Origin of the sequence: Kosakonia arachidis, from assembly GCF_900116535.1 — a bacterium.
GTDB lineage: Bacteria > Pseudomonadota > Gammaproteobacteria > Enterobacterales > Enterobacteriaceae > Kosakonia > Kosakonia arachidis.
In genome coordinates this window covers 1-171,911 of sequence record NZ_FPAU01000006.1, presented here as the reverse complement: position 1 = coordinate 171,911, position 171,911 = coordinate 1, and the positions used below count along the sequence as shown (strand labels likewise).

Below are 171,911 nucleotides of genomic sequence, written 5' to 3'. Positions count from 1 at the left end.
GGGTCGTTAGCTCAGTTGGTAGAGCAGTTGACTTTTAATCAATTGGTCGCAGGTTCGAATCCTGCACGACCCACCAATGTAAAAAAGCGCCCTAAAGGCGCTTTTTTGCTTTCTGCCGATCCTGAAGATTCGACAAAATTGTCGGGAACAATTTTGAACAACGCGACAGCGTTGGCCCGAAGGGCGAGCGAAGCGAGTCATCCTGCACGACCCACCAATGTAAAAATGGCGCTGGCGGCGCTTTTTTGCTTTCTGCTACACCAAAAGATACAAACGTTTTAGCCGATGGCACTGACGCCTTTTCCAGCCGGCAAAACTGATAACCGGGTATTTCCTTTAAAGCTGCATTAAAAACGCACCTGACAGCAATCAAAAAACATCAACACTGTTTTGTTTTCAACACGTAAACCTGATGATTTTTATTGATAATTTATCCTTAATGTCTGGATACGATGCTCACTTTACGAACAACCGTGAATACAATTCAAGTCGTCGCTGATTATGCCGATAACGTTATTTTAAGGCGAAAAGGAAAGTCCAATGACCACCATTACAACATCAACTCCATCAATACAGAGTAATAGTAGTCCAAGCAGTTCGTCGGCCAGTAACGATATATCAGCGCAAATCAGCCGCATTAGTCAGCAGATCACCAAGCTAACGCAGCAGTTGAAAGAAGTCGCTAACGGCACCGGTACGGCTGAAAACAAAAAGAAACAGCAGGAGGCGATCCAGGCTCAAATCGAGCAACTGCAAGCGCAACTGGCACAACTGCAGCACAAACAAGCGCAGGAAGCTGAACAGAAGCAAGCTCAGCAGCAAGGCAAAGCGGAAGGCGTGAATTCACCTTCTGATGGCCATTCGGTTGATATTTACATCTGAGTAAACAACGGGTCGTCTCCACGGGTCCGGTTTAAACACCGGGCCTGTTCTTTTACCACTTCCCACAGTGCTTGCGCAGCCCCCGACAACGAACGGTTCTTCCGTCGCACCAGCATGATTTTTCGTTGCATCTCCGGCACCAGCCGTTTCACCGCAAGCTGGCTTCCCTGTGGCAATGGCAATGCCAGCGCGGGTAAAATGCTGATACCAATCCCCGCTTCCACCATCGGAAACAGCGTCGCAGGATGACCAATCTCCTGGACAATCGCGGTTTGCAGGGAAAAATGCTGTAGTGCCGCATCAATTAACGGCCGGCTACCTGAAGCATAATCCTGTACCACCAGACGTGCGCCATCAAGCGCGGACCAGTGAACAGCCGCAAGCTGCGCCCACGGATGATCGTTGCGGCAAAGCAGAAAAAAAGGCTCTGCCAGGATCTCTTCACGCTGAAGATCGCTTACCGGACCAGGATCGATCACAATGCCAAAATCCACTTCCCCTTGACGAATGCTCTCCAACACCCATTGTTGCGGCCTGTCATGCAGCACAAAATCGATCTCGGGGTAGCGCTGATTACTGCTGGCGATACACTGCGGGATCAGGTGCGCAGAAATGGTCTGGCTGGCGGCCACACGCACGGTACCGGTTAATTGCTGGCCGACGCGCCCGGCTTCGCGCAGCGTGCTACTAAGCTCATCTAATAAGCGCTCAAGCCGCAAAGCCAGTTGCTGGCCCGCTTCGGTCAACACCACTTCACGGGTGGTGCGATCGAGAAGACGCACGCCGGTTTGCAGCTCCAGCTCTTTCACGCTGTGGCTGACGGCAGACTGGCTGAGGCCAATAATATCTCCTGCCCGGCTAAAACTTTTGGCCTGAGCAACGGTGACAAAAACGCGTAACTGACGTAATGAGTAATTCATCTGATTAATTCATGAATGGATGCAATAAATCAATTTTATTTCTCAAAGAAGAAAAAGCACAATAGCGACATCGACTTTCAGGAGCGCACATGAAACTTTTTCGAATTCTTGACCCTTTTACCCTTACTCTGGTGTGTACCGTTCTACTGGCCTCTTTCTTTCCCGCGCGCGGCGGTTTTGTCCCTTTCTTTGAGGGGCTAACGACTGCCGCCATTGCGTTGCTGTTTTTTATGCATGGCGCGAAACTCTCACGCGAAGCGATCATTGCGGGCGGCGGCCACTGGCGTTTGCATCTGTGGGTAATGTGTAGCACCTTTGTGCTTTTCCCGGTGCTCGGCGTGCTGTTTGTCTGGTGGTCGCCGGTAAATGTCAGCCAGGAGCTGTATACCGGTTTCCTCTATCTGTGTATTCTGCCCGCCACAGTACAGTCCGCGATTGCCTTTACCTCACTGGCGGGCGGTAACGTTGCAGCAGCCGTGTGTTCTGCATCGGCCTCCAGTCTGCTGGGGATCTTCCTCTCGCCATTGCTGGTCGGCTTGCTGATGAATCTGCACGGCGCCGGCGGAAGCCTGGAACAAGTGGGCAAGATCATGCTGCAATTGCTGCTGCCGTTTGTGCTGGGTCACCTGTCGCGCCCGTGGACCGGTGCGTTTGTGGCAAAACATAAAAAATGGATTTCAAAAACCGACCAGACCTCGATTCTGCTGGTGGTTTACTCCGCGTTCAGCGAAGCAGTGGTAAACGGTATCTGGCATAAAGTGGGCGTCGGTTCACTGCTGTTTATTGTGGCTGCAAGCATCGTACTGCTGGCAATTGTCATCATGGTGAACATTGTGGTGGCGCGGAAGTGCGGCTTTAACAAAGCGGATGAAATTACCATTGTGTTCTGCGGTTCGAAGAAGAGTCTCGCCAACGGTATCCCGATGGCGAACATTCTCTTTCCGACTTCAGTGATTGGCATGATGGTGCTGCCGCTGATGATTTTCCACCAGATCCAACTGATGGTTTGCGCCATGCTGGCCCGCCGCTACAAACGTCAGGCGGAGCAGCAGCAGTCGCAGGAAGCAGCAAAAGCCTAGCTGCGCTTCAGGGGCTGCACCAGATGGCTCAGCCCCTCGGTTTTGATAAGCAGGGTTATCTGCATCAACTCCCCAAGCCGCCCGGCAGGAAACTCATCTTTCCGGGCGAACCACAGCAAATACTCTTCCGGCAAATCGATCAACCGTCGCCCCTGGTATTTCCCAAAGGGCATCACGGTGTTGGCGATGTCGACGAGCTGTTCTTTTTCCATTTATTCCCCCAGCAGCCGGATCATCTCCGCTTCATCAATCACCGCGATCCCCAGTTCCTGCGCTTTTGCCAGTTTTGAACCGGCCGCTTCCCCGGCGATCACCAGATCGGTTTTTTTCGACACACTACCGGCCACCTTGGCCCCCAGCGCCGTCAGACGCGCTTTAGCTTCATCGCGTGAGAGCTGGCTAAGGCTACCGGTCAGTACTACCGTTTTACCGGCAAACGCGCTGTTGATCTCGCCGGCATTGACCACTAACGGCGCGGGCCAGTGAATACCCACTTCGCCCACCAATTGCGCGATAACCTCGCGGTTACTCTCTTCATTGAAGAAGTTGTCCACATGTTTCGCGACCACAACGCCCACATCTGGTACTTTTTGTAACTCATCCACCGATGCCGCCATCAGCGCCTCCAGCGTACCAAAATACGCTGCCAGCCCTGCCGCCGTAGCCTCGCCCACTTCGCGGATCCCCAGCGCATAAAGAAACCGGGCAAATGTCGTCTCTTTAGCATTTTCCAGCGCGGTAATAATATTTTGCGCCGATTTTGGCCCCATACGATCCAGGCCGGTCAGCTTGCCCGCCGTCAAACGGAACAGATCCGCTGGCGTCTGGACATACTCTTTCTCTACCAGTTGGTCGATGATTTTATCACCCATGCCGTCTACATCCATCGCGCGGCGGGAGACAAAATGTTTAAGTGCTTCTTTGCGCTGCGCACCGCAAATTAAGCCGCCAGTACAGCGGGCGACAGCTTCTCCTTCAACACGCTCCACATCGGAGCCGCATACCGGGCAATGTTGCGGGAAAATAACTTCGCGCGTCTCTTCCGGGCGTTCGGCGAGCACCACGTTGACCACCTGCGGGATCACATCACCGGCGCGGCGAATCACCACTTTATCGCCAATACGCAACCCCAGCCGATCAATTTCATCGGCATTGTGCAGCGTGGCGTTACTCACCAGCACACCAGCAACATGTACCGGTTCCAGCCGTGCAACCGGCGTGATAGCCCCAGTGCGGCCAACCTGAAATTCAACATCGCGAACGAAGGTCATCTGCTCCTGCGCCGGGAATTTGAATGCCACCGCCCAGCGCGGTGCGCGAGCGACAAAACCCAGTTGCTCCTGCAACTCCAGCGAATCAACCTTGATCACCACACCGTCAATGTCGAAGCCCAGCGTCGGACGATCATTTTCCACCTGATGGTAGAACGCCAGCACCGCTTCCGGCGAATCACAAAGACGTATGCGCTCACTCACCGGCAACCCCCAAGCCTTGAACTGTTGCAAACGCTCCATATGGCTGCGCGGTAGCTCGCCGCCTTCGAGGATGCCGACGCCATAACAGAAGAAAGTGAGCGGGCGTTTCGCCGTAATACGCGGGTCGAGCTGGCGTAGCGACCCCGCTGCCGCGTTACGTGGGTTGGCGAACACTTTAGCGCCAGTACGACGCGCCTCTTCGTTGATCTTTTCAAAACCCGACTGCGGCAAAAAGACTTCGCCACGCACTTCAAGGCGGGCGGGAATATTGTCGCCATGCAGTTTCAGTGGGATAGCGCGGATAGTGCGCACGTTGCTGGTAATGTCTTCGCCAGTTGTCCCGTCGCCACGCGTCGCCGCGCGGATCAGCACGCCATTCTCATAAAGAATACTCACTGCCAGACCATCGAGTTTTAACTCGCAGCAGTAGGTCAGTGCATCGCTGCTTTTCAGCCGATCCTGTACGCGCTTGTTAAAAGCGAGAAAGCTCTCCTCGTCGAATACGTTATCCAGGGACAGCATTGGCACTTCGTGGCGCACCTGGCTGAAGGCGGTCAGCGGCGCTGCGCCTACGCGCTGAGTAGGTGAATCGGGCGTAATCAGCTCAGGATGTTGCGTTTCAAGCTCGCGCAGTTGACGCATCAGGCGATCGTACTCGGCGTCCGGAACTTCCGGCGCGTCCATAACGTGGTAGAGATATTCATGATGGCGAAGCGTCGTTCGCAGCTCTGTTAATTGTTGTTCAATCGATTCCATGTCGCACCATCAATGATAAAAAACCCCCGACAGGCGGGGGTTCTGGAGTGAAATATTCGTGGTCAATCCATTACGCGTTGGCGTCTTTAACCTCGCGAATACGATCCTGGTATTCACGCAATTTCTGCGGCGTCATCATCCGGCGCTGATCATCAAGCACCACACCGCCCACTTCGTCGGCAATATATTGCGCGGATTGTAACATCAATTTGAAGTTTTGCAGTTCGTCGCCGTAAGACGGCACCTGCATAAAAATCGTGACGCCAGGTGTGGCCAGCTCGCCCATCGTTTCGACATCAAACGTTCCCGGGTTAACCATATTGGCCAGGCTAAAGAGCGCCGGGCCGCTGCCGTCCGGGCTGAGATGACGATGGAAAATATTCATATCGCCAAATTTAAACCCTGCCTGCAAAATACTGTTCAGCAGCACTTCACCGTTGAGCATGCTGCCATGATGTGCAGCGACGTTCATGATAATGACGGTTTCTTTACGTTGCGGTTTTTCCTGCGGCGTTTCGATAACCGGTTCCGACTCTGGCTGCGGCACAGGTTCATGAGCCTGCGGCTGATAATGAGGTTGCTGCGGTGCGTGTTGCTGAGGTGCTACTGGCTGCGCGGTTGGGCGAACAGGCGATTGCTCAAACGCCGGTGCCTGCACTTGCGGACGCTCTGGCTGATGCTGCTGCGGCTGATTTCTGGACTGCGTCACCGGGTGCTGTGGCTCTTCAGGTTGAACCGGTGCAGATGGGCGCGGCTGCGCCGACGCGTAAGGCGGCTGATATTGGTGTTGGGGAGACTGACGCGGCGCATCCTGCTCGTTACCCGATCTCGGCGCGTGGTTCGCTTTGTGAACGCGAACTTCACCTACGCCGTCATCGTCATCAACATCCTCGTCATCCAACTCGTCGTCGTCACGTCGCGACTTCATGCGTTTTAATGGGCGATCGCGGAACATTGAGGAACGTTCTTTACGGCTGGTCCAAAAACCGTGAACCAGTAAAGCAATTATGGCGATCGCGCCAACAATGATTAATATCAGACGCAAATCCTGCATCATTATATTCTCTGTTGTTCTAACACCTTGCCACCACGGCAAACATTTACTCACTAAGAGTATTTGCCGATTACGTCAAGTGCAAGTGTGCTCGTGGGTTTCACCGCATAAAGATGAACTAAATTGTGCTTTTTGCTGTTTTTTCGAACATTTCTGAACAGGTTTCGCCGCCCGGATGAATATTATAAGCTGCCGTTCGAGGATCATCACTAAAGGAGTATAGCCAGATTATGGTTTCATCGTCCCCGGGCACTGCACACAGCGGCCTCTTTTATTTTACCCAAGGCTGGAAACTGGTCACGCTGCCAGGCGTTCGTCGCTTTGTCATTTTGCCATTGCTGGTCAATATTGTGTTGATGGGCGGGGCTTTCTGGTGGCTGTTTTCCCGTCTTGACACCTGGATCCCTTCATTAATGAGTCATGTGCCCAATTGGCTACAGTGGTTGAGCTATCTGTTATGGCCGATCATGGTGATCTCCATTTTGTTGGTGTTTGGTTACTTTTTCTCTACGCTGGCCAACTGGATTGCAGCGCCGTTTAACGGCCTGCTCGCCGAACAGCTGGAAGCGCGTTTAACGGGCGCTACACCGCCGGATATCGGCATTTTTGGTGTACTGAAAGATATACCGCGGATTATGAAGCGCGAATGGCAAAAGCTGGCCTGGTATTTGCCCCGCGCACTTCTCTTGCTGATCCTCTACTTTATCCCCGGCATCGGGCAAACCGTTGCGCCAGTATTATGGTTCCTCTTCAGCGCGTGGATGCTGTCGATTCAGTACTGCGATTACCCGTTCGATAACCATAAAGTCCCGTTCAAGGCGATGCGCATTGCCCTGCGTGAACGCAAAATCATCAATATGCAATTTGGCGCATTGACTAGCCTATTCACCATGATTCCCGTGCTTAACCTGGTGGTAATGCCCGTAGCAGTGTGTGGCGCGACAGCGATGTGGGTCGATTGCTATCGCGAAAAACACGCTGCCTGGCGCTGAGGAATTATTCCGTTTCTTATTCCATACTGGTAACCATTATTTCACCTCAGCATATAGATATGCGATTTCTTTACTTCCCCATCACGGGTAAGTGCGTATGCTGATGTGGTTCCCAAATTTCATACAGTTAAGGACAGGACAGGCTATGAGTAAGATTTTTGAAGACAACTCGTTGACGATTGGTCATACGCCGCTGGTTCGACTGAACCGCATCGGTAACGGACGTATCCTGGCTAAGGTCGAATCCCGCAACCCGAGCTTCAGCGTAAAATGCCGTATCGGTGCCAATATGATTTGGGATGCCGAAAAACGCGGCGTACTGAAACCGGGCGTCGAGCTGGTTGAACCAACCAGCGGTAACACGGGTATCGCGCTGGCGTACGTTGCCGCCGCTCGCGGCTACAAACTCACGCTGACTATGCCAGAAACCATGAGTATGGAGCGCCGTAAGCTGCTGAAAGCGCTGGGTGCGAATCTGGTTCTGACTGAAGGCGCAAAAGGCATGAAAGGCGCGATTCAGAAAGCAGAAGAAATTGTCGCCAGCGATCCGGCGAAATATCTGCTTCTTCAACAGTTCAGCAACCCGGCAAACCCGGAAATTCACGAAAAAACTACCGGCCCGGAAATCTGGGAAGATACAGATGGTCAGGTGGATGTTTTCATCTCCGGCGTGGGTACCGGCGGTACGCTAACAGGCGTGACGCGCTTTATTAAAAATACCAAAGGGAAGACCGATCTTATTGCGGTTGCCGTTGAACCAACCGACTCTCCGGTGATCTCTCAGGCACTGGCAGGCGAAGAGCTGAAGCCTGGTCCACATAAAATTCAGGGTATCGGTGCCGGTTTTATCCCTGGCAACCTGGATCTGAAACTGATCGATAAAGTGGTTAAAATCACCAACGAAGAGGCGATCAGCACTGCGCGTCGTCTGATGGAAGAAGAAGGTATTCTGGCAGGCATCTCTTCCGGCGCAGCCGTTGCCGCAGCGCTGAAGTTGCAGGAAGATGAATCCTTTACCAATAAAAATATTGTGGTTATCCTTCCGTCTTCAGGTGAGCGTTATTTGAGCACAGCTTTGTTTGCCGATCTTTTCACTGAAAAAGAGTTGCAACAGTGATGCCAGATTGTAAATAAAGCGCAAAAAAGCACCCATCGAGGTGCTTTTTTGTGGCGCACATCAAATTTTCACCCCTCCTGGCATTGCTTGAAAACGCTTGGTCTGGTATTTAACCAGCACATTTATTTTGAAGCGCGAAATTAATCGAAGTGAGATTTCAGCCAGCTGAATCGATTTTATGATTTGGTTCAATTCTGGCTTTCGCGGCATAATGTTTAATGACAAGCGAAACGTTAACGGCCAGAAGCGTCCACGCCGGATGAGTACAGGTGAACTTCTGCACCTTTTCCCGTTGCGTCAGCGCTAACAATACAGGCTAAAGTCAAGCCTCCAGGCTAGACTTTAGTTCCACAACACTAAACCTATAAGTTGGGGAAATACAATGTTCCAGCAAGAAGTAACTATTACCGCTCCGAACGGTCTGCATACCCGCCCTGCTGCTCAGTTTGTTAAAGAAGCGAAAGGCTTCTCTTCTGAAATCACTGTGACTTCCAACGGCAAAAGCGCCAGCGCGAAAAGCCTGTTCAAACTGCAAACTCTGGGCCTGACTCAAGGTACTGTTGTGACGTTGACCGCCGAAGGCGAAGACGAGCAAAAAGCAGTAGAACATCTGGTTAAGCTGATGGCAGAACTCGAGTAAGTCTTACTTACCAGTTCTTTTCAAGATCAGTCACAAGTAAAGGTAGGGTTATGATTTCAGGCATTTTAGCATCCCCGGGTATCGCTTTCGGTAAAGCACTGCTGCTGAAAGAAGACGAAATAGTCATCGACCGGAAGAAAGTTTCTGCCGACAAGGTTGACCAGGAAATTGAGCGTTTTCTGAGTGGTCGTGCCAAGGCATCGGCGCAGCTAGAAGCGATCAAAACGAAAGCGGGTGAAACTTTCGGCGAAGAAAAAGAAGCCATCTTCGAAGGGCACATCATGCTGCTGGAAGATGAGGAGCTGGAGCAGGAAATCATAGCCCTGATTAAAGATAAGAGCATGACTGCCGACGCTGCGGCGCATGAAGTTATCGAAGGTCAGGCTACCGCCCTCGAAGAGCTGGATGATGAATACCTGAAAGAGCGCGCGGCTGACGTGCGCGATATCGGTAAGCGTCTGCTGCGCAACATTCTGGGCATGCCGATCATTGACCTGAGCGCGATTCAGGAAGAGGTTATTCTGGTTGCTACGGATTTGACCCCGTCAGAAACGGCCCAGTTGAATCTGAAAAAAGTGCTCGGTTTTATCACCGATATCGGTGGCCGCACTTCTCACACCTCTATCATGGCGCGCTCTCTTGAGTTGCCTGCAATTGTGGGTACCGGAAGCGTCACCACGCAGGTGAAAAATGGCGACTATCTGATCCTCGATGCGGTTAACAACAAAGTGTACGTTAACCCGAGCGACGACGAGATCGAAACCCTGCGTGCTGCGCAAGCTCAGGTTGCTGCAGAAAAAGCCGAGCTGGCGAAACTGAAAGATCTGCCGGCAATCACCCTTGATGGCCATCAAGTTGAAGTCTGTGCCAACATCGGTACTGTTCGCGATGTCGCGGGCGCAGAGCGCAATGGCGCTGAAGGTGTTGGTCTGTACCGTACCGAATTCCTGTTCATGGACCGCGACGCGCTGCCGACCGAAGAAGAGCAGTTCGAAGCCTACAAAGCGGTAGCTGAAGCCTGTGGCTCTCAGGCCGTAATTGTACGTACCATGGACATTGGCGGCGATAAAGAGCTGCCGTACATGAATTTCCCGAAAGAAGAGAACCCGTTCCTCGGCTGGCGCGCGGTGCGTATCGCGATGGATCGCAAAGAGATCCTGCGCGATCAGGTTCGCGCTATTCTGCGCGCTTCTGCTTTCGGCAAACTGCGCATTATGTTCCCGATGATCATCTCTGTTGAAGAAGTGCGTGCACTGAAAAAAGAGATTGAAATCTACAAGCAGGAACTCCGTCAGGAAGGTAAAGCATTTGACGAAAGCATTGAGGTTGGCGTAATGGTGGAAACGCCAGCCGCTGCAACTATTGCTCGTCATCTGGCCAAAGAAGTTGATTTCTTTAGTATCGGTACCAATGATTTAACGCAGTACACCCTGGCAGTTGACCGTGGTAATGATATGATCTCGCATCTTTACCAGCCGATGTCACCGTCAGTACTCACCCTGATCAAGCAAGTTATTGATGCTTCTCATGCAGAAGGCAAATGGACTGGTATGTGCGGTGAGCTTGCTGGCGATGAACGTGCTACACTTCTGTTGCTGGGGATGGGTCTGGATGAATTCAGTATGAGTGCCATTTCTATCCCGCGCATTAAGAAGATTATCCGTAACACAAACTTCGAAGATGCGAAGGTGTTAGCAGAGCAGGCTCTTGCTCAACCGACAACGGACGAGTTAATGATGCTGGTTAACAAGTTCATTGAAGAAAAAACAATCTGCTAATCCACGAGATGCGGCCCAAATTACTGCTTAGGAGAAGATCATGGGTTTGTTCGATAAACTGAAATCTCTGGTTTCTGATGATAAAAAAGATACCGGAACCATTGAGATTGTCGCCCCGCTTTCCGGCGAAATCGTCAATATTGAAGATGTACCGGATGTAGTGTTCGCTGAAAAAATCGTTGGTGATGGCATCGCTATCAAACCGACCGGTAATAAAATGGTTGCTCCGGTTGATGGTACTATCGGCAAAATCTTTGAAACCAACCATGCCTTCTCTATCGAATCCGATAGCGGCATCGAACTGTTCGTTCACTTCGGTATCGACACCGTTGAACTGAAAGGCGAAGGCTTCAAACGTATCGCGGAAGAAGGCCAGCGTGTGAAAGTTGGCGACCCGGTCATCGAATTTGATCTGCCGCTGCTGGAAGAGAAAGCCAAGTCTACTTTGACTCCGGTTGTTATCTCCAACATGGACGAAATCAAAGAGCTGATTAAACTTTCTGGTAGCGTCACCGTGGGCGAGACCCCGGTAATCCGCATCAAAAAATAAGCTCAATGCATAAAAAAATGGCGCCTGCGGGCGCCATTTTTATTGATTAGCACGGCGGTAAAATGAGTTCGTCGTAACCTTTGTCCAGCGTATATCCCATTACCTGTACCACTCTGTTCCCTGCTGTGCGCACGGCAACATCCAGCTTATTTCCCTGAATAACGCTGCTGACCAGCTCGGAGCAAAACAGATCACCAGTACCTTTTAAATCCGTTTCGACACGCGGATAACCACTGACGGTAACCTCATCCGCTGTCACCAGCACCACATGTATCTGACCGTCATCCTCATCGACAGGCGCGCTGGTGATCGCCACCCATTGCAGCGTCGCAGACAACAGCCCTTTTGCCGCAACGATAGCGCTTTGCAGATCCTGGCACGGTTTGCCGCTGAGAATCTCCAACTCAAACACGTTCGGCGTGATCCCCTGAGCCAGCGGCAGCAAATATTCGCGGTAAGCCTGAGGAATTTCCGCTTTTACATAGATACCGCTGTCAGTATCGCCAATAACCGGATCGACCAAAATCAGTAGTTGCGGGTGTTTCTCCCGTAGCGCTTTAAGCCACGTTGCCAGCAGCATAATTTGGCTGGCACTTCCCATATAGCCTGTGGTTACCGCTTTCAGCGTACGCAAAACATCGCGCTCTTCCAGCGCCTGCAGGTAACCGCTAAACCACTCATCCGGGATCACGCCGCCATAAAAAGTATCGTAATGTGGCGTATTGCTGAACAGCACTGTCGGCACGGCCAGCACATTGAGATTGTGCTGGCGAATATTGGGCACTGCAATACTGTTGCCAACGCTGCCGTACACAACCTGAGACTGCACCGCCACGATATCAGCCTGCTGCGCCCGGTTTTTATCCCGAAACAGGATCATCTCCATCCTCTTTTCCTTAACGGGTTAAATCCCCGCGCCCTGCGAATAACTCTCTTCACCAAACACGCCGGTGGAGAGGTAACGATCGCCGCGATCGCAAATAATGGCGACGATCACTGCGCCTGGCGTGCTTTTCGCCACGCGAAGCGCACCCGCGACAGCTCCGCCAGAACTAACGCCACAGAAAATACCTTCCTGAACCGCCAGCGCACGCATGGTATTTTCTGCCTCACGTTGATGGATATCCAGAACCTCATCCACCAGCGCGGCGTTAAAAATGCCAGGCATATATTCAGCAGGCCATCGGCGAATGCCAGGAATACTGCTCCCCTCTTCCGGTTGCAGCCCGACAATAGTGACGGGTTTATCCTGTTCACGCAGAAAACGCGACACACCGGTTATGGTACCGGTTGTGCCCATGCTGGAGACAAAATGGGTGATCCGTCCGGCGGTCTGCTGCCAGATTTCCGGACCGGTAGTCGTGTAGTGGGCGTAGGGATTATCCGGGTTGTTGAATTGATCGAGCAACCTGCCCTCGCCACTTGCAGCCATTTCCAGCGCCAGATCGCGCGCGCCTTCCATTCCCTGCTCTTTGGTAACCAGAATCAGCTCCGCACCATAGGCGCGCATCGCCGCACGACGTTCCTGACTCATGTTGTCCGGCATCAGCAATTTCATGCGATAGCCTTTAAACGCCGCAATCATCGCCAGCGCGATCCCGGTATTGCCGCTGGTGGCTTCAATCAGCACATCCCCGGGCTTAATCTCTCCACGCTTTTCCGCCTGCACAATCATCGACAGTGCGGCGCGATCTTTGACCGATCCTGCGGGGTTATTACCTTCCAGTTTGACCCAAATTTCGCTGCCGTTATCCGGCGTCAGACGTTGTAATTTAACCAGAGGCGTATTGCCGATGGTATCTTCTAATGTATTCACGGTTCCTGCTCAATAAAAAAGCCGGGTCGCGCTACGCTTACCCGGCCTACAAAGCAGTGAAGATGCAGATATTGTAGGCCCGGTAAGCAAAGCGCCACCGGGCGATAGACATGGTGCTTAACCTATCAGGCAGTTTCCGCCAGAGCAAGCTCTGTACCGGCGTCAATACGTTCATTGCCGTTATACAACCGCGCATGCTGCAAACCGACAAACAAGCGCTCGCCACGCTGCGGCGGCTGCTCATCGCGCATCACAACGGTGAGTGGTTCTGGGTTCCAGCCGAGCGGCTGCACCACCAACTGGGTATAGTGTCCTTTCGGGCTGGCTTCCAGTACCTGCACCGGCAATGGCGAATCCAGGCTGGTGCGACGGCTGATATCCACTTCCCAGGGGCGCAAAAACAGATCCACTTCCCCCTGCCAGGCAGGTGTATAACCCAGCGGCCAACGATGTGCGCCCACATGAAACTGCCCGCCCGTTACCGTGCCTTTCAGGCGATTGACCTCGCCCATAAACTCCAGCACAAAGCGGGTTGCCGGTTCGCGCCATACCTGATCCGGCGCATCAGCCTGCTCGATATTTCCCTGGCTCATCACGACCACACGATCGGCCACTTCCGTCGCCTCCTCCTGGTCGTGAGTGACGAACACACTGGTAAATTTTAGCTCTTCATGCAACTGACGCAGCCAGCGACGCAACTCTTTACGCACCTGTGCGTCCAGCGCGCCAAACGGTTCATCCAGCAGCAGGATCTGCGGTTCCACCGCCAGTGCACGCGCCAGCGCCACACGCTGTTTCTGTCCGCCGGAAAGCTGTGCAGGGTAGCGTTCTGCCAGATGAGCAAGCTGCACCATCTCCAGCAATTGCGTCACTTTGGCTTTGATTGCTGCGGCATTCGGCCGCTCGCGACGCGGCAACACCGTCAGACCAAAGGCGATGTTATCGAACACCGTCATATGGCGGAACAATGCATAGTGCTGAAACACAAAACCGACGCGGCGATCGCGGGCATGCAATCGGCTTACGTCCGTACCGTGAAAACGAATGTGACCGCTGGTCTGGTGTTCCAGCCCGGCGATGATGCGCAGCAGCGTGGTTTTCCCGGAACCGGATGGTCCCAGCAGCGCCACCATTTGCCCGGAAGGGATATCCAGCGAGATATCATTCAGCACCTGGGTGCGACCAAAAGACTTCTTAATATTGGCAATCTCAATGCTCATGATTTCCCTCCTGTTGCTGGCGTTTTTCATGGTTATTCAAACGCCACTGCAACGCACTCTTCAAAAACAGTGTCAAAATAGCCATCAGAGTTAGCAGAGCGGCGGCGGTGAATGCGCCTACCGTGTTGTAGTCCTGCTGCAGCAACTCAATTTGTAGCGGCAGAGACAGCGTCTCACCGCGTATCGAACCGGAGACCACCGAGACCGCGCCAAACTCGCCAATCGCGCGCGCGTTGGTCAGAACCACACCATACAGCAGCGCCCAGCGGATATTCGGCAGCGTTACGCGGCGAAACATCTGCCAGCCGCTGGCACCCAGCAGGATCGCCGCTTCATCTTCCTGGCTCCCCTGGCTCAACATCACCGGAACCAGTTCGCGCACAACAAACGGACAGGTGACGAAAATGGTGACCATCACCATACCCGGCCAGGCAAACATAATTTGCAGGTTATGCTCATCCAGCCAGCCGCCAAGGGGGCCATTCGAACCGTAAAACAACAGATAAACCAGACCCGCAACCACCGGTGAAACCGCAAACGGAATATCCAGTAATGTCAGAAGAAGCTGGCGACCAGGGAAGTTAAAGCGGGTCACCAGCCATGCCAGCAGCGTGCCAAACACAAGGTTAACCGGTACGGTGATCAGCGCAATCATCACCGTCAGCAAGATGGCATGCAGCATGTCGGCATTCGCCAGGTTTTCCAGCACCGGTGCCAGCCCTTTACTGAAGGCCTGAACGAAAATATATATCATTGGCACGACAAGGATAAACGCAGAGAGCAAAACCCCCGCGGTAATCAAAAATACTTTCCCCCAGTTCACCTGAGGTTTGTCATCGCGTTTCACTTCGGTTATTTCCGCCATTAGTGACCTACCACACGCTGGCCAAAGCGGCTTTGCAGGGTGTTGATGGAAAACAACAGCAGCAGAGACGCCGCGAGGATCACCGAAGCAATCGCGCTCGCCGCCGGGTAATCAAACTCCTGCAAGCGAACAAAAATCATCAGCGAGGTGACTTCGGTCTTCCAGGCAATGTTACCGGCGATAAAAATCACCGCGCCAAATTCGCCGAGGCTGCGGGTGAACGACAGCGCCACGCCCGCCATCAGCGCCGGGGAAAGTTCCGGCAATACTACGCGACGAAAGCTCTGCCAGCGCGTTGCGCCGAGGGTTTCCGCCGCTTCTTCGTATTCCGGCCCTAACTCCTCCAGCACCGGCTGGATGGTGCGCACCACAAACGGGATGCTGGTAAAGGCCATAGCCACGGCGATGCCAAGCCAGGTGTAAGTCACTTTGATATCGAACTTTGCCAACCACTCGCCATAAAATCCGTTCACGGAAAACAGCGACGCCAGCGTCAAACCAGCCACGGCAGTCGGCAGTGCGAATGGCAGGTCAATCAGCGCATCCAACAACGTGCGCCCCGGAAAACGGTAACGGGTGAGGATCCAGGCCATCAGCAGACCAAAAACGCCGTTAAAAACTGACGCCACAAACGCCGACAGCAAAGTGACTTTATAGGCTGCCACCACCTGTGCGTCGGTGACCACTTCCCAGTATTGCGACCAGCTCATTTGCGCCAGCTGCATTACCAGCGCACTCAGCGGCAACAGTAATACCAGACAAACAAAAAACAGGCTGCTGCCGAGGCTTAAACCAAACCCCGGCAACACACGTTTCGCGGTTCCTGCAAACATCACTTACGCCCCGCCGCCAGTAACTTGTCCAGCTCACCGCCGCTGGCGAAGTGGGTTTTCATCACCTCAGGCCAGGAGCCAAATTTGTCTTCCACGCGAAACAGCGCTGTTTGCGGGAATTTATCCGTCAGCCTCGCCATCACATCCGGGTTATTCACTCGGTAGTAGTAGTCGGTGATGATGGTTTGCGCCTGCGGACTATAGAGCCAGTTAAGGTATGCTTTCGCGGCCTTTTCCGTCCCATTGGCTTTCACATTTTTATCGACCCACGCCACCGGGAATTCCGCCAGAATATTGACCTTTGGCACCACCACTTCAAAACCCTGGGCTTCGTACTGCTTACGGATGTTATTGACTTCGGATTCAAAGGAAATCAGTACATCGCCGAGACCGCGCTCAACGAACGTAGTGGTTGCGCCGCGACCACCGGTATCGAACACTTCGACGTTTTTCAAAAACTGCGTCATAAACTGTTCAGTTTTCGCTTTATCGCCACCATCCGCCTGATCCGCTGCGCCCCACGCCGCCAGATAAGTGTAACGGGCGTTGCCGGAGGTTTTCGGGTTCGGGAAAATCAATTTTACGTCGGGACGTACCAGGTCGCTCCACTCGTGGATATTCTTCGGATTGCCCTTACGAACAAGAAACGCCATCGTCGAATAGAATGGCGAGCTGTTGTTCGGTAAACGGCTTTGCCAGTCCGCCGGGATCAGGTTGCCTTTGTCGTGCAGGATCTGCACATCCGTTACCTGGTTATAGGTAACGACATCTGCTTTCAGCCCCTGCAAAATCGCCAGCGCCTGTTTTGACGAACCGGCATGAGATTGTTTGATCGTCAGCTTATCGCCAGCGTTATCTTTTGCCCATTGCTGTTCAAACGGTGTATTCAGCGCCGCAAAGAGCTCGCGTGACACATCATAAGAGCTGTTTAGCAGTTCCGTCGCTTGTGCCTGCGCCGCCCACAGCGTCATTGCTGCCAGCGTCAGATATCCTTTTTTCAGTATGTTAACGGCCATTACGCACCCTTATAAGCTGATGACTCCACGACACTCAGTTTATTTATAACGGGTGTGAAAGCAGTAACGCTTTTATATACCATTTGGTGATTTGGAATCATAAAAGAGTATAAGCAGAAAGGAGTATGGCCGGGTCTTCCCGGCCAGGAAGGAAGCGGGATTATTACAACGACAGCAGCTTATCAAGCGACGGCGCAAAATAGTAACCGCCTGTTACCGGATGGGTGAAACGCAGCATGGCATCGCGTTTGCCATCGGTGTCGCCAAACATACTCAGCAATTGCTGTTCAATGTTGTAGAGACGGGCACAGTAAGTACAGAAGTAAAGGCCGTGCGTGCCGCTGGCGGTGCCGTACGGTAAGCTCTGGCGCACAATTTTCAGCCCTTTGCCGTCCTCTTTCAGATCGACACGGGTCAGGTGCGAGGTAACCGGGCGAGCATCGCCGTCAATCTCTTCATTCGCCTCTTTGGTGCGGCCAATCATCATCTCCTGATCGGCAACGCTCATACGGTTGAGTTGCTTCAGATTGTGTTCCCAGCGCTGCACCATCACATACGTGCCGCCTGCATCAACACCATCCTGAATGATCGCGACTTCGCGGCGCTTCTCATCACCCGCCGGGTTTTCCGTACCGTCGACAAAGCCGCTCAGATCGCGCTCTTCCACCCAGCGGAAACCGTGTGTCTCTTCTTTCACGTCGATAGCGTCGCCAAACGCCTCCAGCGCGGCCTGAGCAACGGAGAAATTCACATCGTGGCGCAGGGAAAGAATATGGATCAGCACATCATGTTGCGTGGCAGGAGCCAGACCTTTGCCGTAAGCGGGGAAATCTTTCAGTTCCGCTGCACCTTCCGGCCCGTTCAGTGCGCGCCATGCGTTGTTACCGAAAGCCACCGTCGCCCCCAGTGCCGCATCGGGGAATTTTTGCTGAAAAGTGGCCAGCTTATCGACAAAAACTTTACTGCCCGCACGCAGGGCATCTGTGTCCCCTTTCACGCTGGCCTCAATCCAAATCGCTGCACGACAGTGTTCCGGTAAAATGCCGCTTTGCACTTGAAACATCACGCCTCCTGGAAAAAAACAAGCCACATATGCGTGGCGATAAACGCGCTATTGTACCGTTTTTTCGCTTCGTCGCGGCCCGTTGCGATCAAATTATCGGCGCCATACCAGCTTACTTAATTTCCAGTTTTTCAGCGTGTCATCAGAAGGCATCAACCCTTCTGGGCCGCTCCATTCGCCGGTAAACACATAGCTAATGTGCTGGCTGCCCGACGCTTTACACTCAACGCCAGTATTGTCATCGCCAGTCCCTTTAACACAGTTGCCAAACGCCTTATCAAACACGGCGCTGAAAGGCGTGCCGATTTTCACGCCTTTGTCGGTGGCGATATTACTGTCCAGTACATCAATGCGGCTCACCGCACCATTTTCGCCGTTAACAACCAGCGCCAGTTTGGTATCTTTCATCGCCTCGAAATAGCGGACAATGCGGCCATTTTCCGTTTTCATACCGCTACGCAGATGGTAGTCACCGCTTAACGCATCATTAATGGCCTGCTCATTGAGCGGCGTACTGGCCGTGATTTTGCCGACGCCGTTTTCGCTCATTTCGATCGACGAGCCAAACCAGTTCCATGGATACGCCGCCGACCAGTTTACAGAAGCAAGCGTCGAGCAGCCGGTTAATGCCAGCGGCAGCACACAGATAAAAGTACGTAGGGATTTCATGCACCGTTCCTTTTTTTTCATTTAACGCCAGTTGGAGTCGCTGGCGGGCAAAAAGTGCCGTTCACTCATCTGAGGAATAAAAACAGGCGCGCAGACGGCGGGATGTCGCCAGCCACCAGAGAACAAAGAGGTCAATAATCAGTAGAGAAAGCCCGATACCGGAGAGCGCCTCACCGCTGAACCAGCGTGAGGGCAGCCACAGCACCAGCGCCAATTGTACCAGCAGCAGTAGTGGGTAGATTGCGCGCCAGAAGCGAGGGTGAAGCTCTCGGCGCGCGCTAAGAAAAAAAGCCAGCGCCGCAGGCAGTCCGGGCAATAAGCCCACCCAGAACTGATTATGATCGGGATAAAACAGCGTCAGCAGCGCATCGCCCTGACCACGCGACGCACCTGCCATCACAAATAAAATCCAGGTACGCGCCTGCAACACCAGCACACACCAGAACAAAAAGGGCAGCCGAAGGCGTCCATGCCTGTCGTAGTCGGAAGGTGAAATATCAATACTCTTCATCTTCTATCAAACGTTTTCCTAAGTTAACCGAGTCGCTATGCTCGTAGCCCAACCGCTCATACATGCCGATCACCATATCGTTATCTTCACGTACCATCAGGTTGATTTTCGGGCAGCCACGGGCAATCAGTTTTTTCTCCAGCCGATTGAGCAAGGCATTGGCGATGCCACGGCCGCGAAATTCCGGGTGTACACCGAGATAGTATGCCGAGCCACGATGGCCGTCATACCCCCCCATTACCGTGCCTACCACTTCGCCACTCACTTCCGCCACCAGAAACAGACTGACATCGTGATTCACTTTTCGTTCGATATCCATTTCTGGATCATTCCATGGTCGCAGCAGTTCACAGCGCTCCCACAAGGTGATCACTTCTTCGAAATCGTCCTGGCGAAAAACGCGTATCTCCATGGTATTCCCCGTTTTTTCAACTGTGTAAGTGGTGATTATGGCCCGAAGCAGCGTCTTAGCCAATATCCCGACGCTTTACCGTAGAAATTTGGCATAATGGCACTCTGTCACGTATTGAAATGAAAAGTAAAACAATCGCTCTTGTGGATTGTCGTCATGGCCAGGACGATACGATATAACACCAGGGACCACGGACAAAACATTCAGACGTATGAGCACCTTTAAACCATTAAAAACACTCACCTCGCGTCGCCAGATGCTGAAAGCGGGTTTGGCCGCCCTGACGTTGTCGGGCATGTCTCGTGCTATCGCTAAGGACGAGACGCCACTGAAAACCACCACCGGCCACACTAAGCCGAAGGCAAAAAAAGCCGGGGCACGTCGCATCGTTATGCTCGATCCCGGTCACGGCGGCATTGATACCGGCGCTATTGGCCATAGCGGCTCGGAAGAGAAACATGTGGTACTGGCGATCGCCAAAAATGTCCGCACACAGCTGCGCGCGCAGGGTATTGATGCGCGTCTGACACGTACCGGCGATACCTTTATTCCGCTCTACGATCGGGTCGAGATCGCTCACCAGCACGGCGCGGATCTGTTTATGTCGATTCATGCCGATGGTTTTACCAACCCGAGTGCTGCCGGTGCGTCGGTGTTTGCGCTCTCCAACCGGGGCGCCAGTAGCGCGATGGCGAAATACCTGTCGGATAAAGAAAACGCCGCCGATGAAGTCGCCGGGAAAAAAACCACTGATAAAGACCATTTGCTGCAGCAGGTGCTGTTCGATCTGGTGCAAACTGACACCATCAAAAACAGCCTGACGCTCGGCTCGCATATTCTCAAGCAGATCAAACCAGTCCACCGTCTGCACAGCCGTAATACCGAGCAGGCCGCGTTTGTGGTGCTAAAATCCCCGTCGATCCCATCGGTACTGGTTGAAACTTCCTTTATCACCAATCCAGCAGAGGAGAAGCTGCTCGGCACCACGGCGTTCCGCCAGAAGATTGCCACCGCCATTGCCGACGGTATTCTGAGCTACTTTAGCTGGTTCGATAACCACAAAGCCCATGTGAAGAGACGCTGATAATGACCCCAGAGATAGCGCCAGTAAAAAACGCACTGCTTGCCCTACAGGATAAGATCTGCCGCCAGCTTAGCGACATCGACGGCGCGACGTTTGTTGAAGATGCCTGGCAGCGCGCGGAAGGCGGCGGCGGACGTAGCCGCGTGCTGCGCGACGGCGGCGTATTTGAACAGGCTGGCGTCAATTTTTCCCACGTCCACGGCGATGCGATGCCCGCATCCGCCACGGCACACCGTCCTGAACTGGCGGGTCGCAGCTTCGAAGCGATGGGCGTTTCGCTGGTCGTGCACCCGCATAACCCCTATGTTCCGACCAGCCATGCAAACGTGCGTTTTTTTATTGCGCAGAAACCCGGCGCCGATCCGGTGTGGTGGTTCGGCGGCGGTTTCGATTTAACGCCCTACTATGGTTTTGAAGACGATGCGATCCACTGGCACCGCACCGCCCGCGATATCTGTCTGCCGTTTGGTGAAGCGGTCTATCCGCGCTACAAAAAGTGGTGCGACGACTATTTCTACCTCAAGCACCGCGATGAGCAACGCGGCATCGGCGGGCTTTTTTTTGATGATCTGAACACACCGGATTTTGACCACTGTTTTGCGTTTATGCAGGCCGTCGGCAACGGTTATCTCGACGCCTATTTGCCCATCGTCGAGCGCCGCAAAGCACTGTCTTACGGCGAGCGCGAGCGCGATTTCCAGCTCTATCGTCGTGGCCGCTACGTAGAGTTCAACCTGGTGTGGGATCGCGGAACGCTGTTCGGTTTGCAAACCGGTGGGCGTACAGAGTCGATTTTAATGTCGATGCCGCCGTTAGTACGCTGGGAATACAACTATCAACCCGCCGAAGGCAGCCAGGAAGCGGCCCTCAGCGAGTTTATTAAGGTTAAAGACTGGGTGTGATTTCGGGTTTTGCAGATCGGATAAAGGCTTATGAGCCATCCGGCAAATACTGCCTGATGGCTCCGCCTTATCAAAACCACAACACACTTACAGCGGCTGCGTCTGCGCTTCCACCACCGCCAGCGCGACCATATTGACGATACGCCGTACTGAGGCAATGGGCGTCAGCACATGCACCGGTTTGGCAACCCCCATCAGCACCGGCCCGACAGTCACACCTTCTGAACTGGAGACGCGCAGCAGGTTATAGCTGATTCGCGCGGCTTCAACGTTAGGCATAATCAGGATATTCGCCGCCCCTTTCAGTGGGCTGTCCGGCATCCGCTCATGGCGGATATTCTCATCAAGCGCCGCATCACCATGCATTTCGCCGTCGATCATCAGATCCGGCGAACGCTGACGCACCCGTGTCAGCGTCTCGCGCATTTTTACCGCAGCAGGCGAATTGGAGGAGCCAAACTGCGAATGCGACAACAGCGCTACACGCGGTTCGATACCAAAGCGCCGCACGGTTTCTGCTGCCAGCAAGGTGATCTCTGCCAGTTGTTCGGCGCTCGGATCTTCATTGACATAGGTATCAGCAATAAACGTGTTACCGCTGGGCAGCAACAGCGCATTCATCGCCCCGGCCGCATGCACATTATCGCGGTAACCGAAGATCGCCTGCACTACGCTGAAGTGCTCATGATAATCGCCGATGGTGCCGCAAATCATCGCGTCGGCTTCGCCACGATGCACCATGATCGCGCCGATCACCGTGGTGTTGGCAATCACGGCACGCTGAGCCTGTTCTTGCGTAATTCCCCTGCGCTTCATAATGCTGAAGTATTCCGTCCAGTACTCTTTAAAGCGCGGATCCGACTCGTTATTAACAATCTCAAAATCGACGCCCGGACGAATTTGCAGGCCAAGCTTCTGAATGCGCATCTCAATCACACCCGGTCGCCCGACGAGGATCGGTTTCGCCAACCCCAGCGTGACCAGCTCCTGCGTTGCATGCAGCACGCGCGGCTCTTCGCCTTCGGTTAGCACCACGCGTTTCGGCGCATTGCGGGCCAGGGAGAAAACCGGCTTCATAAACAGGTTCGTTTTGTAGACAAACTCGGTGAGTTTATCGACGTAGGCATCAAAATCGGCGATCGGCCGTGTTGCCACACCGGAAGTCATCGCCGCTTTCGCTACTGCAGGCGCGATTTTGACAATCAGCCGCGGGTCGAAAGGTTTCGGAATCAGATAATCCGGACCAAAACTCAAATCCTGATCGCCATATGCCGAAGCCACGACTTCGCTCTGCTCCGCATGCGCCAGTTCAGCAATAGCATTAACCGCCGCTAGCTTCATCTCTTCGTTGATCGCCGTAGCACCCACATCCAGTGCGCCACGGAAGATAAACGGGAAACAGAGCACGTTGTTTACCTGATTCGGATAATCGGAGCGGCCGGTACAGATAATCGCGTCCGGACGCACCGCTTTCGCCAGATCAGGCAGGATCTCAGGCTCCGGGTTTGCCAGCGCAAGGATCAGCGGTTGCCGCGCCATGCCTTTTACCATCTCCGGCGTCAACACTTTTGGCCCGGAGCAGCCGAGGAAGATATCCGCACCCGCGACCACATCCGCCAGCGTCCGTTTACCGTCATCGTCAACAGCATAGGCTGCTTTGGTCTCGGCCATATTTGGCTCGCGGCCTTTATAAATCACACCTTTTGAATCGCAGACCACAATGTTGTGTTTCTGCATTCCCAGCGCCACCAGCAGGTTCATACAGGCGATAGCCGCCGCCCCCGCCCCTGACACCACCATGCGCACGTCGGAAAGACTCTTCTCCACAACTCGCAAGCCGTTAAGAATGGCAGCAGTGCTGATAATCGCTGTGCCGTGCTGATCGTCATGAAAAACCGGAATATTCATGCGCTCGCGCAGTTTGGCTTCAATATAGAAGCACTCTGGCGCTTTGATATCTTCGAGGTTGATGCCGCCGAACGTCGGTTCCAGCGCGGCAACCACATCGATCAGTTTATCCGGATCTTGCTCATCTACTTCAATATCGAATACGTCGATGCCGGCGAATTTCTTGAACAGAACACCTTTGCCTTCCATCACCGGCTTACCGGCCAGTGCGCCAATATTGCCAAGCCCCAGCACCGCAGTGCCGTTAGAGACCACCGCAACAAGGTTTCCGCGCGCAGTGTATTTGTAGGCCGCCAGCGGATCTTTTTCTATTTCAAGGCAGGGGGCAGCAACGCCAGGCGAGTACGCCAGCGCCAGATCGCGCTGTGTGGCCAGCGGTTTTGTCGGGGAGACCTGTATCTTTCCCGGTCGCGGAAATTCATGGAAGTCGAGGGCACTTTGTTTTAGTTGGTCGTCCATTGGAGGTTCCTTTCACGTTTTGCTTTCAGAGTGATACCGCGTGATGTCTATCCCAATACGCCGCTTAGTATGGCCGCTGTTGCGATGGCAAACTTTGAACATTGCCAAACTCTCACTATACATAAGCAAAATTGTTATCAATTTATCGCATCTTTGTTACATCCCATAAAAAGCAGTCCGGGACGCTTCTGCTATGCTTTTTTGTTATGCATCTCTCATTTTTATCAAAGTGCGAACGGAAGCACTCCAATAACACATTGCTTTTAAAGGAGTTATTTTAATGAATCACTTAGACGGCCTGAAACAATTTACCACCGTAGTGGCAGACAGCGGCGATATCGAATCGATCCGCCACTATCAGCCAGAAGATGCTACGACCAACCCTTCTCTGCTGCTGAAAGCTGCCGGACTGGAGCATTTCTCCCATCTGATTGATGACGCGATTGCCTATGGCAAAGCGCGCGGCAAAACGCAGGAACAGCAAGTCGCAGAAGCCAGCGACAAACTGGCAGTCAATTTCGGTGCGGAAATTCTGAAAAGCATTCCAGGGCGCGTTTCAACCGAGGTAGATGCACGTCTCTCTTACGATAAAGCGAAAAGCATTGCCAAAGCGCACCGCCTGGTTGAACTTTATGAGGAGCAGGGCATTCCGAAATCCCGCATTTTGATCAAACTGGCCTCAACCTGGGAAGGTATTCGCGCGGCAGAGGAACTGGAAAAAGAGGGCATCAACTGTAACCTGACGCTGCTGTTCTCCTTCGCTCAGGCACGCGCCTGCGCCGAAGCCGGGGTGTTTCTGATCTCGCCGTTCGTTGGCCGTATTTACGACTGGTATAACGATCGCAAACCACTCGATCCCTACGTGGTGGATGAGGATCCGGGCGTGAAATCAGTGCGCAATATTTACGATTACTTCAAACAACATCGCTACGAAACCATCGTCATGGGTGCAAGCTTCCGCCGCACGGAACAGATCCTGGCGCTGGCCGGTTGCGATCGCCTGACTATCTCCCCGGCGCTGTTGAAAGAGTTGCAGGGACAAGAAGGGATTGTGGAACGCAAACTGGTTCCTTCACGCCAAACCTTCCACCGCCCGGCCCCCATGACGGAAGCGGAATTCCGCTGGGAACATAACCTGGATCCGATGGCTGTCGACAAACTGGCCGACGGTATCCGTCAGTTCGCCGTCGATCAGCGCAAATTAGAAGATCTGCTGGCCGCCAAACTTTAACTTTGCCAAGGAGTGAACGATGTCCCGTAGAGAGCTTGCTAACGCCATTCGCGCCCTGAGTATGGACGCAGTGCAAAAAGCCAATTCCGGCCACCCTGGCGCACCAATGGGGATGGCGGATATCGCCGAAGTGCTGTGGAATGATTTTCTTAAACATAACCCGACCGATCCCACGTGGTATGACCGCGACCGTTTTATCCTTTCCAACGGTCACGCTTCGATGCTGCTGTATAGCCTGCTGCACTTAAGCGGTTATGATTTGCCGCTCGAAGAACTGAAAAATTTCCGCCAGTTACACTCGAAAACGCCGGGTCACCCGGAAATTGGTTACACACCGGGCGTGGAAACCACTACCGGTCCGCTGGGTCAGGGGCTGGCGAACGCGGTCGGGCTGGCGATTGCCGAACGTACGCTGGCAGCGCAGTTTAACCGCCCCGGCCACGATATCGTCGATCATTACACCTATGTCTTTATGGGCGACGGTTGCCTGATGGAAGGCATCTCCCATGAAGTCTGTTCGCTGGCGGGAACGCTGGGGCTAGGCAAGTTAATTGGTTTCTACGACCACAACGGTATCTCCATTGATGGTGAAACCGAAGGCTGGTTTACCGACGACACTGCCAAACGCTTCGAGGCTTATCACTGGCATGTGATTGGCGATATTGACGGTCACTCTCCGGATGCGGTGAAAAAGGCCATCGAGGAAGCGCAAAGCGTGAAGGATAAGCCGTCGCTGATTATCTGCCGCACGGTGATTGGTTTTGGCTCGCCGAATAAAGCCGGTAAAGAGGAGTCACACGGTGCCGCGCTGGGTGAAGAGGAAGTGGCGCTGACCCGAAAAAAACTGGGCTGGAAATACCCGGCTTTTGAAATCCCTAAAGAGATTTATCAGGCGTGGGATGCCCGCGAACGCGGGGCGAAGCAGCAACAATCATGGAATGAGAAACTGGCGGCCTGGGAGAAAGAGTACCCGGAACTGGCAGCTGAGTTTAAACGCCGCATGAGCGGTGGTTTGCCAGAATCGTGGGAGAAAACCACCCGTGACTGGATCAATAGCTTGCAGGCGAACCCGGCGAAAATCGCCACCCGTAAAGCCTCGCAGAATACGCTGAATACCTATGGTCCGGTACTGCCGGAACTGCTTGGCGGTTCCGCCGATCTGGCACCCAGCAACCTCACTATCTGGTCGGGATCTAAATCGCTGAAAGAAGATCTTGCTGGTAACTACATTCACTATGGTGTGCGTGAATTCGGCATGACTGCCATCGCTAACGGCATTGCTCATCACGGCGGCTTTGTGCCTTATACCGCCACCTTCCTGATGTTTGTCGAATATGCGCGTAACGCGGCGCGCATGGCTGCGCTGATGAAGGCCCGGCAGATTATGGTCTACACCCATGACTCTATCGGTCTGGGGGAAGATGGCCCGACGCATCAGGCCGTTGAACAGCTTGCGAGCCTGCGTTTAACGCCGAACTTCAGCACCTGGCGGCCGTGCGATCAGGTAGAAGCTGCAGTCGGCTGGAAGCTAGCCATCGAGCGCCATAATGGCCCGACAGCGCTGATTTTATCGCGCCAAAACCTGACGCAAATGGAGAGAACGCCGGAACAGGTGCAGGCCATCAGCCGAGGTGGCTACATTCTCAAAGAAAGCAGCGGGAAACCGGATCTGATCCTGATTGCCACCGGTTCAGAAATGGAAATCACCGTCAAAGCCGCAGAGCAACTGAGCGCCGAGGGCGTAAATGTGCGCGTGGTTTCGCTGCCTTCAACGGATATCTTTGATGCCCAGGATGAAGCATGGCGCGAAGCGGTACTGCCGTCGGACGTCAGCGCGCGCGTAGCAGTGGAAGCCGGGATCGCCGACTACTGGTACAAATATGTCGGCCTGAAAGGGGCGATTGTCGGCATGACCCGCTACGGTGAATCCGCGCCAGCGGAAAAACTGTTCCCGTACTTTGGCTTTACCGTCGAAAACGTGGTGGCGAAAGCTAAAGCAGTGCTGAAAAAATAAGTGTGCGGCGCGCCAGCTTGTCTCGGCTGGCGCGCCCTTTATTTCACCACCCGTCGCGGTGTCAGCTTCACTTCCTTGCCAATAAAGTACCCCAGGGGATTTCCTGGCGCGTCACCCACAGCGTGGGCCACGCCTCAGGGCCATGCCAGCCATCGCAGGCCGGTTCCTGAGCGTAACGTACCAGGCGAAAACGTTGGCCATCAAAACGCCAGCGGCTCGACACGCCGCAATCCAGCAAACCACGGCCTTTCGACAATGTATTCAGCTCGCTGCTTTTCTCATCAAACACCGCGTTCATCAGCTCCATCTCATCATTGCCATTATCCGGCGTAAACGGCAGATGCAGGCGCACAGGCCGTGAGACGAACGGTTTCTGCCGCGACACTAACCACGCCAGATCAACAATGTTATATGCACCCGCTTCACAGTCGATCATCAGCAACGCTTTGTCGTCGGTGAGCGCCGAGACGCGAACCTGGCGGCGCATCGGATCCAACGAACATGGGCTGTTGTTCATGCGCCAGTTGCCGTAATCCAGCAAATCATTCAGTTCTGCAAGGGTCAGTGGCGTCGGTCTCTCATTAGTCTGAGCCACCGCTTTCAATGCAGGCACTGGCGGCACGCTAAGCGACGGAGCATCACCTTTTTTAATCCACGCCGTTTCGCTGCCGACACGTTTTTGCTGCGAATCAATGAACAGCAGTGCGGCTTTCAGCCCCACCAGCGAAATCGTCCTTTTACTGCCCTGTAAGGTAATGGTCTGCCCTTCCTGGATGGTTTGCAGAAAACGGGCGATGGTTTCGCTGTCACTGGTCATCAGATGCCAGGGCATGATTTGCCAGCGCGCTCCGGCCAGCATTAACGGTTGTTCGTCAAGCTGCAGGCGGCCAGCGATGGGTGGCTCTTTGGACACAGACACATTAAGGCCGCCAAGCTCGATACGCAGCGTCGCAGCGGTTCGCGCACCGGCGCTACGCTCTAATGTCATCACCAGGCCATTGTGTTCGCCGGTATTACGCGCAACACAGAAATTCTGGTTATTGCAGGTCACCTGCCAGTCGGAGAAAGCGTGTTGTGCAGGCGCAGCCCATAGCAACGGCGCAGAGAAAAGCCCGAACAGCAGAGTGAAAATGCCGCGATAACGCATGAATGGTACAACCCCGGAACAAGAAATGCAGAACCTGCGTATCTTCAATCTCCGGCTTCGCTTGCTCAATCGGATTTATCGGATAGCTTCATCTGAAATCGCCCACCATTAACCCTTTAAAATTCAGTCCATTAACCCGGATAATTTTAGGTACTGCAATAAAATCACCGCCTTGCCATCGCGAATCTCGCCGCTGGTGACCATTTCCAGCGCCAGGCTGAATGGGAATTCCAGCACTTCAATATCTTCGTCTTCCACGCCGCCGCCGTTATTAACCCGCTGCGCATCGCCATATTCAGCAATAAAAAAATGCACCAACTCAGTCACGCCGCCCGGCGACATATAGAGTTCGAAGACTTTACGCACCTCACCGACCTGATAACCAGTCTCTTCAATCGCCTCTTTGCGGATACAGACTTCCGGTTCATCGTCATCCAGCAAACCGGCGCAGCTCTCAATCAGACGGCCATCCTCATTGCCGTTTACCCAGGTCGCAACCCGGAACTGGCGGATCAGCAGGACGCTCTTTTTATCGCGGTTATACAGCAGGATCGTTGCGCCATTGCCTCGGTCATAAACTTCGCGTTTATGGCGGATGACGTCGCCGTTGCTACGGGTCAGTTCATAGGTGATATTGCGCAGAACAAAGTAGTTTTCAGAAAGGATTTTATCTTTGATGACGTTAATTTTCAGTGACATACAGGCTCCATGGCGCTAACACTTATCGTTATAGTATGCCGAAGAGCCTGTTTTGTCGCGCCAGGTGTTAATGCTTATCCGGCGTTTTTACCCCTAACCAGTCCAGCATGCCTTGCGCGGCATGTCGCCCTTCTGCCATCGCTGTCACCACCAAATCGGCGCCGCGCACAGCATCGCCACCCGCGAAAATTTTCGGGTTACTGGTCTGGTAACGGTACGGGCTGTTAACACTGGCGGCAATGCGGCCCCACTCATCCATGCGCACCCCCTGACGCTCCAGCCACGGCATGGAATGGGGGTTAAAACCAAACGCCATAATTACCGCATCGGCAGGCATGACAAACTCGCTGCCCGCAATCGGCACCGGGCGACGACGCCCTTTCGCATCCGGTTCGCCCAGTTGCGTTCGCAACAGAAGAATGCCGCAAACCTTGCCGCTTTCATCCAATTCCACGTTCACGGGTTGCACATTAAATTCGAATTCTGCCCCCTCATCACGGGCGTTTTTCACCTCTTTCTTCGAACCGGGCATATTGGCTTCATCGCGTCGATACGCGCAGGTCACTTTACGTGCACCATGACGCAGCGCCGTGCGCACGCAGTCCATCGCTGTATCGCCGCCGCCCAGCACCACCACATTCAGGCCTTCCGTATTGATAAACGGTTCTTGCGGAATTTCCGGCAGCCCCATCAGTTTTTTCGTATTGGCAATCAAAAACGGCAGCGCATCATACACGCCAGGCGCATCGTCGTTCGGCAGATTGGCCTGCATTGAACGGTACGTACCCACGCCGATAAACACCGCATCGTAATCACGCAGCAGCGTATCCAGTGCGATATCTTTGCCGATTTCGCAGTTCAGTTCGAAACGGATGCCCATTGCGCTGAAGATTTCCCGGCGGCGCGCCAGCAGCGATTTATCCAGCTTGAAGGAGGGAATACCAAACGTCAGCAGACCGCCGATTTCGGGGTGCCGATCAAATACAGTCGCGCTAACGCCATGACGCGCCAGCACATCCGCACAGGCCAGCCCGGCAGGACCGGCGCCAATAATAGCGATGCGTTTATCCACTGACTGCACCTGGCCTAAATCCGGCCGCCAACCCTGCGCCAGCGCCCGATCGGAAATGTAACGCTCGATATTACCGATGGTCACCGCGCCATACTCATCGCGCACCGTGCAGGCACCTTCACATAGACGATCCTGCGGACAGACGCGGCCAGTGATCTCCGGCAGGCAGTTGGTTTGATGGGAAAGTTCAACGGCGGAGACAATGTCGCCCTCTTTCACCCGCGCAACCCACTGCGGAATATGGTTGTGCAGCGGGCAGGTCCATTCGCAGATGCTGTGTTCACCGCAGCTCAGACAACGTTGCGCTTCCCGCTGCGCCTGGTCAGTACGAAACGGCAGGTAGATTTCATCAAAGCCGCACTTGCGTGCCGCCAGTGGCAGTTTATCCGGCTCTCCGCGCGCGGGCGTTTTACGCATCTGCAGCACCTTGCGATCGTCAAAAGCGGGTGTCAGCACCTCGACGCTGTGCCACGGCTGAGCTTCATGGCTTGCCGTTCGCAGACGGCGTGTTTTTGCCAGATGCGCCAGCACGTCGCTATTAACCAGTTGCAGCGCATCTGCCGGACAATTTTGCGCGCAGGCCGGACCTTCAGCGCGACCTACGCAGAGATCGCATTTGTGCGCTGTCGCTTTTACGTGGTCTTCGCCAACGGGCGTGACCAGCACTTGCATGGTGCCGAACGGACAGGCGACGACGCACGATTTGCAGCCAATACATTTCTGCTGGTTAACCTGTACCGAATCATCGACGCGGCTAATAGCGCCATTCGGGCAACTTCGGGCACAGGGCGCAGCTTCACAGTGATGGCAGGTCACCGCGCTGCACTGCTGCTGATGTTTAATAACCGTAATTCGCGGATGAAATTGTTCGGGACTTAATACATGTTGCTCATCGTTATGCGCCATTACGCAGGCAACTTCACAGGCACGACATCCTATACATTCCTGGCTCTTCGCCATAATAAAACGATTCATGGCAACCTTCTTTTTATTTAATATGTTTAACCCTGGTTTTAATCAGGCATTTTATTTACCGGGAGTCTCAGAGACAGGCAATGTTCAATTGTCCAGGAAGGTTATCTATTTGTCACGAACTTGTAGCAGATCAATTTCCTGACGCATTTGGGAACAAACGTCTCCCTTAGACAGGGCTAAAAGGGCTTCATGCGGTGTGTGCTTTAAGCAGATGTTTTTTTGCCGCCAATAGCGCAAATAATCAATAACTGTAAAAAAACGTCTTTAAACTGACGAATCGGCAGGGGAAAGTTTGGGTTAAAAAAGGTTGTGCATAAATACCCCTTAAACGGGCGTGATAATTTACATTATCTCCTTTTTTTCTCCACGATTGATTTCTGCATTGCCGCTACATTGATGCAAGCAATGTGACTATAACGATACGCAGCGATATGAGGTTCTCTTTCTGATGGCGAATTTTTTTATTGATCGCCCCATTTTTGCGTGGGTACTGGCGATCCTGCTTTGTCTTACGGGGACACTTGCCATTATCTCTTTACCCGTCGAGCAATATCCTGATTTAGCACCACCGACCGTGCGTATTACTGCCAACTACCCAGGTGCTTCGGCGCAAACGCTGGAAAATACCGTCACCCAGGTTATCGAGCAAAATATGACTGGCCTCGATAATCTGATGTATATGTCATCGCAAAGTAGCGCAGTTGGCCAGGCGACGGTAACGCTGAACTTTAGTGCCGGAACCAACCCGGATGAAGCCGTGCAGCAGGTGCAAAACCAGTTACAGTCCGCACTGCGTAAGCTACCGCAAGATGTACAGAATCAGGGCGTAACGGTGCGTAAAACCGGTGATACTAACATCCTGACCCTCGCCTTCGTGTCCACCGACGGATCGATGGATAAGCAGGATATCGCCGATTATGTCGCCAGTAATATTCAGGACCCTATCAGCCGAGTCAACGGCGTCGGCGATATTGATGCGTACGGTTCGCAATATTCGATGCGCATCTGGCTCGACCCGGCAAAACTTAACAGTTATCAGCTCACCGCATCCGACGTTACCAAAGCCATTTCGTCGCAGAACGCGCAGATCGCGGTCGGCCAGCTTGGCGGGACACCTTCCGTTGACCGACAGGCACTTAACGCCACCATCAATTCGCAGTCACTGTTACAAACGCCAGAGCAGTTTCGCAATATCACGCTGCGTGTTAACCAGGATGGCTCCGAAGTACGGCTTGCTGATGTGGCAACGGTGGAACTGGGCGCAGAAAAATATGATTACCTGAGCCGCTTTAATGGTAAAGCCGCCTCCGGTCTGGGGGTGAAACTGGCGTCCGGCGCCAACGAAATGCAGACTGCCGAGCAGGTGATCAACCGGCTTAACGAGCTGGCACCCTTTTTCCCGCATGGTCTGGAATATAAAGTCGCTTATGAAACCACTTCGTTTGTAAAAGCATCCATTACCGATGTGGTGAAAACCCTGCTGGAAGCGATCTTACTGGTATTCCTTGTGATGTATCTGTTCCTGCAAAACTTCCGGGCCACCCTGATCCCCACCATTGCCGTACCGGTCGTATTGCTCGGTACGTTCGCGGTGCTTTACTCCTTCGGCTACAGTATCAACACCCTGACCATGTTCGCCATGGTACTGGCCATCGGTCTGTTGGTGGACGATGCGATTGTGGTGGTCGAGAACGTCGAACGCATCATGACCGAAGAAGGTCTTTCGCCCAGGGAAGCGACGCGCAAATCGATGAGCCAGATTCAGGGGGCGCTGGTCGGGATTGCGATGGTGCTATCGGCGGTGTTTGTGCCGATGGCTTTCTTTGGCGGCACCACGGGCGCTATCTACCGTCAGTTCTCCATCACCATTGTGTCGGCGATGGTGCTGTCAGTGCTGGTGGCGATGATCCTCACCCCGGCGCTGTGTTCGACGCTGCTGAAGCCACTGCACAAAGGCGAGTTGCACGGGCAGAAAGGGTTCTTCGGCGCATTTAACCGTATTTTCGACCGTAATGCGCATCGCTATGAGACGGTAGTTGGGAAAATCCTCCACCGCAGCCTGCGCTGTATTGTGCTCTATGTGCTGCTGATTGGCGGTATGGTGTTCCTCTTCCTGCGCCTGCCCACTTCGTTTCTGCCGCTGGAAGATAGCGGGATGTTCACCACTTCCGTGCAATTGCCGAGCGGTTCAACGCAGCAACAGACACTGAAAGTGGTGCAAAAAGTCGAAGATTACTTTTTCACCCATGAAAAAGAGAATGTCGAATCGGTCTTCTCTACCGTTGGTGCCGGTCCTGGGGGGAACGGGCAAAACGTTGCGCGTCTCTTTATCCGCCTGAAAGACTGGGATGTGCGTAACCCGACAACCGGTAGCGCCGCCGCCATTATTGAACGTGCCACCAAAGCTTTTAACCGCATTAATGACGCCCGCATCTTTGCCAGCAGCCCGCCAGCCATCAGCGGGATGGGCAGTTCCGCCGGTTTTGATATGGAGTTGCAGGATCACGCCGGAGCGGGTCACGATGCGCTGATGGCGGCGCGTGACAGGTTGTTGGAGATGGCGGCGAAAGATCCGGCGCTAACCCGCGTTCGCCATAACGGCCTCGACGACAGCGCACAGTTGCAAATTGATATCGATCAGCACAAAGCGCAGGCGCTGGGCGTGTCGATTGATGATATCAACGACACGCTGCAAACAGCCTGGGGTTCCAGCTATGTCAATGACTTTATGGATCGCGGCCGCGTGAAGAAAGTCTACGTACAGGCCGCCGCGAAATACCGCATGTTACCGGACGATATCAATCTCTGGTATGTACGTAACAACGCCGGAACGATGGTGCCCTTCTCAGCCTTTGCCACTTCCCGCTGGGAAACCGGTTCGCCACGCCTCGAACGTTACAACGGCTATGCCGCGCTGGAGATTATTGGGGAGGCTGCTCCCGGCGTCAGTACCGGTACGGCAATGGATGTGATGGAGAAACTGGTCAAACAGTTGCCGAACGGTTTTGGGCTGGAGTGGACGGCGATGTCCTATCAGGAACGGCTCTCCGGCGCACAGGCACCTGCGCTATATGCTGTGTCGCTGCTGGTGGTGTTCCTGTGTCTGGCGGCACTGTATGAGAGCTGGTCGGTGCCGTTCTCGGTAATGCTGGTCGTGCCGCTCGGTGTGATCGGCGCGCTGCTGGCGACCTGGTTGCGCGGTCTGGAAAACGATGTTTATTTCCAGGTCGGTCTGCTAACGGTTATCGGTCTGTCGGCAAAGAACGCCATTCTGATTGTTGAATTTGCCAACGACATGAATGCGAAAGGTGAAGATCTGCTGGTTTCAACACTACATGCCTGCCGCCAGCGTCTACGTCCTATTTTGATGACGTCACTGGCCTTTGTCTTCGGCGTACTGCCGATGGCGACCAGTACCGGGGCTGGCTCCGGCAGCCAGCATGCGGTCGGTACAGGCGTTATCGGCGGGATGCTTTCCGCCACCATCCTGGCCATCTTCTTCGTACCGCTGTTCTTTGTGCTGGTGCGTCGCCGCTTCCCGCTGAAAGAGCGCGCGCAATAAGGCCAACAAAAAGGCGGCTCGGGAGAGTCGCCTTTTTTATGTGATAGGTCACATTTTATTTTTGAGCCATCACCGCTTAACGATTTGTCAGGAAATTATTTACGAAGCATGCCTTCGATAAAATCTTTCCAGTTCCCCAGTTCATGTTCAATCATAACAACCTCTCTTATTATTGCCGCCATTCTACTAAACGCCCCGATGACTGTGAAGGTATTTTCAACGATTGCTTCACTCATCATTAGCAGGGTATTTTTAATGGAGCTGTAATAACTATGCGCCAGACATTCGCTCTTTACTGTGAGTGATAGCAATATTCCACAAGCGTTATAAGGATAAATAAAATGGCGATCACATTGTACGATAAATCCGCAATTGAAAATGTTGACTGGCAGGTCGTAACAGCACTGCTCGCCGCAGGTGGGCTCAACCAGCGCGACCCGATATTAGTCGAACAGGCATGGCGTAACAGCACCTTCTGTTGGTTCGGTTACCATGAGGACAAACTTGTCGCCACGGCGCGGGCCATCAGCGATCTGACATGGGCCAGCTATGCGGCGGATATTGTTGTTGCGCCTGAAATGCAGGGTCGCGGTTATGGTAAGCAGTTGATGATCACTGTTGTTAAAACTTTATTGCCCTTCGGCAAAACATTTATATATTCAGTTCCGGAAAAGACAGGATTTTATCAACAATATGGCTTCCGTTTTTTAACCACTGGAATGGTATGTGCAACATCTGAAAGTTTATTAAAATTGGAACAAAGCGGTTACATTCGTTAAAAACATATTAGCAGAAGAATGCTGTTTTAATTATACCCGTCATACTTCAAGCTGCATGTGCGTTGGCTTTTTTATTCGGCTCATCCCTGAGCCTTACCCCTTCGGGGCCGCTGCTTACAGCGTTCAAATCTGCTCCCGGCAGATTTGTCGTTCACCCCGGTCACTTACTGAAGTAAGCTCTTGGGGATTCACTGCGTCGCCGCCTTCCTGCAACTCGAATTATTTAGGGTATAAATCTCGTTATTCTAATTTCTTGTACAAACTTACAAAAATGAGACAAAAGGATTCACCATGATCACAATGTACGGCATTAAAAATTGCGACACCATCAAAAAAGCACACCGCTGGCTGGAAGCGAACCAAGTGGAGTATCGCTTTCATGATTACCGTGCTGATGGTCTTGATGCCCAATTATTACGTACATTTATTGATGAACTTGGCTGGGAAGCTCTGCTGAATACCCGCGGTACTACCTGGCGTAAGCTGGATGAAAGCCTGCGCGCCACCATTACCAACGCGGATACTGCCGCCGCGCTGATGCTCGAAATGCCGTCAATCATCAAACGCCCATTGCTCTGCGCGCCGGGTAAGCCTATGCTGCTGGGTTTCAATGAATCCAGTTATGAGAAGTTTATCAACGAGGTGTAGTTTATGTCGTGCCCGGTTATTGAGCTGACACAGCAGCTTATTCGTCGCCCTTCTCTGAGTCCAAATGATGAAGGTTGCCAGGCGTTAATGATTGAACGTCTGCGTGCCATCGGTTTTACCATTGAGCCGATGAATTTTGGCGACACGCTTAACTTCTGGGCATGGCGCGGCCAGGGAGAGACGCTGGCGTTCGCCGGGCATACCGATGTGGTGCCTGCCGGTGATGCCGGGCGCTGGATCAATCCGCCGTTTGAACCGACTATTCGCGACGGCATGCTATTTGGCCGTGGCGCGGCAGACATGAAAGGTTCACTGGCCGCGATGGTGGTAGCCGCAGAACGTTTTGTCGCACAACATCCGCAGCATAAAGGGCGCCTTGCCTTTCTGATCACTTCTGATGAGGAAGCCAGCGCCACCAACGGTACGGTAAAAGTGGTTGAGGCACTGATGGCGCGTGACGAACGTCTTGATTATTGCCTGGTCGGAGAACCCTCAAGTTCGGAAGTGGTTGGCGACGTGGTGAAAAACGGTCGTCGCGGCTCACTGACCTGCAACCTGACAATTCACGGTGTGCAGGGCCATGTGGCTTACCCGCATCTGGCCGATAACCCGGTACATCGCGCTGTGCCAATGCTCAACGAACTGGTGGCGATTGAGTGGGATCGTGGCAACGAATACTTCCCGCCGACCAGTATGCAGATAGCCAATATCAAAGCAGGCACCGGCAGCAATAACGTCATTCCTGGCGATCTGTTTGTACAGTTTAACTTCCGCTTCAGCACCGAACTGACCGACGAGATGATTAAAGCACAGGTACAGGCACTGCTGGAAAAACATCAACTGCGCTACACAGTGGAGTGGTGGCTTTCCGGGCAACCCTTCCTGACCGGACGCGGCAAGCTGGTCGATGCGGTGGTTAACGCTATCGAGCACTATAATGAGATAAGACCGCAACTGCTAACCACAGGCGGCACGTCCGATGGGCGTTTTATCGCACGTATGGGCGCTCAGGTCGTTGAACTGGGGCCGGTGAACGCAACCATTCATAAAATTAACGAGTGTGTCAATGCGGCGGATTTACAACTGCTTGCCCGCATGTATCAACGCATTATGGAACAACTTATTGCCTGACGGGTCTGGAGGATTGCATGGACTGGCTTGCTAAATATTGGTGGATTCTGGTGCTGGTGTTTTTACTCGGCGTACTGCTGAACGTGATCAAAGATCTTAACCGCGTCGATCACAAAAAATTCCTTGCCAATAAACCCGATCTGCCGCCGCATCGTGATTTCAACGACAAGTGGGATGACGATGATGACTGGCCGAACAAAGACCAGCCGAAAAAGTAACCCCCCAACAACGCATTCACCCCCTGACGGGGGTGAATTTCGCTTTTACAGCAATTCAATAATATCGTCATCATTCGGCTTGCCACCGCTCAGCGCTTCGTCAAAGTAGTGTTTCGGCACGGTGTAACGCAGATGGTTTAACGCCAGTTCGATACTGCGATCGTCAATCGCATGGCCTAAATCATCGACAATATCCAGCGTCACATCACCGCCAAGATTCAGCAGTGCTTCTTGTGCGTTTACCGCCCACGCAAGGTCGATCACCCGATCTTCGCCACCGTGAATAAGATGGATCGTCTGGGCGCTGACCGCATTGTCCGGCAGGCTGGCGTAACGACCGTTAAAAGCAATCACCCGTGATGCCAGATCCGACTGCGCCTTCATCCCTTCCAGCGCCATAATTGCGCCCTGCGAGAAACCAATAAGCGCCGTCGCCAGCGGACTCACGCCGCTCTGCTGCTGCCAGAAACGTACAATGTCGATAAACTGTGGCATCACCGCATCCACGCGCTGCTGGCGATTCTCTTCCGTCACGCCATCAACAGAGAACCATTGGCGCCCTGCGCCTGCGGCTTCAATCCCGCCAATGCTGACAATCAGCGCATCGGGGAAGTGCGGAACAAACCAGCTGCCAATTTCGCCCATGGAGACCGGATTATCGCCAACACCATGGAACAACAGCAGGAGCTGTTTAGCCGGGGCAAGTGGGCTTTGCACAACAAAATGGTCATGTTTCATAATGGTCTCCTTAATCGTTGAGTGCAGTTTACGCCCGGCAATAATAATGACCATGCCATTTAACTGAATGAGATAGTTAAAAAAACTGCATTTTCTGCACCCGTTCTTTCAGGGTAAGCGAACGTCGTGCATCAAGTTGTTGTAGCGCCTGTGCAGCTTCACTGCGCTGCTGTGCCAGCAACGCCTTGCGCCCGTGCAGCGAAAGACGCAGGCACATGGTCTGCTCGTCCTCACCGTCTGAAAGCTGCCCTCGCAGAGCCATCAACGGTAATGCGCTGTGTTGCAGCAACCGGGATAACGCGCCGATGGCCGCAGAGAGCGGACGATGAGCAAAAGCAAACCCGGCCAGCTCCTGCCAGTCCTCTTCATTAAGGGTAGACGCCTGCACGACGGGAAAGGACAACTTTTCCTCGCGCCAGGGCGCAAGCCAGGGAAGATCGCGCGCCAGGCGCCGCTGTTCACGTTCCGCCAGTACCTGACCTGACGTCGTCAGGGGCAATAGGGCCATCGCCGTATAACAGCCACTACTGGCTTCCCGGTGGCTACCCAGGCGTACCAGCACAAACCCACAACGCTCCCAGAAACGCCACAGAGCGGGCGTAAAACCAAAACTAACCGACAGATAATCACAGCCATTAGCTTGTGCCTGTGCACGGGCAATCAGCGCCCGACCAATGCCTTCACGCTGGCAACCGGGATGCACGGCGATACGGCTGACGCGCAGCCCACACAGCGTGGCGGCAAGCGGGTTTCCGCCATGTGCTGCCAGCGATTGCGCCACCAGGTTGCCACGTGGGCGGCGAAAACCGGCCCACACCGCCTGGCTCAGCGCCGGGCTTAATCCGCCCTCTTTCACCAGCCAGAGTGCAGCAGCCACGCTTTGCGCCTTTTGCGCCAGCCAGAAATGTTGCCCTGGCGCATCCATCATGCGTCGCAGATCGAGCGGCGAAGTGCGGTAGTGTGCGCTCGCCAGCAGACGGTACAACGCTGCAGGTCGTGAGGGCGTTCTCTGCCACGCATCTTGCGCCAGCGGCAGTATTGTCACCTCGCCTGCGGGTACCTCGCCAATCTGTACATCATCAAACAGCAGCAGGTTTTCAATTACCTGCTCAAGCGGGCAACCTGGTGCCCAGCGCAACGGCGTGTTCAGAGCATCGAATTGCAGATGGGGGAACCCGGCGCAGAATTTCAGCAGAAACCCCTGCCCGGTGCCTTCATATCCCTGAACCGTAGTGGTGAGCAGAACGTACTGAAAGGCCGAGACAAGCCTATGCAGCAAAGGGCCGGGGATCGCCGCTGCTTCATCCACTACCAGCCAGCCTGGCTGCCTGCCGCTGTGCGCAATCCGCTGTGCCAGCGCATCCGGCGCCATAAAGTCAAAATGTTCTCCGGCGTAAGCCGCCAGCACATCCGTGGCGGCGCGCGCAGGTGCGGTTACCGTGGCGGGAGACGACAGCCGCGCAATGTGCATACCCGCCAGCGCCGATTTCCCTCTTCCACGCGGCGCAGTGACCACCATTACGCCAGGCGGCATTACCTGTAATCGTGAGAGGATCCGCGCCTGTTCCTGCGCGGGTGCCCCGGTTGCGGGATGCCAGTCGGCACGCGGTATTTCAGGGGGGAAAGTGAAGGGTTGATCTTCGCGCCAGATCAGCACCTGGCTGTCAGCCTGTACAGTTCGACAAAAATGCCCGACAAAAACCGGTACCGGAATAGGATCAATGGTATCGCTCCAGCGCGCGCTGTCAGCATCCGACTGTTGCGGCCATACGCTGAAGGGCGGCGTCAACAACACCAGCCAGCTACCGGCAGTTAATGTCCCGGCGAGCGCGGCAAAAGCGGCGACATCAAACCCCGTGCGGGCGTCAAACACCGCATGGTGAAACTCGCGCCCCAGCAGCGTCGTCAGTGCGCGGGGTGCGCAGCGCTGCGGCCAGGATGCAACTTCGCCCACCCACAGCCAGTCTCCGGGAAGCTTCTCGCGCAACGTACTGGCCTGTGCTTCACACCAGCCCGGCGAGCCACTGACCACCAGCAAGCGGCGAATGCCCTGCCGCGCCATCTGTACGCTCAATTCAGAAAACAGTGACATAGCAGAAGGTCAAAGGCGTCCGCTGAAGGTGTCGCACTGCGTAGGATCGCCGCTGTCCATACCGCGTTTAAACCAGGTGTAACGCTGTGCGGAAGTCCCGTGGGTGAAGGTCTCCGGGAACACCGCGCCCTGACTGCGCTGCTGCAACCGATCGTCGCCTATCGCCTGCGCGGCATTCAACGCATCTTCCAGATCGCCCGCTTCCAGCACGCCTTGCTGCTGCATACTGTGCCCCCAGACGCCCGCATAGCAATCAGCCTGAAGCTCCATGCGTACTGAGAGTGCATTGGCCTCTTTTTGCGTCGCATTCTGTTGCAGGCGGCGAACTTTGGCCTCTGTTCCCAGAACCTTCTGTACGTGATGCCCCACTTCATGCGCAATAACGTAGCCCTGGGCAAAATCGCCGCCCGCGCCGAGTTTATTTTTCATCTCGTCATAAAAGGAGAGATCAATGTAGACTTTGCTGTCTGCCGGGCAGTAGAACGGCCCCATGATCGATTGCCCTGTGCCGCAGCCAGTGTTGGTATGGTTACGGTACATAACCAGCTTAGGTTGCGGATAGTTGCGCCCCATCTTTTGGAAAATTTCGCCCCAGGTCTCTTCCGTCGAAGCAAAAATCACGCTGGTGAAGCGTGCGGATTCATCTTCCTGCGGGCTGATACTCCGTTGCTGCTGCGAAGCGGTAGTGATCGGCTGCCCGGTGAGCAAGCCTGTCAGATCAACGCCATAATAGCTGGCCACCATCACCAAAAACAGCAGGATCAGCCCCCCTTTGCCACCTGGCAGGCGAAACCCCGGACCGCGCATTGACGGCCCGCCCGACTCATTGCGCCGGTCCTCTACATTGCTACTTTCTCGACGCCCTTGCCAGCGCATAACTTACTCCCTATGCCAATGATGGACACTGTATATATGATCGTAGGCGCTCAGGGAAGGATTAGCACGGGAAAAAAGCGGCGGAAATCCAGAGGATGCAGGCATCCTCTGGCGGTAATGCGGAGTGGATGATTAGTCTAATTTCACGCCCAGACGATGGGCAACGGCTTCATAAGCCTCGATCAGGCCACCGAGGCTCTGACGGAAACGGTCTTTGTCCATTTTGTCCAGCGTCTCTTTGTCCCACAGACGGCTACCGTCTGGTGAAAACTCATCGCCGAGTACCACTTCACCTTTGAATAAACCGAACTCCAGTTTGAAGTCGACAAGGATCAAGCCTGCATCATCGAACAGTTTTTTCAGCACGTCGTTAGCTTTGTAGGTCAGCTCTTTCATACGCGCGAGGTTTTCTTTGTTCACCCAACCGAAGGTTTCACAGTAGGATTCATTGATCATCGGATCGTGCATTGCGTCGTTTTTCAGGAACATATCGAACAGCGGCGGGTTCAGCTCGATACCTTCTTCAATGCCCAGACGCTTAACCAGCGAGCCAGCCGCGCGGTTACGGATCACGCATTCAACCGGCACCATATCCAGCTTTTTCACCAGGCATTCAGTATCGGAGAGCAATGCTTCCATCTGGGTCGGGATGCCCGCTTCCTGCAATTTGCTCATAATGAAATGGTTGAACTTGTTGTTCACCATGCCTTTACGATCGAACTGCTCAATGCGCGCGCCATCCCCTGCTGACGTATCGTTACGGAATTCGAGCACCAACAGATCCGGGTTTTCGGTACTGTATACGGTCTTCGCTTTGCCGCGATACAACTCAGCTTGCTTTTGCATCTTTCTTACTCCAGGTGTGATGATTTAGAGACGATTTCGCTATTTTACGCCGACGCACACGTTTGCGTCACCAAAATTAAAAAAGGCCGGAGTTTTCCGGCCTTAGGGATTAATGGTTGAACGCTGACTGGAATGCCGCGACCAACGCATCGTTTTGTGACTGCGTCAGAGTATGACCTTTCGGATCGGTAAACTGGAGGCTACTGCGGTTATCCAGATCGCCGACCTGCAACTTATAGTCACCCGCTGAGAGGCCCGGATCGCGCGCGCCCAGATCCCGCCAACTGCTGTCAGACAGCGGCTTGTAGGTCACGGAAATGCTACCGGTAGAACGGGCGCTGTCGGTCACTTTCATGCCCACTTTTTCCAGCACGCCCGGCAGGCGCTGCCATACGATGTTGAACGGACCACGCACCACCAGCATTGGCAGACCAGTATCATCCGCACTGCTCTGAACGTCCAGCGAGGTTACACTGCGTTTTTCAGCGGCGTTCTGCGCGTCGGTTACAGATTTATCCAGACCGCTGGAGATGACATTCAGCATTTCGGTGCTGTAGCGCTGCAACGATGCCGCGTCAGCCACCGGCTTGCCCGCCTGCTCCAGGTTCAGCAGCTTAACCACCACCGCTTGCTGATAGCCCTGCGGTTTTACCGAGATTTGATAACGGCCACGATACTGCTGATCTTCATCCAGACGGTTCCAGTCAACCCAGCCAGTGGTCAGGCTTTGCGACGCATCGTCACGTTTGTCGATGCTGTAATTTTTCGCCTGAATGATGCTGACGACCTGTGGCCACAGCGTGCTATTGTTGCCTTTTTCTACCATCAGCGTTGCAGTATCACCCGTAAACTGGGTACGCGCACCGCTCACCAGCGCCAGCGGTTGTGCCGGTGGGCGGATATCCAGTGCTTTACCGACTGCGCCGCTGCCGTTCGTGACAGGGATGTTGTAATCACCGTTTTGCAGCGGAAGGATCATCCCTGCCGGCGCATGAAGTTCAGCAAGCGGTGTCGCATCCAGATAGGATTCGTCACCGCTAACCTGACGCTTGTAACGTGAATCGGAACTACAGGCGGCGAGCAACATCACAAGTGAAACACCCGCTACCTTCGCCAGGCGCGACTTCTGTACTGAGTAAGCCATCAAATCTCCCTAAACTTTACAGCAGGCCGGCATGCTTAAGCGCTGCACGGACAACGTCACGACCATTATCGGTGATCGGCGTCATCGGCAAACGTAGCGTATCGGTTGCTACAAGCCCCAACTCCTTACATGCCCATTTGACCGGGATCGGATTGGGTTCGACAAATAGTTTGTTGTGTAACGGCATCAGACGCTGGTTAATCACGCGTGCTTCGGAGAAATGCCCCTGGATCGCCAGTTTGCACATTTCGGCCATGTCTCGCGCCGCGACGTTAGCGGTCACGGAAATAACGCCGTCGCCGCCGAGCTGCATAAAGTCCAGCGCGCTGGCATCGTCGCCACTCACCAGAATAAAGTCGTCTGAAACCAGCTCTTTGATCTGATGAACACGCGTTAAGTTCCCGGTTGCTTCTTTAATACCGACAATATTTTTAATTTCCGCCAGGCGGCCCACGGTTTCCGGCAGCATATCGCAGCCAGTACGCGACGGCACATTATACAGAATTTGCGGCAGGTCAGTATGTTCCGCGATGGCTTTAAAATGCTGGAACAGGCCTTCCTGAGTAGGACGGTTGTAATACGGTGTGACAGTCAGACAGCCGACAATGCCGATGTTATTAAAGCGCTTCGTCAGACTGATGGCTTCTGCGGTGGCGTTTGCGCCCGTCCCGGCAATAACAGGGATGCGCCCTTCAGCCAGTTCCACGGTCATCATCACCACATCGGCATGTTCTTCGTGGCTTAGCGTGGCGGACTCACCGGTAGTCCCTACCGATACGATCGCCGAGGTTCCGTTGGCGACATGATAATCAATCAGTTTCTTCAGGCTTGAGCGGCAGACTTTACCTTGCGAATCCATCGGCGTGACAAGCGCGACAATACTTCCCGTGAACATGGGCCATCCTCTGTGCTAACAAGATTCTCAATGGTACGTGCGGTGCTGTAAGAAAAGCAAGAGACCTGAGGCTCAGTGGCGGTTGTATGCCGGTTTTTTTTATGCTTTCCTTATGATTACCTCACGTTTGACAGGAAGCTCAGGTTTGACAACCTCATCACAACATTTTTTGGTTATCACTGCGCTGGGGGCCGACCGGCCTGGCATTGTGAACACGATCACACGCCACGTCAGTAGCTGCGGTTGTAATATTGAAGACAGTCGTCTGGCGATGCTGGGGGAAGAGTTCACTTTTATTATGCTGCTTTCCGGGTCGTGGAATGCCATTACGTTAATTGAATCCACCCTGCCGCTGAAAGGCGCAGAGCTGGATTTATTGATCGTCATGAAGCGTACCGACGCCCGCCCACGCCCTGATATGCCCGCCACCGTTTGGGTGCAGGTTGACGTGCCAGATTCACCGCATTTGATTGAGCGTTTTACGGCGCTGTTTGACACACACAAGATGAATATTGCCGAGCTGGTTTCGCGCACGCAGCCTGGAAATAAAGATGATGTCCCGCAGTTATTTATTCAGATCACCGCTCACAGCCCGGCCTCACAAGACGCATCAAATATTGAGCAGGCGTTCAAAGCCCTATGTACAGAACTGCATGCGCAAGGCAGTATAAACATCGTTAACTATTCTCAGCATGATGAACAGGATGGAGTTAAGTAATGAATCCACTGAAAGCCGGTGATATTGCACCGAAATTTAGCTTGCCCGATCAAGACGGAGAACAAGTAAATTTGACCGACTTCCAGGGACAGCGTGTTCTGGTCTACTTCTACCCGAAGGCAATGACACCAGGCTGTACTGTCCAGGCCTGCGGCCTGCGCGATAATATGGACGAGTTGAAGAAAGCGGGCGTAGAAGTGCTGGGTATAAGCACGGATAAGCCCGAAAAACTGTCCCGTTTTGCCGAAAAAGAGCTGCTCAATTTTACGCTGCTGTCTGATGAAGACCATCAGGTATGCGAGCAGTTTGGCGTCTGGGGTGAAAAAACCTTTATGGGTAAAACCTACGACGGCATCCACCGTATCAGCTTTCTCCTGGATGCGGACGGCAAAATCGAACATGTGTTTGATGATTTCAAAACCAGCAATCACCACGACATCGTGCTGAACTGGCTGAAAGAAAACGCCTGATTGCGCCTCTTTTTTTCCGAGGGCGAATCCTCCTGATTCGCCCTCCTCGTTTCTCTCTTCGCGTCTTATTTGAAGTCGATCACATTTCCTTCCCGCGCCTCGACACTAGTGCCGACAGATTATTTTTCGTTCAGCACTGACCATCATTTTTGTCCGTCCCAAACTGCTAAAAAAAACACAACTAACTGAAATATAACAACTTAACATTCTGGCACACCTTGTGCTAAGGCAGGTTTAACGAACTTTGCCTTCATTAACAAGGAGCTGTCATGAACCGCTTTGTGATTGCCGATCCCGAGTGGTGTATAGGATGCAACACCTGCCTTGCTGCGTGTTCGGATGCCCATAAACATCAGGGATTACAACAGCATCCGAGGCTCACACTGGTGCGAACGCAGACGAAAACCGCACCCGTGCTCTGCCGCCACTGCGACGACGCGCCCTGTAAACAGGTGTGTCCGGTCAACGCCATCTCCTTTCAGGATGAGGCGGTTTATCTCAATGAAACCCTGTGTATCGGCTGCAAGCTGTGCGGTCTGGTCTGCCCATTCGGCGCGATCACGCCATCCGGCAGCCGCCCACTAAATATTCCCGCGCGTTACGAACATCATCTGCCGGAAGAGCAACTGCGCGATGTACCCGCCAGCCCGAACACTGACCACCCTTTTTTGCGTTGGAATGCGGGCGTGCAGACCATCGCAGTGAAGTGCGATCTCTGCTACTTCCTGCCGGAAGGGCCATCCTGCGTGCGGGCCTGCCCGACCAACGCCCTGCATCTGGTGACAGATTCCGCCATGCATAAGCAGTTAAAAAATCGCCGAGAGCTGGCCGCCCTGAGTTCGACAGAGATCACTTTCGCGGTCGTTTCCCCTTCGTCGGAGCAACGCTAATGGATGCCCTGCAATTATTGATGTGGTCAATCGTGCTGTATGTTGCCGGCGGCATAGCCTCGCTGTTGCTTTCCCGTCAGCAAATTCTGGCCATCAACGTCGCTGGAATCTCGGCAATGATCGGCGGGTTATTAGGCATTGCAAGTGCACTTGTCGCACTTGGCGGCGGCGAAACACTCACCTGGCAGGCTGCCGGACCGTTTTATTTCGCCCATTTTATGGTGCGGCTGGATAGTCTGAGCGCCTTTATGCTGCTGGTGATTTCCCTGCTGGTAACACTGTGCGGACTCTATTCGCTGGCCTATGTCCGCGAATACCTCGGCAAAGGGCCAGGTGCGATGGGATTCTTTATGAATCTGTTTATCGCCTCAATGGTCGGGCTGGTGGTGATGGACAATGCCTTCTGGTTCATTGTGCTGTTCGAGATGATGTCGCTGGCCTCGTGGTTTTTGGTTATCACCGACCAGGATGACGAATCGATCCGCGCCGGGATGCTCTACTTTTTTATTGCTCACGCCGGTTCTGTGCTGATCATGATCGCCTTCTTCCTGATGTGGCGGCAAAGCGGTAGTCTGGATTTCGCCAGCTTCCGCACCCTGTCACTGTCGCCGGGCACCGCCTCGGCGGTATTCCTGCTCGCCTTCTTCGGGTTTGGCGCCAAAGCCGGGATGCTGCCGCTGCACAGTTGGCTGCCACGCGCTCACCCGGCAGCACCGTCCCACGCCTCGGCATTGATGTCGGGCGTGATGGTGAAAATCGGTATCTTCGGCATTATCAAAGTCGGCATCGACCTGCTCGGTCATAGCGGTATTCCGCTGTGGTGGGGCGTGGTGGTGCTGGCTTTTGGTGCGGTCTCTTCGGTACTCGGCGTGCTATATGCTTTGGCCGAGCACGACATCAAACGCCTGCTGGCGTGGCACACGGTGGAAAACATCGGCATCATTTTGATGGGCGTCGGCGTCGGCATGGCGGGGATAGCGTTACACCAGCCGGTGATCGCTGCCATTGGTCTGCTGGGTGCGCTATTCCACCTGCTCAATCATGCGTTGTTTAAAGGGCTGCTGTTTCTCGGTGCCGGGGCGATTATCTACCGTCTGCACAGCCGCGATATGGAAAAAATGGGCGCGCTGGCGAAACGGATGCCGTGGACAGCGGGCGCATTCCTTGTTGGCTGCCTCGCCATTTCCGCCATGCCGCCGCTCAACGGTTTCATCAGCGAGTGGTATACCTACCAGTCGCTCTTCTCCCTTACGCGTATCGACGCCATCATTCCACGCCTCGCAGGCCCCGTCGCGATGGTAATGCTGGCGATCACCGGGGCGCTGGCCGCGATGTGCTTCGTCAAAGTCTACGGCATTAGCTTCTGCGGTAATCCGCGCAGTGAAAAAGCCGATCAGGCGCAGGAAGTGCCATGGCCAATGATCGCCGCCATGCTGGCGCTGGCGCTACTCTGCATTTTGTGTGGCGTCGGCGCCAGTGTTATCGCGCCGCACCTGTTGCAGGTTGCGCTTTCACTTACCGCCACCACATCTGTTGCCGTCACTCAGGGTGCAACGCTGGTTCCCGGCGACGCGCAACAGGCTATGTTGACGCCCTCCACCCTGTTCCTGCTGCTGATCGCACTGCCACTGTTGCCTGGTGTGTTGTGGTACATCAACCGCCAGACGCGAGGCACATACCGCCGCAGCGGCGATGCCTGGGCCTGCGGTTATGTATGGGAGAAAGGCATGGCACCTTCAGCAGGCAGCTTTACTCAGCCACTGCGCGTGATGTTCGGCCCGCTGTATCGGCTGCGTAAACAGCTCGATCCCACCACGCCTCTGCAACAAAGCCTTGGGGGTATTACGCAGATAGCCAGCCGTACCGAACCCTTCTGGGACGATAAAATTATCCGCCCGCTGGTCAGCATGACTCAGCGTATTGCCCGTCTGGTGCAGTACCTGCAAAGCGGGGATTTCCGTCTCTATTGCCTGTATGTGATTGCCGCGCTGGTGATCCTGCTGCTGACGATTGCGCTGTGAGGAGGGAATGACGATGTTAGAACAGACTTCTGCGTGGTCACTGGGGCTGTTTGCGCTTTGCCAGGCTGCCCTGCTACTGGCGCTGACGCCACTGTTTACGGGTATTTCACGCCAGATCCGCGCCCGCATGCACTCAAGACGCGGGCCGGGGATCTGGCAGGATTACCGCGACCTGCAAAAACTTTTAAAACGCCAGGCGGTCGCGCCCGCCTCTTCCGGGCTGATGTTCCGCGTGATGCCGTGGGTACTGCTCAGCAGCATGTTGCTGGTGGCGATGACATTACCGCTGTTTATTCGCACCTCACCCTTCGCTGGCGCAGGCGATCTGATCACCCTGATTTATCTCTTTGCACTGTTCCGCTTTTTCTTTGCCCTTTCCGGCCTTGATACCGGCAGCCCCTTCTCCGGCCTGGGCGCCAGCCGCGAACTGACGTTGGGGATTCTGGTGGAGCCAATGCTGATCCTCTCATTGCTGGTGCTGGCGCTGCTGGCCGGTTCCACCAATATCAGCGCCATCAGCAACACACTGGCATCAGGCTGGATCTCCCCGGTCGCCACTCTGTTGGCATTACTCGCCTGCGGGTTCGCCTGTTTTATTGAAATGGGAAAAATCCCCTTCGATGTTGCAGAAGCCGAACAGGAGTTGCAGGAAGGGCCACTGACTGAATACTCCGGCGCGGGTCTGGCGCTGGTGAAATGGGGCGTCGGGCTGAAACAGGTGGTGATGGCCGCACTGTTTCTGGCGCTGTTTTTCCCCTTTGGCAATGCCGCCAGCCTGAGCATCGGCGCGATGGCGCTGTCGCTGGTTATCACGCTTATTAAATTGCTGGTGGTGTTCGTTCTGGCGTCGCTGGTGGAGAACTCGCTGGCACGCGGACGATTTTTGCTGACGCATCACCTTACCTGGCTCGGCTTCAGTCTGGCTGCGCTGTCGTATGTTCTCTGGTTAACCGGTCTGTAAGGAGCACAGGAAAACAATGGAAACTCTTGCTTTGACGACGCTGCTGCTGCCCTTTATTGGCGCACTGATCGTCTCACTGGCTCCCCGGCGAACCGCCCCGCAGCTCGCCACGCTGTTTGCTCTGCTGGCGACGGCGGCGACGCTGTCGCTGGCGCTCAGTTTCTATAATGCCGGGCGCGAAGCGGTGGATATTCCGCTGCTGTCGGCAGGCCAGATAGCGCTGTTTGGTCTTATGGTCGATCGTATCAGCACGCTGATCCTGTTTGTGGTGGTGTTCCTCGGCCTGCTGGTGGCGCTCTACTCAACCGGCTATCTGACGCGCGGCAACCGCGAGCATCCGCACGAGGGTAGCAACCGCTACTACGCGTTTTTGCTGATTTTTATCGGCGCAATGTCCGGGCTGGTGCTCTCTTCAACATTGCTGGGACAACTGCTGTTTTTTGAAATTACCGGGGGTTGTTCCTGGGCGCTGATCAGCTATTACCAGAGCGAAAAATCACAGCGTGCGGCCATGAAAGCACTGCTGATTACCCATGTCGGTTCGCTGGGCCTTTATTTGGCCGCTGCCACGCTATTCCTTAATACCGGCACCTTTGCCCTGAGCGCCATCAGCCAGTTGCACGGTACACCAAGCTGGCTGGTGTATGGCGGCATTCTGTTTGCCGCATGGGGAAAATCGGCCCAGTTACCGTTACAGGCCTGGCTGCCGGATGCCATGGAAGCGCCAACCCCGGTGAGCGCTTACTTACACGCCGCGTCAATGGTGAAAGTTGGTGTCTATATTTTCGCCCGTGCCATCGCCGAAGGCGGCCAGATACCGCATATCATCGGCTGGGTCGGCGTGACGATGGCAACGATAACGATGGTCTACGGCTTTTTGATGTACCTGCCGCAAAAAGATATGAAACGGCTATTGGCATGGTCGACCATTTCGCAACTGGCGTGGATCTTCCTCGCGCTGTCGCTCTCCACCTTTGGCTCGCCGCTGGCCTTCAAAGCGGGGATCGTTTACATCTTCAACCATGCTTTCGCCAAGAGCCTGTTCTTCCTCGTCGCCGGTGCGCTGAGCTACAGCTGCGGCACTCGCCTGCTGCCACGTTTGCGCGGGGTAATGCGCACGCTACCGCTGGCAGGTATCGGCTTTTGCGTTGCCGCGCTGGCCATCACTGGTGTTCCGCCGTTTAACGGTTTCTTCAGCAAGTTTCCCCTCTTCGCTGCCGGTTTTGCGCTCTCGAATAGCTACCCGATCCTGCTGCCGGTGATGGTGCTGGCGCTGGTGGAATCGGTCGCCAGCTTCGGCTGGTTTATCTACTGGTTTGGCCGTGTCGTACCGGGCGAAGCAAGTGAAGAGGTCGCGCAGGCCGCACCGTTGCCGTGGGCGATGAAACTGGTGCTGGTCATTTTGATTGTGATGTCGCTGTGCTCAAGCGTGATTGCTGCGGCGTGGCTTGGATAAGGGAGTCGATGATGACGGGAACTTTGCTTGTTAACAATCTGGCGGGGCTGATGATGTTCACCTCGCTGCTGGTCACCTGCGCCAGACGCTACTCCGTCTCCTGCTGGTTGTATGCCCTGCAATCACTGGTGCTGGTCTCTATCTTTTTCACGCTATCGCAGTTGCTGAATGCGGAACAATTACTGATGTGGTCGTTCAGCGCCTTCTTTACCAAGGTACTGCTGGTGCCGCTGATTATGGGCTACGCGTTTCGCAAGATGGCCCCCGATGGCACAGGGGAACGTCTGTTTGGCCCGGCGACACTGGTGCTGATGGCCGCCGCCATTGTGCTGCTGTGCTGGTTTGTCGTCCGTCCGGTACAACTACCGATGGTCGCCCAGCTTAAACCGGCGCTCGCTGTTGCCCTCGGTCACTTCCTGCTGGGTCTGCTGTGCATCATCAGCCAGCGCAATATCTTGCGCCAGGTGTTCGGTTACTGCCTGATGGAAAACGGCTCGCATCTGGTGCTGGCGTTGCTCGCCTGGCGTGCGCCGGAACTGGTTGAAATCGGTATCGCGACGGATGCCATTTTCGCCGTGATTGTGATGGCGCTGCTGGCAAGGAAAATCTGGCGCACCCACGGCACGCTGGATGTTAACAACCTTACGGCGCTGAAGGGGTAATACCATGAGTCATGCATTGATGTTCACGCTGTTGCTGTTGACGCCGCTGGTCGTCTCTGTGCTCTGTTTTGCCTGCCGGTTGAGCGGGAATGCGGCGCGGACGCTGGTCACGGTGGTGCACTCACTGGGCATTACGCTGTTACTGATTGTCGCATTGTGGACGGTGACGGAAGCAGTGCAGGCAGGAGAAATTTTCGGCGCGCACCGTTGGCTGCACATTGATAGCCTCAGCGGTTTATTTTTGTCGCTGCTGGGGATTATAGGTTTTCTCACCGGGGTGTATTCGATTGGCTATATGCGCCATGAAGTCGATCACGGGGAAATCAGCGTATCCACGCTCTGTTACTACTACGGTTTCTTTCATCTGTTCCTGTTTACCATGTTATTGGTTGTGACCAGCAACAACCTGATTGTGATGTGGGCGGCAATTGAAGCCACCACGCTAAGTTCAGCGTTTCTGGTGGGTATTTACGGCCAGCGCTCCTCGCTGGAAGCGGCGTGGAAATACATCATTATCTGTACCGTTGGCGTGGCGTTTGGTCTGTTCGGCACTGTGCTGGTGTACGCCAATGCTGCCAGCTTTATGACCGAGCCGGATCACGCTATTTTCTGGACGGAAGTGCTGAAAGAGAGCAGCAAACTCGACCCGACATTAATGGTGCTGGCTTTTGTCTTTGTGCTGATCGGTTTTGGGACGAAAACCGGCCTCTTCCCGATGCACGCCTGGCTGCCGGATGCGCACAGCGAAGCCCCCAGCCCGGTGAGCGCCCTGCTCTCGGCGGTGCTGCTCAACTGCGCGCTGCTGGTACTGATTCGTTACTACATCATTATTTGTCACGCCATTGGTGACAGCTTCCCGAATACGCTACTGCTGGTGTTCGGCATGCTGTCGGTTGGCGTTGCCGCCTTCTTCATCCTGGTACAGCAGGATATGAAACGCCTGCTGGCCTACTCCAGCGTGGAAAATATGGGATTGGTGGCGGTGGCGCTCGGTATCGGCGGACCGCTCGGTATCTTCGCCGCGTTGCTGCACACCCTGAATCACAGTCTCGCTAAAACGCTGCTGTTCTGTGGCTCTGGCAATGTGCTGCTGAAGTACGGCACCCGTAATATGGATGTGGTGTGCGGCATGTTGAAAGTCATGCCGCTGACCGCAGTGCTGCTCGGCGGCGGTGCGCTGGCGCTCGGCGGTATGCCGCCATTCAACATCTTCCTCAGTGAATTTATGACTGTCACCGCCGGGCTGGCAGCTGAGCACCTGGTCGTAACCCTGGTACTGCTGTTGCTGCTGACACTGGTACTTGGCGGGCTGGTACGCATGGTCGCCAAAGTGCTGTTCGCCACGCCGCCGCAGCAGGTTGCCCGCGGCGAACTGGGCTGGCTGACCACCGTTCCGATGGTGTTATTACTGGTGATGATGCTGGTGATGGGCACCCATATTCCGCAGCCAGTCAGCCGTTTGCTGGCCGGTGCCTCAAGCATCGTGCTGTCCGGAGACCATGAGCGCCCCACCCGGCTGAACTGGCTGTGGGCCACGTTTGAGATTACCGCCACGTCGGCAACACCATCGCACGTCCAGGGAGAGTGAAAGTGAGTTATTTAGCAAGCGTGAACCACCAGCAGCCGCGCGGCAATGCCTGCCTTGCGGCGTTGAAAGTACAGTTTCCCGGCGCGGTGCTGGAAGAAGAACGTCAGACTTTCGAACAGGTCACCATTACGGTGAAAATTAACCAGTTACCGGACATTGTTCACTATCTCTATTACCAGCATGACGGCTGGCTACCGGTACTGTTTGGCAACGACGAGCGCAGCCTGAATGGCCATTACGCGGTCTATTACGCGCTGTCGATGGAAGGGGCGGAAAAGTGCTGGATTGTGGTGAAAGCACTGGTTGACGCTGAGACGCGGGAATTCCCGTCTGTGACGCCTCGCGTGCCCGCTGCCGTGTGGGGCGAACGAGAGATCCGCGATATGTACGGGCTGATCCCGGTCGGCCTGCCGGATCAACGTCGGCTGGTATTACCGGACGACTGGCCGGACGATCTGCATCCGCTGCGAAAAGATACTATGGATTATCGCCTGCGCCCGGAGCCGACCAGCGACACGGAGAATTACACTTTTATCAACGATGGCGGCAATTCTGCGCGCATCGTGCCGATTGGCCCGCTGCATATCACTTCTGATGAACCAGGTCACTTCCGTCTGTTTGTCGATGGGGAGCGGATTATCGACGCCGATTACCGTCTGTTCTATGTACATCGCGGCATGGAGAAGCTGGCGGAAACCCGTATGGGTTATAACGAAGTCACCTTCCTTTCGGATCGGGTCTGCGGTATTTGTGGTTTTGCCCACAGCGTCGCCTACACCACGTCAGTGGAGAATGCACTGGGAATTGTGGTGCCACAGCGTGCACACACTATCCGCTCGGTATTACTGGAAGTGGAGCGGCTTCACAGCCACCTGCTTAACATTGGTCTTTCCAGTCACTTTGTCGGTTTCGACACCGGGTTTATGCAGTTTTTTCGTATTCGCGAGAAATCAATGACCATGGCAGAACTGCTGACTGGCTCGCGCAAAACCTATGGTCTGAATCTTATTGGTGGTATCCGCCGTGACATCCTGAAAGAGCAACGCGTGAAGACCATCCAACTGGTGAAAGAGATGCGTGCCGAAGTGACGCAACTGGTGGATATGCTGCTCTCGACCCCGAACATGGCGCAGCGCACCCAGGGCGTCGGCATTCTTGACCGCCAGATCGCGCGCGATTTTAGCCCGGTGGGGCCTCTGATTCGCGGCAGCGGTTTTGCCCGCGATCTGCGCTTCGATCACCCTTACGCCGACTATGGCAACCTGCCGAAAACCCTGTTCACCTGGCCGGATGGCGACGTCTTCTCGCGCGTGATGGTGCGGGTAAAAGAGGTGTTTGATTCGCTGGCGATGATTGAGTTTGCCCTCGATAACCTGCCGGATACCCCGTTGCTAACCGAAGGCTTCAGCTATCAGCCGCATAAATTCGCTCTCGGTTATGTTGAAGCACCACGCGGGGAAGATGTGCACTGGAGCATGCTCGGCGACAATCAGAAGCTCTACCGTTGGCGCTGCCGTGCGGCCACCTATGCCAACTGGCCGGTACTGCGCTATATGCTGCGCGGCAACACCGTCTCCGACGCGCCACTGATTATTGGCAGCCTCGATCCCTGCTACTCGTGTACAGACCGCGTCACGCTGGTTGACGTGCGTAAACGTAAATCGACGACCGTGCCCTATAAAGAGATCGAACGTTACGGCATTGAACGTCGTCACTCGCCGCTGAAGTAAGGAAAGAAACGATGCTGAAATTGTTGAAGACCATTCTCAGGGCGGGCGAACCCACGGTGAAATATCCGTTTGCGCCGCTGGAGGTGTGCCCCGGTTTTCGCGGTAAACCCGAACTGGATCCGTTGCAATGTATTGCCTGCGGCGCCTGTACCACCGCCTGCCCGGCGAATGCGCTGACCATGGAGACCACGCCAGAGGAAAACCGCCGCGTCTGGCAGTTGTTTATTGGCCGATGCATTTACTGTGGCCGTTGCGAAGAGGTGTGCCCGACGCGGGCGATCCACTTGTCAGAAGAGTTTGAACTGGCGGTCACCCGCAAAGCCGATTTGTATGTGCGCGCGACATTTCGTTTGCAGCACTGCACCGAATGCGGCGTCCCTTTCGCGCCGGAAAAATCGGTCACACTGGCGGTTGAATTGCTGGCACTCAGCCAGAACAACCCGGAACTGGTAGATTCCCTGCGCGCGCAAGCGTGCATCTGCCCGGCCTGCCGGCGGCGCGCCGTGCTGGAACACCACAACAGCACCAACATTCATTACTATCTTGAGGAGCAAGCATGAGTTCCGACCTGAAGATATTGTCGCAGCATGTCAGCCAGCCGGTGCAACTTGATGAGTCAGCGCAAAAAATCAAACAGCTTCTGCTGCGCGATATCCAGCGTTCTGCTTATGTTTACCGCGTGGACTGCGGCGGCTGCAACGGCTGTGAAATCGAGATTTTCGCTGCCATTACGCCGCTGTTCGACGCCGAGCGCTTTGGCATCAAAGTGGTGGCTTCGCCGCGTCACGCCGATATTTTGTTGTTTACCGGCGCGGTAACCCGCGCAATGCGTATGCCCGCCTTACGCGCCTGGGATGCCGCGCCCGATCATAAAATTGCTATATCCTATGGCGCATGCGGCGTAGGTGGCGGGATTTTCCACGATCTCTACTGTGTGTGGGGCGGCAGCGACACCATCGTGCCGATTGATGTCTGGATCCCCGGCTGTCCGCCGACGCCTGCAGCCACCATTCATGGTTTCGCGGTAGCGCTGGGCCTGCTGGAGCAGAAACTGCACGCGGTTGACCATCTCCAGACACCTAACGAAACGGCCAGCGTCAACTGGCCTGCTCTACCGCTGGCGCTGCGCGTTACCCTTGAGCGCAAGGCGCGTCAGCTGGCAGGTTATCGCCAGGGGCGCGAAATCGTCGATCATCTTTTTGCTTTGCTAAGCGAAGGCGAGATCAGCCAGCGCACATCACGGGTGAATGCATGGCTGCAACAGGCCGCAGATCCACGGCTGACGGTGATCGTACAGCAATTAATGAATGAACTGGAGCGCCACCATGCCTGAGCAGAACGCGCAAGTGATGTTCTGGGCGCTGCGGCAAAAGTTTGTCGATGACAGCGTTGAACTGGAGGAGAAAAGCCGCCAGGTGATGTATTACTCGCTGGCTATTGGTCATCACGTTGGGGTGATCGATTGCCTCAACGTCGCGCTGAGCTGCCCGCTGGACGCCTATCAACAGTGGCTGTTGCTGATGGAAGCCGCTGACGCGCGGCGAAAAATGCAGGGCCTGCTCACCTTCGGCGAAATCGTCATCGATGCCAGTCATGTCAATCTGCTGGCTCCCGACTTCGCCCGGCTGGCCAAAACGGCGGCAGAACCCTGGCGCGACTGGAGCCGCCAGCTATTACAACACTTACAGGATATGGCGCACGAACCGGCACTCTATTTAATGGTACGACGAGTGGATTAATTTCATTCACCTGTTTATACGTGAAGCCTGTAACATTACAAATGAGAGGGGTATTGTACTCTAGTGCTGGTTTTTATGTCCGACGACATAACAATAGTGAAAACCGGTTAACTGGTGAGAAAACTGCGTTTATTTGCATGCTTTTAGCAAGTCATTCAGGTTGCAGTCAGGGGAAAGTTCAGCAAATCTGGCATCAGCCAATCACTGAGATATGCAAGGACAAGCAACGCACCTGCGGCTTAAATGACGCTAGCAAAATCTGGAAGGGCGACGTATCCATGATCTTACAGCAGTTGCTGGAACAGAATGATAAGGCTTCACTTCTTCAGGCGTTTATCCCCCTGCCTCCTCCCTTCAGCCCCGTGCAGTTTATTGAGTTACGTCGCAATAACGCCCCTTTCTGGCGCTGTTTTGATGACGGCAGCGCGGCGTTTTGCACGGCGGAATACGACGGCACAATCAGCGACAGCTCTCTACATGTGGTTCTGCTGGAAGGCAGCGATGTGGTGGAACTGCGCTTTGTGCGCACCGACAGTGGCACTTTCAGCCCCCAAGAGAATGCACAGTTTGCCTGGCTGACGCGGCTGGCGACGCAGGCGCTGGAGGAGATGCTGGCGAGTGAAAAACTCCGCCAGTCGGTAACGGCCCTCAGGGAAGAGCGCGATCACCATCGGGTGCTGGTGGACATCACTAACTCGGTACTCTCGCACCTCGATCTTGACGATCTGGTGGCGGATGTTTCGCAGGAGATCCATCGTTTTTTCGGCATCGATAATATTCGCATGGTGCTACGCGATACGCTGCATTCAAACCAGTTGATCTGCCATGTTTCTCATTTTCCCGGTTGCCCGCCAGAGACGGAGCGATTCCCGCTACGCAGTGAAAGCCCGGTGTTGCTGGCCGCGCTGAACAAGCACCACACCGCGCTGCTCCAGCAGGATCAGGATGCGGCGCTGTGGCACACCGATGCGCTGCTCAGTCAACTGGCGTTGCAGGGGCTGAACACGGTGTTTATTTTGCCGCTTGCCTACAGTCATCAGTCAACGGGCGTGCTGCTACTGGCGCACCACGATGCAGCCATTTTTACCGAACAAAATTGTCGATTGCTACAGCAGATCGCCGACAGAATTGGTATCGCCGTCGATAATGCCGACGCGTACCGCAAAGTTATCCACCTGAAAGAGAATCTGAACAGCGAAAACCGCCAGCTCAATGAGCAGATCGCTTCCAACCAGAGTTTCGGCGACATTATTTACCAGAGTGATGCGATGCACGACGTGCTCCAGCAGGTCAACATTGTCGCACTGAGCGACAGTACGGTACTGATCCTCGGCGAAACCGGCACAGGGAAAGAGATCATCGCCCGCGCATTGCATCAGATGAGCCCGCGTAAAGATAAACCGCTGGTGAAAATCAACTGTGCCGCGATCCCCTCCAGCCTGCTGGAAAGCGAACTGTTTGGTCACGATAAAGGCGCCTTTACCGGTGCGATTAACACGCATCGCGGACGCTTTGAAATGGCCGATGAGGGTACGCTGTTCCTCGATGAGATCGGCGATATGCCGCTTGAACTACAACCCAAGCTGCTGCGCGTATTGCAGGAACGCGAAATTGAACGTATCGGTGGCAACCGAACTATTCCGGTGAATGTGCGGGTGATCGCCGCCACCAACCGCGATCTGCGCCAGATGGTGATCGACCGCGAGTTTCGCAACGATCTCTTTTATCGCCTGAATGTCTTCCCGCTGGTGCTGCCGCCGCTGCGCGAACGCCCGGATGATATTCCACTGCTGGCGCGCTATTTCACGCAGAAACTGGCACGTCGACTAAACCGCACCATTGATACTATCCCGGCGGATACTCTTCGCCAGTTAATGCGCTACGAATGGCCAGGCAACGTGCGTGAGCTGGAGAACGTGATTGAGCGCGCGGTGCTGCTCTCTCGCGATAACACCCTGAATCTGCATCTAAATACGCAGCCAGTCAGCATGGTGCAGCCAGTGATTCACGATCCTTTCCCCTTCCCGCTGCCGAAAGTGGCGGAGATGATGCACCCCGAACCGCCGGAAAATGACGAAGAGGAGCGGGCGCGTATCATTCAGGTACTGCGCGAAACCAACGGTATCGTTGCTGGCCCTCGCGGTGCAGCGGCGAGGCTTGGCATGAAGCGCACCACGCTGTTATCGCGCATGCAGCGCCTCGGTATTGCGGTACGCGAAGTGCTGTGATCATTTCTGTGAACGGGTTGACACTTCCCCACTGATTCTCCTGCCGCAGCTGGTACAGGCTATGCATATAACGGCAAGTGGCCTGAAGCCACGCCTTCATTGACATTGCATCAGGAGAATCAAATGGATACCGGCAACGTGTTTGATCTGCGACTTCCTGCGGAAATGGCAAAAGTCGCCGAACAGTCAGGTTTATATAAAGTCAGTAAAAAGAAAGAGTTGTCGTTCTTTCTCGCCGTAACGGCGGGCGTATTTATCTCGATTGCTTTTGTCTTTTATATCACCGTCACCAGTGGGCCTGCGCCTGCCACCGCGCTGGTAAAACTGGTGGGCGGCATCTGTTTCTCGCTGGGACTTATTCTGGTGGTGGTGTGCGGCGCGGATCTGTTTACCTCAACCGTGCTGACCGTGATGGCAAAAGCCAGCGGCCTGATAAGCTGGCGGCAACTGATCGGCAATTGGATCATTGTTTATCTCGGTAATCTGGTCGGTGCGCTGTTTTTTGTCGCGCTGATTTGGTTTGCCGGGCAGACGATGAACAGCAATGGCCTGTGGGGACTGAACGTGCTGCAAACCGCCGATCATAAAATGCATCACACCTTCATAGAGGCCGTGTGTCTGGGGACGCTGTGTAATCTGATGGTCTGTCTGGCGGTGTGGCTCAGTTATTCCGGCCATACCCTGACGGACAAGATTATGGCGATGCTGCTGCCGATCGGCATGTTTGTCGCCAGCGGTTTTGAACACAGCATTGCCAATATGTTTCTGCTGCCGCTGGCGGTCATTATCCGCGATTTCGCCCCGGCAAGTTTCTGGGCGGCAGTGCACAGTTCACCGGATAACTTCCCGGCGTTAACTTTCAGCAAGGTGTTTACCGATAACCTGATTCCGGTCACGATTGGCAATATCATTGGCGGCGGGGTGTTGGTCGGCGTAACGTACTGGATTATCTATCTGCGTAATGACTGTGCCGGTCATTAAGCCAGATGCCGGGCGGCAGCGCGTGCGCCGCCCGGTGGCGCTACTCTTCAATGGCAGGCGAATCCGGCCAGGCATGGATCACCGCCTGAATCAGCGTGGCGAGCGGAATGGCAAAGAAAACGCCCCAAAAACCCCATAGCCCGCCGAAAATAATCACCGACAGAATGATCACCAGCGGGTGCAGGTTTACCGCCTCGGAGAACAGCACCGGCACCAGCAAGTTGCCGTCCAGCGCCTGAATAATCAGATATACCGCAAAGCAGCTCCAGAACTCAGTGCCGAGGCCAAACTGGAACAGCGCCACGCCGACCACCGGAATGGTAACAACAAAAGCGCCAATGTAAGGGATCAGCACCGAGAAACCGACCAACACCGCCATCAACAGCGAATAGTTAAGGCCAAACAGAATGAAACCAATCCAGGTAGCGATGCCGACGACAATCATCTCCAGCACTTTGCCGCGAATATAGTTAGTGATCTGCTGGTTCATCTCCTTCCACACCTGCCCGGCCAGCCCGCGATTGCGCGGCAAGACGCGGCGCACGGCGTTAAGCATCTGCTCTTTATCTTTGACGAGGAAAAAGACCATCAGCGGCACCAGCACCAGATAGACCGCCAGCGTCAATAGCCCGACCAGTGAAGCGAGGGAATATTTCACCACCGAGTCGCCCATTGTCTGCATGCGCGAGCGCATATTTTCCGCCATCGCATCAATGATGCCTGCATCCATTAGCGCCGGATAACGACGTGGCAGCGTGGCGGCGAAATCAGAGAGTTTGCTCAACATGCCGGGCATGTCGCGGATCAGGTAAATCCCCTGCTGCCAGGCCACTGGCATCACCACAAAGGCCATCACCAGCAGAATGCCGACAAACAACACCAGCACAATCGACGCCGCCCAATTGCGCGAACAGCCGACTCTTTCCAGGCGAACGGTTGGCCACTCCAGTAGGTAAGCAATAACCAGCGCCACCAGCAACGGCGCAAGCAGACCGCTAAAAAAGAAGAGGATACAGAATCCGGCGAGCAGAATGACCAGCAGCGCAATCGCCTCCGGGTCGCTGAAGCGACGGCGATACCACTGCATCAACATTTCAAGCATAACATTCCTTCATGAGCCTTGTGGGCTAAGGGGCAAGAAGTGGAATTGTATCTAAATGTCACAAAAAAGACTTCGCTTTTCGTACGCTTTACGAGAAACATAACATGCGACCGTTTGGGATGTTTTTTCGTGGCGAAGACCGCTAAACTTGCCAGGCGTTTACCGAAATGAAGCAAGAAAAAATCTGCTCATACAAGTGTTTCCAAATATACAGGTGAGGTTATGTTCAGGCAGTTGAAACGAACGCTGGTCGCAACCCTTATCGCTACACTGGCGGCAGGTACGGTTATTCCGGCATGGGCCGATTCGGCAGATAACCTGCCAGACATGGGCACGTCCGCTGGCAGTACGCTCTCCATTGGTCAGGAGATGCAAATGGGCGACTACTATGTGCGCCAGCTGCGCGGCAGTGCTCCGCTGATTAACGATCCACTGCTGGTGCAGTACATTAATGCGCTGGGCATGCGGCTGGTGGCGCATGCTTACTCCGTAAAAACCCCGTTTCACTTTTATCTCGTCAATAACGACGAAATCAACGCCTTCGCCTTTTTCGGCGGCAATGTCGTGTTGCACTCTGCGCTTTTCCGTTACACGGATAACGAGAGCCAGCTCGCCTCGGTGATGGCGCACGAAATTTCCCACGTCACGCAGCGCCACCTGGCACGCGCGATGGAAGATCAAAAACGCAGCGCTCCGCTCACCTGGGCTGGCGCCCTGGGTTCAATCCTGTTAGCAATGGCCAGCCCGCAGGCAGGGATGGCGGCGCTTACCGGGACGCTCGCGGGTACGCAACAAGGCCTGATCAGCTTTACCCAACAGAATGAACAGGAAGCGGATCGTATCGGTATCCAGGTGCTGCAACGTTCCGGTTTCGACCCGCAGGCGATGCCGACGTTCCTCGAAAAACTGCTCGATCAGTCGCGCTATTCGACACGTCCGCCAGAAATGCTGCTGACGCACCCGTTACCGGAAAGCCGCCTTGCCGATGCACGTAACCGCGCCAACCAGATGCGACCAGTGGTGGTTCAGTCCTCGGAAGCGTTCTATATGGCGAAAGTCAGAGCACTCGGCATGTATAACTCCGGGCGTAACCAACTGACCGATGATCTGCTGGATGGCTGGTCTAAAGGTAATGTGCGCGAACAGCGTGCCGCACAATATGGTCGCGCCTTGCAGGCAATGGAAGCGAAAAAATTCCCTGAAGCGGCGAAAGCGTTGCAACCGTTGCTGAGCGCTGATCCGAATAACGCCTGGTATCTCGACCTGGCGACCGATATCGATTTGGGGCAGAACAAAAGCGCCGATGCGATTAAGCGCCTGAACGCCGCCAGCGAACTAAAAACCAACCCGGTGTTGCAGCTCAACCTGGCGAACGCCTACCTGGAAGGCGGACAACCAGCGGAAACAGCGAGGATCCTCAACCGCTACACCTTTACCTATAAAGATGATGTTAATGGCTGGGATCTGCTGGCGCAGGCGGAAGCCAGGCTCGGCAATCGCGACCAGGAGCTGGCCGCCCGTGCGGAGGGTCTGGCGCTGGTAGGCAAACTGGATCAAGCCATCACTCTGTTGAGCAGCGCCAGTTCGCAGGTGAAACTCGGCAGCCTGCAACAGGCGCGTTATGATGCGCGTATTGATCAACTGCGCCAGTTGCAGCAGATCTTCAAACCGTATCAGAAGATGTAACAAGGAGAAGAGATGTCAGACACGGTGCAAATCTACCACAACCCTCGCTGCTCAAAGAGCCGTGAAACCCTGAACTTGCTGAAAGAGAACGGCATTGAGCCGCAGGTGGTGCTCTATCTGGAGACGCCGCCGGATGCGGCAACTATCAAACAACTATTGCAAATGCTCGGCATGTCCAGTGCGCGGGAACTGATGCGCACGAAAGAGGATCTGTATAAATCTCTGAATCTCGGTGATAACAAATTAACCGAACAGGAATTGGTGCAGGCGCTGGTGGATAACCCGAAGTTGATTGAGCGCCCGATTGTGATGACCAACGGCCAGGCACGGATTGGCCGTCCGCCAGAGCAGGTTTTAGAAATTATCGGTTAAATTTGATTGCCCGGTGGCGCTACGCTTACCGGGCCGACAAAACCGCACGAACCGGATAAGAAGTCGCCGCCATCCGGCCATGATTTATAACTTGAGAATATCTTTCACAAACGGGATGGTCAGCTTGCGCTGGGCGGTAATGGATGCGTGATCCAACACATCGAGAGTATCAAACAGCGTACGCATTTCTCTGTCCAGCCGTTTGAGCAGAAAACGGCACACATCTTCCGGCAACTCAAAACCACGAATGCGCGCACGCAGTTGCAGCGCCTGTAACTTGTCTTCATCGGAGAGCGGTTGCAGTTTGTAGATCTGTCCCCAGTCCAGCCGCGAAGCAAGATCAGGTAACCCAAGATTTAACTGGCGCGGCGGACGATCGCCGGTGATCAGCAGACGGGTTTTACCTTGTTCGAGAATACGGTTATAGAGGTTGAAGATCGCCATCTCCCACGGCTCGTCACCGGCAATGCACTCGATATTATCGATACACACCAGCGAGAGCTGCTCCATGCCCTCCAGTACTTCCGGTACAAACCAGGTGCGCTTATCCAGCGGCACATAGCCAACGGCATCACCGCGCCTGGAGAGCTCCGCGCAGGCGGCATGCAGCAAATGGCTGCGCCCGGCGCCTTCACGCGACCAGAAATAGATGTATCCGCTGTGTGCCTGGCGCAGAACGTTTTGCAACGCCGCCAGTAAAGAGGGGTTATCACCCGGCCAGAAACTCGCGAAGGTTTCATCATCGGGTAAATATAATGGCAAAGAGAGCTGTGCCGGTGTGTTCAGAGGGACCTCAACAGGGCTTACAAAAAACACAGTGAGTTTACCATAAAATATGGCAAGGTTTGAACCGGGCGCGAAACCCGGTTCAAACGGCAGGCATTAACCTTTCGCAGCGTCGTTATCCTGCGCGTCCAGCACTACTTCTTCCGGGCGCAGTACGCTAATCAGTTTGAAGATCAGGCTCAGACAGACGCCAACGATGGTCGCCAGCGCCATGCCTTTCAGTTCCGCCGCGCCGATATGCACTTTCGCGCCACTGACGCCGATGATCAGGATAACGGAAGTGAGGATCAGGTTTTGCGCTTTGCTGTAATCGACTTTCGATTCAATCAATACGCGAATACCGGATGCGCCAATCACGCCGTACAGCAGTAATGATACGCCGCCCATGACCGGAACCGGGATTATCTGGATCGCCGCAGCAAGTTTACCGACGCAGGAGAGCAGGATCGCGATGATAGCCGCGCCGCCAATAACCCAGGTGCTGTAAACGCGGGTAATGGCCATTACACCGATGTTTTCACCGTACGTGGTATTCGGCGTGGAACCAAAGAAGCCGGAAATAATCGTTGAGAAACCGTTAGCAAACATCGAACGATGCAGGCCCGGATCGCGGATCAGATCTTTTTTGATGATATTCGCTGTTACCACCAGATGTCCCACATGCTCAGCAATAACCACCAGCGCCGCGGGCAGAATGGTGAAAATCGCAAACCATTCGAAACGCGGAGTATAGAAAGTCGGTAACGCAAACCAATGTGCCTGCGCGATCGGCGTGGTATCCACAACGCCCATGACGAAGGAGAGCGCATAGCCCGCGAGCACGCCGATGAGGATCGGGATAATCGCCATAAAGCCACGGAATAGCACCGAACCAAACACCGTTACGCCCAGCGTGACCATCGAAATGATCACCGTTTTGCTATCCGCGTTCTGGCCGTCAGCGGGCAGCAGACCAGCCATATTCGCTGCCACACCCGCCAGTTCCAGACCGATAACCGCCACGATAGCGCCCATTGCCGCAGGCGGGAACATCACATCCAGCCAGCCGGTACCGGCTTTCTTAACAATAAAAGAGACGATACAGAACAACACCCCGCACATAATGAAACCACCCAGCGCCACTTCATAGCCGAGCGGCAACAGCAGCAACACCGGCGAGATAAACGCAAAGCTGGAACCGAGATAAGCCGGAATTTTCCCCTTACAGATGAAGAGATAAATCAGCGTCCCGATACCATTAAACAGCAGCACGGTGGCCGGGTTAATGTGAAACAGGATTGGCACCAGCACGGTCGCGCCAAACATGGCAAACAGGTGCTGCAAACTAAGCGGGATCGTCTGCAAAAGCGGCGGTCTTTCACTCACCCCGATAGCACGGCGCGTCATAATGTTTTTCCTCTGAGTGTTGTTTTTTATCTCCCCGACCTTTGCGGCGGGCAGTTTATGAATCCAAAAAAAAGCCGACTATCAAAGTCGGCTTTCGATTTGTAATGCGTTATTTCGTACCAAAGATTTTGTCGCCAGCGTCGCCGAGGCCCGGAATAATGTAGCCGTGCTCATTGAGGCCCTTATCGATTGCCGCGGTATACAGCTCGACGTCCGGATGAGCTTTCTCCAGTGCCGCCAGACCTTCCGGCGCAGCAACCAGCACCAGAACTTTGATACTGTGGCAGCCCGCTTTTTTCAGCAAATCGATAGTGGCGATCATTGAACCACCGGTCGCCAGCATCGGGTCAACCACCAGTGCCATGCGCTCGTCGATGTTGGACACCAGTTTCTGGAAGTACGGCACCGGCTCCAGCGTTTTTTCATCACGGTAGATACCCACCACGCTGATGCGCGCACTCGGCACATGCTCCAGCACACCGTCCATCATGCCCAACCCGGCACGCAGAATAGGCACCACGGTAATTTTTTTACCTTTGATCTGATCAACCTGTACCGGGCCGTTCCAGCCTTCGATGGTCACTTTTTCGGTTTCGAGGTCAGCCGTTGCTTCATAGGTCAGCAGGCTGCCCACTTCTGAGGCGAGTTCACGAAAGCGTTTGGTGCTGATATCGTTTTCACGCATCAAACCAAGCTTGTGTTTGACGAGTGGATGTTTAACTTCCACGACCTTCATACTCTTCTCCTTTCCCCTGACAGGTGGCAGCCACAAAAAAAATCGCCGGATTATACCGCTTTTTTTCCATTGCGCTACAGATAGCCGCTTGATCGCGATCAATCAGGCTGGAAAATAGTATATCGGAACTTAGAAGGCACGCCCGGCAATAATAGGCTCGCAAACGTTTGCCTGGGCTGCTAGAATTGCGCCGAATTTTATTTCTACCGCAAGAAAACGCGTGGGGACTGAAGCAGTGACCGATAAAACCTCTCTCAGCTATAAAGATGCCGGTGTTGATATTGATGCAGGCAATGCTCTGGTTGACCGAATCAAAGGCGTGGTGAAGAAGACCCGCCGTCCTGAAGTCATGGGCGGTCTGGGCGGCTTCGGCGCGCTGTGCGCTCTGCCGCAAAAATATCGTGAACCGGTACTGGTTTCCGGCACTGATGGCGTTGGCACCAAGCTGCGTCTGGCAATGGATCTGAAACGTCATGACACCATCGGTATTGACCTGGTCGCCATGTGTGTGAACGACCTGGTGGTACAGGGCGCTGAGCCGCTGTTCTTCCTCGATTATTACGCCACCGGTAAGCTGGACGTGGATACCGCCGCCAGCGTGATCAATGGCATCGCCGAAGGCTGCCTGCAATCCGGTTGTGCGCTGGTTGGCGGCGAAACTGCAGAGATGCCAGGCATGTATCACGGTGAAGATTATGACGTGGCCGGTTTCTGCGTAGGCGTGGTAGAGAAAGCCGAAATTATCGATGGCTCCAAAGTGGCCGATGGCGACGTGCTGGTCGCGCTGGCCTCCAGCGGTCCGCACTCCAACGGTTATTCGCTGGTGCGTAAAGTGATTGAAGTGAGTGGCTGCGATCCGCTGACCACCCAACTGGAAGGCAAACCGCTGGCCGATCACCTGCTGGAACCGACGCGTATTTACGTAAAATCGGTGCTGGAACTGATTGAAAACGTTGATGTACACGCTATCGCTCATCTGACGGGCGGCGGTTTCTGGGAAAATATCCCGCGCGTGCTGCCGGAAAACACACAGGCAGTTATCGACGAATCTTCCTGGCAGTGGCCGGCAGTCTTTAACTGGCTGCAAAGCGCCGGTAACGTTAGCCGCCATGAGATGTACCGCACCTTCAACTGTGGCGTTGGTATGGTTATTGCGCTGCCTGCCGCGCAAGCGGATAAAGCCATCGCTCTGCTCAACGCTAAAGGTGAAAACGCGTGGAAAATCGGTATCATCAAGGCATCCGATTCCAGTGAGCGTGTGGTCATTGAATGAAAAACATTGTGGTGCTGATTTCCGGTAACGGAAGCAATTTGCAGGCGATTATCGATGCCTGCAAAGAGAAGAAGATCAACGGCACCCTGCGGGCAGTATTCAGTAACAAGGCCGACGCGTTCGGCCTTGAACGTGCGCGGGAAGCCGCAATTCCTGCGCATACCCTTCTAGCCTCGCAGTTTGCCAGCCGCGATGCCTTCGATCGTGAACTGATGCATGAAATTGACGCCTACGCGCCGGATGTCGTGGTGCTTGCAGGTTACATGCGCATCCTCAGCCCGGCGTTTGTTACTCATTACGCTGGACGTCTGCTGAATATTCACCCTTCCCTGCTGCCGAAATACCCAGGCCTGAACACGCACCGCCAGGTGCTGGAAAATGGCGACGAAGTACACGGCACCAGCGTGCATTTTGTGACGGAAGAGTTGGATGGCGGCCCGGTCATTTTGCAGGCCAAAGTCCCGGTGTTTGACGGCGACACGGAAGAAGAGATCGCTGAGCGCGTACAGACGCAGGAACACGCGATTTATCCGCTGGTAGTGAGTTGGTTCGTCGATGGCCGCCTGAGTATGAAAGATAACAGCGCGTGGTTGGATGGCGTTTGTTTACCCCCCGAGGGTTATGCGGCTGACGAATAGTCATCCCCATCTGTTATTCTGCTGCCGGATGGCGCGATGCTTATCCGGCGTCAAACGCGCCAATGTATTCTGATCCCCACAGTATTTTCATCACCTTAAGTCGAAAAAAAGATTACTGTCATACTTTTTTGGCACAGTTGGACATCTTAGGGCTAAGCTCGCCATAATAAGTTGTGTTATGCGATGGAACGCCAGCAACGTTCACCTGTCAGGCGCGGATACCGTAAGAGCGAGAAGGCATTGCTGTGTCCCGAGTAAGAACCGGAGTGTAAACAGGAATGGGTCAGGAAAAGTTATATCTCGAAAAAGAACTAAGCTGGTTGTGCTTCAACGAACGTGTTCTCCAGGAAGCGGCAGACAAAAGTAACCCGTTAATCGAGCGCATGCGTTTTTTGGGTATCTATTCCAATAACCTCGATGAATTTTATAAAGTGCGTTTTGCCGAGCTGAAACGCCGGTTGATCATCAGCGAAGAGCAAGGCACCACCACCAACTCACGTTATCTGCTGGGCAAAATTCAGGCCCGCGTACTGAAGGCCGACCAGGAGTTCGACAGCCTGTATAACGAACTGCTGCTGGAGATGGCGCGCAACCAAATCTTTCTGATCAACGAGCGGCAACTGTCGCAAAATCAGCAAGTCTGGCTACGCAACTACTTCAAGCAGTATCTGCGCCAGCACATTACACCGACGTTGATAAACCGCGAAACCAACCTGGTGCGGTTCTTAAAAGACGATTACACCTATCTGGCAGTCGAGATCATCCGTGGTAACGATACTCGTTACGCCTTGCTGGAGATCCCATCGGACAAAGTACCGCGTTTCGTGAATCTGCCGCCGGAAGCGCCACGTCGCCGTAAGCCGATGATCTTGCTGGATAACATTCTGCGCTACTGCCTGGATGACATCTTTAAAGGCTTCTTCGATTACGATTCGCTAAATGCCTATTCGATGAAGATGACCCGTGATGCCGAATACGATCTGGTGCATGAGATGGAATCGAGCCTGATGGAGCTGATGTCGTCGAGCCTGAAACAGCGTCTGACCGCCGAACCGGTGCGCTTTGTTTACCAGCGCGATATGCCCGATGCCATGGTGGAAACGCTGCGCGAAAAGCTGAATATTTCCCGTTATGACTCTATTATTCCCGGCGGGCGTTACCACAACTTTAAGGACTTTATTGGCTTCCCGAATGTCGGCAAAGCCAACCTCGTCAACAAACCACTGCCGCGTCTGCGCCATCTCTCGTTTGACAAATTCCGCAACGGTTTCGATGCTGTTCGCGAACGCGATGTGCTGCTCTATTACCCCTATCATACCTTTGAGCACGTACTGGAACTGCTGCGTCAGGCGTCGTTCGACCCGAGCGTACTGGCGATTAAAATCAATATTTATCGCGTAGCGAAAGATTCACGCATTATTGATTCGATGATCCATGCGGCGCATAACGGCAAAAAAGTGACCGTGGTGGTGGAGTTGCAAGCGCGTTTCGATGAAGAAGCCAACATCCACTGGGCGAAACGGCTGACGGAAGCGGGCGTGCAGGTGATCTTCTCGGCTCCGGGATTAAAAATTCACGCCAAGCTGTTCCTCATCTCCCGCATGGAAGGTGAAGAAGTGGTGCGCTATGCGCACATCGGTACCGGCAACTTTAACGAGAAAACCGCGCGGCTGTATACTGACTACTCGCTAATTACGGCCGATGCGCGCATTACCAATGAAGTGCGCCGGGTGTTTAACTTTATTGAGAACCCGTATCGCCCGGTGAATTTCGATTACCTGCTGGTGTCGCCGCAAAACTCGCGCCGCCTGCTGTATGACATGATCGATGCCGAGATCGCCAACGCGCAGAATGGACAGCCTTCCGGCATTACGCTGAAGCTGAACAACCTGGTGGACAAAGGGCTGGTGGATCGCCTCTATGCTGCTTCCAGTTCCGGCGTGCCGGTGAATCTGCTGGTGCGTGGTATGTGTTCGTTGATCCCGGAGCTTGAAGGCATCAGCGAAAATATTCGCGTAACTAGTATCGTTGACCGTTACCTTGAGCACGATCGCATCTATATTTTTGAGAACGGCGGTGATAAGCGAGTCTGGCTCTCTTCCGCTGACTGGATGACCCGTAATATCGATTACCGTATCGAAGTGGCGGCACCGCTGCTCGATCCCCGGCTGAAACAACGCGTTCTGGATATTATTGACATTCTGTTCAGTGATACGGTAAAAGCCCGGTACATTGATAAAGAACTGAGCAATCGCTACGTGCCGCGCGGCAATCGTCGCAAAGTACGTGCACAGTTGGCGATTTACGATTACATCAAATCACTCGAGCAGCCAGATTAATCTATGCCGATACAAGAAAAGATGCCCCGACCGGAGGAGTTCGCCGCGGTCGACCTGGGTTCCAACAGTTTCCATATGGTGATTGCACGCGTGGTGGACGGGGCGATGCAAATCATCGGCCGCCTAAAGCAGCGTGTGCATCTGGCGGATGGTCTGGACAGCAATAACATGCTGAGCGAAGAGGCAATGGAGCGCGGGCTGGCCTGCCTGTCGCTGTTTGCCGAGCGCCTGCAAGGGTTCGATCCCTCCAGCGTCTGCATCGTAGGCACGCATACGTTACGCCAGGCGCTGAACGCCGCGGAGTTTCTCAAACGCGCCGAAAAAGTGATCCCCTACCCTATTGAAATCATTCCGGGCAACGAAGAAGCGCGACTGATTTTTATGGGCGTGGAGCATACACAGCCGGAGAAAGGCCGCAAGCTGGTGATCGATATCGGTGGCGGTTCAACGGAGCTGGTCATCGGTGAAGATTTCGAACCGAAGCTGGTTGAAAGCCGTCGCATGGGCTGCGTCAGCTTTGCACAGATATACTTCCCCGGTGGCACCATCAATGGTGAAAACTTCCGCCGGGCGCGCATTTCTGCCACACAAAAACTGGAGTCGCTGGCCTGGCAGTTCCGCATCCAGGGCTGGAATGTGGCACTGGGTGCCTCTGGCAGTATCAAAGCGGCGAATGAAGTGCTGATCGCCTCAGGCGAGAAAGACGGGTTTATTACTCCGGAGCGGCTGGAAAAACTGGTCGATGAAGTGCTGAAGTATAAAAACTTCAGCGAACTGAGCCTGCCAGGGCTTTCTGAGGAGCGTAAAGCGGTGTTCGTGCCGGGTCTCGCGATTCTGTGCGGCGTGTTTGATGCGCTGGCGATCCGCGAGCTGCGTCTCTCCGACGGCGCGCTGCGTGAAGGCGTGCTGTATGAAATGGAAGGCCGCTTCCGTCATCAGGACATTCGCAGCCGTACGGCGCAAAGCCTCGCCAGCCAGTACAATATTGACCGCGAGCAGGCGCGTCGCGTGCTGGAAACCACCACGCAGATGTATGATCAGTGGCAGGCGCAAAATCCCAGGCTCAACAACCCGCAACTGGCGGCGTTGCTGAAGTGGGCGGCGATGCTGCATGAAGTAGGGCTGAACATCAACCACAGCGGTCTGCATCGCCATTCGGCCTACATTCTGCAAAACAGCAACTTGCCCGGTTTCAATCAGGAACAGCAACTGATGATGGCGACCCTGGTTCGCTATCATCGTAAAGCGATCAAACTGGACGAGCTGCCGCGTTTTACGCTCTTCAAGAAGAAGCAATTTTTGCCGCTGGTTCAGTTACTGCGCCTCGGCGTGCTACTGAATAATCAGCGTCAGGCGACTACGACTCCGCCGACGCTGTTTCTGAAAACCGATGAGAATCACTGGACGCTGCGCTTCCCGCATGGCTGGTTCAACCAGAATGCGTTGGTATTGCTGGATCTGGAAAAAGAGCAGGAATACTGGGAAGCGGTCACGGGCTGGCGGTTAAAAATCGAAGAAGAACAGGCTCCGGAAGTGGCGGCCTGAGCCGCCCTCCGCTGACTCTTCGGCCAGCGTCACCAGCGGAGCGGGTTTACCCATCATATAACCCTGTAGATAATCGATACCCAGCGCGACAGCCGTGCTGGGTATCTCTTCACTTTCAATAAGGCACAAGGGGAAAACACCCGTTGAATAACAGGGAGAAATTTTCGTTTTGCACGGCCAGTAAAAATTGATATAAATCAAAAAATACATCAGCGAGTTTTATTTCTATGTAATTTATCTGTATTTTTGATTTTATATTTTCAACGTAACCATTTGATTTTTAATATATAAATAAAATCATATTTTTACGAACTGCAGGCTTATTTGACCTTCCCCGGAGACTGTGCCTTAATAGCCTTGTCGCCCGTTAATCGGGTATTCCTAAAGGAACCACAGTGAGTCAGGCAACCAGTATGCGAAAACGACATCGATTTGACAGTCGCATGACCCGTATCGTACTTCTCATCAGCTTTCTCTTTTTCTTCGGCCGTTTCATCTATTCCACCATTGGTGCCTGGTATCATCATCAGGATAAAGTCCAGTCGCAACAAATCAGCCAGACTATCGATCCCACCGCACAACGCTAAGATTTAACCCGTTTTTTTGTACACGCTCAGACGCGTGGGCTTTTGCATGTCCTTTAGACGCTGCAAAAAAATCGCCAGCAAATCGGTGAATATTGCTGACGATAAAGGGACACATTACGCCTTATGGCGTTTACATCACGACGTCGGGATTGAAGCTGGCAAGAAACGCATCGGCTTTCTGGGGTTTCACTTGCAGGTTAAAGCGGTGCAGAGTGATATCCGCCGCAGGTCCCGGATTAGGGCTCACGTAGAGGCCTGGTCCGGAGATTCCGGATTCGGTCAGCGCCTTTAACACATGAGCATCGCGCAAAGCATGTCCGACAACCACGACTTTGCGACCCGCGAGGCTCTGTTTGAGCATCCTAAAGAATGCCTCATTGGCCATCACTTCCTGGAGATCCTTCGCCGTAAGCCGCAGACTTTCCAGTTCGGAGATAGTGCCACTTAGCTTAATGATCGAGACTTTGCCCTTTTCCGGCGGTTTCGGATCGGACGGCGTGATCACCACATACGGAATACCACTTGTCATGCAGGCAAGTTCGAAGAGTTGATCGTAGTTGGTGGTGAGGATAGTTTTGAACTTCTTCACTGCTTCAAAATGAGCCTCGGTCGGCCAGACCTTCTGCGGCGTGTCGAGTAAGGCTTTAACATCCTGCAGCAACGCATCGCGCCCGCGCTGGCTTTCGTAATACCCTGCCACTTCGTCAAACGAATAGCGGGTGTAAATATCACTGGCTGCAACATCTGGCCAGAGTTGCGCAGCAAGGCTACTGATAATCAGGTTCGCAGTCGGGTAACCAGCAGATATCGACAGCCCTGCACCGCCGAGAAGCACCCATTTATCATCGTCATGCACTGGCAGTGGTTCGGCTGATTGCACAGCGGCATGGGGCGGCGTTAACTGTCCATCGCGCAGGCTCAGCAGCTCTTTCAGTGCAGTCTCGGAACAGAAAGCTACCAGTGCCTTCGCCACTTTATCAGCAAGATCCTTCGCCAAATCAAACTCAGCGCGAAAATGCCCCCCATCCCACGCAGCCACCGCCGTGCGAAATGCATCCCGCAGCTTGTCCTCTTTACTGCCATAGTCCAGCTTTTTCATAAAGGGCAACACGGGAATATTCAGCGCGCGAGCAGCATCATATTCAAGATGCGTGACGGATTTCCCCTCACCACCGCCATAACCGCTGTCAGGCTCCCAACCGTAACTGTCGCCAAGCAGCAGAACAAACAGGTGACAATCGCGGATTTTCGGCTCAATCACTTCCCAACTGGTCTGCCCGTTTGGGCTAAACTCTTCGGCATTCACTGGCTCAAAACCGAGAAAATTTAACCGATCGACCACTTCCTGCCGCTCGTTGCGCAGATCCTTCATCGTGCTGCTAATGAACACGCGTAATTTATTGGCCATTTATTGCCCCTTAGATTTCTCAACGCCTTCCGAGACTGCCGCAAATAACGGCTTCTCCGCGACACGCGCCAGCCAGTCGCGATACGCACTCCCCTCGTCTGCGGACAAATTTTTCCGGTGCGCGGCAAATTTCTCGTCCATGCCGAAGATTTTCCACACCAGCGGTGCAAGAAGCGCAGCCGGGCTGTTATTGCGTTCGGCTTCGCGCAGCAACTCCAGCGTGCGGCTTTGGTACTCGGCCAGCGCCTCCGAGTGATAATCAAACGCTTTTCCCAGCCCGGAGAGATACATCAGCTTTGGCACCTCAACCTGTGGCCACTGAAGCGCCATATGCAGCGGCCAGTCAAGCATCGCCCGCTCGCCCCACATCGCCTCGCGCGGTGTGGTTTTATTTACCACCAGCGTTAGCGTGAACGCCTGCGCCAGTTCGCCCAGATAAATATCCATCTCCTCCGCAGACGGGCGCAGATAAAACCCATCCAGCGGTTGCTGGCGCGTCAGACCGATCGCAGCGAGCAGACGCTGTTCAAGATCGAGCACCCGCGTGCCCAGTTCAGCCTGTTTGCTGCGGCCCGCTTCGCTGACTTTTTTCGTGCGCGTTGCGCAGTCCCAGAGGCTCAACGTGATGTGCCACTCGCGCTGTTCCCCTTCCCCGCTGCAACCCACAGTCCCCGTAACAAAGTAGTTCATGGCTGGTGGGACGATATCGAACAGCGCGTTGCCGTCCATTTCACCACCAATCAGTACCGGCCCGCCGCCTTCCACCACCTGTACATAGAAACGACTGGCATAGTCGCTCCAGTAGTGCGCTGCTTCGGCAAGATAGAGCGGGATCGCCCGCGCCAGACGGCCAATATCATCCTCGCGTTGTGCTTCGCTGCGCTCCGGGCCATCGTCGCGTTTCGACATTGCAAAGAAACCGACAGTCGGCGACTCTTCCGGCTTCTGCACAAACAGCCAGTTGGCATTGCAGAGGCCGTAATGCCAGATCGGTTGAGTAAGCGACTGTGTGCTGAACTTCAGTTCGGAAACATCAGCAGGCGTCGGGGTAGCAGCGTGCTTCTGCATCTCCTGAAAGGCTTTGGCGAATTCATCAAGATGCTGCTTCAGCGGCATATACCCCAGCGCGTACATCCGCGCCAGCAGCTTTTCGCCCTCCTCGACATTGCCCAGCGCCTGCCAGGCACGCAGCAGATTAAGACCGACCATCGGCTCGTGGCGCTGTTCGTCATACACCGGAGCTACCAGTTCGGCGATCAGCGCGATCTGCCCGTTATTGCCGAGATCGCCGGAAATCATCATCAGCGCGCTGCCGTCATACAGACCGGTACTGAGTACTTGCTCGTAGAGCGCACGGGCAGCGGCAATATCCTGGTGTTCCAGATAATAACGCGCCAGCCATAACTGCGCGCGCCAGCTACCGGGCAATGCCGATGCGGTTTTCAGCGCTGCAACATAGGCGTTTTCGCCGCCACGCTCCTCTTGAATGCTCACCCACCATAACAGGCCGTTGTCCTGATTCGGATCGGCCTGAATCGCCTGCCACAATGTCTCTTCCGCACGCTGCTCTTCACCGCGCCCGGCAAATACTTTGGCTAAATTGGTCAGCAATGTGCCGGTTTCGCCCACTTTGGCGATGCCCGCCCGCAGCGTATTTTCCGCCGCCGCCAGCTCGCCATTTTTCATCAGCACGATACCCTGAAGGGTGTGGCTGCGCTCGGGAATATCGTCAATCTCCACCAGACGTTCGGCGGCGGGGATCAAATCCGCTGCAAAACCATCGTTCAGACCGCCGAGAATCGCCTGATAGAGTTCGGCGGGATCATTGCGTTTCTCTTCCAGCGACGGCAGGAAAACCTTCTCACGCCACTCACTGCGCGGGATCTGCAACTCACGTCCGTAGGCATCGTACGCCACGATCAGCTCGTCATGTTGCGGTGGTTCAGCTGCATGGGCTTCGGCTTCCGGCGTTTTTTTGCCGCTAATGGCAGAAAGGAGACGTTTAAACATGGCGTTTGCCTTGTCGGTTGGTGGTTTTTTGGCGGTATCAGCCCAGACATTACCCCTTACCTCGACCAAAGAAAAGCCACTAAATACGAGGGGTTAGTGAGGGAAATAGATGAATTCAGAGGGATTTCGATAGTCTTTCAGCCAAATGATGAACGGGAACCCGGCTTTGATGTAATACAGCAAGAACAACGATGCCCTGGCGATCGACAATGTAATAAATCATATGGCTGTCACAGGGAAAACTGTAGATACCGCCACCAGGTTCTTCTTCTCTTTTTTGACCCATCGTTGGCATTCCGGCTATTTTTTCCAGCATCTGCCGCATATTTGCCAGGTAATCCCGGGACTGTTGTTTGCCAAAGTTACTGAGCGTGTAATCGCGGATCTCTCGCAGATCACGCTGAGCCTCATCCGTGAGCTTGTATGCTGCCATTTAGGGCCTATCCCATTAGTCTATTAGTCTTTATCCGTATCCAGCAATTCAGCGAAAAACGCGTCACCATCAACAGTATTGCCAATGGTAATGTCACTGCGAGCACGTTGAATTTTCGCCTGCAACAATTGCAACTTCATCGCTTCAATTTCCTGGTAGTCTTCTGCTGAGACGACCACCGCCACCGGCTTACCGTTGCGACTGATCTGCACGGGTTCTCGCTGCGCTTTTAATAGCATGTCACCAAATTGGGTTTTTGCTTCGTTCGCGGTCAATGAGTACATCACTATCATCCTTTTCGTCTGAATCGTTCGATTCGTTCATTATAGATATCGAACAATAAAACGTCACCCATTAAAGCATCATCTGTTGTGACTACCATTCGCATTGAGAGAAATACGCGATCAGCTTTCCAGATTTCAAACAGCCTTTTCCGAAGCTCAGAGTCTTAGGGGCTCGCTCAGCTCGTAGCGAGACGTTTCAGGATTTCTTTTACGTAGTGCTCAATCGTGATGTTATGTTCTTGACCGATCCGCGTAATTAACAGCTAATTTCCACCACTAGCGTGGTGGCGCGCCTGCGTAGAGGCCTACCTTGAACACCCCGTGCCCATCGTTCTGGCACAACCCATAGACATAGATGTCAGAGAGCCGGTCATCCAGAGTGCAAATTTTTTATTTTTGCTAAAATCTATGGTGTTTAAACATACAGATATGTTTCCCCAGTAACAGTCTGGACCAAAAAATTTTCCATAACACATTGAAAGTGAAATAATCATGGAGGAATACGTGAGTGATACTGAAGGTAGTTTAAGGCTCCTGACCCCTGGAGAAATAGCGTTAGCGAGAACGATTTTCGGAAGCTCCATAGCTTATCCACGCGTCTGGATCCACCATGCCAGTTACTTTCCATTCAAGCTTCAGGGAAGGAATACTGCGATGAGTCCTAACGGCGAACTTTATTTCCGGGACTGGTATTGTGAAGATTTTTCGACCAATTCATTTCAATATCAACATCTTTTTATCCATGAAATGTCACATGTCTGGCAGTATCAAAGCGGTGTATAGGTCAGAATGAGAGGTCTTGTCAGTGGTTTTATTAGCTACGAATATTCGTTTGAGAACAATAAAAAGCTACTTGACTACAGATTAGAACAGCAAGCACAGATCATCGCTGATTACTTTTTACTGTGTAAATTCGGGCTTAAGCTTTGGTTGGGAAGAAGAGGTGAAGATCGTGAAGTTTCCTATGTGGGGCCGATAGACGATCAGCTTAATGCAAATTATCAAAAAGTTCTTGAAGGGTTTCCATTCAAATGACCATATTAAACAAATCCGTAATCTCATTAATCATTCTTCTGAGCGGTTGCACGCTGGGTGACAACCTGGAGCATAGATATACTAAAGAAACAGTTGTTCCTGCTCATATGAGAAATAACGATGTATGCCTTTCCTTACCAATCCATATTAATGAAACTGTGGTTTCAGCAATCACTTATAACACTGAAAAACCCTTAGAACAGGTCATTTATCCCTCTGACAAGCAACCAGAATCTGGGCTTTTTTGTATTCTACCAAGTGAATTTAAGTTTAAAACGGGCCAAGAGTATCTGACTCAGATCGAAGTGAATATAAGAGTAGATGGTGAGGATAAAAAAACCACACGAAAAGCCTATGTCTCAGCCTTCCAGGTCGTACAAAAAGGCGACAGCTTCGATATTATTCAAACAGTTCATAAATAAAACTATCCCGCTCTTACTCTGTGCGGGTTAGTTTATCCAGAACCGTTGCAAGTGTTTATCAGCATACGATTCATAAAGCACGGGTTTATGTCGCAGTTTATTGACCACTACCATCGGCGAACTTCAGGCATATGAATACAGCGGCAATGCCAGCATCAGCGACAACCTGCGCGATAACAACATTGAGAAATGGATGTATTGAGTAAACGGTAATGACCTGAAACGGGTCACTACCGTTTAACGCTTCACCGTTTATGTGCCCTGCTCTTCGCGCGCACACTCCCTGGCTCTAAGCTTCTGATAACGCGACGGCCAGATTGCTTCTGGCCAAGTCTCCAACGCTTCGGCAATTAACCGCTCCCCTTTCGGCCAGTGCCGGGTTAAGGCATTGGCGAGCGTGGATGAAGCCAGCCCCGACTCACGAGAAAGCGCCGCCAACGATGTTCCCTTTTTCCTTAAACCCGCAATGATATCTGCTTTATGCCAGTCCTGATATTCCATGGTGATTCTCCTTTTCATGTTGACTATAAGTCACATGATAGCACAACACTTTAGAATTGTGACTAATAGTCCGTGGACTTATAGTCATCAAAAAATAATGCTGTAGGTATGAAAAATACCGAAGATATCAAAGTTCTGCTGGGACAACGTGTTAGAACGCTGCGCATGGAGGCAGGGCTTTCGCAGGAAAGTTTTGCCGACAAATGCGGGCTTGATCGCACTTATATCAGCGGCATCGAACGTGGCACCCGCAACCCAACACTGGAAGTGCTTTATACCCTCGCCACCGCCCTGCACATCGAACTCACCTCATTGTTCATATTTAATGAACCCGGCTGATCGTTTTTGCTAATAAGATCAACATGATCATGCCTCTCACTCCTGAGCTGGTGGCCACTGTTGCGCTGCGTGCAGCACACGCAGGATACGCACAGCAAAAGAGTCTTCCGTGTATACAACAATGTAGTTTGTCCGGACGACCATTTCCCGCGTGCCCTCTATCCGACCTCCTCGATAGAGCTTCTGATGTTCCGGAAGCTTGGCTACCCTGGCCTCGATATCATCTTTCAGCCATTGAGCGGCATCAGGATTGTCATCTGAGATATAATCGACGATTGCCAATAGGTCAGCTCGGGCCGATTGCGACCATTCAACCTCGGGCACGGCGCTTCCTGTCGATAAGGGCTTGCGCCTCGTCCATTACCTGCTGATGTGGCACTCCTGGCTGGCTGTCCGTCAAAGCTTCAAGCACCTTAGCGCGGAACCATTTGTCATGGGCTTCCGGGTCAGTTGTCAGTCCCGCAGGCAAACCGCCTTCTTTAGTGACGCGAGTCAGGAAAATTCGCACGGCATCCGAGACGGATAAACCAACATTAGCGAGCTTTTCGGTCGCATCGGCCTTCAGCTTGTCGTCTACACGGATGTGTAGCATGGATGTTTGAGCAGCCATCGTATTCCTCCTGGTGTCAGTTCTCCTTAAGTATGTATCTCATTCGAGATACGGTCAAGAATGGCCGCTCTCTCGGTATTAATATTAAACAATCTCGTTTGGCCAGGATACTAACAGAATGGTTGACTCACTCGAAATCGCCACGACTTTAGCTGAAGTGGTCAACAAAAGCTGGCCACGGTTTGTCTCCTTTTACTTGTGGTGGGTAAGCAGAGATATTCCGGCATGGGCATTCTTCAGGCTATCGCCTTACAGGATCAATCACCACCTCCCCATCCCATGAAATGGTTTAAGGGTGAGAACAAAAAAGTCCGCTCTTACGCGGACTTAAGTTTGCTCTAGTGCCTGTTAGTGCAAGACGTTCCCTTTTGGGAAATCCCAAATGCTTTCTAAGCAGACTGATCCTACCCAGCTTAAACAGTGAATTTATTTTCTCATCTCTTCGATGTTCCCAGCATTAAATTGCTACGCGTATAGACCATCAGTTACATGCCCAGCGAGCAAATTATGATCAGCCAGGGCGTACCGCGTGACACTTTCCGGGTGTTAAACTTTGCGGTAACAATAAGAATCGATTAGAGAAGCTCTGCTGATTTATCAGCAGAGCTTGACCTTCAGTGATGGTCGTGTCGGGTGGAGAGTTTCTGCAATACTGTCAGTTGCGCAACCGCTTCTTGCATGGCATCCATACCTGCGGTCAGGGCATGCAGGCTGCTTAGATGTGTGGCGATTCTTTCCCGTTCATCATTGGTTTTACTGCTCATAGTCGCAATCGTATCAGCTGCGGAAATTGAGTGCTGTGCCATGTTGCTGGCCGTTTCCACGGTATTGTTCGCAACGTTGCGGATGCGTGAAATCGTGGTGACCGCCTGATTAATGTTTGCGGCGGTGGCATCCGCCTGTTCTTTCGAAGAACGTGCCAACCGCCGCACTTCGCTTGCAACAACGGCAAAACCACGCCCGGCGTCACCAGCCCGCGCAGCTTCTACAGCGGCATTGAGCGCCAGTAAGTTTGTCTGAAATGCAATGTTACTGATACCACTGGTAATTTCATTAATACCTGCAGATATTTTCTCCAGATCGTCCAACCCTTCAACTAAACGGTTCTGCGCCTGTTGGCTTTGGATAGCAATATCGCTGATAGAGCGAATACTGTTTTCCGCCATCCCCAAGGTTTCATTCTGCGTCTGGGTCGCTGCTTCGAGCATCGGTAATGCCGTCATTAGCGGGCCCAGTTTTTGTTGATAAGCGACCACGCGAGAAATTACACCACTCTGGAAATCATTCAGCGCTTCCCAACGACGAAGCGCACGCTGGGCATAGTGCCCCGCATAGCTGGCATATTCCACCGGGAAATTCGTCATTGCTTTCACATCATGGTTGAAAAAAACCAATGCGGATAACGTCTGGTTAATTGGCACCCCAAGAATTTCCCCAAAGCTGGAAAATCCTGCAGCAGGTAAGCCTTTAAAAAAGTGTGCGTTATGCAGATGAGACTCACTGCCCAGACGACGCAGAATACAGTCGTTCATCAGGACGGCCGCAGGTTTACCAAGCCCCGTAATGAAATGATTCCAGTCCTGCTGTGTCGCCTGTTTAAAATCAGTTTCTTCGAGCAAATGCAGGCGATCACCAAATTCAAGGTCGCAAAAAAAGTGCACACCGTTACTGTCAATGGCCGAGACAGAGCGAATGAAGTATTCATCTCCTACTTTCACGCCGAAGGTGAGCCCTTTAAGTTTTTCGGTTAATTGTTGCTCATTACAGCGTAAATGTTCTGCCAGCGCGCTCGTAAAATGAATCTGCTGACCCTGTTCGTTAAACACGGACGTGACGGTTCGGGCGACCGGATCCGCCTGAGCAATCAGCCAGCTTTTAGTGCACGGTTTAAAATTCTGGCTTTTGAAAGGAGCGAATGATTTCCCTCTCGACATGGTGCAAAAGATAATCACTGCTTTTCCCTGCATTACCTCACCGCCCACGCTTATCCAGGTACCATCGAAAGCTAGTTTTCCTCCTGCCGAACCGCCAATAGCAAGGCAGGGGAAACGACCGCAGTTATACCAGGCCTGCATCAAAAAGCCTTCTGATGCAGAGAGCCCGTCACAGTAAACCATAGCGAAAGTTTTCTCTGAGGAGAGCGGCATACGTACCTGCAACCTTTCGAGCTCCAGCTGAATCGCCTTGATTCGATCCGGAGCGGTATGCATATCTTTCACATGTAAATCAACGATATGTACTTCGTGCTGTGCAACCAGTGATTCGGGCAGTAACAGCCAACTGCCCTGTTGCCCAGCGCCGTCACAATAAGTCGTTTCGCGGCCGCTGCTACTCAACACGCCACTGGAAGAAAGGGTGAGCACGGTTAAGTCGGGAGAGGATAATTGTTGCCATGCCCGACTGACGTTTGAATAATCGGCATTAGGCGGAACAAATGTCATCAGGATCCCACGGGATTTATTACTTAAGCCTGCTGCCGATAACGACCTGGGCATATTCCGGCAATCATAAATACCATTCGCTGGCCGGGAACGACTCCGGCGCAATGCTGCGGCTAACAAGCTTTTTATCGACATATATGACATATCCTCACCGTTTTTGAAAAACTAAATTTTTTACGGAGTCTAAAGTTAGGACGAATTTATGAGGCTATATATTTTGCTTTCATTACATACATCAAAAGAAGCACCAGATACAATTTAGAAAAAGTGCATTGATTACTTATCTCTTATCGCCTTGGTGGGTTAAATGTTTAATTATTTTTATCGGCAGAAACGCGCGGCAATTATTGAAATAGTCAAAATAATCAGTGTATAACGGCGCATAGCAGACTATCGATATATCATCCGTGAAAAATATATACCAATTATGTGATAGGCCTCAAAATATGGTGTATCGCTATCCTTGTAATTAAGCCTATATATTTTCAGACCTGCATGCCCCTTAACTTTACCTTAAGGTAACAGTTTACTTTGATCACCCTGACCAGAAATCTTGCACCATTCAGAAACAGAATACCTGCATGATCTACACTCCCTGAACGGAGGGGGGACCAGTGAAAAATCACGATTCACCGAAGAGCAGATGGTCTTTACCCTGAAGCAGGCCGATCTGGGGACACCGGAGCCAGAGGTCAGCCGCAAACAGCGGCATTTCTGATTGTAGTGGTCAACAAAAGCTGGCCACGGTTTGTCTCCTTTTACTTGTGGTGGGTAAGCAGAGATATTCCGGCATGGGCATTCTTCAGGCTATCGCCTTACAGAATCAATCACCACCTCCCCATGAGATGGTTTAAGGGTGAGAACAAAAAAGTCCGCTGTTACGCGGACTTAAGTTTGCTCTAGTGCCTGTTAGTGCAAGACGTTTCCTTTTGGGAAATCATTCCCACTCAATGGTAGCTGGTGGTTTGCCGCTGATGTCATACACCACGCGGGAAATACCGTTGACTTCATTGATGATGCGGTTGGAAACGCGTCCGAGGAAATCGTACGGCAGGTGCGCCCAGTGTGCGGTCATAAAGTCGATGGTTTCGACTGCACGCAGAGAGACAACCCAGTCGTATTTACGACCATCACCCATCACGCCAACGGAACGGACCGGCAGGAACACGGTGAAGGCCTGGCTTACTTTGTTGTAGAGGTCAGCTCTATGCAGCTCTTCAATAAAGATCGCATCAGCGCGACGTAGCAGGTCACAGTACTCTTTCTTCACTTCGCCCAGCACACGAACACCGAGGCCAGGGCCCGGGAACGGGTGACGGTAGAGCATATCGTACGGCAGGCCGAGTTCCAGACCAATTTTACGCACTTCGTCTTTGAACAGCTCTTTCAGCGGCTCAACCAGGCCCATCTTCATCTCTTTCGGCAGGCCGCCCACGTTGTGGTGAGATTTAATAACGTGCGCTTTACCGGTTGCAGATGCGGCAGATTCGATCACGTCCGGGTAGATGGTACCCTGCGCCAGCCACTTCACGTCTTCCAGCTTCAGGGCTTCTTCGTCGAACACTTCCACGAATACGCGGCCAATGATTTTGCGTTTTGCTTCCGGATCGTTCTCGCCAGCCAATGCTGAAAGGAAGCGATCTTCTGCCGGAACGTGAACGATATTCAGACCAAAATGATCGCCAAACATGTCCATCACCTGTGCAGCTTCGTTCAGGCGCAGCAGGCCATTATCAACGAATACGCAGGTCAGTTTTGTGCCGATGGCACGGTGCAGCAGCATCGCAGTGACAGAAGAGTCCACGCCACCGGAAAGGCCGAGGATCACTTTATCATCGCCAACCTGTTTACGAATGCGTTCAACCGCATCGTCGATGATTTTTGCGGGCGTCCACAGCGCTTCACATTCGCAAATATCGCGCACAAAGCGCTCCAGCAAACGCAAGCCCTGACGGGTGTGGGTCACTTCGGGGTGGAACTGCACGCCGTAGAAGCGTTTTTCTTCATTTGCCATGATGGCGAACGGGCAACTTTCGGTGCTGGCAACGGTCACGAAATCAGACGGAATGGCCGTCACTTTGTCGCCGTGGCTCATCCACACGTCTAGCAGCACTTTGCCTTCAGCGGTCAGGGAATCTTCAATGCCGCGAACCAGCGCGCTGTCAGTCTGCACTTCAACCTGTGCGTAACCGAATTCACGCTCGTTAGAACCTTCAACGTGGCCACCAAGCTGCATCGCCATGGTCTGCATGCCATAGCACACGCCAAGTACCGGAACACCCGCTTCGAACACATACTGCGGTGCACGCGGGCTGTTCTCTTCGGTGGTGCTTTCCGGGCCACCGGAAAGGATGATGCCGCTTGGGTTGAAGTCGCGGATCTGCGCTTCGGTGACATCCCACGCCCACAGTTCGCAGTAGACGCCCAGCTCACGCACGCGGCGTGCAACCAGTTGCGTGTACTGAGAACCGAAGTCGAGGATAAGAATACGATGTTTATGAATATTGTCCGTCATTGACGTTACTTCCGAGGCAAGTGGCAATGAATATACTCGTCGTCTTGCAGGCTGAAACCTGAACAGAGAGTATGAAAGTCAGCGCCCGGTGAAAACACCGGGCGCAGAAATCATTAAGAACCCATGCGGTAGTTCGGAGATTCCTTGGTGATAGTCACGTCGTGAACGTGGCTTTCCTGGATACCGGCACCGCTGATGCGTACAAATTCCGCTTTGGTACGCAGGTCGTCGATGGTACCACAGCCAGTCAGCCCCATACAGGAGCGCAGGCCGCCCATCTGCTGGTGAATGATCTCCTTCAGGCGGCCTTTATAGGCAACGCGGCCTTCGATCCCTTCCGGCACCAGTTTGTCGGCTGCGTTATCGCTCTGGAAGTAACGGTCGGAAGAGCCTTTGGACATCGCGCCCAGAGAGCCCATACCGCGGTAAGATTTGTAAGAACGGCCCTGGTAGAGTTCGATTTCGCCCGGGGATTCTTCAGTACCCGCCAGCATAGAGCCGACCATTACTGCGGCAGCGCCTGCGGCGATGGCTTTGGCGATGTCGCCGGAGAAACGGATACCGCCGTCAGCGATAACCGGAATACCCGTGCCTTCCAGCGCTTCAACCGCGTCGGAAACGGCAGTGATCTGCGGAACACCCACGCCTGTCACGATACGAGTCGTACAGATGGAGCCAGGGCCGATACCGACTTTCACTGCGCTCACGCCCGCTTCCGCCAGGGCACGAGCACCTGCGCCAGTGGCAACGTTACCGCCGATGATTTGCAGATCCGGGTATTTAGCACGGGTTTCGCGAATGCGCTGCAACACGCCTTCGGAATGGCCGTGAGAGGAGTCGATCAGCAGTACGTCAACGCCTGCGGCAACCAGCGCGTCAACGCGCTCTTCGTTACCGGCGCCAGCACCAACTGCCGCACCAACGCGTAACTGACCCTGCGCATCTTTACAGGCGTTTGGTTTACGTTCTGCTTTCTGGAAGTCTTTCACGGTGATCATGCCGCGCAGATGGAAGCTGTCATCGACAACCAGCGCTTTTTCAACGCGTTTTTCGTGCATTTTAGCGAACACGACTTCGCGGGATTCCCCTTCGCGAACAGTCACCAGACGCTCTTTCGGCGTCATATAAACGCTGACCGGCTGGCTCAGATCGGTGACGAAACGCACATCACGCCCGGTGATGATACCCACCAGTTCGTTGTCGCCGTTAACGACAGGATAACCGGCAAAGCCGTTACGTTCGGTCAGTTCTTTCACTTCGCGCAGGGTGGTGGTCGGCAGAACAGTCTGCGGATCTTTAACCACGCCGGACTCATGTTTCTTCACGCGGCGAACTTCTTCCGCCTGACGCTCAATAGACATGTTTTTGTGAATAAAGCCAATGCCGCCTTCCTGTGCCAACGCAATCGCGAGGCGCGCTTCAGTCACGGTATCCATCGCCGCAGAGAGCATAGGAATGTTCAGGCGAATGGTTTTGGTGAGCTGCGTGCTTAAGTCAGCAGTATTCGGCAGAACGGTGGAATGAGCGGGAACGAGGAGGACGTCGTCAAACGTCAGTGCTTCTTTAGCAATACGTAGCATGGGCAATATCTCTGACCTGGGGGGTTAAATATTGCCGTGGCATTATACAGAGCGTAACCGATTGCATCCACACTTTTTTGATAAAAAACTTGCCATCTCCTCGTATCGGGTTACTATCGACTGAATAACTTGCTGATTTAGAATTTGATCTGGCTCACATGTCGTCGTTCCAATCCCCCTCCATTTATACTGTCAGCCGCCTGAACCAGTCGGTGCGCTTACTGCTGGAACGCGAACTTGGTCAGGTGTGGATCAGCGGCGAAATCTCCAATTTTACCCAGCCCGCTTCCGGTCACTGGTACTTCACCTTAAAAGACGATACCGCTCAGGTGCGCTGCGCGATGTTCCGCAACAGCAACCGCCGCGTTACGTTTCGCCCGCAGCATGGCCAGCAGGTGCTGGTTCGCGCCAATATCACGCTGTATGAACCACGCGGGGAATACCAGATTATCGTCGAAAGCATGCAACCGGCCGGTGAAGGCTTGTTGCAGCAGAAGTATGAGCAGCTAAAAGCCAAACTCACTGCCGAAGGGGTGTTCGATCAGCAATTTAAACAACCGCTGCCCTCACCTGCGCACTGCGTGGGTGTGATCACATCGAAAACTGGCGCGGCGCTGCACGATATTCTGCATGTGCTGAAACGTCGGGACCCGTCTCTGCCGATAGTCATCTACCCGACGGCGGTGCAAGGCGAAGATGCACCGGGGCAAATCGTGCGTGCTATTGAGCTGGCGAATGCACGTCAGGAATGTGATGTGCTGATTGTTGGTCGCGGCGGCGGCTCGCTGGAAGATCTCTGGAGTTTTAACGACGAACGCGTCGCACGCGCTATTTTCGCAAGCCGCATTCCGGTGGTCAGCGCCGTCGGCCATGAAACAGATGTCACGATTGCCGATTTTGTTGCCGATCTGCGCGCGCCAACGCCTTCGGCCGCAGCGGAAATTGTCAGCCGCAACCAGCTTGAACTGTTGCGCCAGGTACAGGCAATGCAGCAGCGCTTAGAGATGTCGATGGATTACTATCTGGCTGGCCGCAACCGCCGCTTCGCCCTATTGAACCATCGCCTGCAACAGCAGCACCCACAGTTACGGCTGGCGCGTCAGCAAACCGTGCTGGAGCGTCTGCAACAGCGCATGCAAAACGCGCTGGATGCGCAGTTAAAACGCGCTTCTGCCCGTCAGCAGCGTGTGATGCAACGTCTGAATCAGCAAAACCCACAGCCGCGTATTCATCGAGCGCAAAGCCGCGTGCAGCAGCTGGAATATCGTCTGAGCCAGAACGTTCGCGACCGTTTAAGTGCCACACGCGAACGGTTTAGTACGGCTATTACACATCTGGAAGCCGTCAGCCCGCTGGCGACGCTGGCCCGCGGTTACAGCGTGACCACCTCTCCGGCTGGCGATGTTCTGAAAAAAACCCGCCAGGTAAAAGTCGGCGATAAGCTCACTACTCGCCTGAATGACGGCTGGGTGGAGAGTGAAGTCAGCAGCGTGACGCCCGTAAAAAAACCGCGCCAGCGTAAATCATCCTAATTTGTACAATTAACCTACCACCGGCCCCTATACTTTTTGTTGTTCTTTTTCATCAAGGAGAGCGACATGAAAACACGCCCGTTTAGCAGCGTTATCCCGCCCTATATTCTTCGCCGCATTATCGACCATGGTTCAGAAGTTCAGCAGCGCTGCGCACAACAAACATTAACCCATGTGCAAACGTTGATGGCACACAGCCACGGCAAACCCAGCGCGCCGCTGGTCACCTCACCCGGCGAACTAGTACGCGATATCTATGATGCGCAGCAGAAAGAGAGTCTGCCCGGTAAGCAGGTGCGCTACGAAGGCCAGCCGTCGAATGGTGATGTGGCCGTGGATGAAGCTTACGACTATCTCGGCGTTACCCACGATTTTTTCTGGCAAGTTTTACAGCGCAACTCGCTGGATAATAAGGGAATGGTGCTGAACGGCACCGTGCATTATGGTCAGCAATATCAGAACGCTTTCTGGAATGGTCAGCAAATGGTGTTTGGCGACGGCGACGGTGAAATTTTCAATCGCTTTACCATCGCGATTGATGTGGTGGCGCATGAACTCAGCCACGGCGTCACAGAAACGGAAGCCGCGCTGATCTATTTTGAACAGTCAGGCGCACTTAATGAGTCGTTATCGGATGTTTTTGGTTCACTGGTGAAGCAGTACCACAAGCAGCAAACCGCGGATCAGGCCGACTGGATCATCGGGGAAGGGTTGCTGGCAAAAGGAATTCATGGCAAAGGCCTGCGGTCGATGTCTCACCCTGGCACCGCCTATGATGACCCGCTACTGGGTAAAGATCCGCAACCTGCACACATGAAAGATTTTGTGAAAACCCGTGAAGATAACGGCGGCGTGCATCTGAATTCCGGTATCCCCAACCGCGCGTTTTACCTTGCTGCGATGGCGATTGGCGGCTATGCCTGGGAGAAAGCCGGTCACGCCTGGTATGATACCGTTTGCGATAAGGCACTGGCGCAAAATGCCGATTTCGCCGCCTTTGCGAAACTGACCATTCTGCACGGTGAAAAACGTTCAGGCCAGCAGGTTGCAGACGCTATCGAGAAAGCCTGGAAAGAGGTTGGAGTGTTGTAATGAACGAACCCGAATTGACCGATGATGCTGTGGTCGAAGTCGCCCGCGAAGGCGGGCTGGCTTATATTCCGAAGCTGAGCGGCACGCGAAAAATCGTGATTGCTCAGCTTAACGCGGAACAGCGCCAGCGCCTGGTCAGTATCCTGCATCAGACCCTGCCGCTCGGGCAACCGCCCGGGCAGCCGGATTCGCCGGGGCGCGGCGATCAGCGATTTTACCGTTTGCAGATAACCTGGACCACGCGGCAAACCGATGTGCTGTTGCTGATCCCGGAAAGTAAAGCCCCCCCGTCACTGGTGGAACTGTGGCGCGATGGCGAAGCCTGCATCTGCAAGCCTTAGAGTGGGGTAAACTCAACGCGTTTTTTAGAGATCAATCCGTGGCCGTGCTGGCAGAAAAAATCCACCGCGCCGCAGGCTTTTAATACTTCCAGAGGCTGATGGCACTCCGGGCACTTAGCCTGTACTTCAATATCGTTGTCACAGTCGTGGCAATGCGCATGTGTTCCCACCAGTTCCAGTGGGTTGTGGCAGGTCGGACATTTGAGATCCATAAAGCTCTCCTCGGTCATATGTTCACTTCATGGCGACGGGGTTTCAGACGAGTAATTTTAATGTGAAAGACACTTAAATACTTAACAAACTGCAAAATAAACAATAATAACTATATATTAATTTTTGTGTACACCCTTGGGTACACTTAAAAGCAAGAACAAGACGATCGGCATTTAGTAGGAATAATGGTAACCTAAAGTATTGGAAAAGCCTTGATGTTATTGATTAAATGCTACTAAACTCCATACAACATACACGCTGATCATCGTATATAGCGTTTCTTAATCTAGTCCCTTCTTAAACGTAAACTGATTTAATCGATTAGTTACTGATAGATTGATTTTCATTCACGAATTAGGCATGGACATATTTTCTTTTTTTACAATGATTTGGAAGGATTCTATAAATGGAAAATGAAAAACCTAACCGCGTAAGATACACAGCAAGCAACATCACTCAAAACAAGAAGCGATTCTATAGTTTATCTGTTCCAATGGAAGTTTTGTCAAAGTGTTGTTACGCAACGCCCAGAGAAGAAGATCCCATTGAGGGTTTTCAACGAGTACTTGATAAGAAAAGGGCTATGCAAATAGCACATTACATTGATGAAGAAGGAGGCACTATACCATCAGCGGTTATTCTTTCTGCACAAGAAGTTGCGGATGTCGAAGTTATAGGTAAAGGAAGAACAATTGAATTCACAATTAATCCAAAATCTTTTTTAATAATTGATGGTCAGCATAGGGTGTATGGATTTTCCCTTGCTAAATCAACTCTTCGAATTCCCGTAATCATTTATACCGGATTAACAAAAAAAGAGGAAGCAATACTCTTTATAGATGTGAATTCAAAGCAAAAAAGCGTCCCGACTGAATTACTGCTTGATATTAAACGCATGGCAGAAAGAGAAGGCAGTGTAGAGCAGATTTTAAGAGATATTTTTGACACGTTTGATGAATCATCTGATAGTATTTTACTAGGTAAACTCAGCCCTAGAGAAAAATCAAAAAACAAAATCAGCAGAGTGACTTTTAATGGTTAAATGTCCAGTGCTTTAAAAACATTTGGGAGTAAAGAACCTGAAGAAATCTATAGAATACTAAACAATTACATATCCTCTTTTTATAATGGATGGATGAAACAAAATAATCTTGAGGAGCAATTAACTAATGCTATTGTTTTCAAGTCTATAATGAACTCGTTTGTTGAAATTGCTATCGCAACTAAAATGAAGCATGGTCAAACTTACAGCGTAGACGATTTTACAGATATAATGAAAGGTATGTTTTCAAAATTGTCCCCAACGAGATTTAAAAATCAAGGGACATCATATAAACTTTTATCAAAACATATAACCGATTGTTTCAAAACGGACTTTGAACTATGATTGGACCAGTTTCTCAAGTTTTACGCACTCAGGCCTTTTTCGGCCTGAGTTCTTCACCTAAATCTATAAATCTAACCATAACTTCAAATGGTGGATAGAAGGTGGAAACTACTCTTTCATTTCCTCCCCTTCAGGTAAAGTTTTTTCATTGAGCACGACAAACCCTGAAGATGTAATTAAACCTCTTTGCCATGACATTGCTAGATTTGCGAACTCTTCTCTTGAAAGTATAACTAATATTGAGAGTGATCCTCTATTTCCTAAATCAAATGGATGGATGTCTATAAGAGTATATTACAGTGCTTTTTTTTGCCGCTCACTGCTTGCTTAGAATTTTCGGGAAAAGTTGCTCATATCTGAATAATGATTCAGTTAATGCAATGAATAAAACCTTGCGAAAACAATTGCCCGGAGGGGTGCCGATAAAAAAAGGGAACTATATTATCAAGCTTTCCAAGCAAATTGGAGGTATACATTTAGATGCCCATGATATTGATTCCAGCCATGCTGGTTTATGGGATTGCTTCTATGACCTTTTAACAAATTTAGAAAATTCCATATCAATAACCACAGTATTTACAACAGAACAAAAAAATGAATGCGTAACCTTCCTCTCAGAATTAAAAAAGAGAATTAGCAGAGGGAATAACAAATCTTTTTTATCTATTGTAAGAAATGAGATAAATTATAATCATGCTATGTTTTGTTGGAGTTCTTATCAAACAGAAAAAATATCCGACACCAACAATATCAAATTATCATCTCAAAAATGGATTAAAACTTGTTCTAATGAACTTTTCACTAACTCAATTAAAGAGAAAGTGGATTTTACCGAAACTTGTGCAATTATAATTTCATTGATGAAGGATATGTTACTCGAAATCAATGACATAAATAAATCATCATTTTTAAGATATACGGCAATGCCAACATTAAGAAAACTCATACAAACTTAAAATTTTGCATGCCTCTGTTTTTTTCAGAGGCATCCTGCACCATCAGTTAAAGTTGTTTAAAATCATTAGATTACATAATAATCACTATATGTATAATTATGACATTATAAGGATGATGACTTTTTCAATAATATCATAATGATTTTGTATTATTCAGTAGAGCGAAGTACATTTCATTCATTATTTGGCAGTTTGAAGCAACTGTAACTTAGAGCGCGTGTAGACAAAAATCCCCGCTGGCGGTGCCGGTGGGTGACAAGTTTTGACAGGTGCATCCAACGAGCTGTACCTGAAGTTTTCTAAAGGGGGAGCGGTTGACAGTTCCCCCTGGTAAGGCATAACAAACCATAACAGGCCGACACCGGCCCTGCTTCGCATCAGCCTTTTACACTTTGGCCGCAGCTGCTGTTCGTGGGCGTCAGGATCCGTTAGGTTGGGTTGACACTTTTCCCTGTTTCTCGCGAAAAAGTGTCAAGTTTGAGGGGCTGGGGGTTTACAGTTTTTCACCGTCCAGCAGACAGAGCGCCCTTAATCCTGTTTTGCTCCAGTCACCCGGCGTATCGGGGTACATTGTGGCAACGTAGGCCATTACATAGCAATTTGACCACCTTGTCTTTGTATTCAGATGGCCAAATTCATTAAACCACTACACCCCTTTGCTAAGTCTATTTACGGACGAAATGAACAAAAAAGGGGCAAGACTCCCCCTAATTCACTATCAGGCTCTAACATTCCAGTCGTCTGTATACTGTACGTTCCCATCAACATATCGCCAGGTGATTTTGTCGTACATCAGGGAAACTGATTCCATATGATTGACCTGTGAATTACCGGACATCTTAGCGTTTGGCATACCAGGATTAATACCTGTCACCTTAACGCCTTCAATGGCCATGACAAAATAGCACTCCTCCTGTCCCGCATGGTTTATGCGGTACCAACGGATTTCTGCACTCTTCAACGTTTGCCCTGTGGCAACGGCTTTGTACAGATATGGGCTGGAGCTATCGAACTCTTTTTCAAGCATCATCGGTGAGTGCGAACGCTTGCCCGTAATCTTACCGTTGGCACTGTCTACCGGAATGTTCAAACCGTGACTAAATCCAACAATCTCAATACTCCCTTCACGATCCTGAACGTCTACAGACCCTTTAATGTCTGCGCCACCATCGTCTTTAAGCCACATGTACGCCGGAATAGGCATTTTACAAACTCCTTTTGGTTATGATTTTCTTCACGATGAACCAGTAGCAAACAATCGTTAATAGCAACTGAAAGCCCACAATCGCCGCTATAGTGAAATCTGAATATGTTTGATCAGGGAAAATGGACTGGTAAGGCAACAAGCGAAACAGAGCCCAAAACAAGAAGGTGAACCCGAAGATTTTAGCAAAACGCCGCCGTGTAGAGCCGACCCACTCTCTGAAGATATTTATCAGGCTAACTTTGCGTGTCACTGCTCTGTACGCAGTGATAACAACACTCGTTATAGGTACGCTGATTAGCGTATTGATCAGAATGCTAAAATAGTCGCCTAACGATTCCCAAACTTCCAAATCTGGCTCACCCAAAATGAAACGGGTAAATTTGCTGGCACTATGGAAATCGAAAAGCCCTGTAATAGAATCAACCAATCCATCATACGGAATAACCTTAGCAACAATAAGCATAACCGCAGTGAAAAGCGCTATCTTGATGAATAAACTAAGGGCATGTTTTGCCATTGGCGATCACCTCAATCGTACCGTATGCCTGTAGTTTTCTCATGCAGGGGACATCTATCTTCTGGGTTCTGAGAAGTGCATTGCGCAACATGGCGAAATCAGAATCATGGGGAAGGGTGATGCAGCCTTCTGACAACGCGCCGGGATGCAGACGGAAATTGCCGCGTTTTACACCTTCAATCCAAGTGTAATCGTCGATACCCCCATCATCCCGCCATAGGGCAAACCATTCGGTATGCCTGAATGTGGCCCCTTTTACTACGTGGTTGTAAACATCCCTCATACTTGCATTAAGCTGAGATTTAATCCCTCCCTCAGGTCGATCGACAATCCAGTATTTTCCCGCTGGTATCGGCCCTTTTTTGGGGATCATTCCACAACCACCGCGATTACGGTAAGCACCATCCCCAGAAAAAGCCAGGAAGGTGCCAACACCGGGAAAACTGAGCGGCGAGTAATCCGCATCATTGATTACAAACTTTCCGTGTAAAGCCATAGAACTCCCTATAGCCACATTAAAATAACGGACTATAGTAGAGATCAATTTTTCATCACACCATATTAAATGTCTGACTTTATGCAATGGCTACCGATCACCAAGCTGAATACACTCGATGATTCACAGTTATCCGTTGCTCGATGGTTTTAGGAACCGTTAGGTTCGACCCTGTAAATAATTCAGCATTCTGCGTATCAAGACAAACGCCCCATTATCCAGAAACTCCACCTCATAGCCCAACTCATGGTAGCGGCAACGGCGTTCATCAAATCATCTTCACTGCCAGGTGCAGGGTATTTACCGTCACACTTTTTGATTCCCTCCCAGCCTCGTGCCTATGTGAGCTCTCGCATTCTGTGAGGCCGGGAAGCATTATTATCGCCTTTCCCTCCTGCTGTTCACCGGTAACGTCATAACCTAACGTCACTCGGGCAGATAGTTCTTTCGCAATCTATATGGCATTTACCAGGGAAATTTCACCCTACGAGAGTTTATCTCTGATGGTAGCCATAACAACACGGAGCGTGAATTCGTGCGAAAATTGATCGGCCTTCCAGGTCAGCCCATCAGGGCCATGAAGCTCCTAAGCGGCACCCCATCTGCACAAGGCCGTCCGTCCAACACCAAAATGTGCGGCGGCCTCACGAAAACCATCCTTACCGGAAAGGTAATGTTGTACGGCATCAAGCCGTAGCTCAATACGACTACGCATAAAAAAACTGCACCTTAGTCAGTTGGGTGTCCAACGTTTGGGGTGCAGTTCACAATTTGGGCTTCTGGATTTTTAGAGAGCAGATGATTTTCAGTGAATCGTCATTTGCTTTTCTTAATGTGTTTAATCAGACGCTTACGCTTACGCAGCTGGTTCGGCGTGAGGGTATTGCGTTTATCCGCAAACGGGTTCTCCCCTTCTTTGAACTGAATACGGATCGGCGTACCCATTACATCCAGTGATTTGCGGAAGTAGTTCATGAGATAGCGTTTGTAGGAATCCGGCAGGTCTTTCACCTGGTTGCCGTGGATCACCACAATCGGCGGGTTATAACCACCAGCGTGGGCATATTTCAGCTTCACGCGGCGACCACGTACCAGCGGGGGCTGATGATCTTCCGCCGCCATATTCATAATGCGTGTCAACAGCGCGGTGCTGACACGGCGGGTAGAGCTGTCATAGGCTTCGCGTACAGATTCGAACAGGTTGCCAACGCCGCTGCCATGCAGTGCAGAGATAAAATGCACGCGGGCAAAGTCGATAAAGCCGAGGCGGTAATCCAGCGTCTCTTTCACCTGCTCTTTCACTTCCTGGCTCAGACCGTCCCACTTGTTGACGACAATCACCAGCGAGCGGCCACTGTTGAGGATAAAGCCCAGCAGCGACAGATCCTGGTCGGAGATACCTTCGCGGGCATCAATCACCAGCAATACGACGTTGGCGTCTTCAATCGCTTGCAGGGTTTTGATAACGGAGAATTTCTCCACCACATCAGTGATTTTACCGCGCTTACGTACACCGGCAGTGTCGATAAGTACGTACTCACGTTCATCGCGCTGCATCGGAATATAGATACTGTCGCGCGTGGTGCCCGGCATGTCGTAAACGACCACACGGTCTTCACCGAGGATGCGGTTAGTGAGTGTGGACTTACCGACGTTCGGACGACCGACAATCGCCAGCTTGATTGGCAGATCCTGCGGGTTAAATTCCTCTTCCGGCTCTTCTTCTTCGCCATTTTTACTGGCTTCAAACTTCGCCCAGTATTCGGCGTCTTCATCCACCTCTTCCGGCGGATTCAGTTCGTCCATCCACGGCATCAGCACGTGTTCCAGCAGGCTGGTGACACCGCGCCCATGAGACGCGGCGATAGCATAAATTTCCCCCAGGCCCAGCGCGTAGAAATCCGCCGTTGCCTGATCCGGATCCAGACCGTCCGTTTTGTTAGCAACGAGGAAAGTCGGTTTTTCGCGTGAACGCAGGTGTTTAGCAATAGCTGTATCCGCTGGCATCAAACCCGCGCGGGCATCAACCATAAACAGCACGACATCAGCTTCTTCAATCGCCAGCAGCGACTGTTCCGCCATGCGCGTTTCCACGCCATCTTCAGTGCCATCAATACCGCCGGTATCGATACAGATGAATTCTCGGCCTTCTACTTCAGCACGACCGTACTTACGGTCACGAGTCAGACCCGGGAAATCGGCCACCAGCGCATCACGTGTGCGTGTTAAGCGGTTAAATAGCGTGGATTTTCCAACGTTAGGGCGCCCGACAAGCGCGACCACAGGTACCATGTTTAAAGCCTCATTACAGAAAATTCATTAGCAAAACGGCGCAATTGACGCGGCGTTTTAAAAACAGGAAAACGGCTCCTGCAACAGGAGCCGTCTTCAGGAGCGACAATTCCAGCGCAGTTAGCGCGAGAGTGCGTACAGCGTGCCGTCTTTCGCCTGGATCAGCAACTTGCCGCCAGCAACGACAGGATCGGTAAGGAAACCAGAGCTGTCGACTTTCTGCTGCGCAACGAAGCGACCGTCTTCAACGTTGATCCAGTGAACATAACCTTCGCTATCGCCTGTCACGATGTAACCATTATACAACGCAGGAGCGGTAAGGTTACGGTGCAGCAGATCGCTTTGCGTCCACAGGGTCACACCACCGTCGGTGGTCAGTGCCAGAACGCGGTCATTCTGATCGATAATGTAGATGCGATTACCGTCAACAATGAAGTCGCTCACCGAGCCCAGCTCACGTTTCCACATGATCTGGCCGCTGCGCAGATCCAGCGCCGTCAGGTTGCCATTGTAAGCCAGTGCGTAAACGATGTTATCAACCACAACCGGCGTAGTATCTACATCGCTCAGGCGATCAATTTCGGTCGGGCCGTTCGCCTGAGAGATACGCTGCTGCCAAATCATCTGGCCCTGTTGCATCAGTACCGCGCTCACACGACCGTTATCACCGCCAACAATCGCAGCGCCAAAGGCGGTGGTCGGGGCAGATTCACCGCGCAGAGAGAGCGCAGGCATATCCAGGTTGACCGTCCATTTCACCGCACCGTCGCTTTCATTCAGCGCCTGCAACTGGCCGTTACTGGTATGAATCAGTACCAGGCCATCGCTTACAACCGGGCGGGAAAGTGCTTCACCAGCAACTTTCGCCTGCCAGGCCTGCGAACCATCGCTGGTATTCAGGGCATAAACCTTCGCTTTTTCAGTCCCCACGTAAACATGGCCGCCAGCAACGGTGACACCACCGGAAAGCAGCGCAGGGCTCGTGGAGAACCAGCCGTCTTTCTCTGCCAGATTAACCGACCAGATTTCATGGCCGTCTTCAATACTGACCGCTTTCACCACACCGTGGCGATCGGCGGCATACACTACGCCATCAGCAAATGCCGGGTGCAGGTTAGAATAGAAATCGCCGATACCGTTGCCGACGGAAGTGTGCCATGCGGTTGTCGGGGTGAACTGATTTTCAACCACTGGCAGCGGGGACATTTTGACAACATCTTCTTCGCTATTAAACAGGGAACAGCCGCTTAATAACATCACGGAAAGCAGCCCTGGCAGAAGTAATTTACGCAATTGCATCGGGTCCCTCTTAGATGGACAAATTATTGATTTTCATCTGCATCATTTCGCTAAGCGCAGGAGAAGCATTGTTTTTAATGCCATTTTCCCATGCGGTGCGCGCACCTTGTTTGTCGCCTTTGCTCAGCAGCGCTTCACCGCGCAGATCGGCAACAATGGCCGACCAGCTTTCGCCTTTAACGGCATCCAGCGTTTTGAGCGCAGCGTCTTGCTGCTTCTGCTGCACCTGAACACGCGCCAGACGGACGTTGATCATCGATTGCAGATTTTCATCACTGGTCGCGGCAAGCCCTTGTTGCAATTGCGCGGCTGCTTTATCCAGTTCATTTTTTTCTACGTATTGCTGTGCCAGTTCCAGTGAAGCCAGCGCGCCATAAGTGTTTTTGTTATCAGCGGCAAATTTCTCCGCCGCTGTGAACGACTCTGGCTTATCAGCCTGAAGCGCGGAAATCGCGTTTTCATAGGCCTGCGATGAAGCTCTCGCCGTATCTGCCTGATGGCCGTTCCAGTAACGCCAGCCCATCAGCGCGCCAATACCCAAAACAACGCCAACAGCCAGCGCTTTGCCATTTTCGGCAAAGAAGCGCTTGATAGCGTCAACCTGGTCGTTTTCGTTCTCGTAAATTTCCACGCAGTCCTTCTCCTTAACGATAATTCACCGGCGTGATTAGCCCAGTAGTGCGCGCAAATGCGCTGCAACGCTATCCTGCGTTAGCGTACTCTGTTCACCAGAGCGTAAATCCTTCACCACCACATTACCGTCGGCGATTTCAGACTCGCCGAGCACCAGTGCGACGCGAGCGCCCCACTTATCTGCACGGGCGAATTGCTTTTTGAAATTGCCGCCGCCGTGGTTCATCATCAGCCTCACACCAGGCAACGCATCGCGCACCTGTTCACCCAACTGCATTGCAGCGGACTGCGTATTGGCGCCAGACGCCACCAGGTATATATCGACAACGGATTCTGCTTTAAATTCCGGATTAACTGCCTGAACCAACAAAACAAGTCGCTCAAGACCCATCGCAAAGCCAACCGCCGGGGTCGCGCGACCACCAAGTTGCTCAACCAGACCATCATAACGGCCGCCTGCACAGACGGTTCCCTGCGCGCCAAGGCTGGTTGTCACCCATTCGAAAACGGTGCGGTTATAGTAGTCAAGACCGCGCACCAGACGCTGGTTAACGGTATACGCGATACCGGCGTCATCAAGGAAAGCGCACAGCCCGGCGAAATGTTCGCGGGATTCGTCGTCAAGGTAATCACCCAGTTTCGGCGCATCGTTCAATAGCGTCTGGATGTCCTGGTTTTTAGTATCCAGCACGCGCAGCGGGTTGGTATACATGCGGCGCAGACAATCTTCGTCCAGCTTATCTTTATGCTGTTCAAGGAATGCGACCAGCGCATCGCGGTAAGTTGCGCGCGCTTCCAGCGAACCAATAGAGTTGAGTTCAAGGGCAACGTGAGACGCAATGCCCAGCTCACGCCACCAGCGGGCGGTAAGCATAATCAGCTCCGCATCAATATCCGGCCCTTGCAGACCAAACACTTCGACACCCAACTGATGGAACTGGCGATAGCGCCCTTTCTGCGGACGCTCGTAGCGGAACATCGGCCCAACGTACCACAAGCGCTGTTCCTGATTGTACAGAAGACCATGCTCGATGCCGGCGCGTACACAGCCCGCCGTACCTTCAGGACGCAACGTCAGGCTGTCGCCGTTGCGATCGTCAAAGGTATACATCTCTTTTTCAACCACGTCGGTCACTTCGCCGATCGCGCGTTTGAATAACGGGGTCTGCTCTACAATCGGCAAACGGATTTCACTGTAACCGTAGCTGCCGAGCACGTTTTTCAGGGTGCTTTCAATGCGCTGCCAGATGGCGGTTTCGCCAGGCAGATAATCGTTCATGCCGCGAATGGCTTGAATATTCTTTGCCACGTTTATTCTCTTTATGAATACAAAAAATGAACCCTCAGGGCAGCGACGAGTCAGGGCCGTGCCGGGCGGGTTCATCATACACGGGAAGCCAGCCGCTTCCCAGCTACGTTATTTTTCTACCTGTTGCACGTCGATGCGGCGCGCTTCATCAAGGATCGACGCTTTTGCCCGGATACGGGCCTCTAGCTGGGCAATCATATCTGCATTATCAAGACGATCTTTGCGTACACCGTCTTCATACAGGCCACTTTTCTTATTACCGCCCGTCACACCGAGTGTAGAGACCAGCGCTTCGCCTGGGCCATTCACCACACAACCGATAATGGAGACATCCATCGGCGTAATGATATCTTCCAGCCGTTGCTCTAGCGCGTTAACCGTACCAATCACGTCGAATTCCTGGCGGGAGCAGGTCGGACAGGCGATAAAGTTGATCCCCCGGGAACGAATACGCAGTGATTTCAGAATATCAAAACCGACTTTGATCTCTTCCACCGGATCGGCGGCCAGCGAAATGCGCAGCGTATCGCCAATGCCTTCAGAGAGTAGTAAACCAAGACCGATAGCGGATTTCACCGCACCTGCGCGGGCGCCGCCAGCTTCGGTGATCCCGAGATGCAGCGGCTGATCGATCTGCCTGGCCAGCAGACGATAGGATTCAACGGCGAGGAATACATCAGAGGCTTTTACGCTGACTTTGAATTGATCGAAGTTAAGACGATCGAGGTGATCCACATGGCGCATTGCCGATTCAAGCAGCGCCTGCGGCGTCGGTTCGCCGTACTTTTCCTGCAGATCTTTCTCCAGCGAACCGGCGTTAACGCCGATGCGGATTGGAATATTTTTATCGCGGGCGCAATCAACTACCGTGCGGATACGTTCTTCGTTACCGATGTTGCCGGGGTTGATGCGCAAACAGTCAACGCCGTATTCGGCCACTTTCAGCGCGATGCGGTAGTCAAAATGGATGTCCGCCACCAGCGGAACACTCACTTGCTGTTTGATAAATTTGAACGCTTCTGCCGCATCCATGGTGGGGACGGAGACACGGACAATATCCGCGCCGACGCGCTCCAGCGCCTTGATTTGATTGACCGTCGCTTCGACATCCGTGGTTCGCGTGTTGGTCATTGATTGCACAGCAATGGGAGCCCCATCGCCGATCGGCACGTTCCCAACGTAAATCCGTTTCGATTTCCGACGTTGAATCGGGGCCTGGTTATGCATGAAAAATCTCCCGCGTTGCCCGTCTGTTACTGTATTGCTGATTGTTCGGCATTGAGGGTCAGACGCGCAACCTGGTTAGTTCTGATAAAACGACTCAGATCGACAGGTTTCCCCTGATACTGGATCTGTACCGCTGACGGCGCGCCAATTTTCAGTTTATAAGGCGCCTTACCGTTCAGATTCAGCGTGGCATCTTTACGTTGCAGGCCGCTAAACAGTTTTTTGCCGGTCGCATCGCTCACTTCGAGCCAGCAGTCAGCTTTAAAGCTCATCACTAACGCATTGGTATCGGCGACAGCGCCAGCGACACCAGCCTGCTCGGTAGGCAGTTGCCCACTGCTCGCGGTTGCCGCAGGCTGCTGCGTTGATCCAACATTTGCCTGAGACGGAGAGACAACCGGGTTCTGGTTGGCGGTATTCTCCGGTGCCTGCTGCGCGGCATCAGGCGCCTGAGCGGTGGTAGCCGGAGCCGGGGGTTCAATCGGCGTTGAAGAGTTATCATCCGCCGCAGAGGCAGTGGCAGGATCGTTGTTCAGCGGTACGCTTTGCGCGTTATTACTGCTGTTGCTGGCATTAAGTTCCGCAGAGGATTGATCGGCCATCGTGCTGATCTCCTCCTGCTGCGCTTTATGGTTCTGCCACCACCAGGCCCCCGTCAATCCTATCACTACAAACAGCACCAGCCAGGTAAAACTCATCAACCAACCATCGCGTTTTTTGCGCGGTTTGCCTAAAGCAAAGGTCTGCATCGGAGCAACTTTCGCTGCTCTGACCGGCGCTTGCTTCTCGATCATCGGCAGTAATTCTTCTTCGGGAATGTGCACCAGGCGGGCATATGAGCGGATATAACCACGCACAAACGTCGATGCCAGATCGGCAGGCGATCGATCCTCTTCGATATCGCGTACCGTGGAGACCTTCAGACACAAGCGTTCTGCAACCGTCTGTTGGCTGAGTCCAAGTTGTTCACGGGCGCTACGCAGACGAACGCCTGTGGTTTGTACTTCGTTTTGGTCTTGAGTGGCTTCAGTATTCATTCGCTACAACTACTGGTACGTGAAAAGTAAACATTCAGGCGCGTGTAGCCATAATGCCCACACGCGCCACGAAATAACCGGGTCAGTTAAACTTAGACCCACAGTATAAGACTGTCAGGCTCGTCATAACAGAACAGCTTTAGGCACTTTTTGCTAAGCCTTTGTTCCATCACTACATACTGCCTTAAAGTCAGGAGAAACGCACCGTAATTATTATGACCCTACATACGTACAGGCCAAATATTCGACATTTGTATAAAATGCAGCACATTCTTCGCGCTGCATAGCAGCCTTACAGCGCCTTCACCGCGATCGTTTCGCCCTGCATACGCTTACGCATTGTACGCTTGGTACGGTCGATCACATCACCCGCCAACTGACCACAAGCGGCATCGATATCATCGCCGCGCGTTTTACGCACGATGGTGGTGAAGCCATAACTCATCAGCACCTTGCAGAAACGATCGATACGGCTATTAGAGCTACGACCATACGGCGCGCCTGGGAACGGATTCCACGGAATCAGGTTGATTTTGCACGGTGTATCTTTTAATAGCTCAGCCAGTTCATGTGCATGCTCCGTGCCATCGTTTACATGGTCCAGCATCACATATTCAATGGTCACACGACCCTGGTTGGCGTTGGATTTTCCAATGTAACGACGAACTGCGCTGAGGAAGGTTTCGATATTGTACTTCTTGTTGATCGGTACAATTTCATCACGGATTTCATCGTTTGGCGCGTGCAGGGAGATAGCCAGCGCAACGTCAATCATATCGCCCAGCTTATCCAGCGCCGGGACTACACCTGAAGTCGAGAGCGTAACGCGACGTTTAGAAAGACCAAAACCAAAATCATCCAGCATAATCTCCATTGCCGGCACCACATTCGTCAGGTTGAGCAGCGGCTCGCCCATGCCCATCATCACCACGTTGGTGATCGGGCGACTGCCGGTGACTTTCGCTGCGCCGATAATTTTCGCCGCACGCCACACCTGACCAATGATTTCGGAAACGCGCAGGTTGCGGTTAAAACCCTGTTGCGCAGTAGAGCAGAATTTACACTCCAGCGCACATCCCACCTGTGAAGAGACACAGAGCGTTGCACGGTCTTCTTCCGGGATATAAACGGTTTCAACGCGCTGATCCCCAACGGCAATCGCCCATTTGATGGTGCCATCGGAAGAACGTTGTTCTTCCACAACTTCAGGGGCGCGAATTTCAGCCACTTCTTTTAATTTGTTGCGCAGAACTTTGTTGATGTCGGTCATCTCATCAAAGTCGTCGCTGCAGTAGTGATACATCCACTTCATCACCTGATCGGCGCGGAAGGGTTTTTCACCTAAGTTTTTGAAAAATTCACGCATCTGCTGACGGTTTAAATCCAGCAGGTTAATTTTTGCGTCTCTGTTTGGAACCGTGAGAGCATCGTTCTCAGGCATGGCAATTTGTTCAGACATATTTTATTCCGGCCTCGTTATTACACGTTATGGCCCATGGAGGGTTGAAAAGAAACGCCCCAGGCAAGCGTCTGCTCATCCTGGGGCGCGGTATTGTACAAATTCTGACGCGCAGATACCACGTTTGCACGCGGCATTTGCCAAAGAAAAGTGTAAAACTCGTTACACGATCAGCGCGTACGTGGGCAAACTTCGCCTTCAGCAAAGAAGAAAGCGATTTCGCGGGCCGCAGATTCTACGGAATCGGAACCGTGCGTACCGTTTTCGGTGAAGCTGTCTGCATAGTCAGCGCGCAAAGTACCAGCCAGTGCGTTCGCCGGGTTGGTTGCGCCCAGCAGATCGCGGTGACGTTGCACGGCATTTTCACCTTCCAGGACAGAAACCACGATCGGACCAGACGTCATGAATTCAACCAAACCGTCAAAAAACGGGCGGCCTTCATGCTCAGCGTAGAAACCGCGAGCCTGCTCAACGGTCAGGTGCAGCATTTTGGTGCCAACGATTTTGAAACCAGCCGCTTCGAAGCGAGAGAAGATGCTGCCAATAACGTTTTTTGCCACCGCATTCGGTTTAATGATGGAAAAAGTACGTTCAATAGCCATGTTTACCTCTGTAAGTTGTTCTGTTGCCCTGTATAGGTGTGGCGCGGATTATAAAGAGCAACGAAGGCGTTGCCTATGGATGAAGGTAACATTTTTTTAAAATGAGACTAGTTTTAGCAACACCGTTCACCAAACTCGCCATTTGTGCGTTTATTGCACAGTAAACTGCACTGTCGCCACCTGTCCCGTCTCATCCATAACCAATAACTGATATTCACCAGTTTTATCAAGCCGCAGATTCAATAAACTCGTATGCATCGTTAACGGCTCACCATTTAAAAACCACCAGCGCTCCCCTTCTCCGCCACTGCTTTGCAACGGCAGCAATGCAAACCCTTGTCCCGGAACGCGCTTAATCACGGCGCCTTCCCGCACGCCACTTAGTAACAGCGGTGGCGGTGCGTTGTCATCACGCGGTGGACAACGGGGATCGGCGGCAGGCAAGCGCACAGCGCGACGTTCACTGGCGGGCAACCAGGGTTCCAGGGGTCGCGGCCAGACAATCCAGGTTTTCTGCTGCGCATCCGGACAATCCGCCGCCACTCTGTGCCCTGCACTGTTTAACCACAGCGGAAAGCGAATGCCGTGCAACCCCTCCTGCTCCGGCATCAACAGCGTTGGCGGCTGACTGCCATCCAGTAACCACGTTGCCAGACGGCGGCGACAATTGCTGTCTCCCTCAGGCAGGCTCTGCCCCCCAGGCCAGCAGATGATGCCACTACTTACAGACGCGGGTCGCGGGTCGCGTGGCAGGCGGGATTGTTCTATTGCCGAGCGCGGTTGCAGCAGGTTGTTAACCTGATTCAACAGCGGCACAGCGCTGGCGAAACCAAACTGACCGGCAACGGGTGTACCGTCTGGTCGCCCGGTCCAGATACCGATTACATAGCGGGCATTAATACCTATCGCCCACGCATCGCGGTAGCCATAGCTAGTACCGGTTTTCCATGCCAGCGGCACCACCTGCGGCAACGCCTCATCCGGTACCGGCTGCGCTTCGCCTGCCAGAATACGGCGAATGATCCACGCAGCGCCCGGCGACATCAACCGACGTTCTTCAAGCGGAGCATCCGGCGTCATACGTAATCTTCCCACATTGCCATGACGGGCAAAGGCGCTGTAGGCTGCAGCGATGTCCTCCAGCCGCGCCCCTGCGCCACCGAGAATCAACGCCAGATTGGGTTCCGCACCGACAGGCAGAATCAACGGTAGACCGGCATTGCGCAAGTTAGCGGCAAAGGTTTTCGGGCCATAGGCTTCCAGCACCTGCACCGCAGGCAAATTGAGTGATCTTACCAGCGCTTCACTCACACTCACCGGGCCATGAAAACCACTGTCGAAATTACCTGGACGATAATCTCCCACCCGGCGCGGAACATCCTGCAATAACGAGGCCGGATGAATCAGACCGTTATCAAGCGCCAGACCATAAATAAAGGGTTTTAATACCGACCCTGGCGAACGGACAGCGCTGACCATATCAACATGGCTAAAACGGCTGTCATCATTAATATCCACCGATCCGACCCAGCCACGCACCTTCATGTTGGTGTGATCAACAACAATTATCGCCAGCGAACTGCGTAGCGGTAAACGCGATTTTATGCTCAGAGCCATTTCTTCCAGTTGCCGTTGCAGGCTGGCATCAAGCGTGGTTGTTATCTTCAGGGCTTTACTGGATGCAAGCATACGCCTGGCAAATAACGGTGCCAGTTGCGGCATCTGCCGCGGAGCCAGCCATACCGGCTCTTCGCGTGACTCTTTCATCTGCGAGGCAGGCCACACTTTTTGCGCCACCATGCGATCCAGCACTTTGTCACGTGCGGCCTGCGCGCGTTGCGGCCAGCGATCCGGCCGCAAACGGCTGGGTGCCTGCGGCAAAACGGCCAACAACGCCGCTTCGGAATAGCTGAGTTTCGCCGGTGATTTACCCAGATAAGTCCAGCTCGCCGCGCCAACCCCCTGTAATGTGCCACCAAACGGTGCGCGATTAAGATACAGCGTGAGGATCTCGCGTTTGGAAAGGTGCCACTCCAGTTGTACCGCTCGCCATAGCTGGCGGATTTTACCGCCAAAAGTACGCGGGTGCGGATCCAGCAACCTGGCGACCTGCATGGTCAGTGTGCTACCGCCAGATACCACGCGCCCGGCACGCAAATCCTGCCAGGCGGCCCGCAAAACGGAAAACGGATTAACGCCAGGATGCGCCCAGAACCAGCGATCTTCATATTGAATGAGCGCCTGTAAATAGTGCGGCGAAACCTCTTCGATGGTCACCGGATAGCGCCAGATACCTTCCGCGTCGGCAAAACGCCATAACGGCGTTCCCTCTTGCGCGACCACCACCCGTGCTGGCGCAACTTCATTCAGCGGCAACGGCCAGATTCTGTCCGCAGCAATAACGCCGAGAATCAGTAGCAACATCCCTCCCACCAGCCAGCGCAAGCGGGTATATAACAGAGGCTTTTTCACATTACGGGACAATGATCATCGGGCTGCGGGTCTCGCCGATTGCCCGCCACTGCGGAACGTACATTGATTCCACTTGTGGCGCTGGCACCTGATACGTACCCGGCGTTACCGCTCGCGCCAGATAGACCAGTGTCACCGGCTGGCCTTCGCTCACCGACACGGCAGCCACGAAGCGATCGTCGCGGAACTCCATATGCTGAATGTCAGCTTGCTGCATCCGGTTAAGCAGTTCCTGTACTTCGCTACCGCTATCCTGGAGGCTGGCACTGCTACTTGCGAGGTTCTGGTTTTCCAGCTCCAGACCGGCAGGCAGTAAATCCACCACCAGCGCGTCCGGGACATTCTGGCTGGCGCTCACTTCAAGCCAGACCAGTACCAGCTCGCCGCTTTTCAGTGATGAGAACGATTTACTCCGTCCATCAGTACCCAGCACCGTGCGTTCAATATGCAGCACGTTGTCAGAAGGCACAGGTGCCTGCATCGGATACCCGCTGCTGTCCAGACGCAGCCATAACGGCGAGCTACCGCTGTTGGTGACCTGCAATGCCGCCAGTTGATCGGCATCGAGGTTGCGGGTTTGCGATTTATCACCACCGAGCACCGCCGTCTCCAGCGAAGTTTGCGCCTCCCACGCCCCGGAGGCATTTTGCAGGTTACGTCCGGCCATGAATAAGGCATTGCTTTCCTGCGTGGATAACCAACGCTGCCCGTAAGCCTGTTCCGAGAGCGTCGCCAGCAGGCGAGTCTGCTCCTGTTCCAGCAGCGTATTTTCTTCCAGCAACGCCAGCATCAGCGCGTTATCGCGCAGCTCGCTACCATAATCTGCCAGCCAGTGATTACCTTTCACACGCGGGGTTTTCAATGCCAGCGCCAGTGCCTGTTCGCTACGCTGCGTGTCACCCATCAGTTTTAACGCCACACCCAACTGCATCAGCGGTAACCCTGCTTTGGCCTGGTCGTGACGCTGCCAGATTTCACGCAGCGCACCCAGCGGCGCTTTTTGCTGACGCGCCAGTACCAGCCCGGCATAGCTTTGCACTGCAAATTTTGTTGCCGGAAGATCGTCGCTATAGCGCACCGCCATTGTTGCAGGGTCCTGCAAATAACGCAGCAGGCGGTTGTTCGCGTTGTTCAGCGCCTCCGACGGAACGCTGTATCCTTGCGCCGAGGCGCTAACCAGAAAATCGGTGACATATGCCGTCAGCCAGTACTCTTCCGGCCCGCTCTTATCCCACAGAGAAAAGCCACCGTCATCGCGCTGCATCTGCAGCAGCCTGGAAATACCGATATCGACAGCTGCACGCCGCTGTTCGTCGCTGTCGCCTTTAATACCGAGCGCTTTAAGCTGCGCAGCATTAGTATAAAGCGACGGGAATAAGCCGCTGGTAGTCTGTTCAAGGCAGCCGTACGGATAGGCTTTTAGCTCCTGAATATAGCGCGCGATATTGAGTGGCGGTTTGCCACTTAACAGCAGGCGTCCCTGAAGCGTGGCCGGTGCAATGCCTGCCAGATGTTGTTCCGGCGCGTGCCAGCTCTCGCCAGGTTTAAGCATCGCGCCACTGTTGACTGTTTGTGCAGCAAATGGCGGACGCACACCGATTTTCCACTGCTTCTGTAGCGGGGCAAAGGTTTCGCCCGGTAGCGTCAGCCCGCTTATTTGCGCGTTAATTTCAGCGTCGCCAAAGCCGTCCAGCGCCCGCACCGGAATGAACAATGTGGTGCGCTCACCGGCCGGCAATGTGAGCGGCTCCGGCGATTGGCTTTCCAGCGCCAGTAAACCTCCTGCGGTCAGAGCCACATTGAGTGTTTGCGGCCGATCGGTCAGGTTGGTGAGATCCAGTGTCAGGCGCGACGTGTCACCGCTGCCGAGGAAACGTGGCGTGTTAAGTTCGGCTATTACTGGTGCGGCCACCACTACTTTGCTTTCGCTGCTACCAAAATCCTCTGCCGTCCATGCCTGCGCCATCACCCGCAATTCACCATTGAAATCACCAATGGGTAACGTCACCGTTCCTTCGCCATTTTCATCCAGTTGCACCGGCTGCGCCTGCTGGGCAATGATGGTGACGTGATTGACCGGTGGTTTTCCGCCGCGATTCATTTCGTCGCCATCGCCGCCGAAGCGCAGCGCAGCAAGACGCCCTTGGCCTTCAATCACCTGGCCGTAAATATCATAGATATCCGCACCGTAGCGTTTCTGCCCGAAAAAGGCCTGCCACGGATCTGGCGTTACATAATCGGTAATATTCAACACACCGCTATCTACGGCGGAGAGCAACACATTCACCTGTTTCGGGGTTTCGCCGTTTTTCACCGTCGCCTTCACTTTGATAGTCAGCGGCTGGTTGGGACGCATTTTTGGTGGCGCATCCAGCGCAATGTCGAGTCGGCGGTTTTCATCGCCCATCGGTAAGTGCAGCAAACCGACCGCGCGTTTTGGTGTGGCGGATTTCGATTTATCGCCAGGACGGATCACCAACGTGCTGAGGTAGAGATCGTGACGCTGCCATTTTTGATCGAGCGGAATACTCAGATCGAGGCCGTCGGCTGGCACATCAATCTCTTTCCACCACAGTGGGCCTTCACTGGATTCGATCATCGCGTAACCTTTACCTGCGGCTGGCGCGGTGATGTGCAATTTCACGGTGTCGCCCGGTTTATAACCTGGTTTATCCAGCTTCATAGTGACACGGTCAGGCCGCGAGGCACCCGCACCGTCGCTGTTGTCCTGCCAGCTATAACCAGCCCAGAAACGCACGCTGCTGACAGTGTCGTTTGGCCCTTTCACTTCCAGGCGGTAAGAACCCCAGTCCACCGGGAAACTCACCTTACCCGTTTCATCCGCTGCGAGGCTGAGGCTCTGCTCACCTTCCACCAGATCTTTCTGGTTAAACTGCGACTGCCAGCCTTCGCTTTCCGACCAGTTCCAGAAATAGTCACGCCGTTCGCGGATCAGGCGCACCTGCAAATCACTAACCGCCTTTTTCGTCCCGGCGGCATCGGCATAGACAATGTCGAATGCAGCGTTGCTGCCTTCATCAACAATCGGCTGATTGACGGTAGTGTCGGTGCGGTAATCGTAAACGGCTTTAGCGGCAAATTGCGGACGGATCCCCGGCAGTAATGACGCAGGCCAGATGGCCTGTTCCACGCGGCGCGTAACCGGGCGTCCGCCCGATTCCAGCAGGCTGGCTTGCAAAATCACCTGTAACGGCGAGTGGGTTTCCTGCCACTGGCTCGGCACACTGACCGCCCCCTGACCTTCGTTATCCAGCGTCAGATGTACTTCATCCAGGCTACGGCTCAGGTTCTCTTCCGCAATATCACCGAACTGGAAACCTGGCAGCGCAGCTACCGCTTCGCGCAGAGGACGCAGGAACAGTTGCCCCTGCAATGTATTGCCGCTGGCGGGTGCGCCATAGAGGTAGTGACCATTAACGTTAAATACCACATCTGCGGCCGGATCTACCGGCACCGGCTGCGGCGTAATGTTCAGCGCCATACGCTCCGGCATAAAATCTTCAACGTGGAAACCCCATTCACGCGGCAGATTATCGCCAGTGTTGGCGCGGATATGCCACATTCCCGTTTGCGCGCTGGCATCCAGCGAATAAGTAAAATGATACAGGCCATTTTGTGGCTGGCTGACCACTGTGCGAACCACCTGACCGTCCGGTTTGACCACTTCGAGTTTGACCGGCTGCTCCGCCAGCGGTTTACCATCACTGTCGCGTAGCAGGCCATTGAGAATCACCGTTTCACCGGGGCGATAAAGATCGCGCGGGCCAAACATAAAGAACTGCTTGCTGTAACCTGGCTCGCCCGCAATGGCGAACTCGGCCAGATCCAGTGCCGGTAATTTCAGATCCAGCAGTGTGGTTTCGCCCTCTTTGCGCGCCAGCACCAGAGCAGCTTCTCTATCGGTGCTCAGGGTAGCGTGCCCATCTGCATCGCTGGTCGCCTGCGCCAGGGTTTGCCCCTTCTCATTCAGTAGCGACACATCAATGCCGGAGAGGGCTGCACCGTTTTCCAGCCCTTGGGTGAAAATATCCAGCCGGTTATGGTAACGGTGCGCCGAGAGGCCGATATTACTGAGGGTGAACAGCGTGGCGGCATTGCTGTAGTTGTAGTGCCCGGCTTGATTCATCACTGCAACATAGACGCCGGTCTGCTGCAATGGCTGGATACCGCTTAACGGCAATAGCAGTTTTTCCCGGGTATTGCGCACCGGATTGAGGTCAAAGCGGCCGGTGTACACCAGATCGGCCATTTTTAATAAAGTGTCCGACTCCCAGTTCGAAAGCGAGCTGCGATATTCCCACTGGCTGATAAACGCCGCCAGCGACTCCGGCTTCACGCGATAAAAGTTAACATCAACATTATTGACGTTCAACGCCATAACGGGCAGCCCCTCCACGACTTTACCCGGCAGCAACGAACCCCGACTGGCAAAACCGACGCTTGGCTGAACATCGCGCGTGGCGATGGTCTTCTCATAATCGATGCCGAAGGTGGCTTTATTCAGCGCCACCAACCCACGATCGACCGATACCAGCAACTCGCGATTCGGCTCCAGGTGCCGCAGACGCAACTCTTTCAAGTTGGGCGACAGCTCCCATGCACCATCCACCTTGCCGCTCTTTTTATCCACCAGATGCACGGTAGAGGCAAAATTCTGCGCAGGATCGAGTGGAACCGAGAAAGTCAGCACCAGCGTGGCGGCACCGTCCAGTTGCACTTCAGACGCATCCAGCAACGTCAGCGGCTTGCCTTCACTGCGTGCAGCAAACTGAGCCAGCTTCTCTTTGTCCGGTGCGGCTGGGGATGTTTTTTGCCCAGCACTGGCAGCAGAGGCGGCAGGTGCGCTGGCGGCTTTCGGTTTATCGTTGTTATCGCAGCCAGCAAGCGCAAGGGTGGTCAGCAGCGCAACAGTTAGCGCCGCAATACGTAGCGGTTTCATTCGTTATCCCTGGTTCATTAACCTATTGAAAGAGGCCCATCTAGTATTATGCGCAGGAGCATGAATTACAAAATCTGTGATGAATTATGGAAAGCGCCTCGCAAAGGTGGCGATCTTATCGCGCTCACACTGTTACAGAGATCACAGGTAGTAACGTAACATGTTACGTTAGAAGTCATTTGTTTTTAAAACAACAAGATAGCTGGATAAATATCGATTCAGACTGCTAACGTTATGCTGTCTGTGCACCGTTGTGCGCGGTTCTAATAAGAGAGATCATTATGTCCAGAGCCGTGAATGCCCTACAAAATTTTGGTAAGTCCCTCTTTGGTCCGGTACTCATTTTGCCCATCGTCGGCCTGTTTATTGCCTTCGGCAATATTTTTGGCAATGGCAACCTGGCCGAATATTTGCCATTCCTCGGTCATCCGCTTATTCAGAACATCGGCCAGCTAATCGCTAAATCCGCTGTTTCTGTGCTCGCCAATCTGGCTTTGGTGTTTGCCGTTGGTATCCCAGTAGGTCTGGCTTCGCGGGATAAAGGCTATGCCGCGCTGATTGGTCTGGTGACGTTTATTGTGTTCATCAATGCCATGAACGTAACACTACAAATGCAAGGCGCGCTGGCTTCCGCCTCTCAGATAAAAGCGGCAGGCCAGAGCATGGTGCTTGGGGTACAGGTGCTGGAAATGGGCGTTTTTGCCGGGATCCTGACCGGCGCGCTCAGTGGTTATCTGTACAACAAATATTCTGGCGTGCAGTTTTCCGGCGCGATGGCGATTTACTCCGGCCACTGCTTTGTGGCGATGATTATGCTGCCAGTTTCGATGGTGCTCGGTGTGGTAATGAGTGAGTTGTGGCCCTTCGCCCAGCACGGTATCAGCACGCTGGCGCTGGCGATAAAAGGCGCCGGGCCATTTGGCGTGGCGGTGTACGGTTTTCTTGAGCGCATTCTGGTGCCGACCGGGCTGCATCATCTGGTCTATACGCCGTTTCTCTATACGGAGCTGGGCGGTACAGCGGATGTTTGCGGCAGCACCTACCAGGGCGCCCGGAACATTTACTTCGCAGAAATCGCCTGCCCAGGCGTGAAACAACTCAGTAGCACGGTAGTCTGGGATGCGCGCGGTATCAGTAAAATGTTCGGCCTGCCTGCAGCCGCGCTGGCGATGTACGTTACGGCAAAACCGGAGCGCAAAGCGGTTGCCAAAGCGATTTTGATCCCTGCTGCGCTCACTTCGCTGCTGGTCGGCGTAACGGAACCGATTGAGTTCTCCTTTCTCTTTGTTGCGCCGCTGCTGTTTGTAGTGCATGCGGTGCTAACCGGGATCGGCATGATGCTGTTCTCGTTGCTCGGCGTTCATGCCATCGGCGCGAATGGGATCATCGATTTTATTCTCTACAACCTGCCGCTCGGTATCCAGAAATCGAACTGGCCGATGTATATCCTCGTCGGCGTCATTATGTTCGCCCTCTACTTTGTGATCTTCCGCTTTTTGATTTTGCACTTCGATATGAAAACGCCTGGCCGTGAAGAAGAGCACGAAGAGACGCGCCTTTACAGCAAGCAGGATTACCAGGCGAAAGGCAATAACGACGCGATGGGCGCAGCGATTATCGCCGGACTGGGCGGACGCGCCAATATTGAGGTGGTGGACAACTGTTACACCCGCCTGCGCGTCACGGTAAAAGACACAGCGGTGATTAACGAACCGCAACTGAAAGCGACCGGCGCAAAGGGTGTGATCAGACAAGGTAATAACGTTCAGGTGGTCTACGGGCTGCATGTCAAAAAAATGCGAGAAGCCGTTGAGATGTTTCTCTGAAGGAGTCCAGAAATGGTTAAACCCCCGTTTATTTTATCCATCGCCGGTGGTGGCAGTACTTATACCCCGGGCATCGTGAAAAGCCTGATGGTTCGGCTGGAAGCATTCCCGCTGGCGGAAATCCGTCTCTACGACATTGATGAAGCGCGGCAAAACACCATTGCGCCAGTGGTGGAAAAAGTGATCCGCGACCACAGCCAGTACATCAAATTTACCGTAACGAATGATGCGGAAACGGCATTCAGCGGCGCGCATTTCGTCTTTGCCCAGATGCGTGTTGGTCAGTACAAGATGCGTGAACAGGATGAGAAGATCCCGCTGCGCCATGGGGTGGTCGGCCAGGAAACCTGCGGTCCCGGCGGACTGGCCTATGGTCTGCGCACCATTCTGCCGATGGTCGAGCTTATCGATCAGGTCACGCGCTACGCGGATGAGAAAGCCTGGATCATCAATTACTCTAACCCCGCGGCGATTGTCGCTGAAGGAGTGCGGCGGCTGCGTCCGCAGGCACGGGTGCTGAATATTTGCGATATGCCGGTCGCAGCGATGCGCAATATGGGCGCGATCCTCGGCGTCGACAGGCACAAGCTGGAGGTCGATTATTTTGGCCTGAATCACTTCGGCTGGTTTACGCAGGTGCGCGTGGAGGGTGAAGATCGCCTGCCGGAATTGCGCGAACACGTTGCCCGCTTTGGCCTGCTGACCGAAGACGCCGCACAAACAGATCCGCAGCACGCCGATCCGTCTTGGGTGAAAACCTGGCGTAATATCAAACCGATTATGGATCACTTCCCCGAGTATCTGCCGAACCCGTATTTGCAGTACTACTTGATGCCAAACGAGATCGTCGCACACCAGGATCCTGACTACACGCGCGCCAATGAAGTGATGAACGGACGCGAAAAAAAACTGTTTGCCGCCGCGCAGGAGTATCACTGCAGCGGAGTGCTGCCTGATGCGTTTCATGTTGGCGTCCACGGCGCGTTTATCGTTGATGTGGCCTGCTCACTGGCGTTTGATCTTCGCCAACGCCACCTGGTGATTGTGGAAAATAAAGGGGCTATTGCCAACCTGCCGTACGATGCAATGGTGGAAGTTCCGGCTTACATCACTGCCGCCGGGCCGGAACCGGTACGCATGGGTGCGGTGCCGCTATTCCACCAGACGCTGTTAATGCAGCAACTGGCCTCGGAACAACTGCTGGTTGAAGCCACTATTGAAGGCAGCTACGAAAAGGCGCTCCAGGCGTTTACCCTTAACCGCACAGTGCCGACCATGCAGCATGCCAAAGCAATTCTTGATGAGATGATTGAGGCGAACCGCGACTACTGGCCTGCGTTGCAAAAAGCGTGGGAAAACGGTAAAGCGGTATAAAAATACCGAGTTGGCTCGCGGGTTTAACGAAGGTGGCTTGTCGGGTGATGAAAAAACGTTAACAATTCAGAGTAATTATTGATGACACGGAGAGCCCCATGTCCACTTCATTTTTTGTCGCGGCCGACTGGCTGATAGAGCATAGTGATGATCCTGAAATCCAGTTGATCGACGCCCGCATGGCACCAGTGGGTCAGGAACATCGCGATATGCGCGCGGAGTACCGTGACGGGCATCTTCCCGGCGCGGTTTTTTTTGATATTGAAGCCCTTTCCGACCACAGCACGTCCTTACCACACATGCTGACGCGGCCGGAAGCGTTCGCCGTAGCGATGCGCGAACTGGGCATCAGCCAGGATAAACACCTGGTGGTGTATGACGAAGGCACACTGTTCTCCGCGCCGCGCGCATGGTGGATGCTACTCAATTACGGCGTGGAAAATGTCTCGATTCTCGCTGGCGGTCTGGCCGGCTGGCAGCGCGATGCCCTGCCGTTGCAGAAAGGCGAGGTGCCTCTGCCGGAATCCGACTTTAACGCCAACTTCGATCCCTCCGTGGTGAAAAAGCTGACCGATGTGCTGCTGGCAAGCCACGAAGGCACCGCGCAGATTGTCGATGCGCGCCCTGCCCCGCGTTTTTCCGGCGAAGTCGATGAACCACGTCCGGGCCTGAAGCGCGGGCATATTCCCGGCGCACTGAATGTGCCGTGGATTGATCTGGTGGTCGATGGCGAACTGAGAACCACCGACGAATTGGCCGCCATTTTCCGCCGCCAGGGCGTTGACCTGAACCAGCCGATCATTGCCAGTTGCGGCTCCGGCGTCACAGCATCCGTGGTGATCCTCGCGCTTGCAACGCTGGGCGCGAATAACGTGACGCTGTATGACGGATCCTGGAGCGAATGGGGCGCGCGCGACGATTTGCCCGTCGAACCCGCCTGAATGGACAACCGGCTTGCACCCTTGCTGACGCGCGGGGCATCACTGACCCGCGCGGAATATCGAGTGCTTGCCCACCTGACGGAACATCCGCTGCTGGTGGGGAATATAACCGTGCGCCAGTTGGCACAGGCGACTTACGTTTCTACCGCCACTATTATCCGGCTCTGTCAGAAACTGGGCTTTAGCGGCTACAGTGAATTTATCTGGCACTGCAAACAGCTTTTGTTGGACACACCGCATATTGCTCAGCAACACCGTGAAGGGCATGACGAGCTACCGGCGTTGTTCCCGCAATTTATGGCCAATTACCAGCGAACCTTTCAGTGGGTGACGGAAGAGAAGCGTCACCGGTTCGCTGCTCTGCTGCGCGAGCGGGAAAGTTTTTTTCTCTATGGCGCGGGGTTCTCTTATCTCTTCGCCGAGTATTTAACCAAGAAGTTGCAGGTGCTGGGCAAGACGGCTTTTATCTCCGGGCCTGGCGACAGCCGCAATATCTTCCTCAGTAATGCCGCGCGTTATCAGGTGTTTATTGCAGTGTCGCGCAGTGGCGAAACCGAACAGGTGCTGGATAAAGCGCGGATTGCGCACACGGTTGGTATGACAGTTGTCGCCTTTACTCGCGCGTCAGCAAACACGCTGGCGGAACTGGCGGATGTGCATTTTGCGCTGCATGACGAAGCGATACACTTTGCTGCCGAAGCGGCGGGCATTACGTCGTTTGAGTCAAATCTTGTGCTGTTGATGGATCTGTTGCTGCTGGAAGCGACGCAGTGAACAAGCGGTACGAAATGTACCGCTTGTTCATCAGATAATGCGGTTGTTTTTGAAATCACGCAGGAAGCTGCCCCAGCGACGTTCATAGAACGGCGTAATATGCGCCAGCATAAAATGGCTGATGCCTTTTTCGCCCTCCACCACCTGGCAAATATCGATCGGTTCGTCCCCTGGAAGCGTATCTGTCGCGACGCTGCCTGCTGCATGGATTATCTCTTCGATGTCCCCTTCTGCTTCTATGCCAATCAGCAGGTTAGGTTGTTCGTCAGCCTTCTCTTTAATCGAGCAGAGAAATGCGCGTTTAACGGTGCCGATGCTTTTAAACAGTGTGGTCAGTGAATCGACCATTTGCGCAGGTGGTTCAGCCACTTCGGAAAGTAGCAACGCCGTACCACCGTCCAGCACTTCCTGCTGGCTGAGAGGACTACTTTCTGTGCCCACTAAATGGCTTAATTCGCGCGGAGTGAACTCTTTGCCCGTGGGTAATTTGGCGTTGAGGAATAGTGTTTCTCCCAGCGTCATTTCAAACAGCGTACGTGCAGGCATGACCACAAATGCCTGTTCTTCGCTAACAGCCTGCTGTAAGGCTTCCAGCGAAGTAAAGAATGGAATGACCGAGTTACCGTCATCTTTTTCCCAGTGCTGCAAATCCAGCGCACTATCTTCGATAATCGCTTCACCTTCCGCCGCAGATCCTGGCACCCAGACGGTGGATTCCAGAAGCGTACGGAAAAAAGCAGGGCGGAAAGCTGGCTCGGTCGCTGCCTGCTCCAGCAAGGTTTCTAATTCGTTTTTGCTTTCGGACATAGGTTCTCTGATTCACTTCAATGCCGGATGGTGCTTCGCTTATCCGGCCAGCAAAATGCACGGACTATTTAGGCCGGATAAGGCAAAGCCGCTATCCGGCACAACCATGACGCTTACCCAGCGGTCAACAAATTCGCGACGGTGCGCACGCCAAGCCCGGTCGCCCCGGCCGCCCACTGTTCCACTGCCGTTTTGCGGTAGGTGGCGGAGCAGTCGATATGCAGCCAGCCCTGCTGGTAGTTTTCAACAAAGTGCGACAGGAACCCGGCAGCTGTACTTGCCCCGGCAGGGAAAGAGCCGCCAGCAGTGTTGTTCAACTCTGCAAAGTTGGACGGCAGCTGATTGCGGTGGAACTCGGCCAGCGGCAGACGCCAGAACGGTTCATTTTCCGCCGTTGCACTGTTAAGCAGGCGACCAGCCAGCACATCGTCAAAGCTGAACAGCGCGTGGTAATCGTTACCCAGCGCGGTTTTCGCCGCGCCAGTCAGCGTTGCAGCATCAATGATAAACTGCGGTTTTTGCGCAGACGCATCAATCAGGCCATCCGCCAGCACGAGACGCCCTTCAGCATCGGTATTCATGATCTCTACGGTTTTGCCGTTGCGATAATGAATAATATCGCCCAGTTTAAAGGCGTTACCGCTGATCAGGTTGTCGGCGCAGCAGAGATACAGTTTTACGCGTTTATTCAACCCGCGGGTGATAGCAAACGCCAGCGCGCCGGTCACCAGCGCCGCACCGCCCATATCGGACTTCATTGAATCCATTGATGAGGTTGGTTTGATACTGTAACCGCCGGAGTCAAAGGTGATGCCTTTTCCCACCAGCGCGGCATACACCGGCGCATCGGGGTTGCCCGTCGGGTTATAATCCAGCGCCAGCAATACCGGCTGGCGCTCAGAACCACGGCCAACGGTGTGCAGGCCAAGGTAGTTCTGTTCGCGCAGATCTTCGCCTTTGGTGATGCGGTAAGAGACGCTTTCACCTCCCACACTGTGCAGCAGATCGACCGCGCGCTGCGCCAGTTGTTCCGGCCCTAATTCTTCCGCCGGTGCGTTGATGATGTCGCGTACCCAGTCGATGGTTTGCAGGCGACTATCCAGCTCTTTTTGTCCGGCATCGTCCAGCTGCGCCCACTCCACCTTACGCGTGCCTTTCGGCCCTTTGTAACCGGCCCAGAATGCCCAGCTACGATCCGCGTCCCAGCCTTCGCCGCTCAGCGCAACGTGTTTAATGCCCAGACCGTCGATTTTGCGCGCGGCACGCTGAATCAAACCTAAATCGTCTTTTCCGTTCAGATGCAGAGCGATGCCGTCGTTATTGATACTCCATGAGGCTTTTTCACCCCAACGCGCATCCGCGCTTTGCGTGGTGAGTGTCACTTTCATAGCTTCTGTCATTATATTTATCCTTATCGGCAGACACCGGATGGCAACGTTGCCTTTTCCGGCCTACATATGCATGAAAACGGGCCGCCCGAAGGCAGCCCGTGAGATGATTATGATGCTTCGTCTAACCAGACTAGCAGAATCGCTTCGAGAATTTTTTCATTCGATGCGTTCGGATCGTCGTCGAACTCTTCTAGCTCGCAGATCCATTGATGCATATCGGTGAAACGTACGGTTTTCGGGTCCACATCCGGGCGGCTATCGTACAGCACCTCACCGATTTCGCGGCTGTCGGTCCATTTCAGTCCCATATCAGTGCTCCCGCGCGTGGTTAATGGTGTAACGCGGGATCTCAACCACCAGATCTTCATCAGTAACGCGCGCCTGGCAGCTTAAACGGCTATCCGGCTCCAGACCCCAGGCTTTATCCAGCATGTCGTCTTCGTCTTCGCTGCTTTCCGGCAAAGAGTCAAACCCTTCACGCACGAGGCAGTGGCAGGTGGTGCAAGCACATGATTTTTCACAGGCGTGCTCAATCTCAATACCACCGCGCAGGGCAACATCAAGAATGGTTTCACCGCTCTTTGCTTCCAGAACTGCGCCATCCGGACAGAGATCCTGATGAGGCAGAAAAACAATTTTAGGCATATTAAACCTCGTCGACGGAATGGCCTTTCAGCGCAGTACGCACGGACTGATCCATACGGCGAGCGGCGAATTCCTGGGTTTGTTTATCTACGTTTTTAATGGCTTGTTCTATCGCGTCGGTATCATCGCCGTCGGCAACGCTGCGCAATTGCGCAACCGCCTCGTCGATAACCTCGCGCTCTGCGGCACTTAACAGCGCGGCATCAGCGGCGAGCGCGCCGGTCAAACTTTCCAGTACGCGCGCAGCTTCCACTTTCTGCTCCGCCAGCATGCGCGCTTTCACGTCCTGCTCGGCGAAACTCATGGAGTCTTTAATCATATTGGCGATTTCGCCGTCGGTCAGACCGTAGGACGGTTTCACCTGAATGGACGCCTCCACGCCGGTGGATTTCTCCATCGCCGTGACGCTCAGCAGGCCGTCAGCATCCACCTGGAAGGTGACACGAATATGCGCCCCACCCGCTGGTAACGCCGGAATGCCGCGCAGGGCAAAACGTGCCAGCGAACGGCAATCTGCCACCAGTTCCCGTTCACCCTGCATCACATGGATAGACATTGCGGTCTGGCCATCTTTAAAGGTCGTGAACTCTTGGGCGCGAGCCACCGGAATTGTGGTGTTGCGCGGAATAACTTTTTCCACCAGTCCACCCATGGTTTCCAGCCCCAGCGACAGCGGGATAACATCGAGCAGCAGCATTTCGCTGTCCGGCTTATTGCCGACCAGGATATCCGCCTGGATCGCAGCGCCAATCGCCACCACTTTATCCGGGTCGATGGAAGTCAGTGGCGTGCGGCCGAAAAATTCCCCGACGCACTCACGCACTAGCGGTACGCGGGTGGAACCCCCCACCATCACCACTTCCAGCACATCGTGTGCTTCCACATTCGCATCTTTCAGTGCGCGACGACAGGAGAGCAGCGTGCGTTTGACAAGCGTTGAGATCATTTCTTCAAACTGTGCGCGAGTTACCACGCCCTGCCAGCCAGCGACATCAACTGTTATGCTGTCGGCATCGCTCAGCGAAATCTTGGCGGCAATCGCCGCATCCAAAAGTTCCCGTTGCTGACGCGCATCGCTGCGATCGGTAATGCCCGCCTGTTCGCTAATGTAATCTGCCAGCAGGTGGTCAAAATCGTCGCCGCCGAGCGCAGAATCGCCGCCAGTCGCCAGCACTTCGAACACGCCGCGGCTCAGACGCAGAATGGAGATATCGAAAGTACCGCCGCCAAGATCGTACACGGCGATAACACCTTCTTTACCGGAATCCAGACCGTAGGCAATCGCAGCCGCAGTCGGCTCATTGAGCAGACGCAGCACATGCAACCCGGCTAAACGCGCAGCATCTTTGGTTCCCTGACGCTGCGCATCATCGAAATAGGCCGGGACGGTAATCACCACGCCATCCAGCTCGCCGGAGAGCGTATCCTGCGCGCGGGCAGCCAGCGTTTTCAGGATATCGGCAGAGACGCGAATCGGATTGACCACACCACCGCGCGTCACAATCATCGGCAGGCCGTTTTCGCTTGCCTGGAATTTCCACGGCAGATGCGGGTAACGCGCCTGAATATCCGCCAGACTGCGGCCCATCAGACGTTTTACGGAGCTGATGGTATTGACCGAATCCAGCGCCGCATTGGCGCGCGCATCGTAACCGACAATGTGGCTGTCAGTCTGGTAGTTGACCACTGAAGGGAGTAAATGGCGCCCGGCACTGTCGGCCAGCGTTTCCGCCTGGCCGCTACGCACGGTGGCAACCAGCGAATTGGTGGTGCCGAGATCGATGCCCGCCGCCAGACGACGCTGATGCGGCGCGACGCTCAGACCCGGCTCACTGATTTGTAATAAGGCCATTATGTGCTTCCAAAAAAATTAAAAACCGAGCAGTTTTTCTTCGAGTTGTTCTGTTGCGCTGCGCAGTTTATCGAGAAAACGCAGTTTACGCACGGTATCCGCCGCGACGTCCCACGCCTGATTGTCGAGTTGTTCCACCATCTGCTGGTGGCGGGTGTCGTACATCCCTTTTACTTGCTTTTGGAACGTCTCCAGCCGGGCGTTATCTTCCGCACGCGCGATCTCATCCAGCTCTTCGCGCAGCTCAAGCTGCTCCATTAAAAAGGCAGTGTCGCGAACGGTGTGCTGTTCAGAGGCTAAATCAAAACCATGCAGCGACAACAGATATTCCGCGCGTGAGAGGGGATTACGCAGGGTTTGCCACGCCTGATTAATGGTAGCGGATTGCTGTACCGCAGCCAGTTGTTCCGCCTGCGGGCGGCTAGCAAAGCGATCGGGGTGGAACTGCCGTTGCAGATCCTGGAAACGTGTCGCCAGCGCCTGAACGTCAAGCGGGTATTGGGCCGGCAACCCAAAGAGGGTGAAGTAATCCATAACAATTCCGGGTGTGCAATCGAAGCAAACCCCACGCGCAGCATGCTGCGGTGGGGTCAATGGGTAGACGATCAGACGTTGAAGCTTTCGCCGCAACCGCACTCGTCTTTGACGTTAGGGTTAGTGAATTTAAACCCTTCGTTCAGGCCTTCTTTGACAAAGTCCAGTTGAGTGCCGTCGAGGAATTGCAGGCTTTTGCCGTCAACCACTACCTTCACGCCTTTGTCTTCGAACACCGTATCTTCTTCAGTCGGTGCGTCAACAAACTCCAGCACGTAGGCCATACCAGAACAACCGGAGGTTCTGACCCCCAGACGCAGACCAAACCCTTTGCCACGGTTGGCCAGGAAGGTATTTACTCGCGCGGCAGCACTGTCGCTCAGGCTAATGGACATGACAACAACCTCCTGCCTTATTTCGCTTCTTGTTTGCTTTTGTAGTCCGCAATCGCGGCTTTGATCGCATCTTCCGCCAGGATAGAGCAGTGGATTTTCACCGGCGGCAGCTCCAGCTCTTCAGCGATATCGGTGTTTTTGATCGCTTGCGCTTCGTCCAGAGACTTGCCTTTCACCCATTCGGTTACCAGCGAGCTGGAAGCGATCGCCGAGCCGCAACCGTAGGTTTTGAAACGCGCGTCTTCGATAATGCCTTTATCGTTGACTTTGATTTGCAGCTTCATGACATCGCCGCATGCTGGCGCGCCAACCATGCCGCTACCGACGCTGTCATCTCCGTTGTCAAACGAGCCAACGTTGCGCGGATTTTCGTAGTGATCGATTACTTTTTCGCTATAAGCCATGATTAAATTCTCCTGTTTCCACAACCGTTATTAGTGATGAGCCCATTCGATGGAGTTAATATCCACGCCCTGTTTGAACATTTCCCACAGCGGAGAGAGTTCGCGCAGACGGCCGATGGATTTACGCACCAGTTCGATGGTGTAGTCGATCTCTTCAACGGTGGTAAAGCGACCTAAAGAGAAACGGATGGAGCTGTGTGCCAGCTCATCGCTCATACCCAGTGCACGCAGCACGTAGGACGGTTCCAGACTTGCGGAAGTACAGGCAGAACCGGAAGAAACAGCCAGATCTTTCAGCGCCATGATCAGCGACTCGCCTTCAACGTAGTTAAAGCTGACGTTGAGGATGTTCGGTGCGCCGTGCTCAAGATCGCCGTTCAAATAAACTTCTTCGATATCGTTGATACCGTTCCACAGACGGCTACGCAGACCGCGCAGACGCTCCATTTCGCTCGCCATTTCTTCTTTGGCAATACGGTATGCTTCGCCCATGCCGACGATCTGGTGAACAGGCAAGGTACCGGAACGCATACCGCGCTCGTGACCGCCGCCGTGCATCTGCGCTTCAATACGGATACGCGGCTTACGGCGTACGTAGAGGGCGCCAATGCCTTTTGGCCCATAGATTTTATGAGCCGAGAAAGACATCAGATCTACTTTCAGCTGACTTAAGTCGATCGGCAGTTTGCCGACGCTCTGAGTAGCATCAACATGATATACGATGCCGCGAGCACGGCACATTTCGCCAATGGTTGCGATATCTTGCACCACGCCGATTTCGTTGTTCACGTGCATGATGGAGACGAGGATGGTGTCGTCACGCATCGCCGCTTCCAGCTCTTTCAGATCGATAATGCCGTTGCGCTGCGGGGCGAGGTAAGTCACTTCAAACCCTTCGCGCTCAAGCTGGCGACAGGTGTCCAGCACGGCTTTGTGTTCGGTTTTACTGGTGATAATGTGCTTGCCTTTTTTCTGATAAAAGTTGGCAGCACCTTTGATCGCCAGGTTATCGGATTCGGTCGCGCCGGAGGTGAAGACGATTTCGCGCGGGTCAGCACCCACCAGTTCAGCGATCTGGTTACGGGCAATATCTACCGCTTCTTCAGCTTGCCAGCCAAAACGGTGTGAACGGGAAGCTGGGTTACCAAAAGTCCCGTCCAGAGTGAGAAACTGCATCATTTTCTCGGCAACACGCGGATCCACCGGCGTAGTTGCGGAGTAATCGAGATAGATCGGTAATTTCATTGCTCTTTAAACTCCGTACATCGCTCTAATGCAAGGAATCAGGCAACCGGCTGGATGTACGACCGTGTTAACGGGGCACATGCGATGTGCCCCGGCCCAATTCTGAATACTGTTTTTATTATGCGCGCAGTTTAACGTCGATAGCATCTTGTGCGCGGGTGGTGCGATGGGATTCGGTGCTGTGCTGACGATCGGACACATCGAGAATTTCCTGGTTATTGACCAGCTCTCCCAGTGTGATGTTGTTGAGGAAACCGGTCAGACGGTCACTCAGATCGCGCCACAGCGCATGGGTCAGACACTTATCGCCACCCTGGCAGCCGCTTTTACCCTGGCAACGGGTTGCGTCTACCGATTCGTCAACGGCGCTGATCACTTCGCCCACGGCGATGCTGCTCGCATCTTTGCCCAGCAAATAACCACCGCCAGGACCACGCACACTGGCCACCAGGCCATTTTTGCGCAGACGGGAGAAAAGCTGTTCCAGGTAGGACAGGGAAATTCCCTGACGCTCAGAAATATCAGCCAACGGAACCGGGCCCGCTTCGGAGTTGAGTGCAACGTCCAGCATTGCGGTCACGGCATAACGCCCTTTCGATGTCAGTCTCATGTCTTACAAGCCTCAAACTCGCCCCTGCCCGGGGAATATTATTTAATATGTTAATGTCGCATAGCGGTTGCAAGTCTGACATTCCCGACTAATTTGGTCAACTATTTAGTTGACTAAATTAGTCAGGTATTTGGCTTTTCGTGCTCAACCTAAATGCCGGATGGCGCATTGCCCTGTCCGGCCTACGGGCGCGGGGCTTGTCGAGTGATGAGCGCAGGAAAATCACACTTTATGCTGCTGCTCAATGGAGGCCAGAATACCGCGCAGGATGTTCAATTCCTGGCTTTCCGGACGCGCACGGGTGAACAGACGGCGCAGCTTGTTCATTACCTGGCCCGGGTGGTTTTCGCGGATAAAACCGGTCGCCAGCAACGTCTTTTCCAGATGCTCGTAAAAGCGCTCAAGATCGTCGACCAGCGGATACGGCGTCTCTTCATGTTCAGCGGAAGATTCACTCTCCTGCGTCGCCAGCCAGGCCATACGCACTTCATAAGCGATAACCTGCACCGCCATCGCCAGGTTCAGCGAGCTGTATTCCGGGTTAGCGGCAATCGCCACGTGATAATGGCACTTTTGCAGCTCTTCATTCGTCAGACCGACACGCTCGCGACCGAACACCAGCGCCACTGGCGCGTGTTCTGCTTCAGCGACGCCTTTCAACCCGCATTCGCGCGGATCGAGCATCGGCCACGGCAGTGTACGTGAGCGCGCGCTGGTACCAACGACCAGGCTACAGCCAGCCAGTGCTTCATCAAGCGTATCGACAATCTGCGCACTGCCGATAACATCGCTGGCACCTGCCGCCAGCGCGATGGCCTGTGAATCCGGTTTAACCAGCGGGTTAACCAGCCACAGATTCGTCAACCCCATAGTTTTCATTGCACGGGCAACAGAGCCCATGTTGCCCGTGTGGGAGGTTTCCACCAGTACGATTCGAATATTTTGCAGCATAGATTTTCAACGGCTAAAGAATATTCGTGCATATTATCATAAACCGAAGACACATTCCGAATTGACTGCTATGATGTGCGCCGTTTTCCCGTTCTTTAACATCCAGTGAGAGAGACCGATGCATCCGATGCTGAACATCGCCGTGCGTGCTGCGCGCAAGGCGGGTAATTTAATTGCCAAAAACTACGAAACTCCCGACGCCGTAGAAACCAGCCAGAAAGGCAGCAATGATTTCGTGACCAACGTTGATAAAGCTGCTGAAGCAGTGATTATTGACACCATCCGCAAATCTTACCCGCAACACACCATTATCACCGAAGAGAGTGGCGAGCACGAAGGCACTGACCAGGATGTGCAATGGGTTATCGATCCACTGGATGGCACCACCAACTTCATCAAACGTCTGCCGCACTTCGCGGTGTCTATCGCCGTTCGTATTAAAGGCCGCACCGAAGTTGCGGTGGTTTACGATCCGATGCGTAACGAACTTTTCACTGCAACCCGTGGCCAGGGTGCACAGCTTAACGGCTACCGTCTGCGCGGCAGCAATGCACGCGATCTGGATGGCACCATTCTGGCGACCGGCTTCCCGTTCAAAGCAAAACAGCACGCAACAACCTACATTAACATTGTTGGCAAACTGTTTACCGAATGTGCAGACTTCCGCCGCACCGGTTCCGCTGCGCTGGATCTGGCCTATGTTGCTGCTGGACGCGTTGATGGTTTCTTTGAAATCGCGCTGAAACCGTGGGATTTCGCCGCGGGCGAGTTGCTGGTGCGTGAAGCGGGCGGTCTGGTCTGTGATTTCACCGGCGGCCACAACCACATGATGACCGGCAACATTGTTGCGGGTAACCCGCGTGTCGTAAAAGCCATGCTGGCCAACATGCGCGAAGAACTGAGTGATGCGCTGAAACGCTAAAATGCTTATTGCCCGATGGCGCTGCGCTTATCGGGCCTACAGCGTACATCCCCCGTCATGGTTCATGCATATCGCGTAAGCCGGATAAAGCGTAAGCCGCCATCCGGCACTATCAAAATGGCCGCAAACCGCCGCCCGGCGGTAACGCGCTGACCCACATCACCATCGACGCACTGATCAACAATACGCCTCCCGCCAATGCCAGCGTTGTCCAGCCCACCTGTCGCCATAATACCGGCGTCTGATGACCGCTGAGTTTTACCGCCAACTGACGAAAACCATGTACCAGCAGCGCCAGCGCACTGATGGTCAGTGACGTGCCCGCCGCCATCACCAACGCTGACGCCACGCCCCAGGCAAAAACACCAATCACTTTGCTGAACAGCAACACCATGATTGCACCGGAGCATGGGCGCATCCCCATGGATAATACAATCATCAACCTGGCTCGCCAGTCTTCACCACTTTGCAGTTGCGAAGAAGTCGGCAAATGCTGATGCCCGCAGCCACAGCCGTCGTGATGCATATGATGCGGCGTAAATGTGCGAAACACCGGTTTTTGCCGCAGAGCAAACAACTTTTTTAGCGCTCGCCAGCACAACATCAGCCCCAGCACGCCAACCACCAGGTAACTGCCCTTTTCCAGCCAGTAACCGCTTAAATGCAGTTGCCGCGCGGGTAACGCCAGGATGTTCAGTACCACCACCACTAACGTAACCGCCACCAGCCCCTGCAATAGCGAGGAAGCCAGCGTCAGCAGAATGCCGGAACGTAATTTAGAGGGATGTGTGGCAAGCCAGGTAGCGATAACTACTTTACCGTGTCCGGGACCCAGCGCATGCAATACGCCATAGACAAAGCTGAACAACAGTAGTGAACCGCCTGCTTTGGTCGGGTTTTCCACTACCGCTTTCAGCAATGCGCTCATTTGCATATTCACATTGCGCTGCCAGAGCACGCTTTTGATCATCACCTGCGGCCACGCCTGCCAAAGCCAGAAACCGGCAATGAGTGCACACAATATAAACAGCAGCAGCGGCCACCATGCCAGCAGGCGGAGGGAACGGGGACGAACACCGGTTATCACTGACATGAGAGGGTCACCGTCTGCGCAAATTGTTTGCCTAATTCCATGTCTTCCTCCGGCGCATCGGCTTTGTCCAGCGACTGTGCATAATTCAGCACTTCTTCGCCGGGTTTAGGAGTATGAACGGCCAGCTTACAGGATTTCTGCAACTCTGTGGGCAGTGCCGCATCGCTCGTTTTGTCGTAACTCATATCGACAAAATAGGTGGGATCAAACGTAGAAAAAGTATATTGCTGGCCGCTAAGCGGCTGCGGCTCGGCGAGAGGCAGGATAAATGTCAGCACCGCCTGATGCCCTTCGCGCTCCATACCATATTCCGTCGGACGGTTGAGGAATTTTACTTTCTGCCCGTTGTGCCAGACCTCAGTAAAATAGTGCTGACCAAGCACATTAGCCATCACTTCCGCCGCCAGTTTTTTCCACACTTCATCACCCGGCTGCGCATTGCCCGCATCATAAAGCAGATCCGCCGAGGTGATCTCATCCATCGTCCAGCGCATTTTCAGGCCGGAGAAGTGACCATTCTCTTCTAATACTTGTGTTTTCAAGTGGATAAAACTGTGCGGGTGCGCGCTTACCGTAAACGATAAAAGCGCGAGAAACACCCCCGTGACGCATTGTTTAACTGCTTGCATCTGTTCCTCACGTGAAAAATTCTGTGATGCTCCCCGGCAATCCTGAATGAAAGCGTCGCAGCTTCGCTATCGCAGAGCATACCTTTAACTACGCTTATCAAACACCCTAACTGGAATCTGACAGATGACTATTGTAATGACACCGCCATCTGCGCTCTCCAGTCAGCAGCGCCGCTACCAGGTGCTGTTGATGCTCGCCCTGCCGGGGCAAAGCGTCAGTCTGGAACATATCTGCGCCGTGAATGGCGTTGATGATGCCGCAGCCCGGCAGGATATTAATGAGACCAACCGTGAAATCCAGCGCTACCATCGGATCTCCATCGTGCGCCAGCACAACGGCAGCTACCGGATTGAAGGCGCCCCCCTTGACCAGCGCTTATGCCTGCTGCAATGGCTGCGTCGCGCGCTGCGGCTGTGTCCGCAATTTATCACGCAACAGTTTACCCCGTCGTTAAAAACGGCGCTTAAACAACAGTGCATTGCCCGAACTCTATATGACGATACCAATCTGCGCGCCTTAATTAGCCTCTGCGCCCGTCGTTTACAGCGCTCAATTGAGTGCCGGGATATGCAGTTTCTCTGCCTCTACTTGCAGTATTGTCTGTTGCAAAGCCATCACGGGCAGACGCCGGAATTTACCCCCGTGCAGCAAACCTGGGCGCAAATGCGTGCCGAATACCTGGTCGCACACGATATTGTGCGCCACTGGCAGCGCCGGGTAGCGGCGGTGCCGCAGGAAAATGAGCACCTGTTTCTGGCGCTACTCTTTATGCTGGTGCGTACGCCCGATCCGCTTCGCGACCAGCATCAGCAGGACCACCGTTTACAACAGGCGATCGCCCGAATGATTGCCCGCTTTCACCAGCTTGCCGGGTTACATTTTAGCGATGAGCAAGGCTTAACCACGCAGCTTTATATTCATCTGGCGCAGGCGTTGGATCGCTGTCTGTTTGGTATCGGCATTGATAACAACCTGCCGGAAGAGATCCATCGCCTCTATCCACGGCTGATTCGCACCACGCGTGAGGCATTACAGGAACTGGAAGATGAATACACACTGCACTTTAGTGATGAAGAAGCGGGACTGGTCGCGGTAATTTTCGGCGCCTGGCTGATGCAGGCAACCGATCTGCATGAGAAGCAGGTGGTATTGCTTACCGGCGATGACACGGCGTGCGAACAGCAGATTGAGCAGCAGCTACGCGAGTTAACATTGCTGCCGCTGACCATAAACTACCTGCCACTGGCAGAGTTTCGTAATGCAGGCGCACCAAAGGATGTGTCGTTAGTCATCACACCTTACACCACACCGCTGCCGCTCTTTTCCCCGCCGCTCATCCATGCTGTCGGGGCGCTGAGCTCACAGCAACAACAGCATATTCGCACCATGCTGGAAGGTTAATCGGCAACCGGTTGCTGGGCGGCGACTTTTGGTCGCAGGAACAGCGCCGGGATTGCCAGCAGCGACATTACAAAAAATAATCCCTGATGGAGGTATTCGAACAAGAAGCCGGCAAACATGGTCATCACGGCAATACTGCCGCCCATCGCCACGGCAGAATAGATCGCCTGCAAACGGATCACTTCGCTGCCCTTACGGGCGGAGATATAACGCATCCCGGCAAGATGGCAAACGGTAAAAGTTCCGCAGTGCAGGATTTGTGCGGCAATCAGCCACGGTAATTCAGTGGTCCAGCCCATCAAATTCCAGCGCACCAGGCCGCAGACGGCGGAAAGCAGCAACAGATCGCGGGCACTAAAGCGACGAAAAAGCCGGTTGCTGAGGGCGAAGATCACCACTTCGGCGACCACACCTAGCGACCAGAGGTAACCCACCGTCGAGGCAGAATAACCGGCTGATTGCCAGTAAATCGCACTGAAACCGTAGTAGGCAGCATGCGCCCCCTGCAACAACGACACACATGCCAGAAAACGCCAGTTTTGCACAAACAGCACACGCCAGGCTGCCCAGCCAACACCGCCCTGATGACGGCTTTCACCCTGCGGCAGAATGGATGGGCGCAGCAGCATCCCCAACAGCATTGAGGCACTGCCCAGCGTCAGCATCGCCAAAATCGCGCGATAATCATAGAGACTCACCAGTTTCCCGGTCAACGCCGAGCCAATCACAAAGGCAACAGACCCCCATAACCTGACCCTGCCATAATCCATCGGGAACTGTTTTTGCCAGGTGCCCGCCAGCGCGTCGGTGAGCGGCACTAACGGTGAGAAAAAGAGGTTGAAACCGACAATGATCACCGCCAGCCACGCAACATGACTACCCGCATAAAATGCAAACGCAAACAGCACTGTCGCCAGCGCAAGCACACGCAGTGCAGTGATTAAACGGGAAGGATCGCTCACGCGCGGAGCAATCAACAGGCTCCCCAGAAAACGAGCCACCAGTCCAGCACCAAGCAGCATGCCAATAATTTCAGGCGTCAGGCCTACACCTTTAAGCCAGACGCTCCAGAAGGGTAAGAAAATACCGTAGCTAAAAAAGTAGGTGAAGTAAGCGAGCGCCAGCCAGCGCGTAGACTGCAAGACCATGATTTCCTCCTGAATGGTGGCGATAGTCTGGAGGCAAATGGCAAGGCTTGCAAGTAACAATCAGGTAACACGCGCGTGCTGGCGCAAGTTATTAACGGATATAGGAATCAAGTACGCTGAGCACGACCTCAAGATCGGCCTCACGCTTGATTTCATCGTTTTCATGGACAATATGATCCGTTAAATGCCCTTTGATCACTTCGCGCATCAAGCCGTTCACTGCGCCTCGAATGGCGGCGATTTGCTGTAAGACCTGCGAGCATTCATGGGGTTCGTCGAGCATTTTTTTCAACGCCGCTACCTGCCCTTCAATTTTGCTGGCCCGCGCTTTCAGCTTTCGTTTATCCCGGATGGTATGCGACATACAGTCCTCTACTCATTCATGCGTAACGGGTATCAGCATACCATGCATCAACTGGGGGGGAGTTTATTTCTACTGGGAGGTAGTATTTTTTACTGGGGGGGAGTAGATTAAAGCGCACAAAATGTTATCGAGAATTATTCTCATGAACGACTTTATCCCTCTTTTTCAGCAAGGGAATGCCTGGTTTTTTATCCCCAGCGCGATACTGCTTGGCGCATTGCATGGCCTTGAACCTGGCCATTCAAAGACAATGATGGCGGCCTTTATCATTGCTATCAAAGGCACCGTAAAACAGGCGGTGATGCTGGGGTTGGCAGCCACGCTGTCACATACAGCTGTCGTCTGGCTGATTGCGCTGGGTGGCATGTATCTCAGCGGAAAATTCACGGCACAATCTGTGGAACCCTGGCTGCAAATGGTCTCAGCCGTTATCATCATCGGTACCGCGGCATGGATGTTTTTACGCACCTGGCAGGGTGAGCACGCCTGGAAAAAGGGTCATCACCACGGTCATGATCATCACCATCATCATTCTCATGATCATGACCACGATCACGACCATACGCATCACAGCCGCGGGTTGCTCTTTCAGCCTGTACAAGCAGTCAGTCACGCTCAACCCACCATACTGTCGGTGCGTAAGGTGGTGAAAGAAGAGGAGTATCAGGATGCGCACGAACGAGCGCATGCCAGAGATATTGAGCGTCGCTTTAACGGGACGGAAGTGACCAATGGGCAGATCCTGCTGTTTGGTCTGACCGGTGGGCTGATCCCCTGCCCGGCAGCGATCACCATTCTGTTGATCTGTATTCAGCTCAAAGCGCTGACGCTGGGCGCCACGCTGGTCGTCTGTTTCAGCATCGGCCTTGCTCTGACGCTAGTCGCGGTCGGCGTCGGCGCAGCCTTTAGCGTACAGCAGGCGGCAAAACGCTGGTCCGGCTTCAATACAATCGCCCGTAAAGCGCCTTACTTCTCTAGCGCGCTGATTGCGCTGGTCGGAATGTATATGGGTATCCACGGTTATGCCAGCTTGCAATAAAGCGCATTTGCCAATCGACAGGCGTAAAAAAGGCCGCTCAATGCGGCCTTTTTGCTTTCAGATTTAATGCTTACGCGTAAACCGGGAAGCGCGAGCAGATATCCAGCACTTTCTGTTTGGTGCGTTCAATAACCGCTTCGTCATTGATGCTGTCCAGCACGTCACACATCCAGCCAGCCAGCTCTTTTACTTCAGCTTCTTTGAAGCCGCGACGAGTGACCGCCGGGCTGCCAATACGGATACCAGAAGTAACGAACGGGCTCTTCGGATCGTTCGGCACGCTGTTTTTGTTAACGGTGATGTTCGCGCGGCCCAGAGCTGCATCGGCTTCTTTACCGGTCAGGTTTTTGTCCACCAGATCCAGCAGGAACAGATGGTTTTCAGTACCGCCAGAAACCACTTTGTAGCCACGGTTCAGGAACACTTCCACCATCGCTTTGGCATTTTTGGCAACCTGCTGCTGGTAAACTTTAAACTCTGGTTCCATCGCTTCTTTTAGTGCCACCGCTTTTGCCGCAATAACGTGCATCAGCGGGCCACCCTGCGCGCTTGGGAAAACAGCGGAGTTCAGCTTTTTGTACAGCTCTTCGTCACCGCCTTTCGCCAGAATCAGGCCACCGCGCGGACCAGCCAGGGTTTTGTGGGTGGTGGTGGTCACAACGTGCGCATGCGGAACCGGGTTCGGGTAAACACCTGCGGCGATCAGACCCGCAACGTGCGCCATGTCAACGAACAGGTAAGCACCGATACTGTCGGCGATTTCACGCATTTTTGCCCAGTCAACGATACCGGAGTAAGCAGAGAAACCACCGATAATCATCTTCGGTTTGTGCTCTTTTGCCTGCTTCGCCATGTCTTCGTAGTCAATTTTACCGGACTCATCAATACCATAAGGGATGATGTTGTACAGTTTGCCAGAGAAGTTAACCGGGGAGCCGTGAGTCAGGTGACCGCCCTGCGCCAGGTTCATCCCCAGAACGGTATCGCCCGGTTGCAGCAGCGCAGTGTAGACCGCGAAGTTCGCCTGCGAGCCGGAGTGCGGCTGCACGTTGGCGTAATCGGCGCCAAACAGCGCTTTTGCGCGATCGATAGCCAACTGCTCAACGATATCCACGTATTCGCAACCGCCGTAGTAGCGTTTACCTGGATAGCCTTCAGCATATTTGTTCGTCAGCTGAGAACCTTGAGCCTGCATCACACGCGGGCTGGTGTAGTTTTCGGAGGCGATCAGTTCAATGTGCTCTTCCTGACGTACTTTCTCTTGCTCCATAGCCTGCCATAATTCGGCATCATAATCGGCAATGTTCATTTCACGTTTTAACATCCGCATCTCCTGACTCAGCTAACAAAACAACTCTTTTCGAAGGCCCAATTTGGGGAACGGCTCACAGTATAACTGATTAATAACCCGATAACAGGTCTTGACAAAGGTTTTTACGCAAACGTTTGGCTCCGCACCAGACAAGGGTTTGAGCGATAACCCCATGCAGCGAGAAAACGGATTTCTTTTCAGGTTTGTGATGCAAGTTATTCACGTTCAAAACCCTTTACATTGTCGGCGCTTTACAAGTTTGTGTGCCGCGCTATAAGATGCATTTAAAATACAACTTTAAAAGTTAACCAAAAAGGAAGCATTTATGCTCGACGCTCAAACCATCGCAACGGTAAAAGCCACCCTTCCCCTGCTAGCCGCGACCGGCTCCAAACTGACCGCCCATTTTTATGACCGTATGTTTACGCATAATCCGGAGTTGAAAGAGATCTTCAACATGAGTAACCAGCGCAATGGCGATCAGCGTGAAGCACTGTTCAATGCCATTGCCGCTTATGCCAGCAATATTGATAATCTCGCCGCTCTGCTGCCTGCTGTGGAAAAAATTGCCCAGAAACACACCAGTTTCCAGATCCAGCCGGAGCAGTACAACATTGTCGGCGCGCATCTGTTGGCAACACTCGATGAGATGTTCGATCCTGGCGAGGAAGTACTGGATGCCTGGGGAAAAGCCTATGGTGTGCTGGCGGGCGTATTTATCAATCGCGAAACGCAAATCTACAGCGAGCACGCAGAAAAAAACGGCGGCTGGCAAGGCACTCGCGCTTTCCGTCTGCGTGAGAAAATCCCGCAGAGCGCATTGATAACCAGTTTTGAATTTGAACCTGTCGATGACCTGCCAGTGGCAGATTATCTGCCGGGGCAATACCTCGGCATCTGGCTGAAGCCGGAAGGTTTTGCCCACCAGGAGATTCGTCAGTACTCGCTGACCCGCCAGCCAAATGGCAAAACTTATCGCATTGCCGTGAAACGCGAAGCGGGAGGTCAGGTTTCCGAATGGTTGCATGACGAAGCCAAACCGGGCGATATCGTCCATCTGGCAGCGCCTGCCGGAGATTTCTTTATGGCTATTCCGGCCACGACGCCAGTAACACTGATTTCTGCTGGTGTCGGCCAGACGCCGATGCTGGCGATGCTGGATCAATTGGCCAAAACGCATCATCCCTCGCAGGTTAACTGGTTCCACGCAGCACTTGATGGTCAGGTCCATGCTTTTGCTGACGAAGTCAGCCAGCTTGGCGCTTCACTCAAGGACTTCTACCAGCATATCTGGTATCAGCAGCCACAGGCGGCCGATCGCGGTCGTTTTCACAGTGAAGGGTTAATGGATTTAACCGAACAGGAAGGGAAATTCAGCGACCCGGCGATGGAATTTTATCTGTGCGGCCCGGTCGGATTTATGCAGTTTTCCGCCCAACAACTTGTGGCATTCGGCATTGTCAAAGAGAGGATTCACTACGAATGCTTTGGCCCGCATAAAGTACTGTAAGTCAGTTTCCCTCACCCTGCGGGGTGAGGGAGAAACATCAAATCGCGGCGTCGTCTTCTTCGCCCGTACGGATGCGCACTACGCGCGCGACATCAAAGACAAAGATTTTACCGTCACCGATTTTGCCGGTCTGCGCCGTGCGGATAATGGTATCCACACAGGTATCAACGATATCGTCAGTCACCACGATTTCAATTTTCACTTTTGGCAGAAAATCCACCATATACTCGGCACCGCGATAAAGCTCAGTGTGGCCTTTCTGACGACCAAAACCTTTCACTTCGGTCACCGTCATTCCGGTGATGCCGACTTCCGCCAGCGCTTCGCGCACATCATCCAGTTTGAAAGGTTTAATAATCGCATCAATTTTTTTCATCGTTTTTCCTTACACGCTCTTACCAGCCTGCTGCATCGTAATCGGTTGTTCACAGTAGCATAATCATTTCGCCATTACTCTTTAAAGTCGTTGGCGTCCAGCTCATGCCGGGAGAGCAATTTGTAGAACTCGGTGCGGTTGCGCCCCGCCATACGGGCAGCATGTGTCACATTACCTTTGGTGATTTGCAGCAGCTTGCGCAGGTAGTTGAGTTCAAATTGATTGCGCGCTTCAACAAAGGTCGGCAGCGCCGTGTTTTCACCCTCCAGCGCCTGCTCAACCAGCGCGTCGCTGATCACCGGCGATGAGGTTAGTGCCACACATTGCTCAATCACGTTCACCAACTGGCGCACATTACCAGGCCAGGACGCAGTCATTAAGCGCTTCATCGCATCGGTAGAAAAGGCACGCACAAAGGGTTTATGACGATCCGCGGCCTGGCGTAGCAGTTGATTAGCCAGCAGAGGAATATCTTCCGCACGCTCGGCCAGCGCCGGCAGCTTGAGGCTCACCACATTCAGGCGATAGTAAAGATCCTCGCGGAATTCGCCGCGCGCCATCGCTTTCGGCAAATCACGGTGTGTCGCTGAAATAATGCGTACATTAATATCAATATCGCGGTTGCTGCCGAGCGGACGCACTTTACGCTCCTGTAACACACGTAACAGCTTGACCTGCAGCGGGATCGGCATATCGCCAATCTCATCAAGAAACAGCGTCCCGCCCTCTGCGGCCTGGAACAGGCCTTCACGGCTGCTAACCGCGCCGGTAAACGCGCCGCGGGCGTGACCAAATAGCTCCGACTCCAGCAACTGCTCCGGCAGCGCACCACAGTTAATGGCGATAAATGCGCTTTTACTGCGCGGGCTGGCATTGTGGATCGCCTGTGCAAGAACCTCTTTCCCGGTTCCGCTCTGGCCATTAATCAACACGCTCACATCCGATTGCGCCACCATGTGCGCCTGCTCAAGCAGACGCAGCATCAGCGGGCTGCGGGTTACAATAGTTTCGTGCCATTGATCGTCGCTGGCGGAGCCACTATGTTCCAGCGCATCATCGATGGCTTTATACAGCGCATCTTTATCCACCGGTTTGGTCAGGAAACTGAAAACACCCTGCTGGGTAGCGGCCACGGCATCAGGGATCGAACCGTGCGCCGTCAGAATAATCACCGGCATTCCCGGCTGCACGCGTTGGATCTCAGCAAAAAGCTGCATGCCATCCATCTCATCCATGCGCAAATCGCTGATCACCAGATCGATCTTTTCCCTGGAGAGAATGCGCAACCCTTCCTGTCCGCTTTCTGCGGTGACAACGCTGTAGCCTTCGCTGGTGAGGCGCAACCCCAGCAGTTTCAGCAATCCAGGATCGTCATCCACTAACAACAAGTGGGCAGGTTTACGGCTGGTCATGGTTTCACATCCTCCTGAGTCGCATCCGTTTTCGGCGTGTGAATATTATCGGGCAGATCGGTAGAGGCAGGTTTGCTGCGTGTGGAGAGGCGACGCTCAATATCGGTAAGAGTTTCTAGTTTGCGCGTGGTCGTTTCCAGTTGTTCGCGCAGGAACTGCTGCTGCTGACGCAGACTGTCCAGCTCGCTGTCGGTGGATTGTTGAAGTTTACCGTAGCGACTACGCTCATCGGCGAGCTGTAATTTCGAGGCTTCACCGTCGCGCCAGAGCTGAAAGATCGGACGAACTTGCGCCGGGATAACCGGGCTTAAGGCGTCCAGCTTGTCGTTATATTCCCGACGTTCCAGCGGCGAAATCTTTGCGCTGGAGAGCAAAATACCGCGTCGGAAAGTGGACTGCCAGCTTTCATCAGACCATGAACGCGCTTCTGCACGCGCTGCCGCTGGTGCTAAACGCCGGGCACAATCCATGCTGCGCAGCCAGTAGAGTGGGTTATTGTCAACGTCCGGTCCCGATAAGGTCCAGATATCCTCACAATCCGTTGCCAGAAAATCAGCCAGCTGATGATCAGGCAGTCTCACTTCCTGGTCATCATGAATGGCGCTTTGCGGCTTCTGCGTCACGCAGCCCGCCAGTAACAGGCAGGGAAGCGCACGAAGCCATACATTTTGCTGTGTAACCACGTTAACCACGCGGGTAAAGAGATGCAACATACTCACCAGATATAGATTCATTAAATAGATTTTTCCGGCGTATTAAGCGGTAACTCAATACGGAAACAGACATCGGCTTTGCCGTCCGCCACCAGTTGCAGCTCACCCTGCATACGGCGGAGGCAATCTCTGGCGATACTTAACCCTAATCCGCTTCCTTTCACCGCCCCTTTCCTTTGGTGGCTTCCCTGAAAGAAAGGTTCAAAAATCATCTCTCGTTCGCTTTCAGGGATCGGCGTACCAGTATTTGCCACTTCAATACAAAGCCGGTTATCGGCTGTAAAACTGTGCAGATAAATGGTACCGGATTCAGCACCATAGTGCACCGCGTTGGAGTAAAGATTATCCAGCACGCTCATCAACAGCATGGGTTCGGCCTGGCAGCTTGCCGCATCCAGCGCGATCTCGGTATGCATCATTTTAGCTCGTGCCGGTAAACTGTGAGCGGAGATCACCATATCAATCAACGGTTCCAGCGCCACCTGTTCCAGTTCGACCGCGCCATCCGCCAGTTTGCGGTTGTAATCGAGCAGTTGTTCAATCAGCTTTTGCAGATTGCGGCTGCTGGCATCAAGGATCTCCACTACCTCTTTCTGCTCCACCGTCAGCGGCCCAACCACTTCATCAGCAAGCAGTTCCGTCCCTTCGCGCATACTGGCGAGCGGCGTTTTGAGTTCATGGGAAAGATGGCGTAAAAATTGATGACGTTGGGATTCCAGCCAGGCCAGCCTTTCACTGAGCCAGATAATCCGTTCGCCGACATAACGCAGTTCACGCGGCCCTTTAAACACGACAGAGTGGCCCAGAGATCGCCCTTCTCCCAGCCGGTTGATCATCCGTTCGATTCCCTTCACCGGGCCGATAATCATACGGGTAAATAACAGCATCAAACCCAGACTTACCAGGAATAGTACCAGCGCCTGCCAGCCGAAAAACTGTCCACGTTCGGCGATCTCCTGTTGCAATTGCTGCCCGCGTGAGAACACCACTGCGCGGGTCGATTGCACCATATCAGTATTAGCGGCGGCAAAGGCTTCAAGCTGAGCGGAAGCCGCTGCTGATGGACCGCTGTTTTTACACTGCAACTGGGAAAGATCGCTGAGATCCTGGCGTAACGCCTGGTAGAGTTTGTCATCTGGCAGCACGCCCGCATGCGCATCAAGCATTTCGCTGTAGCGTTTACGCTGGTTCTGGTAAACCCGCGCCAGCGTCGCGTCATCCAGCACGCAATACTGTCGATAGCTGCGCTCCATTTCGAGCGCAGCATTGGTCATCGCTTCACTACGACGTGCGTCAATCAGCGTGGTGCGGTTGGTTTGCAGCGCCTGTGCGCTGAGCGCGTTCAGGCTTTGCCACGCCTGCCAGGCCAAAACCAGCAGCGGTAATAAAATCAGCAGGAACGCCATCATGACCAGTTGGCGCAGCGAGCGGGGAAAAACAGGCAAGCGTTTCAATACAGTACTCTCACCAAAAAAGATACCGGAATGCTAACTGATTTAGTAAATGACAGAAACAACAAAGCCGGGCATTAACCCGGCTCTGTTTAAAAATTAGGCGGTGCCTAACTCGACGTTTCGCCCGATATCTGATAAAGCTATGCAATGATCAGCAGTTGGACGGCAGGCACCTTTAAGTGCGTCATTCTGAGTTTATGTAGCGCGTCCCGAAGGGGCTGACATAAGAAGGTGAATGAGCCACTGACTGTTATTATGCATGTATTATGCCAATGTATAAATCATTATTTTAATATATTGATTAGTAATGTATTTTTACCTCTAAGCGACAAAACAAAAATGTTTATCATTTCACCAATCTGTCGCTAATCAGCAACACCCATTAACCACCAAAAATAACTCATTAATAATCAATAAATTAAATGTCTCTTTTGGGAGACAGTAAGGAATATCTGTTGTCGGGAAATGCTGACAGTAAGCAGGCAAAAAAAAGCCCCCTTCACGAAGGAAGAGGGCTTGTCTGCAACAGTCGGTTAACCCAGCTGTTTACGGGCGTTGCGGAAGATGCGCATCCACGGGCTGTCTTCTCCCCAGTTTTCCGGGTGCCAGGAGTTAGAGACCGTACGGAACACACGCTCCGGGTGCGGCATCATGATGGTCACGCGGCCGCTTTCGCTGGTTAACGCCGTAATACCGTTCGGCGAGCCGTTCGGGTTAGCCGGGTAGGTTTCCGTCACTTTGCCGAAGTTATCGACATAGCGCAACGCCACCAGCCCTTTGCTCTCAAGCTGAGCAAGATGCCCCGCGTCACGCACTTCGACACGGCCTTCACCGTGAGAAACGGCGATCGGCATCTGCGAACCGACCATGCCATTCAGCAGTAGCGACGGGCTTTGCGTGACTTCAACCAGGCTGAAACGCGCTTCAAAGCGATCGGAGTAGTTACGCACAAAACGCGGCCACAGTTCGCTACCCGGGATCAGCTCACGCAGGTTAGACATCATCTGGCAACCGTTACATACACCCAGCGCCAGCGTCTGCGGACGATGGAAGAAGGTTTCAAACGCATCGCGTACGCGGTCATTGAACAAAATCGACTTCGCCCAACCTTCGCCCGCGCCCAATACGTCACCGTAAGAGAAGCCACCACAAGCAACCAGCGCATGGAAGTTTTCCAGGCCACTTCGCCCCGCCAGCAGATCGCTCATATGTACGTCGATGGCATCAAACCCGGCACGGTGGAAAGCTGCCGCCATTTCCACATGAGAGTTAACGCCCTGCTCGCGTAGCACCGCCACTTTCGGGCGCGCGCCAGTGGCAATAAACGGCGCCGCAATATCGTCGTTGATGTCAAACGACAGTTTCACGTTCAGACCCGGATCGGCATCATTCGCTTTCGCGTCATGTTCCTGATCCGCACATTCAGGGTTGTCGCGCAGACGCTGCATCTGCCAGGTGGTTTCTGCCCACCACATACGCAGCGTGGTGCGACTTTCGCTGAACACCGGCTGGCCGTCCGCTTCGATAACAAAGCGGTCACCCGAAACGGCACGGCCGAGATAATGAACATTATCGCCCAAACCGTAGGCCGCCAGTACGCTTTCCACAGCCTCACGATCGGCGGCACGTACCTGAATCACCGCGCCCAGCTCTTCGTTAAACAGCGCCGCCAGACGATCGCTGCCCAGCGCCGCAACGTTAACATTCACGCCGCAGTGGCCGGTAAAGGCCATTTCAGCCAGCGTGACCAGCAAACCGCCATCGGAACGGTCATGGTAAGCCAGCAGTTTACGATCGGCCACCAGCGCCTGAATGGCATCATAGAAGCCTTTTAATTGCCCGACGTTACGCACATCAGCCGGTTTGTCGCCCAGTTGACGGTAAACCTGCGCCAGCGCCGTCGCACCCAGCGCGTTGTTGCCGTTGCCGAGATCAATCAGCAGCAGGGCGTTATCTTCCGTTGAAAGCTGCGGCGTCACCGTATGGCGCACATCATCCACGCGGGCAAAGGCAGTGATCACCAGCGACAGCGGCGAGGTCATCTCGCGCTGCTCGCTGCCTTCCTGCCAGCGGGTTTTCATCGACATGGAGTCTTTGCCCACCGGAATAGTCAGCCCCAGCGCCGGGCAAAGCTCTTCACCAACAGCTTTTACCGCCGCGTACAGGCCCGCGTCTTCACCTGGGTGACCGGCTGCCGCCATCCAGTTTGCGGAGAGTTTGATACGTTTGATATCACCAATCTGCGTCGCCGCAATATTGGTTAATGCTTCCCCCACCGCCAGGCGAGCGGAAGCGGCAAAGTCCAGCAGCGCAACTGGCGCACGTTCGCCCAGCGCCATTGCTTCGCCGTAGTAGCTGTCAAGGCTGGCGGTCGTGACCGCGCAGTTAGCTACCGGCACCTGCCATGGGCCAACCATCTGATCGCGGGAAACCATGCCGGTTACCGTACGGTCGCCAATGGTGACGAGGAACGTTTTTTCCGCCACGGTCGGCAAATGCAGCACGCGGTTTACCGCATCAGCCACAGAAATGCTTTGCGTATTGAAGATATCGCCAGTCGCCAGACGGGTTTCTACGTCACGCGTCATTTTCGGCGTTTTACCCAGCAGCACATCCAGCGGCATGTCGATTGGCTGGTTGTTAAAGTGTTTGTCATTCAGCGTCAGGTGCTGCGCCTCGGTGGCTTCACCGATTACCGCGTACGGTGCGCGTTCGCGGCGGCAAAGTTCGTCAAACAGCGCCAGTTGCTCGGCAGCAACCGCGAGTACATAACGCTCCTGCGATTCATTACACCAAATTTCCAGCGGACTCATGCCCGGCTCATCGCTGAGGATATCGCGCAGTTCGAAACGACCGCCGCGACCACCATCGCTCACCAGTTCCGGCATGGCGTTCGACAGACCGCCCGCGCCAACATCGTGAATAAAGAGGATCGGGTTAGCATCGCCCAACTGCCAGCAACGGTCGATCACTTCCTGGCAACGACGTTCCATCTCAGGGTTATCACGCTGTACGGAGGCAAAATCAAGATCTGCATCCGACTGACCGGAGGCCATCGAAGACGCCGCGCCACCGCCGAGACCGATATTCATCGCCGGGCCGCCAAGTACGATCAGTTTCGCGCCAACGGTGATCTCGCCTTTCTGTACGTGATCCGCGCGAATATTACCGATCCCGCCCGCCAGCATGATCGGTTTGTGATAGCCACGCAGCTCTTCGCCGTTGTGGCTGTTCACTTTCTCTTCATAGGTACGGAAGTAACCATTTAGCGCCGGACGACCAAATTCGTTATTGAACGCTGCGCCGCCCAATGGGCCGTCGGTCATGATATCCAGCGCGGTAACAATACGATCGGGCTTACCGAAATCTTCTTCCCACGGCTGTTCAAAACCCGGGATACGCAGGTTGGAAACGGAGAAGCCCACCAGCCCGGCTTTCGGTTTCGCACCACGACCGGTAGCCCCTTCATCGCGGATTTCGCCGCCGGAACCGGTCGCCGCACCTGGCCACGGTGAAATCGCCGTCGGGTGGTTATGGGTTTCCACTTTCATCAGGATATGTGTCGGTTCCTGATGGAAATCGTAACGGCCTTCCGCGCGATCTGCGAAGAAGCGCCCCACTTCCGAACCTTCCATGACCGCCGCGTTGTCTTTGTAGGCTGACAAAACGAAGTCCGGCGTTTGCTCGAAGGTGTTTTTAATCATTTTGAACAGCGACTTCGGCTGCTGCTTACCATCAATCACCCAGTCGGCGTTGAAAATCTTGTGGCGGCAGTGCTCGGAGTTCGCCTGCGCAAACATATAGAGTTCTATATCGTTCGGGTTACGCCCCATACGGGTAAACGCATCCTGCAAGTAATCAATTTCGTCTTCCGCCAGCGCCAGGCCAAGACGCAGGTTTGCGTCGATCAGCGCCTGGCGGCCTTCGGCAAGCAGATCAACGCTCTGCACCGGTGCCGGTTGATGGTGTTCAAACAGGCGTGCAGCATCCTCCTGCGAGGTGAACACACTCTCCATCATGCGGTCATGCAGTTCGGCGGCGACCGCATTCCATTGGGTATCGCTCAAACCCGCCGCGTCAACGTAATACGCGACGCCGCGCTCAAGGCGATTGATTTTATTCAGGCCGCAGTTGTGAGCGATATCGGTCGCTTTAGAAGACCAGGGAGAGATGGTGCCAGGACGAGGTGTGACGAGCAGCAATTTTCCGGTCGGCGTATGGCTGCCAAGGCTCGGGCCGTATTTCAGCAGACGCTGGAGCCGTGCGTACTCTTCTTCGGTAAGGCTGTCATTCAGATCGGCAAAGTGAGCATACTCGGCATAAATATTACTGACCGGGAGGTTGGCTGCCTGAAAACGCGCCAGCAGTTTGTTGATACGGAAAGCGGACAATGCAGGCGAACCACGCAGAATTTCCATCATAAGTCTCTCGTCTTCGAAGCGTCAGGGACGCTTTAAGTGTGCACCAGGGGGAAAACGGGCGTCATTATAGAGAATAGTGCGCGGCGACGAAACCGTTTGCGTCGAAATAAACCACGTCTGGTTTTTTAACAATAGCTGTCGCCGACTGCTCTAATTAGTTGCCAACTGGCGTTTTGTTGCGCAAAATGCCGCTCAATCACCGACAAACTCTGGCGTTACCACGGTAAAAAATATTCTGAAGCAAAGCACTGCGCAGAGAATTAACTGATTGAAAAAATTTAAGATTAATTATCTGCTCATCGGCATTGTTACCCTGCTGCTGGCAGCGGCCCTGTGGCCTTCCATTCCCTGGTTCGGTAAAGCCGACAATCGCATCGCGGCGATCAAAGCACGCGGGGAGTTGCGCATCAGTACACTTTCCAGTCCGCTGAGCTATGCCGTCATTGACGGGAAAGCCACCGGACTGGATTACGATCTGGCCCAGCATTTTGCTGATTACCTTGGTGTCAAACTGAAAGTGACCGTACGGCAGAACATCAGCCAGCTTTTCGACGATCTCGATAACAATGACGCCGATATGCTCGCTGCTGGCCTTGTCTATAACAGCGAACGTATCAAAAACTACCAGACTGGCCCCGTCTACTACTCAGTTTCGCAACAACTGGTTTATCGGGTTGGCAGCTATCGCCCACGCTCACTGCAATCGATCACCGCCGATCAGTTAACCATCACCCCTGGCCATGTTGCACTGGATGATCTGCGCGAGCTTAAAGAGAAAAAGTACCCGGACTTAAGCTGGAAAGTGGACGAAAAACTGGGCACGACGGCGCTGCTTGAACAGGTTGTCGAGGGCAAACTGAGTTACACTGTTGCCGATTCAGTGGCAATCAGCCTGTTCCAGCGCGTTCATCCGGAACTGGCCGTCGCGCTGGATATCACCGATGAACAGCCAGTCACCTGGTTTAGCAAACGTGATGACGATAATACGCTGTCAGCGGCAATGCTCGACTTCTTCAATAATATGAATGAAGACGGCACGCTCGCCCGACTGGAGGAGAAATACCTCGGCCACGGCGAAGATTTTGACTATGTGGATACGCGCACTTTCCTGCGCGCAGTAGACAGCGTATTGCCAGATCTTCAGCCGATCTTTGAAAAATATGCCCAGGAGATCGACTGGCGGTTGTTGGCGGCCATTTCTTACCAGGAGTCGCACTGGGATTCGCAGGCTACCTCCCCCACCGGCGTGCGCGGTCTGATGATGTTGACCAAAAATACGGCGCAGAGTCTGGGCTTAAGCGATCGTACCGATGCGGAACAAAGCATCAGCGGCGGGGCACGTTATCTGCTGGATATGATGAGCAAAGTGCCGGATAGTGTGCCGCAGGATGAGAAAATCTGGTTTGCGTTGGCGGCCTACAATATGGGTTACGCGCATATGCTTGATGCCCGGGCACTGACGGCGAAAACCAAAGGCAATCCCGATAGTTGGGCCGATGTCAAACAGCGGCTGCCGCTGCTGAGCCAGAAACCTTATTACAGCAAGCTGACTTACGGTTACGCCCGTGGTCACGAAGCTTATTCTTATGTGGAAAATATTCGTAAGTACGAAATTAGCCTGGTGGGTTATCTGCTGGAAAAAGAGAAGCTAGCCACCAAAACCCTGCAACTGGCGCAGAGTTATCCGGCAGTCTCGACAGATGAACTTAACCGCCCGAATTACGGCGTGGCGCCCTTCAACACGCTGACGCCCAACGCTGACTTCCTGCGTAACCCGTTACTGGTCCCCGAAGCATTGGTAAAAAATCCGCTAAAAGTAAATCGCTAATTTTTTCGGCAACGTGAATTGCTGGACAGCAGCTTCGTCTCGTCAGGCGTGAAGATTTGTCGAGTCTGGTGGCGATTGCTTCAGCGCTTTTTTCTCTATCCGGCGCAGGCGGAAAAAGTCGCTCAGCATAGCCGCACACTCGTCGCGCAACACCCCCTCTTCCATGTCAATCTGGTGATTCATGCCCGGATGATGTAGCACATCCAGCAGCGATCCCGCCGCGCCCGTTTTGGCATCGCGTGCGCCGAACACCAGCCGTCCGATGCGGCTATGCACCATGGCACCGGCGCACATCACGCACGGCTCCAGCGTGACATATAACGTGGTATCGATCAGACGATAATTTTGCAGCACCAGCCCACCCTGGCGTAGCGCCATGATTTCAGCATGGGCCGTCGGATCGTGGCGGCCAATCGGCCGGTTCCAGCCTTCACCGATCACCTGGTCGTGATAAACCAATACCGCGCCCACAGGAACTTCGCCCTCATCCCAGGCTCGCTTTGCCAGCGTCAGCGCATAACGCATCCAGTACTCGTGATTCAGTTCAGGGTTGGACAAAGGGAAGCACTCCAGTGATTCAGGCGGGGCGCATTATACACAGCGCCCCACTCAGGCACTACTCCAGTTGTTGCAGTTCACCGCGCGGCGTAACACGCCAGCGGTGCTGACAGAAATAGAGCAACGGATTATCCTGCTTGCTATCGCTGTAACCACTGTACAGGCGCAGCGGCGTGCCGATTTTACGCTCTAACTGCGCAACCTTTTCATGGCCCAGACAGCGCATTGTTAATACCCAGCCGCCGTTACGCCGTTTGATTTGGCTGGCAATCAGATTCACGCGCGGCAGCCAGGGCGTGTCGAAATAGACCTGTTCCACTAACGATTGCGGCGAACCGGTAATCAGCCAGATATCTGCATCTGCTGCCGCAAGGTAGTTGGTCAGCCTTGTCTGGACGACCGGAAATGCCGTTACATGCCCGCGAAACCAGGCGACAAATTTCTGCTGGAGCACGAGCAAATGGCGCTCGCTGTGCCCAAACGTACATCCCCACAGCAGCAAGCTCATCGGCCAGCGCGCAGCACGTCCTTTGATCAATAACCCGCCGATAATCACTGGCAACAGCGGCAATACCAGTAAGGCATTAAGTGGATGATGGCGCAGCAAATAGCGCAAAAATGTCCCGAACATATCCTGCTGATGCAGTGTGCCATCGAGGTCAAAAAAAACGACGCGGCGCTCAGTGGTAGACAAATGTTATCCCTCAGCCTGGTTTATCCCTGACCGCCAATCTCCGGTTGTGGCGATCACTGTTTCATAGCCTAACAGATAGATCCTCATATTTCCGGTAATAGCCACCCCGGATAATAATCAGATGTTGTTCATTGCCGGATGCTCTACACTGCCAGCATGCAACCATAATCCACTGCCACAATGACGATATCTCCTCCTCGCGCCTTTCACTTTGCTCCGTTTCGCCATCTATTTTTTGCCCGCTTGCTGACCGTGCTCGGCAATGGGATCGCACCGATTGCGTTGGCTTTTGCCGTATTGGATATTGGCGGGTCCGCCGCCGATTTGGGGTTAGTGGTGGCCGCACGTTCGCTGTTTAATGTCGCCTTTTTATTACTTGGTGGTGTGCTGGCAGATCGCTATTCACGCAGCCTGGTACTGGTTGCTTCCTCCGTTGTCGCTGCGCTTTCACAGGGCGCAGTGGCGTGGATGGTGCTTGAAGGTAGCGCGACCGTGATTGGCCTTACCCTGCTTGGTACCATTAATGGCGCGGCGACCGGTATTGCGCTGCCCGCGTCGTCCGCGCTGGTGCCACAAACCGTACCCGCACATAATCTGCGGTCAGCAAATGCGCTGATCCAGTTAGGTATTTACAGCGGAACGGTCATTGGTGCATCTCTGGGCGGGATCCTGACTAGCGCCGTTGGGCCGGGCTGGGGGTTGGCGATTGATGCGTTGGGGTTTGCCGCATCAGCGCCGCTTTACCTCTGCATTCGCGTGGATGCCATTAAAGCGGTGTCGCAGAGCAACATCCTGCAGGATCTGCGCGATGGCTGGAAAGAGTTTGCCAGCCGCACCTGGGTCTGGTCGATCGTTGTGCAGTTCACCATTATCAATGCTGCGTTTAGCGGGGTGGTCATGGTACTTGGCCCGGTGATCGCGGATAGTTCATTCGGCCGCACCGGTTGGGGCATTATCGTTGCCGCGCAGAGCGTTGGCCTGATTGCCGGTTCGTTCCTTGCCCTGCGCTGGCGCCCACGCCGTGATCTGTTTATTGGCGTTATGCTGGTCGCCCTTTGCGCCGTACCGATTTACCTGCTCAGCCAGCTTGCATCAACACTCTGGCTGATGGCCGCTTTTTTCCTGGCTGGCGTCACTTTTGGCCTGTTCGGTGTGGCGTGGGCGCAATCGCTACAAATGCATATTCCACCTGAGAAACTGGCGCGGGTGTATGCCTACGATGCGATGGGCTCGTTTATCGCTATCCCGGTGGGTGAACTGGCCGCCGGTCCGCTGGTATTGCATTACGGCAGTGAGAATGTGTTGCAGGCCTGCGCGCTTGCCGTGATCATCGCCACGATTGGTGCCAGTTTAATGCCGGCGATTCGCCGATTGGATAACTCGTCGCAGGTAGAATCATCCCGTACGCTATGAGCGGCCTGATCCTGGTCAAAAACCGTTCATCGATACTTTGTATCAATAGAATTTTTAATTCATAATAATAATCTATTAATGGAATATTAAATTCTTTCGCCCGCTTAGCCGGGTACAGCTACAGCGGCTGATTATACCTCCCGGAGATGTTATGAACTGTTTGATTCGCATTCGCCAGCGTTACCCTGATCTGGCGCAGAGCGATAAAAAACTGGCGGAATTTCTGTTGGAAAAACCCGATCACGCACGCCACTTAAGCTCCCAACAACTGGCGGCTGAAGCGGGCGTCAGCCAGTCGAGCGTGGTGAAATTCGCGCAGAAGATGGATTTTAAAGGTTTCCCGGCGATGAAGCTGGCGATCAGCGAAGCATTGGCCAGCAATCCGAACCCCTACTCCATTCCGGTGCATAACAAAATTCGCGGCGACGATCCGCTGCGGGTCGTTGGGGAAAAGCTGATCAACGAGTATCAAAGTGCCATGCATGCTTCGCTGGATGTCAACAGCGAAGAGAAGCTGCTGGAAAGCGTATGCCTGCTGCGCAACGCACGCCGCATTATCCTGACGGGGATTGGCGCATCCGGGCTGGTTGCACGCAACTTCGGCTGGAAGCTGATGAAAATCGGCATTAACGCTGTCGTCGAGCAGGATATGCACGCTCTGCTGGCGACCGTACAGGCGATGGAGCCGGGCGAGCTACTACTGCCGGTTTCCTATACCGGCGAACGGCGGGAGATCAATATGGCCGTTGATGAGACGCTGCGCGTGGGCGGTAAAGTTCTGGCAATTACCGGTTTTACGCCTAACACGCTGCAACAGCGCGCGTCGCATTGCCTCTATACCATTGCCGAAGAGCAGGCGACACGCAGCGCGGCGATCTCCTCCACCAGCGCACAAATGATGCTAACAGACTTACTGTTTATGGCACTGGTGCAGCAGGATCTGGAGCATGCGCCGGGGCGTATTCGCCACAGTGAGGAACTGGTAAAAAAACTGGTTTGAACAGGGAATGATCGTATAATGCCCGCCCTGTTCGTGATGTTTCTGAGATTTTCCTGATGGCGCTGTTAATTACCAAAAAATGCATCAATTGCGATATGTGCGAACCGGAATGCCCTAACGAGGCGATTTCGATGGGCGACAGCATTTATGAAATTAACAGCGACCGTTGCACTGAATGCGTCGGACATTATGAAACCCCGACCTGCCAGAAAGTGTGCCCGATCCCCAATACGATCCTCAAAGATCCCGCGCATGTGGAAAACGAAGAACAACTGTGGGACAAGTTTGTCCTGTTGCACCACGCCGATAAAATCTAGTTCTCGATAATTACCGTTGCACAGGCGTAGTGACGTTCATCTGCCAGCGTCACGTGCGTACTGCGCACCCCCATTCTTTCCGCCATACGCTGCGCCTCTTCCCATAAACGCAAGCTCGGCTTGCCCAGCTCGTCATTAAAGACTTCGAACTGATTAAACGCTAACCCGTTGCGGATCCCCGTGCCCAGCGCTTTCGCTGCCGCTTCTTTCACAGCAAAGCGTTTTGCCAGGAAACGAACCGGCTGCTGATGCGCCTGATAGATTTCCCACTCATTTGCGCTCAGCACCCGTCTGGCAAGGCGATCGCCGCTTCGGGCGATCACCGCTTCGATGCGGGCTATCTCGACGATATCCGTACCAATTCCCAGAATCGCCATTAGCCGCGCGCTTCCAGCATCAGACGTTTCATTTCGGCCACCGCTTCTTTCAGACCACTCATTACTGCACGGCCTATTATCGCATGGCCGATATTCAGCTCGTGCATCTCCGGTAGTGCAGCGATCGCTTTCACGTTGTGATATGTCAGGCCGTGGCCGGCATTCACTTTCAGCCCCAGGCTTGCAGCATAGGTTGCCGCTTTGGCAATGCGTTCAAGTTCTTTTGCCTGTTCCGCATCGGTTTTAGCATCGGCATAACAGCCAGTGTGGATCTCAATATAGGGCGCACCAACCTCGGCGGCGGCGCTAATCTGTTGATCATCGGCATCGATAAACAGCGAAACCAGGATGCCCGCTGCCGCCAGGCGCTGGCAGGCATCACGCATTTTCTCGCGCTGACCGGCAACATCCAGCCCACCTTCAGTGGTGACCTCCTGGCGTTTTTCCGGCACAAGGCAGCAAAAGTGCGGTTTAGTTTCACAGGCGATCGCCAGCATCTCTTCGGTGACCGCCATTTCCAGATTCATACGTGTGTGCAGAGTCTGGCGCAAAATGCGCACGTCGCGGTCGGTAATGTGGCGGCGATCCTCACGCAGATGCACGGTGATGCCATCGGCACCCGCCTGCTCGGCAATAAACGCCGCCTGCACCGGATCCGGGTATGCGGTCCCTCGCGCGTTACGCAGGGTGGCAATGTGATCAATATTGACGCCTAACAGTAATTCAGCCATGACAATCCTCGTACTTTTATGGGTTCCGGCGCGGTCTTCGCCCCACCAGGCCTGTAATTTTTTCGCTATCGTTTGGGAACGAACTGCCGGAATAGCTCGCGGCTTTTCAGCGGCTTGCCACCAAGATACGGCTTTAACGCAATACGGGTAAAGCGCTTTGCTGCGCGCAGGGTGTCGGCATCCGGAAACTCCCGCTCCGCCAGTGCACGCAGATGTCGCCCGGTAAACGTGCTGTTATCAAGCACCACGCTGGCGATAAAGCCCTTCTCTTCCCGGTAGCGGTAGGTCATACCATCATCCACCGGTTCGCCGCTGCCCGCGCAGTGGAGAAAATCCACGCCGTAACCGAGATGCCCAAGCAGCGCCAGTTCAAAGCGGCGCAGGACGGGTTCCGGCGTGCCGGTTGCACCAGCCAACGCCTGGATACAGTGCAGATAATCAAAAAAGAGTTCCGAAAAGCGTGTCTCATGCTCCAGCACTCTGGAGATAAGTTCGTTGACGTAGAGACCGCTGTAGAGTGTGATACCGCTCAGCGGCAGCGCCAGAGATACCGCCTCCGCGCTGCGCAGGGTTTTAACTTCACCGCGCCCGCTAAAGCGGACCAACAGAGGGGTAAAAGGCTGTAAAGCGCCTTTCAGACTGGAGCGTTTTGAACGTGCGCCTTTGGCAACAAGGCGCACGCGGCCTGACTCTTCCGTGAAGACGTCCAGCATCAGGCTGGTTTCGCTCCAGGGACGACTATGCAGAACAAATGCGCGCTGCCAGCCTTCCATTATGTTATGCCCGGCGTTCAGATTGCAGATGAACAGGCTGCTTTTGCATAAGCCAGTTGCTGATTTGAAGACTTACGGCATGGCCACCTGCCTGCCACCCGAAATTCATCGAGATGGCACGCTTAGAGATCGTCTACATAACCGAGACTGCGCAAGGCGCGCTCGTCATCGGCCCAGCCGGATTTCACCTTCACCCACAGTTCAAGGTGAACTTTGGCTTCAAACATCTCTTCCATATCTTTACGAGCTTCAATACCGATGGTTTTGATTTTGCTGCCTTTGTTACCAATCACCATCTTCTTCTGCCCTTCGCGCTCAACCAGGATCAACCCGTTGATGTCGTAACCGCCGCGTTCATTGGTGACGAACCGTTCGATCTCCACGGTAACCGAGTAAGGCAATTCGGCACCGAGAAAACGCATCAGTTTTTCACGGATAATCTCAGAAGCCATAAAGCGCTGAGAACGATCGGTCACGTAATCTTCCGGGAAGTGGTGAATCGCTTCCGGCAGATGCTTACGCACGATGCTGGCGATGGTATCGACGTTGGTGCCGGTTTCTGCAGAGAGCGGCACGATATCGAGGAAATTCATCTGGCTTGCCAGGAATTGCAGGTGCGGCAGCAAATCCGCTTTTTCCTGCACATTGTCAACTTTGTTGACCGCGAGGATCACCGGCACTTTACTGTCACGCAGCTTGTTGAGCACCATTTCGTCGTCTGGAGTCCATTTGGTACCTTCGACAACAAAAATCACCAGTTCAACATCACCGATTGAACTGCTGGCCGCTTTGTTCATCAGCCGGTTAATGGCGCGTTTCTCTTCCATATGAAGCCCTGGGGTATCGACGTATATTGCCTGATATTCCCCTTCAGTATGGATGCCAACGATGCGGTGGCGCGTGGTCTGCGCTTTGCGGGAGGTGATCGAAATCTTCTGCCCCAGCAGCTTGTTCAGCAGGGTGGATTTGCCAACATTAGGCCGCCCAACGATGGCGATAAACCCGCAATAGCTTTTTTCAGTTTCAGTGCTCATTCCAACTCCAGTTTTTTCAGCGCCTGTTCGGCGGCAGCTTGTTCCGCCTTGCGACGGCTGGAACCTGTGCCGACCACCGGTTCACTCAGGCCGCTGACCTGGCAGTGGATAGTAAATTCCTGATCGTGCGCTTCGCCACGCACCTGCACCACCAAATAGGAAGGCAGCGGCAGATGGCGACCCTGCAAAAACTCCTGCAGACGCGTTTTCGGATCTTTTTGTTTATCGCCAGGACTGATTTCGTCCAGACGTGTCTGGTACCAGTTCAGGATTAATTGTTCGACAGTCTGGATATTACTATCAAGGAATACCCCGCCAATTAATGCCTCAACGGTGTCCGCCAGAATAGACTCACGGCGAAAACCGCCGCTTTTCAATTCACCCGGCCCTAAACGCAGACATTCGCCCAGTTCAAATTCGCGGGCGATTTCCGCCAGCGTATTTCCGCGTACCAGCGTCGCACGCATACGGCTCATATCACCTTCATCCACACGTGGGAAACGATGATAAAGCGCATTTGCAATCACAAAACTTAAAATAGAGTCGCCGAGAAATTCGAGACGCTCATTATGTTTGCTGCTGGCGCTGCGGTGGGTTAATGCCTGCTGCAACAGATCCTGATGTTGAAAAGTGTAGCCCAGCTTCCGCTGAAGCCGATTAATTACGATGGGGTTCATGCGATACCAATAAATAAATGCGTCAACAATGCAGCACACGAAACCGACCTGAAAACAAACCAACGCGGTTTCGTGTGCCGTGGCTCTTGTGGGAACCAGTCCTAACTTCGGGGGAATATTCTATACGCAACGACCGGGGTTGTCGTTAGTCAGATGGGAATAATCTTGGAAATAATTCGGGGCGCAAGCGTAATGATTGCGCCCCGGCTAATTAATGAATTCCGCCGATACGATTCAGGCGTACGCCTGTCGGCCATTCACCTTCTTGTTTCTCGAAGCTCATCCAGATTGCCGTGGCCCGACCCACCAGATTTTGCTCCGGTACAAAACCCCAGTAACGACTGTCCGCGCTGTTGTCGCGGTTATCACCCATCATAAAGTAGTGACCCGGTGGCACAACCCATGTAGCCAGTGGCTGGTTCGCCTGGCGATAGTAAATCCCCAATTGATCCTGCGCGATAGGCACGGTCAGAATGCGGTGCGTCACATCACCCAGCGTCTCTTTACGCTCGGCCAGACGCACGCCGTCGTCCATACTCTGCCCTTTCGGTATCTGGAAGAAACCGCTGCTCGCTTCACCGCCGGTACGACGACCGAAAGTCTGCACAAAATCGCTCTCTTCCACATTGCTGTAAGTGATCGGCAGCGCGCTACCGCATGCCTGGCCAGAGCTACAGTTCGGCTGCACGGTAACCTGTTTGCTCACCGGATCATAAGTGACTTTATCGCCCGGAAGGCCAACTACGCGCTTGATGTAGTCAAGACGCGGATCGTCCGGGTATTTAAATACAGCAATATCGCCGCGTTTCGGATGCCCGGTTTCGATCAGCGTTTTCTGGTAAATTGGATCTTTAATGCCATAGGCAAATTTCTCCACCAGAATAAAATCGCCAATCAGCAGCGTCGGCATCATCGAACCTGACGGGATCTGAAAAGGTTCATAGATAAACGAACGCACGACCAGAACAATCGCCAGCACCGGGAAGACAGAAGCCCCCGTTTCCAGCCAGCCCGGTTTCGGGCCGATTTTCTTCAGCGTTTTCGCATCAAGCGCATCATCTGTAGCAGCTTGTGCGGCAGCCTGACGTTCCCGACGTTTCGGTGCAAAAATAAACTTATCCAGGCACCATAAAATTCCCGTCACCAGCGTCGCGATCACCAGTATCAGGGCAAACATGTTCGCCATGCCAACTCCTCTAGGTTATTTGCTCTCTTTGCCTACGTGCAGAATGGCAAGGAACGCTTCCTGCGGCAGTTCGACGTTGCCGACTTGCTTCATACGTTTCTTACCTTCTTTCTGTTTCTGCAGCAGCTTTTTCTTACGGCTGACGTCACCGCCATAGCATTTTGCCAGTACGTTTTTACGCAGCTGTTTCACGGTAGAGCGGGCAATAATATGGTTGCCAATCGCCGCCTGAATCGCGATATCAAACTGCTGGCGCGGGATCAGCTCTTTCATCTTCTCCACCAGCTCACGGCCACGGTACGGCGCATTATCATTGTGGGTAATCAGCGCCAGCGCATCAACACGCTCGCCGTTAATCAGCACGTCCACACGTACCATGTTTGAAGCCTGGAAACGTTTGAAGTTGTAGTCCAGCGACGCATAACCGCGCGAGGTCGACTTCAAGCGGTCGAAGAAATCCAGCACCACTTCCGCCATCGGTATTTCATAGGTCAGCGCCACCTGGTTACCGTGGTAAACCATGTTGGTCTGTACGCCGCGTTTTTCTACGCACAAGGTAATGACGTTGCCCAGGTATTCCTGCGGCAGCAGCATATGACATTCGGCGATCGGCTCGCGCAGTTCATCGATATTGTTCAGCGGTGGCAGCTTGGAAGGACTGTCGACGTAAACCACCTCTTTGTTGGTGGTCAACACTTCGTAGACTACGGTCGGCGCGGTGGTAATCAGATCCAGATCGTATTCACGCTCCAGACGTTCCTGAATGATCTCCATGTGCAGCAGGCCGAGGAAGCCGCAGCGGAAGCCGAAGCCCAGCGCGGTGGAACTTTCCGGCTCATAGAACAGCGAAGCATCGTTCAGGCTCAGCTTACCGAGTGCGTCACGGAAGTTTTCATAATCATCGGAACTGACCGGGAACAGGCCTGCATAAACCTGAGGCTTCACTTTTTTAAAGCCTGGCAGCGCTTTGTCTGCCGGGTTACGGGCTGCGGTCAGGGTATCGCCGACTGGTGCGCCGAGAATGTCTTTAATTGCGCAGACCAACCAACCGACTTCGCCGCATTTCAGTTCGTTACGGTCAACCTGTTTCGGCGTGAAAATACCGAGGCGATCAGCGTTATAGACCTGCCCGGTGCTCATTACCTTAATTTTGTCGCCTTTACGCATGGTGCCGTTTTTAATACGCACCAGAGAAACCACGCCAAGGTAGTTATCGAACCATGAGTCGATGATAAGCGCCTGCAACGGCGCATCCGGATCGCCTTCTGGCGGGGGAATATCACGCACCAGACGCTCCAGTACATCCGGAACGCCGACGCCAGTCTTCGCCGAGCACCGCACCGCATCGGTAGCGTCGATACCGACGATGTCTTCAATCTCTTCCGCAACGCGTTCAGGATCGGCAGCTGGCAGATCAATCTTGTTCAGTACCGGCACCACTTCGAGATCCATTTCAATGGCGGTATAGCAGTTCGCCAGCGTCTGTGCTTCAACACCCTGCCCGGCATCCACCACCAGCAGCGCCCCTTCACAGGCAGCCAATGAGCGGGAAACCTCATAGGAGAAGTCAACGTGACCTGGAGTATCAATAAAGTTGAGCTGGTAGATTTCACCATTGTTAGCTTTGTAATCCAGCGTCACACTTTGCGCTTTGATAGTAATACCGCGCTCGCGCTCAAGATCCATCGAGTCAAGAACCTGGGCTTCCATTTCGCGATCGGAAAGACCACCGCAAATCTGGATGATACGGTCAGACAGCGTCGACTTACCATGGTCGATGTGAGCGATGATCGAAAAGTTACGAATATTCTTCATAGAGTGAGATTTTATGCCTTACGAGTAGCTAAGAGGCCTGTTCGCGCCTGACGTCAAATGTACTGAAACGCCGCATTCTACACTACAACCACAATGCGGGGAAATGCCAGAAAGTGACGCCATTACCGCAAGGCGAAAAGGGAAATTACGGATGATTTTCCGCAGTGACGCTATCGACGCGAATCATCTCTGGCGGCAAGCCAACGCTTAAGATCACCGGTTGCCATTCACTGCGGGTAGCCAGCTTTGGCGACAGCTCGCGCGCGAGTAAAAAGCCGCCAACACCGCCCAGCACCGCACCGCACAGCGCTGCGATATCGGCAGCAAAAAGCGACTGGAAAATAGCGCCCACGGCAAACAGCCCCACCAGCGGGGACATATACACCAGCATTGCGGAGCTTAGCAAGCTGGCTTCAGCAATGCCCAACTCCACTTTTTGCCCCGCCACCAGCGGTTGTTCGCAAGGAACAGCAATCGTATGCGTTGTTTGCGGACCCAGCTTATTCAGCACACGGCTGCCGCAACCTGCACGGGAAGCACAACTGCTACAGGATGCTTTGACATCACATTCGACCAGCGCGTTACCATTTTGCCAGGAAATAACTGTCGCCCACTCTTTAATCATTGTGCGGCCTTGAATTTAAGACTGTCCGCAATGCGTTTTGCGGTTTGCGGTGGCAATTCGCCGACAACAGTGATTTCCGCGTTATCGCGAACCGTGGTCATCACGGTGCGTCGACCGGTGCGCAGCAACTGTTCAGCACTGTTCTGATTGGCCGGGCTGATATTAACCGAGAAGCTGAATAACCCATCAGAATAAAGACGCGATTCAACCGGCATCTCAAGCGTTGGCAATTTACGGCGGCTACTGGATATCTGCTCAAAGCCCTGCGGCACCCAGGATGGCGTCCAATTGAAATCAACCTTATCGCCAACCGGTAATGACAGCAGCGGCGGCAGACTGGCTTTTGCCAGCGTCTGCATATTACTGGTAACCTGGCCATTGACCGAGAATGCGATGACGCGGAACTGCTCAAGGGTTTCGCCATCGCGATCGAGCAAGTCGACACGCATTGGCAAATGCGTCTCCTCATCCATCCAGACGATATAGCTGTACCGCGTGCCATCGCGCGCCACAACACGGATCACTTCGCACAGCCTGTCGGCAATGCGCGTACGGCCTACAGAGATGAAGTCATAGTAAGGGGAAAGACGTTTGAAATCGGTATAAACCAGCGACGGTAGTGAATCGACAATATAGTTGCCGTTGAGCGTAAAGGGCTCAAGACCAGGCTCAAAGTAGCTGATCTCACTGCCCCTCTGCACCACTTCCCGGCGCGGACCGTCCATTTGCAATAACTGTGCAAGCGGTTGGTCATTCAAACGCACATGACGGTAGCGTAAAGACTCTACTCCCTGCTTATTAATGCTGATAAAAGACAGTTCGTAGTTGAGTGACTGACTCGCCACATTCATTTGCTGCAACAACGCCCCGGATGAATCATCAGCCGAGGCGTTGACAGAGAAGAACAGGCCAGTAGCCACAAAAGACATGGCACACCAAAGTTGCTTCATTACTGCGATTGCGTTCCTAAAGTTTGATTTCCTGGCACCTGTACAGCGGCCTGCTGCGTTTGCGCCTGCTCAAACTGAAGCTGTTCGGAGTGCAGACGGCGTTGCAGTTCGTAATCCTGCAACATCGCATTAATGCGACGACGCTGTTCCTGCACCTGCTGTTGCTGACCGGCGTTTGCCGATGCATCAGAAGGAACCCCCAAACTTACCGGACTGGCTTTACCCATCATCGGCAGTGTATTAAACACTGGCGCTTCGGGCTGTTGGGTTGATTCAGTCGAGCCATTATAGTGCTGGACACCAACAATAACAGCAAGCGATACGCATGCCGCTACGCCCATTTGAGTAAGTTGGCTTGCCCACGGACGAACCTTGTGCCAGAACGGCATCTTCTGCCATTGGTGCGGTGCAGGCTGCACTTCGGGAATCAACGGCGTTGCGGTTTCAACGACGTCGTTCTGAATCGCGGCCATCACGCGGGCGGAGATATCGAAATGGAGGAGATCGGCCGTATCACCGCGCATAGAGTCGCGAATCAGGTGATAGTTCTCCCAGGTTCTCTGCATTTCAGGATCGCGGGTCAGCTCTGCGAGCAGCTCGCTATCCAGCGTTTCGCCATCCATTAAAGCGGAAAGTTGTTCTTTCTGCATGCCTAATACCTTTTTCAGTATCCCGCTATCGTCAACGCCTGATAAGCGGTTGAACTTTATTATCAATAGCTTCACGTGCACGGAAGATACGTGAACGCACTGTACCAACCGGGCAATCCATGATGACCGCAATCTCTTCGTAACTCAGGCCATCCAACTCCCGCAACGTAATTGCCATGCGTAAATCTTCCGGGAGCGACTCAATGGTACGAAAAACTATTTGTCTCAGTTCTTCTGACAACATTAAGTTCTCAGGGTTCGAAATTTCTTTCAGTGCACCGCCACTTTCGAAGTTTTCTGCATCAATCGCGTCCACATCACTGGATGGCGGCCTGCGCCCCTGGGCGACCAGGTAATTTTTTGCTGTGTTAACAGCGATTCGGTATAGCCAAGTATAAAAAGCACTATCTCCCCTGAACGAATCAAGCGCGCGATAGGCCTTTATAAATGATTCTTGTACGACATCAGGTACATCGCCCGAAGGGACATACCGGGAAACCAGACTCGCCACTTTATGCTGGTAGCGTACCACCAGTAAGTTAAACGCTTTCTGATCTCCTTTTTGGACCCTTTCGACAAGAACCTGATCCGTTAACTGCTCGCTCATCCGAGGTAAAATCTCCCCAAAACCAATTTCCACGCGTATCCAGAACGCCACTCCAATACTGCAATATGAGCAAGCAGCCAATTAGAGCCCAGGTTTACAGTAAAGTTCCGTTACGCCATTGTTTTTGTGTATCGTTCGCAAAAAATTATTATCACTCATTATAAGTCTGCAAACGCTGAACACTCTGTTTTCTCAAAGAGAAGACCTTAAGATCGCCAGAGAGTAACGCAATAGTGTTTTTTTTTCATCTCTAATACACCTTCACTAACAATCTGCATCTTAACTATTTTTTCCGCTTATGACATATGCTGGCAAAAAGATCCTGTTTAGCCATTAATACAGCCAGTGCAAAAAAGAGTGATCTTTCGCTGGACACGGTGCTATGCTCAGCAAACCTTGTTTAGTAAATTAAACACAGATCATGAAAACAACGCCTGAACTCTCCTGTGATGTCCTGGTTGTCGGCAGCGGCGCCGCCGGTCTTTCAGTAGCTTTACGTCTGGCTGCACAGCACAAAGTCATCGTCTTAAGTAAGGGGCCAATCAGTGAAGGCTCAACATTTTATGCTCAGGGCGGCATTGCAGCCGTTTTTGACGAAACAGACAGCGTCGAATCTCATGTGGAAGATACGCTGATTGCTGGCGCAGGAATTGTTGAACGTCACGCGGCAGAGTTTGTCGCCAGCAATGCGCGTTCCTGCGTACAGTGGCTTATCGATCAGGGGGTGTTATTTGACACCGAGATCGCCGCAAATGGCGAGCCCAGCTACCATCTGACGCGCGAAGGCGGGCACAGCCATCGCCGCATCCTTCATGCCGCAGACGCCACCGGTAAAGCGGTGGAAAATACCCTGGTCAGCAAGGCGATCAACCATCCGAATATTCGCATACTTGAGCGCTGCAATGCGGTGGATTTGATTATTTCGGACAAAATCGGTCTTCCGGGCACGCGTCGCGTCGTTGGCGCATGGGTATGGAACCGAAATAAAGAACAGGTGGAAACCTGCCAGGCAAAGGCGGTGGTGCTGGCGACCGGCGGTGCATCGAAAGTCTATCAATACACCACCAACCCGGATATCTCCTCCGGTGACGGCATCGCCATGGCATGGCGCGCTGGTTGCCGGGTAGCGAACCTGGAATTTAACCAATTCCATCCCACTGCGCTGTTTCATCCGCAAGCACGCAGCTTCCTGCTCAGCGAAGCGCTGCGTGGTGAAGGTGCCTGGTTGAAACGTCCGGACGGTACCCGTTTTATGCCGGACTTTGATCCGCGTGGCGAACTGGCTCCGCGAGACGTCGTAGCCCGCGCTATAGATCATGAAATGAAGCGCCTCGGTGCGGACTGCATGTACCTCGATATTAGCCATAAACCTGCAGAATTTATTCGTCATCACTTCCCGATGATTTATGAAAAATTGCTGGGGCTGGGGATCGATTTGACCAAAGAACCTGTGCCAATAGTGCCTGCTGCGCACTACACATGCGGCGGAGTGATGGTTGACGATTGCGGACGTAGTGACGTCGATGGCCTCTATGCCGTTGGCGAAGTGAGCTATACCGGCCTGCACGGTGCGAACCGCATGGCATCGAATTCACTGCTCGAATGTCTGGTGTACGGTTGGTCGGCGGCGGAAGACATTGCCCGCCGCATGCCACATGCACATGCCATTCCGGCGCTGCCAGCCTGGGATGAAAGCCGCGTAGACGATGCCGATGAGCGGGTTATTCTGCAACATAACTGGCACGAGCTGCGGCTGTTTATGTGGGACTACGTGGGTATCGTACGCACCACAAAACGACTCGAACGCGCAATGCGCCGCATTACCTTGTTGCAACAGGAAATTGACGAGTACTACGCCAATTTCCGCGTCTCTAATAATCTGCTGGAGTTGCGTAACCTGGTGCAAGTAGCCGAGCTGATTGTACGCTGCGCGATGCAGCGCAAAGAGAGCCGCGGGTTGCATTACACGCTGGATTACCCCGAACAGTTTACGGAATCCGGCCCGACGGTACTTTCGCCGCGCAGTTACATAAACAGGTAGAAGCTCTGGGTCAGCGCGGTGTAGCTGTCGGAATAGCGCTGATCCGGCCCGCGAATCGCCAGCCGGTCGGCGAACACGTCACCGGCGCGCGGCGAGAACGCCAGCAGGACACGATGCGGCAAACGGCTTTCCGTTTCTGACACATCGGTTCGCAAACGTAGATGCCAGCCGATACCAAGTGCTTTCTGTGTGAAAGGTTCGCTGGCCTCAATCGGTAGTACAACGCAGAAAAAGCCCTCTTCCGTCACCAGTGTTGCAGCAATTTCCAGTAATGACTGATGATCCAGCGTGGTGGTATAGCGCGCGCGATCGCGTTCTGGCGTTGCACATTTCACCCCTTCGTCAAAATAGGGAGGGTTGCTGACAATCAGATCGTAACGCGCCGTATTCTCATTGCTCCACTGGCGAATATCTGCCTCATGAACAGTAATGCGATCTGCCCACGGCGATGCCAGTACATTTTCCTGCGCCTGAGAAGCAGCCTGCTCATCAAGTTCGACGGCATCAATGGTCACCGTCGGTCCAGTTCGCTGCGCCAGCATCAGCGCCAGCAGACCGCTTCCCGTGCCGATATCCAGCACATGCCGGGCTTTTGATACCGGCGACCAGGCACCCAACATCAACCCATCGGTGCCCACCTTCATGGCGCAACGATCATGTGCGACAAAGAATTCTTTAAACGTGAAGCCGTCACGGCGCAACTGAGCCTTTGGCTGAGACATCTTTACAACCTCAATACGGAAACAGGCGTAGCATAGGCGAAAGCAAAGCGCCGGAAAAGCGATAAGCAGACAACAGATGAAGATTCCAGCCGTAACGTCTATAATCAGCGCCCCACACCGAGGTAGATCATGACTGTAACGACTTTTTCCGAACTCGAACTTGACGACAGCCTGCTGGACGCGCTCCAGGATAAAGGCTTTACGCGCCCAACCGCTATCCAGGCAGCTGCCATTCCGCCTGCGCTTGAGGGGCGTGACGTCCTTGGTTCTGCGCCTACTGGTACCGGTAAAACGGCGGCCTATCTGCTGCCAGCGTTGCAACACCTTCTGGACTTTCCACGTAAGAAATCCGGCCCGCCGCGTATTCTGATCCTGACGCCAACCCGCGAGCTGGCAATGCAAGTTGCCGATCATGCCCGCGAACTGGCGGTGAATACCCATCTGGATATCGCAACCATTACTGGCGGCGTCGCCTACATGAACCACGCTGAAGTGTTCAGTGAAAACCAGGATATCGTTGTTGCCACCACTGGTCGCCTGCTGCAATACATTAAAGAAGAGAACTTCGACTGTCGCGCAGTAGAAACGTTGATCCTCGATGAAGCCGACCGCATGCTGGATATGGGCTTCGCGCAGGATATTGAGCATATTGCGGGTGAAACCCGCTGGCGCAAGCAGACGATGCTCTTCTCCGCAACGCTTGAAGGCGAAGCGATCAAAAATTTCGCCGAACGTCTGCTGGAAGATCCCGTAGAAGTCTCCGCCACACCGTCAACGCGCGAACGTAAGAAAATCCACCAATGGTACTACCGCGCCGACAACCTTGAACACAAAACCGCTCTGCTGATACACCTGCTGAAACAGCCAGAAGTCAGCCGTTCTATCGTCTTCGTGCGTAAACGTGAACGCGTGCATGAGCTGGCAGGCTGGTTGCGCGAAGCGGGCATCAATAACTGCTATCTCGAAGGCGAGATGGTACAGGTGAAGCGTAACGAAGCGATCAAACGACTGACCGATGGTCGCGTCAACGTGCTTATCGCCACCGATGTTGCTGCGCGTGGTATCGATATTCCGGATGTCAGTCACGTCATTAACTTCGATATGCCGCGCAGTGGCGACACCTATCTGCACCGTATTGGCCGCACCGGCCGCGCCGGTCGCAAAGGCGCAGCCATTTCCCTGGTTGAAGCGCACGATCAGCTGTTACTGGGCAAAGTAGGTCGTTACGTTGAAGAGCCGCTGAAAGCCCGCGTCGTGGACGAACTGCGCCCGACAACGAGAGTGCCAAGCGAGAAGCTGAAAGGCAAGCCGTCGAAAAAAGTGCTGGCCAAACGCGAAGAGAAGAAAAAAGAGAAAGAGAAAGAGAAACCGCGCGTGAAGCAACGCCATCGTGATACCAAAAACATCGGTAAGCGACGCAAGCCCAGCACTGCGAGCAGCGGGCAGCAAAAAACAGAAGAGTAAAAAAACGCCGGGATATAATATCCCGGCGTTTTTTTATATCAGCCTGAAATTACAGGCTTTCAGTAAAGGTACGAGCAATAACGTCGCGCTGCTGTTCCGGCGTCAGCGAGTTAAAACGTACTGCATAACCGGATACACGAATGGTCAGTTGCGGGTACTTTTCCGGATGTTCAACGGCATCAAGCAGCGTTTCACGACGCAGAACGTTCACGTTCAAGTGCTGACCGCCTTCCACGCGTACTTCCGGTTTTACCTCCATCGGAATTTCACGGTATTCGATAGCGCCCAGTTTGTTAACTGCAACCACTTCATCTTCCGCGAAACCACCTTTTGCACAGACGCAACGTGCTTCGCCTTTTTCGCTATCAAGCAACCAAAACGAATTCAACAAGTTGTTGTTTGCAGCTTTAGTAATCTGGATACCAGTAATCATGATTTGCCTCCCTTCGGCACATTTATTCGATTCGCCGGTTTTCCCGGCTAATTGGTAAAACCATTGTTGTCTGATTGTTTATATACCAGCCTAACACCCCGCATTCTTTGATTTAAATCAACAAAAACCACACAGAGAAAATGGTGATTAGGTAATATACTTGTTTTATATCAAGTTACGCATTTCCAGACGCCTTAAAAATTTTGTAAATTTTCAATTTTTTTTGAGTAAATCTAGCAAAAGCCGGCGGTGAATTTTGTTCTACCGAAAGAAGCAGTTAAGCTACGGGGAACCAACTTCGCAGGAGAGCGGGATGACCACCTCATTAACATGGCATGATGTGCTGGCAGAAGAAAAACAGCAGCCCTACTTTATTAATACCCTCAGTACAGTTGCGGCTGAGCGGCAGTCCGGAATGACCATCTACCCACCGCAGAAAGATGTGTTTAACGCTTTCCGTTTTACCGAACTGGGCGACGTTAAAGTGGTAATTCTGGGACAGGATCCCTATCACGGTCCTGATCAGGCGCATGGTCTGGCATTTTCTGTGCGTCCGGGTATCGCCATCCCACCTTCCCTGTTGAATATGTATAAAGAACTGGAAAACTCCATACCGGGCTTCGTGCGACCACAGCATGGGTATCTGGAGAACTGGGCACGCCAGGGCGTATTACTGCTCAACACCGTGCTGACGGTACGTGCCGGCCAGGCACACTCACATGCCAGCCTCGGCTGGGAAACCTTTACCGACAAAGTGATTGCGCTGATTAATGAACATCGGGAAGGCATCGTGTTTTTACTCTGGGGTTCGCATGCGCAGAAGAAAGGGGCGATTATCGACAAATCCCGCCACCATGTTTTACGTGCGCCACACCCGTCGCCGCTCTCAGCGCATCGTGGCTTCTTTGGTTGTAATCACTTTGTGCTGGCAAATCAGTGGCTGGAGCAGCATGGAGAACAGCCTATCGACTGGATGCCGACACTGCCCGCAGAAACCGAGTAAAAAAAAGCCAGCATCGCGCTGGCTTTTTAATCTGTTGGCTAACGTCAGACTCAGGCTTTGTTCTGCCGCCACCATTCTGCCAGCAACACGCCAGTTGCCACAGAAACATTGAGACTTTCAACGTTGCCGGTACCCCCAATCGAGACGCTTAGATCCGCGCGGGAAAGCGCTGCATCAGATAAACCATCGCGCTCCTGGCCCAGTACCAGCACCATTTTTTTCGGTAACGTCGTTTTGAACAGCGACGTGCCGTTGTGGCTGGAAGTCGTTACCAGCGCATAACCAGCCTGACGGAACTCTTCCAGCGCATCGACAAAGCTGTCGCCAGTAATTGCCTGAACGTGTTCGGCTCCGCCTTCTGCGGTACGCACAGCCGCACCGGATTCAATCACCGCAGCATCCTGCAACACCACACCTTTGACACCAAAGTGCGCGCAGCTACGCATAATCGCGCCAAGGTTATGCGGGTTGCCAACATCTTCAAGCGCCAACACGCAATCCTCTTCACCGGCGCTTGCCACCCATTTCTGCACACTCAAACCATTGCGTTTTTTGATCAGGAAACAGACACCGCCGTGATGTTCCGTACCGGACGCTTTCTCCAGTTCTTCGTCATCCACCACATGATAAGCTTTGCGGTTTGCTGCCATCCAGCGCAGGGCTTCTTTAAAACGCGGCGTTACACTCTGGACAAACCAGGCGCGAACAATGGATTCAGGACGGCTGCTGAACAACGCCTGACAAGCGTTTTCGCCGTATACGCGCGTCTCTTCTGCACGTTGACGACGCAGCACTTCAGGATCAATAAAGCTTTTACCGCTGATGCCACCATGATCCGGTTTTTCCGGCGTGTCGTCGCCCGGCGCGCGGGAAACGGTACGCCACGGTGAATCACCACGCTCACTGTAATTGTCTCGCTGCGGGCGGCGACTGTTGTTGTCGCGAGCAGAACGGCTTCGGTCATCACGGCCAGGGCGGCCACGATCATCGCGGGCAGTACGACGGTCATCTCCGGCGCGAGACGACGATCCTGCACGTGCTGGCCCTTTCCCGGTGCGCGGGTTCTGGCCACGTTTATCGGAATCATCATCACTGCGGACATACATCACTTTGACCTTGCCGCTTTTGTTCTTTAATTCATCGTTCATGCTTTTCTCCACCAGCGCTGCGCGAAGCGCGCAGATTACCTGATGTCCTTGCGCTTCGCCATTAATTCGTTCAAAAGCTATCGACTATTGTATTCATTGAACAAAACGCATTGTCGTTTAAAACCTTCTTATTAATAATATGTAACATAGTAGAAACATACCGGCAGTCATGCCGTTCTGTACCATCGCTTTTCCTGAGGTTAGTTATGAATACCGTATGTGCAAGCTGTCAGGCGCTGAATCGCATTCCCGAAGAGAGAATGAACGACGGCGCAAAATGTGGACGCTGTGGACACGAGCTGTTCGATGGAGATGTGATCAACGCTACCGGTGACACGCTGGATAAGTTGCTGAAAGACGATCTGCCCGTGGTCGTTGATTTCTGGGCACCATGGTGCGGCCCGTGCCGTAGTTTTGCGCCGATTTTTGAAGATGTAGCGGAAGAACGCAGCGGCAAAGTGCGATTTGTCAAAGTGAACACCGAAGATGAACGTGAACTGAGTGCACGATTCCGCATTCGCAGTATTCCAACCATTATGCTGTTCAAGAATGGTGAAGTTGTCGACATGCTTAGCGGCGCCATGCCGAAAGCACCATTCGACAGTTGGCTCAACGAATCGCTGTGATCCCGTCGGGGCACATCTTGTGCCCCGTTTCCAGCTCTGCGACAATGGCGTTTTTATTGCGCAATCCCCATGACCGAAAACGCTGTTCTTCGACTCCGTGCCGAACGTCTTGCCCGTTCGACGCGTCCGTTCCTTGCCCGTGGTAACCGTATCCGCCGCTGTCAGCGTTGCCTCCTTCCGCTACGCCAGTGCCTGTGCGAGACGTTAAAACCCGCGACCGCCAACAGTCGTTTCTGCCTGGTGATGTTCGATACCGAACCGATGAAACCGAGCAATACCGGAAGGTTGATCGCCGATGTATTACCCGATACGCAGGCCTTTCAGTGGTCTCGCACCGAACCGCCGCAGGCGCTTATCGATCTCTGTCGCAGTGAGACGTACCAGCCAATGGTCGTGTTTCCCGCCTCTTATGCGGGCAGCAAACGACCGGTGCTGAGCGCGCCACCACCTGGTAAACCACCGCTATTTATTATGCTGGACGGCACCTGGACGGAAGCGCGAAAAATGTTTCGTAAAAGCCCTTATCTGGATGCACTGCCGGTTATTTCTGTGGATCTCTCGCGCGTTTCCGCTTACCGCCTACGGGAAGCGCATGCTGAGGATCAGTATTGCACCGCAGAAGTGGCGATTGCGCTGCTGGATATCGCGCACGACAACGCGGCCGCACAGGCGCTCGGCGAACATTTCATACTCTTTCGCGAACGTTATCTGGCAGGCAAAACCCGCCATCCATCCGCTATCACAGCAAACGCAGCCGAAAACGTTTAAAATTAGTTGATCTCTCTTAAGCGGAGGCCAGTATGAGCCAACGAGGGCTGGAAGCGTTATTACGTCCCCGATCGATTGCGGTGGTGGGCGCGTCAATGAAGGCGGATCGCGCAGGTTTTCTGATGATGCGCAATTTACTGGCGGGAGGGTTTGCCGGGCCGGTATTACCGGTCACGCCCGCCTATAAAGCAGTTCAGGGCGTACTGGCCTGGCCGGATGTCGCCAGTCTACCGTTTACGCCCGATCTCGCGGTGCTGTGCACGCATGCCAAACGCAACCTTGAACTGCTTGATGCACTAGGGCAAAAAGGCTGCAAAACCTGCATTATTCTCTCTGCGCCTCCCGAACAGCACCCACTTCTTCTGGCCTGCGCTGCACGCTACCAGATGCGACTGCTCGGTCCGAACAGCCTCGGTTTACTTGCGCCATGGCAGGGGCTGAACGCCAGTTTTTCGCCGGTGCCGATTACGCGCGGCAAACTGGCGTTTATCTCCCAGTCAGCGGCAGTGTCAAATACGATACTCGACTGGGCGCAACAGCGAGAGATGGGTTTCTCTTACTTCATCGCGCTTGGCGATAGCCTGGATATTGATGTTGACGAGCTGCTGGATTTTCTCGCACGGGATAGCAAAACCAGCGCCATCCTGCTGTATCTGGAACATTTAAGCGATGCGCGTCGCTTTGTCTCTGCCGCCCGCAGTGCATCACGAAATAAACCTATCTTGGTTATCAAAAGCGGCCGCAGCCCGGAAGCGCAGCGATTATTGCAGGTGCATTCTGGTCTTGATCCCGCCTGGGATGCGGCGATTCAGCGAGCCGGTTTGCTGCGTGTCCAGGATACACATGAACTGTTTTCTGCAGTAGAAACGCTCAGCCATATGCGTCCGCTGCGTGGCGAGCGCCTAATGATCGTCAGTAATGGCGCCGCGCCGGCAGCGTTGGCGCTGGATGAGCTTTGGCTGCGTAATGGCAAATTGGCCGCACTCAGCGAAGAGACGCTGTCCCGTTTGCACACGGCGTTACCGGATTCCGTCGTCCCCGGTAACCCGCTCGATTTACGCGATGATGCCAGTAATGAGCGCTATGTCGCGGCACTTAATATTTTGCTCGACAGCCAGGATTACGACGCGTTGATGGTGATCCATGCGCCCAGCGCCACCGCACCGGGTAGCGAAAGCGCAGTAACATTGATCGACGCACTGAACAAACATCCGCGCGGGAAATATGTGACGGTGCTGACCAATTGGTGCGGCGAGTTTTCTTCGCAGGAAGCCCGACGCCTGTTCAGCGAAGCAGGTTTACCCACTTACCGCACACCGGAAGGCACCATTACGGCCTTTATGCATATGGTGGAGTATCGCCGTAACCAGAAACAACTCCGCGAAACACCCGCAATATCCCTCAGTATGGCGGCGAATACCGCCGAAGCACACCATCTGTTACAGCAAGCGTTGATGGAGGGCGCAAGGAGTCTGGATACTCATGAAGTTCAGCCAATTTTAGGCGCCTGGGGGCTACAAACGCTGCCGACATGGATTGCCAATGACAGTGCTGAAGCCGTACACATTGCTGAACAGATTGGTTACCCGGTTGCCTTAAAACTGCGTTCGCCGGATATTCCTCATAAATCCGAAGTTCAGGGGGTGATGCTTTATCTGCGCACAGCGAACGAAGTGCAGCAGGCAGCGGATGCGATTATCGATCGTGTAAAGATGAACTGGCCACAGGCGCGTATTCACGGTTTGCAGGTACAAAGCATGGCAAACCGCGCGGGCGCCCAGGAATTGCGGGTGGTTGTCGAACATGATCCCGTGTTCGGCCCATTGATTATGTTAGGCGAAGGCGGCGTTGAATGGCGGGCAGAAGATCAGGCAGCCGTTGCGCTGCCGCCGCTGAACATGAATCTCGCCCGTTATCTGGTGATTCAGGCGATTAAAAGTAAAAAGATCCGCGGACGCAGCGCGTTACGCTCGCTGGATATCGTCGGGTTAAGCCAATTTCTGGTGCAGGTTTCGAATCTGATTGTTGATTGCCCGGAAATTGAGCGGCTGGATATTCATCCTTTACTTGCCTCCGGTAGCGAATTCACCGCGCTGGATGTAACCATGGCCATTGCCCCCATCGCCGGAAACGGTGAAACGCGTCTCGCTATTCGTCCCTATCCTCAGCATCTGGAAGAAGAGGTTCAGATGAAAAATGGCGAGCAGTGCCTGTTCCGCCCAATTCTTCCGGAAGATGAGCCTCAACTACGGCGCTTTATCGCCCAGGTGACAAAAGAAGATCTTTACTACCGCTACTTTAGCGAGATCAACGAATTTACCCATGATGATTTAGCGAATATGACACAGATCGACTACGATCGGGAAATGGCCTTTGTTGCGGTACGACGTACAGATCAGGGTGAAGAAATTCTGGGTGTTACGCGTGCAATTTCCGACCCGGATAATATTGACGCTGAATTTGCTGTGCTGGTTCGCTCAGATTTGAAAGGGCTAGGACTTGGTCGACGTTTACTTGAGAAGCTTATCAGTTATACCCGGGATCACGGACTTAAGCGCTTGAATGGTATTACTATGCCCAACAATCGCGGCATGGTGACGCTGGCGCGTAAACTAGGATTTGACGTTGATATTCAGCTGGAAGATGGCATTGTGGGCTTGTCTCTCCAACTGATGAAGGCGGATCAATCCTGAGTAAGATACTGGAAATGTTGACTACTTTAGCAGGCACGGTGTTATTATTGCCCGCTTATGTCGTCTGCATGGTACAGAAGACCCTTCAATAAACAGAGAAGAAACGCACTGTGATGTTGTCAAAATTTAAGCGTAATAAACATCAACAACACCTTGCCCAACTCCCCAAGATTGCCCAGTCAGTTGATGACATAGAGTTTTTCTACTCACCCGCTGATTTCAGGGAGACGCTACTGGCGAAAATCGCCAGTGCTTCGCGCCGGATCTATATCATCGCCCTGTACCTGGAGCAGGATGATGGCGGGAAAGGAATTCTGCACGCGCTGTATGAAGCCAAGCGCCAGCGCCCGGAACTGGATGTCTGTGTGCTTGTCGACTGGCACCGCGCCCAGCGTGGCCGCATTGGCGCAGTGGCATCGAACACCAACGCCGACTGGTACTGCCGCCTCGCTCAGGAAAATGCGGACATTGTGGTTCCGGTCTATGGCGTTCCTGTGAATACGCGCGAAGCGCTCGGTGTGCTGCATTTCAAAGGATTCATCATTGATGACAGCGTACTTTACAGCGGTGCAAGCCTCAATGACGTCTATCTGCATCAGCACGATAAATATCGCTATGACCGCTATCAGTTAATCCACAACCCAGAAATGGCGGATATCATTCGTAACTGGGTCGATCAGAACCTGATTCAGGGACGCGCCGTAAATCGCCTTGATAAGGCTCAGCGTCCGAAAAGCCCGGAAATCAAAAACGATATTCGTCTGTTCCGTCAGGAGCTGCGCGATGCTACGTACCATTTCCAGGGCAATGCAGATAACGATCAGTTGGCGGTCACACCATTGGTCGGTCTGGGCAAATCCAGCCTGCTGAACAAAACTATTTTTCATCTGATGCCGTGTGCAGAACACAAGCTGACGATTTGTACCCCTTATTTCAACCTGCCTGCGGTGCTGGTGCGTAACATTATTCAATTACTGCGGGAGGGTAAAAAAGTGGAAATTATCGTTGGCGACAAAACGGCTAACGATTTTTTCATTCCGGAAGATCAACCGTTCAAAATAATCGGCGCACTACCTTATTTGTATGAAATCAATCTGCGTCGCTTCCTGAGCCGACTACAGTATTATGTTAACACCGATCAGTTAGTTGTGCGTTTATGGAAAGATGACGATAACACTTATCACCTGAAAGGAATGTGGGTGGATGACGAATGGATCCTGCTGACAGGTAACAACCTGAACCCCCGCGCCTGGCGGCTGGATCTGGAAAACGCCATCCTGATTCACGATCCGAAACATGAACTGGCGGCTCAGCGCGACAAAGAGCTGGAGCTTATCCGCACGCATACTACCGTGGTGAATCATTATCGTGATTTGCAAAGCATTGCAGATTATCCGGTGAAGGTGCGCAAACTTATTCGCCGATTGCGCCGTATCCGTATAGATAAGCTGATAAGTCGTATTCTTTAAAACTAAGCCCTGTCGTGTGATGGGGCTTTTTTTCAGGTCTGCTGATGAAATATATGCTGATAGCCAGTGTGGTGCTACTGACGGGTTGTAGTCATATGGCCAATGATAGCTGGAGCGGGCAAGATAAGGCACAGCATTTTCTGGGCTCTGCCATGCTTTCTGCCGCCGGTAACGAGGTAGCCCAACATCAGGGATATAGTCGAGATCGCAGCGCAATGGTAGGGCTGATGTTTTCAATTAGTCTTGGCGCATCGAAAGAGCTTTGGGATAGCCGCCCAGCGGGGAGCGGCTGGAGCTGGAAAGATTTCGCATGGGATGTTGCCGGTGCCACGACGGGTTATACCGTGTGGCAGCTGGCAAATCACTAAAGACGAATACCTTTTCCTTTACGATGAAGCATAAGCGACACCAGAAACGCTAACGCTCCCAGCACGGTGACGTACCAGAAAAAAGCGGTTTCGACGCCCAATGATTTCAACGATAGCGCCACATATTCCGCCGAACCGCCAAATAACGCATTCGCCACGGCATAAGAAAGACCGACCCCGAGAGCGCGCACCTGTGCAGGAAACATTTCTGCTTTCAGGATCCCGCTGATCGAGGTGTAAAAACTGACGATCACCAGTGACAGCATCACCAGAGCAAATGCCGCGTATGGCGACGTGACGCTGTGCAATGCACTGAGGATCGGTACGGTGCACACCATTGAAAGACCGCCGAACAGCAGCATTGATGTGCGGCGCCCAATCTTATCAGATAAGGCACCGATAATTGGTTGAATCAGCATGAAGACAAACAGAGCTACAGTCATAATGATACTGGCAACATTTGCGTGCATACCCGCCGTATTAACCAAATATTTCTGCATATAAGTGGTGAAGGTGTAAAACGCCAGCGATCCGCCCGCCGTAAACCCAAGTACCATCAGAAAAGCTTTACGGTTGCGCCATAATCCTTTCATTGAACCGGCTTCTTTTAAAGCCCGAACATCTTGTTGCGATGTTTCATCCAGTTGGCGGCGTAACCAAAGAGCAACAATGGCCAGCACTGCGCCAATGGCAAAGGGGATACGCCAACCCCATGTACGTAATTCAGCATCATCAAGAATCTGTTGCAGGATCACGACAACCAGTAGCGCCAGCAATTGCCCACCGATCAGCGTAACATACTGGAATGATGCGTAAAAACCCTTACGTCCTTCCACGGCGACTTCGCTCATATAAGTCGCGCTGGTGCCGTACTCGCCGCCGACAGAAAGCCCCTGGAACAAACGGGCAATCAGTAATAGTGCCGGAGCCCAAGTGCCGATTACGGAATAACCCGGTAAACAGGCAATAACCAGAGATCCCAGGCACATCATGCAGACAGAGATCAACATTGAGGTTTTACGCCCGCGGCGATCGGCAATTCGACCGAATAACCATCCGCCAATAGGACGCATCAGAAAACCGGCGGCAAATACACCTGCGGTTTGTAATAGCTGAGTTGTCGTATTTCCTGCCGGAAAAAATATATGAGCAAAATAGAGAGAGCAAAAGGAATAGACATAGAAATCAAACCACTCCACCAGATTGCCTGATGAAGCGCCAATAATCGCCCACACCCTTCTGCGAGTATCGCTGCTGGTGAGCGATGCACGTGTTGTTATGCTGCTTTCAGCCATTCGAATGATACTCCTGCCAGAGCTAGAATTTACTTACCCATGGCGAATATCCTTGTCCACCACTGCGCAAAGATAAAAATGTTGCATATTTGTTATAATCTAATTGTGATTACAATCACACTTTGGCTTAGCAGGATAAGCAATTAAGAATATGACCTGACAAAGAAAATAAATAAAGCAAAAAAGCCCGGTGCCTGTGCACGGGGCTTTCCTGTCTGTTCCGCCGCAACGCAAAAAGGCCATCCTTCCGGATGGCCTCTTCACCTGTTTGATGCCTGGCAGTTCCCTACTCTCGCATGGGGAGACCCCACACTACCATCGGCGCTACGGCGTTTCACTTCTGAGTTCGGCATGGGGTCAGGTGGGACCACCGCGCTAGTGCCGCCAGGCAAATTCTGTCTGTCAGTATCCCCTCAGGCATACCAACTTAATCTGTAATCTCGCTGAAAATCTTCTCTCAATTCCGCCAAAACATCTTCGGCGTTGTAAGGTTAAGCCTCACGGTTCATTAGTACCGGTTAGCTCAACGCA

General features: G+C 53.5%; 158 protein-coding genes, 1 tRNA gene and 1 rRNA gene. 67 read left to right on the top strand and 93 right to left on the bottom strand.

Going from position 1 to position 171,911, the window contains the following annotated elements; translation table 11 throughout:
• Both BM427_RS20120 and BM427_RS20115 read left to right on the top strand, forming a co-directional pair.
• Positions 1 to 76, top strand: a tRNA-Lys gene (locus tag BM427_RS20120).
• 464 nt (positions 77 to 540) lie between these two features.
• Positions 541 to 882 (top strand): FlxA-like family protein, encoded by a 342-nt coding sequence (locus tag BM427_RS20115; protein ID WP_090124828.1) that lies wholly within the window; start codon positions 541 to 543, stop codon positions 880 to 882.
• Here BM427_RS20115 and BM427_RS20110 read toward each other — a convergent pair.
• A complete protein-coding gene (locus BM427_RS20110) occupies positions 873 to 1,802 on the bottom strand; it encodes a LysR family transcriptional regulator (RefSeq protein ID WP_090124825.1) in 930 nt (309 codons plus the stop codon). The two genes, BM427_RS20115 and BM427_RS20110, sit on opposite strands and share 10 nt — an antisense overlap.
• A gap of 89 nt (positions 1,803 to 1,891) precedes the next feature.
• On the opposite strand from BM427_RS20110, the gene BM427_RS20105 reads away from it, so the two are divergent.
• A complete protein-coding gene (locus tag BM427_RS20105) occupies positions 1,892 to 2,881 on the top strand; it encodes a bile acid:sodium symporter family protein (RefSeq protein ID WP_090124822.1) in 990 nt (329 codons plus the stop codon).
• Here the strand turns inward: BM427_RS20105 and BM427_RS20100 are convergent.
• The 3 genes from BM427_RS20100 to zipA all read right to left on the bottom strand — a co-directional run bounded on the left by BM427_RS20100 (position 2,878) and on the right by zipA (position 6,169).
• Positions 2,878 to 3,093: a DUF3820 family protein gene (locus BM427_RS20100; protein WP_072439984.1), complete on the bottom strand. Its 216-nt coding sequence runs from the start codon at positions 3,091 to 3,093 to the stop codon at positions 2,878 to 2,880. The two genes, BM427_RS20105 and BM427_RS20100, sit on opposite strands and share 4 nt — an antisense overlap.
• Positions 3,094 to 5,112, bottom strand: coding sequence for an NAD-dependent DNA ligase LigA (ligA, locus tag BM427_RS20095; RefSeq protein WP_090124820.1), 2,019 nt, complete (start codon positions 5,110 to 5,112; stop codon positions 3,094 to 3,096). It lies immediately after the preceding gene.
• Positions 5,113 to 5,182: 70 nt separating this feature from the next.
• On the bottom strand, positions 5,183 to 6,169 hold the full coding sequence (zipA, locus tag BM427_RS20090; RefSeq protein ID WP_090124817.1) for a cell division protein ZipA: 987 nt from the start codon (positions 6,167 to 6,169) through the stop codon (positions 5,183 to 5,185).
• 227 nt (positions 6,170 to 6,396) lie between these two features.
• Between zipA and cysZ the strand changes: the two genes are divergently transcribed.
• The 5 genes from cysZ to crr all read left to right on the top strand — a co-directional run bounded on the left by cysZ (position 6,397) and on the right by crr (position 11,243).
• Positions 6,397 to 7,158, top strand: coding sequence for a sulfate transporter CysZ (gene cysZ / locus BM427_RS20085; protein ID WP_090124813.1), 762 nt, complete (start codon positions 6,397 to 6,399; stop codon positions 7,156 to 7,158).
• A gap of 145 nt (positions 7,159 to 7,303) precedes the next feature.
• Positions 7,304 to 8,275, top strand: coding sequence for a cysteine synthase A (gene cysK, locus BM427_RS20080; protein ID WP_090124810.1), 972 nt, complete (start codon positions 7,304 to 7,306; stop codon positions 8,273 to 8,275).
• Positions 8,276 to 8,657: 382 nt separating this feature from the next.
• A complete protein-coding gene (gene ptsH, locus BM427_RS20075; RefSeq protein WP_007370907.1) occupies positions 8,658 to 8,915 on the top strand; it encodes a phosphocarrier protein Hpr in 258 nt (85 codons plus the stop codon).
• 50 nt (positions 8,916 to 8,965) lie between these two features.
• Positions 8,966 to 10,693, top strand: a complete 1,728-nt coding sequence (ptsI, locus tag BM427_RS20070) for a phosphoenolpyruvate-protein phosphotransferase PtsI (protein ID WP_090124807.1) — start codon at positions 8,966 to 8,968, stop codon at positions 10,691 to 10,693.
• Positions 10,694 to 10,733: 40 nt separating this feature from the next.
• Positions 10,734 to 11,243: a PTS glucose transporter subunit IIA gene (gene crr, locus BM427_RS20065; RefSeq protein WP_000522253.1), complete on the top strand. Its 510-nt coding sequence runs from the start codon at positions 10,734 to 10,736 to the stop codon at positions 11,241 to 11,243.
• Between the two features lie 46 nt (positions 11,244 to 11,289).
• Here crr and pdxK read toward each other — a convergent pair whose 3' ends face one another.
• From pdxK to BM427_RS20015, 10 genes are all read right to left on the bottom strand, one after another.
• A complete protein-coding gene (gene pdxK / locus BM427_RS20060) occupies positions 11,290 to 12,129 on the bottom strand; it encodes a pyridoxine/pyridoxal/pyridoxamine kinase (protein WP_090124804.1) in 840 nt (279 codons plus the stop codon).
• An 18-nt stretch (positions 12,130 to 12,147) separates the two neighbouring features.
• Complete coding sequence (gene cysM, locus BM427_RS20055; RefSeq protein WP_090124801.1) at positions 12,148 to 13,059, bottom strand: cysteine synthase CysM; 912 nt, start codon at positions 13,057 to 13,059, stop codon at positions 12,148 to 12,150.
• Between the two features lie 125 nt (positions 13,060 to 13,184).
• Positions 13,185 to 14,279, bottom strand: coding sequence for a sulfate/thiosulfate ABC transporter ATP-binding protein CysA (cysA, locus tag BM427_RS20050; protein ID WP_090124799.1), 1,095 nt, complete (start codon positions 14,277 to 14,279; stop codon positions 13,185 to 13,187).
• Complete coding sequence (gene cysW, locus BM427_RS20045; protein WP_090124796.1) at positions 14,269 to 15,144, bottom strand: sulfate/thiosulfate ABC transporter permease CysW; 876 nt, start codon at positions 15,142 to 15,144, stop codon at positions 14,269 to 14,271. The genes cysA and cysW overlap by 11 nt, the downstream gene beginning before the upstream one ends.
• Positions 15,144 to 15,977, bottom strand: coding sequence for a sulfate/thiosulfate ABC transporter permease CysT (gene cysT, locus BM427_RS20040; protein WP_090124793.1), 834 nt, complete (start codon positions 15,975 to 15,977; stop codon positions 15,144 to 15,146). The genes cysW and cysT overlap by 1 nt, the downstream gene beginning before the upstream one ends.
• Positions 15,977 to 16,993: a sulfate ABC transporter substrate-binding protein gene (locus tag BM427_RS20035; protein WP_090124790.1), complete on the bottom strand. Its 1,017-nt coding sequence runs from the start codon at positions 16,991 to 16,993 to the stop codon at positions 15,977 to 15,979. The genes cysT and BM427_RS20035 overlap by 1 nt, the downstream gene beginning before the upstream one ends.
• Before the next feature lie 163 nt (positions 16,994 to 17,156).
• Entirely contained in the window at positions 17,157 to 18,056 is a 900-nt protein-coding gene (locus BM427_RS20030; protein WP_090124788.1) for a Dyp-type peroxidase, read from the bottom strand.
• 93 nt (positions 18,057 to 18,149) lie between these two features.
• Positions 18,150 to 18,725, bottom strand: a complete 576-nt coding sequence (locus tag BM427_RS20025; protein ID WP_090124785.1) for an RpoE-regulated lipoprotein — start codon at positions 18,723 to 18,725, stop codon at positions 18,150 to 18,152.
• 61 nt (positions 18,726 to 18,786) lie between these two features.
• Positions 18,787 to 19,236, bottom strand: coding sequence for a DUF2919 domain-containing protein (locus BM427_RS20020; RefSeq protein WP_090124782.1), 450 nt, complete (start codon positions 19,234 to 19,236; stop codon positions 18,787 to 18,789).
• A complete protein-coding gene (locus BM427_RS20015) occupies positions 19,223 to 19,648 on the bottom strand; it encodes a GNAT family acetyltransferase (protein ID WP_090124779.1) in 426 nt (141 codons plus the stop codon). The genes BM427_RS20020 and BM427_RS20015 overlap by 14 nt, the downstream gene beginning before the upstream one ends.
• A gap of 211 nt (positions 19,649 to 19,859) precedes the next feature.
• Here BM427_RS20015 and amiA point away from each other — a divergent pair, with 211 nt between their 5' ends.
• A complete protein-coding gene (gene amiA, locus BM427_RS20010; RefSeq protein WP_090124775.1) occupies positions 19,860 to 20,732 on the top strand; it encodes an N-acetylmuramoyl-L-alanine amidase AmiA in 873 nt (290 codons plus the stop codon).
• A gap of 2 nt (positions 20,733 to 20,734) precedes the next feature.
• Positions 20,735 to 21,634 (top strand): oxygen-dependent coproporphyrinogen oxidase, encoded by a 900-nt coding sequence (gene hemF, locus BM427_RS20005; protein ID WP_090124772.1) that lies wholly within the window; start codon positions 20,735 to 20,737, stop codon positions 21,632 to 21,634.
• 87 nt (positions 21,635 to 21,721) lie between these two features.
• Here hemF and maeB read toward each other — a convergent pair whose 3' ends face one another.
• On the bottom strand, positions 21,722 to 24,001 hold the full coding sequence (gene maeB / locus BM427_RS20000; protein WP_090124768.1) for an NADP-dependent oxaloacetate-decarboxylating malate dehydrogenase: 2,280 nt from the start codon (positions 23,999 to 24,001) through the stop codon (positions 21,722 to 21,724).
• A gap of 280 nt (positions 24,002 to 24,281) precedes the next feature.
• Here maeB and tal point away from each other — a divergent pair, with 280 nt between their 5' ends.
• Both tal and tkt read left to right on the top strand, forming a co-directional pair.
• A complete protein-coding gene (gene tal, locus BM427_RS19995; protein ID WP_090124764.1) occupies positions 24,282 to 25,232 on the top strand; it encodes a transaldolase in 951 nt (316 codons plus the stop codon).
• 19 nt (positions 25,233 to 25,251) lie between these two features.
• Entirely contained in the window at positions 25,252 to 27,246 is a 1,995-nt protein-coding gene (gene tkt, locus BM427_RS19990; protein WP_090124762.1) for a transketolase, read from the top strand.
• 67 nt (positions 27,247 to 27,313) lie between these two features.
• Here the strand turns inward: tkt and BM427_RS19985 are convergent, their stop codons facing one another.
• The 3 genes from BM427_RS19985 to aegA form a co-directional block, all read right to left on the bottom strand.
• Positions 27,314 to 28,393 (bottom strand): DUF1176 domain-containing protein, encoded by a 1,080-nt coding sequence (locus tag BM427_RS19985; protein WP_090124759.1) that lies wholly within the window; start codon positions 28,391 to 28,393, stop codon positions 27,314 to 27,316.
• A 123-nt stretch (positions 28,394 to 28,516) separates the two neighbouring features.
• A complete protein-coding gene (nudK, locus tag BM427_RS19980) occupies positions 28,517 to 29,092 on the bottom strand; it encodes a GDP-mannose pyrophosphatase NudK (RefSeq protein WP_090124756.1) in 576 nt (191 codons plus the stop codon).
• Between the two features lie 67 nt (positions 29,093 to 29,159).
• Positions 29,160 to 31,139 carry a formate-dependent uric acid utilization protein AegA gene (gene aegA, locus BM427_RS19975; protein WP_090124753.1) on the bottom strand — a complete coding sequence of 660 codons (1,980 nt, stop codon included), beginning with the start codon at positions 31,137 to 31,139 and terminating at the stop codon, positions 29,160 to 29,162.
• 448 nt (positions 31,140 to 31,587) lie between these two features.
• Here aegA and acrD point away from each other — a divergent pair, with 448 nt between their 5' ends.
• Positions 31,588 to 34,701 (top strand): multidrug efflux RND transporter permease AcrD, encoded by a 3,114-nt coding sequence (gene acrD / locus BM427_RS19970; protein ID WP_090124750.1) that lies wholly within the window; start codon positions 31,588 to 31,590, stop codon positions 34,699 to 34,701.
• A 95-nt stretch (positions 34,702 to 34,796) separates the two neighbouring features.
• On the opposite strand, the gene ypfM is transcribed toward acrD, so the two are convergent.
• Entirely contained in the window at positions 34,797 to 34,856 is a 60-nt protein-coding gene (gene ypfM / locus BM427_RS25520) for a protein YpfM (RefSeq protein ID WP_100181659.1), read from the bottom strand.
• Positions 34,857 to 35,042: 186 nt separating this feature from the next.
• Between ypfM and BM427_RS19965 the strand changes: the two genes are divergently transcribed.
• The 4 genes from BM427_RS19965 (at position 35,043) to BM427_RS19945 (ending at position 37,477) form a co-directional block, all read left to right on the top strand.
• Positions 35,043 to 35,480 (top strand): GNAT family N-acetyltransferase, encoded by a 438-nt coding sequence (locus BM427_RS19965; protein ID WP_090124747.1) that lies wholly within the window; start codon positions 35,043 to 35,045, stop codon positions 35,478 to 35,480.
• A gap of 291 nt (positions 35,481 to 35,771) precedes the next feature.
• Positions 35,772 to 36,128, top strand: coding sequence for an ArsC family reductase (locus tag BM427_RS19955; protein ID WP_090124741.1), 357 nt, complete (start codon positions 35,772 to 35,774; stop codon positions 36,126 to 36,128).
• 3 nt (positions 36,129 to 36,131) lie between these two features.
• Complete coding sequence (gene dapE, locus BM427_RS19950; protein ID WP_090124738.1) at positions 36,132 to 37,259, top strand: succinyl-diaminopimelate desuccinylase; 1,128 nt, start codon at positions 36,132 to 36,134, stop codon at positions 37,257 to 37,259.
• Positions 37,260 to 37,276: 17 nt separating this feature from the next.
• The gene (locus tag BM427_RS19945) at positions 37,277 to 37,477 is read left to right on the top strand and encodes a YpfN family protein (RefSeq protein ID WP_007370882.1); all 201 of its coding nucleotides are present in this window, start codon (positions 37,277 to 37,279) and stop codon (positions 37,475 to 37,477) included.
• A gap of 45 nt (positions 37,478 to 37,522) precedes the next feature.
• Here BM427_RS19945 and ypfH read toward each other — a convergent pair whose 3' ends face one another.
• From ypfH to dapA, 6 genes are all read right to left on the bottom strand, one after another.
• The gene (gene ypfH, locus BM427_RS19940; RefSeq protein ID WP_090125024.1) at positions 37,523 to 38,215 is read right to left on the bottom strand and encodes an esterase; all 693 of its coding nucleotides are present in this window, start codon (positions 38,213 to 38,215) and stop codon (positions 37,523 to 37,525) included.
• A 76-nt stretch (positions 38,216 to 38,291) separates the two neighbouring features.
• Positions 38,292 to 40,307 (bottom strand): tRNA(Met) cytidine acetyltransferase TmcA, encoded by a 2,016-nt coding sequence (locus BM427_RS19935; RefSeq protein WP_090124735.1) that lies wholly within the window; start codon positions 40,305 to 40,307, stop codon positions 38,292 to 38,294.
• 9 nt (positions 40,308 to 40,316) lie between these two features.
• On the bottom strand, positions 40,317 to 41,183 hold the full coding sequence (gene ypfJ, locus BM427_RS19930; protein ID WP_090124733.1) for a KPN_02809 family neutral zinc metallopeptidase: 867 nt from the start codon (positions 41,181 to 41,183) through the stop codon (positions 40,317 to 40,319).
• 132 nt (positions 41,184 to 41,315) lie between these two features.
• The gene (gene purC / locus BM427_RS19925) at positions 41,316 to 42,029 is read right to left on the bottom strand and encodes a phosphoribosylaminoimidazolesuccinocarboxamide synthase (RefSeq protein ID WP_090124730.1); all 714 of its coding nucleotides are present in this window, start codon (positions 42,027 to 42,029) and stop codon (positions 41,316 to 41,318) included.
• A 109-nt stretch (positions 42,030 to 42,138) separates the two neighbouring features.
• Complete coding sequence (bamC, locus tag BM427_RS19920) at positions 42,139 to 43,173, bottom strand: outer membrane protein assembly factor BamC (protein WP_090124727.1); 1,035 nt, start codon at positions 43,171 to 43,173, stop codon at positions 42,139 to 42,141.
• Positions 43,174 to 43,189: 16 nt separating this feature from the next.
• Positions 43,190 to 44,068 carry a 4-hydroxy-tetrahydrodipicolinate synthase gene (gene dapA, locus BM427_RS19915; protein WP_090124725.1) on the bottom strand — a complete coding sequence of 293 codons (879 nt, stop codon included), beginning with the start codon at positions 44,066 to 44,068 and terminating at the stop codon, positions 43,190 to 43,192.
• Between the two features lie 145 nt (positions 44,069 to 44,213).
• Here dapA and BM427_RS19910 point away from each other — a divergent pair, with 145 nt between their 5' ends.
• From BM427_RS19910 to focA, 14 genes are all read left to right on the top strand, one after another.
• Positions 44,214 to 44,786 (top strand): glycine cleavage system transcriptional repressor, encoded by a 573-nt coding sequence (locus tag BM427_RS19910; protein WP_208809138.1) that lies wholly within the window; start codon positions 44,214 to 44,216, stop codon positions 44,784 to 44,786.
• Complete coding sequence (bcp, locus tag BM427_RS19905; protein WP_090124723.1) at positions 44,786 to 45,256, top strand: thioredoxin-dependent thiol peroxidase; 471 nt, start codon at positions 44,786 to 44,788, stop codon at positions 45,254 to 45,256. Before BM427_RS19910 ends, bcp begins: the two co-directional genes overlap by 1 nt.
• Before the next feature lie 269 nt (positions 45,257 to 45,525).
• Positions 45,526 to 46,146 (top strand): 4Fe-4S dicluster domain-containing protein, encoded by a 621-nt coding sequence (locus tag BM427_RS19900; RefSeq protein WP_090124721.1) that lies wholly within the window; start codon positions 45,526 to 45,528, stop codon positions 46,144 to 46,146.
• Positions 46,146 to 48,167, top strand: coding sequence for a hydrogenase 4 subunit B (hyfB, locus tag BM427_RS19895; RefSeq protein WP_090124719.1), 2,022 nt, complete (start codon positions 46,146 to 46,148; stop codon positions 48,165 to 48,167). Before BM427_RS19900 ends, hyfB begins: the two co-directional genes overlap by 1 nt.
• Positions 48,168 to 48,180: 13 nt before the next feature.
• Positions 48,181 to 49,128 carry a respiratory chain complex I subunit 1 family protein gene (locus BM427_RS19890; protein ID WP_090124717.1) on the top strand — a complete coding sequence of 316 codons (948 nt, stop codon included), beginning with the start codon at positions 48,181 to 48,183 and terminating at the stop codon, positions 49,126 to 49,128.
• 16 nt (positions 49,129 to 49,144) lie between these two features.
• Positions 49,145 to 50,584 carry a hydrogenase 4 subunit D gene (locus BM427_RS19885; protein WP_090124715.1) on the top strand — a complete coding sequence of 480 codons (1,440 nt, stop codon included), beginning with the start codon at positions 49,145 to 49,147 and terminating at the stop codon, positions 50,582 to 50,584.
• An 11-nt stretch (positions 50,585 to 50,595) separates the two neighbouring features.
• Positions 50,596 to 51,246 carry a hydrogenase 4 membrane subunit gene (hyfE, locus tag BM427_RS19880; protein WP_090124713.1) on the top strand — a complete coding sequence of 217 codons (651 nt, stop codon included), beginning with the start codon at positions 50,596 to 50,598 and terminating at the stop codon, positions 51,244 to 51,246.
• A 4-nt stretch (positions 51,247 to 51,250) separates the two neighbouring features.
• A complete protein-coding gene (hyfF, locus tag BM427_RS19875) occupies positions 51,251 to 52,834 on the top strand; it encodes a hydrogenase 4 subunit F (RefSeq protein ID WP_090124711.1) in 1,584 nt (527 codons plus the stop codon).
• Positions 52,835 to 52,854: 20 nt separating this feature from the next.
• Complete coding sequence (locus BM427_RS19870; RefSeq protein ID WP_090125018.1) at positions 52,855 to 54,564, top strand: hydrogenase large subunit; 1,710 nt, start codon at positions 52,855 to 52,857, stop codon at positions 54,562 to 54,564.
• An 11-nt stretch (positions 54,565 to 54,575) separates the two neighbouring features.
• Positions 54,576 to 55,124, top strand: coding sequence for a hydrogenase 4 subunit H (gene hyfH / locus BM427_RS19865; RefSeq protein WP_090124709.1), 549 nt, complete (start codon positions 54,576 to 54,578; stop codon positions 55,122 to 55,124).
• The gene (locus BM427_RS19860) at positions 55,121 to 55,897 is read left to right on the top strand and encodes an NADH-quinone oxidoreductase subunit B family protein (protein WP_090124707.1); all 777 of its coding nucleotides are present in this window, start codon (positions 55,121 to 55,123) and stop codon (positions 55,895 to 55,897) included. The genes hyfH and BM427_RS19860 overlap by 4 nt, the downstream gene beginning before the upstream one ends.
• Positions 55,890 to 56,303 carry a formate hydrogenlyase maturation HycH family protein gene (locus BM427_RS19855; RefSeq protein WP_090124704.1) on the top strand — a complete coding sequence of 138 codons (414 nt, stop codon included), beginning with the start codon at positions 55,890 to 55,892 and terminating at the stop codon, positions 56,301 to 56,303. Before BM427_RS19860 ends, BM427_RS19855 begins: the two co-directional genes overlap by 8 nt.
• A 278-nt stretch (positions 56,304 to 56,581) precedes the next feature.
• Positions 56,582 to 58,531 (top strand): sigma 54-interacting transcriptional regulator, encoded by a 1,950-nt coding sequence (locus BM427_RS19850; RefSeq protein WP_090124701.1) that lies wholly within the window; start codon positions 56,582 to 56,584, stop codon positions 58,529 to 58,531.
• Between the two features lie 123 nt (positions 58,532 to 58,654).
• On the top strand, positions 58,655 to 59,512 hold the full coding sequence (gene focA, locus BM427_RS19845; protein WP_090124699.1) for a formate transporter FocA: 858 nt from the start codon (positions 58,655 to 58,657) through the stop codon (positions 59,510 to 59,512).
• A gap of 40 nt (positions 59,513 to 59,552) precedes the next feature.
• Here the strand turns inward: focA and BM427_RS19840 are convergent, their stop codons facing one another.
• Positions 59,553 to 60,614: an AI-2E family transporter gene (locus tag BM427_RS19840; protein ID WP_090124696.1), complete on the bottom strand. Its 1,062-nt coding sequence runs from the start codon at positions 60,612 to 60,614 to the stop codon at positions 59,553 to 59,555.
• A gap of 222 nt (positions 60,615 to 60,836) precedes the next feature.
• On the opposite strand from BM427_RS19840, the gene bepA reads away from it, so the two are divergent.
• Both bepA and arsC read left to right on the top strand, forming a co-directional pair.
• Positions 60,837 to 62,300, top strand: a complete 1,464-nt coding sequence (gene bepA, locus BM427_RS19835; protein ID WP_090124693.1) for a beta-barrel assembly-enhancing protease — start codon at positions 60,837 to 60,839, stop codon at positions 62,298 to 62,300.
• A gap of 12 nt (positions 62,301 to 62,312) precedes the next feature.
• Positions 62,313 to 62,672, top strand: a complete 360-nt coding sequence (gene arsC / locus BM427_RS19830) for an arsenate reductase (glutaredoxin) (protein WP_090124690.1) — start codon at positions 62,313 to 62,315, stop codon at positions 62,670 to 62,672.
• Between the two features lie 84 nt (positions 62,673 to 62,756).
• On the opposite strand, the gene BM427_RS19825 is transcribed toward arsC, so the two are convergent.
• The 3 genes from BM427_RS19825 to upp form a co-directional block, all read right to left on the bottom strand.
• Positions 62,757 to 63,458 carry a DnaA inactivator Hda gene (locus BM427_RS19825; protein ID WP_217647357.1) on the bottom strand — a complete coding sequence of 234 codons (702 nt, stop codon included), beginning with the start codon at positions 63,456 to 63,458 and terminating at the stop codon, positions 62,757 to 62,759.
• Between the two features lie 96 nt (positions 63,459 to 63,554).
• Positions 63,555 to 64,844: a uracil permease gene (uraA, locus tag BM427_RS19820; RefSeq protein WP_090124685.1), complete on the bottom strand. Its 1,290-nt coding sequence runs from the start codon at positions 64,842 to 64,844 to the stop codon at positions 63,555 to 63,557.
• Positions 64,845 to 64,953: 109 nt separating this feature from the next.
• Positions 64,954 to 65,580 carry a uracil phosphoribosyltransferase gene (gene upp / locus BM427_RS19815; RefSeq protein WP_090124682.1) on the bottom strand — a complete coding sequence of 209 codons (627 nt, stop codon included), beginning with the start codon at positions 65,578 to 65,580 and terminating at the stop codon, positions 64,954 to 64,956.
• Positions 65,581 to 65,815: 235 nt separating this feature from the next.
• Between upp and purM the strand changes: the two genes are divergently transcribed.
• From purM to ppx, 4 genes are all read left to right on the top strand, one after another.
• Complete coding sequence (gene purM, locus BM427_RS19810; protein WP_090125014.1) at positions 65,816 to 66,853, top strand: phosphoribosylformylglycinamidine cyclo-ligase; 1,038 nt, start codon at positions 65,816 to 65,818, stop codon at positions 66,851 to 66,853.
• Positions 66,850 to 67,491, top strand: a complete 642-nt coding sequence (gene purN / locus BM427_RS19805) for a phosphoribosylglycinamide formyltransferase (protein WP_090124679.1) — start codon at positions 66,850 to 66,852, stop codon at positions 67,489 to 67,491. The genes purM and purN overlap by 4 nt, the downstream gene beginning before the upstream one ends.
• A 278-nt stretch (positions 67,492 to 67,769) precedes the next feature.
• Entirely contained in the window at positions 67,770 to 69,830 is a 2,061-nt protein-coding gene (ppk1, locus tag BM427_RS19800; RefSeq protein ID WP_090124674.1) for a polyphosphate kinase 1, read from the top strand.
• Between the two features lie 3 nt (positions 69,831 to 69,833).
• On the top strand, positions 69,834 to 71,375 hold the full coding sequence (ppx, locus tag BM427_RS19795; RefSeq protein WP_090124671.1) for an exopolyphosphatase: 1,542 nt from the start codon (positions 69,834 to 69,836) through the stop codon (positions 71,373 to 71,375).
• Here the strand turns inward: ppx and BM427_RS25755 are convergent.
• Positions 71,334 to 71,504, bottom strand: a complete 171-nt coding sequence (locus BM427_RS25755; protein WP_167518499.1) for a hypothetical protein — start codon at positions 71,502 to 71,504, stop codon at positions 71,334 to 71,336. The genes ppx and BM427_RS25755 overlap by 42 nt on opposite strands.
• A 266-nt stretch (positions 71,505 to 71,770) precedes the next feature.
• On the opposite strand from BM427_RS25755, the gene BM427_RS19785 reads away from it, so the two are divergent.
• Positions 71,771 to 71,962 carry a YfgG family protein gene (locus BM427_RS19785; protein ID WP_090124665.1) on the top strand — a complete coding sequence of 64 codons (192 nt, stop codon included), beginning with the start codon at positions 71,771 to 71,773 and terminating at the stop codon, positions 71,960 to 71,962.
• Positions 71,963 to 72,092: 130 nt separating this feature from the next.
• Here BM427_RS19785 and BM427_RS19780 read toward each other — a convergent pair whose 3' ends face one another.
• The 4 genes from BM427_RS19780 to BM427_RS19765 form a co-directional block, all read right to left on the bottom strand.
• On the bottom strand, positions 72,093 to 73,370 hold the full coding sequence (locus BM427_RS19780) for a DUF4062 domain-containing protein (RefSeq protein ID WP_090124662.1): 1,278 nt from the start codon (positions 73,368 to 73,370) through the stop codon (positions 72,093 to 72,095).
• Positions 73,371 to 75,380: a tetratricopeptide repeat protein gene (locus tag BM427_RS19775; protein WP_090124659.1), complete on the bottom strand. Its 2,010-nt coding sequence runs from the start codon at positions 75,378 to 75,380 to the stop codon at positions 73,371 to 73,373.
• Positions 75,381 to 75,495: 115 nt separating this feature from the next.
• On the bottom strand, positions 75,496 to 75,813 hold the full coding sequence (locus BM427_RS19770; protein WP_090124656.1) for a type II toxin-antitoxin system RelE/ParE family toxin: 318 nt from the start codon (positions 75,811 to 75,813) through the stop codon (positions 75,496 to 75,498).
• Positions 75,814 to 75,836: 23 nt separating this feature from the next.
• Positions 75,837 to 76,097 carry a type II toxin-antitoxin system Phd/YefM family antitoxin gene (locus BM427_RS19765; protein ID WP_090124653.1) on the bottom strand — a complete coding sequence of 87 codons (261 nt, stop codon included), beginning with the start codon at positions 76,095 to 76,097 and terminating at the stop codon, positions 75,837 to 75,839.
• A 504-nt stretch (positions 76,098 to 76,601) separates the two neighbouring features.
• Here BM427_RS19765 and BM427_RS26115 point away from each other — a divergent pair.
• Genes BM427_RS26115 through BM427_RS19755 form a run of 3 tightly spaced genes read left to right on the top strand, consistent with a single transcriptional unit; the run spans position 76,602 to position 77,554 of the window.
• Positions 76,602 to 76,880, top strand: a complete 279-nt coding sequence (locus BM427_RS26115; RefSeq protein ID WP_244316559.1) for a hypothetical protein — start codon at positions 76,602 to 76,604, stop codon at positions 76,878 to 76,880.
• A gap of 6 nt (positions 76,881 to 76,886) precedes the next feature.
• On the top strand, positions 76,887 to 77,132 hold the full coding sequence (locus BM427_RS26110) for a hypothetical protein (protein ID WP_244316558.1): 246 nt from the start codon (positions 76,887 to 76,889) through the stop codon (positions 77,130 to 77,132).
• Positions 77,129 to 77,554 (top strand): putative T6SS immunity periplasmic lipoprotein, encoded by a 426-nt coding sequence (locus BM427_RS19755; RefSeq protein WP_090124650.1) that lies wholly within the window; start codon positions 77,129 to 77,131, stop codon positions 77,552 to 77,554. The genes BM427_RS26110 and BM427_RS19755 overlap by 4 nt, the downstream gene beginning before the upstream one ends.
• 252 nt (positions 77,555 to 77,806) lie before the next feature.
• On the opposite strand, the gene BM427_RS19750 is transcribed toward BM427_RS19755, so the two are convergent.
• Positions 77,807 to 78,055 (bottom strand): helix-turn-helix domain-containing protein, encoded by a 249-nt coding sequence (locus tag BM427_RS19750; protein WP_090124647.1) that lies wholly within the window; start codon positions 78,053 to 78,055, stop codon positions 77,807 to 77,809.
• 108 nt (positions 78,056 to 78,163) lie between these two features.
• Here BM427_RS19750 and BM427_RS19745 point away from each other — a divergent pair, with 108 nt between their 5' ends.
• Positions 78,164 to 78,394 carry a helix-turn-helix domain-containing protein gene (locus BM427_RS19745; protein ID WP_090124643.1) on the top strand — a complete coding sequence of 77 codons (231 nt, stop codon included), beginning with the start codon at positions 78,164 to 78,166 and terminating at the stop codon, positions 78,392 to 78,394.
• A gap of 36 nt (positions 78,395 to 78,430) precedes the next feature.
• Here BM427_RS19745 and BM427_RS19740 read toward each other — a convergent pair whose 3' ends face one another.
• From BM427_RS19740 to guaB, 5 genes are all read right to left on the bottom strand, one after another.
• Positions 78,431 to 78,718 (bottom strand): type II toxin-antitoxin system RelE/ParE family toxin, encoded by a 288-nt coding sequence (locus BM427_RS19740; protein WP_090124640.1) that lies wholly within the window; start codon positions 78,716 to 78,718, stop codon positions 78,431 to 78,433.
• Complete coding sequence (locus BM427_RS19735; RefSeq protein WP_090124637.1) at positions 78,705 to 79,004, bottom strand: type II toxin-antitoxin system RelB/DinJ family antitoxin; 300 nt, start codon at positions 79,002 to 79,004, stop codon at positions 78,705 to 78,707. Before BM427_RS19735 ends, BM427_RS19740 begins: the two co-directional genes overlap by 14 nt.
• Positions 79,005 to 79,618: 614 nt before the next feature.
• The gene (locus BM427_RS19730; protein WP_425280054.1) at positions 79,619 to 81,580 is read right to left on the bottom strand and encodes a methyl-accepting chemotaxis protein; all 1,962 of its coding nucleotides are present in this window, start codon (positions 81,578 to 81,580) and stop codon (positions 79,619 to 79,621) included.
• Positions 81,581 to 82,382: 802 nt separating this feature from the next.
• Complete coding sequence (gene guaA / locus BM427_RS19725; RefSeq protein ID WP_090124631.1) at positions 82,383 to 83,960, bottom strand: glutamine-hydrolyzing GMP synthase; 1,578 nt, start codon at positions 83,958 to 83,960, stop codon at positions 82,383 to 82,385.
• A gap of 113 nt (positions 83,961 to 84,073) precedes the next feature.
• The gene (guaB, locus tag BM427_RS19720) at positions 84,074 to 85,540 is read right to left on the bottom strand and encodes an IMP dehydrogenase (RefSeq protein ID WP_090124628.1); all 1,467 of its coding nucleotides are present in this window, start codon (positions 85,538 to 85,540) and stop codon (positions 84,074 to 84,076) included.
• 158 nt (positions 85,541 to 85,698) lie between these two features.
• Here guaB and xseA point away from each other — a divergent pair, with 158 nt between their 5' ends.
• The 3 genes from xseA to BM427_RS19705 all read left to right on the top strand — a co-directional run bounded on the left by xseA (position 85,699) and on the right by BM427_RS19705 (position 88,505).
• On the top strand, positions 85,699 to 87,072 hold the full coding sequence (gene xseA / locus BM427_RS19715) for an exodeoxyribonuclease VII large subunit (RefSeq protein ID WP_090124625.1): 1,374 nt from the start codon (positions 85,699 to 85,701) through the stop codon (positions 87,070 to 87,072).
• A gap of 66 nt (positions 87,073 to 87,138) precedes the next feature.
• Complete coding sequence (locus BM427_RS19710) at positions 87,139 to 88,164, top strand: M4 family metallopeptidase (RefSeq protein ID WP_090124623.1); 1,026 nt, start codon at positions 87,139 to 87,141, stop codon at positions 88,162 to 88,164.
• A complete protein-coding gene (locus BM427_RS19705; RefSeq protein ID WP_090124620.1) occupies positions 88,164 to 88,505 on the top strand; it encodes a protealysin inhibitor emfourin in 342 nt (113 codons plus the stop codon). The genes BM427_RS19710 and BM427_RS19705 overlap by 1 nt, the downstream gene beginning before the upstream one ends.
• Here the strand turns inward: BM427_RS19705 and BM427_RS19700 are convergent.
• A complete protein-coding gene (locus BM427_RS19700; RefSeq protein ID WP_090124617.1) occupies positions 88,502 to 88,717 on the bottom strand; it encodes a zinc ribbon domain-containing protein in 216 nt (71 codons plus the stop codon). The genes BM427_RS19705 and BM427_RS19700 overlap by 4 nt on opposite strands.
• 407 nt (positions 88,718 to 89,124) lie before the next feature.
• Here BM427_RS19700 and BM427_RS19695 point away from each other — a divergent pair, with 407 nt between their 5' ends.
• Complete coding sequence (locus BM427_RS19695) at positions 89,125 to 89,760, top strand: DGQHR domain-containing protein (protein ID WP_090124614.1); 636 nt, start codon at positions 89,125 to 89,127, stop codon at positions 89,758 to 89,760.
• 725 nt (positions 89,761 to 90,485) lie between these two features.
• Positions 90,486 to 91,061: a hypothetical protein gene (locus BM427_RS25515; protein ID WP_139234436.1), complete on the top strand. Its 576-nt coding sequence runs from the start codon at positions 90,486 to 90,488 to the stop codon at positions 91,059 to 91,061.
• A 718-nt stretch (positions 91,062 to 91,779) separates the two neighbouring features.
• On the opposite strand, the gene BM427_RS19685 is transcribed toward BM427_RS25515, so the two are convergent.
• The 13 genes from BM427_RS19685 to BM427_RS19625 form a co-directional block, all read right to left on the bottom strand.
• Positions 91,780 to 92,265: an Hcp family type VI secretion system effector gene (locus tag BM427_RS19685; RefSeq protein WP_090124604.1), complete on the bottom strand. Its 486-nt coding sequence runs from the start codon at positions 92,263 to 92,265 to the stop codon at positions 91,780 to 91,782.
• Position 92,266: 1 nt separating this feature from the next.
• Positions 92,267 to 92,785: a hypothetical protein gene (locus BM427_RS19680; protein WP_090124601.1), complete on the bottom strand. Its 519-nt coding sequence runs from the start codon at positions 92,783 to 92,785 to the stop codon at positions 92,267 to 92,269.
• Positions 92,766 to 93,281 (bottom strand): DUF2778 domain-containing protein, encoded by a 516-nt coding sequence (locus BM427_RS19675; RefSeq protein WP_090124598.1) that lies wholly within the window; start codon positions 93,279 to 93,281, stop codon positions 92,766 to 92,768. The genes BM427_RS19680 and BM427_RS19675 overlap by 20 nt, the downstream gene beginning before the upstream one ends.
• An 816-nt stretch (positions 93,282 to 94,097) precedes the next feature.
• Positions 94,098 to 95,573 carry a ribosome biogenesis GTPase Der gene (gene der, locus BM427_RS19670; RefSeq protein ID WP_090124596.1) on the bottom strand — a complete coding sequence of 492 codons (1,476 nt, stop codon included), beginning with the start codon at positions 95,571 to 95,573 and terminating at the stop codon, positions 94,098 to 94,100.
• 120 nt (positions 95,574 to 95,693) lie between these two features.
• Complete coding sequence (gene bamB, locus BM427_RS19665) at positions 95,694 to 96,872, bottom strand: outer membrane protein assembly factor BamB (protein WP_090124594.1); 1,179 nt, start codon at positions 96,870 to 96,872, stop codon at positions 95,694 to 95,696.
• A gap of 10 nt (positions 96,873 to 96,882) precedes the next feature.
• Positions 96,883 to 97,503: a YfgM family protein gene (locus BM427_RS19660; protein ID WP_007370822.1), complete on the bottom strand. Its 621-nt coding sequence runs from the start codon at positions 97,501 to 97,503 to the stop codon at positions 96,883 to 96,885.
• Between the two features lie 36 nt (positions 97,504 to 97,539).
• Positions 97,540 to 98,814 (bottom strand): histidine--tRNA ligase, encoded by a 1,275-nt coding sequence (gene hisS, locus BM427_RS19655; protein WP_090124591.1) that lies wholly within the window; start codon positions 98,812 to 98,814, stop codon positions 97,540 to 97,542.
• Between the two features lie 108 nt (positions 98,815 to 98,922).
• Positions 98,923 to 100,041: a flavodoxin-dependent (E)-4-hydroxy-3-methylbut-2-enyl-diphosphate synthase gene (ispG, locus tag BM427_RS19650; protein WP_090124589.1), complete on the bottom strand. Its 1,119-nt coding sequence runs from the start codon at positions 100,039 to 100,041 to the stop codon at positions 98,923 to 98,925.
• A 26-nt stretch (positions 100,042 to 100,067) separates the two neighbouring features.
• Positions 100,068 to 101,078, bottom strand: a complete 1,011-nt coding sequence (rodZ, locus tag BM427_RS19645) for a cytoskeleton protein RodZ (RefSeq protein WP_090124586.1) — start codon at positions 101,076 to 101,078, stop codon at positions 100,068 to 100,070.
• Between the two features lie 292 nt (positions 101,079 to 101,370).
• Positions 101,371 to 102,537, bottom strand: coding sequence for a dual-specificity RNA methyltransferase RlmN (gene rlmN, locus BM427_RS19640; protein ID WP_090124583.1), 1,167 nt, complete (start codon positions 102,535 to 102,537; stop codon positions 101,371 to 101,373).
• 170 nt (positions 102,538 to 102,707) lie between these two features.
• Positions 102,708 to 103,139, bottom strand: coding sequence for a nucleoside-diphosphate kinase (gene ndk / locus BM427_RS19635; protein ID WP_004144312.1), 432 nt, complete (start codon positions 103,137 to 103,139; stop codon positions 102,708 to 102,710).
• Between the two features lie 150 nt (positions 103,140 to 103,289).
• Positions 103,290 to 105,611: a peptidoglycan glycosyltransferase PbpC gene (gene pbpC / locus BM427_RS19630; RefSeq protein ID WP_425280053.1), complete on the bottom strand. Its 2,322-nt coding sequence runs from the start codon at positions 105,609 to 105,611 to the stop codon at positions 103,290 to 103,292.
• A gap of 1 nt (position 105,612) precedes the next feature.
• Complete coding sequence (locus BM427_RS19625; RefSeq protein ID WP_090124577.1) at positions 105,613 to 110,571, bottom strand: alpha-2-macroglobulin family protein; 4,959 nt, start codon at positions 110,569 to 110,571, stop codon at positions 105,613 to 105,615.
• A 281-nt stretch (positions 110,572 to 110,852) separates the two neighbouring features.
• Here BM427_RS19625 and BM427_RS19620 point away from each other — a divergent pair, with 281 nt between their 5' ends.
• The 4 genes from BM427_RS19620 (at position 110,853) to BM427_RS19605 (ending at position 115,486) form a co-directional block, all read left to right on the top strand.
• A complete protein-coding gene (locus BM427_RS19620; RefSeq protein WP_090124574.1) occupies positions 110,853 to 112,397 on the top strand; it encodes a PTS transporter subunit EIIC in 1,545 nt (514 codons plus the stop codon).
• 12 nt (positions 112,398 to 112,409) lie between these two features.
• Positions 112,410 to 113,771 carry a 6-phospho-alpha-glucosidase gene (locus BM427_RS19615; RefSeq protein ID WP_090124571.1) on the top strand — a complete coding sequence of 454 codons (1,362 nt, stop codon included), beginning with the start codon at positions 112,410 to 112,412 and terminating at the stop codon, positions 113,769 to 113,771.
• Between the two features lie 98 nt (positions 113,772 to 113,869).
• Positions 113,870 to 114,712 carry a 3-mercaptopyruvate sulfurtransferase gene (gene sseA / locus BM427_RS19610; protein WP_090124568.1) on the top strand — a complete coding sequence of 281 codons (843 nt, stop codon included), beginning with the start codon at positions 113,870 to 113,872 and terminating at the stop codon, positions 114,710 to 114,712.
• A complete protein-coding gene (locus BM427_RS19605) occupies positions 114,713 to 115,486 on the top strand; it encodes a MurR/RpiR family transcriptional regulator (protein WP_090124565.1) in 774 nt (257 codons plus the stop codon).
• 30 nt (positions 115,487 to 115,516) lie between these two features.
• Here the strand turns inward: BM427_RS19605 and sseB are convergent, their stop codons facing one another.
• From sseB to trmJ, 11 genes are all read right to left on the bottom strand, one after another.
• Positions 115,517 to 116,293: an enhanced serine sensitivity protein SseB gene (gene sseB / locus BM427_RS19600; protein ID WP_090124562.1), complete on the bottom strand. Its 777-nt coding sequence runs from the start codon at positions 116,291 to 116,293 to the stop codon at positions 115,517 to 115,519.
• A gap of 113 nt (positions 116,294 to 116,406) precedes the next feature.
• A complete protein-coding gene (pepB, locus tag BM427_RS19595; RefSeq protein WP_090124559.1) occupies positions 116,407 to 117,693 on the bottom strand; it encodes an aminopeptidase PepB in 1,287 nt (428 codons plus the stop codon).
• Positions 117,694 to 117,791: 98 nt separating this feature from the next.
• Positions 117,792 to 117,992, bottom strand: a complete 201-nt coding sequence (gene iscX / locus BM427_RS19590; RefSeq protein WP_090124556.1) for a Fe-S cluster assembly protein IscX — start codon at positions 117,990 to 117,992, stop codon at positions 117,792 to 117,794.
• 1 nt (position 117,993) lies between these two features.
• The gene (gene fdx / locus BM427_RS19585; RefSeq protein WP_007370808.1) at positions 117,994 to 118,329 is read right to left on the bottom strand and encodes an ISC system 2Fe-2S type ferredoxin; all 336 of its coding nucleotides are present in this window, start codon (positions 118,327 to 118,329) and stop codon (positions 117,994 to 117,996) included.
• A 1-nt stretch (position 118,330) separates the two neighbouring features.
• Positions 118,331 to 120,181: a Fe-S protein assembly chaperone HscA gene (hscA, locus tag BM427_RS19580; RefSeq protein ID WP_090124553.1), complete on the bottom strand. Its 1,851-nt coding sequence runs from the start codon at positions 120,179 to 120,181 to the stop codon at positions 118,331 to 118,333.
• Positions 120,182 to 120,199: 18 nt separating this feature from the next.
• Positions 120,200 to 120,715 carry a co-chaperone HscB gene (gene hscB / locus BM427_RS19575; RefSeq protein ID WP_090124550.1) on the bottom strand — a complete coding sequence of 172 codons (516 nt, stop codon included), beginning with the start codon at positions 120,713 to 120,715 and terminating at the stop codon, positions 120,200 to 120,202.
• A 71-nt stretch (positions 120,716 to 120,786) separates the two neighbouring features.
• Positions 120,787 to 121,110 carry an iron-sulfur cluster assembly protein IscA gene (iscA, locus tag BM427_RS19570; RefSeq protein WP_007370805.1) on the bottom strand — a complete coding sequence of 108 codons (324 nt, stop codon included), beginning with the start codon at positions 121,108 to 121,110 and terminating at the stop codon, positions 120,787 to 120,789.
• A 17-nt stretch (positions 121,111 to 121,127) separates the two neighbouring features.
• Positions 121,128 to 121,514, bottom strand: a complete 387-nt coding sequence (gene iscU, locus BM427_RS19565) for a Fe-S cluster assembly scaffold IscU (protein ID WP_007370804.1) — start codon at positions 121,512 to 121,514, stop codon at positions 121,128 to 121,130.
• Positions 121,515 to 121,544: 30 nt separating this feature from the next.
• Entirely contained in the window at positions 121,545 to 122,759 is a 1,215-nt protein-coding gene (gene iscS, locus BM427_RS19560) for a cysteine desulfurase (protein ID WP_090124547.1), read from the bottom strand.
• A 118-nt stretch (positions 122,760 to 122,877) separates the two neighbouring features.
• Positions 122,878 to 123,369, bottom strand: coding sequence for a Fe-S cluster assembly transcriptional regulator IscR (gene iscR / locus BM427_RS19555; RefSeq protein ID WP_007370802.1), 492 nt, complete (start codon positions 123,367 to 123,369; stop codon positions 122,878 to 122,880).
• A gap of 222 nt (positions 123,370 to 123,591) precedes the next feature.
• Positions 123,592 to 124,320, bottom strand: coding sequence for a tRNA (cytosine(32)/uridine(32)-2'-O)-methyltransferase TrmJ (gene trmJ / locus BM427_RS19550; protein ID WP_090124544.1), 729 nt, complete (start codon positions 124,318 to 124,320; stop codon positions 123,592 to 123,594).
• Between the two features lie 118 nt (positions 124,321 to 124,438).
• Between trmJ and suhB the strand changes: the two genes are divergently transcribed.
• Entirely contained in the window at positions 124,439 to 125,242 is an 804-nt protein-coding gene (suhB, locus tag BM427_RS19545) for an inositol-1-monophosphatase (RefSeq protein WP_090124541.1), read from the top strand.
• 112 nt (positions 125,243 to 125,354) lie between these two features.
• Here suhB and BM427_RS19540 read toward each other — a convergent pair whose 3' ends face one another.
• Together BM427_RS19540 and BM427_RS19535 are read right to left on the bottom strand one after the other, a co-directional pair.
• Positions 125,355 to 126,335 (bottom strand): nickel/cobalt transporter, encoded by a 981-nt coding sequence (locus BM427_RS19540; protein ID WP_090124538.1) that lies wholly within the window; start codon positions 126,333 to 126,335, stop codon positions 125,355 to 125,357.
• Positions 126,326 to 126,964, bottom strand: a complete 639-nt coding sequence (locus BM427_RS19535; RefSeq protein WP_090124535.1) for a DUF1007 family protein — start codon at positions 126,962 to 126,964, stop codon at positions 126,326 to 126,328. The genes BM427_RS19540 and BM427_RS19535 overlap by 10 nt, the downstream gene beginning before the upstream one ends.
• 124 nt (positions 126,965 to 127,088) lie before the next feature.
• On the opposite strand from BM427_RS19535, the gene csiE reads away from it, so the two are divergent.
• Positions 127,089 to 128,366, top strand: a complete 1,278-nt coding sequence (gene csiE / locus BM427_RS19530; protein WP_090124532.1) for a stationary phase inducible protein CsiE — start codon at positions 127,089 to 127,091, stop codon at positions 128,364 to 128,366.
• Here csiE and BM427_RS19525 read toward each other — a convergent pair.
• Positions 128,363 to 129,514 carry a 3-phenylpropionate MFS transporter gene (locus BM427_RS19525; RefSeq protein ID WP_090124529.1) on the bottom strand — a complete coding sequence of 384 codons (1,152 nt, stop codon included), beginning with the start codon at positions 129,512 to 129,514 and terminating at the stop codon, positions 128,363 to 128,365. The genes csiE and BM427_RS19525 overlap by 4 nt on opposite strands.
• Before the next feature lie 91 nt (positions 129,515 to 129,605).
• Positions 129,606 to 129,878, bottom strand: a complete 273-nt coding sequence (gene rcnR / locus BM427_RS19520; protein ID WP_090124526.1) for a Ni(II)/Co(II)-binding transcriptional repressor RcnR — start codon at positions 129,876 to 129,878, stop codon at positions 129,606 to 129,608.
• Between the two features lie 142 nt (positions 129,879 to 130,020).
• Between rcnR and BM427_RS19515 the strand changes: the two genes are divergently transcribed.
• Positions 130,021 to 130,917, top strand: a complete 897-nt coding sequence (locus tag BM427_RS19515) for a nickel/cobalt efflux protein RcnA (RefSeq protein ID WP_090124523.1) — start codon at positions 130,021 to 130,023, stop codon at positions 130,915 to 130,917.
• A 70-nt stretch (positions 130,918 to 130,987) separates the two neighbouring features.
• Here BM427_RS19515 and glyA read toward each other — a convergent pair whose 3' ends face one another.
• Positions 130,988 to 132,241 carry a serine hydroxymethyltransferase gene (gene glyA / locus BM427_RS19510; protein WP_090124520.1) on the bottom strand — a complete coding sequence of 418 codons (1,254 nt, stop codon included), beginning with the start codon at positions 132,239 to 132,241 and terminating at the stop codon, positions 130,988 to 130,990.
• 313 nt (positions 132,242 to 132,554) lie between these two features.
• Between glyA and hmpA the strand changes: the two genes are divergently transcribed.
• On the top strand, positions 132,555 to 133,739 hold the full coding sequence (gene hmpA, locus BM427_RS19505; RefSeq protein ID WP_090124517.1) for an NO-inducible flavohemoprotein: 1,185 nt from the start codon (positions 132,555 to 132,557) through the stop codon (positions 133,737 to 133,739).
• A 37-nt stretch (positions 133,740 to 133,776) separates the two neighbouring features.
• Here hmpA and glnB read toward each other — a convergent pair whose 3' ends face one another.
• From glnB to purL, 5 genes are all read right to left on the bottom strand, one after another.
• Positions 133,777 to 134,115, bottom strand: a complete 339-nt coding sequence (gene glnB, locus BM427_RS19500; protein WP_002438074.1) for a nitrogen regulatory protein P-II — start codon at positions 134,113 to 134,115, stop codon at positions 133,777 to 133,779.
• Between the two features lie 74 nt (positions 134,116 to 134,189).
• On the bottom strand, positions 134,190 to 135,527 hold the full coding sequence (glrR, locus tag BM427_RS19495; protein WP_090124514.1) for a two-component system response regulator GlrR: 1,338 nt from the start codon (positions 135,525 to 135,527) through the stop codon (positions 134,190 to 134,192).
• On the bottom strand, positions 135,524 to 136,261 hold the full coding sequence (qseG, locus tag BM427_RS19490; RefSeq protein WP_090124511.1) for a two-component system QseEF-associated lipoprotein QseG: 738 nt from the start codon (positions 136,259 to 136,261) through the stop codon (positions 135,524 to 135,526). Before qseG ends, glrR begins: the two co-directional genes overlap by 4 nt.
• Entirely contained in the window at positions 136,261 to 137,694 is a 1,434-nt protein-coding gene (gene qseE / locus BM427_RS19485; protein ID WP_167518566.1) for a two component system sensor histidine kinase QseE/GlrK, read from the bottom strand. The genes qseG and qseE overlap by 1 nt, the downstream gene beginning before the upstream one ends.
• Positions 137,695 to 138,227: 533 nt before the next feature.
• Positions 138,228 to 142,115 (bottom strand): phosphoribosylformylglycinamidine synthase, encoded by a 3,888-nt coding sequence (gene purL, locus BM427_RS19480; protein ID WP_090124508.1) that lies wholly within the window; start codon positions 142,113 to 142,115, stop codon positions 138,228 to 138,230.
• A 268-nt stretch (positions 142,116 to 142,383) separates the two neighbouring features.
• On the opposite strand from purL, the gene mltF reads away from it, so the two are divergent.
• Positions 142,384 to 143,943 (top strand): membrane-bound lytic murein transglycosylase MltF, encoded by a 1,560-nt coding sequence (gene mltF / locus BM427_RS19470; protein WP_090124505.1) that lies wholly within the window; start codon positions 142,384 to 142,386, stop codon positions 143,941 to 143,943.
• Between the two features lie 42 nt (positions 143,944 to 143,985).
• Here the strand turns inward: mltF and tadA are convergent, their stop codons facing one another.
• Together tadA and yfhb are read right to left on the bottom strand one after the other, a co-directional pair.
• On the bottom strand, positions 143,986 to 144,501 hold the full coding sequence (gene tadA, locus BM427_RS19465; protein WP_090124502.1) for a tRNA adenosine(34) deaminase TadA: 516 nt from the start codon (positions 144,499 to 144,501) through the stop codon (positions 143,986 to 143,988).
• A gap of 58 nt (positions 144,502 to 144,559) precedes the next feature.
• Positions 144,560 to 145,195, bottom strand: a complete 636-nt coding sequence (yfhb, locus tag BM427_RS19460; protein WP_090124499.1) for a phosphatidylglycerophosphatase C — start codon at positions 145,193 to 145,195, stop codon at positions 144,560 to 144,562.
• Positions 145,196 to 145,375: 180 nt separating this feature from the next.
• On the opposite strand from yfhb, the gene BM427_RS19455 reads away from it, so the two are divergent.
• The 3 genes from BM427_RS19455 (at position 145,376) to BM427_RS19445 (ending at position 147,925) form a co-directional block, all read left to right on the top strand.
• Entirely contained in the window at positions 145,376 to 146,608 is a 1,233-nt protein-coding gene (locus BM427_RS19455) for an MFS transporter (protein ID WP_090124496.1), read from the top strand.
• A gap of 151 nt (positions 146,609 to 146,759) precedes the next feature.
• Positions 146,760 to 147,608, top strand: coding sequence for a MurR/RpiR family transcriptional regulator (locus BM427_RS19450; protein WP_090124493.1), 849 nt, complete (start codon positions 146,760 to 146,762; stop codon positions 147,606 to 147,608).
• A gap of 56 nt (positions 147,609 to 147,664) precedes the next feature.
• Positions 147,665 to 147,925, top strand: a complete 261-nt coding sequence (locus BM427_RS19445) for a YfhL family 4Fe-4S dicluster ferredoxin (protein WP_090124490.1) — start codon at positions 147,665 to 147,667, stop codon at positions 147,923 to 147,925.
• Here the strand turns inward: BM427_RS19445 and acpS are convergent.
• The 11 genes from acpS to rpoE form a co-directional block, all read right to left on the bottom strand.
• Positions 147,922 to 148,302: a holo-ACP synthase gene (acpS, locus tag BM427_RS19440; protein WP_090124487.1), complete on the bottom strand. Its 381-nt coding sequence runs from the start codon at positions 148,300 to 148,302 to the stop codon at positions 147,922 to 147,924. The genes BM427_RS19445 and acpS overlap by 4 nt on opposite strands.
• Complete coding sequence (gene pdxJ / locus BM427_RS19435) at positions 148,302 to 149,033, bottom strand: pyridoxine 5'-phosphate synthase (RefSeq protein WP_090124484.1); 732 nt, start codon at positions 149,031 to 149,033, stop codon at positions 148,302 to 148,304. Before pdxJ ends, acpS begins: the two co-directional genes overlap by 1 nt.
• Positions 149,034 to 149,098: 65 nt before the next feature.
• Positions 149,099 to 149,806 (bottom strand): DNA repair protein RecO, encoded by a 708-nt coding sequence (gene recO / locus BM427_RS19430; RefSeq protein WP_090124481.1) that lies wholly within the window; start codon positions 149,804 to 149,806, stop codon positions 149,099 to 149,101.
• 122 nt (positions 149,807 to 149,928) lie between these two features.
• Positions 149,929 to 150,840, bottom strand: a complete 912-nt coding sequence (era, locus tag BM427_RS19425; RefSeq protein ID WP_090124477.1) for a GTPase Era — start codon at positions 150,838 to 150,840, stop codon at positions 149,929 to 149,931.
• Positions 150,837 to 151,517, bottom strand: coding sequence for a ribonuclease III (gene rnc, locus BM427_RS19420; RefSeq protein WP_090124474.1), 681 nt, complete (start codon positions 151,515 to 151,517; stop codon positions 150,837 to 150,839). The genes era and rnc overlap by 4 nt, the downstream gene beginning before the upstream one ends.
• Positions 151,518 to 151,728: 211 nt before the next feature.
• The gene (gene lepB, locus BM427_RS19415; protein WP_090124471.1) at positions 151,729 to 152,703 is read right to left on the bottom strand and encodes a signal peptidase I; all 975 of its coding nucleotides are present in this window, start codon (positions 152,701 to 152,703) and stop codon (positions 151,729 to 151,731) included.
• Between the two features lie 15 nt (positions 152,704 to 152,718).
• Positions 152,719 to 154,518, bottom strand: a complete 1,800-nt coding sequence (gene lepA / locus BM427_RS19410; RefSeq protein WP_090124468.1) for a translation elongation factor 4 — start codon at positions 154,516 to 154,518, stop codon at positions 152,719 to 152,721.
• A 145-nt stretch (positions 154,519 to 154,663) separates the two neighbouring features.
• Positions 154,664 to 155,143: a SoxR-reducing system protein RseC gene (rseC, locus tag BM427_RS19405; RefSeq protein ID WP_090124465.1), complete on the bottom strand. Its 480-nt coding sequence runs from the start codon at positions 155,141 to 155,143 to the stop codon at positions 154,664 to 154,666.
• The gene (rseB, locus tag BM427_RS19400; protein ID WP_090124461.1) at positions 155,140 to 156,093 is read right to left on the bottom strand and encodes a sigma-E factor regulatory protein RseB; all 954 of its coding nucleotides are present in this window, start codon (positions 156,091 to 156,093) and stop codon (positions 155,140 to 155,142) included. The genes rseC and rseB overlap by 4 nt, the downstream gene beginning before the upstream one ends.
• Complete coding sequence (rseA, locus tag BM427_RS19395; RefSeq protein ID WP_090124458.1) at positions 156,093 to 156,743, bottom strand: anti-sigma-E factor RseA; 651 nt, start codon at positions 156,741 to 156,743, stop codon at positions 156,093 to 156,095. Before rseA ends, rseB begins: the two co-directional genes overlap by 1 nt.
• 31 nt (positions 156,744 to 156,774) lie before the next feature.
• Positions 156,775 to 157,350 carry an RNA polymerase sigma factor RpoE gene (gene rpoE, locus BM427_RS19390; protein ID WP_010434081.1) on the bottom strand — a complete coding sequence of 192 codons (576 nt, stop codon included), beginning with the start codon at positions 157,348 to 157,350 and terminating at the stop codon, positions 156,775 to 156,777.
• Positions 157,351 to 157,771: 421 nt separating this feature from the next.
• On the opposite strand from rpoE, the gene nadB reads away from it, so the two are divergent.
• Positions 157,772 to 159,391, top strand: a complete 1,620-nt coding sequence (gene nadB, locus BM427_RS19385) for an L-aspartate oxidase (RefSeq protein ID WP_090124455.1) — start codon at positions 157,772 to 157,774, stop codon at positions 159,389 to 159,391.
• Here the strand turns inward: nadB and trmN are convergent.
• Positions 159,376 to 160,113 carry a tRNA(1)(Val) (adenine(37)-N(6))-methyltransferase TrmN gene (gene trmN / locus BM427_RS19380; RefSeq protein WP_090124452.1) on the bottom strand — a complete coding sequence of 246 codons (738 nt, stop codon included), beginning with the start codon at positions 160,111 to 160,113 and terminating at the stop codon, positions 159,376 to 159,378. The genes nadB and trmN overlap by 16 nt on opposite strands.
• Positions 160,114 to 160,242: 129 nt before the next feature.
• Between trmN and srmB the strand changes: the two genes are divergently transcribed.
• Positions 160,243 to 161,577, top strand: a complete 1,335-nt coding sequence (gene srmB / locus BM427_RS19375; RefSeq protein WP_090124449.1) for an ATP-dependent RNA helicase SrmB — start codon at positions 160,243 to 160,245, stop codon at positions 161,575 to 161,577.
• Positions 161,578 to 161,626: 49 nt separating this feature from the next.
• Here the strand turns inward: srmB and grcA are convergent, their stop codons facing one another.
• Positions 161,627 to 162,010 (bottom strand): autonomous glycyl radical cofactor GrcA, encoded by a 384-nt coding sequence (gene grcA / locus BM427_RS19370; RefSeq protein WP_090124446.1) that lies wholly within the window; start codon positions 162,008 to 162,010, stop codon positions 161,627 to 161,629.
• 313 nt (positions 162,011 to 162,323) lie between these two features.
• On the opposite strand from grcA, the gene ung reads away from it, so the two are divergent.
• Complete coding sequence (ung, locus tag BM427_RS19365; protein ID WP_090124441.1) at positions 162,324 to 163,013, top strand: uracil-DNA glycosylase; 690 nt, start codon at positions 162,324 to 162,326, stop codon at positions 163,011 to 163,013.
• 50 nt (positions 163,014 to 163,063) lie between these two features.
• Here ung and BM427_RS19360 read toward each other — a convergent pair whose 3' ends face one another.
• Positions 163,064 to 164,161: a tRNA/rRNA methyltransferase gene (locus tag BM427_RS19360; protein WP_090124438.1), complete on the bottom strand. Its 1,098-nt coding sequence runs from the start codon at positions 164,159 to 164,161 to the stop codon at positions 163,064 to 163,066.
• A 206-nt stretch (positions 164,162 to 164,367) separates the two neighbouring features.
• On the opposite strand from BM427_RS19360, the gene trxC reads away from it, so the two are divergent.
• From trxC to BM427_RS19330, 5 genes are all read left to right on the top strand, one after another.
• Positions 164,368 to 164,787: a thioredoxin TrxC gene (trxC, locus tag BM427_RS19350; protein WP_090124435.1), complete on the top strand. Its 420-nt coding sequence runs from the start codon at positions 164,368 to 164,370 to the stop codon at positions 164,785 to 164,787.
• Between the two features lie 69 nt (positions 164,788 to 164,856).
• Positions 164,857 to 165,555, top strand: coding sequence for a tRNA-uridine aminocarboxypropyltransferase (locus BM427_RS19345; protein WP_090124432.1), 699 nt, complete (start codon positions 164,857 to 164,859; stop codon positions 165,553 to 165,555).
• Between the two features lie 32 nt (positions 165,556 to 165,587).
• Positions 165,588 to 168,248 carry a bifunctional acetate--CoA ligase family protein/GNAT family N-acetyltransferase gene (locus tag BM427_RS19340; protein ID WP_090124430.1) on the top strand — a complete coding sequence of 887 codons (2,661 nt, stop codon included), beginning with the start codon at positions 165,588 to 165,590 and terminating at the stop codon, positions 168,246 to 168,248.
• Positions 168,249 to 168,361: 113 nt separating this feature from the next.
• Entirely contained in the window at positions 168,362 to 169,717 is a 1,356-nt protein-coding gene (gene pssA, locus BM427_RS19335; protein ID WP_090124428.1) for a CDP-diacylglycerol--serine O-phosphatidyltransferase, read from the top strand.
• Positions 169,718 to 169,761: 44 nt separating this feature from the next.
• The gene (locus tag BM427_RS19330; protein WP_074778660.1) at positions 169,762 to 170,085 is read left to right on the top strand and encodes a YfiM family lipoprotein; all 324 of its coding nucleotides are present in this window, start codon (positions 169,762 to 169,764) and stop codon (positions 170,083 to 170,085) included.
• Here the strand turns inward: BM427_RS19330 and BM427_RS19325 are convergent.
• The gene (locus BM427_RS19325; RefSeq protein WP_090124424.1) at positions 170,082 to 171,380 is read right to left on the bottom strand and encodes an MFS transporter; all 1,299 of its coding nucleotides are present in this window, start codon (positions 171,378 to 171,380) and stop codon (positions 170,082 to 170,084) included. The genes BM427_RS19330 and BM427_RS19325 overlap by 4 nt on opposite strands.
• 273 nt (positions 171,381 to 171,653) lie before the next feature.
• Positions 171,654 to 171,769: ribosomal RNA gene (gene rrf, locus BM427_RS19320) — 5S ribosomal RNA — on the bottom strand.
• Positions 171,770 to 171,911 lie beyond the last annotated feature (142 nt).

Excerpts from the sequence above, each read along its gene's own strand:
- BM427_RS20105 (WP_090124822.1), top strand. The coding sequence starts at position 1,892 with ATGAAACTTTTTCGAATTCTTGACCCTTTTACCCTTACTCTGGTGTGT.
- hscB (WP_090124550.1), bottom strand. The coding sequence starts at position 120,715 with ATGGATTACTTCACCCTCTTTGGGTTGCCGGCCCAATACCCGCTTGAC.
- BM427_RS19770 (WP_090124656.1), bottom strand. The coding sequence starts at position 75,813 with ATGGCAGCATACAAGCTCACGGATGAGGCTCAGCGTGATCTGCGAGAG.
- purN (WP_090124679.1), top strand. The coding sequence starts at position 66,850 with ATGAAAAACATTGTGGTGCTGATTTCCGGTAACGGAAGCAATTTGCAG.
- dapE (WP_090124738.1), top strand. The coding sequence starts at position 36,132 with ATGTCGTGCCCGGTTATTGAGCTGACACAGCAGCTTATTCGTCGCCCT.
- trxC (WP_090124435.1), top strand. The coding sequence starts at position 164,368 with ATGAATACCGTATGTGCAAGCTGTCAGGCGCTGAATCGCATTCCCGAA.
- xseA (WP_090124625.1), top strand. The coding sequence starts at position 85,699 with ATGTCGTCGTTCCAATCCCCCTCCATTTATACTGTCAGCCGCCTGAAC.
- ppk1 (WP_090124674.1), top strand. The coding sequence starts at position 67,770 with ATGGGTCAGGAAAAGTTATATCTCGAAAAAGAACTAAGCTGGTTGTGC.
- acrD (WP_090124750.1), top strand. The coding sequence starts at position 31,588 with ATGGCGAATTTTTTTATTGATCGCCCCATTTTTGCGTGGGTACTGGCG.
- ptsI (WP_090124807.1), top strand. The coding sequence starts at position 8,966 with ATGATTTCAGGCATTTTAGCATCCCCGGGTATCGCTTTCGGTAAAGCA.
- BM427_RS19325 (WP_090124424.1), bottom strand. The coding sequence starts at position 171,380 with ATGGCTGAAAGCAGCATAACAACACGTGCATCGCTCACCAGCAGCGAT.
- cysZ (WP_090124813.1), top strand. The coding sequence starts at position 6,397 with ATGGTTTCATCGTCCCCGGGCACTGCACACAGCGGCCTCTTTTATTTT.
- bcp (WP_090124723.1), top strand. The coding sequence starts at position 44,786 with ATGAATCCACTGAAAGCCGGTGATATTGCACCGAAATTTAGCTTGCCC.
- BM427_RS20020 (WP_090124782.1), bottom strand. The coding sequence starts at position 19,236 with ATGAAGAGTATTGATATTTCACCTTCCGACTACGACAGGCATGGACGC.
- BM427_RS19900 (WP_090124721.1), top strand. The coding sequence starts at position 45,526 with ATGAACCGCTTTGTGATTGCCGATCCCGAGTGGTGTATAGGATGCAAC.
- maeB (WP_090124768.1), bottom strand. The coding sequence starts at position 24,001 with ATGGACGACCAACTAAAACAAAGTGCCCTCGACTTCCATGAATTTCCG.
- BM427_RS19730 (WP_425280054.1), bottom strand. The coding sequence starts at position 81,580 with ATGTCGATAAAAAGCTTGTTAGCCGCAGCATTGCGCCGGAGTCGTTCC.
- iscA (WP_007370805.1), bottom strand. The coding sequence starts at position 121,110 with ATGTCCATTAGCCTGAGCGACAGTGCTGCCGCGCGAGTAAATACCTTC.
- crr (WP_000522253.1), top strand. The coding sequence starts at position 10,734 with ATGGGTTTGTTCGATAAACTGAAATCTCTGGTTTCTGATGATAAAAAA.
- cysW (WP_090124796.1), bottom strand. The coding sequence starts at position 15,144 with ATGGCGGAAATAACCGAAGTGAAACGCGATGACAAACCTCAGGTGAAC.
- rseC (WP_090124465.1), bottom strand. The coding sequence starts at position 155,143 with ATGATTAAAGAGTGGGCGACAGTTATTTCCTGGCAAAATGGTAACGCG.
- glrR (WP_090124514.1), bottom strand. The coding sequence starts at position 135,527 with ATGACCAGCCGTAAACCTGCCCACTTGTTGTTAGTGGATGACGATCCT.
- trmN (WP_090124452.1), bottom strand. The coding sequence starts at position 160,113 with ATGTCTCAGCCAAAGGCTCAGTTGCGCCGTGACGGCTTCACGTTTAAA.
- rseB (WP_090124461.1), bottom strand. The coding sequence starts at position 156,093 with ATGAAGCAACTTTGGTGTGCCATGTCTTTTGTGGCTACTGGCCTGTTC.
- cysT (WP_090124793.1), bottom strand. The coding sequence starts at position 15,977 with ATGTTTGCAGGAACCGCGAAACGTGTGTTGCCGGGGTTTGGTTTAAGC.
- BM427_RS26110 (WP_244316558.1), top strand. The coding sequence starts at position 76,887 with ATGAGAGGTCTTGTCAGTGGTTTTATTAGCTACGAATATTCGTTTGAG.
- BM427_RS19755 (WP_090124650.1), top strand. The coding sequence starts at position 77,129 with ATGACCATATTAAACAAATCCGTAATCTCATTAATCATTCTTCTGAGC.
- fdx (WP_007370808.1), bottom strand. The coding sequence starts at position 118,329 with ATGCCTAAAATTGTTTTTCTGCCTCATCAGGATCTCTGTCCGGATGGC.
- arsC (WP_090124690.1), top strand. The coding sequence starts at position 62,313 with ATGTCAGACACGGTGCAAATCTACCACAACCCTCGCTGCTCAAAGAGC.
- nudK (WP_090124756.1), bottom strand. The coding sequence starts at position 29,092 with ATGTCACTGAAAATTAACGTCATCAAAGATAAAATCCTTTCTGAAAAC.
- tkt (WP_090124762.1), top strand. The coding sequence starts at position 25,252 with ATGTCCCGTAGAGAGCTTGCTAACGCCATTCGCGCCCTGAGTATGGAC.
- rlmN (WP_090124583.1), bottom strand. The coding sequence starts at position 102,537 with ATGTCTGAACAAATTGCCATGCCTGAGAACGATGCTCTCACGGTTCCA.
- hemF (WP_090124772.1), top strand. The coding sequence starts at position 20,735 with ATGACCCCAGAGATAGCGCCAGTAAAAAACGCACTGCTTGCCCTACAG.
- purL (WP_090124508.1), bottom strand. The coding sequence starts at position 142,115 with ATGATGGAAATTCTGCGTGGTTCGCCTGCATTGTCCGCTTTCCGTATC.
- BM427_RS19765 (WP_090124653.1), bottom strand. The coding sequence starts at position 76,097 with ATGTACTCATTGACCGCGAACGAAGCAAAAACCCAATTTGGTGACATG.
- hyfE (WP_090124713.1), top strand. The coding sequence starts at position 50,596 with ATGACGGGAACTTTGCTTGTTAACAATCTGGCGGGGCTGATGATGTTC.
- BM427_RS19860 (WP_090124707.1), top strand. The coding sequence starts at position 55,121 with ATGAGTTCCGACCTGAAGATATTGTCGCAGCATGTCAGCCAGCCGGTG.
- pepB (WP_090124559.1), bottom strand. The coding sequence starts at position 117,693 with ATGACAGAAGCTATGAAAGTGACACTCACCACGCAAAGCGCGGATGCG.
- BM427_RS19445 (WP_090124490.1), top strand. The coding sequence starts at position 147,665 with ATGGCGCTGTTAATTACCAAAAAATGCATCAATTGCGATATGTGCGAA.
- rpoE (WP_010434081.1), bottom strand. The coding sequence starts at position 157,350 with ATGAGCGAGCAGTTAACGGATCAGGTTCTTGTCGAAAGGGTCCAAAAA.
- BM427_RS19330 (WP_074778660.1), top strand. The coding sequence starts at position 169,762 with ATGAAATATATGCTGATAGCCAGTGTGGTGCTACTGACGGGTTGTAGT.
- uraA (WP_090124685.1), bottom strand. The coding sequence starts at position 64,844 with ATGACGCGCCGTGCTATCGGGGTGAGTGAAAGACCGCCGCTTTTGCAG.
- csiE (WP_090124532.1), top strand. The coding sequence starts at position 127,089 with ATGACTATTGTAATGACACCGCCATCTGCGCTCTCCAGTCAGCAGCGC.
- hyfF (WP_090124711.1), top strand. The coding sequence starts at position 51,251 with ATGAGTCATGCATTGATGTTCACGCTGTTGCTGTTGACGCCGCTGGTC.
- purC (WP_090124730.1), bottom strand. The coding sequence starts at position 42,029 with ATGCAAAAGCAAGCTGAGTTGTATCGCGGCAAAGCGAAGACCGTATAC.
- glyA (WP_090124520.1), bottom strand. The coding sequence starts at position 132,241 with ATGTTAAAACGTGAAATGAACATTGCCGATTATGATGCCGAATTATGG.
- BM427_RS19855 (WP_090124704.1), top strand. The coding sequence starts at position 55,890 with ATGCCTGAGCAGAACGCGCAAGTGATGTTCTGGGCGCTGCGGCAAAAG.
- bamB (WP_090124594.1), bottom strand. The coding sequence starts at position 96,872 with ATGCAATTGCGTAAATTACTTCTGCCAGGGCTGCTTTCCGTGATGTTA.
- BM427_RS19345 (WP_090124432.1), top strand. The coding sequence starts at position 164,857 with ATGACCGAAAACGCTGTTCTTCGACTCCGTGCCGAACGTCTTGCCCGT.
- BM427_RS19955 (WP_090124741.1), top strand. The coding sequence starts at position 35,772 with ATGATCACAATGTACGGCATTAAAAATTGCGACACCATCAAAAAAGCA.
- BM427_RS19850 (WP_090124701.1), top strand. The coding sequence starts at position 56,582 with ATGATCTTACAGCAGTTGCTGGAACAGAATGATAAGGCTTCACTTCTT.
- BM427_RS19675 (WP_090124598.1), bottom strand. The coding sequence starts at position 93,281 with ATGGCTTTACACGGAAAGTTTGTAATCAATGATGCGGATTACTCGCCG.
- BM427_RS20015 (WP_090124779.1), bottom strand. The coding sequence starts at position 19,648 with ATGGAGATACGCGTTTTTCGCCAGGACGATTTCGAAGAAGTGATCACC.
- BM427_RS20025 (WP_090124785.1), bottom strand. The coding sequence starts at position 18,725 with ATGAAATCCCTACGTACTTTTATCTGTGTGCTGCCGCTGGCATTAACC.
- sseA (WP_090124568.1), top strand. The coding sequence starts at position 113,870 with ATGTCCACTTCATTTTTTGTCGCGGCCGACTGGCTGATAGAGCATAGT.
- bepA (WP_090124693.1), top strand. The coding sequence starts at position 60,837 with ATGTTCAGGCAGTTGAAACGAACGCTGGTCGCAACCCTTATCGCTACA.
- nadB (WP_090124455.1), top strand. The coding sequence starts at position 157,772 with ATGAAAACAACGCCTGAACTCTCCTGTGATGTCCTGGTTGTCGGCAGC.
- BM427_RS20115 (WP_090124828.1), top strand. The coding sequence starts at position 541 with ATGACCACCATTACAACATCAACTCCATCAATACAGAGTAATAGTAGT.
- BM427_RS19985 (WP_090124759.1), bottom strand. The coding sequence starts at position 28,393 with ATGCGTTATCGCGGCATTTTCACTCTGCTGTTCGGGCTTTTCTCTGCG.
- BM427_RS19780 (WP_090124662.1), bottom strand. The coding sequence starts at position 73,370 with ATGGCCAATAAATTACGCGTGTTCATTAGCAGCACGATGAAGGATCTG.
- BM427_RS19705 (WP_090124620.1), top strand. The coding sequence starts at position 88,164 with ATGAACGAACCCGAATTGACCGATGATGCTGTGGTCGAAGTCGCCCGC.
- BM427_RS19360 (WP_090124438.1), bottom strand. The coding sequence starts at position 164,161 with ATGAACGATGAATTAAAGAACAAAAGCGGCAAGGTCAAAGTGATGTAT.
- hmpA (WP_090124517.1), top strand. The coding sequence starts at position 132,555 with ATGCTCGACGCTCAAACCATCGCAACGGTAAAAGCCACCCTTCCCCTG.
- dapA (WP_090124725.1), bottom strand. The coding sequence starts at position 44,068 with ATGTTCACGGGAAGTATTGTCGCGCTTGTCACGCCGATGGATTCGCAA.
- pdxK (WP_090124804.1), bottom strand. The coding sequence starts at position 12,129 with ATGGAGATGATCCTGTTTCGGGATAAAAACCGGGCGCAGCAGGCTGAT.
- ptsH (WP_007370907.1), top strand. The coding sequence starts at position 8,658 with ATGTTCCAGCAAGAAGTAACTATTACCGCTCCGAACGGTCTGCATACC.
- BM427_RS19745 (WP_090124643.1), top strand. The coding sequence starts at position 78,164 with ATGAAAAATACCGAAGATATCAAAGTTCTGCTGGGACAACGTGTTAGA.
- BM427_RS19535 (WP_090124535.1), bottom strand. The coding sequence starts at position 126,964 with ATGCAAGCAGTTAAACAATGCGTCACGGGGGTGTTTCTCGCGCTTTTA.
- iscS (WP_090124547.1), bottom strand. The coding sequence starts at position 122,759 with ATGAAATTACCGATCTATCTCGATTACTCCGCAACTACGCCGGTGGAT.
- bamC (WP_090124727.1), bottom strand. The coding sequence starts at position 43,173 with ATGGCTTACTCAGTACAGAAGTCGCGCCTGGCGAAGGTAGCGGGTGTT.
- BM427_RS20035 (WP_090124790.1), bottom strand. The coding sequence starts at position 16,993 with ATGGCCGTTAACATACTGAAAAAAGGATATCTGACGCTGGCAGCAATG.
- era (WP_090124477.1), bottom strand. The coding sequence starts at position 150,840 with ATGAGCACTGAAACTGAAAAAAGCTATTGCGGGTTTATCGCCATCGTT.
- zipA (WP_090124817.1), bottom strand. The coding sequence starts at position 6,169 with ATGATGCAGGATTTGCGTCTGATATTAATCATTGTTGGCGCGATCGCC.
- guaA (WP_090124631.1), bottom strand. The coding sequence starts at position 83,960 with ATGACGGACAATATTCATAAACATCGTATTCTTATCCTCGACTTCGGT.
- ndk (WP_004144312.1), bottom strand. The coding sequence starts at position 103,139 with ATGGCTATTGAACGTACTTTTTCCATCATTAAACCGAATGCGGTGGCA.
- hscA (WP_090124553.1), bottom strand. The coding sequence starts at position 120,181 with ATGGCCTTATTACAAATCAGTGAGCCGGGTCTGAGCGTCGCGCCGCAT.
- BM427_RS19695 (WP_090124614.1), top strand. The coding sequence starts at position 89,125 with ATGGAAAATGAAAAACCTAACCGCGTAAGATACACAGCAAGCAACATC.
- iscR (WP_007370802.1), bottom strand. The coding sequence starts at position 123,369 with ATGAGACTGACATCGAAAGGGCGTTATGCCGTGACCGCAATGCTGGAC.
- lepB (WP_090124471.1), bottom strand. The coding sequence starts at position 152,703 with ATGGCGAACATGTTTGCCCTGATACTGGTGATCGCGACGCTGGTGACG.
- BM427_RS20100 (WP_072439984.1), bottom strand. The coding sequence starts at position 3,093 with ATGGAAAAAGAACAGCTCGTCGACATCGCCAACACCGTGATGCCCTTT.
- ispG (WP_090124589.1), bottom strand. The coding sequence starts at position 100,041 with ATGCATAACCAGGCCCCGATTCAACGTCGGAAATCGAAACGGATTTAC.
- hyfB (WP_090124719.1), top strand. The coding sequence starts at position 46,146 with ATGGATGCCCTGCAATTATTGATGTGGTCAATCGTGCTGTATGTTGCC.
- BM427_RS19620 (WP_090124574.1), top strand. The coding sequence starts at position 110,853 with ATGTCCAGAGCCGTGAATGCCCTACAAAATTTTGGTAAGTCCCTCTTT.
- ypfH (WP_090125024.1), bottom strand. The coding sequence starts at position 38,215 with ATGAAACATGACCATTTTGTTGTGCAAAGCCCACTTGCCCCGGCTAAA.
- ligA (WP_090124820.1), bottom strand. The coding sequence starts at position 5,112 with ATGGAATCGATTGAACAACAATTAACAGAGCTGCGAACGACGCTTCGC.
- BM427_RS19515 (WP_090124523.1), top strand. The coding sequence starts at position 130,021 with ATGAACGACTTTATCCCTCTTTTTCAGCAAGGGAATGCCTGGTTTTTT.
- sseB (WP_090124562.1), bottom strand. The coding sequence starts at position 116,293 with ATGTCCGAAAGCAAAAACGAATTAGAAACCTTGCTGGAGCAGGCAGCG.
- BM427_RS20110 (WP_090124825.1), bottom strand. The coding sequence starts at position 1,802 with ATGAATTACTCATTACGTCAGTTACGCGTTTTTGTCACCGTTGCTCAG.
- focA (WP_090124699.1), top strand. The coding sequence starts at position 58,655 with ATGGATACCGGCAACGTGTTTGATCTGCGACTTCCTGCGGAAATGGCA.
- qseG (WP_090124511.1), bottom strand. The coding sequence starts at position 136,261 with ATGAATCTATATCTGGTGAGTATGTTGCATCTCTTTACCCGCGTGGTT.
- BM427_RS19540 (WP_090124538.1), bottom strand. The coding sequence starts at position 126,335 with ATGTCAGTGATAACCGGTGTTCGTCCCCGTTCCCTCCGCCTGCTGGCA.
- BM427_RS19945 (WP_007370882.1), top strand. The coding sequence starts at position 37,277 with ATGGACTGGCTTGCTAAATATTGGTGGATTCTGGTGCTGGTGTTTTTA.
- rseA (WP_090124458.1), bottom strand. The coding sequence starts at position 156,743 with ATGCAGAAAGAACAACTTTCCGCTTTAATGGATGGCGAAACGCTGGAT.
- suhB (WP_090124541.1), top strand. The coding sequence starts at position 124,439 with ATGCATCCGATGCTGAACATCGCCGTGCGTGCTGCGCGCAAGGCGGGT.
- cysK (WP_090124810.1), top strand. The coding sequence starts at position 7,304 with ATGAGTAAGATTTTTGAAGACAACTCGTTGACGATTGGTCATACGCCG.
- BM427_RS19775 (WP_090124659.1), bottom strand. The coding sequence starts at position 75,380 with ATGTTTAAACGTCTCCTTTCTGCCATTAGCGGCAAAAAAACGCCGGAA.
- ung (WP_090124441.1), top strand. The coding sequence starts at position 162,324 with ATGACCACCTCATTAACATGGCATGATGTGCTGGCAGAAGAAAAACAG.
- BM427_RS20030 (WP_090124788.1), bottom strand. The coding sequence starts at position 18,056 with ATGTTTCAAGTGCAAAGCGGCATTTTACCGGAACACTGTCGTGCAGCG.
- hyfH (WP_090124709.1), top strand. The coding sequence starts at position 54,576 with ATGCTGAAATTGTTGAAGACCATTCTCAGGGCGGGCGAACCCACGGTG.
- BM427_RS19685 (WP_090124604.1), bottom strand. The coding sequence starts at position 92,265 with ATGCCTATTCCGGCGTACATGTGGCTTAAAGACGATGGTGGCGCAGAC.
- BM427_RS19750 (WP_090124647.1), bottom strand. The coding sequence starts at position 78,055 with ATGGAATATCAGGACTGGCATAAAGCAGATATCATTGCGGGTTTAAGG.
- BM427_RS19885 (WP_090124715.1), top strand. The coding sequence starts at position 49,145 with ATGGAAACTCTTGCTTTGACGACGCTGCTGCTGCCCTTTATTGGCGCA.
- recO (WP_090124481.1), bottom strand. The coding sequence starts at position 149,806 with ATGGAAGGCTGGCAGCGCGCATTTGTTCTGCATAGTCGTCCCTGGAGC.
- BM427_RS19935 (WP_090124735.1), bottom strand. The coding sequence starts at position 40,307 with ATGTCACTGTTTTCTGAATTGAGCGTACAGATGGCGCGGCAGGGCATT.
- cysA (WP_090124799.1), bottom strand. The coding sequence starts at position 14,279 with ATGAGCATTGAGATTGCCAATATTAAGAAGTCTTTTGGTCGCACCCAG.
- BM427_RS19340 (WP_090124430.1), top strand. The coding sequence starts at position 165,588 with ATGAGCCAACGAGGGCTGGAAGCGTTATTACGTCCCCGATCGATTGCG.
- tal (WP_090124764.1), top strand. The coding sequence starts at position 24,282 with ATGAATCACTTAGACGGCCTGAAACAATTTACCACCGTAGTGGCAGAC.
- BM427_RS19625 (WP_090124577.1), bottom strand. The coding sequence starts at position 110,571 with ATGAAACCGCTACGTATTGCGGCGCTAACTGTTGCGCTGCTGACCACC.
- upp (WP_090124682.1), bottom strand. The coding sequence starts at position 65,580 with ATGAAGGTCGTGGAAGTTAAACATCCACTCGTCAAACACAAGCTTGGT.
- BM427_RS19615 (WP_090124571.1), top strand. The coding sequence starts at position 112,410 with ATGGTTAAACCCCCGTTTATTTTATCCATCGCCGGTGGTGGCAGTACT.
- pssA (WP_090124428.1), top strand. The coding sequence starts at position 168,362 with ATGTTGTCAAAATTTAAGCGTAATAAACATCAACAACACCTTGCCCAA.
- amiA (WP_090124775.1), top strand. The coding sequence starts at position 19,860 with ATGAGCACCTTTAAACCATTAAAAACACTCACCTCGCGTCGCCAGATG.
- BM427_RS19450 (WP_090124493.1), top strand. The coding sequence starts at position 146,760 with ATGAACTGTTTGATTCGCATTCGCCAGCGTTACCCTGATCTGGCGCAG.
- srmB (WP_090124449.1), top strand. The coding sequence starts at position 160,243 with ATGACTGTAACGACTTTTTCCGAACTCGAACTTGACGACAGCCTGCTG.
- BM427_RS19965 (WP_090124747.1), top strand. The coding sequence starts at position 35,043 with ATGGCGATCACATTGTACGATAAATCCGCAATTGAAAATGTTGACTGG.
- BM427_RS19680 (WP_090124601.1), bottom strand. The coding sequence starts at position 92,785 with ATGGCAAAACATGCCCTTAGTTTATTCATCAAGATAGCGCTTTTCACT.
- BM427_RS19605 (WP_090124565.1), top strand. The coding sequence starts at position 114,713 with ATGGACAACCGGCTTGCACCCTTGCTGACGCGCGGGGCATCACTGACC.
- ypfJ (WP_090124733.1), bottom strand. The coding sequence starts at position 41,183 with ATGCGCTGGCAAGGGCGTCGAGAAAGTAGCAATGTAGAGGACCGGCGC.
- BM427_RS19700 (WP_090124617.1), bottom strand. The coding sequence starts at position 88,717 with ATGGATCTCAAATGTCCGACCTGCCACAACCCACTGGAACTGGTGGGA.
- acpS (WP_090124487.1), bottom strand. The coding sequence starts at position 148,302 with ATGGCGATTCTGGGAATTGGTACGGATATCGTCGAGATAGCCCGCATC.
- lepA (WP_090124468.1), bottom strand. The coding sequence starts at position 154,518 with ATGAAGAATATTCGTAACTTTTCGATCATCGCTCACATCGACCATGGT.
- rnc (WP_090124474.1), bottom strand. The coding sequence starts at position 151,517 with ATGAACCCCATCGTAATTAATCGGCTTCAGCGGAAGCTGGGCTACACT.
- der (WP_090124596.1), bottom strand. The coding sequence starts at position 95,573 with ATGGTACCTGTGGTCGCGCTTGTCGGGCGCCCTAACGTTGGAAAATCC.
- ppx (WP_090124671.1), top strand. The coding sequence starts at position 69,834 with ATGCCGATACAAGAAAAGATGCCCCGACCGGAGGAGTTCGCCGCGGTC.
- BM427_RS19710 (WP_090124623.1), top strand. The coding sequence starts at position 87,139 with ATGAAAACACGCCCGTTTAGCAGCGTTATCCCGCCCTATATTCTTCGC.
- BM427_RS19455 (WP_090124496.1), top strand. The coding sequence starts at position 145,376 with ATGACGATATCTCCTCCTCGCGCCTTTCACTTTGCTCCGTTTCGCCAT.
- BM427_RS19840 (WP_090124696.1), bottom strand. The coding sequence starts at position 60,614 with ATGCTTGAAATGTTGATGCAGTGGTATCGCCGTCGCTTCAGCGACCCG.
- iscX (WP_090124556.1), bottom strand. The coding sequence starts at position 117,992 with ATGGGACTGAAATGGACCGACAGCCGCGAAATCGGTGAGGTGCTGTAC.
- grcA (WP_090124446.1), bottom strand. The coding sequence starts at position 162,010 with ATGATTACTGGTATCCAGATTACTAAAGCTGCAAACAACAACTTGTTG.
- aegA (WP_090124753.1), bottom strand. The coding sequence starts at position 31,139 with ATGAATCGTTTTATTATGGCGAAGAGCCAGGAATGTATAGGATGTCGT.
- BM427_RS25515 (WP_139234436.1), top strand. The coding sequence starts at position 90,486 with ATGAATAAAACCTTGCGAAAACAATTGCCCGGAGGGGTGCCGATAAAA.
- iscU (WP_007370804.1), bottom strand. The coding sequence starts at position 121,514 with ATGGCTTATAGCGAAAAAGTAATCGATCACTACGAAAATCCGCGCAAC.
- rodZ (WP_090124586.1), bottom strand. The coding sequence starts at position 101,078 with ATGAATACTGAAGCCACTCAAGACCAAAACGAAGTACAAACCACAGGC.
- BM427_RS19735 (WP_090124637.1), bottom strand. The coding sequence starts at position 79,004 with ATGGCTGCTCAAACATCCATGCTACACATCCGTGTAGACGACAAGCTG.
- trmJ (WP_090124544.1), bottom strand. The coding sequence starts at position 124,320 with ATGCTGCAAAATATTCGAATCGTACTGGTGGAAACCTCCCACACGGGC.
- BM427_RS19525 (WP_090124529.1), bottom strand. The coding sequence starts at position 129,514 with ATGGTCTTGCAGTCTACGCGCTGGCTGGCGCTCGCTTACTTCACCTAC.
- rcnR (WP_090124526.1), bottom strand. The coding sequence starts at position 129,878 with ATGTCGCATACCATCCGGGATAAACGAAAGCTGAAAGCGCGGGCCAGC.
- pdxJ (WP_090124484.1), bottom strand. The coding sequence starts at position 149,033 with ATGGCTGAATTACTGTTAGGCGTCAATATTGATCACATTGCCACCCTG.
- BM427_RS19890 (WP_090124717.1), top strand. The coding sequence starts at position 48,181 with ATGTTAGAACAGACTTCTGCGTGGTCACTGGGGCTGTTTGCGCTTTGC.
- guaB (WP_090124628.1), bottom strand. The coding sequence starts at position 85,540 with ATGCTACGTATTGCTAAAGAAGCACTGACGTTTGACGACGTCCTCCTC.
- glnB (WP_002438074.1), bottom strand. The coding sequence starts at position 134,115 with ATGAAAAAAATTGATGCGATTATTAAACCTTTCAAACTGGATGATGTG.